Raw genomic sequence first — 222874 nt, forward strand, 5'->3', positions numbered from 1 at the left:
TTCGAACCGAAGGTGGCGATGCAGGTCAACGACATCTTCACCCTGCTGAGCATGGTCAGTTCCGGGGTGGGCTATGCGTTGCTGCCGGGACGAATTGCGGCGGTGTATGAAAACCGGGTGAAATTGATCCCGTTGCAGGAAAGGTATCGGCTACAACAGCGCATTGGCGTGGTGTTCCTGAAAGCCAAGGAGCGTGATCCGAATCTGCTGGCGCTGCTGGCTGAGTGCCGGATGTATGCCAATCGCCAGGCATAGGACGTTGTGGCGAGGGAGCTTGCTCCCGCTGGGTGGCGCAGCCGCCCCAGAATTTTGTGAGCGCTGCGCACTCAAGCGGGAGCAAGCTCCCTCGCCACAAAAGCAGTTGCCGCTTAGCCGACAATCCCACGCACAATGAAGTACAGCAACGAAGGCCCCAGCAAGCACCCAAGCCCGGTGTGGAACGTCGCCGTCAACGCGCCATACGGCACCAGCCGCCGGTCCGTCGCGGCCAGGCCGGCCGTCACGCCACTCACGGTTCCGGCCAGGCCGCCGAATACCATGGCCGAGCGCGGGTTATCCAGGCCCATCCAGCGCGCTGCCATGGGGGTACCGACCATCACGATGATCGCCTTGATCAAGCCGGTGGCAATCGACAACGCCATCACATCGGACGTGGCGCCAATCGCGGCCCCGGTCACAGGCCCGACGATATAAGTCACTGCACCCGCGCCGATGGTGGTCATGCTCACCGCGTCGCGATAGCCGAACAGCCAGGCGATGCTCGCTCCGACAATGAATGGCAACACCGTGCCCAGCAGCAGCGCGATGACGCCAATCAGCCCAGCCTTTCTCGCTTCGGTGGCCTGCACTTCGAAGGCCGTGGCGACGATGGCGAAATCCCGCAACATCGCCCCGCCCATCAAGCCGATGCCGGAGAACAGGGACAGGTCCGCCAGGCCTTTTTGCCCGCCGGTCATGGTGCCGCCCACCCAGGCCAATACCAGGCCGATGACAATGGCAATCGCCGAACCGTGGATCCGTCCATAGGTCAGGCGCTTGGACAGTATCACCGACACCCACATGATCACGCCCACGAACGCAAACGCCGTGATCAACCCGTTATTTCCCAGGCCTTTCTCGATGAGATCCCACATATCAGCGGCCTCCTGCTGGCGTGCCCAGCGGGGTCAGTTCCGCCGGCTCATCAGGCAAGGGTTCGCCTTTGTGGGTCCGGCTGATCAGCGCGATGGTGCAACCGCACAGCACCACCGAACCGATGGCCGCCAACACCGCCACCGGGCCGCCGTGCAGGGCCGTAACCACATTCTGTTGCGCCGCCATCGCCACCACCACCGGAATGTACATGGCGCCCCAGAAGGCCACGCCCATCTCGCAATCCTTGGTCATGCCGCCGCGTTTCTGCGTCCACAACCGCGCGCAGATCAGCAGGATCATCGCAATGCCGACCCCGCCCACATTGGATTTGACGCCCAGCAACACGCCGAGCATGTCGCCCAGGATCACCCCTGTCAGCGTACAGATCGCCAACAGCGCCACACCATAAATAATCATTGTTGTAGTCCTCAAAGTGCATCGTCGAAGTTGTTGTTTTTGTGCTTCGCCAGCTTGAGTCGGTGGTTTAGGGTTGGCGGTTTCCCTCCTCACGCAACAGCGCCTGCAAGGTGTCGAGCCGGGCGCCGTCGAAAGCCATGACAGTGCCCTGCTCGAATACCCGACGCGCCAGGGCGGTCAGCACCGCGCCGGGCGGCAGTTCGATCTGTAGTCGCACGCCGCGCTCGTAGGCGCTTTGTACGGTGCCGCGCCAATCCACCACGCGGCACATGTTGAGCGCCAGGTCGTCGCGCAAGGCCTCGGTGTTGATCAGCGGTCGCGCGCGGCTACCGCTGAGATAACCCAAGGCCGGTGCTTTCAACGACACGTCGGCAAATGCCTGGGCCAATGCCCGGGCCGGTGCTTCCAGCAACGGGCAATGGGACGGCACGCTCACCGCCAGCCGACAGGCCTTTGCGGCGCCCAGGCTTCGCGCATGCCTGGCAACGTTGCTCATGGCCTCGTCACTGCCGGCGATGACCACCTGGTTATCCGCGTTGATGTTGGCCAGGTAGACCGGGGTGCGGTCGCTGTGCACCTGCGCCAGCAATGCCTCCACTGCCGCGAGGTCCAGGCCGATGATCGCGGTCATGCCGTAGCCTTGCGGATACGCCCGCTGCATCAATTCGCCCCGCAGGCTGACCAGCCGCAAAGCATCCTCGAACCCCAGCGCCCCAGCCACCACCGCCGCTGGATAAGCACCGATGGACAGCCCCGCCACGTAGTCCGGGGCAGGTGCCTGCTCCAGCAGTTGACGGGACGCCGCCACGCCGGCGATCAACAAACACAGCTGCACGGCGCGGGTCGATTGCAAGGCCTCGGCGCTGTCCAGTTGCAACACGTCCTCACCGAGCACATCACCCGCCTCGTCGAGTACGTGCGGCGCCAGGCCGTGGAGCATGCCCGCGCGCTGCGCACCCTGGCCGGGAAAGACGAAGAGGCTGCTCACGCGACTTGCTCCAATGAAGGCTGCCAAGGATCGCTCACCAGCCGTGCCTGCACGTCATCCTTGAGCAAGACCCGCCGCGACGAACCCGCCCACTCGCGCAAGGCGACGGCACCGCAGGACGTTTGCAATTGCATATCCACGGCGCAAACCGAGGCATCCAGTTGCGCCAGCAAATCCCTGGCGTGGAGACGATCGAGAAAATGCGGCAGCCGCAGAATCAAATCCAGGTCGCTGCGTTCATGCAACGCCTCGATACCCGTGGCGAGCTCGAAGCCGGCGCTGCCGCTGACGCCCCAGGCCCAGCCACTGGCATCGAGCAGCGGACGCAGGCGGGACAGCGCTCGCAGGGCTGGCAAGTCGCGAGTCGACGCAACGTGACCAAGGTCTTCCGGCCTCACACGACGGGCAATCGCCGCGACCGCCATCGACGTTGCATAACGCTGCTCGCGCAAGCGCCCGCGCACGCCGACCGCGATTTGGCCCGGCACTGTCAGCGAGCGCCGAACCACCACCGGTTGACCGGCGGCAATCGATTCGACCACCCATGCCGGCGCTCCCGCAGGCACCTGCTCCGGGGTCATCCCCCAGAGCAGGTCATGGGCCAGATACGTATTCACCACTGCGCTCTCAGCAGCTGGCGCACGGTGCTGGAAGCCGCGCGATGGGTCGCACCGAGGCGACTGCTCAAGTCGCGAGGCGCAGCGGCTACATCGTTGATCGCCTGCTGCACGCAATCCGTCACCCGGGCAAGATCTGCCGCCGTCGGTTGCTCGATCTGCTCCACCGACAAGGTTTCCCACAGCAGACCCAGGCTGGCAAAGCTGTCGATGTCATAGGCCATCGGCGGCACGCTGGCAGCCAACGCCTCAAGCTCCTCGACGCTGCGCAGGGTGACCCGCGCCGCCGAGGCCTTGCCCATGGCGTGGACCATCACGCCCGGGTCGCGCAGGGCGATCAGGCGGTTGGCCTGATAACCGTGGGCCAGGAACGCCCCGGACATGGCCTTGCCCACCAGCAAGCCGATCACCGGATGCCCGGCCAGTCGCGCACGGGCATAGCTGTCCGCCGCACCGGCCAAGGCCTGATGAATGCCCAGGGCTTCTTCGCGCCGGCCGTAGGCCTGGCTCGGTACATCGACAATGGCGATCAGCGGACGCTTGTTGACTGCATCGCGGTCGGCATCGATGGCGTCATCCACTGCCTTGGCCAAACCCCAGCCCTCCAGCAAACCGACTTCGCCCTGGCGAGCACGGGGAAAGCGACTGTCGGGATCCGCCACCACCGCCAGCAGGCGCACGGTTTGCTCGCCCAGCCGGACGTCAGCGGCTTTCAACGAAGCCGGCAGGCCTTCCAGCGGTCTGGCGTCGCCACCCAAGGCTTCGAACCAGCGCAAACCTCTCAATGAATACGAACTCATGGGCGTTCTCCCTGATACAGCTGACGAACCGTGGCCGGCTCGATTTGCACTTCAGTGTCCAAACGGGCCAGGCGTTGCAGGAACAGCTCGGCCTGGCCGCTGCGGTGTTGCGCGGGAACGCCCAGGTGCAACAACTGGCCAACCTGTTGGCGGATCTGCGCCACATCATCGGCGACGTAACGGTCCACCAGCCCACTGGCGAAACGTTGTTCGCCGCCGGTCAGGCTCCAAATGAACGGCCGGTCGCGGGAGTCGTATTCGTCGATCCCGGCCTCCTGTTCGATCACTTGTGGGCCGTTCAGGCCCAGACGCGCTTCCTGGGTCACCAGCAGATAACTGCACAGCCCGGCGGCGATGGACATGCCACCAAAACAGCCGACGCTGCCGGCCACCACGCCGACCACCGGTTGGTATTGGCGCAGGTCGACAATCGCCGAATGAATCTCGGCGATCGCCGCGAGCCCGAGGTTGGCCTCCTGCAAACGCACGCCGCCGGTTTCCAGCAGCAGCACGGCGCGGGTCGGAATGCCCTTGCGGTTGTCCTCGGCGGCCAGTTCCAGCGCACCGGCAATCTTCGCCCCGCCGACTTCGCCGAGGCTGCCGCCCTGGAACGCGCCTTCGATGGCGGCGATCACCACGGGCAGGCCATCGAGCGTACCCTTGGCGATCACCACGCCGTCATCGCTTTGCGGCACCACGCCCTGGCGCAACAGCCACGGCGACATGATCCGCTGGAACGGGTCGAGCAGTTCGCGGAAAGTGCCGTCATCGAGCAAGGCCCTGGCCCGCTGCCGGGCGCCGAGTTCGACGAAGCTGTGCTTGTTGAGCAACGCTGCACTGTCAGTCATGCCTGATCTCCTCGAAGCCTTGCTCCAGGCGCAAACGCACCACGCCGGGGGTGGCGCCGAAATCGTGGATGTCGATAGACAAGGCCGGCGGTGTCTGGCCGTCGAACATGCGGGCGAACAGGTGCTGCCAGCGTTGTTCACTGCCGTTGACCGAGGTCTGCACCTGAATGGTCAACTTGCCCGCCAGGCCGGGTTCGATCAGCACTTCAAGGTCGCCCGAGCCGACACAGCCCACCAGCGCCCGGCCGCGTGGCGGCTGCCCGGCGGGGAATTCAAAGGATAAGGTTTCCATCAGCACACTCCAGGGAAGAGGCCATCGCCGCGTTCGATACGATCGAGGAACAGGCAGGCGGCGAGCAGGTCGGCAGCGCCGCCGGGCGAGGCGTTCAAGGCAATCAGTTGTTGGTCCAGCGCGTGCAAGTGGCGACGACCACCCAGGCTCGCACTGCCACCGGCATCGAGCACCGCCTTGGCGCCCTGTTGCATGGCCTGCAAACCCGGCTCGCCGGCGCGGTAGAGCACGCAGGTGTCGGCCAGGGTGGTCATGATCGCCAGCAAGGCATCAAGCCGGGCGTTCTGCTCCCCCGCGCCCGCCGCGCGACTGCGCTTGAGCTGCGGCAGACCCAGGCCAGTCACCGCTGGGAACGCCAGTTGCGCTTCTTCCCGGGCGCCGCGCACGCCGTAGCGTTCGGCTACCTGGGCGCCGTGGCTCAAAGGTTGGGGCGCATAGCGGTCGTTGAGCAAGGCCAGGCGGGCAGCACGTAAAGTCACGGCACCAGCGACGCTGGATTCAGGTTCCAGCGCTGCCGCAGCGACCAACAGGCCCAAGGCCCAGATCGCCCCGCGATGGGTATTCACCCCACCAGTGGTGGCGAGCATCGAGGCTTCCCCCTCACGGCCGATGCGCCCGAGGGCTTCGCGTAGCGGCAAGCCGATCTCGCCACAGTCGAGGGCGGCTTCGGCCATTTCCTTGAACGCCGGCCACAGCGACAGTGCCGAAGCATGCATCAGGCCCAGGTGCAGATCGGTGTGGGCGCCATTGCCACGACGGTCCACCAAGGCCGGTTTAGGCGACAGGTCGGCTTCGTCGATCAGCGCGTCCACCGCCATATCCGCCAGGCGCTCGGCCAAGGACAGTTTTTTCGGTTGCAGGTTAAAGGCGTGCATTTACCAGCTCCTGAACTTGGCGGGCGGGTTGTAGAGGCCACCGGACCACTCCACCAGATCGGCCACGCTCTTGGCCGCGAGCAACTCGCGGGTGGCGTCGGTGCGACGGATGCCGAGGTCTTCGGGCAAGGCGATCAGCCCTTCGCGGCGCATGCGCGCGGTGTCTTTCGGGTCATGGCGCAGGCCAATGGCAGTGACGCCGGCCACGGCCGCGATCATCGCCTGACGCTCTTCCAAGGTGCGGGCCTTGTACAGGTAGGCGATGCCCTCTTCGGTCAGCAGGTGGGTGACGTCGTCGCCGTAGATCATGATCGGCGCCAGGGGCATGCCGGCTTTCTTCGCCACGTCCACCGCGTCGAGGGTGTCGACGAAGGTCGGTTTACCGCCCTCCTGAAACGTCTCGACCATCTGCACCACCAGCTTCTTGCCGCGTTCGAGCAACGGCGCCTCGCCATCGCCATGGCGCATGTCGAGCCAGGCTGGCGTGCCGTGACGGCGACCGCGCGGGTCGTGACCCATGTTCGGCGCCCCACCGAAGCCGGCCAAGCGGCCACGGGTCACGGTGGAGGAATGGCCATCGCCGTCCACTTGCAGGGTGGCGCCAATGAACAGGTCCACTGCGTACTGCCCGGCCAGCTGGCAGACCATGCGGTTGGAGCGCAGCGAGCCGTCGTGGCCGGTGAAGAACACGTCCGGCCGGGCGGCGATGTAGTTTTCCATGCCCAGCTCGGTGCCAAAGCAATGCACGCTCTCGACCCAGCCGCTTTCGATGGCCGGGATCAAGGTGGGGTGCGGATTGAGCGTCCAGTTGCGGCAGATCTTGCCCTTCAGGCCGAGGGATTCGCCGTAGGTCGGCAGGATCAATTCAATCGCAGCGGTGTTGAAGCCGATGCCGTGATTGAGGGATTGGACGTTGTGTTTTTCGTAGATCCCGCGGATCGCCATCATCGCCATCAGCACATGCACAGGCTTGATGTGGCGCGGGTCGCGAGTGAACAGCGGCTCGATGTAGAACGGCTTGTCGGCCACCACCACGAAATCGACCCAGGACGCCGGGATGTCGACGCGCGGCAGGTCGCTGACGTCGTCTACCAGCTGATTGACCTGGACGATAACGATGCCATCACTGAAGGCCGCCGGCTCGATCAGCGCCGGTGTATCTTCGGTGCTGGGGCCGGTGTAGATATTGCCGGCGCGGTCGGCCATGAAACCGGCCGAGAGCACCACATTGGGGATCAGGTCCACCACCAGCCGGGCATAGAGTTCGATGTAGGTGTGGATCGCGCCGATTTCCAGCAGGCCGTCTTCGAGCAACTGACTGATGCGCAGGCTCTGGGTACCGGCGAAGGAGAAATCGAGCTTGCGGGCGATGCCGCGTTCAAACAGGTCCAGGTGCTCGGACCGCCCGACGCTGGGCATGATCATGTGCAAATCGTGCAACTTCGAAGGGTCGACTTTCGCCAGGGAGCGGGAAAGGAAGTCCGCCTGCTTCTGGTTATTGCCCTCCAGCACCACACGGTCACCGGGCAGGATCAACGCCTCCAGCGCAGCAACGATCTTGTCGGTGGGCAGCACCACACCGTCGGCAAGCCCCTTCACCAGCCCGAGACGCCGCTGCTTTTCGCTGCGCCGCCGCGTCCAGCGCGAGTCGGGGGATATTGTTGTTGTCATGACCACTCCACGGGTTCGCTGTCGTGGGAGTCACATTAGGAGTGTTATGGCGGGGGCATCAATCAAGCTCGACGGCGGATCGTTACGGTTGGAGTAATGGTTGAACGCCGCAGCGGACAATGCTTTTGTGGCGAGGGAGCTTGCTCCCGCTCGGCTGCGCAGCAGTCGTCGCTTTTGGGGCCGCTTCGCGGCCCAGCGGGAGCAAGCTCCCTCGCCACGGATATCAAGTCTTGGCCATCAATTGCCGGACCCGTTCGAGCAGTTGCGCAGCGCTCTCAATCAGTTGGGTAAGAAGTGCATCATCTTCATCCATGTACCCCTCGTACTCGGCAAGGTTGCGCCGCTCATGACACAACGCGAATAACCGGACCTGCACATTGCTGATTTCCGTCGTGTGAATCAGGCACTGGAAGACCAGATAGCGCTTGTCCGACCGATAACCACTCAAGCGTAGCGCCGTGAGCGCCAAGGCATGGGCAGCGTTGTATGCCAGGTCGAACCGGCTGGCGAAAGAAAGGGAAGTTGTTTGTGCATCCTTCAAGCGATCCGTTGCCGAACGCATCAGGCCCTCGCATTCCTGACGATCCGATGGTTCAGCTTTCAGGCCGCCGCTACGTAACAGATTCTCCAGGTTTTCTTGCTTGCCCATCCTTGGTTTCCAAAGGGTCTGCACCCAGCAAATTGATCTTGTCCTGTTGCGCTACACGCACCACGAAACTGTTGCCAGCGGCAAGTTTCGTGGCCCAGTCCTGGGGGGTGTAGAGCGTTGGGTTTAGCGGGCGGCCCAGTTGCTCTTCCAGAGGTAGAAGCCGCTCCATCACTTCACTGTAGTGCAGGCCTTCGCCGATCAGCATGAGATCTATGTCACTGGATGCGTTTGCCTGGCCCTTGGCGATAGAGCCATAGACGAACGCCCAGCGCAGTTGTTCTGAAAAAGGCTCCAATGCCTGGCGCAACGGTTCGGCGATGCCGATGGTTTTGCGCACGATGCCTAGCAGCTCAGCGTAAATCGGGCAGTGTGGGTTGGCTTGATAATGGGTCTGATTGCCCAGACGAGTCATGGTGAGCACGCCTGAGCGTTGCAGGCGTTCCAACTCTCGCATGAGGCTGCCTTTACCTATTTGGGCCCAGCGGGCAATTTCATTGGCATAGAAGCTTTGGTCCGGCTTACCAAACAACAAGCCCAAGACCCGTTGCTGAGTGGCCGTGAACAGCGCGTCGCTGAGAGAAAGGTGGTTCATATAAGCAACACAAAGTCCCAAAAAGGGAACGATAGGTCCCTTATTGGGACTTAGCAAGTCTTGTCGCTTAATCCGGTCCCATAAAGGGACTTAACAGACCCTTTATGGGACCTATCTATCGAGCGCGACAGAGAAGGTATTACTTGTGATAGCAGCGGCATACTCAATATTGATGTCGCCTGACCAACCGCTATCGCGAACAGGCTCGCTCCCACAGGTCCTGCGCATACAAGTCTGGTTGGGGTACAGCCGCAAGAGCCAGGTCGACTGTCAGGCCGCCTCGCGAGCAAGCTTTGCTCCCACAGGTCCTGCTCAAACAGACCTGATGGATGTACGACCGGGAGAACCAGGTCGGCTACTAGGCCGCCTCGCGGTGGACGTTGATCTCGGCGCCCCGTTAACCACGATGGCCGAACGCAGGCATTGCGCAGTGGGCACCTCGGCATGGATGCCGAGGTAGCCGCGCTGGGCCATGGATGGCCCTTCGCGGCGGGCCCACGGAGCAATGCCGGAGTGAGGGCATGCCGAGCCTAAGCGAGGCACCGAGTGGTGGGGCAAGAGCGTTTTGCTTACTTTTGCGCTCTTCAAAAGTGAGCCGCTGTAAGAGCGGAACCCTAAGCAGCCGTTACCGCAGCAATGGATATGTACCCGATCAACAAAATCCTGGCCAGCTGTCAGGCAGCCATCGCGAGCAAGCTCGCTCCCACAGTTTGATCAAGTACAACCGGGAGAAACAGGTCGGCTCGCTCCCACATCGGAATTTCGTATATCTCAGGTGTTGTAGGGTTGAATCAGGCCCGCAGCCATCACCAACTCCTCCAGCGCCAACAGGTCCGGCACTTTCGCCACGTGGTCCCCGACCTGCACTGCAGCCTGTTCCAACCCGCACAGCGGCACGTCGACGTAGCTCAATTGGCTGTCGAGCTTGTAGGAGCGCGGGATGCCTTGCACCAGCAGGGCAATGAAACGCAGCTCCGACCGTCCGCCCAGGGCGTTGAGCACGACGATGCGCGCTCGCTCGCCAATCACGGTCTTCTGGCCGCAGGCCGACTCGAAGCTCAACAACGGGATTTGCCGTTCGCGCCAGCTCACCCAGCCCAGGAACCACGGCGGGGTGTCCATATCGAATACGCTGCTCTGGTAGTCGATCAGTTCGGCCACGGCCACGTTGGGCAACACCAGGTGCCGGTCAGCCAATGGCAACAACAGGCCGGTGAGCGGGCTGGTGCGCGAGTGAAGATGCAGGTCATGCATGGGTTTTGCTCCAGTACGCGATGCTATCGAGCAGCACCGATTCCTGGTACGGCTTGCCCAGGTAGTCGTTGACGCCGATGGCCATGGCGCGGTCGCGGTGTTTCTGGCCGGTGCGGGAGGTGATCATGATGATTGGCAAGTGCGCCAGGCGCGGGTCGTTGCGCACTTGGCTGGCCACTTCGAAGCCGTCCATGCGCGGCATCTCGATGTCCAGCAGCATCAGGTCCGGGGCGTGCTCGGCCAGCAGCGCCATGGCATCCACGCCATCCTTGGCAGTCAGGACGTGCATGCCGTGGCGCTCCAGCAGGCGACTGGTGACCTTGCGCACGGTCACCGAGTCGTCCACCACCAGCACCAGCAACGGCCGTTGCGGTTCGCCCTCGCCTTCTACCGGCACTTGGCGACGCGGGACCTGGTGGGGCAAGGCGCGGATGGGCGCGAGCAGATCGAGAATCAACACCACCCGGCCGTCCCCCAGGATCGTCGCCCCGGACAGGCCCTGTACCGCCGAGAACTGCGGACCGAGGCTCTTGACCACGATCTCCCGGGTCCCGACGGTAGCGTCCACCTGCACCGCGACATGCCGCTCGTTGCACTGCACCAGCAGCACCGGCAAGGGTTGGCTCTGGCCCAGCAGTTTCGGCCGGGCGCCGGTTTTCAATAGCTCACCGAGGTAGCACAACTCGTAACGCTGCCCGGCGTAGGTATAGGTTGGCGGATCGAGCTGGTAATGGCCGTCCAGTTCGGCGGGCAACACCCGGACAATGCTCTCGATAGTGTTCAGCGGGATCGCATACTGGTCCTCGTGACAGTGCACCATCAACGCCCGGTTCACCGCCACGGTAAACGGCAGGCGAATGCGGAAATGCACGCCCTGCCCCGGCGTGGAATCGATGACCATGCTGCCGCCCAATTGCCGCACCTCTTCGTGGACCACGTCCATGCCGACGCCGCGCCCGGAGATCTGGGTGATTTTCTCGGCCGTGGAAAACCCTGGTTGCAAGATGAACTGCAGCACGTCGTGGTCGCTGATGTCGCTGTCCGGTGCCAGCAAGCCACGCTTGATCGCCTTGTTCCGCACCGCCTCCAGCGGCACGCCGGCGCCGTCGTCGCGGATGTCGAAAATGATGTCGCCGCCTTCCCGGGACAGGTCGAGGCTGATACGTCCTCGTGCCGGCTTGCCGGCGGCAATGCGCACGTCGGCCGGCTCCAGGCCGTGGTCGACGGCGTTGCGAAGCATATGTTCAAGCGGTGCAGCCATGCGCTCCAGCACGTTACGGTCCATCTCGCCGTCGGCATTGCCGACCAGGAATTCCACGTCCTTGCCCAATTCCTGCGCCACTTGCCGGACGATGCGTTTGAGCCGGGGCAGCATGCGCTCGAAGGGCACCATGCGCGTACGCATCAGGCCTTCCTGGAGCTCGGTGTTGATACGCCCCTGCTGCTGCAGCAGGACCTCGGCATCGTGATTGCTGCGATCAAGGGTTTCCTTGAGCTCGAGCAAGTCCGAGGCGGACTCGAACAATGCCCGGGACAGCTGCTGCAACTGGGAATGGCGGTCCATCTCCAGCGGGTCGAACTCTTCATAGCCCAGGCGCTCGGCCTCGACCTGTTGCCGGCTGAGAATCCGCCCCTGGGTTTCGGTATCCAGGCGCCGCAACTGATCGCGCATGCGCTCGATGGTGGTTTCCATTTCGCCCAGGGCCACACGTGCGTCGTTGACCTGCTGTTCGATACGCCCACGGAAGATCGACGTTTCGCCCGCCAGGTTCACCAGGTCGTCGAGCAGTTCGGCGGAGACCTTGACCATGTCCGCACCGTCGCCCGGTGCACTGGGATCGAGTCTTGCGGGCGCCGTTGGCGGTGCCACGACGGGCACCGGTTCCGGCGCCGATTCAGCCTGCGGCGCAGCGTTCTCCTGGGGATGATTCACCGCCTGGATCTGTGCGATCAGTCGGTCGGCCAGCGGGCACGGGTGACCGGCGCGCACGGCGTCGAGCATCTGCGCCAGTCGGTCATGGCTGCTTTGCAACAAGGCGAACAGCGCCGGGGTCGGCTGAAGCAGACCGGCCGACAGGCCTTCATAGAGGTTTTCCAACTCGTGGGCCAGGTCGCCGATGGGCACGATTTCCACCATGCGCGCACCGCCCTTGAGGGTGTGCAAATCCCGTAGCAAGGTTTCCACGGCCTGGCGATTCGACGGTTCTTCCTGCCAGCGCAGCAGCGCCGCGCCCGAGCTGTCGAGGATGTCGAAGCCTTCCTCAAGGAAGATTTCCAGCAACTCGGGATCATGGCCGGCGCCGTCGGCCTGGGCCGCTGCGCTCGTCTCGATGGCGTTCGGCTTGTCCTGGCGGAACCGTCGAATGGCGTCGATCAGCGCAACGGGATCGCCCAACGGCTGGCCCTGCTGCAACTGCCCGAGCAACAGGTCGAGGCGTTCATGGCTGCTGGCGAGCAGTTGCGCCAGTTCCTCGCTGTAGCTGTAGCGCCGGTCCACCAGTCCTTCGTAAAGGTTTTCCAACTCCTGGGCCAGATCGCTCACCGGCCGGATGTCGGCCATTCGCGCACCGCCCTTGAGGGTGTGCAAGTCACGTTGCAGCGAAGACAGCGGTGCGCCGTTATCCGGATCGGCCAACCAGCGTTGCAAGGCCTGGGCGGCGCTTTCGAGGATGTCTTGGGCTTCTTCGAGGAAAATCGCCGCGAGGTCATCATCCATCGAGGTATCGACGGGCGCGTCACGCTCCATTTGCGCCGTCGCGTGGCCCAGTTCGCGGATGCTCAGGGTGCGGCTGCCGTCGCTGCGGATCAGACCGGTGGCCGACGGATCGAGGCTCTCCTGGAGCAGGCGGCGCAAGGCTTGTACCCGCTCGGGCTGCGGATGCACATGCTGCCCGGCCGCCAGCTCATCGAGCATGTCGATCAGCGCTTCATGGGCGCGCTGGGCCTCCTGGAAAAATTCATCGCTGACCGCCAGGCTGCTTTCTTCTACCGCACCGTAGAGGTCGAGCAAGGCTTCGCAGAGTTCATCCACCGGGTGCAAGTCGGCCAGGTGCGCGCCTTCGCCGAGGGTGGTCAGCTCATCGAGCAGCGCACTCAGTTCCTGGCCTTCGCCGGGGTGCTGCTGCCAGCGCTGCAAGAGGCTTTCGGCGTCCAGCAGGATGTCCATGCCCTGGGCGAGGAAGTTATTGATCAGTTGTGGGTCGCGCTTGGTCCGCAGCGCTTTGTCCGGCGCACTGTTGGCGGCATGCAGGCGCTCGGCCAGCAGGGCCTGGGCGCGCAGGATCAGATCCTCGGCCCCGGGGATCGCCGCCAGCGGCTCGCTGTGCAACTGGCGCAAGCCTCGGCGCAGCAGCCCTTCGGCTTCCAGCAGCAATTCGACCTCATCCAGGTCGAGGGCAATCAGGTGTGCCCGGTATTCCCGGGCCAGCTCATCCATCGCCCCGGCCAGCTCGGCGATCGGCAGCACGCCGGCCATCGAAGCGCTGCCCTTGAGCGTATGCAAGGCCCGCTGCAATTCATCACTGGCCTGCAAGGGCAGGTGGTCGGCCGACTGATCGAGAAAGCGATTGAGGCTGGCGAGGTGGCCCTGGGCTTCGTTATCGAAGATCTTCAACAGCAGCGGATCGAGAGCGGCCACGTCCTGCTCGTCTTCATCCTCCTCATCGCCGCCCTTGGCCAGGACATGGGCACGGGCGGCCAAGCGGTCGACGTCGTCGCGCTGGCGCTGGTGATTGGCCGCGAATTCGGCCACCAGGGCCGGCAACAACTGCACCGTGTCTTCGATCAACTGGCGGACCGAGGCCTGCGGCTCGACACTGCGCTCCAGGACCCGGTTGAGCAGGTTTTCCACGGCCCAGGCCAGTTCACCCAGCACCAGCGCCCGGACCATCCGGCCACTGCCCTTGAGGGTGTGGAAGGCCCGGCGCAGTTCGCTCAGGGCGCCGTGGTCGGCGGGATGAGCACTCCAGCGCGGCAGGTATTCACGCAGGACGTCCAGCACCTCGCCGGTTTCCTCGAGGAAGACTTCGCGCAACTCGTCGTCCACCGGACTTTCATCCAACGGTGGCGGCAACAGGCTGCCCGGGGTGCTCCTGGCCGGCGGATTGACCGCCGAGATCGGGCTGGCCAGCACCTCGGCCAAGGATTGCACCGTCTGCGGGTCGTCCAGTTCCTGCAAGTCCTGCATGACCTGGGCTTCGTTGGGGCTCAAGACATCGTCGAGCACCGGCACCCGTGCTTCGTCAGGGAAATAACCGAGCGCAGCCAGGCTCCGCTCGACCCCATCGAGCAACGGCTCGCCAGGGGTTTGCGGGTCCTCGCTCAAGCGCTCCAGGTAGTATTCGAGGCCGGTGATCACGTCGGCCAGGTGGTCGAGTTCTTCCCAACCCGGCTGGGCCTGGTCCAGCAACAGGTGGTCGCGGATGAAACCGTTGCAGGCCTCCACCAGGCTGGCGGCACGGCTCAGGGGAATCATCGCCAGCGCGCCGCGCACCTGGGTCAGCAGCGCCGGCAAGGGCTGCAGTTGCTCGCTGTTCCAGTCCGCGTCGATGTAGTCGACGATCATGTCCTTGGCCTGTTGCAGGCAGGTGTGGGCTTCCTTGATGACGATCTGGTGGATCTGGGTCAGGTCGGTGGTGGGCAGGTGGGTGTCTTCGCGGCTCTCGGGCTCGACGGTGCCGACCATGCCGGCCAGGGTCGCCTCGACGTAGAGCAAGGCCCCGGCGACGTCCATGAGGGTCGCGTCATCCGGCTCGCGCTGGCCCTGGGCGAGGCTCAGGACCACCGCCAGTTGATCGATGATGACCTTGCGCGGCTGGCCGAAACCGAGCACCGCCAGAGTGTCGGCGATCTGCCGCAGCGGCGCCAACAGGCTGTCCAGTTCCGAGGCGTGCTGGCGATCGCTGCGCACGAACAGGTCCAGGCGCTCCTTGACCCGTACCAACTCCTCGCACAGCGCGGCAAGCACCGAGCGCATGGCATCGCGGTCGGGCCCGGCCAGGCGCGCGCGTTCTTCGTCGACCATGGCGCTGTCGGGTAGCGCGTCGTCCAGTGAGTAGCGTTCTTTCATGATCTGCATCTGCCCGCTGGGATGTTCGGCCTTGGCAATATAGAACAACAAACTCTTGAGCAGGTGGGGCGGTGCCGGCTGATTGATGCCTGGCATGCCTTGGTCCAGCAGGCGCTTGAGTTCCTTGTCGGCTTCCTTGAACAGGCTGCGCAGCGCCGGGCTGTTGGTAATGCGCCCGTCACGCATGCCTTCGACCAGCGCCGAGGCCACCTGCCATAACGCATTGAGCGGCGCCCCAGTACACAAGGTTTCCAGGCGATGGAAGACCTTGGCCAGGTAACCGAGGTGGGTCGCGTCATCCTGTTCGCGCAGCAGGCCCACCAGGGCCATTTGCAGGGTCTGGCGCAATTTGCGCAAGGTGTTTGGCAGGTCAGCGGGCTCGAGGCGCTGCAAGGCCTCGTCGCTGAGCGGCGCAATATCGGGCAACTCGGGGCTGAACAGGCTGGTTTCCGACAACAGGCTCTCGCCCCGGGCACTGCGCAGGTCATTGATCAACGGCAGCACCACCAGCGGCAGGTCGCGACGGGCACCTTGTACGCGGTCCAGGTAGATCGGCAACTGCCCCAGGGCCTGGCTCAACAGGCTGACGGCTTCGTCGCGATGAGTGACGCGGTTGTCCTGCAGGGCGGCGCACAGCTGCTCCATCTCCTCGGCCAGCAGCGCCGCACCGTAGAACTCGACCATCTGCAGGCCGCCGTGGACCTGGTGGATGCAGGCCAGGCATTGCCCGAGGGCGTCCGACGCCTGCGGATCGTCCACCAGGCGGTTGAGGGCCAGATGAGCCTGCTTCAGCGTTTCGGCAATCTCGCCCTTGACCCATTCCAGGGCCACATAGTCGTGCCGATCACCCATAACCACTCCAAATCAACAGTCGTATGCCGAGGGCAAAAATAAAACCCTGTGGCGAGGGAGCTTGCTCCCGCTTGAGCGCGCAGCGCTCACAAAGTCTGTGGGGGCCGCTGCGCAGCCCAGCGGGAGCAAGCTCCCTCGCCACAAAAGCTTCCTCGCCACATGACCCTTCTCAATATGCAGATCCGGCCAGTCACGACTTGTCCTCATCCACCACAGGTGCCGCCGGCAACGTGAACCCCGACACCGAACGACGCAGCTGGCTGGCCATTTTCGCCAGGTTGCCGATGCTCTCGGCAGTGGCGGTGGAACCGGACGAGGTCTGCGAAGTGATCTGCTGGATCACGTTCATGGTCAAGGAAATCTGCCCCGCCGAGGTGGTCTGTTGCTGCGCCGCGTTGGAAATGCTCTGGATCAGCGCCGCCAGGGTCTTGGACACGCCTTCGATTTCTTCCAGGGCGACACCGGCGTCCTGGGCCAGTCGCGCACCGCGCACCACTTCGGTAGTGGTCTGTTCCATGGAAATCACCGCCTCGTTGGTGTCGGCCTGGATCGCCCGCACCAAGGTCTCGATTTGCCGGGTCGCCGCCGAAGAGCGCTCGGCCAGGCGCTGCACTTCATCGGCCACCACCGCAAACCCGCGCCCGGCATCACCGGCCATGGACGCCTGGATGGCGGCGTTGAGGGCCAGGATGTTGGTCTGGTCGGCGATATCGTCGATCAGGCTGACAATGTCGCCGATTTCCTGGGATGACTCACCCAGGCGCTTGATGCGCTTGGCGGTGTCCTGGATCTGCTCGCGAATATTGTCCATGCCATGAATGGTGTTGTGCACCACCTCGTTGCCCTTGTTGGCAATCTCCACAGACCGCTCGGCCACCGCCGACGACTCCGCGGCATTGGCCGACACCTGGTCGATGGACTGGGCCATTTCATTAATTGAAGTCGAAGCTTCGGAAATTTGCTGGGCCTGATGTTCGGAGGCCTGGGCCAGGTGCATCGCCGTGGCCTGGGTTTCCTGCACCGCAGCGGCGACCTGGCCGGCGGTGAGGTTGATGGTCGCCACCAGGTCTCGCAGTTGGTCCACCGAGTAGTTGATGGAGTCGGCGATGGTGCCGGTGAAGTCCTCGGTGACCGAGGCCGTGACGGTCAGGTCGCCATCGGCCAGGTCTTCGATCTCATCCAGCAACCGCATGATCGCGTTCTGGTTGCGCTCGTTCTTTTGTGCGGTTTCGTGCAACTGGCGGTTGGTTTCGCGGACCATCACCAGGCCAATCAGGATGATCGACATCAGCGCCAGCAAACCCAGCACATAGCCGCCGATGGTATTGATGGAGCGCCCGCCGGCGAGGTTTTCGAAGGCCGTGGCCAGGTGCGAAGCCTCGTCGAGCAGGGTCTGCGACAGGTTGAAGATGTTGCCGGCCGATTCGCGGACCTTGAACAGCTCCGGGGAGGTCTCGAGGATTTCGTCCACCGAGCCGGAGACGAACTCGAAGAGCTCGCTGATTTCGCTCAGGCGTGCCCGGGCATCGCGGTCCTGGACCTGGGATATCTTCAGGGCCGGGTCACCTTGCAACATGCCATTGAGCACCTGGCCAAAACGCGCGGCGTCGCGACCGAAGGTGTCGGCGGCCTGGCTGGCGTTTTCGTCCCCCGCCAGCACGGTATTCACCGCGCCGAGGATTCGTTCGGCCAGCAGCGACTGACGCTGGGCCATGGCCACCTGGGCGGCCGGCGCACCGCGTTGCAGCAGGATCTCGACGACTTTTTCGTACTCGACCTGCAACTGCGGCACGGTTTCGGCCAGGGTCGCCGCCACCTGGTGCAACGACAGCACGGTCTGTTCGCTGGAGAGGATGGCATCGGTGTTCTTGAGCAGGCGCTCCCAATCCAGCTGCACCGCGCGCATCTGCGGACGCAGGGTGGCCGGCGCAGGGGGCAGGCCGGTCACCGGGTCGCCCTGTTTCAGGGAGCCCCAGCGCTGGGCGAAGTCATTGCGCGCATCGCTCAGCAGCTTGAACGCCGCGGGCTTGCCGGCGGCGGCCTCGGTGGCGTTCTTGGCGATGCGCTGGGACAGCACCCGCAGCTCACCGGCATGGCCGATGTACTGTTTGTCATAGGTGGATTGGGTGTTGAGGTAGGCGAAGTTGGCGAACAGCAGCATGATGAAGACGATCAGCGCGACGAACAGCACGATGATCTGCGAACGACTGCGCGACGCTTCCAGTGGCTTGCCTGTTTTTGCTTTGATCATCGGTTCTCGCCTGTACTGCCCAATCCAACTTACTGCTATTAACTGTAGTGTTGTGCAGTCTGCTCAATCAGTGTGGCTCTGTGGGAGCAAGGCTTGCCCGCGATGAGAACGACACAGTTTTTTCGTCAACCGAGGCGCAGCCATCGCGAGCAAGCTTTGCTCCCACAGGTTTGCTCCCTCAAGGGGGCCTGCGCTGCATCTCGTTAAATCGCCACATCCATGAACCCCGGCGACCGCGCCAGGGCAAACGGGCTGAACACTTGCCACTCGCGCTCGCCGCCAAACCGGCCCCGGACGAAGGCCGCTTCCGGGCCGTCGAGGTCGTCCACCAGCGTCGGTTCCAGGCTGTCCTGGGCAAAATGCTGCAGCCCAAGGACCTCGTCCACCAGCAACCCGGCGAACACCTCGTCGTGATCCACCACCAACACGCGCCGCTGCTTGCGCACGGTCGACAGCTCGTGGCCAAAGAACCCGCACAAGTCCATCAACGGCAACAAGCGCCCGCGCAGGTTAGCCACTCCACGCACCCACGGCTTGACCCCGGGCAAATGCGTGTGACGTGGTTCGTGCAGCACTTCGCTGACTTCGCCCATCGGCGCCACGTACCAGTGCTCGCCCAAGCGAAAGCCGATGCCGCTCCAACCGGCGCGATGGGTCGGCTGGGAGGGCAGGTCCGCCCCCAGCAACCGGCAGCGCCGGTCGATCTGCAGCAGCAGTTCGAATGCGGTCAAGGATTGGCTCATGGCCGTGCCGTCAACCCGCCAGCACTTTGTTCAGGGTCGCGATCAGGGTTTCTTCGTCCACCGGTTTGGTCAGGTAGTCCTTCGCCCCTTGGCGCGTGCCCCAGACCTTGTCGGTGTCCTGGTCCTTGGTGGTGATGATGATCACGGGGATGTGGCCGGTGTCCGGGTCCTTGGTCAGCTGGCGCGTGGCCTGGAAACCGTTGAGGCCGGGCATGACGATGTCCATCAGCACCGCATCGGGTTTTTCCTGGCGGGCCAGGGCCACGCCATCGGCGCCATTCTCGGCCTTAAGGACCTCGTGGCCGTGCTTTTCCAGCATGCCGGTCAGTTTGTACATTTCAGTCGGCGAATCATCGACGATCAGAACTCGTGCCATGGTGTTCCCCATTTTCTTGTTGACCCCAGGCCCGTTGGCCAAGTGTCATTAATGTGCCTGGTGCGGCTGGACAGCGGCAAAGCCCGGAACATGGGCCTGTATCGCGCCCAGCAGTTCTTCCTTGCTGAACGGCTTGGTCAAAAACTGATCGGAACCGACGATGCGTCCCTTGGCCTTGTCGAACAACCCGTCGCGGGACGACAGCATGATCACCGGCGTGGCCTTGAACGCGCTGTTGTTCTTGATCAGGGCACAGGTCTGGTAGCCATCCAGGCGCGGCATCATGATGTCGACAAAAATGATGCCCGGATGATGGTCGGCGATCTTGGCCAGGGCATCGAAGCCATCGACGGCCGTGATCACCTCGCAGCCCACGTTGCGCAGCAAGGTTTCGGCGGTGCGGCGGATGGTCTTCGAGTCGTCGATGACCATGACCTTCAAGGCGCTGGGTTGCTGCTGCGTGAGATGCTCTGCCATTGCCACTGCGAACCGGTTTTTAACGCGTAAGTGTGATCGACAGCGCAAACCCTTGATGTTCAAGGCCCGCACGTCACATGGCAGCCTTTTTAGCACAGTCTCCATCGCCGATCTATCGGCCGCTCGGCGCGGTGGTTTTTCCTTGACCGCCAATCTTCCGGGCGCCACTCTGACGCCACTTTTTCGCACCAATATGTGCCCATCACATTTCGAGGAACCAAGCCATGAGCGTACGCGTCGGCATTGTCATGGACCCTATCGCCAGCATTTCCTATAAAAAGGATAGCTCGCTGGCCATGCTGCTGGCCGCTCAGAAGCGCGGCTGGGAGCTGTTCTACATGGAACAGCGCGACCTCTACCAGGCCGAAGGCCAGGCTCGGGCGCGGATGAAACCGCTGAAAGTCTTCGCCAACCCCGAGAAGTGGTTTGAGCTGGGCACCGAGAGCGACGCGCTGCTGAGCGACCTGGACGTGATCCTGATGCGCAAGGATCCGCCGTTCGACATGGAGTTCGTGTATTCCACCTACCTGTTGGAACAGGCTGAAAACGCCGGTGTGCTGGTGGTCAACAAGCCCCAGAGCCTGCGCGACTGCAACGAAAAGCTGTTCGCCACGCTGTTCCCGCAGTGCACGCCACCGACCATCGTCAGCCGTCGTCCGGACGTGTTGCGCGAATTTGCCGACCATCACGGCGACGTGATCCTCAAGCCCCTGGACGGCATGGGCGGCTCCTCGATCTTCCGGCACACCGCCGGCCACCCGAACCTCTCGGTGATCCTGGAAACCCTGACCTTGCACGGCAAGCAGCAGATCATGATCCAGGGTTACCTGCCGGCCATCGTCGATGGCGACAAACGCATCCTGATGATCGACGGCGAACCGGTGGACTATTGCCTGGCGCGCATCCCGGCAGCCGGCGAAACCCGTGGCAACCTGGCGGCTGGCGGGCGTGGCGAGGCGCGTCCGTTGACTGACAAGGATCGCTGGATCGCCGCCCAGGTCGGCCCGACCCTGCGCGAAAAAGGCCTGTTGTTCGTGGGCCTGGACGTGATCGGCGAGCACCTGACGGAAATCAACGTCACCAGCCCGACCTGCATCCGCGAGATCGACAATGCCTTTGGCACCGACATCGGTGGCATGCTGATGGATGCCATCGATCAGAAGCTCAAGGCTCGTTGATCCAGATCTGCTGAAGGAAACCCACATTGCGTTATCATGCCCGGCCTGAAAAAAACGCGATGTTGGTTTCCTTGTCATGACGCTCCCGTCCGATCTGCCCCAAGAGCTCGCCCATCGTGGCGTGCGCCCGGCTGATCGCCTCGGTTTTACCCTGTTCCTGGCGGCGCTGATCCACCTGGCCCTGCTGCTGGGCGTCGGTTTTGCCACGGTCGAGCCCAAGCAGATCAGCCAGACCCTGGAAATCACCCTGGCCACCTTCAAGAGCGAGACCAAGCCCAAGAAGGCCGACTTCCTCGCCCAGGACAACCAGCAAGGCAGCGGCACCCTGGAAAAAAAGGCGATCCCCAAGACCACCGAGATCGCGCCGTTCCAGGACACCAAGGTACAAAAAGTCACCCCGCCGCCGGCCGCCAAGCCCGAGGTGCAGGAGACGGCGCCCAAGGCCGCCGTGACCACCGTGGCGCCGAAGCCGAAAAAGGCCCCGGCCAAGGAAGAGGTCAAGCCTGATCCCAAGCCCAGGGCCCCCGAGCCCACCTTCGACAGCTCACAGTTGTCCAGCGACATCGCCAGCCTGGAAGCCGAACTGGCCCAGGAGCAACAGCTCTACGCCAAGCGCCCGCGCATCCACCGCCTGAGCGCCGCCTCGACCATGCGCGACAAGGGCGCCTGGTACAAGGACGAATGGCGCAAGAAGGTCGAGCGCATCGGCAACCTCAACTACCCCGACGAAGCGCGGCGCAAACAGATCTACGGCAACCTGCGGCTAATGGTCTCGATCAACCGCGACGGCTCGCTGTATGAAGTGCTGGTGCTCGAATCTTCCGGCCAGCCGCTTTTGGACCAGGCCGCCCAACGGATCGTGCGCCTGGCCGCACCGTTCGCGCCGTTTACCGGGGACCTGTCGGACATCGACCGGCTGGAAATCATCCGCACCTGGAAGTTCGCCCGTGGCGACAAGCTTTCCAGTAACTGATTGACCGCCCAATCCCTTGTGGGAGCGAGCTTGCTCGCGATAGCGGACGGTCAGTCGACCTCTGTGTTGAATGATCAATTGCTATCGCGAGCAAGCTCGCTCCCACAGGGGATTGGTGACAGTCTCAGGTATTTCCTGGCTTGTCAGTTCGCCCCCGCCCCGCCACACTAGCGCCTATGAAAAACGTCAGCCCCACCTACCTCAAGCATCACTTCCTGATTGCCATGCCGCACATGGCCGATCCGAATTTTGCCCACACCTTGACCTACATCGTCGAGCACACGGCCAATGGGGCCATGGGGCTGGTAATCAATCGCCCACAGGAATTGAACCTGGCGGACATCCTGGAGCAGTTGCGCCCCGAAGTGGAACCGCCACTCTTGTGCCAGCACGTGCCGATTTTCATCGGCGGCCCGGTGCAGACCGACCGCGGTTTCGTGCTCCATCCGTCGGGCCCCAAATACCAGGCCACTGTGGATCTGGACGGGGTATCACTGTCCACCTCCCAGGACGTGCTGTTCGCCATCGCCGACGGCGTCGGCCCGGAGAAAAGCCTGATCGCCCTCGGCTATGCCGGTTGGGAACCCGGGCAACTGGAAGCCGAACTGGCCGACAACGCCTGGCTGACCTGCCCGTTCGACGCCGACATCCTGTTCAACACCAGCAGCGAACTGCGCCTGGAAGCGGCAGCCAGCCGGTTGGGGGTCAACCTCAGCCTGCTCACCAGCCAGGCAGGACACGCCTGATGGCCCTGCGCTTGCTGCTGGGCTTCGATTACGGCACCAAACAGATCGGCGTAGCGGTCGGCCAGGTCATTACCGGCCAGGCCCGCGAGTTGTGCACCTTGAAGGCGCAGAATGGCGTTCCGGACTGGAACCAGGTCGAAGCGCTGATCAAGGAGTGGAAACCCGATGCCGTGGTGGTCGGCCTGCCGCTGAACATGGACGGCACGCCCAGCGACATGTGCCTGCGCGCCGAAAAGTTCGCCCGCCGGCTCAACGGCCGCTACAACCTGCCCTTCTATACCCATGACGAGCGCCTGACCACCTTCGAGGCCAAAGGCGAGCGCCTGGTGCGTGGCGGGCAGAAAGGCAGTTACCGCGACAACCCGGTGGACGCCATCGCCGCCGCCCTGCTGCTGCAAGGTTGGCTCGACGCCAACGCCGCCCTGTTCGAAACCTGATTTTTTGAAAGCGCCGCCAAGGCGCTTTCTCTTAGCGATAGACCGCGCCACTCACCACCGGCCCGGGAACCTGAAGGAGCCAGCATGAGCCTGCCCAATCCTGCCGAACTGATCAGCCAGATGGCGATTCGTCTCAAGGCACACCTGGAACACCGCGGCATCAGCGAGCCGCGCTACATCGGTATTCGCACCGGTGGCGTCTGGGTCGCCCAGGCCTTGCTCGAAGCACTGGGCAGCCAATCGCCACTGGGCACCCTGGACGTGTCCTTCTACCGCGACGACTTCAGCCAGAACGGCCTGCACCCGCAAGTGCGCCCCTCGGCCCTGCCGTTCGAGATCGAAGGCCAGCACCTGGTGCTGATCGACGACGTGCTGATGAGTGGCCGGACCATCCGCGCCGCCATGAACGAACTGTTCGACTACGGCCGCCCGGCCAGCGTGACGCTGGTGTGCCTGTTGGACCTGGACGCCGCCGAGCTGCCGATCCGGCCGAACGTGGTCGGCGCGACGCTGACGCTGGCCGCTCATGAGCGAGTCAAGCTCTCCGGCCCGTCGCCGCTGCAACTCGAACTGCAAGACCTTGCCCTTTAACTGCCCTTGTAAGAGTCCATCGCGATGACGCCTCTCGAAACCAAGCGCCCGCTGCAGCTCAACGATCAGGGCCAGCTGCGGCACTTCCTGTCCCTCGACGGCCTGCGCCGCGAGCTGCTGACGGAAATCCTCGACACTGCCGACTCGTTCCTCGAAGTCGGTGCCCGGGCGGTGAAAAAAGTCCCGTTGCTGCGCGGCAAGACCGTGTGCAACGTGTTCTTCGAAAACTCCACCCGCACCCGCACCACCTTCGAACTGGCGGCCCAGCGGCTGTCGGCGGACGTGATCACCCTCAACGTGTCCACATCCTCGGCGAGCAAGGGTGAAACCCTGCTCGACACCCTGCGCAACCTCGAAGCCATGGCCGCCGACATGTTCGTCGTGCGCCACGGCGACTCCGGCGCAGCGCATTTCATTGCCGAACACGTCTGCCCGCAAGTGGCGATCATCAACGGCGGCGACGGCCGTCACGCCCACCCGACCCAGGGCATGCTGGACATGCTGACCATCCGTCGGCACAAGGGCAGCTTCGAAAACCTGTCGGTGGCCATCGTCGGCGACATCCTGCACTCGCGGGTGGCCCGTTCGAACATGCTGGCCCTCAAGACCCTCGGCTGCCCGGACATCCGCGTAATCGCGCCGAAGACCCTGCTGCCCATCGGCGTCGAGCAATACGGCGTGAAGGTCTACACCGACATGACCGAAGGCCTCAAGGATGTGGACGTGGTGATCATGCTGCGCCTGCAACGCGAGCGCATGACCGGCGGCCTGCTGCCCAGCGAAGGCGAGTTCTACCGCCTGTTCGGCCTGACCACCGCACGCCTGGCCGGGGCCAAGCCGGACGCTATCGTCATGCACCCGGGGCCGATCAACCGCGGCGTGGAGATCGAGTCGGCGGTGGCCGACGGGCCGCACTCGGTGATTCTCAACCAGGTGACCTACGGCATCGCCATCCGCATGGCCGTGCTGTCCATGGCCATGAGCGGGCAAACGGCCCAGCGCCAATTCGACCAGGAGAACGCCCAGTGAAGCTCAGCATTCTCGGCGCACGCGTGATCGATCCAGCCAGTGGCCTGGATCAAGTGACTGATATCCATATCGATGCCTGCAAGATCGTCGCCCTTGGCGCGGCGCCGGCCGGTTTCGTCGCGGTCGAGACCCTCGACGCCCAAGGCCTGGTGGCCGCTCCGGGCCTGGTGGACCTGAACGTCGCCCTGCGCGAACCGGGCTACAGTCGCAAAGGCAGTATCGTCAGCGAAACCCGGGCCGCCGCTGCCGGTGGCGTGACCAGCCTGTGCTGCCCGCCGCAGACCAAACCGGTACTGGACACTTCGGCCGTGGCCGAACTGATCCTCGACCGTGCCCGCGAGGCCGGCAACACCAAGGTCTTCCCGATTGGCGCACTGAGCAAGGGCCTGGACGGCGAGCAACTGGCCGAACTCATCGCCCTGCGGGATGCCGGTTGCGTGGCATTCGGCAACGGCCTGAACAGTTTCCGCAACACCCGCACCCTGTGCCGCGCCCTGGAATACGCGGCGACCTTTGGCCTGACGGTGATCTTCAACTCCCAGGACCACGACCTGGCCGAAGGTGGCCTGGCCCACGAAGGCCCGACCGCCAGTTTCCTCGGCCTGCCAGGCATCCCGGAAACCGCCGAGACCGTGGCCCTGGCCCGAGACCTGCTGTTGGTCGAGCAAAGCGGCGTGCGCGCCCACTTCAGCCAGTTGACCAGTGCTCGCGGTGCGGCACTGATCGCCCAGGCCCAGGCCCGCGGCTTGCCAGTAACCGCCGATGTGGCGCTGTACCAGTTGATCCTGACCGACGAAGCGCTGATCGATTTCAACAGCGTCTACCACGTCCAGCCGCCACTGCGCACCCGCGCCGACCGCGATGGCCTGCGTGAGGCGGTGAAGTCCGGGGTGATCTCGGCCATCTCCAGCCATCACCAACCCCATGAGCGCGATGCCAAGCTGGCGCCGTTCGGCGCCACCGAGCCGGGCATCAGCAGCGTCGAACTGCTGCTGCCGCTGGCCCTGACGCTGGTGGAAGATGGTTTGCTGGACCTGCCGACCCTGCTGGCACGCCTGAGCGCCGGCCCGGCCCAGGCGCTGCAGCTGCCGGCGGGGAAACTCGCGGTTGGCGCCGCGGCGGACCTCGTGCTGTTCGACCCTGCCGCCTCCACCGTGGCCGGTGAAGCCTGGCGCTCCAAGGGTGACAACTGCCCGTTCCTCGGCCATAGCCTGCCGGGTGTGGTGCGTTACACCCTGATGGATGGGAGGATTACCCACCAGGCCTGATACCGCGCCGCGCCTATCGCGAGCAAGCTCGCTCCCACAGGTGGATCTTTGGTGAACCTCGATCCAGTGTGGGAGCGAGCTTGCTCGCGATGCAGGCGACCCGGTCTTACTGAAAAGCCCCACGCTTCTGCGCATTACGGATCGACACCTGATCATTCAGCGTCCAGAAGTCATACAGCACCCCCAGGAAAAACACCCCGCCAGTCAGCAGGTAAAGGATCCCGCTGAGCCATTTGCCCTGGTACATGCGGTGTACGCCCAGCACCCCGAGAAACGTCAGCAGAATCCACGCCACGCTGTATTCGATAGGCCCCGGGGTGAAACGCAGGCCCGCTTCGCGATCCATTGCCGGGATCAGGAACAGGTCGATCAACCAGCCAATGCCCAGCAGGCCGAAGGTGAAGAACCAGATCGTGCCCGTGACCGGCTTGCCGTAATAGAAACGATGGGCACCGGTGAACCCGAAAATCCACAGCAGATACCCAATGACCTTGCTGTGAGTATCGCGGATTGCATCCTGCTGATAGCTGTTCATGAATGGCCTCTTTTGCCTCGATAGATAAATTTTTTCGGAGTTTTTGTGACTTTTTCGTGTCTGGCCGACAAGCGGTCCTGGGCGACTCGGACCGGCGAAAGCCCCGTGGCATAGGGGTTCTGTCGGACAATCAGGTCAATTTGTCGCATTTCGCTGGGTTTTGCGCTGCGTTTCGAATCGACAAACGGCCTCGGAAACGCAAAAAAAGCTGTTATAAAGTTGCGCGCTAACCTTTAAGAGCCTTGCCTAATGCGTCCATTTTTCAAGACATGGCTAACCATTTGCCTATTATTGCCACTGGCCGCCCACGCCACCAATCGTGAGCAACGTCTTCCCAACGTCAACGGCTATACCCCGAAATCCCATGTCTCTGCTTCCTTGAGCAAGGACAAGCCCGGCGCCCAGCACTTGAGCACGACCAACAGCAAGCTGGTCCCGCCGATGGCGACCAAAACGAGCAGCAATGTGTTGAGTCGCGCCGTGAATGTACTTGGCACACCTTATCGTTGGGGCGGCAGTAGCCCAAGTAAAGGTTTCGATTGCAGCGGACTGGTGAAATACGCCTTCAACGACGCCACCTTCGACCTGCCGCGCACCTCCAACGCCATGGCCGCCGGTCATGGCGAGAAAGTCGAGCGCAAGGACCTCAAGCCCGGTGACCTGATCTTCTTCAAGCTCAAGAGCCGCCGGGTCAACCACGTGGCCATCTACCTGGGCAACGACCGCTTCATCCACGCCCCACGCCGTGGCAAGTCGGTGAGCATCGACACCCTGAACAAGCCGTACTGGGACACCCACTACGTGGTGGCCAAGCGCGTGCTGCCGAAAGAGCCGGGGGCGATGCGCGTGGTTCAGCGCTGACTCAAGGTGTACATGGCCCCTGTGGCGAGGGAGCTTGCTCCCGCTGGGCTCTGTAGGAGCTGGCGAAGCCTGCGATCTTTTGATCTTGATCTTTCGCTCTCGACTCAATTATCTGGGACAAGATCGCAGCCTCGTTGCACTCGACAGCTCCTACAGGGCCGCTCCGCGCCCCAGCGGGAGCAAGCTCCCTCGCCACAAAAGCGGTGCTGCCTTCCTGCTGCCTCTAGAAGTTATCCGGCGTACGCGCCCGCTCCCGCGCATGTTCGCGGCTGATCAGCCCCTTGTTCACCAAGTCCTTCAGGCACATGTCCAGCGTCTGCATCCCCAGCGAACCGCCGGTCTGGATCGCCGAGTACATCTGCGCCACCTTGTCTTCACGGATCAGGTTCCGAATGGCCGAGGTGCCCAGCATGATTTCATGCGCCGCGATCCGGCCGCCGCCGATTTTCTTGACCAGCGTCTGGGAAATCACCGCCTGCAACGATTCCGACAACATCGAGCGAACCATGGACTTCTCGTCACCGGGGAAGACGTCCACCACCCGATCAATGGTCTTGGCCGCCGACGTGGTGTGCAGGGTGCCGAACACCAGGTGCCCGGTTTCCGCGGCGGTCAGCGCCAGGCGAATGGTTTCCAGGTCGCGCATCTCTCCCACCAGGATCACGTCCGGGTCCTCCCGCAGGGCCGAACGCAGGGCCGTGGAAAAACCCTGGGTGTCGCGGTGCACCTCACGCTGGTTGATCAGGCATTTGCGCGGTTCGTGAACGAATTCGATGGGGTCTTCGATGGTGAGAATGTGATGGTGCTTGTGGCTGTTCAAGTAATCGATCATGGCCGCCAGGGTGGTGGACTTGCCTGAACCGGTCGGCCCGGTCACCAACACCAGCCCGCGCGGCGATTCGGTCACCTTGCGAAACACCTCGCCCATCCCCAGGTCTTCCATGGTCAGGACTTTCGACGGAATGGTGCGAAACACCGCCCCCGCACCGCGATTCTGGTTGAAGGCGTTGACCCGGAACCGTGCGACGCCCGGCACGTCGAAGGAAAAATCGGTCTCCAGAAACTTTTCGTAATCTACTCGTTGCCGGTCGTTCATGATGTCGTAGATCAGTTCATGAACCTGCTTGTGGTCCAATGCCGGCAGGTTGATGCGCCTGACATCGCCATCGACGCGGATCATCGGTGGCAGCCCGGCGGACAGGTGCAGGTCCGACGCGCCCTGCTTGGCGCTGAACGCCAGTAACTCAGTGATATCCATAGCGCTCCTCAATTCCAGTAGAATGCCGCGAACCTCACCGCTGGCGCTTCTTTATGTCCACGATAGCAGACAACATCGCTCAGGTTAGTTCGCGCATCCGCGCTGCGGAGCAGGCCGCCCAGCGCGCCGAACACAGTGTCAAACTGCTGGCCGTGAGCAAGACCAAACCCGTCCAGGCCTTGCGCGAAGCCTATGCCGCCGGCCTGCGGGACTTCGGCGAGAACTACCTGCAAGAAGCCTTGGGCAAACAGCTCGAACTGACCGACCTGCCCTTGATCTGGCACTTCATCGGCCCCATTCAATCGAACAAGACGCGCGCTATCGCCGAACATTTCGACTGGGTGCATTCCGTGGATCGCTTGAAAATTGCACAGCGTCTGTCCGAGCAGCGTCCGGCCGACTTGCCACCGCTGAACATCTGCATCCAGGTCAACGTCAGCGGTGAAGCCAGCAAATCCGGCTGCACCCCAGCGGACCTGCCCGCCCTGACCAGCGCCATCAGCGCCCTGCCCCGCCTGAAACTGCGCGGGTTGATGGCGATTCCCGAACCCACCGAAGACCGCGCCGCCCAGGATGCTGCCTTCGCCGCAGTCCAACGCTTGCAAGCCAGCCTGGCGCTACCGCTGGACACCCTTTCCATGGGCATGAGCCACGACCTTGAGTCGGCCATTGCCCAAGGCGCCACTTGGGTACGCATCGGTACGGCCCTGTTTGGCGCCCGCGACTACGGTCAATCCTGAAACATGGCCGACTCATCTCTTTATAAGGACCTGTCATGAGCAACACGCGTATTGCCTTCATCGGCGCCGGCAACATGGCCGCCAGCCTGATCGGCGGCCTGCGGGCCAAGGGCCTGGACGCTTCTTTGATTCGCGCCAGCGATCCGGGTGAAGAGACCCGCACCCGGGTGAGCAGCGAGCACGGCATCGAAACCTTCGCCGACAACGCCCAGGCCATCGACGGCGCGGACGTCATCGTGCTGGCGGTCAAGCCGCAGGCGATGAAAACCGTCTGCGCGGCCCTGCGCCCAAGCCTCAAGCCTCATCAACTGGTGGTGTCGATTGCCGCCGGTATCACGTGCGCCAGCATGAACAACTGGCTCGGCGAGCAGCCGATCGTACGCTGCATGCCCAACACCCCGGCGCTGCTGCGCCAGGGCGTCAGCGGCCTGTTCGCCACTTCCCAAGTGTCCGCCGCACAACGCCAGCAGGCCGAGGAGCTGCTGTCGGCTGTCGGCCTGGCACTGTGGCTGGACACCGAACAGCAACTGGACGCCGTTACCGCCGTCTCCGGCTCGGGCCCGGCGTACTTCTTCCTGCTGATCGAAGCCATGACTGCCGCCGGCGAGAAACTCGGCCTGCCCCGGGAAACCGCCGCCAGGCTGACCTTGCAGACCGCCCTCGGTGCCGCGCACATGGCGGTGTCCAGCGACGTCGATGCCGCCGAACTGCGCCGCCGCGTTACCTCGCCGGCCGGCACCACTGAAGCGGCCATCAAATCGTTCCAGGCCGGGGGCTTCGAAGCCCTGGTGGAAAAAGCACTCGGCGCCGCCGCGCACCGCTCGGCCGAAATGGCCGAACAACTGGGCCAATAAGGAGTTATTCATGATTGGATTGAACACTGCAGCGGTCTACGTGCTGCAAACCCTCGGCAGCCTGTACCTGCTGATCGTGCTGCTGCGCTTCGTGCTGCAACTGGTGCGCGCCAACTTCTACAACCCGCTGTGCCAGTTCATCGTCAAGGCCACCCAGCCACTGCTCAAGCCCCTGCGCCGGATCATCCCGAGCCTGTTCGGCCTGGACATGTCGTCGCTGGTCCTGGCGATCCTCGTGCAACTGGCGCTGATGGCCCTGACCCTGCTGCTGACCTATGGCACCACCGGCAACCCGCTGCAACTGCTGATCTGGTCGATCATTGGCGTGACCGCGCTGTTCCTGAAGATTTTCTTCTTCGCCCTGATCATCAGCGTGATCCTGTCGTGGGTCGCGCCGGGCAGCCATAACCCGGGCGCCGAGCTGGTGAACCAGATCTGCGAGCCGGCCCTGGCGCCGTTCCGCCGCATCGTGCCGAACCTCGGCGGCCTGGATATCTCGCCGATCCTGGCGTTCATGGTGCTCAAGCTGATCGACATGCTGGTGATCAATAACCTGGCGGCGATGACCATGATGCCGGAAATCCTGCGCCTGCTGATCTGACCCAGGTGAGCTACTTTCGCTGGGACGGTGACGACCTGATCCTGGAGTGTCACCTGCAACCGGCAGCCCGCAGCGATGATTTCGCCGGGCTGCACGGTGACCGCCTGAAGATCCGCCTCACCGCCCCGCCGGTCGAGGGCAAGGCCAACGCTTACCTGATGGCGTTCCTGGCCAAGGCGTTTGGCGTGTCCAAGAGCCAGGTCAGCCTGATCAGCGGCGAATTGAACCGGCAGAAACGGGTGCGCATTCATTCGCCGAAGAAACTGCCGGAGTTGCCGGGCCTCGTCCGGCCAACCTGATCCGGCTTGGATCGGGGGCATGGTTAACCCTGTGGCGAGGAAGCTTGCTCCCGCTGGGCCGCACCTGTAGGAGCTGCCGGAGGCTCGGGCCGCGTTCGGACGATCTTTTGATCTTGATCTGTTGTGCGTTCACTCACGACTCAATTGTCTGGGGAAAGATCGCAGCCTCGTTGCACTCGACAGCTCCTACAGGGCCGCTTCGCGCCCCAGCGGGAGCAAGCTCCCTCGCCACAAAAACAACGGCGGACAATCAGCGGCGCCTTTGCTTGCCGCCTGCCACAGCGGTCTTTAGACTTACGCCTCATTTCAACGCGAGCAGGGTCGATGCCAGCTGCCTTTCCCCCCGATTCCGTTGGTCTGGTGACGCCGCAAATGGCGCATTTCAGCGAGCCCCTGGCCCTGGCCTGCGGCCGTTCGTTGCCAGCCTATGACCTGATCTACGAAACCTACGGCACCCTCAATGCCACGGCGAGCAATGCCGTGCTGATTTGCCACGCCTTGTCGGGGCATCACCACGCCGCCGGCTACCACAGCGTCGACGACCGCAAGCCCGGCTGGTGGGATAGCTGCATCGGCCCGGGCAAGCCCATCGACACCAGCAAGTTCTTCGTGATCAGCCTGAACAACCTGGGCGGCTGCAACGGTTCCACCGGCCCCAGCAGCCTCAACCCGGACACCGGCAAACCTTTCGGCGCCGATTTCCCGGTGCTGACCGTGGAAGACTGGGTTCACAGCCAGGCACGCCTGGCCGATCGCCTCGGGGTCGGCCAGTGGGCCGCCGTGATCGGTGGCAGCCTGGGGGGCATGCAGGCCCTGCAATGGACCATCACCTACCCGGACCGCGTGCGCCACTGCCTGGCAATCGCCTCGGCGCCCAAGCTGTCGGCGCAGAACATCGCCTTCAACGAAGTGGCGCGCCAGGCGATCCTCACCGACCCGGAGTTCCATGGCGGCTCGTTCCAGGAACACGGCGTGATCCCCAAGCGCGGGCTGATGCTGGCGCGGATGGTCGGGCACATCACCTACCTGTCCGACGACTCCATGGGCGAGAAATTCGGCCGTGGCCTCAAGAGCGAAAAGCTCAACTACGACTTCCACAGCGTCGAGTTCCAGGTCGAGAGCTACCTGCGTTATCAGGGTGAAGAGTTCTCCGGGCGTTTCGACGCCAACACGTACCTGTTGATGACCAAGGCACTGGACTACTTCGATCCGGCGGCGAACTTCGACGATAACCTGGCGAAAACCTTCGCCAACGCCACCGCCAAGTTCTGCGTGATGTCGTTCACCACCGACTGGCGCTTCTCCCCGGCGCGCTCGCGGGAGCTGGTGGACGCGCTGATGGCTGCGCGCAAGGACGTCTGCTACCTGGAAATCGACGCGCCCCAGGGTCACGACGCCTTTTTGATCCCGATCCCGCGCTACCTGCAGGCGTTCGGCAACTACATGAACCGTATAACGCTGTGAGGACGCCATGAGAGCCGATCTGGAAATCATCCAGGAATGGATCCCCGCCGGCAGCCGCGTGCTCGACCTGGGCTGCGGCAACGGCGAACTGCTGACCTGGCTGCGGGACAACAAGCAAGTCAGCGGCTACGGCCTGGAAAACGACCCGGACAACATTGCCGAATGCGTCGCCAAGGGCATAAACGTCATCGAGCAGGACCTGGACAAGGGCCTGGGCAACTTTGCCAGCAACAGCTTCGACATCGTGGTCATGACCCAGGCGCTGCAAGCAGTGCACTACCCGGACAAGATCCTCGACGAAATGCTGCGGGTTGGACGCCAGTGCATCATCACCTTCCCCAACTTCGGCCACTGGCGTTGCCGCTGGTACCTGGCGAGCAAGGGCCGCATGCCAGTCTCGGAGTTCCTGCCCTACACCTGGTACAACACGCCAAACATCCACTTCTGCACCTTCGAGGATTTCGAAGCGCTGTGCCGCGAGCGTGAAGCCAAGGTCATCGATCGCCTGGCCGTGGACCAGCAGCACCGCCACGGGTGGGCCAGCAAGCTATGGCCTAATCTGTTAGGTGAGATAGGCATCTATCGGGTCAGCAGCCCAGGCCTTACCGATTACCAGGTCGCGGTGTGAGCCCCGGCCTCACCAGGAGCACGACATGAACCGTCTAGCGTTGTTTCTCATCACCGCTTGCCTGAGCGTTGGCGCCATGGCCGCCGACGCTATCAAGGGCGAGCGCAAGGAAGTGTTCGGTGATATCACCGTGCACTACAACACCTTCAACTCCACCTTCCTGACACCGGACATCGCCAAGGCCGCCGAGCTGATTCGCAGCAAGCAACAAGGCGTGATCAACATCTCGGTGCTCAAGGATGGCAAGCCCTTGATGGCCCAGGTCAGCGGCACGGTGAAAGACCTCACCAGCCAGAGCGTCCCGCTGCAATTCAAGCAGGTGACCGAGCCAGGCGCGATCTACTACATCGCCCAGTACCCGGTGCCCCAGCAGGAAACCCGCACCTTCGAGATCAAGGTGCAAACCGGCGACAAGATCAACACCATCAACTTCAACCAGGAACTGTTCCCGGGCCAATGATCAATTTCACCCAACTCGTACTGGCCAGCCACAACGCCGGCAAACTCAAGGAACTGCAGGCCATGCTCGGCGGCTCGGTGCAGTTGCGCTCGATTGGCGAGTTCAGCCAGGTGGAACCGGAAGAGACCGGCCTGTCGTTTGTCGAGAACGCCATCCTCAAGGCCCGCAATGCCGCACGCATTTCGGGCCTGCCAGCGCTGGCCGACGATTCCGGGCTGGCCGTGGACTTCCTGGGCGGCGCGCCAGGCATTTACTCGGCCCGTTACGCTGACGGCAAAGGTGACGCGGCGAACAACGCCAAGCTGCTCGACGCCCTCAAGGACGTGCCCGAAGCCGAGCGCGGCGCGCAGTTCGTGTGTGTGCTGGCCCTGGTACGCCATGCCGATGATCCATTGCCGATCCTCTGCGAAGGCCTGTGGCACGGGCGCATTCTCACCGAAGCCAGCGGCGAGCACGGTTTTGGCTATGACCCGTTGTTCTGGGTGCCGGAGCGCAATTGCTCCAGCGCCGAGCTGGGGCCGGTGGAAAAGAACCAACTGAGCCACCGCGCCCGCGCCATGGCCCTGCTGCGTCAACGCTTGGGCCTGCAATGATCGATGACGCTCCCACACCGCTGATTCATGGCGGTGTACAAACGCCTCGGGCGCCGCTGCCAGTGCTGCCGCCCCTGGCGTTGTACATCCACATACCGTGGTGCGTGCGCAAATGCCCGTATTGCGACTTCAACTCCCACACCGCCAGCCCGCAGTTGCCGGAAGAGGAATATGTCGACGCCTTGCTGGCCGACCTCGACCAGGACTTGCACGCGGTTTATGGTCGCCCGTTGAGCTCGATCTTTTTTGGTGGCGGCACCCCGAGCCTGTTCAGCGCCCAAGCCCTGGGGCGTTTGCTCAAGGGAGTGGAAGCGCGGATACCGTTCGCCCAGGACATTGAAATCACCCTGGAAGCCAACCCCGGCACCTTCGAGCAAGAAAAATTCGTCGCTTACCGGGCCTTGGGCATCAATCGCCTGTCCATCGGTATCCAGAGTTTCCAGCAAGCCAAGCTCGAGGCCCTGGGGCGGATACACAACGGCGACGAAGCGGTGCGCGCCGCCGGCATGGCTCGCCAGGCCGGCTTCGACAATTTCAACCTGGACCTGATGCATGGGCTGCCCGACCAGTCCCTGGAAGACGCCTTGAGCGACCTGCGCCAGGCCATCGCCTTGAAGCCGACGCATTTGTCCTGGTACCAGCTGACGCTGGAGCCGAACACGGTGTTCTGGAACCAGCCGCCGACATTGCCCGAAGACGACACGCTGTGGGACATCCAGGAAGCCGGGCAAGCCTTGCTGGCCGAACACGGCTACGCCCAATACGAGGTTTCGGCCTACGCCCAACCCGGCCGGGCGGCGCGGCATAACCTCAATTACTGGAGCTTCGGCGACTTCATCGGCATCGGCGCCGGCGCCCACGGCAAGCTCAGCCATCCGGACGGGCGCATCGTGCGCACCTGGAAGACCCGCCTACCCAAGGACTACCTCAACCCGGCCAAGAGCTTCCAGGCCGGCGAGAAAACCCTGGCCAACGAAGAGCTGCCGTTCGAGTTCCTGATGAATGCCCTGCGCCTGACCGAGGGCGTGGAAGCGCGGCTGTACCCGGAGCGCACCGGGTTGCCCCTGCAAAGCCTGGCCGAAGGCCGACGCGAGGCCGAACAAAGCGGGTTGTTGCAGGTCGAACCGACACGTCTGGCGGCCACCGAGCGCGGACAGCTGTTTCTCAACGACTTGCTGCAGACATTTCTGAGCTGATCAACACAAGGAAATCGAATGGATCTGGTACTCGACCTGCTGGCCACCGTGTCCCGCTGGAGCCGCAGCAACTTGTCGGAAATCTCCCTGGCATTGATAGGCTGCCTGCTGGTGCTGTTTGGCGCCGACATCAAGGGCTGGGTCGAACAACGCCTGGGCAGCATCGCCAGCGCCTTGCGCGTCCCGCTGATCGCCCTGCTGTGCATGATCGGCAGCGGCGCAGCACTGATCTACGCCACGCCGTGGGTCGTTCGGGGTTTGAGCCAGTTCAACAACTACAGCCTGGCGCCGGTGTTGTTGGTGGTGCTGGTGTTGATAGGCGTAGTCGCGGATCGGCGCTGACCCGGTCACCTAAAACAACGGTGGGAGCGAGCTTGCTCGCGATGAGGCCATAACATCCAACATCAAGGTTGACTGTTATGCCGCTATCGCGAGCAAGCTCGCTCCCACAGGGGATCCCCTTTCAGCAGGGGTTTCTGGTGTTTAAGCCAGCTTCTCGAACTTCAAATCCCAAACCCCATGCCCAAGGCGTTCGCCACGGCGCTCGAACTTGGTGATCGGCCGTTCAGCCGGGCGCGGTACGCACTTGCCGTCTTCAGCCAGGTTGCGATAGCCCGGGGCGACGTTCATCACTTCCAGCATGTATTCGGCGTAGGGTTCCCAGTCGGTGGCCATGTGCAGCACACCGCCGACCTTCAACTTGCTGCGCACCAGTTCAGCGAACGACGCCTGGACGATACGGCGCTTGTGGTGGCGGCTTTTGTGCCAAGGGTCCGGGAAGAACAGCATCAGGCGGTCGAGGCTGTTGTCGGCCACGCAGCGGTTGAGCACTTCGATGGCGTCGCAATCGTAGACCCGCAGGTTGGTCAGCCCTTGGGTCAGCACGCCGTTGAGCAGCGCACCGACACCGGGACGGTGGACTTCCACACCGATGAAATCCTGCTCCGGCGAAGCGGCGGCCATTTCCAGCAACGAATGGCCCATGCCGAAGCCGATTTCCAGCGAGCGCGGGGCCGAGCGGCCGAAGACCTGGTCAAAATCCACCGGGGCATCGGCAAGTGGCAGGACAAACAGCGGCGCGCCCTGCTCCAGGCCGCGCTGCTGGCCTTCAGTCATGCGCCCGGCGCGCATCACGAAACTCTTGATGCGGCGGTGCTGGCGCTCTTCGCCTTCTTCCGGCAGGACCGGCGTGTCGTTCGATTCAGTCATCAATGGCTCTTACTTGATCAGACCATCCAGCGGCGAGGAGGCGCTGGCGTAAAGTTTTTTCGGCATGCGGCCAGCCAGGTACGCCAGGCGACCGGCGACGATGGCGTGCTTCATGGCTTCGGCCATGAGGATCGGCTGCTGGGCGTGGGCGATGGCCGAGTTCATCAGCACCGCTTCGCAACCCAGTTCCATGGCGATGGTGGCGTCGGAAGCGGTACCGACACCGGCATCCACCAACACCGGGATCTTGGCTTCTTCCAGGATGATCTGCAGATTGTACGGGTTGCAGATCCCCAGGCCTGTGCCGATCAGGCCGGCCAGCGGCATGACCGCGATGCAGCCGATTTCCGCCAATTGACGGGCGATGATCGGATCATCGCTGGTGTAGACCATCACGTCGAAGCCTTCCTTGACCAGGGTTTCAGCGGCCTTGAGGGTTTCGATCACGTTGGGGAACAGGGTTTTCTGGTCCGCCAGCACTTCCAGCTTCACCAGGTTGTGGCCGTCGAGCAGCTCACGGGCCAGGCGGCAGGTGCGCACGGCCTCGATAGCGTCGAAGCAACCGGCGGTGTTCGGCAGGATGGTGTAGCGGTCCGGCGGCAGGATATCCAGCAGGTTCGGTTCGCCCGGATTCTGGCCGATGTTGGTCCGGCGCACGGCGACGGTCACGATTTCGGCGCCCGAGGCCTCGATGGCCAGGCGGGTTTCTTCCATGTCGCGATATTTGCCGGTGCCTACCAGCAAGCGCGACTGGTAGGTACGACCGGCCAGGACGAAGGGCTTGTCGCTACGAACGATGCTCATGGGAAATCCTCTGTTGGGGTGAGGTTCTTGCGAAATGCTGCGAAACCGAGGCGACTAGCCGCCACCGATGGCGTGGACCACTTCAACGCTGTCGCCATCGTTCAACGTGGTTTCAGCGTGCTGGCTGCGCGGGACGATATCCAGATTGAGTTCCACCGCGACGCGGCGTCCGGTGAGTTCCAGACGGGTCAGCAGGGCCGCAACGGTTTCACCGTCGGGCAGATCAAGGGGTTCGCCGTTCAACTGAATGCGCATGCCGGATGCCGCCATCATTTTTAGGGGCTGGCATTCTAGCCCGATCAGTCTGGGTGACCCAAGCCATTCGTCATGAAATGGACCGCCCGGTCAGCCCAGCCGCCAGGCGGCAAGCCCCAGGCATACCCAGCCGATCAGGAACGCCACGCCGCCCAACGGCGTGATGATGCCCAGCTTGCTGATGCCCGTGAGGGTCAGCAGGTACAGGCTGCCGGAGAACAACAGGATGCCGACCACAAATGAAACTCCGGCCCAGGTGACGATGCGGCCGGGAATGTGCGTGGCCAGCAGCGCAACGCCCAGCAACGCCAGGGTGTGCACCAGTTGATAGGTGACGCCGGTGTGGAAAACCGCCAGGTATTCGGCGCTCAGGCGATCTTTCAGGCCATGGGCGGCGAACGCCCCCAGTGCCACGCCCGTGAAGCCGAAAAAAGCAGCCAGCATCAGAAAGCTACGCAGCATGAGAACTCCAGTCAGACTCGGTGGACAGGGTCTGTATAATGGCCCGCTCGACGGGTTCGGCCAAGCCATCTCTATGCTGCGTTTATTATTTCGACGATTCCTTAAAGCCCTGCTCTGGTTCGCCGTTGGCAGCGTTGTGCTCGTGCTGTTGTTTCGGGTGGTGCCGCCGCCGTTCACGGCGCTGATGATCGAGCGCAAGGTTGAATCCTGGTTCGGCGGCGAACCCATCGACCTGCAACGCACCTGGCAGCCTTGGGACCAGATCTCCGATAGCTTGAAAGTGGCGGTGATTGCTGGCGAAGACCAGAAATTCCCCGAGCACTGGGGCTTCGACATCGGCGCCATCCAGGCCGCGTTCGCCCACAATGGGCGTGGCGGTTCGATTCGCGGCGCCAGCACCCTCAGCCAGCAAGTGTCCAAGAACCTGTTCCTGTGGTCGGGCCGCAGCTGGCTGCGCAAGGGACTGGAGGCCTGGTTCACCGCACTGATCGAAGTGCTCTGGCCCAAGCAGCGGATCCTCGAGGTGTACCTCAACAGCGTCGAGTGGGATGACGGTGTATTCGGCGCAGAAGCGGCGGCACGCCATCACTTCCGCATCAGCGCCGATGCCTTGTCCCGGCAACAGGCCAGCCTGTTGGCGGCGGTATTGCCCAACCCGCGGAAATGGAGCGCCAGCCGGCCGAGCCCCTATGTGCTGCGGCGGGCGGGCTGGATTCGCCAGCAGATGAGCCAATTGGGGGGCGACAGTTATTTGCTGGAACTCAATAATTCGCGGCAAGCGCCTTGGGCCCAGTAGCAGCAACACCGAAGCCCCCCCCCCCCTGTGGGAGCGAGCTTGCTCGCGATAGCGGCGGGTCAGCCACATTGAAGTTGACTGATCTACCGCTATCGCGAGCAAGCTCGCTCCCACAGGGGATTGCATCGCACAAACAAAAACGCCCCGATCATCACTGATCGGGGCGTTTTTATGGCCGCTATCGCAGTCAGGCGGCGATCGACACCTTGAGCTTGTTCATCGCGCTCTTCTCAAGCTGACGAATCCGCTCGGCCGACACGTTGTACTTCTGCGCCAGGTCGTGCAGCGTGGCTTTTTCCTCGGCCAGCCAGCGCTGGTAGAGGATGTCGCGGCTGCGCTCGTCCAGCACTTCCAGGGCTTCGTGCAGGTTGGTGTTGGAGTTGTCGCTCCAGTCGGCGTCTTCCAGTTGACGCGCCGGGTCGTACCGGTGGTCTTCCAGGTAGTTGGCCGGCGATTGGAAAGCGCTGTCGTCGTCCGCTTCGGCGGCCGGGTCGAAGGCCATGTCATGGCCGGTCAGGCGGCTTTCCATCTCGCGCACTTCCCGAGGCTCTACGCCCAGGCTCTCGGCGACACGATGGACTTCTTCGTTGTTCAGCCAGGCCAGGCGCTTCTTCTGCCCGCGCAGGTTGAAGAACAGCTTGCGCTGGGCCTTGGTGGTCGCGACTTTCACGATGCGCCAGTTGCGCAGGATGAACTCGTGGATTTCCGCCTTGATCCAGTGCACCGCAAACGACACCAGGCGCACGCCCATTTCCGGATTGAAACGCTTGACCGCCTTCATCAGGCCGACGTTGCCTTCCTGGATCAGGTCGGCCTGGGCCAGCCCGTAGCCGGAATAGCTGCGGGCGATATGTACGACAAAACGCAGGTGGGCGAGCACCATCTGCCGAGCCGCCTCAAGATCCTGCTCATAATAGAGACTCTCGGCCAGTTCACGCTCCTGCTCGGGGGTCAGCAAGGGAATGCTGTTCACCGTGTGCACATAGGCCTCCAGGTTCGCACCCGGGACCAGAGCATAAGCAGGTTGCAAAGAAGTGGTCATACGAAAAAACCTCCGACTCACATAACTCGTGCAGTTCAGCACTGCGAAAATTGACCGGGAACCCTAGGACAAGTTCCCACAAAAATTGAAAGGTCAATACACGCAAAAAAACACTTATTTTGGCGCAAGCTCACGCAAGTGGCGTGCGACCGCAATCCATGCACCGATATAACCCAACAGCACCGCGCCAAGCAAGAGCGACAGACCGTCGGCGACTGGCACGCCGGCCAGCGAGAAATCACTGCCGTACAAACCGGCCAACCCTGTTACCGCATCGTTCAGCCAGTCCAGGCCGAACGCCAATACACCCCAGGACAGAATCCCGGCACCGAAGCCATACAGCGCGCCCATATAAAGGAAGGGCCTGCGTACATAGCTGTCCGTACCGCCGACGAGTTTAATCACTTCTATCTCGGTGCGGCGGTTTTCAATATGAAGACGAATGGTATTGCCTATCACCAAAAGTAATGCAGAAACCAGCAGCACCGTCAGACCGAAGACAAACCGGTCGCCGAGCTTGAGGATCGCCGCAAGACGCTCGACCCAGACTAGATCAAGTTGCGCCTGTTGTACCTTCGGCAACTCGGAAAGTCTTTGTCTTAATGCTTCAAGGGTCTGCTTGTCGACTTCATTTGGCGTCACTAGCACCACGCCCGGCAGCGGGTTCTCCGGCAGTTCCTTGAGGGCTTCGCCCAGGCCGGACTGCTGCTGGAATTCCTCAAGCGCCTGTTCGCGCCCGATGTATTCGGCATCGGCCACGCCCGGCATGGCCTTGATCTGCTCGCGCAACGCCTGGCCTTCGCCGGGGCTCGCGTCCATCTGCAGGTACAGGGAAATCTGCGCCGCGCGCTGCCAGGAACCGCCCAGGCGCTCCACATTATTCAGCAATAATGACAGCCCCATGGGCAGGCTCAAGGCAACCGCCATCACCATGCAGGTAAAGAAGCTGCCGATGGGCTGCTTGCCCAGGCGCCGCAGGCTGTCCAGCAGGCTGGCGCGATGGCTTTCGATCCAGGCGCGCAGCAGCGTGGCGAAGTCCGGGCCGTCATCATCGTCGCGCTTTTTCTTTTTCGGCTGCGGATCGGAGGCCTTCGGGGCCACGCGTTCGGCCACTTTCGGGCTGCGAGTAGCACTCATACACCAGCCTCCCCGTCACCAATCAGGCGTCCGCGCTGTAACGTGAGCATGCGGTGACGCATGCGTGCGATCAACGCCAGGTCGTGACTGGCAATCAGCACACTGGTGCCCAGGCGGTTGATGTCTTCGAATACGCCCATGATCTCCGCCGCCAGGCGCGGGTCGAGGTTACCGGTGGGTTCGTCCGCCAGCAGCAAGGCCGGGCGATGGACGATGGCACGGGCGATGCCGACGCGCTGTTGCTGACCGGTGGACAGGTCGCCCGGGTACAGGTCGGTCTTGTCCGACAGGGCCACACGCTCCAGGGCCGAGTCCACGCGCTTGATGATCTCGGCCTTGGACAACCCGAGGATCTGCAACGGCAACGCCACGTTGTTGAACACCGTGCGATCGAACAGCAACTGGTGATTCTGGAACACCACGCCGATCTGCCGCCGCAGGTAGGGGATCTGGGCATTGCTGATGGTGCTCAGGTCCTGGCCGGCCAGCAGCAGTTTGCCGGTGGAGGGCCGCTCCATCGCCAGCAGCAGGCGCAGCAAGGTACTTTTACCGGCGCCGGAATGGCCGGTGACAAACAGAAACTCGCCCCGACGGACCCGAAAGCTCAGCTCATGCAAGCCGACGTGACCGTTCGGATAGCGTTTACCGACCTGCTCGAAACGAATCATGAATGCTCCCGTTCGGCAAACAGTGCCTGGACAAAGGGCTCGGCTTCAAAGGTGCGCAAGTCGTCGATGCCTTCACCCACACCGATATAGCGGATGGGCAGGCCGAACTGCTTGGCCAGGGCGAAAATCACCCCACCCTTGGCGGTGCCGTCGAGCTTGGTCAGGGCCAGCCCGGTCAGTTCGACGGTCTGGTTGAATTGCCTGGCCTGGTTGATGGCGTTCTGGCCGGTACCGGCGTCCAGCACCAGCAGCACTTCGTGAGGTGCGTCGGCGTCGAGCTTGCCGATCACCCGGCGCACCTTCTTCAATTCTTCCATCAGGTTGTCTTTGGTGTGCAGGCGACCGGCCGTGTCGGCGATCAACACATCGATGCCACGAGCCTTGGCGGCCTGCACGGCGTCGAAGATCACCGAAGCGGAATCGGCGCCGGTGTGCTGGGCAATCACTGGGATCTTGTTGCGCTCGCCCCACACTTGCAGTTGTTCGACCGCGGCGGCGCGGAAGGTGTCGCCGGCGGCCAGCATGACTTTCTTGCCTTCGAGCTGCAGCTTCTTGGCCAGCTTGCCGATGGTGGTGGTCTTGCCTGCACCGTTGACGCCGACGACCAGGATCACGAACGGCTTGTTCTGCGACGCGATCACCAGCGGTTTTTCCACCGGCTTGAGCAGACTGGTCAGCTCGCCTTGCAGGGATTTGTACAGTGCATCGGCGTCGGTCAGCTGCTTGCGCGCGACCTTCTGGGTCAGGCTCTGGATAATCACCGAGGTCGCCTCTACACCGACGTCGGCGGTCAGCAGGCGGGTCTCGATGTCTTCCAGCAATTCATCGTCGATGACTTTCTTGCCCAGGAACAGGCTGGCCATGCCTTCGCCGATGCTGGCGCTGGTCTTGGACAGGCCTTGCTTGAGGCGAGCGAAGAAACCGACCTTGTTTTCCTCGGCGCTACGGACGGGCTCGACGGGGGCAATGGTTTCCAACAGCGCAGGTGCTGGCTCGGGCGCGGCTTGCGCAACCACGGGCGCAACGACGGCGACAGGCGGCTCAATGACAGCGTCGACGACTGGCGCCTCGACAACCTGCGTCGGCGCTGGAATCGGCGGGGTGATATGGGGCACCGTTTCCTCGACCAGCGCAACCGGCTCTTCCGCCACCGGCAAGGTCAACCAGGGGGCTTGCTCGACGGGCGGGGCCAGCGGCTGCTCGGCCACCGGTTCAGCAACGGTCTCAGCCTCGACCGGTTGCAGCACCGGCTCGGCAATCGGCAGGACGATGGGCGCGGTTTCTTCGGCCACGGCCTCGGCGGCGGGTTCAGGTAGCGGTTGTGGCGGTTCGACGACGGTTTCCTGCGGCTTCTTGCGCAGCCATCCGAACAGGCCTTTTTTCTCACCAGCCGCAGCTGGGGTCTTCTTGTCGTCGTTGGAACCAAACATGGAGGACGGCTATCTCACGGTAGCGACGCGCCACAAGGGCGCCTCGGTGATAAATATTCAATGCTGAACAGACTGCGTTTCATCCAGCTTGTTCACGCGCAACATTTTGTCGAGGCGTCCCAAGGACACCCCAAAGTCGATTTTTTCGAAGGACTGGTACGGCATCATCGGCGAAAACGCCGGGATCAACGAGAAAACCCGATGTTTCTCCGGGGAACCCAGACAACCCCGGGCCGATAAAAGGCCCGATAGGCGTGGCCGCCAGTAAAACGGATCAGTATCCTAGCACCTCCTCGCCTGCTGAGGCTAAGGCCAAGCAGGCAACCCAACAGGTTTAAACACGAATGAATGCTCTTGCCCGCCGCGCCGCAGGCCTGCTGCTCAGCACAGTTTGTCTGCCCTTTTCAGCCTTGGCTGCCGACCCACAACCCACCCACGAATTTACCCTCGACAACGGCCTGAAGGTCGTCGTGCGCGAAGACCATCGTGCGCCGGTGGTGGTCTCCCAGGTCTGGTACAAGGTTGGCTCCAGCTACGAAACGCCAGGCCAGACCGGTTTGTCCCACGCCCTTGAGCACATGATGTTCAAGGGCAGTGAAAAAGTCGGTCCCGGCGAAGCGTCGCTGATCCTGCGCGACCTCGGTGCCGAAGAGAACGCCTTCACCAGCGATGACTTCACCGCCTATTACCAGGTTTTGGCCCGAGACCGCCTGGGCGTGGCCTTCGAACTGGAGGCCGACCGCATGGCCAGCCTGCGCCTGCCGCCGGAGGAGTTCAGCCGCGAGATCGAGGTGATCAAGGAAGAGCGCCGCATGCGCACCGACGACAAGCCCATGTCCAAGGCCTACGAGCGCTTCAAGGCCATGGCCTACCCGGCCAGCGGCTACCACACGCCGACCATCGGCTGGATGGCCGACCTGGACCGGATGACCGTCGAGGAACTGCGTCACTGGTACGAATCCTGGTACACCCCGAACAATGCGACCCTGGTGGTGGTCGGCGACGTGACGCCGGACGAGGTCCAGTCCCTGGCCCAGCGTTATTTCGGCCCGATTGCACGGCGCGCGGTGCCGGTCGCGAAAATCCCCCTGGAGCTGGCCGAACCCGGTGAGCGCCAGATCACCCTGCATGTGCAGACCCAACTGCCCAGCGTGATGCTGGCCTTCAATGTGCCGAGCATCGCCACCGCGACGGACAAGGGTGCGGTCAACGCGCTGCGGCTGATATCGGCCCTGTTGGATGGCGGCTACAGCGGGCGGATCCCGACCCAGCTGGAGCGCGGCGAAGAGCTGGTGTCCGGCGGCTCGTCGAGCTACGACGCCTACACCCGTGGCGACAGTTTGTTCACGTTGTCGGCGACGCCCAACACGCAGAAAAACAAAACCATCGCCCAAGCCGAAGCCGGTCTGTGGCGCTTGCTTGAACAGTTGAAAACCACCGCGCCGACGACCGAAGAGCTGGAGCGTGTGCGCGCCCAGGTCATCGCCGGCCTGGTGTATGAGCGCGACTCGATCACCAGCCAGGCCACCGCCATCGGCCAGTTGGAGACCGTCGGTTTGTCCTGGAAGCTGATGGACACCGAACTCGCTGAACTGCAAAGCGTGACCCCGCAAGATATCCAGAAGGCAGCCCAGCTGTATTTCACCCGCTCGCGCCTGAGCGTCGCGCATGTCCTGCCCGAGGAGAAAGCTCATGAGTGAGCGCAAATCACGGCGCCCGGTGCTGATCGGCCTGGCGCTCATCGCCCTGGCCGGCTCCCTGGCGTTCTATCTGTCGCCGACCACCGACGTCACCGCCAGCCAGGCATTGGATAACGCCAAGTCCGGCAAAAAGTTGCAATCGTTGGCGGAACTGGACGGTAAGGCTCCCAGCCACCGCCAGCTCGACGTGCAGACCTGGAAAACCGCCGACGGCGCCAAGGTGCTGTTCGTCGAAGCCCGCGAATTGCCAATGTTCGACCTGCGCCTGACCTTCGCCGCCGGCAGCAGCCAGGACGGCGACGCTCCCGGCCTCGCACTGCTGACCAACGCCATGCTCAACGAGGGCGTGGCCGGCAAGGACGTCAGCGCCATTGCCCAAGGCTTCGAAAGCCTCGGTGCAGACTTCGGCAACGGCGCCTACCGGGACATGGCCGTGGCGTCCCTGCGCAGCCTCAGCGCAACCGACAAGCGTGAGCCGGCATTGAAGCTGTTCGCCGAGGTCGTCGGCAAACCGACCTTCCCTGCCGACTCCTTCGCCCGCATCAAGAACCAGATGCTCGCCGGTTTCGAATACCAGAAACAGAACCCAGGCAAACTGGCCGGCCTGGAACTGATGAAGCGCCTGTACGGCGATCATCCTTATGCCCACTCCAGCGACGGCACCGCCGACAGCATTCCACCGATCACCCTGGCCCAGGCCCGGGCTTTCCACGCCAAGGCCTACGCCGCCGGCAATGCAGTGATCGCGCTGGTGGGGGATTTGTCCCGCGCCGAAGCCGAAGCGGTTGCCAACCAGGTATCCGCCGCGCTGCCCAAAGGCCCGGCCCTGGCGAAAACCCCGCCACCGGTGGAGCCCAAGGCAAGTATCGGCCACATCGAATTCCCGTCCAAACAGACCAACCTGATGCTCGCGCAACTGGGCATCGACCGCGACGATCCGGACTATGCCGCCGTGTCCCTGGGCAACCAGATCCTCGGCGGTGGCGGCTTCGGCACGCGGCTGATGACCGAGGTGCGGGAAAAGCGCGGCCTGACCTACGGCGTGTATTCCGGCTTCACGGCGATGCAAGCCCGCGGCCCGTTCATGATCAACCTGCAGACCCGTGCGGAGATGAGCGAAGGCACCTTGAAACTGGTGCAGGACGTGTTCGCCGACTACCTCATGAACGGTCCCACCCAGAAAGAACTCGACGACGCCAAGCGTGAGTTGGCCGGCAGTTTCCCGCTGTCCGCCGCCAGCAATGCCGACATCGTCGGCCAGCTCGGCGCCATGGGTTTCTATGACTTGCCGCTGAGCTACCTGGAGGACTTCATGCGTCAGTCCCAGGAACTGACGGTCGAGCAGGTCAAGGCCGCGCTGAACAAGCACCTGAGCACCGACAAAATGGTCATCGTCACCGCCGGCCCGAGCGTGCCGCAAAAGCCGCTGCCGCCCCCCACTGACAAACCTGCCGAGCAGCCGCTCGGGGTTCCGGAGCACTAATGGCCCGCCCATCGAATTCCAGCAAGAAACCCGTGCACAACGGTGTGAACCAGTTGCGCATCATCGGCGGCGAATGGCGCAGCCGGCGCCTGAGCTTCCCGGATGCCCCGGGCCTGCGCCCGACCCCGGACCGCGTGCGCGAAACCCTGTTCAACTGGCTCGCCCCCTACGTGGCGGGTGCCCGGGTGCTCGACCCGTTCGCCGGCAGCGGCGCGCTGTTTCTCGAGGCCCTGTCCCGTGGCGCCGCCATGGGCCAGGCGCTGGACGCCAGCAACCTGGCGGTCTCCAGCCTGAAAGAACACTTGGGCACGCTGCGCTGCACCGTCGGCCAGGTGCAGACCGCCGACGCCCTGCGCTACCTGGACAGCCAGCCGGCGACGCCTTTCGACTTGGTATTCCTCGACCCGCCTTTCAACCAGAACCTGTTGCCGACGGTCTGCACCTTGCTCGAGGAACGTCAGTGGTTGGCCGAGGATGCCTGGGTCTACACTGAAAGCGAGACCGCCCCGTCCACCCTGGGCTTGCCGGGCAATTGGCGCTTGCATCGCGAGCAGAAATCCGGACGGGTGTATTACGCGTTGTGGCAGCGTTTGGCAAAGGACATTGACTGAACGGCTGACCAGTGCATCGAGAATAATAATGATGTCCGCCGCATCCGAACGTTTCGTCCCTGCTCCGGGCCTTGGCAACCCGCACTTGCAAACCCTGTGGGGCCCATTGTGGCGCCAGACCACCCACATCGAGCGCCATCGCGAGCGCTTGTGGCTGGAGGACGGTGATTTCCTCGACCTTGACTGGCACGGCCCCCACAGCGCAGAGGCACCACTGGTGCTGGTGCTTCACGGGCTGACCGGCTCTTCCAACTCGCCTTACGTGGCCGGGCTGCAACAGGCTCTCGGTCGCCAGGGCTGGGCCAGTGCGGCCTTGAACTGGCGTGGCTGCTCGGGTGAGCCGAACCTGTTGCCCCGCAGCTACCACTCGGGCGTCAGCGAAGACCTCGCCGCCGCCATCACCCACTTGCGCGCCCGTCGGCCCTTGGCGCCGCTGTTTGCGGTGGGTTATTCACTGGGCGGCAATGTACTGCTCAAGCACCTGGGGGAAACCGGCCGCGACAGCCAGTTGCAAGGGGCGGTGGCGGTCTCGGTGCCGTTTCGCCTCGACCAGTGTGCCGATCGCATCGGCCAGGGATTCTCCAGGTTCTACCAGGCGCATTTCATGCGCCAGCTCGTGGCCTATGTGCGCAACAAGCAACGCCAGTTCCAGCACGACGGACGCCACGAAGGCCTGGCGACCCTGGCGGCGCTTGGCCCGTTGGAAAACATGCGGACCTTCTGGGACTTTGACGGCCGGGTGACGGCGCCGCTGCACGGGTTCTCCGATGCCGCGGATTACTACCGCCGTGCCTCCAGCCGTTATTTCATGGCGGGCATCAGCACGCCGACCCTGGTCATCCAGGCCGCCGACGATCCCTTTGTGTTTCCTCACAGCCTGCCCGAACCGCGCGAATTGTCCGCTTCGACCCGGATTGAACTGCACGCCCGGGGCGGGCATGTGGGCTTTGTCGACGGAACCCTGCGGCGCCCAGGGTATTACCTGGAGCGGCGGATTCCCGATTGGTTGGCCAGCCTGGGCCAGGGCTGAAGATTCGCAGACAACAAAAAATCCCCTGTGGGAGCGAGCTTGCTCGCGATAGCGGCGGGTCAGCAGCATTGATGTTGACTGACACACCGTCATCGCGAGCAAGCTCGCTCCCACATTGTTTCGGGGTGTTTGTTATTCGCCCTTCGCCACGCCCCGCTGCGGATCATTGATCCACTCACTCCACGAGCCGGCGTACAGCCGCCCCAACGGGTAGCCTGCCAGGCACAAGGCAAACAGGTTATGACACGCCGTCACGCCGGAGCCGCAATAGGCCACCAGGTCGGTGGGCGAGCGCTCGCCCAGTTTTTCGGCGAAGCGCTGCTTGAGCTGGTCGGCCGGCAGGAAGCGGCCATCGGCGCCCAGGTTGTCGGTGAACGCCGCGCACTGTGCGCCCGGAATATGCCCGGCTATCGGGTCGATGGGCTCGACTTCCCCTTTGAAGCGCGGCAACGCCCGGGCATCCAGCAGGGTCATGTCCGGTTGACCGAGGCGCTGTTGCAGCGCTTGGGCGCTGAGCACCAAGCTCGCATCCGGCGCCCCGCTGAAGGTCCCGCGACTGCTCTGCGGTGGATCCAGGCTCAAAGGCAAGCCAGCGGCATGCCAGGCCTTGAGCCCGCCGTCGAGGATGTACACGCCATCGCGCTTGCCCAGCCAGGCCAGCAACCACCAGGCCCGCGCGGCATAGGCGCCGGGACCGTCGTCGTACAGCACGACATCGCTGTCGTTATCGATTCCCCAAGCCTTGAGGCGCTCGATCAAGGCCCCCGGCTCCGGCAGCGGATGACGTCCTGTCACACCTTTGGTCACCGACCCGCTCAGGTCGCGCTCAAGGTCTGCGAACGCTGCTCCGGCGATGTGGCCCTCGGCATAACTGCGCTGACCGTAATCGGGGTCTTCCAGGGCAAAACGGCAATCGAGAATGACCAGCCCGGGTTGTGATCGCCGCTGTTCGAGGGCTTGAGGGCTGATGAGTTGCGCAATCGGCATGGTGAGCTCCTGTGGCTAAGTCGCGGATCGGTCCTACTGCCCTTCCTCCAGGGTCTGGGCCAGGGGGACGTAATACTCTTTGAACAGTGCATCCACCTCTTCGCGGGCCTGATCGGTCACGAAACCGGCCTCTAACACCAGGACCTGATAAACGCCACGCTTGATGGCCTGCTCGCTCAGGTGGCTGAAGTTTTCCCGCGTGGTGCACAGGAATCGCACCCAGGACGTGAGGATGATCCAGGCATTGAGGGTCAGGGACTCGATCTGCACCCGGTCCATCTTCAGGATGCCGGCGGCAACGAAACCTTCGTAGATCGCGGTGCCGTGGATCAGGCAGCGCTGGGAAAACCGACGATAGCGCGCCGCAAGCTCCGGATCGCTGTCGAGCAGATGCTCCAAGTCCCGGTGCAGGAAGCGGTAACGCCACATGGCCGCCAACAGCTCCTGCAGGTAGAAGCGCTTGTCATCCACCGTGGCTGCCCGGCCCTGGGGCGGACGCAGGAAGCTGTCCACCAGGTTCTCGTATTCACTGAACAGCACGGCGATGATCGCCTGCTTGTTGGGGAAGTGGTAATAGAGGTTGCCTGGGGACATGTCCATGTGGGCGGCAATGTGGTTGGTGCTGACGCTGCGCTCGCCTTGCTGGTTGAACAGCTCGAGGCTGTTTTGCACGATGCGCTCGCTGGTTTTCATTCGTGGGGCCATGGTTTGGGCTTTAATTCGACGAAGGCATTGATCGGCATCTTACGACCTATCGGTCACAGGAAAAACCCATCGCCGTTACGGATGCCATTGACTTTCTAGAGTATAAGCTCTAGAAAACACCCACTCTAATAATATCCGGTGCCCGACGATGCCTGCCGACGTTGCCTACCTGCACGAGTCTCAACAACTGGACGAGCTGCGGTCGCTCTTCGATGCCCAGCGCCAGGCCTACGCCGCCCATCCGATGCCACCGGCCGAACAGCGCCGACAATGGCTCAAGGCACTGCGCGAGGTATTGAGCAACGAACGACAAGCCTTGATCGACGCCATCAGCCAGGACTTCAGCCACCGCAGCGCCGACGAAACACTGCTGGCCGAGCTGATGCCGAGCCTGCACGGTATCCATTACGCCAGCCGGCATCTCCAGGGTTGGATGAAACCCTCCCGGCGCAAGGTGGGCATGGCCTTCCAGCCGGCATCAGCCAAAGTCGTATACCAGCCGCTGGGCGTGATCGGCGTCATCGTGCCCTGGAACTACCCGCTGTTCCTGGCCATCGGGCCGCTGGTCGGGGCATTGGCGGCGGGCAACCGGGTGATGCTCAAGCTCAGCGAGTCGACACCGGCGACCGGCTTGCTGCTCAAGCAATTGCTGGCCCGGGTCTTCCCCCAGGACCTGGTCTGCGTGGTGCTTGGCGAGGCGGAAATCGGCATGGCGTTTTCCAAGCTGCCCTTCGATCACCTGTTGTTCACCGGCGCCACCAGCATCGGCAAGCATGTCATGCGCGCAGCTGCCGAAAACCTGACCCCGGTCACCTTGGAGCTGGGTGGAAAGTCGCCGGCCATCGTGTCGGTCGATGTCCCCATCAAGGATGCCGCCGAACGCATTGCCTTCGGAAAAACCCTGAATGCCGGGCAAACCTGTGTCGCCCCGGACTACGTGCTGGTACCGCAGAATCGCGTCGGCGAGTTCGTTGAGGCGTATCGCGAGGCGGTACGCGGTTTTTATCCGACCCTGGCGAACAACCCGGACTACACCGCAATCATCAACGAACGACAGCTGGCGCGACTCACCGGCTACATCAGCGACGCCACCAGCAAGGGCGCGCTGCTGATCGAACTGTTCGACCAGGGCCAGGACCGCCGCATGGCCCACAGCCTGCTGCTCAACGTCAGCGACGAGATGACCGTCATGCAGGACGAGATCTTCGGCCCGCTGCTGCCCATCGTGCCCTATGACAATTTGGACCAGGCGTTTGCCTACATCAATCAGCGCCCCCGCCCGCTGGCGCTCTACTACTTTGGCTACAACAAGGCCGAACAGAATCGCGTGCTCCACGAAACCCACTCAGGTGGCGTCTGCTTGAACGACACGCTGCTGCACGTCGCCCAGGACGACTTGCCGTTCGGCGGCATCGGTCCCTCGGGAATGGGGCATTACCACGGGCATGAGGGTTTCCTGACCTTCAGCAAGGCCAAGGGCGTGCTGACCAAACAGCGATTCAACGCCGCGAAGCTGATTTATCCCCCTTACGGCAAGCCTTTGCAGAAACTGATCCAGAAGCTGTTTGTCCGCTGACGCGTCTCTTCCCGGGTAATAACAATAATGAACCCAAGCCTCACCGATACACCCGCGTTGTCACGGCGCGGCCTGCTGAAGTTCAGCCTCGGCGCCAGCGCCTTCCTGGCCACCGTCGGCCTGGGCGCCAGCCTGAGCGGTTGCTCGCCAAGCCAACCGGCCAACGGCCTGGCGGCCCTGCGCGACAGCGATCTGCCATTTTTACGCAGCGTCATCCCCGTGATGCTGGACGGCGCAGTGGCCGTCGGACAAATCCCCGCCGCCACTGACGCGACCCTGCGAAGCCTGGACAGCAGCCTGGCCCACCTGTCCCCCGCCATGCTCAAGCTCACGCGCCAGCTGTTCGACGTGCTCACGCTGGGCATTACCCGCGGGCCGCTGACCGGGGTCTGGGGCCCGTGGGAAAACGCCAGCGCCGATGACATCCGCCTGTTCCTCGGGCGATGGGAAAACAGTTCGTTGGACCTGCTGCGACAAGGCCATTGCTCATTGCTGCAATTGGTGATGATGGCCTGGTACAGCCAATCCGAAGCCTGGGCGCATTGCGGGTATCCAGGGCCGCCAACGGTCTGAAAACCAAGTTAAACCCTGTGGGAGCGAGCTTGCTCGCGATTGCGGTGTGTCAGTCAATTACATTTGCTGCTGATCCGGCGCCATCGCGAGCAAGCTCGCTCCCACAGGGGGCATCGCAAACTCAAAACAATAAGAGACTCTCAACATGCCCGTACCCGATCCCTTCCGCGAAGGCCTGGCCCGTGGCTGGACCACCTACAACGGCGCGCAACTGACCCAGGACCTGACCCTGGAAGCGGACGTGGCCATCGTCGGCAGCGGTGCTGGCGGCGGCACCACGGCGGAAATTCTCAGCGCCGCCGGCTACCGCGTGTTGCTGATCGAGGAAGGTCCGCTCAAGACCAGTCATGACTTCACGCTGCTCGAAGACCAGGCCTACAGCAGCCTGTATCAGGAAGGCCTCGGGCGCATGAGCAAGGACGGCGCCATCACCATTCTCCAGGGCCGGGCCGTCGGTGGCACGACGCTGATCAATTGGACCTCCAGCTTCCGCACGCCCGACCAGACCCTCGACCACTGGGCCGCCGAGCACAACGTAAAAGGCCACGGCTGCGCTGAAATGGCGCCCTGGTTTGCGCAGATGGAACAACGCCTGGGCGTGGCGCCGTGGCTGATTCCGCCCAATGCCAACAACGACGTGATCCGCAAAGGTTGTGAACAATTGGGCTACGCCTGGCACGTCATCCCGCGCAACGTACGCGGCTGCTGGAACCTGGGCTATTGCGGCATGGGCTGCCCGACCAACGCCAAGCAATCGATGCTGGTCACCACCATCCCGGCCACGCTGGACAAGGGCGGCGCGCTGCTTTACCTGGCGCGGGCCGAGCGTCTGACGATCAAAAACGATGCCGTCATCGGCCTCGAGTGCCAAGCCATGGACGAACGTTGCGTGGCGCCGACCGGGCGGCGCATCACCGTCAAGGCGCGGCACTACGTGCTGGCGGGCGGCGGCATCAATAGCCCCGGGTTGCTGCTGCGCTCCGATGCGCCAGACCCGCATGAACGCGTGGGCAAGCGCACCTTCCTGCACTTGGTGAACATGTCCGCCGGGCAATTCGACGAGGTCATCAACCCGTTCTACGGCGCGCCGCAATCGATTTATTCGGATCATTTCCAATGGCAGGACGGCACCACCGGAAAAATGTCCTACAAGCTTGAAGTCCCGCCCTTGCACCCGGCCCTGGCCGCGACGCTATTGGGCGGGTTCGGCCCCGAGAACGCGTTGCACATGTCCCGACTGCCCCATACCCACGCCATGTTGGCGCTGTTGCGCGACGGTTTTCATCCGGACAGCCCCGGCGGCAGCGTCGAGTTGCGCAGCGACGGCACGCCCGTGCTCGATTATCCCGTTACGCCGTATGCCTGGGATGGCTTGCGCCGGGCCTTCCACAGCATGGCCGAGATCCAGTTTGCCGGCGGCGCCAAGGCGGTCATGCCCTTGCACAGCGATGCCCGCTACGTAAAGACCCTGGCCGAAGCCCGCACACTGATCGACGGACTCGACCTGGCGTTGTACCGCACACGCCTGGGCAGCGCCCACGTGATGGGCGGTTGCGCCATGGGGGAGGACCCGAAAACCGCTGTCACCGACAGCCTTGGCCGCCATCACCAACTGGGCAACCTGTCGATCCATGACGGCTCGCTGTTCCCCACCAGCATCGGCGCCAACCCGCAATTATCGGTGTACGGGCTGACCGCGCAATTGGCGACGGCCCTGGCCGAGCGCCTGAAAAATCCATGAACAATTTATTGAGAAAAACAACGAACCCGTGGCGAGGGAGCTTGCTCCCGCTGGGCTGCGCTGTAGGAGCTGCCGAGCGGAGCGAGGCTGCGATCTTTTGATCTTTCGCTTGAGATTCAAGCGTCAGGGGAAAGATCGCAGCCTCGCTCCGCTCGACAGCTCCTACAGGCCCAGCGGGAGCAAACTCCCTCGCCACAGGCTTACCGAACGTCTGAATATCCGGATTACTCGCACCGTCTATAGTGCTTTCTTACGCAACAGCCGACTTGGCCGACCGAGAAGGCTGCGATACCATCCGACTCCCCAACGGACTCCCGCCAGGACGACGCGATGAACCGAGTGTTGTACCCAGGTACCTTCGACCCTATTACCAAGGGCCATGGCGATCTGGTCGAACGCGCCGCGCGCCTGTTCGACCATGTGATCATTGCCGTCGCCGCCAGCCCGAAGAAAAACCCGCTGTTCCCGCTGGAGCAACGTGTGGAACTGGCCCGCGAGGTCACCAAGCACCTGCCCAACGTGGAAGTGGTCGGTTTCTCGACGCTTTTGGCGCACTTTGCCAAGGAAAAGAACGCCAATGTGTTCCTGCGCGGCCTGCGTGCGGTCTCGGACTTCGAGTACGAGTTCCAACTGGCCAACATGAACCGCCAACTGGCACCGGACGTCGAGAGCCTGTTCCTGACGCCATCAGAGCGCTATTCCTTCATTTCCTCGACCCTGGTCCGGGAAATCGCGGCGTTGGGCGGAGATATCACCAAGTTCGTCCACCCGGCCGTGGCCGATGCGCTGACCCTGCGCTTCAAGAAATAACCGGCTGGCGCTGCGAGCCACCTCGCAGCACAGCGCAGTCCATCGCGCCCGCGTGCACTGCGCTCGCCAATGCGGCACAATTGCGCCCATACGTTTTCATATGCCCGGGCCCAACGCCCCGGCAGGAGCCTGCATGTCCCTGATCATCACCGACGACTGCATCAATTGCGACGTCTGCGAACCTGAATGCCCGAACGAGGCCATTTCCCAAGGCGAAGAGATCTACGTCATCGACCCGAACTTGTGCACCCAGTGCGTCGGCCATTACGACGAACCCCAGTGCCAGCAGGTCTGCCCGGTGGATTGCATCCCCCTGGACGAGGCTCATCCGGAAACTGAAGAACAGTTGATGGCGAAGTATCGCAAGATTACTGGCAAGGCTTGAGCCAGGTGGTTTTGTAGCGTCTGTGCCGACCTCTTCGCGAGCAAGCTCGCTCCCACAGGGAATCTACTGAGTTCACATAATCTGTGTCCTGAGCAAATCTCTTGTGGGAGCGAGCCTGCTCGCGATAAGGCCATCAGCCACACCACAAATGTACATGCCTTGACGCCTCACTCCTGCCGCTCAAACCCCTCCCCAATACACCCCAGGCACCGCACAAACGTGGCCTTCGCCGGGTCCACCACCAGCGCCTTCCCCGCATCACCGACCCCGCCGCCCAGCGCGGTAAAGGGCAACGACACCACGAATGCCCCGGCGCCAATCACTGTGGCGGCGAGCAGCAGCGGACGGGCAATCAGCAGGTCGCCGATCATGGCGAAGGCCGGCGGGTTCTGGATGGTGTAGCGCGGGTCGCCGCTGCCGTCGCTTGCCAGGGCAGGCAAACCGACACTCAGCAGCAGCGCTAGAACGACAGGTCGAAGCAGTTTCATGGGCGATCCTTCGGCTAAATCAGTACGAAAGTGGCCTGTGTGGCTAGTTCTGTTAGTCAACTTCGGCGCCAGAAGTCCATATCCTGCGTTGCTGTTCCTCGCCATAGCGGGCTATGACTCGTCACAGCGCCTTGGCTATGGACTTCTGGCATCCGAATTTGAGCTAACGAACTAGCCACACAGGCCACTTGACTATAGACCGTAGGACAAATCAGCTCTGACAGCGTGGACACCAGACGCTGGCGCGCTGGCCGAGGCGGATTTCCCGCAGTCCCGTACCACACACCTTGCACAACTCCCCGCCCCGGCCGTAGACGAACAGCTCCTGCTGGAAATAGCCGGGCTGGCCATCCCCACCGATAAAGTCCCGCAGCGTGGTGCCGCCGCGCTCGATGGCATGGGCGAGGATGCGCTTGATCTCGATCGCCAGCTTCAGGTAACGCGCCCGGGAAATGCCTCCGGCGGCCCGACGTGGGTCGATCCCGGCGGCGAACAGGGCCTCGGTCGCGTAGATATTGCCCACCCCCACCACCACCGCGTTGTCCATGATGAACGGCTTGACCGCCATGGACCGCCCCCGCGAGAGCTGGAACAACCGTTCGCCATCGAACAGGTCGGTCAACGGCTCGGGACCCAGGCGAATCAACAACTCGTGATTGAACGGGTCGAGGCTCCAGAGCATCGCGCCAAAGCGGCGCGGGTCGGTGTAGCGCAAGGCCAGGCCGGATTCCAGCTCGATGTCCACGTGCTCGTGCTTGGCGGCCGGCATGCCGACTTCCACCAAGCGCAGGTTGCCGGACATGCCCAGGTGGCTGATCAACGTGCCGACCTCGGCATTGATCAACAGGTACTTGGCCCGCCGCTCCACCTGCACGATGCGCTGGCCCGAAAGCCGCACGTCGAGATCTTCCGGGATCGGCCAGCGCAGGCGGCGGTCGCGGACCACCACGCGGCTGACCCGCTGGCCTTCAAGATGGGGCGCGATTCCGCGACGGGTGGTTTCGACTTCCGGCAGTTCTGGCATGAGGCTCTCGAGTCAGGCGAAGCCCCGCACTCAACGAGTGGCGAGGTCGCGAATTTCCTGTTTCTGGGTCTGGAAGTCGTATTCCGACAACCCGATGTAATCGAGCACAAGGCTCCCGACGCAATCCCACTCGTGGTCTTCGGCCTGATTGCCGAGCACCCGGTGGGACGCACAGATGTTCTCGGACATCTTCAGGATCGCCAGCAGGTTCTTCAACGGGCTGTTGTTGCGTGAAGACTCGTCGCTGAAGATCGCCAGGGCATTGTGGTGGTTGGCGATGGCCTGGCTGACGTGATCCGGCAGGCGCCAGGATTTGGAAGTGTAGTAACCGACCACCGCATGGTTGGTGTTGAACTCACGGTTCTCGGTGTCCACTACCCGGCACTCGGCGCTGGCATTGGCGTAGGCCTCTTCCAGCACGCCCATGTAGCTGGGGAACTGCTTGAGCATCAACGGCACGCCGCAATCATGGAACAACCCCAGCGCATAGGCTTCGTCACCATTCTCCAGGCCGACACGCTTGGCCAGGGTCAGGCAGGTCATCGCCACGTCCTGGGCGGTATCCCAGAAACGGTTCAAGGTGACGATGGCGTCGTCGTGCAACTCGCCCTTGATCGACAGCGCATTGATCAGGTTGATGATCGAACGGCTGCCCAGCAGGTTCACCGCGCGCTGGATCGAGGTGATCTTGTTGCGCAGGCCGTAGTACGGCGAATTGACGATCTTGAGCAAGGCCCCGGAAAGGCCCGGGTCGTGGGAGATCAGCTTGGCGATGGTCTCCAGGTCCGGGTCGGGCATGTACTGCTCCATCTGCAGATCCACCATGATCTGCGGCTGGGGCGGCACACTGATGCCTTGCAGGGACTGTTGGATCTGTTCGGCGGAAAGTTCTTTGGACATGCGTACACACTCCGGTGTCAGGCGGGGATTCTAACCCTTAAAGATGGATCCGATACACCGCCGGGTAGATCGGCGGAACTTTCCTTCAGGCATCGGCTTCGGACTTTACAGGGCCGACAGCCACGCCTGCATAAGGCTTGAGTCGGCAATCCAGCCACTCAGCTTGAGGAGATTTTTCCATGCCTCTTAACAACAAACGTGTCGCCATCCTCGTGACCGATGGTTTTGAACAGGCCGAACTGACCGGCCCCCAGCAGGCGCTGGAACAGGCCGGCGTCAAGGTAGACATCGTTTCGGCCCGCGAAGGCCAGGTCAAAGGCTGGAACCATGACCAGCCGGCCGACGACTTCCGGATCGACCTGACCTTCAAGGCCGCCAATGTCGAACAGTACGACGCCGTGGTGCTGCCCGGTGGCGTGCAGAACTCCGACACCATCCGCATCGACGCCGATGCCCAGAAACTGGTCAAGGGCTTCGAGGCGGCGGGCAAGCCCATCGCGGTGATTTGCCATGGCGGCTGGCTGCTGGTGTCGAGCGGATTGGTCAAGGGCAAGACCATGACCAGCTACAAGACCCTCAAGGATGACCTAGTCAACGCCGGCGCGAACTGGGTCGATAAGGAAGTGGTCAAGGACGGCACGTTGATCAGCAGCCGTCAGCCCGATGACATTCCGGCGTTCAACCGCGAGTTGATCAGCGCGTTGTCCGCCTGAAACCTGGGGCCCTCTGTAGGAGCTGGCGAAGCCTGCGATCTTTTGATCTTGATCTTTCGCTTACGATTCAAGTGTCTGGGGAAAGATCGCAGCCTCGTTTCACTCGACAGCTCCTACATAGCTTCTACATAGCTTCTATGGTCAAGCGAGAATGTGCTCCCCCACCACATGTCCACCGCAAGCCCCGCCAAGGTTGCAACACGGTATACTCCCGCTCTTTTTTCCGGAGCGACGTCATGTCCCTGCCTAGCCTGCGCCTCAAAGCCAACGCCGACCGTCGCCTGCGCGCCGGCCACCTGTGGGTCTACAGTAACGAAATCGATGTAGCCGCCACCCCGCTGCACGGCTTCAAGGCCGGCGACCAGGCCATCCTCGAAGCCGCCGGCGGCAAGCCACTGGGCATCGTTGCGATGAGCCCCAACAACCTGATCTGCGCCCGGCTGCTGTCCCGCGACGTGAAGCTGCCGCTGGACAAGTCCCTGCTGGTGCATCGCCTCAACGTGGCGTTGTCCCTGCGCGAGCGGCTGTTCGACAAACCGTTCTATCGCCTGGTCTACGGTGATTCCGACCTGTTGCCAGGCCTGGTGGTCGACCGTTTCGGCGACATCCTGGTGGTGCAGATCGCCTCCGCCACCATGGAAGCCCACAAGGACGACGTGATCGCCGCCCTGACCCAGGTGCTCAAGCCCAGCGGCATCCTGTTCAAGAACGACTCCGCGGCCCGTGACGCCGAAGGCCTGAACCGCTACGTCGAGACCGTGTTCGGCCTGGTGCCGGAGTGGGTCGCCCTGGAAGAGAACGGCGTGAAGTTCGAAGCGCCGGTCATGGAAGGCCAGAAAACCGGCTGGTTCTACGACCACCGCATGAACCGCGCACGCCTGGCCCCGTACGCCAAGGGCAAGCGTGTATTGGACCTGTTCAGCTACATCGGCGGCTGGGGCGTGCAAGCCGCAGCGTTCGGCGCCAGTGAAGTGTTCTGCGTCGATGCCTCGGCCTTTGCCCTCGATGGTGTCGAGCGCAATGCGGCGTTGAACGGCTTCGCCGAGAAGCTGACCTGCATCGAAGGCGACGTGTTCGAAGCCCTGAAGGAGCTCAAGGCCAGCGAAGAACGTTTCGACGTGATCGTGGCCGACCCACCCGCTTTCATCAAGCGCAAGAAAGACCTGAAAAACGGTGAAGGCGCCTATCGCCGCCTCAACGAACAAGCCATGCGCCTGCTCAGCAAGGACGGCATCCTGGTCAGCGCGTCGTGCTCGATGCACCTGCCCGAAGACGACCTGCAAAACATCCTGCTGACCAGCGCCCGTCACCTGGACCGCAACATCCAACTGCTCGAACGCGGCGGCCAGGGGCCGGACCATCCGGTACACCCGGCCATTGCCGAAACCCGCTACATCAAGAGCATCACCTGCCGGTTGTTGCCCAACAGCTGAGGCCGGGCGGGGCCAGTGCCGTAGCGCTGTGCCCCGCAGACTCCCATTGCATCCTGTGCATCCTGATCGCAGCCTTGGCTGCGATTTTTTTTGCGCGGTTGATTGATCCTCGCCTGGCAGGTCACCCTCTGCCTGTTACTGCCCAGCCTGCTGGGCTGGCACTCAATGCCCTGGTCCGGCATCGCTACCGAGGGTTGCTGGCCGATTGAATCCTGCCAGTCGTCATCCCGCGCACGACATTGGCATCCGATCAGCGCTTTGCGTCATTTCATCCTGGCGCCAGCGGTGTAGAATCGCGTCATTCATCGCCATTCATCCCCGGCGGGTTTATGAGCTCATGCTGAGGCGCGCAGTGATCCTGCAAAGTCATCAGCCACTTGCGGACACACGGCCAAACCCGGGTGCTCCAGACGTCGACAGAAGCTCACTTCCCCATTGATACCTGATAAGTACCTGATTAGCCGCCCGGAGTGCTCCATGCCTGATTACCGCTCGAAAACATCCACCCATGGCCGCAACATGGCCGGCGCCCGTGCCTTGTGGCGCGCCACGGGGATGAAGGATGACGACTTCAAGAAGCCGATCATCGCCATTGCCAACTCCTTCACCCAGTTCGTACCGGGCCACGTCCACCTCAAGGACCTCGGCCAGCTGGTTGCCCGGGAAATCGAGCGCGCCGGCGGCGTTGCCAAGGAATTCAACACCATCGCCGTGGACGACGGCATCGCCATGGGCCACGACGGCATGCTCTATTCGCTGCCGAGCCGCGAGATCATCGCCGACTCCGTCGAATACATGGTCAACGCCCACTGCGCCGACGCCATCGTGTGCATTTCCAACTGCGACAAGATCACCCCGGGCATGCTCATGGCCGCCCTGCGCCTGAACATCCCGGTGATCTTCGTCTCCGGCGGCCCGATGGAAGCCGGCAAGACCAAGCTCGCCAGCCACGGCCTCGACCTGGTCGACGCCATGGTCATCGCCGCCGACTCCAGCGCCTCTGACGAGAAGGTTGCCGAGTACGAGCGCAGCGCCTGCCCGACCTGCGGTTCGTGCTCCGGCATGTTCACCGCCAACTCGATGAACTGCCTGACCGAAGCCCTGGGCCTGGCCCTGCCGGGCAACGGTTCGACCCTCGCCACCCACAGCGACCGCGAACAGCTGTTCCTGCAGGCCGGCCGGACCATCGTCGAGCTGTGCAAGCGCTACTACGGCGAAAACGACGAGTCGGTGTTGCCACGCAACATCGCCAACTTCAAGGCGTTCGAAAACGCCATGACCCTGGACATCGCCATGGGCGGTTCCACCAACACCATCCTGCACTTGCTGGCCGCTGCCCAGGAAGCCGAGATCGATTTCGACCTGCGCGACATCGACCGCCTGTCCCGTCACGTGCCGCAACTGTGCAAGGTCGCGCCGAACATCCAGAAGTACCACATGGAAGACGTGCACCGTGCCGGCGGGATCTTCAGCATTCTCGGCTCCCTGGCCCGTGGCGGCCTGTTGCACACCGACCTGCCGACCGTGCACAGCAAGACCATGGCCGAAGGCATCGCCAAGTGGGACATCACCCAGACCACCGACGAGGCCGTTCACCACTTCTTCAAGGCTGGCCCGGCGGGCATCCCGACGCAAACCGCGTTCAGCCAGTCGACCCGTTGGGAAACCCTGGACGACGACCGTGAGAACGGCTGCATCCGCAGCGTCGAGCACGCCTACTCCCAAGAAGGCGGCCTGGCCGTGCTGTACGGCAACATCGCCCTGGATGGCTGCGTGGTGAAAACCGCCGGTGTCGACGAGTCGATTCATGTGTTCGAAGGCAACGCGAAGATTTTTGAAAGCCAGGACAGCGCCGTGCGCGGCATCCTCGCTGACGAAGTGAAGGCCGGCGACATCGTGATCATTCGCTACGAAGGTCCGAAAGGCGGCCCGGGCATGCAGGAAATGCTCTACCCAACCTCCTACCTGAAGTCCAAGGGCCTGGGCAAAGCCTGCGCCCTGCTGACCGATGGCCGGTTCTCCGGCGGCACCTCGGGCCTGTCCATCGGCCACGCTTCGCCGGAGGCTGCGGCGGGCGGCGCCATCGGCCTGGTGCGCGATGGCGACAAGGTCCTGATCGACATTCCGAACCGCTCGATCAACCTGTTGGTCAGCGACGAAGAACTGGCCGGGCGCCGCGTCGAACAGGACAACAAGGGCTGGAAACCGGTGGAAGTGCGTCCACGCAAAGTCACCACGGCCCTCAAGGCCTATGCCCTGCTCGCCACCAGCGCCGACAAGGGCGCGGTGCGTAACAAGGCAATGCTCGACGGCTTGTAAGCGCTGCAACCGCCCATAAAAATGCCCCGCCAAGTGCGGGGCTTTTTTTTGGCTCCTGTTCGGTCCCTTGGAGCCAAGTGATCTTTTGTGGCGAGGGAGCTTGCTCCCGCTGGGTCGCGAAGCGGCCCCAAAATTCGCCCTCACCTCAATGTGTGAGCTGACGACCTTGGGGCTGCTGCGCAGCCCAGCGGGAGCAAGCTCCCTCGCCACAGGGTTCCTTGGTATCAATGTGGGACAGGACTTACTGAATGTCTTCAGGTTTGACGATCACCCAGTTCTTGTCCGCTGTCACCGGCAGTCCTTCCTTGGCCTGGGCGGCAGCGTGCTTGGCCATCATGTTGTTAATCTGAGTCATGTATTTGTCCTTGCGGTTGACCCACAGGTGGATGCCGCCCTTGGCTACGTCCACATCGTGGAACAGCATGTAGCCATCGCTGCTGGGTGTGTCGCCGCCCACCAGTACCGGTTTTTTCCATTCGTCGATGTACGTCAGGATCGCCGCGTGCTTGCCGGCCATCCAGGTCGCCGGGGTCCACAGGTAAGGCGTGTACTCCAGGCCGAGGTTGGCCTTCTCGTCATATTTGCCTGCGGTGATCTGCTTGCGCGCGGTGGTCAGCTCGCCGGTCTTGCGGTCCTTGAGCAGCGTGGTCACGCCGATCACGTTCTGCGGCTTGAGGTTGTAGCCGTACTTCGGATCGGAGGCGACCATACGCACCAGTTCTTCGGAAGCGGCGGTCATGACATAGACCTCGATGCCGTTTTCCATCAGCTTGTTGTACAGCTCAGCCTGGCCGGTGAAGACTTTCGGCGGGTTGACGTTGTACTGGACCACCTTGTCGCCCTCGTAATAGGTGGTCGGCACTGGCTTGCCGGACGCCATCAGCTCGTCGACATAGCCCTTGAGCTCCTTGAGGGTAAAGCCGGAGAACACCTGGGCCACCCACGGATAACAGACCATGTCATCCACTTCGCACAGGCGGTAGTAGTAGCTGAACAGGCTTTCCTTGTGGTCGGCGGTGTCCTTGAACGGCATCAGCTTCAAGGATGGGTCCAGGGTTTCCCGGGTGATGAGGCCCTTGTTCTCCATGAACGGCAGCAACGACTCTTCCAGATCGTAGCGGTAACTGGTGTTGTCCATGTCGAACACCGCGTAGTTACCCTTGTTGGCGTTGGCCGCGATCATCGTCTCCAGGGCCTTGGCTTGTTCCGCCGGCCAGTGTTTGAGATCGGTGGCGAGTGCCTGGCCGGCGAGACCAAGGCTCAAGGCGACAGCGAGAAAACGAGGTGCGAGTTTCATCGGCATTTCTCCCGGGTTCAAAAGAACTCGACGCTAACAAATGCTTGTGACAGTCCTCGCCTACCCGCGACCGCTTGCGTCTTGATTGCGCCAGCGACATATCCGTAAACGTCGTTGCCTTATTCCATAAACGACAATCTACATGCGTTTTTAGTATTAATTCATTAGTTATCAGGCTGTTAGGCTTCCCGGCTTACAGTCGCGGCTTCGGGCGACTGGCACGTCTTATCGGAGACTCTTTTGATGAATCTGCCGCTGATCCTCAATCTTCTGGTGTTCCTCGCCTTGCTGTTCGGCCTGGCACAAACCCGTCACCGCACCTGGAGCCTGGCCAAGAAAGTACTGCTGGCACTGCTGCTGGGCGTGGTATTCGGTCTCGCCCTGCACACGATTTACGGCGCCGGCAACCCGGTGCTCAAGGCCTCGATCGGCTGGTTCGACCTGGTGGGCAACGGCTACGTGCAGTTACTGCAAATGATCGTGATCCCGCTGGTCTTCGCCTCGATCCTCAGCGCCGTGGCCCGCCTGCATAACGCCTCGTCCCTGGGCAAGATCAGCTTCCTGACCATCGGCACGCTACTGTTCACCACCGCCATCGCCGCACTGATCGGCATTGGCCTGACCAACCTGTTCGGCCTCACCGCCGAAGGCCTGGTGGCCGGCACCCAGGAACTGGCGCGCCTGCAAGTGATCCAGAGCGACTACGCCGGCAAGGTCGCCGACCTGAACATCCCGCAATTACTGCTTTCGTTCATCCCACAGAACCCCTTTGCCGACCTGGCCCGGGCCAAGCCGACCTCGATCATCAGCGTGGTGATTTTCGCCGCGTTCCTCGGAGTCGCGGCGTTGCAATTGCTCAAGGACGACGTGGAGAAAGGCCAGAAAGTGATCAACGCCATCGACACCCTGCAAAGCTGGGTGACGCGCCTGGTGCGCCTGGTGATGAAGCTGACGCCGTACGGTGTACTGGCGCTGATGACCAAGGTGGTGGCCGGTTCCAACCTGCAGGACATCATCAAGCTCGGCAGTTTTGTCGTGGTGTCGTACCTGGGGCTGGGCCTGATGTTCGTGGTCCATGGCCTGCTGGTGTCCGCTGCCGGGATCAACCCGTTGCGCTTTTTCCGCAAGATCTGGCCGGTGCTGACCTTCGCCTTTACCAGCCGCTCCAGCGCGGCCACCATCCCGTTGAGCATTGAAGCCCAGACCAGCCGCCTCGGCATCCCGCGGGCGATTGCCAGCTTCAGCGCCTCGTTCGGCGCCACCATCGGCCAGAACGGTTGTGCCGGCCTTTATCCGGCCATGCTGGCGGTGATGGTCGCACCGACTGTGGGCATCAACCCGCTGGATCCGGTGTGGATCGCGACGCTGGTGGCGATCGTGACGTTGAGTTCGGCTGGAGTGGCCGGGGTCGGTGGCGGCGCGACGTTCGCCGCGCTGATCGTGCTGCCGGCCATGGGCTTGCCGGTCTCTCTGGTCGCCTTGCTGATTTCCGTCGAACCGCTGATCGACATGGGCCGTACGGCATTGAACGTCAGCGGCTCGATCACCGCCGGGGCGATTACCAGCCAGGTGATGCAGCAGACTGACAAGGCGTTGCTCGATGCGCAGGAGCATGGGGAGCTGGTGCACGCTTGATGGGGAGTGCCTGCTGAATCGCTATCGCGAGCAAGCTCGCTCCCACAGTTAACCGAGTTCTATCAGGAAAAATCGGTCGACTGTGGGAGCGAGCTTGCTCGCGATGCTTTTAGCGCTTCTCCCACACCTCAAAACTGTAGGCCGGCTTGTCCCCTTCAGCCGGGTTCGGCTGGTTCGAAACCAGCGTCCACTGGCTCGCATCAAACGCCGGGAACCACGCATCCCCTTCCGGGCTCAGCGCCACGCGGGTCAGGTACAGCCGATCCGCCTGCCCCAGGGCCTGGGCGTACAGTTGGGCGCCGCCGATCAACATCAACTCGTCGACGCCCTGCTCCAGTGCCCACGCCTCGGCCCGCGCCACCGCAGCCTCCAGGGTGGAGAACACTTGCGCGCCCTCCAGCACCAGGCCCGGCTGGCGGCTGACCACAATGTTCAGGCGTCCCGGCAACGGTCGACCGAGGGAATCCCAGGTCTTGCGCCCCATGATGATCGGCTTGCCCAGGGTGGTGGCCTTGAAGTATTTGAAATCCCCCGGCAGGTGCCAGGGCATGCTGTTGTCGACGCCGATCACACGGTTTTCACCGAGGGCTGCGATCAGGCTTAAAGGGAGAGTTTTGTTCATGGCCGCGAGGATACCAGAGGCTCGGCGTACCCCGACAGGCATCACAGCGGTTATGCTCAACCCTCATTCGAGCAACGGAAGCACCCGTGACAGCACTGCAGAACCTCTGGTTGACCGAGACGATACGCCTGCGTGAAGAACACGCTGGCCCGCTCGAGGACCAGGAAGCCAATCGCCTGGCCCGTGCGGCCGGCGGCGACTTAGCCACGCGCATCCACCACCGTGCCCGCTGGCTGGCTGAGCGCGATGGCCTCACCGAGGCCCTGCGCCATTGGCTGCAAGGGGCGCGCCTGGCGCTGATCGCATTGGCGCTGCTCGCCGTCATCAGCGGCGCCGGCCTGGGCTTTGCCGCACTCGGCGACGGGCAGGCAGCGGTCAATGTGTTCTGGGCCTTGGGCAGTCTGTTGGGACTGAACCTGATCCTGCTCAGCGGCTGGGCCCTGGGCCTGATATTCGCAGGCGAGCAAGGTGCCACGCTGGGACGCCTGTGGCTGTGGCTCAGCGAAAAACTCGCCCGCGACGCCAAGGCCGCCCAACTGGCACCGGCCCTGCTGCTGTTGCTGCAACGGCACAAACTCAATCGCTGGGCCCTCGGCGTGCTGGTCAATGGCCTGTGGCTGCTGGCGATGCTCAGTGCGCTGGTCATCGTCCTGCTGCTGATGGCGACCCGGCGCTATGGCTTCATCTGGGAAACCACCATCCTCGGCGGCGAGACCTTCGTCGCCATGACCCAGGCCCTGGGCGCACTGCCCGCCCTGCTGGGTTTCCGCGTGCCAACGGTGGAAATGATCCGCGCCAGTGGCGATGCCGCCCTGAACATCGAAAGTGCCCGCCAGGCCTGGGCTGCCTGGCTGGTCGGTGTGCTGCTGGTCTATGGCCTGTTGCCGCGCTTGTGCCTGGCACTGTTGTGCCTGTGGCGCTGGCGGCGCGGCCGCACCACGCTGCGCCTGGACTTGAACCTGCCGGGCTACGCCCAATTGCGCGAACGGCTGATGCCCAGCAGCGAGCGACTGGGCGTTAACGACGCCGCCCCCGCGCAACTGCATCCCATCGAAAGTACTGTCAGTGCCATGGACAGCGACGGCGCGTTGCTGGTGGCAATCGAGTTGGACGATCGACCCTGGCCGCCCAAGCTGCCCGAAACCGTGAAAAGCGCCGGCATTCTCGACAGCCGCGAGTCGCGCCACAAACTCCTCGAACAGCTGTCGCGCTTTCCGCCGGCACGCCTGGCCATTGCGTGCGACCCACGCCGTTCACCGGACCGCGGCAGCCTGGCGCTGATCGCCGAGCTGGCCCGCAGCGCCAGCGCCACCCGCGTCTGGCTGTTGCAGGCGCCGCCCGGCGAAGCGCTGGACGCCGAGCGCCTGGGCGACTGGCACACCGCACTGCAACAGTTGCAGTTGCCCTTCGCCGACTGCATGCCCTTGAACTGGCTGGAGACCGGCCATGACTGAACCCATGAAGCCGCTGAAGCTGGCGGTCGTCGGCCACACCAATGTGGGCAAGACCTCGCTGCTGCGTACCTTGACCCGCGATGTCGGCTTCGGCGAAGTGTCCCATCGCCCGAGCACCACCCGGCATGTCGAGGGCGCGCGCCTGTCGGTGGACGGCGAAGCGCTGCTGGAACTGTACGACACGCCGGGCCTGGAAGACGCCATCGCCTTGCTCGATTACCTCGAGCGCCTGGAGCGTCCTGGCGAACGCCTGGACGGCCCGGCGCGCCTGGCCCGTTTCCTTGAGGGCAGCGAGGCGCGGCAACGCTTCGAACAAGAAGCCAAAGTGCTGCGGCAACTACTCGCCAGCGACGCCGGGCTTTATGTGATCGACGCCCGGGAGCCGGTGCTGGCCAAGTACCGCGATGAATTGGAAGTCCTCGCCAGTTGTGGCAAGCCGCTGCTGCCGGTGTTGAATTTCGTCAGCAGCGCCCACCATCGCGAGCCCGACTGGCGCGAAGCCCTGGCACGATTGGGGCTGCACGCCCTGGTACGTTTTGACAGCGTCGCCCCGCCCGAGGACGGCGAGCGACGCCTGTATGAGAGCCTCGCGCTGTTGCTGGAAAGCGCCCGTGGGCAACTGGAACGCCTGGTCGCCGATCAACAGGTCCAACGCCTGGCCCGCCAGCAGAGCGCGGCGCGCTTGATCGCCGAACTGCTGATCGACTGCGCCGCCTGCCGACGCAGCGTCGCCAGCGACGCCGAGCTGGAACGCGAAGCCATCAGCGAACTGCGCAGCGCAGTGCGTCAGCGTGAGCAGCGCTGCGTCGAGGCCCTGCTCAAGCTTTACGCTTTTCGTCCCCAGGACGCCGCCGCCAGCGATCTGCCGCTGCTCGACGGGCGCTGGGGCGATGACCTGTTCAACCCCGAGACCCTCAAGCAACTGGGCGTACGCGTCGGTGGCGGAATCGCGGCGGGCGCAGCGGCCGGGGCCGGCGTCGATTTGCTAGTGGGCGGCCTGACCCTTGGCGCCGCCGCCCTGGCCGGGGCCATTGTCGGCGGCACCCTGCAAACCGCCCGCAGCTATGGCAACCGGCTGATGGGCAAGCTCAAGGGGCAACGGGAATTGACGGTGGACGACAGCGTGCTGCGCCTGTTGGCCCTGCGCCAACGCCAACTGCTGCAAGCCCTCAACCAGCGCGGCCATGCGGCAATGGACAGCATCCGCATCGCCACGCCCCAGGACAAGACCTGGCGCGAGGGCAAGCTGCCCGAAGCCTTGAACAAGGCGCGGGCGCATCCACAATGGTCATCCCTGAATACTCAACCGCGACTGAGCCAGGCAGAACGCCAGGAGCTGATTGAGCAGTTGGCTGAGCAGCTCTGAACGACACAAAACCCTGCGCCCACGTACACAAAACCCCTGTGGCGAGGGAGCTTGCTCCCGCTGGGTTGTAGGAGCTGGCGAAGCCTGCGATCTTTTGATCTTTCGCTTGAGACTCAAGTGGCTGGGGAAAGATCGCAGCCTCGTTGCACTCGACAGCTCCTACGGCCCAGCGGGAGCAAGCTCCCTCGCCACAAAAGCAATCCATCAATCGCTGTTCAAGGCCTTGAGGGCCGTCGCCGCTTCAGCCAACTCCAACTCACTGAACACCTTCACGCCATGCCGCTTGAGCAACGCCGCCGTCACGCCTTCGCCGCTGACCTTCACACCGCTGAACGTTCCGTCATAGGTCAACAGGTTGCCGCACGACGGGCTATTGGCCTTGAGCACGGCGATGCGGATGTCGTGTTCACGTACCCGCTCCAGCGCTTGATACGCGCCTGACAGGAACTGCTCACTCACATTTTCGCCGTCGGTGGTGGTGACCCGTGCCTGGCCGTCGAGCACTTGCCCGCCCTGTCCGCCAGGAATCTCCGCCGCCGCCCGAGGCGTAGGCAAGCCGCCGGCGACTTCCGGGCACAGCGGCACGATCCGGCCTTCGTCGAGCCACTGCTGAAGTTGATCGAACGGCCCGCTGGCACCGCCGTCGTAACGCACGCGATGCCCGAGCAGGCAGCGACTGACCAGGATCTTTTCCATCGTCAGAACAACTCGTTGCCGCGACGGCGGAACCAACCGGTCAAGGACAGGCGATCGCGCGTGGCCGGCAGTACTTCATGGGGAATGTCCCCCGACAGGAACACCACCAGGCAACCGCCGATGGGCACCACGTCCTGCTCCAGGCTTTCGTCCAGGTACATGCGCAACTGGCCGCCGTGTTCCGGCAACCAGTCGTCATTGAGGTAGAGCACCGCCGACACCATGCGGCGGTCGTCATCGCGAAAGCGGTCGACGTGCTTGAGGTAGAACGCGTCGGGTGGATAGAGGGCAAAGTGGCTTTCGAAGTCTTCCAGGCCCAGGAACAACCCGCGATTCATCGCTTCGCGCAGGCTGTCCATCAGCCCCAGGTAATGGTCGCAGGCTTGCGCCTGGCCGGGTTCGATCCACTGGATGTGATCACCCCGGATCCCTTCGCGGATCTCCGAGAACGGCCCGCGCCCGACCGCTGCCGGGGCCAGTTCGCCCTCGGCGGCCCGCTGGCGGCATTCGGCCGCCAGGGCGCGGGTCAGCGCATCTGGCAGGAAGAGGTTCTGCTGCGACCAGCCGCGCTCGGCCAGATCGTCGACGATACGTAACAGCAGCGGGTGATCAGAAGGTATTTGCATGGCGCGCATAGTATGCCTGTGCCTGCAAAACCGACAGCGCCACGCAGCGGGTTCGCAGTGTCAGTTCGCTGCGTCAAATTGCACCGCCGTACGAACTTGATACGAATTCTCGACAAGACCCCACACCCCACGGAGAATAGTCGGCTGCTGACAGGAGTCCCTATGCGCCGTTTGCTTTTCTCACTGTTGATGTTCTGCGTTTTGCCCGCCTGGGCAGACAGCTACGACCAGTTGTACAAGGTCGCCGGCTGGCCGGAACAGCGGGCGCATTTCAATGACGCCTTGAGCGCCGCCCAGCAGCGCTATCAGAGCAGCCTGCCGCCGGCGGTGTTCCAGGCCCTGGTGAACAACAGCAATCAACGTTTCGCCCCCCAGGCCATGGACCAGCGGGCCGAGGCGCAAATGCGCAGGAATTTGCGTGACCCCAGCCCGGCCCTGAGCTTTTTCCAGTCGCCCCTGGGCCGCAAGGTCGTCGCGGCCGAATTACTCGCGACCCGGCGTGATCAATTGGCGAAAAACGCCAAGGGCCTGCCGAAGATGCCTGCCAGCGACAACCGCCTGTTGATCATCGGCCACCTGGCCCAGGCCCTGCCCGCCCGCGAGGCCGGCGCCGAAGTCAGCCTGGCGATCGCCGGCGTGGCGGCCGACAGCCTGAGTTCGATGATCCCGGGGCTGCTGGGCGGCGGCCAGGCCCAGGGCATGCTCAACGGCCAGCGCCAGCGGTTAATGGAGCAGATCGGCACGGACCTGAACAACACGCTGCTGTACGTCTACCGTGACCTGACGGATACCGAGCTGGAAGAGTTCGCCACCTTCGCCGAATCGACCGAGGGCCAGGCTTATTATCAAGCGGCCCTGGCGGCGATTCGGGCGGGGTTGGCGGTGGGGCAGAATCTCGGGCAGTAGTTCAGCGCCGCTATCGCGAGCAAGCTCGCTCCCACATTGGATCTCGCTGCTCAATACCCTGTGGGAGCGAGCTTGCTCGCGATAGCAATAGCCCGGTCACCGCCGGACCCGGCTCATCCGCTTGGTCAAGAACCCAAACATCTCCTGCCGCAACGCCAGCGCCTCATTCGCCAAATGATGGCGTCCCTCGGGCAACATCAACACCTGCGGCCGATCGAACTTGCTGCGCAGCACTTGCAGGTTGTGCGCCCAATCCACCGTCATGTCCGCCTGCCCCTGCACGATCAATGGCTGGCGCGGGCTGCTCGGGGCGGCTTCGATACGCTTGATCCATTGCCCCAATGCGCCCACCCAGGCGGTGGGCAGGCGCAGTGGTTGCAGCGGGTCGGCTTGCAGGAACGGCAGGAAGTCCGGGTCGGTAGAGTTCTCGCTGAAACGCCGGGCAATCCCCCTCACGAAGGGCTTGAGCAGGTAATAGCTCAGGCGCGACCAGCCCCAGGCCCGTGGCCGCACCAAGGGCGACAGCAGGATGACCTGGCCCTGGGCCGGGCTCTGCGCGCCCTGGTTGAGCACGTGATCGACGACGATTGCCCCGCCGGTGCTTTGCCCGCACAGATGCCAGGGTTGCGGCAGGTCCAGCGTCCCGGCCTCGGCCAACAGGCCCTGCAAGGTGGCCTGGTACTCGGCAAAATCCTCGATGCTGGCGCGCTCGCCACTGGACAGGCCGTGGCCCGGCAGGTCACAGGCGATCACCACGAACTTCTGCTCCAGAGCCCACTCGATCAAGTGGCGATACAGCCCCATGTGATCGTAGTAACCGTGGAACACAAACAAGGTCGCCACGGCTTTTTCCGGCCACCAGACCTGGCTGACCAGCTCATACCCACCCACCTCGAAACGCCCCAATCCCTTGCGCACGCTGCGCTGGGGAAAGTCCAGGCCATAGAACCGCTGGTAGGCCTGGGCTTGCTCGGACAGGGCTTGCCACTGGGCCAGCGGTTGCAGGCTGGCACGCAGGAGATCGGGGTCGAAAGTGGCAGGCATCAAGATTTCCAGGCATAGGCGCATCGCGCGAAACAGACTTTATAGGCTGCGATATTCATCTGTCGCGGCAGGCATGGCAAGCTACGCGGCTTCAGAGGATCGACTCCATGCGCCCGTCCCACCGCACGACCCTGCTCGCCAGCCTGCTCGCCCTCGGATGCGCCGTCGTTTTGTGGATGGCCTACGACTGGTTCCAGGGCCGTTTCCTGCGGGCTTTCAGCCAACACACCGCGGTGTTTTCCGGCGACCCGCTGCGCCTGCCTGCCGAGCTGGCCGGCCCCGGCGCCATTCGCCTGGTGCATTTCTGGGATCCGGCGTGCCCGTGCAACGTCGGCAACCAGCAACACCTTGCCGAGCTGGTCGATAAATATGTACCGCAAGGCGTCGAGTTTTATGCGGTACAAAAAGCCGGCAGCCAAGGTCAGCTGCCGGCCACGTTGAGCCACTTGAAAAGCCTCCCGGCGCTCCCCGGTTCAAGCCAAATTCCTGCAAGCCCGGCCGTAGCGATCTGGGATCGCAGCGGCAAACTCGCGTACTTCGGCCCCTACAGCGAAGGCCTGACCTGCAACTCGAGCAACAGCTTCATCGAGCCGATTCTCGAGGCGTTGAGTGTCGGCCGGGAAGTTACTGCGACTCACACGTTGGCTGTCGGCTGTTATTGCCCATGGTCGGTTTCAAACTGACGAATTAACTACAACGCGTATTGCCGACCGCCTCTAGGCTGATGCCACTAAGTTATGCCTGGTGTTTGTTTTTTAGAGCTCTTGCTCAAAGTAAGGGCCTGGGCTGAACCGTTTGTCGGATCCAATTTTTGCAAACGGCGCCATTACCGATCCTTTTCGGCCTGTGCCCCATGCCAGACGGCTTGTGCAGGGCATTTGAGCCCGGCTGACCGTTTAGCTGAATCGATTAACAGCGACCGTGCCAGCATGAACTTTTTTTTAATCTCTTCTCTAAACCTCGTGACCAGCAAAATGTTCATTACCCATGCAGTCGCACGGCGGCGCTAACTCGAGGAAGTTTCACACGCCTTTTCATCGTTCAACTTGTCGACCCTTCTAACCAAACAAGAAATGGAATCGTCAGTGATGCAAAAGCTGCTATGCGCTGCACTTTCCAATCCCTATAAAGAAGATGCCCTCAACCTTGAGGCGTTCGTCCAAAGCGTCGCTCCGCTCATGATCGACGTGTTGCTGCGCGGCGAGACGGGTACCGGTAAAGACACGCTGGCAGAAAAGATCCATCGCATGTCCGGCTGCTCCGGCAAGTTCGTTGCCATCAACTGCGCCGCCATTCCCGAAACCCTCGCCGAGAGCCAGCTTTTCGGGGCCAACACCGGCGCGTTTACCGGGGCCAGCCAAAATCGCGCGGGGTTCGTCGAAGCTGCACATAACGGCACGCTGTACCTGGACGAAATCGACAGCATGCCGTTGGGCCTGCAAGCCAAGCTGCTGCGAGTCCTGGAATCCAGGACGGTCCAGCGTCTGGGCTCGACCCAGAGCATCCCGGTGAACATGCGAGTGATCGCCTCCGCCCAGTGCCCGCTGGGAGAAATGGTCGAACGTGGCGAGTTTCGCAGGGATCTTTATTTTCGCCTGAACATCATCAGCCTCAAGCTGCCTCCACTGCGCAGCCGCAAGGAGCGCATCGTGCCGCTGTTCCAGTCGCTGGTGCGCCGGGAGGCCCAGGCACTCGACCGGCCCTACGTCGCGCCGTCGCCAGCGCTGTTGCGCCAACTGCTCGGCTACGCCTGGCCTGGCAACATCCGCGAGCTGCAGTCCGCCGCCAAGCGATACGTACTCGGCTTGCCGGCACTGCCCCGCGCCGAGCAACTGGAACACAACAGCTCGACGCTCAAGTTGAAAGAGCACCTGCAGCAGTTCGAAAAAATCCTCATCGAGGACTGCATGCGCCGCCACCATCACTGCATCGACAAGGTCATCGCCGAACTGGGTATCGCCCGACGCACGCTGTATTACCGGATGAAGTGCCTGCAAATATCGACGAGTTGAGTGGGATCGGTGGAACCGTTTACACAACGGTCGCCACTTAACCATCGAGACGTTCACGTTCGTCTCGCCATTCCACAACCCGGAGATACGACTATGAGTTTTGGTGGAGCTTCTCTCGCCGCTTCCACGGCTGCCATGCAGCAGATGGACGCGACCTCGGCTGCGATGACAACCATGAAATCCCAATTCGACCAGAAAAAACTGGTCGCCGACACCATGAACGCAATCGCGGCAGGGTCGATGGACACGGCAACCAAAGCCATCACCGCCATGGGGGAGGCCTCGAAAAATATACGATTCTGACCCTCTCGCTTCAGCCCCGCTCCGGCGGGGTAACTTCAAGCGCGATGCGAGGAGGCCCCTATGCACATCGACTTGCCAGACAGCCTTCGTGCCCAGAGAGACCTGCCCCATGACGAGCCAACGCGGCGCCCCGCCCCGACCCCGCCGGGCCTGGCAAACGTGGTCGCCGAGCATCTGGCACTGCACGGGGCCGGCGACCGGTTAAGGGAATCGCTCATCCAGTGGGGCAACGAAAAGGGTTCGGCGGGCGGACAGTCTCGGTCTGGCTGGCCCAGCCCCCAGGACAGATTGGCCGCAGAGACCGAAGACCCTTTGCGCCTGGTACTGGAAGACATCCTGGAGGAGATCAACGGTGGTACCGGCTCCAATCTCGAGGTCGACATCGATGACGCCTATTCCAATGAAGACCTGTTCAGCGATCTGGCACAGATGTTCGCCCATCGCCGGCAGCCCATCGGTGACAACGATGTCGACAGCCAAAGTGATTTCGGCAATGCCAACAACCCCTTCTGTGGCGCGCTGTTCGGCGCCTGGGAGATGGAGGGCGACCACGCCACGCGGCGCAGTCGTCATGACGCGAGCCTGTCGCTGCTGCTCAAGATCATCGCGGTCCTGGGCCGCAGGAAACTGCTGACGCTGCTGGACATCGACGAAGGTGACGGCCAGGCGCGGTATGAACCAGACGACCAGGACCTGTTGTTCGAGATCGCCGCCTTCATGGACCAGCACCCGGCGCGCTATCCCCCACCGGCGACCCCCGACGCAGAACGCTGGACATGGACCGAACGCATTGCCCGCGGCACAGCGCTGGATGCTCGCGAAACCCGATTGTTCCAGCTTGCCCTGGAAGAGCTGGACTTCGCCCTCGCCCGCCTGGCCGGCCAGCAGCCCCCGCTGCGCCAGCGTGCCCGGCGCAACCGGGAGGAAATCGAGTTTCACCTGAGCGTTACCGGTAGCGCTCGCAACGTCTTGAGGCTGATGTACGCCTGAAGGCACCCGACCTTTGAGTTTTCAAACCGACCTTTGAAACAGGAGACATTCCGTGGACATACAAGCCATCGATCCCAGCAACCTCGCCTCCACTTCCGCCAAAACGAGCGCCAAGCCACAAGCGAGCGCCGAGACCAGCGATGTCAGTTGGTTCAACGCACAAATGCGCGAAAAAGCCCCCGCCCCGGACAGTGAAAACAATGTCGCGGCAAGGATCATCGATTCGTTGTCGAGCCGCTCCGGCGAATTGCAGCGGCTGGACGATCGCGCCAACCGGGACATGCTCAAGGCCATCCGCACCGCCGACCCGAAAGACATGCTGCAGTCGAACCGGTCGTTGTCATCCTTCCATCTGGAAAGCCTGATGACCGCGAAAATCGTCAGTAAGGGCTCCCAGGCCATCGAGAAGCTCACCAATCTTCAGTAAAGGGAAGGCCGGTCATGTCTATGCGCGCATTCTCAACACTGTTGCTGTGTCTGCTGCTCTCCGGTTGCGATGAACGGACGGCGTTGCACAGCCATCTTTCCGAGCAGGATGCCAACGAAGTGATCGCCGAGCTGGCGAACAAGAACGTGGAAGCGAGCAAGCAGGTCGATAAAGACGGGCTGACCGTGCTGGTCGAGCCTGCCGACATGAACAGCGCCGTCCAGGTACTCGAAGCCGCCGGCCTGCCGCGTCGCTCACGTTCCAGCCTGGGGGAGATCTTCCGCAAGGAAGGGGTCATTTCCACGCCGATGGAAGAGCGTGCCCGCTACATCTACGCGCTGTCCCAGGAACTCGAATCGACGCTTTCGCAAATAGATGGCGTGGTGCTCGCCCGGGTCCATGTGGTCCTGCCGGAGCGGGTGGCCCCGGGAGAGCCGGTCCAGCCCGCATCGGCCTCGGTGTTTATCAAGCACACCAGTGCCCTGGACCCCGACAGCATTACCCCGCGCGTGCGCAACCTGGTCGCCAGCGGGATCCCCGGCATGGCCGATGCCACCCAGAACCCGACCAAGTTATCGGTGGTCTTCGTTCCCGCCGTGCCGTATCAGGAGCGGCGCAAGATGGCGTACTTCGGACCGTTCCTCATGCAGGCCGACGACATCGGTTATTGGCGGGCGGTGACCGTGACGGCAAGCATCACCTTGCTCGCCATCCTGATGGGCGTCTTGTATGGCCTCTACCGACTATGGCGCCAGGGCGTGTTGGTGCTACCACGATTTCTCGATCGCAAGCTCACCAAACCAGCCGGGACGCCCGCCGCCCCCCAAAGCAGCGCGACACCTGGGCTGTTCGCCGTGAAAAACCCGGGGACCAAACCCGACAGTAACGGGACCGCCGCATGACGACGGAGATTGCATGGGTTCGCTGGTGGAACCTCGCGTGGCGCGAAGCAGACCGGGGCTGGTATTCGTCGGCGCTTTGCCTGCTGACCGCGCCACAGATCGACACCCTAGCCCGGGGGCAGCATGCCGCGCTTGCCCGCAGCTTCGGTATGACGCCGTGCACGCCCCCCCAACCCAGCCCGGCGTTGCAATCGCTGTTCTGCGGCACGCCCCGGACCTTGGCCCTTGCCTGCGAATTGGTGGCGAGCACTTGCGCACCGTTAACGGCAACACAGGCACTTTCGGCGCAGGACCGGGCCTGGTGCGAGCGCACCGCCAAAGCCCTGCGCCCAGGGCACTGGCTCGAACAAGACCAGGATCCGCTCGCCCTGCTGCGCGCCTGGCTGGGCGAACGGGCCTGGGAACGGGCGCGCCTGGCGTTCCCACGCGACAGAATCATCGCCATCGAATCGGCACCCGCCCCTCAACCGCCAGCCGCCAAGCTGAACACGCTTTGGCAGTCCGCCTGCTGGAAGGCTGAGCAAAGCCTGGCACCCTCGGCCCCTATCCAAACGGAGAGACACGATGCTCGCTCGGCGTTCGCTTGAACTGCGCCCCGATGGACAAGGCCTGTCGCAGCCCTACATCGCGCGCGAAACCCTGGTTGATTGTGCCCGCGCACAGGTCATCCTCGAACAGGCCCAGGTGCACGCCGCGCAATTGCTTGAACGCGCCAGCGCAGAGGCGGACGCAACCGTGCTCAAGGCCCAAGCGCAATTCTGGGAAAAGGCCGAAACCTTGCTCGCCGCGTGGGAAACCCAGCGCCAAGCCATGTGGGAGCGGATCGAGACGAGTGCTGCACACGTGGTCAACGAGGCCCTGGGGATGCTCTTGAACGAGGTCCCGGAGCAGGCACGCATCGATGCACTCGTCCGCCAACTGGCGTCGCGCCAGGACGACCCGGTCAGCGCCACCCTTCGCTGTCATCCTGAAGATTTGGCAAACCTGACCCAGAGCCTGGGCACCGACAGCCGACGCCCCTGGACGCCGGTGGCCGATGCCGACATGGCACGACATCAACTGAAGCTGGAAACGCCGGGCGGTACATACCTGCTCGACTGGCCCACCGCCGTCGAGGCGCTTCGCCTACCCGAACCACAACCCATCACCGCAAGCTGACCCACCGCTATCGCGAGCAGGCTCGCTCCCACAAGGGATTTGGGGTGACTGTAATGCCTATGAACACCCCGGTAAAAACTGTGGGAGCGAGCTTGCTCGCGATGACGCCGGTACATCCAACATCACCGCAAACTGACCCACCGCTATCGCGAGCAGGCTCGCTCCCACAAATGGATCGAAGTACGACCGGGAGAGCCAGGTCGGCTGTCAGGCCGCCTCGCGAGCAAGCTTTGCTCCCACAGGTCCTGCTCAAACAGATCTGATGGGTGTACGACCGGGAGAGCCAGGTCGGCTACTAGGCCGCCTCGCGGTGGACGTTGATCTCGGGCGCCCCGTTAACCACGCAGGCCGAACGCAGGCATTGCGTAGTGGGCACCTCGGCATGGATGCCGAGGTAGCCGCGCTGGGCCATGGATGGCCCTTCGCGGCGGGCCCACGGAGCAATGCCTTCGTTCGGGCATGCCGAGCCTAGGCGAGGCACCGAGTGGTGGGGCAAAGCCTTTTTGGTTACTTTTTTGGCGTCTGAAAAAAGTGACCCGCCGTAAGGGCGGAACCCTAAGCAGCCGTTACCGCAGCAACGGATATGTACCCGCTCAAAGAAATCCTGTCCGGCTACTAAGGCCACCATCACCCCACCAGCTTTTTTCCTCATTTACGCGGAACCGCCAACGGCATACCCACCACTCACATCGTGAATATGCCCAGCCCAGAGGAACCGCCCATGTCTTCCGCCGATGCCGTCCAGCGCCGCCTCGACACCTACTTCCAACGCGCAACCGACAACGTCAACAACGCTGCGATGAACGCAGCAGAAAGTCAGTCACTCGACGACATGCACTCATTCGTGACCAGCATGAACGGCATGTCCGTCGCGGTGAACGCAGCCACTCAACAGACCACAGCCCATCACAACCTCGCCAAGGCGATCATCGATGCAATGCCATGAGCTGCGCGCACAGCTCACCCGCTGGAACGCCGACGTCGATGGCCCGGAGCACTTCACCGTTGTCATCGACGATGGCGAAGCAACGTTCAGCAAGCTCGACGAAGGCCTGCTGGCATCGGTCGAGCTGAGCGTCCCGGTGACCCACGAGGTGGCTCTGGAAGACCTGCTTCGGCTGGCGCACCCAAGCCTCTCGCGATTTCCCGGCGCGCTGGCCCGTTCGCCACAAGACGGCCGGTTGTGGCTACTGGCGCAACTGCCGCCGGACAGGCACATCGACGATTTGATCGAGGTGCTCGAAGCACTGCTCAACCAGCGTGACACCTGGCAATCGATTATCAATAAAGACCAACGTGCCGTTGCCGCGCCCGTGGCGCGACGCCTCTCGCACTCTCACTTGCTCGGAACAGGAATCCGCCATGCCTAACAGGTGGCTTGCACCGTACTGCTTGATGACCGCAGGCAAGGTACACCTTCGCCAGTTGATCGCACGCCGCTGGACGAAACCTTCGCTGATCGCACTGGCATTGGCCGGCGCGCTTGGCGCTGGCATGCCGGCAGAGGCGGCCATACCGACCGACTGGAAGAACACGCCTTACGCCTACGACGCCCAGAGCACACCGCTGGCCAAGGTACTCGGCGACTTTGCCAATACCTTCGCAGTGCAACTGGTCATCGACGGCACGGTGAAAGGCACCGTCGAGGGGCGGATGCGCGCCGAAAGTCCCCAGGCGTTCCTCGACAGGCTCGGCCTGGAAAATCGCTTCCAGTGGTTCATGTACGGCAACACCTTGTACGTCAGCCCCTTGCAGAACCAGGACTCCACGCGCCTGGAAGTGTCCGCCGACGCAGTGCCGGACATGAAGCAGGCCTTGACCGACATCGGCTTGCTGGATCCGCGTTTCGGCTGGGGTGAATTGCCCGACGAAGGCGTGGTCCTGGTCTCCGGCCCGGAACGCTATGTGCGCCTGGTGGCGCAGTTTGCCGAAGTGCGCAAGACACCCGAAGAGAAGCAGGAAGTGATCAGCTTCCCGCTGCGCTATGCCACCGCCGCCGACCGCAACGTCAAGTACCGCGGCGAAACGCTGGTCATTCCCGGGGTCGCCAGCATCCTGAAAGGTTTGCTGGAAAGTCGCAGCGCCGTGTCGGGGGGCATGCAGACGGCCTCGCCCCAGGCATCGTTCCAGAACATGCAGAGCCAGCAGTCCATGACCATGGGCAATATCGAACAGTTGGCAATGAACGGCATGGGTCGGCCGAACACCAGCCGGGTGCCGTCCGGCGCGAACAGCAGTGCAGGCGCTCGGGGCAAGATCCGCGTCGAAGCCGACGTGCGCAACAATGCGGTGCTCATCTACGACGCACCCAAGCGACGGGAAATCTACACGCCGCTGATTCGCGATGTGGACGTGCCGCGCAAGCTGGTGGAAATCGATGCGATCATCCTCGACATCGACCGCACACAACTGGCTGAGCTGGCCTCGAACTGGAACGTCGAGAGCGGCGATCTGATCGGCGGCGCCTCGATGATTCGCCCTGGTGCCAGCTCGACGGTGTTCATTCAGGACTACGGCGACTTTTCCGCGCAACTGCGGGCCCTGGAGGGCCGTGGCCTGGCCTCGGTGGTGGCGAACCCGTCGGTACTGACCCTGGAGAACCAGCCGGCGGTCATCGACTTCAGCCGGACCGAGTACATCTCGGCCATCGGCGAGCGGGTAGCCACCATCGAGCCCATCACGGCAGGCACCAGCTTGCAGGTCGTGCCCCATGCCATCGAGACCGGGGGCCGCAACCAGATCCAGATGTCCCTGGACATCGAGGACGGCCGCATCGAACCCTCGGAGGTCGGCCAGCAGACGCCCAGCGTGCGCCGGGGCGTGGTCAGCACCCAGGCTGTCATGGGGGAAAGCCGGTCATTGGTGGTAGGCGGTTTTCATACCGAAGAGACCGGCGACAACCTCGAGCGGGTGCCATGGCTGGGTCGCATCCCGCTGATCGGGCCGCTGCTGTTTTCCTCGACCACGCGCGAAACCAGTCGCCGCGAACGGGTCTTCATCCTGACGCCTCGCCTGATCGGTGACCAGGTCGACCCGGCCCGCTACATCTCCGCCCTTGACCGCGAACAGGTCGACAGCGCCATGGCCCGCCTGGAAGAGCGTCGCAACGGCACCCGCCCCGTCGGTCGTGTCGAGGTCAGCGACGTGCTCGCCCAACTCGCCGACGGCAACATTCCGGCCACGTTCAAGCAAGCGGCGTCGATTCCTTATTCACCCGACACATTGTGCGCGTTGCAACCCGGGTTATCCCTGGACGCTGCCCGGGCCCAATGGTTCGCCGGTCCCGATTACGGCATCGCCGTGGGTGTGGTACGCAACGATGGCCAGCGGAGGTTGCGCTTCGACGAGGCGAGCTGCGGCAGCCGCTGGGCCCTGGCCACCTCCGCCTGGCCGAAGGTTTGGCTTGAGCCCGGCGAGGAAACGGAAGTGTTCGTGGTCATGAAGCAACCCACGCGCACGCCAGGCGGCGAGCGCCCTTCTCTTCTGCAAACCAGCGCGAGGACCCTGCCATGAGTCGCACGCCACTGCTGCTCGTTTTATTGCTGAGCCTGCCGGTGTTCGCCGGCTGCGCGAACCGCTCGGGCTGCCAGGGCGATGCCTGCAGCCGCGCCGAACCGGACAACGGTCGGCTGGTGATCTGGTGGTCACCCGGCATGCGCGGCGGCCTTGGCTCCCCCGAACACCCACTGGACCATACGGTCGTCCCATTGGAGAACTGAACGCTATGTCTTTTTCAGTACACAGCGTAAGCACTCGCCAAGCCTTCCAGAAGAACATCATCGCCGGCATCGCGACGTATTGGGAAATAGCCCCAGGCATTGAGTTCTGTCTGCGACGCGAGCCTCACAGCGTGGGGCTCGCCTTACAAATACAAAGCCAGGCGCTGCGCGCAAACCAGATCCAGCATGCCCTCGAACGGCGTTTCGCCCAGCCGACCGACTACGCACAGCTGTTCGTATTTCTCGATCCGCAGCGAGCGCTCGTGGTCTGGCAGGCGCTGCCCGACGCGCCGCTATCCACTGAACTGCTCGATGAAATCCAGTCCCGTCAGCTGTCGCTGCTGGGCCTGGAAGACCTCGACGATTACTCGGCCACGTATTGAATCTGTGACCGGAGATTGCTCCCGCTCGGCTCTGTAGGAGCTGGCGAAGGCTCGGGCCGCGTTCGGACGATCTTTTGATCTTTCGCTTGGGATTCAAGTGCCTGGGGAAAGATCGCAGCCTCGTTGCACTCGACAGCTCCTACACAGCTCGTACGGCCCAGCGGGAGCAATCTCTGGCCACAGTGATTCATACAGAGACTTTATGAGGGAGGTTTTCCATGACCGTCGCACCGCTTGCCCAGCGCTTGATCTCGGCCCTCGCGGAACATTTGCATGCGCACTTGCAGTTGGAAGGTGGCGTGTGCGCGCTGTATGACGCGAGCAACCGCGAAGCCGTGATCATCGAGTTGCCCGATCACGGCGATGTCGCCATCCTCCATAGCTCGATCGATGTACCTGCCCACGCGCCCGGCTTGCACAAGCGCTTGCTGGAACTCAACTTTCGATTGGACCTGCTCGGCGGCAGCTGGCTGGCCCTGGACGATAAGGGCAGCGTTCGCTTGTGTGCCCATTGTCCGCTGGCGATGCTCGACGAGGCGCGGTTCTGCCATTGGATCGTCGGTTTCATCGCCCAGGTCGGCGACATTCGGGCACGCTTGGCGGTGCCTGCAACGCCGGGCAACCCTCGTCCGGCCTCGCTCAACACAAGCCGCACCCGACTGGGCTAGGCACCCGTGGCCTGGAATTACTACTGCGGGACTCTGTAGGAGCTGGCGAAGCCTGCGATCTTTTGATCTTTCGCTTGAGATCCAGGTGGCTGGGGAAAGATCGCAGCCTCGTTGCACTCGACAGCTCCTACACAGCTCCTACACGACACCTACACAGGTTGATGCAGGCTCATCGCTTTATCGAAGCTTCATCGCCTCGCCACCCTCCTGCATGACTTTCCTCGCGCTGTCCATGAAGCCCTTGGTGACCTCCGTCACCGTATCGCTCATCAACTTGGCCATGTCGGCGGAGCTTTTGATCAGCATCATGGTGCTCTGGCGCTCTTCCATGCCCATTTGTATGTTGAACTGCTTTTCCATCAACTGCTTTTGACGGGTTTCCATCTCACTCATGAAAGAGTCCGGAGTGCGAGACTCCGAAGTGGGGCTGGACGTTTGCGCGTCATCCAGCGGTTGCGTGTCATTCGACGTCGCCGCGTGGTTGGCGTCCCGCGTTCGGGCGCGGCCACGCTGATGCAGCGTCGGTGGTGTCGAGGAGGAACGTCCCCGGCCATGCAGGCTTTGAGTGCCTTCGCGCTGCTGCGCCTCGCGGGGTCGTTGGCTCAGCGAGGGTGAGCGCGAGGGCGATAAGCTGTCGGTGCCGTGCAGGGCACCTGTGCCCCTTAAGGGGCTCGTCAGGGAACTGGGTTCGGGCATGGGATCCTCCACGAGGCGATGTCTGTGTGGTGGGCACTGTCGGCAGGCGGGAATCCTGCGGACGAGCCTGGCTCACTCCCTGAGTGGCAACCGCGTATGCATCGGTTCCATCGACTTCAACGCTGGTTCAATTCCGGAATCTCGATGACCTCGCCCTTGGCCTCGTCATCCAGTTCGCGCAACACCCGATAAATATGGGCAACCGCCTGGAGCGTTTCCCGGGGGATATAAGCGCCGACGTCTTCACGGTAGATCGTGCGCGCCAGCCAGATGCACTGGATGACCGGAACTCGCGCCGCCTTGGCCCGCTCGATCAGCGCCCGGGCCTCGGCATCGACGCCTTTGACGATCAACTGCGGCAGCGGCGTTTCCTCGGGGCGATACGACAGGGCGACGGCAAAGTGGGTAGGGTTGACCACCAGCATGTCGGCGTCTTCCACCGGTTTGGTCTCTTTGCTGACAGGCTGGTCGACCAATTGCCGGGCCAGGCTACGGCGATGCATTTTTACATGGGGGTCGCCTTCCATTTCCTTGAACTCCTTGCGCACCTCCTCCTCGCTCATGCGCAGGCGCTTGGCGAAGAAATATTTCTGCAGGCCGAAGTCGAGAATCGCCAGCACCAGCAGTACACCCAGGCAAATGTGCATGATGTGCCGGAACAGGCTGGCCAGCCCGCGCCAATAGCTGTGCAGGTCGCCGTTGACCAGGCTGATCAACGAGCCGAGTGCCGGCAGGGTCACCAGATAAATCACGGTGCCGATAAACACGGCCTTGACCAGCCCCATGAACAGGCTGATCAGCGCCTGGCCGGAGAACATCTGCTTGGCCTGGTTCATCGGGTTCAAGCGGTTCGGGTCCGGCTGAAGGGCCTCGGGGGCGAACAGGAAACCGAACTGTATCCAACCGGCCACCAGGCGCGTGACGATCGCCAATCCCACGGTCATCAAGGTGAAATTGAGCAGCACGCCACCGGCATGGGCCAAGGTTTCCTCAAAGGCACGCACGAAGTCGACATCCAGCCGATGCAGCGGGAATGCCACCATATCTCCCAAAGCCTGCATGCTGTCGTCGGCCTGGGTCAATGCCACTTCGGTGATCGACGCAAGCACCAGCAGGCTGCTCAAGTCCTGGCTTTGGCCGACCTGGCCTTTGTTGCGCGCGTCGCGAATCTTCTTCGGCGTCGCCCGCTTGGTCTTTTCGCCACTGTCTTCGCTCATGGGCGAAGCCCTCCTTCAGGGCGCCTGCAACAACAGGTGAAGCAGATGCCGGATTTCGCCATAGCGGCCGAGACGGCCAGTCATCGCGTCCCACAGCGTGGGCAGGTAGAACAGCAGGAAGCCCAGGCCGATCAGGCTCTTGGCCGGCATGGCGAGGACGAACACCTGCAATTGCGGGCTATACAGGCTGAGCAACGCCAGGCTGAACTCCACCAGCAACAGCAAGCCGATAAAGGGCGCTGCGTAGAGCATCATGTGCATGAACATTTCGCCGAGCAGCCCGAGAAACACGCCGAAGCCATCCGCGCCAGGCAATGGAAACCAAACGGTGGGCGACCACACCAGGTAGCTGTCCCAGATCACCTGGGTCAACGTGCCAATGCCCAGGGTGGTGACCAGCAGCAAGATCGTCATCTCCTTGAATAGCAGGCCCAGGGGCGTGGTGTCGCTGCCGAGGGCCGGATTCAACTGGCCACCGATGAGCGCACCGCGCTGGTTGTCCAGCAGGGCGCCCACCGATTCGTACAACCAGAACGGCATCGCCAGCAGCACCCCGAGCAAGAAGCCCAGCACCAGTTCCTTGAACATCAACCCGGCCAGCGACAGCCAATTGACCTGGGCGTCGATCAGCGCCTGGCGAATACCGGGCGCCGGCAACATGCCCAGGGCAAACACCACGGCATGGCGCGGCAAGCCTCGCAGGTGCTGGAAGCAAAACACCGGGACGAGGTAGGCGACCGGGTAAATTCGCGCCATGCCCAGCGCGATCGACAGCAGCAAGTCGAAATACGGGACAAAAGCCTGGGCCGTCATCAGGTGTTGGCCATCATTTCGAATGCCCGACGCAGCAGCCCCAGTAATTCCACGCCGATCCAGCGGCCCGTGACCAGCAAGGTCAGCCCGACCGCCACCAGCTTGATGCCGAAGGGCAAGGTCTGGTCCTGGATCTGCATCAAGGCCTGCACCAGGGAGGTCAGCACACCGACGATCACCGCCACGATCAAGGGCGGTGCGGAGAGCAGGACCACCAGCAGCATGCCTTCCTTAAACAACGTCAGCGCGTCCATCGCATGTCCTCAAAGATAGGAATAGAAGAGGCTGTCGAGCAATTGCGTCCAGCCCTGCACGAGGACAAAAATCAGCAGCTTGAGCGGCAACGAAATGGTCATGGGCGCGACCATCTGCATGCCGAGCGCCAGCAGCAGGTTGGACACGATCAGGTCGATGACAATGAACGGGATATAAATCAAAAATCCCATCTGGAAACCGGCCTCGAGCTCCGACAGCATGAAGGCCGGGATGAGCAGCATCAGGTCATCGCGGCTGGCCTGCTCGGCACGCTCCTTGGGCCACATCCGCTGGGTGTTCTCCAGTAGGTGGGCGAGGATGTCCGGGTTGGTATTGCGCGACATGAAGGCCTGCAGCGGCTTTATCGCGTTCAAGGCAGAACCTTGCAGTGCCTCGGTGTTGCTGAAATCCAGCGGCTGTTCTTTCAACTGTTCGGCGATGTTGTGGCCGACCGGCGCCATGATGAACAGCGTCGCGGCCAGGGCAATGGCATACAGGGCCATATTGGGTGGCACCTGCTGCACGCCGATGGCGTTGCGGGTGATGGTCAACACGATGGTTATCTTGAGAAAGGCGCTGCAGATGATCAGCAGCAAGGGGACCAACGAAATCCCACCAATGAACAGCGCCAGCAGAAAGGGGTCGACCCCCTGGAAGCTCATCCAGCCACATCCACGCGGGCGATTTGCAGGCCCAGCCGGCCATCGACCTCGACCAACTCGCCATGGGCCAGGGCACGTTCACCATAGAACAGCGCCGCCGTCCCCGGTGTCGCACCTTGCACTTGCAGCACCGCGCCGGGCGCCAGATTGCGCAGCTCACCCAAGGTCAGGCTCAAGTGACCGCAGCGTATCGTCAGCGCCAGCGGCAGGTCGTCGAAGCGCTCGGGGATTTCGGCCGCGACCGGCTCCGTCACTGGCGTCTCTTCGGTTTCTGCGGCATAGGCCGACAGCGGGTGCTCGGTCGCCTCGCACGTTTGGTCGTCAGGTTCGTAGCCGGTGCTATCGTCCCAGTCCGGCGTCAGGATATCGGTGTCGGTGTCAGCGGTGGTGCTCATAACGGTCTCCTCCAGAGCGAGCAAGGTCAGGCGCAACGGTGCGGCACGACTGTGTACCCGCACCTGCAAACAATGCCGGCCCAGGCGAATCAGCCCGTGGCCGGATGAATCGAACAGAGCGGTTTGCGGCACCAACACATCACCGGGGCGCAACATCGCCAACTGCCCGGCGGCCAGCGCCAGCTGTCCCAGTTCCAACGGAACATGCAGCGCAAAGCCCTCGATCCCGGGCGCGGCTCGCCGTTGCCAGGGCACGGCGCGAAGCAGCCCCAGCAAGGTCGCACCGCTCATTTCCAGATGGCTCGTGACGCGGGCCGCGCCCACCCTCACGTCGAGCCGGCAGGCAATGCCCTGCACCGCGGGCACGGCCGCTGGCTTGATAAAACCGAATGCCTGGCGCAGGGGCTCGCTCAGGGTTTGCTGGAACAGCGACCAGAACCACGTGTCATCCGGTCCGGGCTCGGCAGGCAGGACCACCGGGCATTCACCAAACAGGCTGAGCACCGCGCCGGGCTCGTCCAAGGTAAAGGCACCATGGGCACACGCCAGCACACACGGCGAGTTCCCCGCCGCAGTGCCGCCCGGGGTCAGTTCCAGCAGCCCCGCCTCACCCGCCACCTCGAAGGGCAACCGGACGCCAACTCCCAATAGTCGCCGGGCGGTGGCGTCCTCGCTGCCCACAGTCGGCAGCACCAATGCATGGACGGTCATGTCGCGCTAACCTCTTCTTCCCGCGCTACGCGCACGCTCACCGGCTGGCCCAGGCTTTGGGTCAGCGCCTCCTCGAAACGGCCGGATCGACTCGACAGCCGCGTCTGTACGTCTGCACTTTCGCAGCTCAAGCCGATGTCCCACCCGCACGCCCCGCCCAGCCGCCGGGCGGATACCTTGATGCGGCCCAGGTTGGGAAGATGCAGCAGCAGGTCCAATTGCTGGTCGAGTGTGGCACGCAAGCGTGGCGTGAGCTGGTCGACAAACGCCTCCTCTTCGCCGCTCGAAAGATTCACCAGGCCCGACAGCGAACCGGTGCCGGCGCTGTCATCCTGCGCGCCACCCCGTGGCGCATCGACCCACTGGCGGAACCAGTAACCGTCACTGCTTCCTGCTGTCATGTCGGGGTCGCGCCCGGCAGCAGGGGCGGACTCACGTGCAGCCGGACGACTTGCCCGGCTCACCTGGGCAGGCGGTTGCTCATACGCTCGAGGCGGTTGCCGAACGGGGGCCGCCGAGGGATTGCTGTGCGGTGTCGGCCCACCGCGCACGCTGCGTTCATTCATCGCTGGGGGGCTCCACCAGGTACTCCATCATTGCGCTGAGTTTTTCCAGATCTCGCCGGCGCCCTTGTAGCCGCTGCTGGGCAGCAGCCGTGTGCTGTGCCTGCTGCGCCTGTTCATCGTCCAGTGCCTGCACTGCCCGCGCTTGCTCGGCCAGTTCGCCGATCAAACGACGTTCCTGGGTACTCCAGGCATTCAGTTCGCACACGCTCAAGGCCCGGCCACGGTGCTCGCCGTACAACGCCTCGCGCTGCACCGCCTGTTGCTCACGGGTCGCCTGCATCTGCGTGCGCGCGGCGGCAACCGCGGCTTCGCGCTCGCGCAAAAGCTCGCGCTGCTGGCGCCACGCCCGCTCGGCTTGCGCTTCGCGGTGGCGGCGTATCGGCGCCAGGGCGTCCAGATCAACCCGGGACATAGGCGGTCAACTGCTGCAGGTGGGCGAGCGTGGACGCAAACGGTTCCGGCTCGCGCAGGTCCTGGCGCAGGAAGGCGTCCAGGGCGCCACGCGACTCCACCGCCAGGTCGGTCAAGGGGTCGGCGCCGGTCTGGTATTCGCCCAGGCGCAACATCAGTTCGATTTGCTCATAGGCCGACAACAACCGACGCAGATTGATGCCCGCCCGCAGGTGTTCCGCCTCGGCCACGTTGGCCAAGGTTCGCGACAGGCTGGCCAGCACATCGATTGCCGGGTAGTGGCCGCGCTCCGCGAGCTTGCGTGACAGCACGATGTGACCGTCGAGCAGCGAACGCACTTCATCCGCCACGGGATCGTTCATGGAATCCTGCTCGATGAGCACCGTATAAAACGCGGTGATAGCGCCCTCGTTGGTCAGACCGGCCCGCTCGACCAGACGCGGCAGCAAGCCGTAGACCGACGGCGGCAGGCCACCGCGCCCCAACGGCTCGCCGGCGGCCAGGCCGATCTCACGCTGGGCCCGGGCGAAGCGGGTCAGCGAATCGATGAGCAGCAGCACGCGTTGGCCCCGGGCACGAAACCCCTCGGCCAACGCCGTCGCGGTGAACGCCGCACGGGCGCGTTCCATGCTGGAGCGATCAGAGGTGGCGCACACCAGCACCGCACGGGCACGCAGTTCATCATCCAGCTCATGGTCGAGAAATTCGCGCAGTTCGCGCCCACGCTCGCCAATCAGGCCGAACACGATGACATCGCAGTCAACGTTCCGGGCGATCTCCGCCAGCAACGTGGTCTTGCCGCAACCGGCGCCGGCGAACAGCCCCACACGCTGGCCTTCGCCGAGTGTCAGCGGGCCGTCGATGGCCCGTACGCCAGTCATCAAGGGTCGTTGGATACGCGGTCGTGCGGTGGGTGCAGGCGCCTCGCCAATCACCTCCGAGGCGTGCAGCACATGCGGGCCGGCGAACGCCCCCGTCCCGCCGTCCAACAGGGGCCGGCCGAAGCCATCCAGCACTTGACCCAGCAGCTCCGGTCCCACGCACACCCGATGCGGCATGCCCAGCGGCTCCACCGCCGCACCGACCCGGATCCCCTCCAGGCCGCCCAGGGCGCTGAGCAAGGCATCGTGCTGGTCGAAGCCGACAATTTCGGCCAGCAGCGGCTCGCGGGCGTCGCGCTCGACCCGGCAGAGGTCGCCGATCTGCGCCCCCGGCAGTCGGCACTGCAGCAAGATGCCGCTGACCCGCTGCACCCGTCCGCGCACCATGACCGGCGCGAAGCGACGCAAGTGCGCCAATTGCCCGGCCTCCCAGGCCTCCAGTCGCGCGATGGCCGCCTGCGTCATCACCAGGTGACCTCGTAGCGTTGGTCGCCCTCGAAGGTGACTTTGCCGCTGTCGATGGCAGTCAAGCGCAGGCCGTCGATCTGGTCGCCCAGGAACAACCGACGTCCATCGGCGGTGACTACGTGACCATGCTTGCCGCCCACGATCTGGGCGATCTGAAACGGCAGCTTCGTCAGCCGTTCCTTGACGTTGGCCGTGATCCCGATCGGCGTTTCGTAGCGGTCGTGGAAGCGCTCGATCAACCGTTCGACCATCGCCAGGCGCTGGCGCGGCAGCTCACCCATCAGGACCAGCCGGTCGTCCTGGCTCTCGACCCGCACACCGGCGCCCAGATCACGTTCCTGCAACATGCGATCAAGCTCCAGGCGGACCGCCTCGACATTATCCAAGGCCACCTTGGTCTGCTTGAGCTGCTGGGCCGGGCTGCGCGCCACGGGCTGCGCCGGTTGGCTGGTAAAGGCCCAGGCGCTGGAGGCGACGGTGATCACCGCCGCGGCAATAGCCAGGCGCTTGGACCACGACGGCCGCACGGCGGGCTTCGGGGTTTCCCGGTCCACCGACAGATGCGCAGCGTCATCCAGCGCCGCCTCTTCGGGCCAGGGCTGATCGGCCGGGGCCAGGCACAGCCAGACGCCTGCCACGGCAAACGGAGCATTGCTCTGCAAGGGCTCGGTCGCTGCCCAGGGCTGGCCTTGTCCATCGCAAACCGTGCCCTCCAGCTGTTCCAGCAGCCATTGGCCCTGCACCTGCCGCAGGCCCACGTGACGCCCACAGATGCCCGGATCGTAAAGCGCCAGGTCGGCCTCCTCCGCCGCCCCGACCACCCATTGCTCGCCAACCAGCGGCAACGCCGCACCTCGGTGCAGACCACTCAAGACTCGCAGTTCGAACATGGTCAATTCCTCAAGGGGCGACAGATGCTCGCCCACGATCCGGTTGTACGACGGGGCACCGGCGGCCCCCGTCCTCTGTCACAGCCAGGCCATCGAACACACCTGGATTTGCATCGTTACGTGGAGACACCGCTGCTGGCGTGCCAAGACAAGCCCGTCACGCGGCATCCTCCATCCGTAGTTTTTCCTGCTCGAGATCAAAGCGTCCCAGCACGGTGACCTGGGCGTTGCTGTGCAGCTCGCTGAAGGCGAGTACAGGCACGTGATTGAATTCGTCGCGCAACAGATCGCGCAGCGGCGCCCGCAGGTCTTGCGCCACCAACAGCACGGCCACGCGCTTGGCGCGCAACGGGAAGCCTTCGCGCAACTGCATCACCAAGGCGCGGGTATGCAGGCTTTCCAGGGCAAAAAAGGTTTCCGTCTGGGTCTGGCGCAGCGCATCGCGCAACAGGCCTTCGGTTTCCGGCGTCAACAGCCACACGTGCAGGCCGTCTTCGTCACGGTACTGGTGATAGATCTGCGACTTCAGGGCGATGCGCGCGTAGTCGGTCAGCGCACCGACGTCACGCTCATGCTGCCCATGCTCGATCAAGGACTCGGCGATCAGCCGCACCGCGCGCAGCGGGACACCTTCGCCGGCCAGGCGCTGGAGCACGGCGGCGAAACGGGCCAATGGCATGGTCCGCTGCAGCTCCTGCACCAGCTCTGGCTGGCCCGCTTCGAGCCAACTGAGAATCGACTTGCTCTCCTGAAGCCCCAAGAATTGCGGGCCCGTGGCAAACATCGCGCGGCTCATCCGCTCCACCAGCAACTCGGCGGCCGACACCGCCTCCACGCGTTCGTCCGCCAGCAGCGGATCGTCAGGCGTCAGCCATAGCCACTGCTGCTCGTCACGCACCTCGCTGCCGACCTGCCCGTCGCGCGGTTCCAACGGCAGCGGCCCGCGCGCCACGGCCACACGTTCGCCGAAAGTGGCCCGCAACATCGGCACCTCGTGCACGCAGAAGCGGAACTCGTCGTCTTCCAGCAGTGCGCTGTATTCGATCTCGAAGGGCGGCAGGGTCAGGCCAAAGCCGGCCACCAGGGCATTGCGCTTCTTGCGGATCGCCTGGACGACTTCCTCGGCGGCCGCGTTGCCTTCCATGGCTTTGGAAAACTGCAATAGATAGGCACGGGTCGGGTCGAAGCTGCGCAGGTCCTCAGCGCCGTTCTGTGCCGGGACCACGACCTCCGCTGGCTGGTCGCCCTGGCGTGCCAGCCGGGCGCGCGAGTAGAGCTGAACGATGCCGGCGGTGCCGGTGATCAAGGCGATGACGACGAACACCAGCGTGGGCATGCCGGGCAAGGCCGCGAAGCCGAGCATGCCCACCGAAGCGATCACCCAGGCCTTGGGTTCGGCGGTCAACTGCTGGGTGATTTCCTTGCCGACGCTACTGCCCGCCGGCTGCCCTTCTGGCGACACCCGGGTGATGATCATGCCCGCAGTGAGGGAAATCAGCAGGGCCGGAATCTGCGCGATCAGACCGTCACCGATCGTCAACACGGCATACAAGTGCATCGATTCGGACGCGCCCATGTCGTGTTGCATCATGCCGACCGTAAAGCCGCCGATAAGGTTGATCACCACGATCACCAAGCCCGCGATGGCATCGCCCTTGACGAATTTCATCGCCCCGTCCATCGCACCGAACAGCTGGCTTTCCTTGTTCAGTTCCTCGCGACGCCGCCGGGCTTCGCTGACATCGATCAGGTTGGCGCGCAGGTCGCTGTCGATGGACATCTGCTTGCCCGGCAGCGCATCCAGGGTGAACCGCGCCGCTACTTCGGCGACCCGCTCCGAGCCTTTGGTGATCACCAGGAAGTTGACCACCGTCAGAATGAGGAAGATGACCAACCCGACTGCAAGGTTGCCCCCCACCACGAAATTACCGAACGCCTGGACGATATGACCGGCGTCGCCCTGGAGCAGGATCAATCGGGTGGTCGCCACCGACAATGCCAACCGGAACAGCGTGGTCAGCAGCAACACCGCCGGAAACGAGGAAAACGCCAGCGGTCGTGGCAGGTACAGCGAGAGCACAATCAGCAGGCAGGAGATGCAGATGTTGATCGCGATCAGCGCATCGACCACCGGGGTCGGCAAGGGCAGGATCAGCATGAACACGATGCCGAGCACCACGAACGCCGCAACCACCTCGATGCGCCGCACCGCTTCGTTGGCGACTTTGTTCAACAGGGCGATCATGAGCGCGCTCCAATCACCGGGGCAGCGGTCTGGCTTCGGGGCTCGCCACGGGAACGCTCATCGAGCAGCACCAACAGGTTCTTCAGCGCGGTCTGTCGGCTTTTGCTATCGCGCCAGAGGGGCAGCGGCAAACGCTTGAGCAAGGGGTACAGGCCGTTCAGGGAGACCAGTTGGTCCCGCTCCTCTTCTCCACCCAATTCACGCCCGATGCGCCGTACTTCCGCCGCCGACAGGCCACTGCTGACAAACCCCAGCATGCGTTGGAGCAACAGCACGGCCGTGAGCTGGCTGGCCGGGCAACTGTAGGCCAGTTGCTCGAGCAAACGGCGGCAGCTGTGCAGGACACTGCCCAGTTGAGTCGAGGCGGCCAGGCCGATCAACAACGTGCGCAACAGCGCGGTAGGACGTGACGGTGTGTGCGCAGCGATGTCGTCAGCCAATGCCCGGCGCATCATGTCCAGCCCCGGCACGAATGCCGCCTCGCCGAACAGGCCAAGCAACGCCTGCATCATGGTGGGCAACGATTGCTTGAGCACCACGGTGTCGTAATAGAGCCGTCGTACCGCCTGGCGCAGTTCGGGATCGCCGCCCGCAGCGCGCAAGGCCTCGGCGATGTTCATGCCCGCCTGGATCTGCGCGCCATAACGCTCGCGCAATAGCTGCAGGTAGTCGCGAGCGCGCTGGGCTTCAACGAGACGACCTTGCACTTCGGCCTCGCGCAACGCTTGCTGCAGGATCAGGTCGGTACGGGCCGGGTCACCGCCCGTGGACTGCACCACCTCTTCAAGCACCGGCTCGCCACACAACAACAGACCCGCCTGGGCGGCCATTGCCCCCAGGCTCTGCTTGCCTGGGTGGCCGAGTTGGTCGTACCACTCCTCCAATTGCTCGCGCGTCTCGACGCGCACCTGGCCCACCTCGCTGCGGGCATTGCGTATACGCCGCTGGCTCAGCGCCTTGGTATTGCGCTCCACATGATGGCTGAAGGTCATGCCGACCTCCTCCATCGAATTGGACTGCACGGCCTGGAACGATTCGACAGGCTTACCTATGCCCACGACGGCCGAAACGGCCTGGGCAAGGTTGGCGGCAATATGCGCATTTGTCGGGGCTTCTACTTTCATGATGGCCGTGAACGTGGTTTTGGACGCTCAGTGGGTGGCGGCGATCCAGCATTCAGTTCCATCAGCGGTCGTGGCCTTTCTGACCGGTTCGCAAGGGTTCCTGCCCGAGCGTTTGCTCGGTGCAATTTCATGCAGTGGAACTTGGGACGGCTGTGCATGCTCTTGCACAAATAGAGCAAAAGCACTAGATAAAAACACTTATTTATCAAATAGATAAGACATAAATACGGCTTGGCACAGGTCCTGCTGACAGGGGAACCGTCGACATTTTTTGATCGACGCTATGGAACCTACTCAGAGGGATTTATTGATGAACAGCCTGAATCTCATGGCCCCCCCGCAAACCTCCCCGGCACCCACAGGTGCGCCAGACATCTGCTTCGGCGAGCAACGCAAGCTGCGTCTGTTTGTGCAAAAACGCGTACTCAATCAAGACGACGCCGACGACATCATCCAGCTCACGTACCTGGAAGCCTGGCGCAACCAGCAGAAGTTCAAAGGGCTGGCGAAGCAGGACACTTGGTTGTGTGGCATCGCCCTCAACCTGATCCGCAACCACTTCCGCCGCTTCTATGCGCAGCCGCCGCTGAGCACTTTCGATGAAAGCGAGTTCAGCGAGTCCAGTGACGACATTGACCTGAGTGAACTGTGCGACAACCGTCGGCTGTTGGACCGAACGCTGTTAGCCATGGACGCGCTGCCCAAGGACATGCGCGATACCCTGTGGACCGCCGTGGACACCGAGAGCAGCTACCGCGATGCCGCCGAACGTCTGGGCGTCCCTATCGGCACCGTGCGTTCAAGGTTGTTTCGCGCGCGTGAACAACTCAAACGAAGCGTCTACGGAGAAGCCCGGCCATGACCCACAATCGCTTGAACAGCCGACCCGACCTGCCACGCGGCGTGCGCCGCTACACCCCCGACGACTTGCCGGTGATGACAGATATCTTCAACGAAAGCGCTCTGGGAGGTACCAGCTCCCCCGTGCTCAGAGCGTTTTCCCTGAAGGAAATGACGTTTTTCGTCGACTGTTTCGTCAACGAGGGTGATCCGATCTACGTACTCGAACGCGCAGGTGAAGTCATCGCCTGGTTGATCGTCAACCGCTTCTGTTGGGGCGCCCAGGCCTGCCGATTGACCGGCGAAGTGTCGATCTACGTGCGCGGCGACCACATTGGCAGCGGCGTCGGCATCCGCCTTGGCCAAGCCGCGGTGGTGTTGGCCAGGCAGTATGGTTTCGAGACGCTGGTGGCCTGGATCATCGAGCACAACGAGGCCAGCAAACGCGGCGTACAAGGGCTTGGTGCGACCCAATGGGGACGCTTTCCAGGGATCGCCCGGTTCGCTGATAACCGTGCGGACGTCGTGCTCTATGGACTGCACCTGACGCCAGGCGACACGGCATCCACCAGCCTTTCAGCGCCAGCGCAAAACGAAGAGGCCAGCCTGGTGTAAATCCACGGCTCGTCCGGCTGGACAGTCGGGCGAGCCGCCTCTTTCTCAGGCATGGGCCTGCGCTCATTCGAGCCGATGCCATTTTTTGCACAACCCAGTGACTCCCACTGGAGGAGCTGTGTAGGAGCTGTCGAGTGCAACGAGGCTGCGATCTTTCCCCAGCCACCTGAATCTCAAGCGAAAGATCAAAAGATCGCAGGCTTCGCCAGCTCCTACAGAACCCAGCGCGAGCTTGCTCGTTCTCATCAATCCACCGACCAACGCACCGGCAGCGCCTCCGGCCCCCTGAAGTTGGGCACATAACGCCAGCGTACTGCGCCGGGATCGACCGCCAATTGCAGCCCGGGGCAGCATCGAAGAAGTGTATTCAATGCAATTTCCAGTTCCTGCCGGGCCAACGAGGCGCCCAGGCAATAGTGCGTGCCTTTGCCGAACGACATGTGCGGGCAGGCCGGGCGGGTGATGTCGAGCGTGTCAGGATTTGCACACAGCGCTTCGTCACGATTGGCCGAACCCACCACCGCGATCAGCAGTTGCCCGCGCAGCAAGCGTTGCCCGGCCAGTTCGGTGTCTCGGGTAACGAAGCGGACCATGGCTCGCTCCACCGAGGAGTCATAGCGCAGAAACTCCTCGACCGCGCCAGGCATCAAGGCCGGCTCGTCACGCAATCGCGCCAGCGCCTTCGGGTGCTGCACGAGCATGTGCACCGCATTGCCGATCATCGATGCCGACGTTTCGTGCCCGGCGATGATCAGCAGCGCGATCATGCTGCACAGCTCACTTTGGCTGAGCATGCTGCCCTCTTCCTCGACCTGCGCCAGCGCCGACACCAGGTCATCGCCCGGCTGCGCTCGACGCTGGTCGATCAACGCGAGCATGTAGCTCGCGAATTCGGTGTAGCAATGCCGCAACTCACTCAGGTCATGCCCCACCTGCTGGACGATCATGTGGGACCAACGGCGGAAATCGTCGCGGTCCTGTGCGGGAACGCCAAGCAGCTCGGCGATGACGGTGATCGATAAAGGGAACGCATATTGGCTCACCACGTCCATTTGCCCGCTCGACCGCACGGGCTCCAGCAACGTCTCGGCGATCTGTTCGATACGCGGCCGCAGGGCGTTCACCGCCTTCAACGTGAAGGCCTTGTTGACCAGGCGACGCAAGCGGCGATGACTGTCGCCATCGCGGTTGAGCATGTGGTCGTTAAGAAACGCGATGGATTGCTCACCGCCGAGCATCGCAGCGAACTGCGCATCGATCCGCGACGGGTCACGGGCGAAGCGCTCGTTGTCCAGCAGCACCTCCTCGACTTCCCGCGCACCAGTGACGTACCACATCGGCAACTGCCCTTCGGCCTGGCTGAAGAACACCGGGGACGCCTGGCGCAGCGCCGCATAATGCCGATAAGCCTCGCCGCGAAACGCGTCGCTATTCAAATCAAGGGTACGTTCGTAAGCCATGAACACTCTCCAGGGGCATCAATCATTGCTCCTGAGTGGCAGGGCTCGCCAAAAAAGATCCCTGTGGTCCGGCGTCGGACACAAATGTTATGCACGCCTCAGTGCCAATGTGGGAGCGAGCTTGCTCGCGATAGCGGTGTATCAGTCACTTCAACGTTGGCTGACTCACCGCTATCGCGAGCAAGCTCGCTCCCACATGGGGTCTACCTGTCGGTGAACCGTTTGCACGGCCACGGTCACTCAAAGGGAAACACCAACCCTTGTGTGGAGCTGACATGACGCGTGCACCTGCTATCCATGGCCAATGCGACACTCGTTTCGAACCGGTCAAAGAGGCGTTTATCCGGCTGATGCAAAGCCCCTTCGAACGCGGCGCCGCCCTTTGCATCCAGATTGACGGCGAAACCGTCATCGACCTGTGGGCCGGCACTGCCGGGCCGGAGCCGGACAGCCATTGGCAGCGCGACACGCTGCTCAATCTGTTTTCCTGCACCAAGCCCTTCACGGCGGTGGCGATCATGCAGCTGGTCGGCGAAGGACGCCTGGAGCTGGACAAACCGGTCTGCCACTACTGGCCGGCCTTCGCCAACGCCGGCAAAGCGTCGGTCACCCTGCGCCAGGTGCTTTGCCACCGTGCCGGGCTGCCAGCGCTGCGCACGCCCCTGGCACCGGAAACCCTCTACGACTGGCACACCATGACCGACCTGATTGCCGAGGAAACTCCCTGGGCCGCAGCCGGAGAACAGCAGACCTATTCGCCCTTGCTGTTCGGCTGGATCCTCGGCGAACTGCTACGCCGGGTGGATGGCCTGACGCCGGCGCAAAGCATTCACCAACGCGTGGCGGTGCCGCTCGGGCTGGACTTTCACCTCGGCCTGGACGACGCGACCATCGCCCGCTGCGCCTACATGGCGCGCACCAAAGACGAGATCGACGACGAGGCCTTTGGGCGAGTACTGACGGACGTGCTCAACGAACCGACCGCCATGAGTACACTGGCCTTCGCCAACCCGCCCATGGTGCTGGGACGCAGTAACGAGGCGGGCTGGAAACGCATGACCCAACCGGCGGCCAACGGACATGGCAATGCCCGCAGCCTGGCGGCGTTCTACGCAGGCCTGCTCGACGGGCAACTGCTGGAGTCACCGCTGCTCAACGAAATGTTGCGCGAGCACAGCGCCGAATACGACCCGACCATCCAGACCCCAACGCGTTTCGGCCTGGGCATCATGCTCAACCAGCCGGACGTGGCGAACGGCAGTTATGGCATGGGCAACGAGGCATTCGGCCACATGGGCGCCGGTGGCACCATCGGGTTTGCCGACCCTGAACGCGGTGTGGCGTTCGGATTCGCCTGCAACACCATTGGCTCCTACGTCTTGATGGACCCACGCGCACGCGGCCTGGCCAATGTCGCGATGGGCTGCCTGTAGGCTCTGGAGATCCGAAAGATCAGGTGGTGAGGGGCTGTGGAAGAACGTTCCTCACGCTCCGCGTGGGAATGCCGCCAGGGACGCTCCGCGTTCCGCTTCTGGAAGGTGACGCAGAGCGTCACGGGATGTATTCCCACGCAGAGCGTGGGAACGATCAACATGGCGGATAATCGGCTCACACCCCTGGCGGTACTACCACCTCCGCCACCTGCGGCTCGGCCGCGCCGGTATCGGGTGAGGCAACCACTTGTTCTTCGCTACCGGCCACGCGGGGCAGCGCGGCCTTGGCGATCATGTCCGGTTGGGCCAGCAACCTGCGTGATGCGTCCAGGGGCATCAGCAGGCGCCCCCTGGCCCGGCCGCGCGCGGCAGGGTTGAGCATGCGCAACTCTCGCTCATGCACACCGGACAACTGCGCCAGGTGCGCCAGGTCCACCGGCTGCGCCAAGGCGACCATCTGGAAATACGGCTGGTCGGCGATGGGCGCCAGGCTCACGCCATAGTCGGCGGGCGCATTCACCAGTTGCGACAGCGCCAGCAACCGCGGCACATAGTTCTGGGTCTCGCCGGGCAACGACAGGTTCCAATAGTTGGTCGCCAGGCCGCGGGCGCGATTGCGCGTGATGGCGTCGCGTACGCGTCCTTCCCCGGCGTTGTAGGCGGCCAGCGCCAGCAGCCAGTCGCCGTCGAAGTAATCGTGCAGGTAGGACAAATAATCCAGGGCGGCCCGCGTCGATGACGGAATGTCCCGGCGCTCGTCATAGTCGCCCCGCTGCTGCAATTGGTAACGGCGCCCCGTGGCGGGAATGAATTGCCAGAGGCCCAGGGCCTGGGCCGGCGATTGGGCATTCGGATTGAACCCGCTCTCGATGGCCGGCAACAGCGCCAGTTCCAGCGGCATGTTGCGCTTGTTCAGTTCCCCCACGATGAAGTGCAGGTAACGGCTGCCGGCACGCCCGGTCTGGGTGAGAAAAGCCGGGCGATCCACCAGCCAGCGGCGCTGCTCATCGATGCGCGCCACACCCTGGGTCTTGGCCTGCAAGGAAAACCCCTGGCGCATGCGCGTCCACAGGCTGCCGCCGCTTTGCGGGGATGACTCGCCGATCTGGATGATCGTGTCCGTAGGCGCCGGTTCAAGCCAGCGCAGTTGCGAGCGGTAAGGCTCGTTGGCAAACGGATCGCCGATGGTCAACTGCGGTTCGAGGTGCTGGCAACCATACAGCAAGGTCCCCATGGCCAGCATGGACAACCCTTTGGGGACGAATCGAAGGGCCGACAAAGGTGCAAGTGATCGGGACATGGGCGGTCAACCTTGAGTGAGGTGGCGCCATTGGGTGGCAGATCGCAAGGCAGCGGTTCCACCCGACTCGTCCGGGACGCCGTCATCGGGCGGCAGAGAGCTCGGTTGGAACCGAAATGCCGCAGGTGTCACTCACCATGGGCAGCAGGCGCTCGTCGGCGCCTGGATGACAATGCGAGGTCACTCATGGCGTCACCCATCTATTGCAAGCTGATCGATCAGCTCTGCGAACTCACAATGATTCCTACCCCGGCAGCGTTCTACGAGCAGGCGAACCTGTCGGTCAAGGATGTCGACTTTTCCCTCAAGCACACCCCTGGCGTGGGTGAGGGAGACATCTTTATCTATTGCAGCTTCGGGCCATTGCCGGTGGCGAATCGGGAAGCGGTCCTGCAACGGCTGCTGGAAACCAACCTGTACCTGCTGAGCGGCGCGTTCTGCCCTTCCCTGTCTTACAACCGCGACAGCGAACAGGTAATCCTGATCGGCCACGTCCCCCTGGAAACCCTCACGGCCGAGCGCCTGCTCGGGCTGATGGGCGGTGCCGCCGACATGGCGTTGATTTGGCGCGATGGCTACTTCTTCGACGGCGCCAGCCCAAACGACACCGCCAAGACCACCCAGCACAAACCCACCCCCCGTAGCACCGGGCTCAACAGTGCCCTGTCAATCTAGGAGAGCACGACATGCCAGATTTATCAGTAGGACGAAGCACCAGCTCGGCGGCGTTACACCAGCAGGATGATCGGATCACGCCGGTGGGAACCAGCCTGTCCGGGCAGGTTCGGCCCTCCACCAATCCCCTGGTGCCTTATCACTTCGAAGGACAGGCGTCCGACAAGACCCAGCAAACACTCAGGACCCGGCAGCAGCGCCTGACAGGACTGGTCAACAACCTCGGCAAGAAAAACCCTGAGAGCGACCCCATCGGCTACGCACGTGAGCATATGAGCCTGGAAGGCAAAGTATTGGGCTACGCGCCAGGCACAAGTTATCAAGATGTACAGAAGCATCTCGCCGAACTCGGCGGCACGCCGCACCCGATGCTGTCGGGCCACGAAGAAACCGAGGCATTCGTCAAGGACTTCAACGAATACCTGGGCAAGAACGAGGACGACAGGAAGGAGGACGGCGGTTTCAAAGCGGTCTGGGACAAACACTGCGAGCGCATGGGTAATACCCTTGGCGCCTATCATTCGTTGTGCCAGGAAGTCATCGATAAAACCCCGGAAGGGAACGATCGCCAGCTGCTGCAAAATAGCCATGAAGCCTTCCGCGGTTATGCCAAAGGTGTCATGCAAGCCATGACGCAAGACATGCCCACGCGCTTGAATACCTTCATGGAAAGCCGAATCGAGCACGCGCAACAAGCGGCGAGCAACGAGAGCCTTCCCCCGGCCGCACGCGACCAGGCGAAGGATCAACTGGGCCAGTTACGCGAGGTCCAGGGGGAGCTTGGCGAGTTGCTCAAGACCGATGACGACAAGCCGAACACGCCAAGCGAACTGGCAACGGCGACGAAGAAAAACGAGGTGCTGGACACCGCACTGAAGAACGTCGCACGCCAGGACTATGTCGCCGACCTCAAGACCAAGAGCGGCTTTGTAACCGGCCTGGCGGTGTTCGCCGGGGCGGGGATCCCGCAGGGCGTGGCGTCTGCGGGCCACTTTGGCGCAATCACTGCGTCGATAGATGAAAAAATGGCGGACGCCTCCTACGGCAAGCATGTCGCGGCGACCTCGACGGTCCTTGGCGCCGCTCACAAGGTGATCAGCGACGGCATCCGCCCATTCGTTCAGGTCGTCGTCGACAAGACCATCGGCGCCGGCCTGGAAAAAGTCGATCCGATGTCGGTCTATCCCAAGGCCTTGCAAGTCGTCACGCAGGACGGACGTCGGGTCGAGAACGCTGGACGCGATACCCTCAACCTCACACAGGAACAAAAGCGCAACGACTTCAAGCTCAAACAGAACGCGAACAACTTTGGCACCATGAGTGGTGACTTCACCGGCTACCTCGCCTTCGGTGCCGCCCATGCTGTGCGCGATACCATTGATCAATTCACCTCGGTAAACGCCGGCGGCATCGTCGCCCGTACGACGGCCTCCGCAGTGGGCGGCACCTTCATGGCGGGTGGCCAGGCAGTGGCGAAATATGCGCAAACCCACGGTGACGAGGAGATCCCCACCTACCGGGTGACAAAGGAAAACCGCAACTGGGGCGAGCTGCTACCCAAGGCATTTTCAGAAGCGACAGGAAAGCTCAACCCGATCAGCATGACCAACATCAGCGACTACGCCAACCGGATCGTAGGCGTAGGCGAAGGGGTCGCCATGCGTACAGCCGTGGGTGACGCAGCCGCGGTGGGTGAAAATCCGGAAGTGCGGGAAAAAATGGAGCAGATTGTCACCACCTTTTTCTCCTCCGGCCTGACGCTGCTTCCGTTCTTTGCCAACAGCGTGGCGGCACCACTCGAAAACAAGGCGCTGAGCGGCAAAGACGACCTGACCAAGCGAGCAAACGTACCGCTGCAGAACGTGACAAGTCCAAACCGAGACGGCCTGCCCCACACCCAGCCGGAAGGCTGGCGGCGCGACCTCGAAAATACCTACCACGTGACCCGCGGCCTTACCCAGGTCGTTCCGCAAACCGCTATCGCGGGGCTTAACCTGGGTACCGAATGGGCCCAGAGCCTGGCAACGAGGCCCAAAAAAGCCTCTGGCGATGACATTCAACTGGCAGAGCGAGGCGAAGCGCGGACCCAGGGCGGACCGTCCAACGAACCAGCACCCACTACCCGGCCAAGCTGATGAATTCGCCGGGCCATCGTTCGATGGTCCGGCGATCACCGGTTGCAAAATTCCCTTCACCCCGCTCGCATGGCTGCTGATCTACGACCAAACTCATCTTTCAGCCAAGAGCGAACTGAACGCACGTCCGCTAAGAGATGGGTTTGTCTTCGCTTAGACTGATGCTGTCCGCGTGCTGGAAGTTGAGGAAATTTCGTCAAAATCGAGGTAACGCTTCAGCGCTTCAGGCATTTTCACCTCAGACCACATCAGGAAGAAAAAAATAGCCAGCCACATTGACCACAAAAAAAGAAACCCCCGTGGTAGCCAAAAGTATTAAATTAAACTTCTGCACCGACACACCATAGGCTTGCGCAAAGATAAACGTATTTTTTGGAGAAGGCATTGCCGATATCAGTATCAGTGCAAACAACAGCAAGCCAGACAGTCCAAAAAAATACTGTCCCACCACGAAAGAAATCGCGGGATGCAAAAAATTCTTTATAAACACACCCAGCACTATTTCATTACAGTCGTTTCTCATGGTGGACGCTACACGACCAGCATAGAACGAAGCACCTAATGCTATTAGAGCAATAGGCGCCGCAGTATCAGCAATCATCTCCATACTCTCGATGATAAAAAAATCTGTATCGATCATGTGCGAGAGCTTAATTTGCGAAATGAGAGACCCCATCAGCGCGGAAACTATCAATGGATTTTTGAAAACTACCAACAGGGCTTTCTTTAAGAAAACACCCGCAGATCCAGTTTTCGAAAAGGAAGAAGTTTCCATGACAAATATCGCAACGCTCGTAAGGACAACAGACTGAAAAATAATTATTGGCACAACCAAAGCCGAATCACCCAACAGCAATATGAAGACAGGCACCGCCAAAAAAGCGGTATTTGTTTGCCCTATTGCAATAAAATTTAAACCAACCTCCACCAGACTCTTCTTCAGACAAACCCTGTACATGATAAAAATCAGGACCCACAATATAAAAACCCCCAAAGCATACGCCTGAATATAAGCATTTATATTGACGTCCGGCGTGTAATCGGATTTCAGCGTCGTTAAAAAAATCTCTACCGGGAGCGCAATATAAAAAACATAGTCGCTCAATATTTCATCAGCACCGCGACGCATAAGACCAGCAAACGAAAGCAAACAACCCAACAGTATCAAAACAAATATAGACAACGTGGAATTCAAAGACAATATCAACATAACCAGTCCACCTGCCGATCAGCAGCAACCAAACGAACACATACTTTCAATAAAAAACTCACTCTTCCTGCAAATCACACAGCAACAGAAGCTAGAAGATCATGCTTGTGCGAAACACCTAGAAGTTTTCCCTTGTGGTCAACAACCAAGATTGCAGACACACCAACACCTATACAGTCTGCAATCAGCTCGCTTTCATATACGCATCTTAAATTGACTTCCATAACATCCGAAATCTTAAGACAAGCAATATCGTCATTTCCCCTGAGCACTCGAGCCATATCGCCATCCGTAAACACCCCCAAAGGCCTGGAGAATGTATCTACCACAACGACAAACCCAAGACGCTTATTCGCCATATAACTAACCGCATCCAGGAACAATGTACCAGGCGGTAGTGCAGGGACTTTATCCCCTCTCACCATTACGTCACGAATTTTCACCGTCAACACCTTGCCTAGATTTCCGGCGGGATGATTTTTTGAGAACGCTTCCTTCGTGAAGCGCTTAATTCTCATCAGAGCCATAGCAATCGCATCTCCAACGCCTAATGTGGCACTAGAGCTTACGGTTGGCGCCAGATTATATGGACAGGCTTCCCTATCCACTTTCAACGCCACATGCGCATTTGTTTTACATGCCAATTCCGAGTCTGAAAAATTTGTCAACGCTACGGTGTTTACACCTAGATCATGAAGATAGGGAAGCAGAGATAAAATCTCTTCACTTCTACCGCTATAGGATATTAGTACTGCGAGGTCATGCGCCGTAATCATGCCCAAGTCCCCATGCTTAGCCTCGGACGGGTGTATAAAAAAGCTGGGCGTCCCCGTAGAGGCTAGACTTGCGGCAATTTTCTTACCGACATGGCCACTTTTTCCAACCCCTAGAATCACCACGTGCCCCTTGCAGGCCAATATAAGTCGAACGACATCGACAAACCCATTACCCTCCAACTCATTGGAAAGTTTTATCAATGCCCGCCCCTCACTGATCAACACCTCTCTTCCCAAAGTGAGTAGATGCCTGTCAGACCCCATTTCCGACAATAATTTATCATTCACGAATTCTTATCTCCTTACGGTCGACATTTGGATCATTTACGAACAGAGCTCCATCCCTGTAATGATTTTTTAGATAAAACGTCACAAACAAGCTATTTCTCTCATAGGAAACACTGGGATGATGTTTAGCTCCATGCCAGCTATCGTTCGATCTCAAAAAAGCAAACGCCACATTTGGCTCATAAGGAATCCTCCTAAACTCGTCAAAACCACCGTTACTTCTCACAAACAACCCGAGCCCTGAATTTTTATGTTCTGTACTTTCTGGCAGATACCATCCAAATGTCATTGCTTTTTCAACAATATCCGTGTGCGGAGGCAAATCAAATCCGGCAAAATCTTTATACAAATGCGGATAAGGAGTCACCTCAAAATCAGAACCAAACTTGTCTAGCAAAAGACGCTTGAATTGTTCACCACAAAGAAGCTCAACAATATCAATAGCAACTTTAGACCCCGAAAAAACGTTACCAAGATCAACCGAAACTCCTTCAAGAGACAAAGGCAACTCAAATCGCGTCGAGCTGCCATTTCTCAAGGTGCTTTTATGCATCAAAGGCTTGTATAAATCCAACACTGGCAAGTTGGAAATAAACTCCTTGTAAAATCCTGCCGGAACAAAGTCCTTTACTTCAAAAAACTTGAACGGTTCACTCACCAGCTCAGCGCCTGTTACTTTTTGAAAAACATACTCCATGAGTTCGGACATGCCCACCTCCTTACGGCTTTCTCAAGATCCACCTCACACAAATGAAACACATGTAACCACTCGTATCTTTTATAGGCCTTGCCCACGCCCCCAGCAATGAGATTCTTGTAGTTCAATTCCCAAAAAAACGAAGGAAACCTCTTACACCCAACTTCTTTTAGTAGGAATCAAGCTATTGACCGGGTTATTATTTTTTCAAGATCAATGCCCTACGCTGTTTATCGATAGCCATCGGTATTAGGAAAAGGACTTTTATGAAACGCACCCTCATCGCCTTCCTGTCATTGATCGTCACCGCGATCATCGTCGCGGGCGGCTACCTCTACAGCAAGCAGCCCACCCGCCAGGGCACGGTGCAGTTGCAAGGGCTGCATGGCTCGGTGACGGTGCGCTACGACGAACGCGGTGTGCCGCATATCCGCGCCGAGAACGAAACCGACCTGTACCGCGCCCTCGGTTATGTCCATGCCCAGGATCGGCTGTTCCAGATGGAGATCATGCGCCGCCTCGCCCGTGGTGAGCTGGCCGAGGTGCTGGGGCCGAAGCTGCTCGATACTGACAAGCTGATGCGCAGCCTGCGCATTCGCGAGCGCGCCGCGGCCTACGTGACCGAGCAGGACCCACAATCCCCGGCCTGGCGCGCCATGCAAGCCTACCTGGACGGCATCAACGCCTATCAGGACAGCCACACCCGGCCCGTGGAATTCGATGTGCTGGGCATTCCCAAGCGCCCGTTCACCGCCGAAGACACCGTGAGCGTTACCGGCTACATGGCCTACAGCTTCGCCGCGGCCTTTCGCACCGAACCGCTGCTGACCTATGTGCGCGATGTGCTGGGTGCCAACTACCTGAACATTTTCGACCTGGACTGGCAGCCCCAGGGCGTGCTGGCCGAAGGTCGCAAGGGCGGTTTGCCGCTGGCTGCCGCCGACTGGAAAGACCTCAACGCCCTGGTCCGCCTGAGCGAGCAGGCCCTGGCTGATAACGGCCTGCCGCAGTTCGAGGGCAGCAATGCCTGGGCGGTCTCCGGCAGCCGCACCCACAGCGGCAAACCGTTGCTGGCGGGTGACCCGCACATCCGTTTTTCCACGCCTTCGGTGTGGTACGAGGCGCACTTGTCGGCTCCGGGGTTCGAACTCTACGGGCAATACCAGGCGCTGCTGCCCTTCGCGACGCTGGGCATGAACCGGGATTTTGGCTGGAGCATCACCATGTTCCAGAACGACGACCTGGACCTGATCGCCGAGAAGGTCAACCCGGACAATCCCGAACAGGTCTGGTATCGCGACAAATGGGTGGACATGAGCCGCAGCGAGCAGCAGATCGCGGTCAAGGGCCAGGCGCCGGTGACGCTGGTGCTGCGCCAGTCGCCCCACGGTCCGATCGTCAACGATGCCCTCGGCGCGAACGCCGGCAAGACCCCGGTCGCCATGTGGTGGGGATTCCTGGAAAGCCGCAACCCGATCCTCGAGGCCTTTTACCAGCTCAACCGCGCCGACACCCTCCCCAAGGCTCGCGGCGCTTCGGCCAAGATCCACGCGCCGGGGCTGAACGTGGTGTGGGCCAACGCCAAGGGGGACATCGGCTGGTGGGCGGCCGCGCAACTGCCCAAGCGGCCAGTCGGCGTGAAGCCTGGCTTCATTCTCGACGGCAGCAGCCCGGAGGCGGAAAAGGAAGGCTTCTATCCGTTCAGCAGCAACCCGCAGGAAGAGAACCCGACACGGGGCTACATCGTCTCGGCCAATTTCCAGCCGGTGCCGACCAGCGGCATCGAGATCCCCGGTTACTACAACCTCGCCGACCGCGGCCAGCAACTCAACCGTCAGCTCAGCGACAAGCAGGCGAAGTGGGACATCGAAACCACCCAGAAACTGCAACTGGGTACCACCACCGCCTACGGCCCTCGCCTGCTCGCGCCTTTGCTGCCGGTGCTGCGTGAGGTGATCAGCGACCCACAGGAACGCAAATGGGTGGAACAACTGGAGCAATGGCCGGGCGATTACCCCCTGGACTCCACCAGCGCCACGCTGTTCAACCAGTTCCTGTTCAACCTGGCCGACGCCGCCCTGCACGATGAGCTGGGTGACGGCTTCTTCGAAACCGCGCTGTCGACGCGGGTGATCGACGCCGCCCTTCCACGCCTGGCGGCTTCAAAGGATTCACCGTGGTGGGATGACCGCACGACTCTCGGCACGGAGACCCGTGCCGACACCGTGAAAAAGGCCTGGGACAAGAGCCTGGCGCACCTGAAGGCCGCCCTCGGCGATGACGCCACGCAATGGCAATGGGGCAAGGCCCATACCCTGACCCACGGCCACCCGCTGGGCCAGCAAAAGCCGCTGGACCGGATCTTCAACGTCGGCCCCTTCGCCGCACCGGGCACCCACGAGGTGCCCAACAACCTCTCCGCCAAAATCGGTCCGGCGCCGTGGCCGGTGACCTACGGGCCTTCGACGCGGCGCATCATCGACTTCGCCGACCCGACCCACAGCGTCACCATCAACCCCGTCGGCCAGAGCGGCGTGCCGTTCGACAAGCATTACGAGGACCAGGCCGAGGCGTACATAGAGGGGCTGTATCACCAGGCGCACCTGGCCGAGGAGGAAGTGACGGCCAATACCCGTGGCACCTTGAAACTGTTGCCGGCCCGGGCGCCCTGAAGCGGGCGCAAGTCTTTTTCATCGCCACACGGGCTTGATCGTCATTGATGGTCAAGACTACAAGGGCGCAATCCCGCCTTTCCCACTAGGAGTCAAACGCTATGTTCAATAACTGGTCCGAGCTGCTGCCTACCATCAAGAGCGCCTTTGGCGCCCTGGGCAAAAGCAATCCGAAGATGGTCAAGGCCTACATGGCCCTGGACGAAGCCGCGGCTGAAAACGACGTGCTCGATGCCAAGACCCGTGAGCTGATCTCCATCGCCGTCGCCATCACCACGCGCTGTGACGGTTGCATCGGCGTACACACCGACGCCGCCATCAAGGCCGGCGCCACCCGCGAAGAAATCGCCGCCACCCTCGCCACCGCGGTGTCCCTGAACGCGGGCGCGGCGTACATCTACTCTCTGCGCGCGCTGGAGGCCCATGACGCGTTGAAGAAGTGAGAGGCCAATAACCTGCCGGCCGCTATCGCGAGCAGGCTCGCTCCCACAATGGGATCTGCGGTTGGCCGCAGATTTATAGGCGCCCCAAAAAACTGTGGGAGCCGAGCTTGCTCGCGATGGCGGCCTGGCATTCAACCTCTTCATTGACTGCCACACCGCTATCGCGAGCAAGCTCGCTCCCACAATGGGATCTGCGTTTGGCCGCGGATTTATAGGCGCCCCAAAAAAACCGTGGGAGCCGAGCTTGCTCGCGATGACGGACTGGCATTCAACCTCTTCGTCGACTGTCACACCGCTATCGCGAGCAGGCTCGCTCCCACAATGGGATCTGCGTTTGGCCGCGGATTTATAGGCGCCCCAAAAAACTGTGGGAGCTGAGCTTGCTCGCGATGGCGGACTGGCATTCAACCTCTTCGTCGACTGCCACACCGCTATCGCGAGCAAGCTCGCTCCCACAATGGGATCGGCGTTTGGCCGCGGATTTATAGGCGCCCCAAAAAAACTGTGGGAGCTGAGCCTGCTCGCGATGGCGGCCTGGCATTCAACCTCTTCGTCGATTGCCACACCGCTTTCGCGAGCAAGCTCGCTCCCACAGATTTAGACCGACGCGGTCTCTGCCCGGCGTACTTCCGGTTGTTTCCAGGAGTCGGCGGCGCTTTCTTCGATGGCTTGCTGGATCGCCCGCTTACGGCTTTCTTCGGCGCGGCGGCTGAAGAACCAGACCAGGAAAGTCACCAGCGACACCGCCAGCAGAATCAGGCTCGCCACGGCGTTGATTTCCGGTTTTACCCCCAGGCGCACCGCCGAGAACACTTCCATCGGCAAGGTCGTCGAGCCGGGGCCGGAGACGAAGCTCGCCAGTACCAGGTCATCCAGGGACAGCGCGAACGACATCATGCCACCCGCTGCCAGTGACGGCGCGATCATCGGGATGGTGATCAAAAAGAACACCTTCCACGGCCGCGCACCGAGGTCCATGGCTGCTTCTTCGATGGACAGGTCCAGCTCACGCAAGCGCGCCGAGACCACCACCGCCACATAGGCCGCGCAGAACGTGGTGTGGGCGATCCAGATCGTGACGATGCCACGCTCCTGGGGCCAGCCGATCATCTGGGCCATGGCCACGAACAGCAACAACAGCGACAGACCGGTAATCACTTCCGGCATCACCAACGGCGCGGTGACCAGGCCGCCGAACAGCGTGCGCCCCTTGAAGTGGGTGATGCGGGTCAGCACGAAAGCCGCCAGCGTACCCAGGGCCACCGCGGCAATCGCCGTGTAGCAGGCGATTTCCAGCGAGCGCATCACCGAGCCCATCAACTGGCTGTTGTCCAGCAGGCCGACGTACCACTTGATCGACCAACCGCCCCACACCGTCACCAGTTTCGAGGCGTTGAACGAGTAGATCACCAGGATCAGCATCGGTGCGTAGATGAACAGCAAACCCAGCACCAGCATCAGGCTTGAAAAACTGAAGCGCTTCATTCCTTGCCCTCCATTTCTTTGGCCTGACTGCGGTTGAACAGGATGATGGGCACGATCAGGATCGCCAGCATCACCACCGCCAGGGCGGATGCCACCGGCCAGTCACGGTTGTTGAAGAATTCCTGCCACAGCACTTTGCCGATCATCAGGGTTTCCGGACCACCCAGCAGTTCCGGGATCACGAACTCGCCCACCACGGGGATGAACACCAGCATGCAACCGGCGACGATGCCGTTCTTGGACAGCGGCACGGTGATTTTCCAGAAACTGTTGAAGGTGCTCGAACCCAGGTCCGACGCAGCCTCCAACAGGCTGGCGTCGTGCTTCACCAGGTTGGCGTACAACGGCAGGATCATGAACGGCAGATAGGAGTAGACGACTCCGATATACACCGCCAGGTTGGTGTTGAGGATCTGCAGCGGTTCGCTGATCCAACCCATGCTCAGCAAAAAGCCGTTGAGCAAGCCGTTGTTGCTGAGGATACCCATCCACGCATAGACGCGGATCAGGATCGCGGTCCAGGTCGGCATCATGATCAGCAGCACCAGCACCGTTTGCATCTCTTTGCGGGCATTGGCGATGCCGTAGGCCATCGGATAACCGATCAGCAGGCACAAGACCGTGCTGATCAGGGCCATCTTCAGCGAGCCAAGGTAGGCGGCAATGTACAGCTCGTCCTCGCTCAGCATCGCGTAGTTGGCGAGGTTGAGCAGCACCTGCAGCTTCTGGTCGACGTAGCTGTAGATCTCAGTGTACGGCGGGATGGCGACGTCGGCTTCAGCGAAGCTGATCTTCAGGACAATGAAGAACGGCAGCATGAAGAACAGGAACAGCCAGATGAAGGGCACCCCGATGACCAGTTGGCGGCCACCGGGCGTTATTCGATCGAGTCGGCGTTTGAGTTTGCGCATGTTCATGAGCGAAGTACCACGCCGCTGTCGTCTTCCCACCAGACGAATACCTGGTCGCCCCAGGTCGGACGCTGGCCGCGGCGTTCGGCGTTGGCGACGAAGGACTGCACCAGCTTGCCGCTCGGCAACTCGACGTAGAACACCGAGTGGCCGCCCAGGTAGGCGATGTCATGGACCTTGCCGCTGGACCAGTTGTGCTCACAGGTCGGCTGCTCGGATGTGACCAGCAGTTTTTCCGGGCGGATGGCGTAGGTCACGGACTTGTCCTGCACCGAGGTGCTGATGCCGTGGCCCACGTAGATGTTGCGGTCCAGGTCCTTGCAGGTCAGCACCGCGTGGCCTTCGGCATCGTCCACCACTTCGGTCTCGAAGATGTTGACGTTGCCGATGAACTCGCAGACCAGCCGGCTGGTCGGGGTTTCGTAGATGTCGATCGGGCTGCCGATCTGGGCGATCCAGCCCAGGTGCATGATCGCGATGCGCTCGGCCATGGTCATGGCCTCTTCCTGGTCGTGGGTCACCATGACGCAGGTCACGCCGACCCGCTCGATGATCTCCACCAGCTCAAGCTGCATTTGCGAGCGCAGCTTCTTGTCCAGGGCGCCCATTGGCTCGTCGAGCAGCAACAGCTTCGGGCGCTTGGCCAGCGAACGGGCCAGGGCCACGCGTTGACGCTGGCCGCCGGAGAGCTGGTGCGGCTTGCGCTTGGCGTACTGGCTCATCTGCACCAGCTTGAGCATTTCAGCCACGCGGGCATCGACCTCGGCTTTCGGGATCTTGTCCTGCTGCAGGCCGAAGGCGATGTTCTGCGCCACGGTCATGTGGGGGAACAAGGCGTAGGACTGGAACATCATGTTGATCGGCCGCTCGTAGGGCGGCATGTCGGTGATGTCCACGCCATCGAGGAAAATCCGTCCCTCGGTGGGCCGCTCGAAACCGGCCAGCATGCGCAGCAAGGTGGATTTGCCCGATCCCGAACCGCCGAGCAAGGCGAAGATCTCGCCTTTCTTGATTTCCAGGGACACATCGTCCACGGCAATCGTCTCGTCGAACTTCTTCGTGACCCGGTCGATTTTGACCAACACCTGCTTGGGTGTCTGGTCGCCCTCGAGGGCTTTCTTATAGGCGCCGGAGGCAACTGCCATTTACGAAACTCCCACAGAATTTGCAGTTCGCCCCACGTGGACGAACCTAAGAGTGTTGACGTTATTTACCCGACTTGACCTTGGTCCAGCTGCGGGTCATGAGTCGTTGGATCTTGGGCGGCAACTCGGAGTTGACGTAGAGCTTGTCGACGACCGCTTGCGGTGGGTAAACCGCTTCGTCGGTGCGTACTTTCTGATCCATCAGCTCGCCAGCCTTGGGGTTCGGGTTGGCATAACCGACGGTGTCGCTGACCTGGGCGATGACTTCAGGCTTGAGCACATAGTTGATGAAGGCATGCGCTTGCTTGATGTTGGTGGCGTCGCGCGGAATCGCCAGCATGTCGAACCAGAGGTTGCCGCCTTCCTTGGGGATCACGTAGGCGATGTTGACGCCCTTGCCGGCTTCACTGGCACGGGCGCGGGCCTGGAAGATGTCGCCGGAGAAACCGGCGGCCACGCAGATCTCGCCGTTGGCCAGATCGGAGATGTACTTGGAGGAGTTGAAGTAGGTCACGTAAGGCCGGATCTTGAGGAGCTGGGCCTCGGCCTTCTTGTAGTCTTCAGGGTCTTCGCTGTTGGGGTTCAGGCCCAGGTAATTGAGCATCGCCGGGATCATCTCGTCGCCCGAGTCGAGGAACGAAACACCGCAACTGGACAGCTTCTTGATGTTTTCCGGCTCGAACAGCATGGCCCACGAATCGATCTTCTCGACGCCCAGGACCGCCTTGATCTTCTCGACGTTGTAGCCGATACCGTTGGTGCCCCACAGGTAAGGCACGGCGTACTGGTTGCCCGGGTCGTTCTTTTCCAGGCGCTTGAGCAGCACAGGGTCGAGGTTGGCGTAGTTGGGCAACTGCGCCTTGTCGAGCTTCTGGAACGCCCCGGCCTTGATCTGCTTGCCCAGGAAGTGGTTGGACGGCACCACCACATCATAACCGGTACGCCCGGCCAGCAACTTGCCTTCCAGGGTTTCGTTGGAATCGAACACGTCATACACCGGCTTGATGCCAGTGGTTTTTTCGAAATCCGCCAGGGTGGTCTCGCCGATGTAGTCCGACCAATTATAAATATGCACGGTGGAGGCGGCCTGGACGCTGACGGCGAGCGTCAGTCCGGCGCCGACCAGCAAGGCGTTACGTAACAAAGAAAAGACTGGCACGTGGAGGTCCTCTTAAATAGTTGGGCCCAAGTTGCCCCCGTTACTTGGCCAAGAGAGGCCCTGCAACAAAACCGGCGCGCAACTTACCCTCGATAAACCGATCCAGCAAAACTTTTAGTTATTTAATTGCTCCTGTTGCCGCCGCCGCGATGGCAGCGACAACAGGAAGATGCTTCAGGCCGGCTTATTTACCGGATTTGATCTTGGTCCAGCTGCGGGTCATGATCCGCTGGGTCGCGGCTGGCAGGTCGGCAATCGCGTAAAGCTTGGCTTGCACGTCTGCCGGCGGGTAGATGCCCGGGTCGCTGGTGATTTCCTTGTTGACCAGCGGCGTGGAGGCCGCGTTGCCGTTCGGGAAGCTCACGGTGTCGGTGATTTCAGCCATGATTTCCGGCTTCTGCAGGAAGGTCATGAACTTGTAGGCACCCTCGACGTTCTCGGCATCCTTGGGGATGGCGACCATGTCGAAGAAGCTGCCAGCACCTTCCTTCGGAATGTTGTAGCTGACTTTAACCTTGCCGCCGGCTTCGGCCGCACGGGACTTGGCCTGGTAGATATCGCCCGAGTAGCCGACCGCTACGCAGATGTTGCCGTTGGCCAGGTCGGAGATGTACTTGGAGGAGTGGAAGTAGCCGATCGAAGGACGGATCTTGAGGAACAGCGCTTCGGCTTCAGCCAGCTGTTTCTTGTCCTGGCTGTCGGTCGGATAGCCCAGGTAGTGCAGTGCCACCGGGATCATCTCGGTCGGCGAGTCGAGGAAGCTGATGCCACAGGCTTTCAGCTTGGCCGCGTTTTCCGGCTTGAACAGCAGGTCCCACGAGTTGGTCGGCGCGTCGGCACCCAGCGCGGCCTTGACCTTCTCGGCGTTGAAACCAATGCCGATCGAACCCCACATGTACGGGAAGGCGTGTTCGTTGCCCGGGTCGCTCACGGAAACGGCCTTGAGCAGGTCGGTGTTCAGGTTTTTCCAGTTGGGCAACTTGGACTTGTCGAGTTTCTGGTAGACCCCGGCCTTGATCTGCTTGGCCAGGAAGTTGTTCGACGGCACCACGATGTCATAACCGGACTTGCCGGCCAGCAACTTGGCTTCCAGGGTTTCGTTGCTATCGAACACGTCGTAGACGACTTTGATCCCCGACTCTTTCTCGAACTTGGCGACGGTGTCCGGCGCAATGTAGTCGGACCAGTTATAGACGTGCAGCACTTTGTCGTCCGCCTGAACAGCGCCCGCCATCACGCCCATCAGGGACATGGCGAGGAGGGTCTTGCCAGCTATCTTCATACCTAATGCCTTCATGAAAAAATGCTCCAGTTATTCTTCTTAGCCACAGTTCAGTAGCCGGCTCGCGGGCAACTTGAACAGCCGGTAGTCTGGCAAGTTACAGGCCAGGCTTTCAACACAAGCCCAGCCTTTTATTCTCGCTGGGCGAGGCCCTCGCAGGCACCTCGCTCAGAGCCTAGCACTTAGCCTTGCAACGCACTGAGCGTCAGGTCCAGGCACTGTCGCGCCTTGGTCACCAATTCATCGATCTCGGCCTTGCTGATCACCAGCGGCGGCGCAATGATCATGGTGTCGCCCACCGCGCGCATGATCAGCCCGTTATCGAAGCAGAACTGCCGGCAGATCATGCCCACGCCCTTGCCTTCGTAGCGCTTGCGCGTGGCCTTGTCCTGAACCAGCTCGATCGCCCCCAGCAAACCGACCCCGCGCACTTCACCCACCAGCGGATGATCGTTCAGTTCCCGCAAACGCTTCTGCAAATAGGGTGCCGTTTCAGCATGGACGCGCTCGATGATCTTTTCGTCGCGCAGGATGCGGATGTTTTCCAGGGCCACTGCCGCGGCCACCGGATGACCGGAATAGGTAAACCCGTGGTTGAAGTCGCCGCCTTCGTTGAGCACCGCGACCACGTCGTCACGCACGATCAGCCCACCCATGGGGATGTAGCCGGAGGTCAGGCCCTTGGCGATGGTCATCATGTGCGGTTTCAACCCGTAATGATCGGTACCGAACCACTCACCGGTACGGCCGAAGCCACAGATCACTTCGTCGGCCACGAACAGGATGTCGTACTTGGCGAGGATTTCCTTCATGCGCGGCCAGTAGCTGTCCGGCGGCACGATCACGCCACCGGCGCCCTGGATCGGCTCGGCGATGAAGGCGCCGACGTTGTCCACGCCGAGCTCCAGAATCTTTTCTTCCAACTGGTTGGCCGCCCACACACCGAACTCTTCGGGACTCATGTCGCCGCCTTCGCCGAACCAGTAAGGCTGGGCGATGTGGACAATGCCCGGGATCGGCAGGTCGCCCTGCTCGTGCATATAGGTCATGCCACCCAGGCTCGCGCCGGCCACGGTCGAGCCGTGATAACCGTTCTTGCGGCTGATGATGACTTTCTTGTTCGGCTGGCCCTTGATCGCCCAATAGTGGCGGACCATCCGCAGCATGGTGTCGTTGCCCTCGGAGCCGGAGCCGGTGAAGAACACGTGGTTCATGCCTTCAGGGGCGATGTCGGCGATGGCTTTGGACAATTCCAGCACTGGCGGGTGGGCGGTCTGGAAGAACAGGTTGTAGTACGGCAGCTCGCGCATCTGTTGACTGGCGGCGTCGGCCAGTTCCTCGCGGCCATAACCGACGGCCACACACCAGAGGCCGGCCATGCCGTCGAGGATCTTGTTGCCTTCACTGTCCCAGAGGTAGACACCCTTGGCGTGGGTGATGATGCGCGGGCCTTTCTCTTTGAGCTGCTTGAAGTCGCTGAACGGCGCCAGGTGGTGATCGTTGCTCAGGGCCTGCCATTCACGGGTTTGCGGGTTATTGCGGGTCATGCCAATTCTCCTGTTATCGGTGAGGGCGAAGCTGCCTGAAGCAGCCCCGCCCGGCGCTTCAGACGGCAAAGAGCAGGAATTCCCGCTCCCACGAACTGATCACGCGCTTGAAGTTTTCATGCTCGGCCCGCTTGACCGCGACGTAGCCTGTGATGAATTTCTTGCCCAGGTATTTCTCGATGGTGGTGCTGTTTTCCATGCGTTCCAGGGCGTCTTCGATGGTCAGCGGCAAACGCAGGTTGCGGCGTTCGTAGCCTCGGCCCACCACCGGCGCGCTCGGGTTGATGCCTTCGACCATGCCGATGAAGCCACACAGCAGGCTGGCGGCAATCGCCAGGTACGGGTTGGCATCGGCGCCCGGCAAGCGGTTTTCCACCCGACGGTTCTGCGGCCCGGCATCCGGCACGCGCAGGCCCACGGTGCGGTTCTCTTCGCCCCACTCCACGTTCACTGGCGCCGACGTGTCCGGCAGGAAGCGGCGGAACGAGTTGACGTTGGGGGCGAACAGCGGCAACAGCTCGGGGATGAATTTCTGCAAGCCACCGATGTGGTGCAGGAACAGATCGCTCATGGTCCCGTCTTCATTGGAGAAGACGTTCTTGCCGGTTTCCTTGTCGATGATGCTCTGGTGCAGGTGCATCGCACTGCCCGGCTCGCCGGTCATGGGCTTGGCCATGAAGGTGGCAGCCACGTCGTGCTTGAGTGCCGCTTCGCGCATGGTGCGCTTGAATACCAGGATCTGGTCGGCCAGGGACAGAGCGTCGCCATGACGGAAATTGATTTCCATCTGCGCCGTGCCATCCTCGTGGATCAGGGTATCGAGGTCCAGTTCCTGCAGCTCGCACCAGTCGTAGACGTCTTCGAACAGCGGGTCGAATTCGTTGGCCGCCTCGATCGAAAAAGACTGGCGGCCGGTTTCCGGGCGGCCGGAGCGGCCAATGGGCGGTTGCAGCGGAAAGTCCGGGTCGTCGCTGCGTTTGGTCAGGTAGAACTCCATTTCCGGCGCGACGATCGGCTGCCAACCCTTGTCGGCGTAGAGCTTGAGCACTTTCTTGAGCACGTTGCGCGGCGACAGCTCGATGGGGTTGCCCTGCTTGTCGTAGGCGTCGTGGATGACCTGGGCTGTGGGCTCGATGGCCCAGGGCACAAGGAATACTGCGTTCTCGTCCGGGCGGCAGATCATGTCGATGTCGGCAGGATCGAGCAGTTCGTAATAGATGTCGTCTTCGACATAGTCGCCCGTCACGGTCTGGAGCAGAACGCTCTCGGGCAGGCGCATGCCTTTCTCGGCGATGAACTTGTTGGTCGGCGAGATCTTGCCCCGGGTGATACCGGTGAGGTCGCCAATCATGCATTCGACTTCTGTGATCTTGTGGTCTTTCAACCAATCGGTGAGCTGGTCGAGGTTGTTACTCATAAATGCCTCTAGGCGTGAGTTTCCTGACTGCTATTAATCGTCAGGCGTTGTTTGACGCATCGGCGTCGCGTTGTGCTGCCCTTGCTCGGCAGGCATCGCCAAATGCCTGGAAAATCGCAAGGTAGTGCGGGTTAGAGCTTACCTCCCATTCGGGGTGCCATTGCACACCTAAAGCAAAAGCCTTGCCTTCTGGCACCGAAATAGCCTCGATCAGGCCGTCGGGGGCCACCGCTTCGGCCCGCAACCCAGGCGCCAGGCGCTCGATGCCTTGGCTGTGGATCGAGTTGACCTCTATCAGCTGGGGCAGCCCCAGGCCTGCCAGTACGCCGCCAGGCTGGATATGCACGGCGTGGGCAGGGCCGTATTGGACATCCACCGCTTGAGTATCGTCTTCACGATGATCGATGAAGGTTCCGACTTCGTGAACTTTCTGATGCAGGCTGCCGCCAAAGGCTACGTTCATCTCCTGGAAACCTCGGCAAATGCCCAGCACCGGGATGCCCGCAGCGACAGCGGCGCGGATCAGCGGCAAGGTGGTGGCGTCCCGTGCAGGATCATGAGCAGTGCCTGGCGCACTGGCCGGGCCCTGGTAATGAAAAGGTTCTACATTGGAAGGAGAGCCGGTAAAGAGAATACCGTCCAGGGCGTCCAGAATATCGGACGGCGGGAACAGATCCGCCAGGGACGGAAGCAGCACTGGCAGGCCCTTGGCGGCTGTCGCGACAGCCCGGGAATATTTATCGCCACTGATGTGATAAGCATGCAGACCAATCTGCCTGGAGCAGGTGGTGACGCCGATTAACGGCAGGCCAGACATGAAGCACCCCGGTATTATTGCTGTTATGGGTTTGAATCGAGCTTAGCCTTGTTCATTTTTTTACACAACACCCCCGTAAAAAATACAACACGGCCCGCTCAAGCCCGCGGGCGCCAAGACCCTTAAAGGGAAAAAAACGCCCTAAATTGCCTCAAAAAAGCCTTGAAGGTGCTTTTTTAGGGCAAAAAAGGCCCTGCTTGACTTCGGCATGCCGTTCGGGTTGACTGGCTTTCGAAGAGATCAATGATTGATATTTTTAACAACAAAGGTGTTGCATCATGTCGGTACCCCCGCGTGCCGTTCAGCTTAACGAAGCGAACGCGTTCCTTAAGGAACATCCTGAGGTTCTGTACGTTGACCTTCTGATTGCGGATATGAATGGTGTGGTGCGCGGCAAGCGCATAGAACGCACCAGCCTCCACAAGGTTTACGAGAAAGGCATCAACCTGCCGGCCTCTTTATTTGCCCTGGATATCAATGGCTCTACGGTGGAAAGCACCGGCCTGGGTCTGGACATCGGCGATGCCGACCGGATCTGCTATCCAATCCCTGACACCCTGTGCAACGAGCCTTGGCAGAAGCGCCCTACTGCGCAACTGTTGATGACCATGCACGAACTCGAAGGCGAGCCTTTCTTCGCCGACCCGCGTGAAGTCCTGCGCCAAGTCGTGACCAAGTTCGATGAACTGGGCCTGACCATCTGCGCCGCATTCGAGCTGGAGTTCTACCTGATCGACCAGGAGAACGTGAATGGACGCCCACAACCGCCTCGCTCGCCGATCTCCGGCAAACGCCCGCACTCGACCCAGGTCTACCTGATCGATGACCTCGACGAATACGTCGATTGCCTCCAGGACATTCTGGAAGGGGCCAAGGAGCAAGGCATTCCCGCCGACGCCATCGTCAAGGAAAGTGCCCCGGCGCAGTTCGAAGTGAACCTGCACCACGTGGCCGATCCGATCAAGGCCTGCGACTATGCGGTCCTGCTCAAGCGTCTGATCAAGAACATCGCCTACGACCATGAAATGGACACCACCTTCATGGCCAAGCCGTATCCGGGCCAGGCGGGTAATGGTCTGCACGTCCACATCTCGATTCTTGATAAAGATGGCAAGAATATCTTTGCCAGCGAGGATCCCGAGCAGAACGCCGCACTGCGTCACGCGATCGGCGGTGTGCTCGAGACCCTGCCCGCGCAGATGGCTTTCCTCTGCCCGAACGTCAACTCCTACCGTCGTTTCGGCGCACAGTTCTACGTGCCGAACTCGCCGACCTGGGGCCTGGACAACCGCACCGTGGCCTTGCGCGTTCCTACCGGTTCGGCCGATGCCGTGCGCCTGGAACACCGCGTCGCCGGCGCCGATGCCAACCCCTATCTGCTGATGGCCGCCGTGCTGGCGGGCGTACACCATGGCCTGACCAACAAGATCGAGCCCGGTGCGCCGGTGGAAGGCAACAGCTACGAACAGAACGAGCAAAGCCTGCCGAACAACCTGCGCGATGCCCTGCGCGAGCTGGACGACAGCGAAGTCATGGCCAAGTACATCGACCCGAAATACATCGATATCTTCGTGGCCTGCAAGGAAAGCGAGCTGGAGGAGTTCGAACACTCCATCTCCGACCTCGAGTACAACTGGTACCTGCATACCGTGTAAGCGGCTGCGGTAAACAAGAAACGCCGCAGGCCTTATGGCCTGCGGCGTTTTTTTATGTATTTGGGTGAATGGCCGCCTTCGGCGGATCGCGAGCAAGCTCGCTCCCACAGGGGATTTTCGGTGCACTGATTTGAGGGTCAGCACACACCCAATGTGGGAGCGAGCTTGCTCGCGATGGCGACCGGGAAGACAACACAGGACCCGACTCGTACAATGCCCGGCAGCCCCGCAGGAGACGTCCATGACGCGCATCGCCACCCCCCGCAAACCCCGCGCACGCAGCCAGGCCCGGATCGACACCATTCTTGATGCCGCCCGTACGCTGCTTGCCGCCGAAGGCGTGGCCAGCCTGTCGATCTACAGCGTCGCCGAGCGCGCCGGGATCCCGCCCTCTTCCGTGTACCACTTCTTCGCCAGCGTCCCGGCCCTGCTCGAAGCCCTGACCGCCGACATCCACGCCGCCTTTCGCGCCGGCCTGCAAGCACCGATCGATCATGCGGCGTTGAACCATTGGCACGACCTGTCACGGCTGGTGGAACAGCGCATGCTCACCATCTACAGCCAGGACGCCGCCGCTCGCCAACTGATCCTGGCCCAGCACGGCCTGACCGAAGTCATCCAGGCCGACCGCCAGCACGACCTCGAGCTGGGCGACCTGATGCATAAGGTGTTCAACCACCATTTCGAGCTGCCGAGCTTGCCCAAAGACGTCGACGTATTCGCCCTGGCCATGGAACTGGGCGACCGCGTCTACGCCCGCTCGGTACAACAACACGGCCAGATCACCCCGCGCATGGCCGAAGAAGGCATGCGGGTGTTCGATGCGTACCTGGGGCTGTATCTGCCGCCGTATCTGCCCAAGCGTGAAGCCCTCTGACCCATTGATCGTTCCCACGTCCGCGTGGGAAGGCAGCCAGGGACGCTCCGCGCGCCCAAGAGCCGAACGCGGAGCGTCCGTAGAGGCATTCCCACGCAGAGCGTGGGAACGATAAGCCCCGAAGGGCTCACGCCGTCCGGGGCTGTGGGTCAAGCATCGCTCACAACTTGGCGATAGACACCTCGGTGGATTTGACGAAGGCGATCACTTCGCTGCCGATCGCCAGTTCCAACTCCTTGACCGAGCGGGTAGTGATGACCGACGTGACAATGCCCGAAGCGGTCTGCACGTCGATTTCCGACAGCACGTCGCCTTCGACGATTTCCTTGATGGTGCCTTTGAACTGGTTGCGTACGTTGATGGCTTTGATAGTCATGGTGTCGATTCCTGTCTGGATGAAGTTATTGCGCCCAACGCAATTGCGTGGGCAAGGGTGAAACGGGTTCGGGTTCCGGCGGTTGGCCGGGCAAGGACAGCACACGGTTGAGAACTTCGGTTTCCAGGCTCGCCAGCCGATGAGAGCCGCGAACCCGTGGGCGTGGCAGGTCGATGGGCAGGTCGAGGCCGATCTGGCCGTCCTCGATCAGGATCACCCGATCGGCAATCGCTACCGCCTCGCTGACGTCGTGGGTCACCAGCAACACCGTGAAACCGTGCTGCTGCCAGAGGTTTTCGATCAATTGCTGCATCTCGATGCGGGTCAGTGCGTCCAGCGCCCCCAAGGGTTCGTCGAGCAGCAACAGGCGTGGCTGATGAATCAGCGCGCGGGCCAGGGCCACTCGTTGTTTCTGCCCGCCGGACAACGCCGCCGGCCACTCATGGGCGCGGTCGGCCAAGCCGACGGCTTCCAGTGCTTGCAGCGCCTGCGGGCGCCAGTTGCCTTTTAATCCAAGGCCGACGTTGTCGATGACTTTTTTCCAAGGCAGCAAACGCGCTTCCTGGAACATCAACCGCGTGTCCTGTTGCGCAGCACTCAGCGGCGCCGAGCCCGCCAACAGTTGACCATCGGTAGGCTGATCGAGACCGGCCAGCAACCGCAGCAAGGTACTTTTGCCACAGCCACTGCGACCGACCACGGCCACGAACTGCCCGGCCGGGATATGCAGGTCGATGTCGCGCAACACCTGGCGCGTGCCGAAGGTTTTTTGCAGCTTGCGCACCGCCAGCGGGATGCCACGCAGCAGGCGCGGAGGTTGTTGGGCGGTCATGCGGCACCTCCCTTGTTCACTTGGTAGGCCGGGTGCCAACGCAGCCAGACCCGCTCAAGCCCACGGGCGGCAAGGTCGGCCAATTTGCCCAGCACGGCATACAGAAGAATCGCCAGCACCACCACATCGGTCTGCAGGAACTCCCGGGCATTCATCGCCAGATAACCGATGCCGGAGCTGGCCGAGATGGTTTCCGCCACGATCAGCGTCAGCCACATGAAACCCAGGGCAAAGCGCACACCCACCAGGATCGAAGGCAAGGCGCCCGGCAAAATCACCTGGCGAAACAGGCTGAAGCCGGACAAACCGTAGCTGCGGGACATTTCCACCAGCGCCGGGTCGACGTTGCGAATGCCGTGGTAGGTGTTGAGGTAGATCGGGAACAACGTACCCAGCGCCACCAGGAAAATCTTCGCCGACTCATCGATGCCAAACCACAGGATCACCAGCGGAATCAGCGCCAGGTGCGGCACGTTCCGCACCATCTGCACCGAACTGTCCAGCAGGCGTTCGCCCCATTTCGACAAACCGGTGATGAAGCCCAGGGCCAGGCCGATGCCGCCGCCGATCAGGAATCCGACTGCTGCGCGCCACCCGCTGATCGCCAGGTGCGTCCAGATCTCGCCGCTGCGCACCAGGCTGATCCCGGCCTCGATCACGGCCACAGGTGCCGGCAGGATCCGCGTGGATAACCAACCGGCCGATACCGACAGTTGCCATACCGCCAGCAACAGCAGTGGCACCGCCCAGGGCGCGAGGGTGTGGATGATTTTCTTCATGGCCGCCTCAGCTCTGGGACGCAGCTTTGGGAAGAATATCGTTGGCGACCATTTCACCGAACGGGCTCACATAGCCCTGGCTTTTCGGTAATTCCGGACGCTCGACGTCCAGGTGTGGGAACAACAGTTCCGCCACGCGATAGGACTCTTCCAGGTGTGGATAACCGGAGAAGATAAAGGTGTCGATGCCGAGGTCAGCGTATTCCTTGACCCGCGCCGCCACGGTCGGGCCATCGCCCACCAGCGCCGTACCGGCACCGCCGCGCACCAGGCCGACGCCGGCCCAGAGGTTGGGGCTGACTTCCAGCTTGTCGCGACGGCCACCGTGCAGCGCGGCCATGCGTTGCTGGCCCACTGAGTCGAAGCGCGCCAGGGAAGCCTGGGCACGGGCGATGGTGTCGTCGTCCAGGTGGGAGATCAGCCGGTCGGCTGCTTGCCAGGCTTCGGCGTTGGTTTCACGCACGATCACATGCAGGCGGATGCCGAAGCGTACCGTACGCCCCAATTTCGCAGCCTTGGCCCGTACTTGTTCGATCTTTTGCGCGACGGCTGCTGGCGGCTCGCCCCAGGTCAGCACCATTTCCACCTGCTCGGCGGCCAAATCCTGGGCGGCTTCCGACGAGCCACCGAAATACAGCGGCGGACGCGGTTGCTGGATCGGTGGATAGAGCAGCTTGGCGCCCTTCACACTGATGTGCTCACCGTCGTAATCCACGGTTTCGCCTTCCAGCACCCGGCGCCAGATGCGGGTGAACTCCACCGACGCCTGGTAGCGTTGCTCGTGGTCGAGGAACAGGCCGTCGCCGGCCAGCTCATCCGGGTCGCCGCCGGTCACCAGGTTGAACAACGCACGTCCGCCGGACAGCCGGTCCAGGGTCGCAGCCTGACGCGCGGCCACCGTCGGGGAAATGATCCCGGGGCGCAGGGCAACGAGGAATTTCAGGCGCTGGGTCACCGGAATCAACGAAGCGGCCACCAGCCAGGAGTCCTCGCAGGAACGCCCGGTGGGGATCAGCACACCGCCGAAACCCAGTCGATCCGCCGCCTGGGCGACTTGTTGCAGGTAACCGTGATCGACGGCGCGGGCGCCTTCGGCAGTGCCAAGGTAATGGCCGTCGCCGTGGGTAGGCAGGAACCAGAAAATATTGAGGCTCATGGAGTGGTCTCCTAAGGGATCGAATTACTGCGCTTTCGCAACGGCCGCCGGCGGCGTCCAGATCACGTCCTTGATGCTCAAGGGTTTGGGAATCAATTTGAGCTGATAGAAGCTGTCGGCGATTTTCTGCTGCGCCGCCACCACCTCCGGCGTGAGGAACAACGCCCCATAGCCTTGGCGTTTCACCGACGTCAGGGTGATGTCCGCCGGCAGGCCGAGCAGCGGCGATACCTGCTTGGTCACGTCGTCAGGATTGGCCCTGGACCACTCCCCCACTGCGCGCACCTCTTCCACCAGCGTCGTGATGACCTGGGGATTTTTTTGCGCATAGGGTTTGGTGGCCAGGTAGAACTGGTGGTTGTCGACGATGCCTTTGCCGTCACGCAGGGTGCGTGCCTGCAACTGCTGTTCGGCGGCAGCCTGGTACGGATCCCAGATCACCCAGGCGTCGACGCTGCCACGCTCGAACGCGGCGCGGGCGTCGGCCGGTGGCAGGAAAACGGTCTGGATGTCGGAATACTTCAGGCCGGCATCTTCCAGCGCTCGCACCAGCAGGTAGTGAACGTTGGAGCCTTTGTTCAGCGCGACTTTCTTGCCCTTGAGGTCTTGCACCGATTGGATGGCCGAGCCTTTGGGCACCAGGATCGCCTCGCTGGTGGGCGCCGGTGGCTCGTAAGCGACGTAGAGCAGATCGGCGCCTGCGGCCTGGGCAAACACCGGCGGGGTTTCACCGGTCACGCCAAAGTCGATGGAACCGACGTTCAAGCCCTCAAGCAGCTGCGGGCCACCGGGGAACTCGGTCCATTGCACGTCCACGCCTTGGGCGGCGAGACGTTTTTCCAATGTTCCCTTGGCTTTGAGCAGCACCAGGGTGCCGTATTTCTGGTAACCGATCCGCAAGGTCTCGGCTTGAGCTTGAGTAATGACGCCGAGGGACACAGCCGCAGCAAACAGAGCGACCAGCCCGCGACGCAAAATGACAGTGCGCATGGCGCCTCTCCTTTTTGCTGTGGGGTTTTGGCTGCACCTGCTGGGCCGTTGACGGCTGAGTAAGGTGAGTTGAATCAGGGTGTTCGGGGTTCAAATGCTCCAGCGAGCACTCAACAAACGTTCGTTCAATACATTTGGGTCCAACGGCCTGGGCCGACGGGCCATGGCGCTGAAAAACTGTTCCAGCGCCTCGTCCAGGCGCTGTTGCAGGGCCGGTACCAATTGCGCCTGGGCGCTGCCTTCGCCGTAAGCGATCTGGCTATCTTCAGCAAAGATCCCATGGAGCATTTCCTGGGCCTTGAGCGCAGACAACACCGGCTTGAGGGCGTAGTCCACTGCCAGCATGTGGGCGATGCTGCCGCCGGTTGCCATCGGCAACACCACTTTATGAGCCAGGGCCCGTTCAGGCAGCAGGTCCAGCACGGTCTTCAGCGCACCGGAAAAAGACGCCTTGTACACCGGCGTGGCAATCAACAGGCCGTCGGCATTTTCGATCTGCTGGAGCAGGTCGATCACCTTCGGGCTGTCGAAACGGGCATGGAGCAGATCTTCGGCCGGAAAGTCGCGTACCTGATAGCTCACCACTTCCACACCTTGCTGCTGCAACCAGCGTTGCGACCGCTCCAGCAGCACCCCGGAGCGGGAGCGTTGGCTGGGACTGCCACCGAGTGAGACGACCAACATGCCTGCCATTCCTTAACTGTCACGTGCGATTCGCGGTGGGCGATCTCGCTGTATGGGTCAAACCATAACAGGGGATTAATATATCTTTAAATCATATTTATTCATTTGGTTATGCAATTTGGAGATATGAAACCCACTCTCTTCAAGCAATAAAAAAAGGCCGTCGAAACGGCCAAAACCCTTGGTGCACAGAAATCCCCTGTGGGAGCGAGCTTGCTCGCGATAGCGGTGTATCAGTCGACATCGACGTTGGCAGATCCGACGCCATCGCGAGCAAGCTCGCTCCCACAGCTTCAGAGTCAGGTTCAGGGGTTGCGTCAGCGATTGGGCTGCGGGGTCAGGCGCAGGTAAGGCTTCACGGCGCGGTAACCCTTGGGAAAACGCTGCTTGAGTTCCTCTTCATCCTTGAGCGACGGCACGATCACCACTTCATCGCCGTCCTGCCAGTTGGCCGGGGTGGCGACTTTGTAGTTGTCGGTCAATTGGAGCGAGTCGATCACCCGCAGGATCTCATTGAAATTGCGCCCGGTACTGGCCGGGTAGGTAATGGTCAGGCGGATCTTCTTGTTCGGGTCGATCACGAACAAGGAACGCACAGTCAAAGTGTCGCTGGCGTTGGGATGGATCAGGTCGTACAGGTCCGACACCTTGCGGTCGGCATCGGCCAGGATCGGAAAATTGACCACGGCGTTCTGGGTCTCGTTGATGTCCTCGATCCATTTGTGGTGCGAGTCCACCGGGTCAACCGAGAGGGCAATGGCCTTGACCCCGCGCTGGGCGAATTCGTCCTTGAGCTTGGCGGTCAGGCCCAACTCGGTGGTGCACACCGGGGTGAAATCCGCCGGGTGGGAAAACAGCACGCCCCAGCTGTCGCCGAGCCATTCGTGGAAGCGAATCTTGCCGGCGCTGGAATCCTGTTCGAAGTCGGGGGCGATGTCGCCGAGTCTGAGGCTCATGGTGCGGCTCCTGGATGAGGTTGTTGTGAGCCCAACTTTGCACCGGTTTCGATTGCTTTAAAAAGAATAAATATCCATTTATCTAGATCGATAGGGAATATAAAAAACTGTTCACTGGCGCCACAACACATAGCGGCCCAAGATCATTTCCGAGGTTTCGAGAAGGCCTCGAGTTGCTGAAAAGAGGAGAAGGCTCGGGGAAGGCTATAGGGGTGGGCCAGACCCGAAACGCAAAAACCCCGCCCGGCGTGCTGCCGGGCGGGGCTTTTTTTACTTCGCTACGTCTTACATGAAGTTGTAAGTGTAGTTGAAGATCAGGCGGGTCTGATCCTGGTCGGCAATACCGGTGCTGCTGCCACGGTAGGTACCGTGACGCAGGGTGGTGCCGAAGCCTTTCAGAGGGCCTTGCTGGACGACGTAGTCCAGGCGCATGTCACGTTCCCACTCGGAAGTGTCGCTGCCGCCGGTAGCCGACTTGATGTCATCACCGTGCAGGTAGGCAATCGAAGCCTTCAGGCCTGGAGCACCCAGGGCCGTGAAGTCGTAGGAGTATTGACCGAAGGTGGTGTTTTCACCGGCACGGACAAACGCGTTGATCATGCTGTCGGTGAACAGGTAGAAGCTGGAACCACCCGCGCCTTCGTTACGACCGGCGTCATTGAGCAGGCTGCCCTGGTTCAGGTAGACGAAGCCACCGTCATCACCGACTTGTTGGTGACCCAACAGGAACGCGCTGCCACCCAGGGTGTAAGTGAACATGGCGCTCCAGGTCTTGTTATCGACCTCGCCCGGGTTCTTGGCGTAGCCACCGTTGTTGTTGAAGCGATAGCCCGCATCACCGTTGCGGCCATCCGAGCTGCTGTCGAAGTAACGCAGGTCAGTCTTGAACGACTGGCCTTCGCTGATCGGGAAAACGTGTACTGCGCCCAGGAAGTGCTGCTTGTAGTAATCCTGCAGGTTGGCGTAGTAGTACTGCAGCGTCAGGTCCTTGGTGACCTTCCAGTCGGCACCGCCGTAACGGAACTGGTTGCTGTCTTCAGTACCGCCGTTTACCGACATGCCAGTGCTGTTGGTGCCGGCACGACCCACAACGTGTTCCAGCTGACCGGCATTGAACGTCACATTGTCGATTTCCTTGGAGGTGATGGTGCCACCTTCAAAGGTTTGCGGCAGCAGACGACCGTCGCTGGCGACCAGGATCGGCAGGTTAGGCGCCAGGGCACCACCCAGGTGGGCCTCGGTCTTGGAGAACAGCGCCTTCACGTTGCCGGACAGCCGGCTCCAGTCGTGTACGGCGGAGCCATCGGAATCGCTTGGAACGAAGGAGTTGCTATCCGGGTGATGGCCTCTGCCGCCATCGAGGTGGATACCAACCAGCGCCTGGGCATCGATACCGAAACCAACGACGCCTTGAGTGAAGCCGGACTTGTAGTCGAATTTCAGGCCAGTAGCCGTCTCACGCTGGTCATTGCCGCCTTCGCGGTTATCGTTATCAAAGTACAGGGTACGAGAACTGACAGACGCCTTGCTGTCCTCGATAAAACCGGCGGCGCCTGCCTGCTGCGCCAAAACCCCAACGGCCACAGCCAGGGCCAAGGTGGACTTGTTCATGCTTCGCTCCTCTCGTTTTCTAATTCTTGTGTGTCTTTGGTTCCGGATCGAACGCCCGGATTCCGCGGATGCGCGATTAGCGCCAGACCGTGACTGACAAGTCAATCGTAACCATTTATGACTACGACTATGGTCTAACCCCCACTACACCGGATCGCAGGATAATGGATTGTTTATAATTCCAAAAAGAATTGTTTCAACAGTTTTCAGCTCATTTCGACATATGAGTGCCATCACGGCACCATCAGGCCGTGACATGACTTATCGGCGACGCAGGGAATTACTGAATGCTGATTCGTCGGGGATTTACGAGGCCCGTGAATTCTTGGCGGCGAGATCTGTTTGCGCGCCTCCTGCGCCTTCGATTCCTGTTCAAGACAGCGCGCACATGCCGCGATCTTGACGTGTTCCAGACTAGCTGCTCATTGTCTGAAATCAAGAAGATCGCGACAGCGCAAATTTTCCGACGGCCGCTTACAAGGATTTTTCGAAGATTTTCGAGTTGCGCTGGTAGTTGTAGAGCGAAGCCCGCGCCGCCGGCAGGCGCTCGACACTGCTGGGTTCAAAGCCACGTTCACGGAACCAGTGGGCGGTCCGGGTCGTCAGCACGAACAGCGTCTTGAGCCCCTGGGCGCGGGCCCGGGTTTCGATCCGCTCCAGCAGCTCATCGCCCCGGCCACCATGGCGGTACTCCGGGTTCACGGCCAGGCAGGCCAGTTCCCCGGCGTCCGAATCGGCAATCTGGTACAACGCCGCGCAAGCGATGATCATGCCTTCGCGCTCGACCACGCTGAACTGCTCAATCTCGCGCTCCAGCACTTCGCGGGAGCGACGCACCAGGATCCCCTGCTCTTCCAGCGGGCTGATCAGGTCCAGCAGGCCGCCAACATCCTCAATGGCCGCTTCGCGTACCACCTCGAATTGCTCCTGGGCCACCAGCGTCCCGCTGCCATCGCGGGTGAACAGTTCGGCCAGTAGCGCACCGTTCTCGGCATAGCTGACGATATGGCTGCGCGCGACGCCGCCCCGACAGGCCTGGGCTGCCGCATCCAGCAATTCGGCCTGATAGTCGCTGCCCAGGCGTTGCATATGGCCCGGAACCTGTTGCGGGCGCAATTCGCGAACCAGCCGCCCGTCCTCACCGATAAGCCCCTGTTCGGCACCGAACAGCAGCAGCTTGTCGGCTGCCAGGTCGATGGCTGCCCGGGTGGCAACGTCTTCACAGGCGAGGTTGAAGATCTCTCCGGTGGGCGAATAACCCAACGGCGACAGCAGCACGATGGAGCGCTCGTCCAGCAGGCGATTGATGCCCTTGCGATCGACCCGGCGCACTTCACCGGTGTGGTGATAATCCACGCCTTCGAGCACGCCGATTGGCCGCGCGGTGACCAGGTTGCCGCTGGCGACCCGCAGCCGCGAGCCCTGCATGGGCGAGGACGCCATGTCCATGGACAGGCGGGCCTCGATGGCGATGCGCAACTGGCCGACCGCGTCGATCACGCACTCCAGGGTCGCGGCATCGGTGATGCGCATGCCGTGGTGGTAATGAGGCGTGAGGCCCCGTGCAGCGAGGCGGGTCTCGATCTGCGGGCGCGAACCATGGACCAGCACCAGGCGCACGCCGAGGCTGTGCAGCAGCACCAGGTCATGGACGATGTTGCCGAAATTAGGGTGTTCCACCCCGTCGCCGGGCAGCATGACGATGAAGGTGCAATCGCGGTGGGCGTTGATGTAGGGCGAAGCGTGACGAAGCCAATTGACGTATTCGGGCATGAACCTGGACCTGTAATAAATAACAGCCAAAACAAAGACGAAACAGAACGCACAACGGGGCTGGTGGTTATCGTCGGAACAGGCTTGGCGACACGCGCGCTCTCCTCATGTGATGAATACGGCCCCGCAAGGGGGCAATTTAACCGACCGTGGCCGGCGTCAGGCAGTAATGGCCGATCAACTGCCGCAACAACTGTACGGTAGGTTGCAAACGTGACATTTCAAGGTACTCGCCCGGTTGGTGGGCGCAGGCGATATCGCCAGGGCCGAGCACCAGGGTTTCGCAGCCAAGGCGCTGAAGATAAGGCGCTTCGGTGCCAAACGCCACTGCTTCGGCACGATGGCCGGTAAGTCGCTCGGCCACCCGTACCAGCTCGCAGTCTTCGGCCTGCTCGAAGGGTGGCACTTCGGGGAACAGCGGTGCGTAGTCGATCTTGACTTGATGGCGTTCGGCGATGGGGTTCAGCTTCTGTTGGATCGCCGCCCGCAGCACTTGCGGGTCCATGCCCGGCAACGGGCGCAGGTCGAATTCCATGGAGCATTGGCCGCAGATGCGGTTGGGATTGTCGCCGCCATGGATGCAGCCGAAGTTCAGGGTCGGTTGTGGCACGGTGAACTGCGGGTTACGGAACTCACGTTGCCATTGCAGGCGCAGTCCGCGCAGTTCGCCCATGGCATCGTGCATGGCTTCCAGCGCGCTGTGGCCCAGGCTCGGATCGGAGGAATGGCCGCTGCGCCCGAGAATGTCGATGCGCTCCATCATCACGCCTTTGTGCAGGCGAATCGGCCGCAGGCCGGTCGGCTCACCGATCACCGCCGCGCGCCCCAGTGGTCGCCCGGCATCGGCCAGGGCCCGGGCGCCGGACATGGAGCTTTCTTCGTCGCAGGTCGCGAGGATCAGCAGCGGTTGCTTGAACGGTTGGTCCAGCAGCGGCTTGACCGCTTCGATGGCCAAGGCGAAAAAACCCTTCATGTCACAACTGCCCAGGCCCACCCAGCGGCCATCGACCTCGGTGAGCTTCAGCGGATCGGTCTGCCACAACGCGCCGTCGAACGGCACCGTGTCGCTGTGGCCAGCCAGCACCAGCCCGCCGGGACCGCTGCCAAAACTGGCCAGCAGGTTGAATTTGCCGGGGTTGACCTGCTGGATATCACAGCAGAACCCCAGCTCGGTGAGCCAGCCTGCCAGCAGCTCGATCACGGCACTGTTGGACTGGTCCAGCCCAGGCTGGGTACAACTGACCGAAGGTGCGGCGATCAGGGCAGCGAATTGATCTTTCATGGACGGCAAAGGCATCGCTGACTCCGGGCTTACAGATTGGCGTTCATCATAGAACCATCTGGACCCAGGAATAAACCTAGGGCGAGTGAGTCCTGTACACTGCACGGCCTTGGCAGCCACACCTTCCCCCGGCTGCACACCCGATCCCTGGATTTTCCGGCCATGCAGAAAGAAACCGAAATCAAACTCCGCGTCAGCCGCGAGACCCTGGCAGCCTTGCGCGAGCATCCGCTGCTGAAAAAACGCAACAAGAGTGGCTGGGAACGCCACGAACTGATGAACCAGTATTTCGACACGCCGGAGCGTGACCTGGCCCAGGCCAAGGTCGCCCTGCGCCTGCGTCGTGACGGCGAAGAGGTGATCCAGACCCTCAAGACCCGCGGCCAGAGCGTCGCCGGCTTGTCCGAGCGCAACGAGTACGATTGGCACCTGCCCAAGGCCAAGCTCGACCTGAAGAAGCTCGACGGCGAATGCTGGCCCGAGGCCTTGGCCGAACTGGACAAGAAAACCCTCAAGGCCATCTTCACCACCGATTTCGTTCGCGAACGCGCTGAAATCGCCTGGGGCCGTGGCAAAAGCAAGGTGGTCATCGAAGCCGCCCTGGACCTGGGCCATGTGGTGGTCGGCAAGCAGAAGGAAGAAATCTGCGAACTGGAGCTGGAACTGCGCGAAGGCGAACCCGCCGCCCTGCTGGAACTGGCCGCCGAGCTGGCCGCGACCCTGCCCCTGATGCCCTGCGACATCAGCAAGGCCGAGCGTGGCTATCGCCTGTATGACGCGGGCAGCTACGCCCTGAGCCTGCCAGCGCCACAACTGACCGCCGAAACGCCGCTGGATGACGCCTTCGCCGCGCTGAGCTGGCACCTGCTCGGCAGCAGCCAGCGCCTGGCCGAACAATACCGTTTCAACGGCCATTGGCGCCTGCTGCAGGACTGGGTGGAAAACCTCGCCGAACTGCGTGCCCTGCTCAGCAGCCTCGGCCAGGCCGCACCGCGCCAATCGACCCACGACTTGCGCCTGGCCCTGGACGCGTTGCTGGAAGACTGGCGCCCACTGGTCCAGGCCGGCCTGGATGACGAAGACGTGCGCAAGGCGGCACCGGAACAGTTCCTTGAAGAGCTGCAAGACCCGCGCTGGGGCCTGTTTTCCCTCAACACTTCACGCTGGCTGTTGGCGCGCAGCTGGGCCGCCGAGCGCAACACCCGTGGCAATCGCCAGGGCGCGGCGCAACTGGGCAGCTGGCTGCCGCGCCTGCTCGGCGAAGAATCCTCGTCCCTGCAACTGCAACGCTACCAGCAGCAGCCGGAAGACCTGGCCGAGCAACTGCCGCGTATCGAACGCATCCAGGCCTGGCTGCACCACGCCCGCCATGTGCTGGAGATCCCGGAAATGGATCGCCTCTACGGTGAACTGAACAAACTGGCGCAATTGGCCAACCAACCGATCACCGACGAAACGCTGGATGCGCGCAAGCAACAGGCGATTGCGGTTTACCAGAATCGGGCCTGGAAGACTTTGTTGCGCCTGTAAGATCGCCATCGCGAGCAAGCTCGCTCCCACAGGGGTCTATATCGAGATCCAATGTGGGAGCGAGCTTGCTCGCGATGAGGCCAGCACAAACACCGCAGAAACCAGCTCAGCGCAGCACCGGTAAACTCGTCGTCGACTTGATCTCCGACAGCGCCACGATCGAGTTCACTTCCTGGATCCCCGGCACCATCGACAGCTTTTCGAAAAAGAATCGCTCATACGCCTCGATGTCCGCCGTGACGATGCGCAGCAGAAAATCCACCGACCCCATCAGCACGTAACACTCCAGCACTTCGGGAAAGCCGCGGATCGCCTCGGTGAACTCGGTGAAGTTCGAACGGCCGTGGGCGTTGAGTTTGATTTCGGCGAAGATCTGCGTGTTAAGGCCGATTTTCTTGCGATCCAGCAGGGTCACCTGGCCACGAATGATGCCCTCTTCCTTCATCCGCTGGATCCGCCGCCAGCATGGCGATTGAGACAAGCCGACCTGTTCAGCGATCTGTGCACTGGACAGCGAGGCATCCTCCTGCAGCAGCGCCAGTATCCTGCGGTCATAGCTATCCAATTCGCTGTGCATAATCAAACCCGAAATGATTGATGTAGAGAATCAAGCGATTCGAAATGTCGCCAGAATCACTCATCTTAGATAAGAAATACCCCGCCTGGCATGTAAATATTTCTCCCGCCACCAAGGAGACCGAACATGCCCCCACTCGAAGCCGTTACCGTTGCCCCGACCCGCACCGACGTCTGGCACGCCGCCAATACCCATTGTCGGGTGCAGTACCAGATATTGGCCGAAGCCGAGCCGGATTTACTGTGTCGGGCGTTGAACCTGTTTGCCTTGCAGGGCCTGACGCCGCAGCGGGTTCACGTCGAACGCCCAGGCGATATGCTATCGCTGGACATCGTCATGGACGGGCTGAGCTGGCACCGTGCCCAGGTCATCGCTGAAAAATTACGTAACCTGATCAGCGTCTGCTCGGTGGACCTGCAAGACGCTGATATTGCGCACGTTGGGCCGGCCCAAGCCGTCTGTTGAACACCCACGGGCAAGAATTGGTAACGCATTGGTCGGGTAGTGGCCCAACGGCCTACGAGGTCGGGACTATTCTTTTGCAGACCGAGCGAGGACGCCGAAGCGTCTGTATCGCGGCTTTGCTGCAATTGTCCAATAGGAACCCGCATGTCCACCAAACACGCCACTCAGGACCGCTGGCTGGACCTCAACGATCTGCTGCGCCAACTGGTCACCCAGGGCCTCATCAGCCAGGATTCAGCCGAAACCGCGCTGAACGCCCGCCGACGTCACAGCGCCAATAGCCAGTTGCATCCGCTGGAGTTCATCGCCAACCAGCACCTGGACGACCTCAGCCGACCCGGCAAGCGCCTGGACCTGGAGAACCTGACCCTGTGGTTGTCCCAGCAGGCCGACCAGCCCTACATGCGCATCGACCCGTTGAAAATCAACGTCGCGGCCGTGACACCCTTGATGTCCTATGCCTTTGCCCAGCGCCACAAGATCCTTGCGGTGGCGGTCGATCGTGACGCCGTCACCGTCGCCAGCGCACAGCCCTACGTCAACAGTTGGGAAGCCGACCTGACCCACGTGCTCAAGCTGCCGATCAAGCGGGTGGTCGCCAACCCGGTGGACATCCAGCGCTTGAGCGTGGAGTTCTATCGCCTGGCCAAATCGGTCAGCGGCGCCACCACGGTCGATCAGCAACCGAGCAACCTGAGCAATTTCGAACAGTTGCTCAACCTGGGCGCCAGCGACCAGGAGCCGGACGCCAACGACGCCCACATCGTCAACATTGTCGACTGGCTGTTCCAGTACGCCTTCCAGCAACGCGCCAGTGATATCCACATCGAACCGCGCCGCGAGCAGGGCACCGTGCGGTTTCGCATCGACGGCGTGCTGCACACCGTCTATCAGTTCCCGCCGCAGGTCACGATGGCAATCGTCAGCCGTCTCAAGAGCCTGGGGCGGATGAACGTCGCGGAAAAACGCAAACCCCAGGACGGCCGAGTCAAGACCAAGACCCCGGACGGCGGCGAAGTGGAATTGCGCCTGTCGACCTTGCCCACCGCGTTCGGCGAAAAAATGGTCATGCGGATTTTCGACCCGGAAGTGCTGCTCAAGGACTTCGACCAACTCGGCTTCTCCGCCGACGACCTGCGTCGCTGGCAGGACATGACCCGCCAGCCCAACGGCATCATCCTGGTGACAGGGCCTACCGGCTCCGGCAAGACCACCACCCTCTACACCACCCTCAAGAAGCTGGCGACGCCAGAAGTGAACCTCTGCACCATCGAGGACCCGATTGAAATGGTCGAGGCCTCTTTCAACCAGATGCAGGTCCAGCACAACATCGACCTGACCTTCGCTGCCGGGGTGCGGGCGCTGATGCGGCAAGACCCGGACATCATCATGATCGGTGAGATCCGCGACCTGGAGACTGCCGAGATGGCGATCCAGGCGGCGCTCACCGGGCACCTTGTGCTGTCGACGCTGCACACCAACGACGCGCCGAGCGCCATCAGCCGCCTGCTGGAGCTGGGTGTGCCCCATTACCTGATCAAGGCCACCGTGCTCGGAGTCATGGCCCAGCGACTGGTGCGCACCTTGTGCCCGCAATGCAAGGCCCCCCTGACCCTGGACGAAGATGACTGGCAAACCCTGACGCGGCCCTGGCAGGCGCCGCTGCCGAGCAATGCCCAACAGGCCGTCGGTTGCCTGGAATGCCGTGACACCGGTTACCGCGGTCGCGCCGGCGTCTACGAAATCATGCAACTGACCGACAGCGTCAAGGCCTTGATCCACCCCGACACCGACCTGCTGGCGGTGCGCCGCCAGGCATTCAAGGAAGGCATGCGCAGCCTGCGACTGTCGGGGGCGCAAAAGGTGGCGGCGGGCTTGACCACGGTCGAGGAAGTGTTGCGGGTGACGCCGCAGAGCGAGCAGAAGTAGCTGTGGCAGCACCTGTGGCGAAAGGCTGTGGGAGCAAGGCTTGCCCGCGATGAAAATGACGCGGTCTCCCGGGGAAGCAAGGCGCCCGCATCGCGAGCAAGCTTTGCTCCCACAGAGTGATGATACTGGCCGCGTGCCCTACACTCAGGGCTCGCAGGTCCATCTCAATTCGCACAGGGAACCGTCATGCAGATCGGTAGTGTACTTTTACTTTTCATCGGCCTCGTGGTCGCCATCCTGTTCATGGGTTTCAAGGTCGTGCCCCAGGGCTACCAATGGACCGTCGAGCGGTTCGGGCGCTACACCAACACGCTCAAGCCCGGCCTGAATATCATCATCCCGGTGATGGATCGCATCGGGCGCAAGATCAATGTCATGGAAAGCGTGCTGGACATCCCGCCCCAGGAAGTCATCACTGCCGACAACGCCACGGTACAGATCGACGCCGTGTGTTTCTTCCAGGTGGTCAATACGGCCCAGGCTGCCTACGAGGTGAACAACCTCGAGCACGCCATCCGCAACCTGCTGCAAACCAATATCCGTACCGTGCTGGGGTCCATGGAGCTGGACGCGATGCTGAGCCAGCGCGACGGTATCAACGAAAAACTGCTGCGCACCGTCGATGAAGCCACAGCGCCGTGGGGCATCAAGATCACCCGGATCGAGATCAAGGACATCAGCCCACCGGCCGACCTGATGGCCGCCATGTCGGGGCAGATGAAAGCCGAACGTATCAAGCGTGCCCAGATCCTCGAAGCCGAGGGCCTGCGAGCGTCGGCGATTCTCACCGCCGAAGGCAAGAAGCAGGCGCAAATCCTCGAGGCCGAGGGCAGCCGCCAGGCCGCGTTCCTGGAATCCGAGGCCCGCGAGCGCCAGGCACAAGCCGAAGCGCTGGCCACCCAGGTGGTGTCCCAGGCGATTGCCGACGGCAACGTCCAGGCCGTGAACTACTTCGTCGCGCAGAAGTACATCGATGCGCTGGGCAAACTGGCTTCGGCCAACAACAGCAAGGTGATCCTGATGCCACTGGAAGCCAGCCAGGTCATCGGTGCGGTCGGCGGCATTGGCGAGATCGTCAAGGCCACCTTCGACAGCAAGAAAGCCTGAGGCACGCGTATGTGGATGTTCCTGCAACACATGTCGTACTGGGACTGGCTGGCGCTGGGCGTCATCCTGCTGATCCTCGAAGTGTTCGGCGCCGGCGGCTACTTGCTGTGGATCGGCATGGCCGCCGCGGCGGTCGGCGTGCTCACGTTCATCCTGCCGCAGATGCCGTGGGAGCTGCAGTTCCTGTTGTTCGGCCTGTTCGCCATCGCAACAGCGCTGTACTGGTGGCGGCGCCAGCGCAGCGCGGTGCGCCAAAGCGATCAGCCGCACCTGAACCTGCGCGGGCAAGAGCTGATCGGCAAGGTCTTCCAGGTTCATGAAGCGATTGTCGATGGCCGCGGCAAGATCAAGGTGGCCGACAGTGTCTGGCTGGCCAAGGGGCCCGAGTCGTCCGTGGGAATGCGGGTCAGGGTGGTGGCGCAGGAAGGCGCGGTGCTGCAGGTGGAACGGGCTGACTGACAAGGCATGGAACTGAATAGAGGCGCAGGTAATCCAACATCATAGTTAACCCAGTGGAGTCCCCTATCATGCGTCTCAAACTTGCTGTCGCTACCCTAGCCTTGCTGTCTCTACCTGTTGGCTCGGCAATGGCCGACACGTTTTGGCGTAACGTCATCTCATCCGGTGCGACCACCGGTTCCACCTACCTGACTTTCAAGGATCACAAGCTGATCGTCGCCGCCCAGGATGATGCCGGCAGCTTCGTCGCCAGTGACGGCGGTATTCGTGGCCCTTACCTGGAAGCGGCGATGCAGAAAGTGCGTGCCGACAACCCAGGCCTGCAAGCCACCGACATGGAACTGGCCAACGCGATCCTGGCGAAAAACGCCGTCGCCCAGGACTGATTCCCGGCCAATAAAAAATGCCGCTCGATTGAGCGGCATTTTTTTGCCCGGTGAACACCCCTGGCTATCCCAACCCCTGTGGGAGCGAGCTTGCTCGCGATAGCGGTGTGTCAGCCAACATCAATGCTGCTGGTCCACCGCTATCGCGAGCAAGCTCGCTCCCACAGGTGCAGTCGTCCTTATTCGCCTTCGCCAATAGCGGCCTGGTAACCTGCCGCATCGAGCAGCTTGTCCAGCTCAGCCTTGTCGCTTGGCTTGAGCTTGAAGATCCAGGCGCCATACGGATCGGAATTCAGCAGCTCCGGCGAACCGCCCAACTCTTCGTTGATCGCAATCACTTCACCTGAGATAGGGGAATAGATGTCGGAAGCGGCCTTGACCGACTCAACCACACCGGCCTGGTCGCCTGCGCCAAAGACCTTACCGACTTCAGTCAGCTCGACAAATACCACATCGCCCAAGGCTTCCTGCGCATGATCGCTGATGCCTACGGTGACGGTACCGTCAGCTTCCAGGCGTGCCCACTCATGGCTTTCGGCAAAACGCAGTTCGGCAGGGATATCGCTCATATTCTGTGTCCTCAAGAGAAAGTGTCAGCGGCCAGCGGCCCGCCGCAAAAGGTTAGATCAGGGTTTTGCCATGGCGGACGAAGGTCGGTTTGACCACCCGTACCGGGTACCACTTACCGCGAATTTCTACCTCGGCACGGTCGGCGGTAGCCATCGGAACACGTGCCAGGGCGATCGACTTGCTAAGCGTAGGAGAAAAACTACCACTGGTGATCTCCCCTTCGCCAACATTGGCGATGCGAACCACCTGATGGGCGCGCAAGACACCCCGTTCTTCCAGCACCAGCCCAACCAGTTTGTGCTGCACACCGCTGGCAATCTCGGCTTCCAGCGCACTGCGCCCGATGAACGGACGGCTCGCCGGTTCCCAGGCGATGCTCCAGGCCATGTTCGAAGCCAGCGGCGAAACGTCCTGGTTGATGTCCTGGCCGTAGAGGTTCATGCCGGCCTCCAAGCGCAAGGTATCGCGGGCGCCGAGGCCGATGGGCGAAATGCCGGCCCCTACCAGGTCGTTGAAGAAACTCGGGGCCTCCTGGGCAGGCAAGACGATTTCCAGGCCATCTTCGCCGGTATAGCCGGTCCGGGCGATGAACCATTCGCCGTCGGCGCGACCTTCGAAAGGCTTGAGTTGCTGGATGATTTGCCCGCGCGGTTGCGTCACCAGTTCGGCAATCTTCTGCCGGGCCTGGGGGCCCTGGATCGCCAGCATCGCCAGCTCGGGGCGCTCATGCAGCTGCACGTCGTAGCCACCGAGCTGTGCCTGCATCCAGGCCAGGTCCTGATCGCGAGTCGAGGCGTTGAAGACCAGCCGATAGCCGTCCTCGACCCGGTAGATGATCATGTCGTCGACGATGCCGCCGCGCTCATTGAGCATCGCGCTGTACAAGGCACTGCCTGTGTCCTGCAAACGATTGACGTCGTTGGCCAGCAAACGCTGCAACCAGACCTTGGCCTGGGGGCCGGCGACATCGATCACGGTCATGTGGGATACATCGAACACTCCGCAGTCGCGACGCACCTGATGGTGTTCTTCGACTTGCGAGCCGTAGTGCAAAGGCATATCCCAACCGCCAAAATCGACCATCTTCGCGCCGAGGGCGAGATGAAGGTCATACAGAGGCGTACGCTGTCCCATGGGTTTCTCCTTCCGGGCTTGGCGAAGGTGCGGACGGGCACTGCATAGCGCGAACGTCTGAAAAAAGGAGTTTTCTGACGTTCTCAGTTGCCCGGTCCGACAGACGGACCGCACCGAATGCCGCGCATTGTAGCCGCATGAGGTGGGACTGACACCTAGCTGTTTCGATGGGCCGAACGTCGTATCAATCCGATGACCGGCAATAACCCCACCAGTACCAACGTCAGCGCCGGCAGCGCGGCCCGGGCCCACTCCCCTTCGCTGGTCATCTCGAAGATCCGCACCGCCAGCGTGTCCCAGCCGAACGGGCGCATCAGCAGGGTGGCGGGCATTTCCTTGAGCACGTCAACGAACACCAGCAACGCCGCGCTCAAGGTGCCGGGCAACAGCAAGGGCAGATACACTTTGAAAAACAGTCGTGGCCCACTGACCCCAAGGCTGCGTGCAGCCTCAGGCAAAGACGGACGAATTCGCGCCAGACTGCTTTCCAATGGACCGTAGGCCACGGCCAGGAAGCGCACCAGATACGCCAGCAACAGCGCCGACAGGCTACCCAGCAACAACGGCTTGCCTGCCCCGCCGAGCCAGCTCGACAGCGGGATGACCAGCTCACGGTCCAGGTAGCTGAATGCAAGCATGATCGACACCGCCAGCACCGAACCGGGCAAGGCATAACCCAGGTTCGCCAGGCCGACGCCGGCACGAATCGGACGGGTTGGCGCCAGCCGCCGGGCGAACGCCAGCAGCAAGGCCACGCAAACGGTGATCAGCGCGGCCAGACCGCCCAGGTAGAGGGTGTGGACGATCAGCCCGGCATAACGCTCGTCCAGGTCGAAACGACCGCGCTGCCAGAACCACACCACCAACTGCAGCACCGGAATGACAAACGCGCAGGCAAACACCAGGAAGCACCAACTGCTGGCTGCCACGGCCTTGAGACCGCGCAACGTATACAAAGCCTTGGCTCGGGGACGTTCGTTGCTGGCTCGGTGGGCCCCGCGGGCCCGGCGTTCGCCGTAGAGCACCAGCATCACCGCCAGCAACAGCAGGCTGGCCAGTTGGGCAGCGCTGGAGAGGCTGAAGAAGCCATACCAGGTCTTGTAGATCGCGGTGGTAAAGGTGTCGAAGTTGAACACCGACACCGCGCCGAAATCCGCCAGGGTTTCCATCAGCGCCAACGCCACGCCCGCACCGATGGCCGGCCGGGCCATCGGCAGCGCCACGCGCCAGAACGCCTGCCACGGCGATTGCCCGAGCACCCGCGCGGCTTCCATCAAGCCCTTGCCCTGGGCCAGGAATGCACTGCGCGCCAGCAGATAGACGTAAGGGTAAAAGACCAGCACCAGCACCAGGATCACCCCACCGGTGGAACGGACCCGGGGCAGGCGCAGGCCGCTGCCGAACCATTCCCGCATGAGCGTCTGTACGGGGCCGGCAAAGTCCAGCAGGCCAACGAAGACAAACGCCAACACGTAGGCCGGAATCGCAAACGGCAGCATCAACGCCCAGTCGAGCCAGCGTCGCCCGGGGAACTCACACAGGCTGGTGAGCCAGGCGAGGCTGACACCCAGCAACGTCACCCCGACACCCACACCAAGGATCAACGTGAGGGTGTTGCCCAGCAAGCGCGGCATTTGCGTGTCCCACAGGTGGGACCAGATCTGTTGGTCGATGCTCTGCCAGGACAGCAGCAAGACGCTAAGGGGCAACAGGACCAGCGCGGCGATGGCGAAGACCAGGGGGTACCAGCGGCGTTGGGCGGGGTGGGCCAAGGAATACTCTCGTTAAACAAACGGTCATGTGGCGAGGGAGCTTGCTCCCGCAGGGCTCTGTAGGAGCTGGCGAAGCCTGCGATCTTTTGATCTTTCTGATCTTTCTGATCTTTCGCTTGAGATTCAAGTGGCTGGGGAAAGATCGCAGCCTCGTTGCACTCGACAGCTCCTACACAGCTCCTACAGGCCCAGCGGGAGCAAGCTCCCTCACCACAGGTCTCAGTTCCAGCCAGCGCGATCCATCATGCGAATGGCTTCGGCCTGGCGTTTACCCGCGACTTCCACCGGCAGGGTATCGGCCTTGAACTTGCCCCAGGCCGCTACTTCCTTGGACGGCTCGACTTTCGGGTTGGCCGGGAATTCCTGGTTCACGTCGGCGAAGATGCTTTGCGCCTCCGGCGTGGTCATCCACTCCACCAGCTTCTTCGCGGCGTCCGGATGCGGTGCATGCTGGGTCAAGCCAATCCCCGAGAGGTTGATGTGCACCCCTCGGTCGGCCTGGTTCGGCCAGAACAGTTTCACCTTCAGGTCCGGCTTCTGCTGGTGCAGGCGGCCATAGTAGTAAGTATTGACGATGCCGACGTCGCACTGCCCGGCGTTGATCGCCTCAAGCAGCGCGGTGTCATCGGAGAAGACGTCGGTGGACAGGTTCCGGACCCAGCCCTTGAGGATCTCCTCGGTTTTTTCCGCACCGTGGGTTTCGATCAGGGTGGCGGTCAGCGACTGGTTATAGACCTTCTTCGACGTGCGCAGGCACAGGCGGCCTTCCCATTCGTCACCCGCCAAGGCCTCGTAGGTGCTCAGCTCAGCGGGTTTGACCCGGTCAGTGGAGTAGACAATGGTCCGCGCCCTCAGGCTCAAGCCGGTCCAGGCGTGGGAAGAAGCGCGGTATTGAGACGGGATGTTGGCGTCGATCACCGGCGAGGTGAACGGCTGGAGGATGCCCATCTGCTCGGCCTGCCAGAGGTTGCCGGCGTCGACGGTGAGCAGCAGGTCGGCGGTGGCGTTCTCGCCCTCGGCCTTGATCCGCTGCATCAGTGGCGCTTCCTTGTCGGTGATGAACTTCACCGACACGCCGGTTTTCTTGGTATAGGCATCGAAGACCGGCTTGATCAGTTCATCGATACGCGAGGAGTAGACCACCACCTCATCGGCGGCCTGGGCGGCAGTGGTGCCGATCAGGGTCAAGGCGAGGGCGGACAGCAGGCGCTTGGGTGCCGACATGGGGGCAGTCTCTCGAGTATGAAGTGCGCAAATGATAAGGACTCACATTTGGCTTCTCAATCGAACAGTGGGTGGACACATTTCCAAATGTTGCAACTTTGAGATGCGAGGTGTTTTTGCGTCCGCCATCGCGGGCAAGCCTTGCTCCCACAAAGGTCATCTCAAACTGCACACCTGTGGGAGCAAGGCTTGCCCGCGATGAGGCCATAAGCCCCAACCCACCTCTCAGGCCTTGGCCAGATCCGGCAAATCGCCAATCAACCCCAGCGCCTCGCGCACGAACAACGCCTTGGCCTCGGGCATGCTGTCTACCAGCTTCAGCCCGGTGTTACGCAACCAGCGCACCGGCAGTGGATCGGCCTGGAACAACCGCTCGAAACCTTCCATCGCCGCCATCAACGCCAGGTTATGGGGCATGCGTCGCCGCTCGTAGCGGCTCAGCACCTTCACGTCCGCCAGTCGTTCGCCACGCCCGGCTGCCTGCAACAGCACTTCGGCCAGCACGGCGGCGTCGAGGAAGCCCAGGTTCACGCCCTGCCCGGCCAACGGATGAATGGTATGGGCGGCGTCGCCGATCAACGCCAGCCCTTCGGCTACATAGCGCTTGGCATGTCGTTGGCGCAGCGGCACGCACAGCCGCGGGTCGGCACTCAGTACCGTGCCGAGCTGGCCTTCGAAGGCTCGTTCCAGTTCGCTGCAGAATTGAGTTTCATCGAGCGCCATCAAGCGCTGCGCTTCACCGGGGGTGGTGGACCAGACGATCGAGCACCAATCGTGCTGACCGTCACGCTCAAGTGGCAGGAACGCCAGCGGACCGTTGTCGGTGAAGCGCTGCCAGGCCGTCATTCGATGCGGCCGGGCGCTGCGCACGCTGGTGACGATGGCGTGGTGCAGGTAATCCCATTCGCGCGTGGCAACGCCGGTCAGGCGGCGCACAGCGGAATTCGCGCCGTCAGCCGCGATGACCAGGGGCGCCCGCAACGTGCGGCCATCGGCCAAGGTCAGCAGCCAGTCGTCACCGGAACGACGCATCTGTTCCAGCCGGGCATTGGCCAGCAGGCCCAGGTCGCAGTCATGCAGTCGATCCAGCAAGGCGTCCTGCACAACGCGGTTTTCAACGATGTGCCCAAGCGTCTCGGCGTGCAGGCTGGCCGCCGAGAAATGGATCTGCCCGGTGCCGCTGCCGTCCCAGACGTGCATGTCGGTATAGGGGCTGGCGCGTCGGGCGGTGATGCCGTCCCAGACGCCCAGGCGCTCGAGGATCCGCTGGCTGGCCGTCGACAAGGCACTGACCCGGGGCTCGAACGCGGCCTGGGGATCGAAGGGTTTGACGCTCATCGGGCTGCCGTCGAGCAACAGCACTTGCAGGCCACTGCCCTGCAACGCCAGCGCCAGGGCGCTGCCGACCATACCGGCGCCGACAATCAGCAGATCTGCACGCAATTCCATGCTCTAAGCCTGTTTTGCTGGCGACATCGGTCGCCCATGAAAAGAAATGACAGCCCCGGCCTCAAGCATCGGGACGCGTCCCCAGCCCCATGGCCTGGCGGGCGAACCAGCGCTTGGCCGGCGGCAGCAAGTCGAGGCCCAACAGGCCGAGGTTACGGCCCAGGGACACCAACGGCAGGTTGCTGGCGAACAGCCGCGTGACCTGGTCGGAGAAGCCCACGGTCAAGGCCTGATCCATTCGCTGGCGCTCGCGATAGGCTTGCAACACGGCAAAATCCCCCGGCTCGCTTTCGCTGTCGAGCAGCGCATCGGCAAGAGCCTGGGCATCACGCAGGGACAAGTTGAACCCCTGCCCGGCAATCGGGTGCAGGCTGTGGGCGGCGTTGCCCAGGATCGCCAGGTGCGGACGGACCTGTTCTTCGGCCTCCACCAGCGCCAGCGGGTACAGATGTCGCACGCCCACCTGTTTCAGGGTGCCCAGGCGATAGCCGAACACGCCCTGCAATTCGCTGAGGAAACTGTGCTCGTCGAGGGCCGCCAGCCGTTGTGCGTCCATGCCCTGGCGGGTCCAGACCAGCGCGCAACGATTCTCCGGCAGCGGCAACAAGGCCATCGGGCCGTCATCGGTGAAACGTTCGAAGGCCATGCCGTTGTGGGCTTCGCTGGGGGTGATATTGGCGATCAAGGCACTCTGGTCGTAGGGTCGACTGCGCACGCCGATACCCAACTGCTCACGCAGGCCGGAGCGGCCGCCATCGGCCAGTACGGCAAGGTCGCATTCCAGGGTGGTTTCGTCGTCGAGGGTCAGGCGATAACCGCCGACCAGCGGTTCCATGCGGGTGACCTGCGCCGGGCAGCGCCAACTGACCACCTCCGGGTCCAGGCCTTGCCACAGGCACTGGCCGAGCCAGGCGTTTTCCACCACGTAGCCCAGCGCCGGCACGCCCTCTTCCATGGCCGACAGCCGCGCCGTGGAAAACCGCCCGCGGTCGGACACATGGATCTGTTTGATCGGTTCGGCGCGGCGGGAAATCTCCTGCCAGACACCCAAGCGTTGATAAATCTGCCGGGCACCGTAGGACAATGCCGAGGACCGGGCATCGTAGCTTGGTTGCCAGGCATCGCCGGGGGCGAAGGGCTCGATCAGCATGATCTTCCAGCCCCGGGCCTTGGCACCGGCCTGCAGGGCCAGCGCCAGGCTCGCGCCGACCAGGCCGCCGCCGACGATCGCCAGATTGACCCGGGTCATGCCGCGTGCGTCCGAGCGGCCATCAGGGTCTCGATGTCGGCGACCGTCTTCGGTACGCCGTGGCTCAGGATTTCACAACCGGTTTTGGTCACTACCACGTCATCCTCGATGCGCACGCCAATGCCGCGCCATTTTTTCGCGACGCTGCGGTTGTTCGGGCCGATGTAGATGCCCGGCTCCACCGTCAGCGTCATGCCGACCTCAAGTACCCGCCACTCGCCACCAACGCGGTATTCACCGACGTCATGCACGTCCATGCCCAGCCAGTGGCCAGCGCGGTGCATGTAGAACGCCCGGTAGGCCTCACTGGCGATCAACGCGTCCACCTCACCCTCCAGCAGCCCAAGGTGCACCAGCCCCTCGGTAATCACCCGCACCGTCGCTTCGTGGGCCTGGTTCCAGTGTTTGTCCGGCGCGATCTGGGCAAACGCGGCTTCCTGGGCAGCCAGCACCACTTCGTAGATCGCCTTCTGCTCGGGTGAATACTTGCCACTGACCGGCCAGGTACGGGTGATATCGCTGGCGTAGCAGTCGATTTCACAGCCGGCGTCGATCAGCACCAGGTCGCCGTCCTTGAGCAGCGCGTCGTTCTGCTGGTAGTGCAGGATGCAGCTGTTGCGCCCCGCCGCGACGATCGAACCATAGGCCGGCATCTTCGCCCCGCCCTTGCGGAACTCATAATCGAGCTCGGCTTCCAGGCTGAACTCATGCAGCCCCGGGCGCGCCGCCTGCATCGCCCGGATGTGCGCCTGGGCGGAAATCCGCGCCGCTTCGCGCATCACTTTCACTTCTGCCGCCGATTTATACAGGCGCATGTCATGCAGCAGATGATCCAGGGCAACGAATTCGTTCGGCGGCTGGGCGCCGAGGTGGGCCTTGGAGCGAATCACGTTGATCCACTCCATCAGGTGCCGGTCGAATTCCGGGTTGCTGCCCATGGCCGAATACACCCGGTCGCGGCCTTCGATCAGGCCCGGCAGGATGTCGTCGATGTCGGTGATGGGAAACGCGTCGTCGGCACCGTAGTCACGGATCGCCCCTTCCTGGCCGGCGCGCAGGCCATCCCACAACTCACGTTCGGCGTTGCGCTCGCGGCAAAAGAGGATGTATTCGCCATGGGCGCGGCCGGGCATCAGCACCAGCACCGCTTGCGGCTCGGGAAAGCCGCTGAGGTACTGGAAGTCGCTGTCCTGGCGGTAGACGTGCTCGACGTCGCGGTTGCGGATCGCAACGGCGGCGGCGGGCAGGATTGCGATGCTGTTGGGTTCCATCTGCGCCATCAGTGCCTTGCGGCGACGGCTGTATTCCGATTTCGGGATATGAATCATGGGCAGACGGGGTTCCCTCTAAAAATTAATGCAAGGACGGCTTGGGGGCCGCTGCATCGGTTTTCTTGGTCTCGGTGAACAGCAGCAATGGCGCGACCCGCAGGTACTCCATCACTTCCATGTAGTCGCTTTCGCCGTCATCGGATTCTTCCAGGGCATCCTGGACCTGGGAGATCGCGGCCAGGTCCTGCAACACTTCCTTGGCCTCTTCGCTCAAGGCGTATTCGCGGCGGGTCAGGCCGAAGCCGGCGAGGAAGCCCTGGCACCACTGGCCCAGCGCAGCGGCGCGTTCAGCCAAGGGGGCGTCGTCAGTGGGCAGCAGCAGGACGACGGTCATGTCGTCGCTGGTCAGCTCGCCCTTGACCATTTCCTGCAGGCCGATAAGCGCGTTGCGGACGTTGTCCGCCGGCTCGCCTTCCAGCAGCTCGGCGGCGTCGGCCAACCAGCCGGCGGCATCGAAACCGGCGCCGGCGCAGCTGCGACCGAGCAGCAGGCCATGCAGTTCGGCAGGCGAGACAGGATGACCGCTGGTGCTCAGCAGGGTGGCGAATGCTTGATACGGGGAATTCTGAATGGGCATGGGCAGCTAGGCGCCAGACGGCGCTATGTCTAGAATGGAGGCCTTGTATCCTACATCGACAGACTCGCCAAGACTATCAGAGGCTGTGCGACTCATACCCTCCATCAGACACAATCTTCAGTGGACACAATGGAAGACACCGACCTGCAAGCGCTGATGGCCAGACTCGAACTGCTAATTGACCGGGTCGAGCAACTTAAGAGCCAAAACGGACTCCTATTAGCTCAGGAAAAAACCTGGCGCGAGGAACGCGCGCACCTCATTGAAAAAAACGAAATCGCCCGGCGTAAGGTCGAATCGATGATTTCGCGCCTCAAGGCCCTGGAGCAAGACTCATGAGTTCAAGCAATAGCGTTACCGTGCAGATCCTCGACAAAGAATATTCGATCATCTGCCCCCAGGAAGAGCGTAGCAACCTGGTGAGCGCCGCCCGTTACCTGGATGGCAAGATGCGCGAGATCCGCAGCAGCGGCAAAGTCATCGGTGCCGACCGCATCGCCGTGATGGCTGCCTTGAACATCACCCACGACCTGCTGCATCGCCAGGATACGCCGGACCTGCAGGTCAGCGGCTCGACCCGTGAACAGGTGCGCGACCTGCTCGATCGGGTGGATCTGGTGCTCGCCACCGATCCAGACGTCAGCAAGGGCTGATTCGCGAGGCTGCCTGGGGTATACTCGCATCACTCCCTGGGGTGCTTGCCAGTTGGTGATGTCCCTGAGCCGATACGCACAACCACGGGGGTTGCACGTTGGGGCCGGTGTGCATGTCCGCTTGACGGAAAGCCTTAACGCCCCCTGCAACTTCCACCTTGAACTTTCGGGTTCAAGGGCTAAGCCGACAGCGGTTCATCCGGGGAGCCTGATTCCAGACAATGCCAGTCCATGTGGACTGGCATTGTCGTTTCTGGCGCAGGCATTTCTGAGCAGCCTGTTTTGCGGTTACGCTGTGGCATCGCCACTGCGTGAAGCACTGATATGACCGAACCTGCGCTGCTGCCCCGCCCGCAACTTCGACGCCTGCTGCGCCAGGCCCGGCGCGCCCTGACGCCCGCCCAGCAACGGCAAGCCGCCCACGGGCTGTACAAGCAACTGGCCCAGCACCCGCTGTTTCGCCGCGCGAAGCACATCGCCCTGTACCTGCCCAACGACGGCGAGATCGACCCGCGCCTGCTGCTGCGCGCAGCCCAACGCCGGGGCAAGGCCACTTACCTGCCGGTGCTCAGCCCGTGGCCGCAGACCAAGATGGTGTTCCAGCGAATCCACCCCGGCGAAAAAATGCAGCCCAACCGGTTTCGCATCCCAGAGCCGCGCAAGAACATCGCCCGGCAACGCAAGGTCTGGACGCTGGACCTGGTGTTGTTGCCACTGGTGGGGTTTGATGATGCGGGTGGTCGGCTGGGCATGGGCGGCGGCTTTTATGACCGCAGCCTGGCGTATCTGGCACGGCGCAAGCAGTGGCGCAAGCCGACGCTATTGGGGCTGGCCCATGAATGCCAGAAAGTCGAACGATTGGCGCAGGCAAGCTGGGACGTGCCGCTGCAGGGAACGGTCAGCGACAGGCATTGGTATATCGCGGGGTAGACGCCGCGGTCATCAGCGGCGCCAGGAAAGCGGATTCAGCGTTTGAACGATGACGCGGGTTGGGTGATTTCCACCGGCGCGTCGGTCTTGTTGGCCCACAGGCTTTGGGCGTAACCCGTGGTCACGACACCCAGACCGAACAGAATGACCAAGATCCACAACAAATCCGGTTTGCGTTTCATCGATTGCCCCCCTCAAGGCACATCACACACGATGACAGCAGCGGTTTTCTTATTGGCCGTGCAGCAGCGTCAAGCTTGGAAGGCCGGCATTTTGCGGCAACCGGCCCCGACACGCAAACTCTGGCGTCAACCGACTGTCGGTTTGTCATAAAATCGCTGAACTATTTTTTTCAACACCGCCAAGGAGTAGCAATCATGGCCTATTGGCTGATGAAATCCGAGCCCGACGAATTATCCATCCAAGGTTTGGAAAAGCTCGGCCAGGCACGCTGGGACGGGGTTCGCAACTACCAGGCGCGTAACTTTCTGCGAACCATGGCGGTGGGCGACACGTTCTTTTTCTACCACTCCAGTTGCCCCGAGCCAGGCATTGCCGGGATCGGCCGGATTGTCCGCGCGGCCTACCCCGACCCAACGGCGCTGGAACCCGACAGCCATTACTTCGACCCCAAGGCCGGCCCGGACAAAAACCCCTGGACCGCGATCGACGTGGCCCATGTCGAAACGTTTCCCCGTGTGCTGAAGCTCGACTACCTCAAGCAACAGACCGCCCTGGCTGAAATGCCACTGGTGCAAAAAGGCTCGCGACTGTCGGTGATGCCCGTCACGGCCGAACAATGGGCCGCGGTGATTGCCCTGCGCTGATCGCCAATGAGTTGATGGATATCAAGCTGGCTCGGCTATTGATCGCGCAGACTTCGGTGCTATAGCCGCAGGATGCCGGACATGTCGAAGAACCATCGTACCTCGCGTTTTTTTGCCTTTGCCTTGATGGCCGTGTTGCTGGCCGCCGGCGGTTTCGGATACTGGAAGTCACGCCACGATCGCCTGCCGGAAGGCTTGAGCATGGGCAACGGCCGCCTTGAGGCCACCGAGGTCCAGATCGCCAGCAAGACGCCCGGGCGCCTGGCCGAAGTTCATGTCGACGAAGGCGACAACGTCATCAAGGGCCAGGTGCTGGCGCGCATGGACACCCGCACCTTGGAGGCCCAGCGCAGCCAGGCCGAGGCCGAAGTCGTGCGTGCCCGGCAGAACCTTGCCGCCACCGAAGCCAACGTGCAGTTGCGCCAGAGCGAACAATTGCTCGCTCACCAGGAGCTCAAGCGGACCCAGGAACTGTTCAAGCGCGGTTACGCCAGCGGCCAGGTCATCGACCAGCAACAAGCCCGCGTCGACACCGCCAACGCCGCGGTCAACGCCGCCCGGGCCCAGGTATCGGCGGCGAATGCGGCCATCGGCGCGACCCTGGCCCAAGTGGCGCAGCTCACCAGTGAAATAGATGACAGCACGTTGCGGGCACCGCTCGACGGCGTGATCCAGTTGCGCCTGGCCGAGCCAGGTGAGGTGCTGGGCGCTGGCGGCCGGGTGTTGCTGATGATCGATCCGAACGACCAATACATGAATCTCTACCTGCCGGCCTCGGTGGCCGGGAAACTGGCGGTGGGCGATGAAGCGCGCCTGCTGCTCGACGCCCTGCCCGAGCGACCGCTGCCGGCCAAGGTCAGCTTCGTCGCGGCCAAATCCCAGTTCACCCCGAAAGAAGTCGAGACCCGTGATGAGCGCCAGAAACTGGTGTTCCGCGTCAAGGTACGCCTGACCCAACCCGGCGACGTGCCCCAGGCCAAACCCGGCATGCCCGGCGCCGGCTATGTACGCACTGCCCCCATCGACTGGCCGGCCAACCTGCAATGACCACCGCCCTCAGCGAGGCATTGCACGCCTCGGGCATCGAGCATCGCTACGGCCAGCAGGTGGCGTTGAGCGATATCGCCTTCAGCTTGCCCGTCGGCACTCGCTGCGGCCTGATCGGCCCGGACGGCGCCGGCAAGTCGAGCCTGCTGGGGCTGATTGCCGGGGTGAAGAAACTCCAGCACGGTCAACTGGACGTGCTCGGCGCCTCGATCGACGACCGACGCCATCGCAACACCCTCTACCGACGCATCGCCTTCATGCCCCAGGGGCTGGGAGGCAACCTTTACCCGGACCTGTCGATACGCGAGAACATCCGCTTCTTCGGCACGCTGTTCGGGTTATCGCGGGCAGATTGCGAACAGCGCATGGGCACCTTGCTGCTGGCCACCGATCTGCAGCGCTTTGCCGATCGTCCGGCGGGCAAACTGTCCGGCGGCATGAAACAGAAGCTCGGCCTGTGCTGCGCACTGATCCATGAACCGGACCTGCTGATTCTCGACGAACCCACCACCGGCGTAGACCCGCTGTCCCGGCGACGCTTCTGGGAACTGATAGAAGACGTGCGCCGACAACGCCCGCAACTGACCCTGCTGGTCGCCACCGCGTACATGGAAGAGGCCGAGCAATTCGAGCATTGCCTGATGCTCGACAACGGTCGCTTGATCGCCAAGGGCTTGAGTGCGGAGCTGGCCAAGGTCACACCGGACGGCAAGCTCGACTCGGCCTTCACCCATTTCCAGGGCGACAGCGGCCGCGATGCCGAACCGCTGGTGATTCCCCCCAGGGGCGCCAACACCGCCGACATTGCCATCGAAGCCCACGACCTCACCTTGCGCTTCGGTGATTTCACCGCCGTCGACAACGTCAGTTTCGCGATTGGTCGCGGGGAGATCTTTGGGTTCCTGGGTTCCAACGGTTGCGGCAAGACCACCACCATGAAGGTGCTGACCGGGTTGATCCCCGCCAGCGAAGGCAGCGCCCGGTTGCTGGGCAACCCGGTCAACGCCAAGGACCTCGCCACCCGCAAGCGGGTGGGCTTCATGTCCCAGAGCTTTTCGCTGTACGGCGAACTGAGCGTGCGCCAGAACCTGGAACTGCACGCCAAACTCTTCGACCTGCCCACGACGGACAGTCGCCAGCGCATCGACGAACTGATCCAGCGTTTCAATCTCCAGGCATTGGCGGACCAGCCCTCCGGCGCGCTGCCACTGGGCCTGCGTCAGCGTTTGTCCCTGGCGGTGGCGGTGCTGCATCGCCCGGAAGTGCTGATCCTCGATGAGCCGACCTCGGGTGTCGACCCGGCTGCGCGGGATGATTTCTGGCGGCTGTTGATCGAGCTGTCTCGCGAACAGGGCGTGACGATTTTCCTTTCCACGCATTTCATGAACGAGGCCCAGCGCTGCGATCGCATTTCGCTGATGCACGCCGGCAAGGTCCTGGCTTGTGACACGCCGGCGGCCTTGCAGGCGCAGTTCAACGGCCAGACGCTGGAAGCCGCGTTCGTCACCTGCCTGGAAAAAGCCCAGGGCGAGACGCAGCAAGACGCCGCTCCCGTGACCCTCGACAGTGCCGACGCCCCCCGGGACCGGCGCGGCCTGAGCCTCGGGCGCCTGTGGGCCGTTGCCAGCCGGGAGGGCAAGGAACTGCTGCGCGACAAAGTGCGGATGGCATTCGCCCTGTTGGGCGCCTTGTTCATGATGGTGGTCTTCGGCTTCGGTATTTCCCTTGATGTGGAGAAACTGGCCTTCGCCGTGTATGACCAGGATCAGAGCCCGCAAAGCCGCGCCTACCTGGAAGCGTTCCGCAGTTCGCGCTACTTCGAGGAGCAGCCGATCATCCGCGACGCGAAGGAGCTGCACCGACGCTTGCAGCGCTCGGAGATCAAGCTGGCCCTGGAAATCCCCCCCGGTTTCGGTCGTGACCTTTACGCCGGCCGCCAGCCGACGGTGGGTGCCTGGCTGGACGGCGGCATACCGTTTCGAGCCGAGACCAGTCGCAACTACGTCCAGGCCGTGCACCAGGCCAACCTTGAGCAACTGGCTGAATTCAGCAGCCGCGCGCCAAACCGGCAACCCGGCGCGACACTGGAGACGCGCTTTCGTTATAACCAGGACGTGGTCAGCGTCAACGCCATCGGCCCCGGGGTCATGGCGCTGATCCTGGCGTTCATTCCAGCCATGTTGACGGCGCTGGGCATCGTGCGAGAGAAAGAGCTGGGCTCGATCACCAATTTCTACGCCACGCCGCTGACCCGCCTGGAATTCCTGCTGGGCAAACAAGTGCCCTACCTGGCGGTCAGCCTGATCAACCTCGCCTTGCTGACAGCGATGAACCGCTGGCTGTTCGGTGTGCCGTTCAAAGGCAGCGGCCTGACGCTGGCGGTGGGCGGCCTGCTCTATGTACTGGCGACCACCAGCATGGGGTTGCTGATCTCGGCGTTCACTCGCACTCAGATCGCGGCGATCCTCGGCACCATGATCATCACCAGCCTGCCGACCATCCAGTTCTCGGGGCTGATCGTGCCGCGTTCGTCCCTGGAGGGTGCCGCTGCGGTGATGGGCCAGTTGTTTCCCGCCGGCTACTTCCTGGATATCGCCGTCGGCACCTTCACCAAAGCCCTGGATCTGCGCCAGTTATGGCCGCAATGCCTGGCGCTGGGCGGGTTTTTCCTGGGCTTCACCGGACTCAGCCTGATCATGCTGAAAAAGCAGGAGGCCTGATGCACACGCTTTCACATATCTGGCGTCTGGGGCTCAAGGAACTGACCAGCCTGCGCTACGACTCCGTTCTGCTGCTGTTTTTGGGCTACGCCTTCACGGTGGCGATCTACATGCCGGCCGCCGGCTCGGTAATCGGCGTCCACAACGCCAGTGTCGCAATAGTGGACGAAGACCAGAGCCATCTTTCGCGCCAATTGGCCCAGGTCCTGCAACCGCCGGAGTTCCAGAACCCGATGGCCTTGCCCTATGCCGAACTGGACAAGGTCATGGACAGTGGCCGCTACACCTTTGTCATTAACGTGCCCGCCAACTTCCAGGCCGACCTGCTCGCAGGACGCGAACCGACGCTGCAACTCAACGTCGATGCCACGGCCATGAGCCAGGCGTTCATGGGCGCCGGCTACATCGGACGGATTTTCCAACAGGAACTGACGACCTACGCCGGCCAGGCACAAACGAGCGAAGCAACGCCCGTGAGGCTGACCACGCGTTCGCTGTTCAATACCAACCTGGAAGGTGGCTGGTTCCTGGCGGTGATCCAGATCGTCAACAACATCACGATCCTGGCGATCATCCTGACGGGGACCGCGCTGCTGCGCGAGCGCGAGCACGGCACCCTCGACCACTTGCTGGTGCTGCCGCTGACGGCATTGGAAATCATGCTGGCGAAAATCTGGAGCAACCTGCTGGTAGTGGTGCTGTGCACCTGGGCGTCGCTGGAAATCATCGTCAAGTTCGCCCTGGGGGTTCCACTCGCCGGCTCCATGGTGCTCTTCCTGCTGGTGACCGCACTCTACCTGTTCGCCAGCACCTCACTGGGCATCTTCCTCGCCACCCTGGCCCGTTCGACGCCGCAATTCGGTTTGCTGGCGATCCCGGTCATCATCCCGATGCTGCTGTTGTCGGGCGGCAGTACACCGCTGGACAGCATGCCGCAATGGTTGCAATGGGTGATGCAGGGCTCGCCCTCGACGCATTTCGTCAGCCTCAGCGCAGCGATCCTGTTCCGAGATGCCGGCCCTGGCGTGATCTGGCCGGACCTGCTGGCGCTGGCGGTCATCGGGCTGTTGTTCTTTGCAATCGCCCTGGCCCGGTTTCGGAAAAGCCTGGCGTCTTGACGAAAAAAAGCAGCCTTGGGCAGCGCCAGGAGATCCGGGCACTGCCAAAGGCTGCGATCGAGCCGGTTTACTGAATGATCAGGTTGTTGAACAACAGGTCATCGACCATCGGCTTGCCGGTTTCGTCGTTCATCACCTGCTGGGTCTGCTTCAACGCTTCCTGACGCAGCTTTTCCTTGGCTTCCAGGTTATTCATGGCCTCGGTGGTCTGCTGGGCGAACAACGCCACCAACTGGTTGCGAATCAGCGGCTCGTTGGCCTTGACCGCCGCAGCGGCGGCGTCACCGGTCACGCGCAGGGCCACGTCGGCCTTGTAGACCTTCAGTTTCGCCGTACCGTCGAGCCCATAGTTGCCGACAAAGGGTGGGCTGAGGGTGATGTAGCTGACCTTCGGCGCCTCGCCTTCCTTCGCTTCCTTGCCCTCTTCGGCCATCGCTGCCACAGGCAACGACAGGGCCAGCATCAACATGATCCACGCTTTCACAATTGATTCCTCATCCGGTTTGCGGCCCAGCATACCGCCCCGCCGTTCAAGCACAAGCTTATGGCCGGCTATCAGGGCAGGGCATGCTCGTTGACCCGTTGTCTCTCACACCTACACTTATCGGCCATCACTCCCAAAGGAATAGCCCTGATGAAAGCCGTGCTGTGCAAAGAATTCGGCCCCGCCGAATCGCTGGTGCTGGAAGACGTCGCCAACCCCGTCGCCAAGAAGAACGAAGTGCTGCTGGACGTGCATGCCGCCGGGGTGAACTTCCCTGACACGCTGATCATCGAGGGCAAATACCAATTCAAGCCACCCTTCCCGTTCTCCCCCGGCGGCGAAGCCGCTGGCGTGGTCAGCGCGGTGGGCGAGAAAGTCAGCCACTTGAAGGTCGGCGACCGGGTGATGGCGTTGACCGGCTGGGGTAGCTTTGCCGAGCAGGTGGCGGTACCTGGCTACAACGTGTTGCCGATCCCCGCGTCCATGGACTTCAACACCGCCGCCGCCTTCAGCATGACGTACGGCACCTCGATGCACGCCCTCAAGCAACGGGCCAACCTGCAAGCCGGCGAAACCCTGCTGGTGCTCGGCGCATCCGGTGGTGTCGGCCTGGCGGCGGTGGAGATCGGCAAGGCCATGGGCGCCCGGGTGATCGCCGCTGCCAGCAGCGCGGAGAAACTCGCCGTGGCGAAGGCCGCTGGTGCCGACGAATTGATCAACTACACCGAAACCAGCCTGAAGGATGAAATCAAGCGCCTCACCGACGGCCAGGGTGCCGATGTGATCTACGACCCGGTAGGTGGCGACCTGTTCGATCAGGCCATCCGCGCCATCGCCTGGAACGGCCGGTTGTTGGTGGTGGGCTTTGCCAGCGGACGAATCCCCGAACTGCCGGTGAACCTCGCGCTGCTCAAGGGCGCCGCCGTGGTGGGCGTGTTCTGGGGCTCCTTCGCCCAGCGCCAGCCCCAGGACAACGCCGCCAACTTCCAGCAATTGTTCGGCTGGTTTGCCGAGGGCAAGCTCAAGCCGCTGGTGTCGCAGGTGTACCCGCTGAGCAACGCTGCCCAGGCGATCAATGATCTTGGCCAACGCAAGGCGGTCGGAAAAGTGGTGGTTCAGGTTCGCTGATTGCTTACCTGAATTGTTTATACCGGGCCGCAACCCTACGACCCGGTTTCACCATTCCCACACCGCCCTTCATTTATACCTGAGCGACATGTTCGTAAAAGAACACAACATCTCCAACATTCCCGCTTTTTTGTGGATAAGAACCGATGCTATTTTCGGTAACGAAACTGTAACATTCGTATCCGCAGTCAAAACAAGAAATTTGGAGCTCTTGAATGTTTGCTTTCTTTCGCCCAGCCCCACATCAGGCGCCATTGCCTGAAGAAAAAATAGACAGCACCTATCGACGCCTTCGCTGGCAGATCTTCGCCGGGATTTTCATCGGGTATGCGGGTTACTACCTGCTACGCAAGAACTTCACCCTGGCATTTCCGGATCTGATCGCCCAAGGCTATACAAAAGGCCAGCTGGGGGTGGCGATGTCGGCGATCGCGATCGCCTACGGCCTTTCCAAGTTTTTGATGGGCATCGTGTCCGACCGCTCCAACCCTCGTTACTTCCTGCCCTTCGGCCTGATCGTGTCCGCCGGCGTCATGTTCGTTTTCGGTTTCGCACCGTGGGCAACCTCCAGCGTGACCATGATGTTCATCCTGTTGTTCATCAACGGCTGGGCCCAAGGCATGGGTTGGCCACCTAGCGGGCGCACCATGGTGCACTGGTGGTCGCAGAAAGAACGCGGCGGTGTGGTTTCGGTATGGAACACCGCCCACAACGTCGGCGGCGGCCTGATCGGTCCACTGGCAATACTTGGCATGGGCTGGTTCAACGACTGGCACAGCAAGTTCTACGTACCGGCGGCGGTGGCGCTGCTGGTCGCTGTATTTGCCTTCATTGTGATGCGCGACACGCCGCAATCGACGGGCTTGCCACCCATCGAGAAGTACAAGAACGATTACCCGGAAGGCTACGATGCCAGCCACGAAGAAGAATTCAGCGCCAAGGACATCTTCGTCAAATACGTGCTGCGCAACAAAATGCTCTGGTTCATCGCGCTGGCCAACGTCTTCGTCTACTTGTTGCGTTACGGCATCCTGGATTGGGCGCCGACCTATCTTAAAGAGGTCAAGCACTTCAACTTCGACAAGACGTCCTGGGCCTACTTCCTGTACGAGTGGGCCGGCATTCCCGGCACGCTGTTGTGCGGATGGATGTCGGACAAGATCTTCCGGGGCAACCGTGGCCTGACGGGCATGGTGTTCATGGCATTGGTGACCGTTGCGACGATCGTTTACTGGCTGAATCCGCCGGGCAACCCGATGGTCGACATGATCTCGCTGTTCGCGATCGGCTTTCTGATCTACGGTCCGGTCATGCTGGTGGGTCTGCAGGCGCTGGAACTGGTGCCCAAGAAAGCGGCGGGCACGGCTGCCGGCTTTACCGGTCTGTTTGGTTATCTCGGTGGTTCGGTCGCGGCCAGTGCCATGATGGGCTACACGGTGGACTATTTCGGCTGGGATGGCGGCTTCATCCTACTGGTTGTCGCCTGCCTGCTGGCGATGGCCTTCCTTGCGCCAACCCTGTGGCACAGGCAGATCGCCAGTCAGAGCCGCGAAGCGATCGCCTGATCCAGCGCTGATTTGCAGCGCTTGAGCCGCGCCTCCAGATTCCGGTCTGGCATGGCGTGGCTGCGCAGGGCGTGGATGGTCTGCTCGACGTAATCACGAGTGGTGCCATAACGCCCACAGGCGCTTTCGAACACCTGGCTCAGTACATGGTCCGGCAGGTTGCCGGCATAGCTGGGCAGGTGTCGCTCCAGTACAAACCCCAAGGCTTGCACCCGGCTACCATCCTCGAGACGGCAACTGAGCCAGTGCGGGCGATAGGACGGGACCGGCATCTCGCGCTGCCACAGGGCAAACAGCGAATCCTCGAGATTCTCCTCCGGCAACCGGTAGGCGAAACCGCTGCAGGAGCCGCCGCGATCCAGCCCGAACACCAGCCCCGGCAACTCCGGTGTACCGCGATGCTCGTGGGACCACAGGTACAAACCGCGATGATAACCATGGACCCGGCCGCGCATCCGCTCCACCGCCGTGCATTCGGGCCGCCAGATCAAGGAACCGTATGCGAACAGCCAGACCGGACCGCCCTGGTGGAGACTCATGGTCAATTGCATCGAGGCGAGCAATTGCTCACGGGTCAGTTGCGGACCCAGGTCGAGCCTTGGCGGGTACAAGGCACAGGTAATGGCGGATTCGATAGCGGTCATGGCCGGTAGCGTTTGGCTCCTCGCGGGTCAGAAGGTGAAGGGGACCGTCATGGGGTTGACGTTCATGGGGAGCAAGGCAAGTTAAATGCCATCCCATACCCTATATACGTTATCGGTATCTAGCCTTGAGACTAAATATCGAAACGAAATATATGAGGTTATATCGACGGGCGGACATGCGCGCGGTTGTGGCGAGGGAGCTTGCTCCCGCTCGGTTGCGCAGCGACCGCAAGATGTTGGGGCCGCTGCGCAGCCCAGCGGGAGCAAGCTCCCTCGCCACAAAAGCCCACCCATCCAGATCAGTCGCTATCAAGCCCGTGGCGCATACGCAAACACGTCGGCGCGCATTTGATGGGCGTCCATGCCGGCTTCCACCAGCGCGTCGAGCGTGGCGTAGATCATGGCCGGCGAGCCGCTGGCGTAGACGTGCACACCGGAAAGATCGCTAAGGTCCTCGCACACCGCTTCATGGAGCATCCCGCAGCGCCCTTCCCAGCCGCACAAGTCGCTGACGACTTTGTGCAGGAACAGGTTCGGCAGTTTTTTCCATTCGTCCCAATGCTCGATTTCATAGAAATCTTCCGGCCGCCGCACGCCCCAATACAGGTGCACCGGGTGCTTGAAACCCGCCGCCCGGCAGTGCTCGATCAGGCTGTGCATCTGCGCCATGCCGGTTCCGGCGGCGATCAGTACCAACGGGCCATCGGGCAGTTCGGACAAATGCGTGTCGCCAAAAGGCATTTCGATACGCACGCTGGGGTTGCGCCGCAGTTGCTCCAGCAGGGCTTGTGCACTGCTTTCGCGCACCAACACGTGCAATTGCAGCTCGCGCCCCGAATGCGGCGCCGACGCCAGGGAGAAGGCCGATTTTTCGCCGTTTTCCCGTTCGATCATCAGGTACTGCCCGGCGTGATAGCGCGGCGGCTTACCGGCCGGCGCACGCAGGTGCACTCGCCAGACATCACCCCCCACGTCGGCGCACTCGACCACCTGGCACGCCAGGTTGCGTACCGGCAGCTCACCCGGCGACAGCACGCCATCCCACAACACTACGCAATCCTCCAGCGGCTCGGCGATGCAGGTGAAGATCTCACCGTGATCGCGCACCTCGCCCGCCTGTTCCACACGGCCTTCCACCAACAACGCGCCGCAGACGTGGCAGTTGCCGTTGCGGCAACTTTGCGGGCATTCATAGCCCAGGCGCCGCGCGCCATCGAGAATCCGCTCGGCGGGCCGGATCTCCAGCACCGCCCCGGAAGGCTGCAAGGTTACACGCATCAATCTATTCCTAACTGATTCCAGATGGCATCGATCCGTTGGGTAACGGCCTCATCCTTGACGATAACCCGGCCCCACTCACGAGTGGTTTCACCGGGCCATTTATGCGTGGCATCGAGCCCCATCTTCGACCCCAGGCCGGACACCGGCGAGGCGAAGTCGAGGTAGTCGATCGGCGTATTCTCGATCATCACCGTATCGCGCTTGGGGTCCATGCGCGTGGTGATGGCCCAGATCACGTCGTTCCAGTCCCGTGCGTTGATATCGTCGTCGGTGACGATAACGAACTTGGTGTACATGAACTGTCGCAAAAACGACCAGACTCCGAGCATCACCCGCTTGGCATGCCCCGGATACGACTTCTTCATGGTCACCACGGCCATGCGATACGAACAGCCTTCCGGCGGCAAATAGAAATCGGTGATTTCCGGAAACTGCTTTTGCAGGATAGGCACGAACACTTCGTTCAGGGCCACGCCGAGAATGGCCGGCTCATCGGGCGGACGGCCGGTATAGGTGCTGTGGTAAATCGGCTTGATCCGATGGGTGATGCGCTCGACGGTGAACACCGGGAAGCTATCGACTTCGTTGTAGTAACCGGTGTGGTCGCCGTACGGACCTTCATCGGCCATTTCACCTGGATGGATCACCCCTTCAAGGATGATCTCGGCGGTGGCCGGCACTTGCAGGTCGTTGCCACGGCACTTCACCAGCTCGGTGCGGTTGCCCCGCAACAGGCCGGCGAATGCATATTCGGAAAGGCTGTCGGGCACAGGCGTGACGGCGCCGAGGATGGTCGCCGGGTCCGCGCCCAGGGCCACCGACACCGGGAATGGCTGGCCGGGGTGTTTTTCACACCACTCACGGTAGTCCAGCGCACCGCCGCGATGGCTCAGCCAGCGCATGATGACCTTGTTGCGGCCAATCACTTGCTGACGATAGATGCCCAGGTTCTGGCGATCCTTGTTCGGGCCCTTGGTGACGGTCAGGCCCCAGGTGATCAGTGGCCCTACGTCGCCCGGCCAGCAGGTCTGCACCGGGAGCATGGCCAGGTCGACATCGTCACCCTCGATCACCACTTCCTGACAGATCGCGTCCTTGACGACTTTCGGCGCCATGGAAATGATCTTGCGGAAGATCGGCAGCTTGGACCAAGCGTCCTTCAGGCCTTTCGGCGGCTCGGGCTCCTTGAGGAACGCCAGCAGCTTGCCGATTTCGCGCAGTTCGCTGACCGCTTCGGCGCCCATGCCCAGGGCCACGCGTTCCGGCGTGCCGAACAGGTTGCCCAGGACCGGAATGTCGTAGCCTGTCGGGTTTTCGAACAACAGCGCCGGGCCTTTTGCGCGCAGGGTGCGGTCGCAGACCTCGGTCATTTCCAGGACGGGGGACACCGGCACCTGGATGCGCTTGAGTTCGCCGCGCTGTTCCAGCCCACTGATAAAGTCGCGCAAGTCGCGATACTGCATGCAAAAGCCTCATGGTGGCCGTGGCGTTCGGGGGCCCGAGTTTAACGCCGCCCGTCCAGAATAGTGAATGCACAGATAGCAAAAAGCCGGGTTTCCCCGGCTCTTGCTGGCCTGTCTTGTCGAGTTACTTGCGTTTCATCGACAGGAAGAACTCGTCGTTGGTCTTGGTCGTCTTCAGCTTGTCGACCAGGAACTCGATGGCGGCGACTTCATCCATCGGATGCAGCAGCTTGCGCAGGATCCACATGCGCTGCAACTCGTCGTCGGCGGTCAGCAACTCTTCGCGGCGTGTGCCGGAACGGTTGATGTTGATGGCCGGGAACACACGCTTCTCGGCGATACGGCGATCCAGAGGCAGCTCCATGTTGCCGGTGCCCTTGAATTCCTCGTAGATCACTTCGTCCATCTTCGAGCCGGTTTCAACCAGCGCGGTGGCGATGATGGTCAGCGAACCACCTTCCTCGATGTTCCGCGCGGCGCCGAAGAAACGCTTCGGTTTTTCCAGCGCGTGGGCATCGACACCACCGGTCAGCACCTTGCCGGAGCTCGGGATCACGGTGTTGTAGGCACGGGCCAGACGGGTGATGGAGTCCAGCAGGATCACCACGTCCTTCTTGTGCTCGACCAGGCGCTTGGCCTTCTCGATCACCATTTCGGCAACCTGCACGTGGCGGGTCGGCGGCTCGTCGAACGTCGAGGCGACCACTTCGCCGCGCACGGTGCGTTGCATCTCGGTCACTTCTTCCGGACGCTCGTCGATCAGCAGCACGATCAGGTGAACTTCAGGGTTGTTACGGGCGATGTTGGCCGCGATGTTCTGCAGCATGATCGTCTTGCCCGCTTTCGGCGGTGCCACGATCAGGCCGCGCTGGCCTTTGCCGATGGGTGCGCACAGGTCGATGACACGACCGGTGAGGTCTTCGGTGGAACCGTTGCCGGCTTCCATCTTCATGCGTACGGTCGGGAACAGCGGCGTCAGGTTCTCGAAGAGAATCTTGTTCTTCGCGTTTTCCGGACGATCGAAGTTGATCGTGTCGACCTTCAGCAGTGCGAAGTAACGCTCGCCTTCCTTCGGAGGGCGGATCTTGCCAACGATGGTGTCACCGGTGCGCAAGTTGAAGCGACGGATCTGGCTCGGCGAGACGTAGATATCGTCTGGGCCGGCAAGATAGGAAGCGTCTGCGGAGCGAAGGAAGCCGAAGCCGTCCTGGAGAATCTCCAGCACGCCATCACCGGAGATTTCCTCGCCGCTTTTCGCGTGCTTCTTGAGCAGGGAGAAAATCACGTCCTGCTTGCGCGAACGGGCCATATTTTCTATGCCCATCTGTTCGGCCAATTCGAGCAGTTCGGTAATCGGCTTTTGCTTGAGTTCAGTCAGATTCATATAGGAATGACGTAATCATTTATGGAGGGGGGAAATTAAGCTTTTGGCTTAATGAGGCCGCGCCGCGGAGAAGGCGACAGGATCGCGTACTTATTCGAAAGGAGAGCGTCGGCGACGGCTTGCAGGGGGCACTGGAGAAACCAGTGCGGGGCCGAATGTAACACCTGGGTTTGCGAGCGTCTAGCCCTGAATAACGAAAAAGCCCCGCGATTTGCGGGGCTTTTTCAATGGCATTCGACGCTTAGATGTTGGCGTCGATGAAAGCAGCCAGTTGCGACTTCGACAGCGCGCCAACCTTGGTAGCTTCGACGTTGCCGTTCTTGAACAGCATCAGGGTCGGGATACCACGCACGCCGTGCTTGGCCGGAGTCTCCTGGTTTTCGTCGATGTTCAGCTTGGCGATGGTCAGCTTACCTGCGTAGGTGGTAGCAATATCGTCCAGGACCGGGGCGATCATTTTGCAGGGACCGCACCACTCAGCCCAATAGTCGACCAGTACCGGGCCTTCGGCCTTGAGTACGTCAGCCTCGAAGCTAGCGTCGCTAACGTGTTTGATAAGCTCGTTGCTCATGGAAGTCTCCGGGTAATCAGCAAAAAAACGTGGCCCATCATAGCTGCCCTTCCAAGGTTCAGGAAGCTTGAGTTGATTGAGTCTCGCTATGGCGACAGATGTATTTGGGTATAGCCCAAGTCACGAGGCAACAGGCGCCACGAAGGAAATCCCGGTACGCAGCGCAGCGTTACGTACATGTTCCTGCATGGCTTTTTGCGCAGCCCCCGAAGCGCGGCGAGCCAGGGCGCGAAGGATCTTGCGATGCTCCTGCCAGGTTTCCATCGCCCGCTCCGCCCTGATGAACGGTAGTTTCTGGCTTTCCAGGAAGATATCGGCGCTGGCCGTGAGGATGCTCAACATCGCCTGGTTGCCGCTGGCCAGCAGGATTCGTCGATGAAATTCGAAATCCAGCCGCGCGGCGGCGTCGAAATCGCCGATCTTCAACTCCCGGCGCATGGCTTCGACATTGTCTTGCAGCATGTCCAACTCATCGGCGCTGAGCGTCACCGCCGCCAACCCCGCCGCGAAACCCTCCAGGGCGTAGCGCAATTGGAAGATATCCACCGGCGAGGCCTGGGCCGCGAACGGCCAGCCCGGCGCCGATTCGCTGCGTGGAGCCTCTACCGGCGCCTGCACGAAGACCCCCTTGCCCGGTTGCACGCTGATCATGCCCAGGGCACTGAGGGATGACAGCGCTTCGCGCAGCGACGCCCGACTCACCCCCAATTGCAGCGCCAGGTCCCGTTGCGACGGCAGCGCATCGCCCGGGCCGAAGCCTTCATCGACGATCAGTTTGCGGATGGCTTGCAAGGCCACTTCAGGAACGGCGCGAGCGATGGAATTCATGATTTTCAAGACGAACCGGGCCAGTGAGCGGCTAGTTGTAAAGCTATTCGCCGCGCCCGGCAAGTCGTGCCCCAGCGGGGTTCGGCGACAAATACCGACGCCCGATAACGGTGCGAAAAACGCCACGACTGTTCAGACCAGTAAGACCGCTCCCCACCAGCAAAACCGCGGCTTGAGCCGCTGAAAATCCGCCTTGGCATGGCCTGTGCTCTGTCCGAACGCAGAAATCACATCACCGATTGCGGAGATTCGCCATGATTCAGCGTTGCAGCGCCCTGCTCACAGCCCTGTTTGCCAGCCTGATGCTCTGTCAGCTACCCGCCCACGCCGATGGCCTGGAAGACGTGGTCAAGCGTGGCACCCTCAAGGTCGCCGTGCCCCAGGACTTCCCGCCATTCGGTTCGGTAGGCCCGGACATGAAACCCCGCGGCCTGGACATCGACACCGCAAAACTGCTGGCCGACCAGCTCAAGGTCAAGCTTGAGCTGACGCCGGTCAACAGCACCAACCGCATCCCCTTCCTGACCACTGGCAAGGTCGACCTGGTGATTTCCAGCCTGGGCAAGAACCCGGAGCGGGAAAAGGTCATCGACTTCTCCAGCGCCTACGCGCCGTTCTACCTGGCCGTGTTCGGCCCGCCTGACGCCGCCATCAACACCCTGGACGACCTCAAGGGCAAGACCATCAGCGTCACCCGTGGCGCCATCGAAGACATCGAGCTGACCAAGGTCGCCCCCGAAGGTACCACCATCAAGCGCTTCGAAGACAACAACTCGACCATCGCCGCCTACCTGGCCGGCCAGGTGGATCTGATCGCCAGCGGCAACGTGGTGATGGTCGCCATCAGCGAACGCAACCCCAAGCGTGTTCCCGCGCTGAAGGTAAAACTCAAGGACTCGCCGGTTTACGTGGGCGTGAACAAGAACGAGCCGGCGCTGTTGGACAAGGTCAACCAGATCCTCGCCACCGCCAAGACCGATGGCAGCCTGGAGAAAAATTCCCAGACCTGGCTCAAGCAGCCACTGCCGGCCGATCTCTGACCGTCGCTTGAGAGGCTGAGCATGGCTTATCAGTTCGATTTTCTACCGGTGGTGCAAAACACCGAGCTGCTGTTGCGCGGTGCGCTGTTCACCCTGGAACTGACGGCCATCGGCACGTTGCTCGGGGTCAGCCTGGGCATCGTCGGGGCCGTGGTGCGGGCGTGGAACATTCGCCCGTTCGCGGCGATCTTCGGCGTGTACGTGGAGTTGATCTGCAACACGCCGTTCCTGGTGCAGCTGTTTTTCATCTTCTTCGGCTTGCCGTCCCTGGGCCTGCAGATTTCCGAATGGCAGGCGGCAGTATTGGCGATGGTGATCAACCTTGGCGCCTACTCCACGGAGATCATCCGCGCCGGCATCCAGGCGATCCCGCGGGGGCAACTGGAAGCCGCCGCGGCCCTGGCGATGAGCCGCTTCGAGGCCTTCCGTCATGTGGTGCTGCTGCCGGCGCTGGGCAAGGTCTGGCCGGCGTTGAGCAGCCAGATCATCATCGTGATGCTCGGCTCGGCGGTCTGCTCGCAGATCGCCACCGAAGAGTTGAGCTTTGCCGCCAACTTCATTCAGTCGCGCAACTTCCGCGCGTTCGAAACCTACGCGCTGACCACGCTCATCTACTTGTGCATGGCGCTGTTGATCCGCCAGTTCCTCAACTGGGTGGGCCGCCGCTGCCTGTACAAGAGCGGCAACGGGAGCGGCCGATGAGCGATTTCACTTTCTGGGACGTGGTGCGCAACCTGCTCACCGGCCTGCAATGGACCCTGGCGCTGTCGCTGGTGGCGTTTATCGGTGGCGGCGTGATCGGTTTGCTGATCATGGTGCTGCGCATCTCCAAGAGCGCCCTGCCCCGCAACATCGCCCGTACCTACATTGAACTGTTCCAAGGCACACCGCTGTTGATGCAACTGTTCCTAGTGTTCTTCGGCGTGGCCCTGGCCGGGGTGGAGATTTCCCCGTGGATGGCAGCGGCGATTGCCTTGACGCTGTTTACCAGCGCCTACCTGGCGGAGATCTGGCGCGGTTGTGTCGACTCGATTTCCCACGGCCAGTGGGAAGCCTCGGCGAGCCTGGCCCTCAACCCGTTGGAACAGTTGCGCTACGTGATCCTGCCCCAGGCCCTGCGCATCGCCGTGGCGCCGACCGTGGGCTTTTCGGTGCAAGTGGTCAAGGGCACGGCCGTGACCTCGATCATTGGTTTTACCGAACTGACCAAGACCGGCGGCATGCTCGCCAACGCCACGTTCGAGCCCTTCATGGTCTATGGCCTGGTCGCCCTCGGTTATTTCCTGCTCTGCTACCCCTTGTCCCTCAGTGCGCGCTACCTGGAAAGGAGACTGCATGCCTCTGCTTAGAATTACCGCCCTGCATAAATACTACGGCGATCATCACGTGCTCAAAGGCATCGACCTGAGTGTCGAGGAAGGCCAGGTGGTGGCGATCATCGGCCGCAGCGGCTCGGGCAAATCCACCTTGCTGCGCACCCTCAACGGCCTGGAATCGATCAACGACGGTGTGATCGAAGTCGACGGCGAATACCTCGATGCAGCCCGCGCCGATCTGCGCAGCCTGCGGCAGAAAGTCGGGATGGTGTTCCAGCAGTTCAACCTGTTCCCGCACCTGACGGTCGGCGAAAACGTCATGCTCGCGCCGCAGGTTGTGCAAAAAGTGCCCAAGGCCAAGGCGGCCGTGCTGGCGCGGCAGATGCTGGAACGGGTCGGGCTTGGCGAGAAATTCGATGCGTTCCCGGACCGCTTGTCCGGTGGCCAGCAACAACGGGTGGCGATTGCCCGGGCGCTGGCGATGTCGCCAAAAGTGCTGCTGTGCGACGAAATCACCTCGGCCCTGGACCCGGAACTGGTCAATGAAGTGCTCAGCGTGGTGCGGCAGTTGGCCAAGGAAGGCATGACGCTGATCATGGTCACCCATGAAATGCGTTTTGCCCGGGAAGTCGGCGACAAACTGGTGTTCATGCACCAGGGCAAGGTGCATGAGGTGGGCGATCCCAAGGTGTTGTTCGCCAATCCGCAGACGGCGGAGCTGGCGAATTTTATCGGGACGGTCGAGCCAGCCTGATCTTTGCTGCCAAAGAACAGTCTGTGGCGAGGGAGCTTGCTCCCGCTCGGTTCTGTAGGAGCTGGCGAAGCCTGCGATCTTTTGATCTTTGATCTTTCGCTTATGACTCAATGGGCAGCGGAAAGATCGCAGCCTCGTTGCACTCGACAGCTCCTACAGGCCCAGCGGGAGCAAGCTCCCTCGCCACAAAGGCACCCTGCAGGCTGCTCTGGCTCAAGGGTTTGGTTCAGGCGCGTTGGCGTCAGCGGTTGATCGTGGCAGGATGACGTGGTTATCGACCGAGACTTTTTGACCATGCCGCCATCCCAAGCCAAGAATCTGTCCCTGATCGCTGCCATAGACCTGGGCTCCAACAGCTTCCACATGGTCGTCGCCAAGGCCCAGAACGGGGAAATCCGCATTCTTGAGCGGCTTGGCGAGAAGGTCCAACTGGCCGCCGGTATCGACGAAGAGCGAAAGCTGAGCGAAGAATCCATCCAGCGCGGGCTCGATTGCCTCAAGCGGTTTGCCCAACTGATCAACGGTATGCCCCTGGGCGCGGTGCGGATCGTGGGTACCAACGCGCTGCGCGAGGCGCGCAACCGTGGCGAGTTCATCCGCCGCGCTGAAGAAATCCTCGGGCATCCGGTGGAAGTCATTTCCGGCCGTGAAGAAGCGCGCCTGATCTATCTGGGCGTCTCCCACACCTTGGCCGACACGCCGGGCAAGCGTCTGGTGGCGGACATCGGTGGCGGCAGTACCGAATTCATCATCGGCCAGCGCTTCGAACCGCTGCTGCGCGAAAGCCTGCAGATGGGTTGCGTCAGCTACACCCAGCGCTATTTCCGCGACGGCAAGATCACCCCGGCCCGCTACGCCCAGGCCTACACGGCGGCGCGCCTGGAAATCATGAGCATCGAACACGCCCTGCACCGCCTGACCTGGGACGAAGCCATCGGCTCCTCGGGGACCATTCGGGCCATCGGCCTGGCTCTCAAGGCCGGCGGTCACGGCACTGGCGAGGTCAACGCCGAGGGCCTGGCCTGGCTCAAGCGCAGGGTGTTCAAGCTCGGCGAAGCGGACAAGATCGATTTCGAAGGCATCAAGCCCGACCGCCGGGCGATTTTCCCCGCGGGCCTGGCCATCCTCGAGGCGATTTTCGACGCCCTCGAACTGCAACGCATGGACCACTGTGAAGGCGCCCTGCGCGAAGGCGTGCTGTATGACCTGCTGGGGCGTCATCATCACGAAGACGTGCGCGAACGCACCCTGGGCTCGCTCATGGAGCGTTATCACGTCGACCTGGAACAAGCCGTACGGGTCGAGCGCAAGGCGCTACATGCCTTCGACCAGGTCGCCGATGACTGGGACTTGAACGACGGGGTGTGGCGCGAGTTGCTGGGCTGGGCCGCCAAGGTCCATGAAGTGGGCCTGGACATTGCCCACTATCACTACCACAAGCACGGCGCCTACCTGATCGAGCATTCGGACCTGGCGGGTTTCTCCCGGGAAGACCAGCAAATGCTCGCGCTGTTGGTACGCGGCCATCGACGCAACATTCCCAAGGATAAATTTGCCGAGTTCGGCGATGACGGCATCAAGCTGATTCGCCTGTGCGTGCTGCTGCGCTTTGCGATCCTGTTCCACCACATCCGTGGCACCCAGGAAATGCCCCAGGTGGTCTTGCACGCCAATGGCGATCAGTTGGATGTGCTGTTTCCCGAAAATTGGCTGGAAGAGAATCAACTGACCCAGGCCGACTTCGCCCAGGAAGCCGACTGGCTGACCCGGGTCGGGATTGTGCTGAACATTCACTGATTGCTTGCTGAAGTCCCTTGTGGCCCAGCAGCCCCCCCTGTGGCGAGGGGATTTATCCCCGCTGGCTGTGTAGGAGCTGTCGAGTGCAGCGAGGCTGCGATCTTTCCCCAGACACTTGAGTCCCAAGCGAAAGATCAAAAGATCGCAGCCTTCGGCAGCTCCTACAGCGGAGCCCAGCGGGGATAAATCCCCTCGCCACAAAAGCTGAGCCTGCCGCCGCCCACCGATTTTTTAACGAACCGCCAACACCGGGCTGCTCAAGCGCTCGAGCAACGTCGCCTGGGCGCTGCGCGGGTTCTGGTTGCCGGTCGGCGTGTTGCGGATGTAGCGGCCATCCGACTGCAGGCTCCAGCTGTGGGTGTTGTCGGTGAGGTAGCTTTCCAGCTCCTTCTTGACCCGCAGGATCAGCTTCTTGCCTTCCACCGGGAAGCAGGTCTCGACCCGCTTGTCGAGGTTGCGCTCCATCCAGTCGGCGCTGGACAGGAACATCTGCTCCTCACCGCCGTTGAGGAAGTAGAACACCCGCGTATGTTCCAGGAAGCGCCCGATGATCGAGCGTACGTGGATGTTGTGGGACACCCCCGGGATACCCGGTCGCAGGCAGCACATGCCCCGCACCACCAGGTCGATGCGCACGCCCGACTGGCTGGCCTTGTACAACGCACGAATGATCTTCGGGTCGGTCAGCGAGTTGAACTTGGCAATGATGTGGGCCGGCTTGCCGTCCAGGGCGAATTGCGTCTCCCGGGCGATCATGTCGAGCATGCCCTTTTTCAGGGTGAACGGCGCATGCAGCAGCTTCTTCATGCGCAGGGTCTTGCCCATGCCGATCAACTGGCTGAACAGCTTGCCGACGTCTTCGCACAAGGCATCGTCAGAGGTCAGCAGGCTGTAGTCGGTGTACAGGCGGGCGTTGGCAGCGTGGTAGTTGCCGGTGCCCAAGTGAGCGTAACGCACGATCTCACCGGCCTCACGGCGCAGGATGAGCATCATCTTGGCGTGGGTCTTGAAGCCGACCACGCCGTAGATCACCACCGCGCCGGCCGCTTGCAGGCGGCTGGCCAGTTGCAGGTTGGACTCCTCGTCGAAGCGCGCGCGCAATTCGATCACGGCCGTGACTTCCTTGCCGTTGCGCGCCGCGTCCACCAGGGCATCGACGATTTCCGAGTTGGCGCCACTGCGGTACAGGGTCTGGCGCACTGCCAGGACGTGGGGGTCCTTGGCAGCCTGGCGCAGCAGGTCGACCACCGGCGTGAACGACTCGAACGGGTGCGCAGCAGCAGGATGTCCTGCTTGCTGATCACGCTGAAAATGTTCTCGCTGTTTTGCAGCAGTTTCGGGATCTGCGGTGTGAACGGCAGGTATTGCAGCTCCGGATGGCTGTCCAGGCCGGTGATGCTGAACAGTCGGGTCAGGTTGACCGGGCCGTTGACCTGATACAGCTCGGTCTCATGCAGGTTGAACTGCTTGAGCAGGTAGTCGGACAGGTGTTTGGGGCAGGTATCGGCCACCTCCAGGCGCACCGCATCACCGTAGCGACGGGAGAACAGCTCGCCACGCAGGGCGCGGGCCAGGTCTTCGACGTCCTCGGTGTCCACCGACAGGTCGGCGTTACGCGTCAGGCGGAACTGGTAGCAACCCTTCACCTTCATGCCCTGGAACAGGTCATCGGCGTGGGCGTGGATCATCGACGACAGGAACACATAATTGTCGCCAGGGCCGCCGACGTCTTCCGGCACGCGGATGATGCGCGGCAGCAGGCGTGGCGCCGGAATGATCGCCAGGCCGGAATCGCGACCGAAGGCGTCGATGCCTTCGAGCTCGACGATGAAGTTCAGGCTCTTGTTGACCAGCAACGGGAACGGGTGCGTCGGATCGAGGCCGATCGGGGTGATGATCGGCGCGATCTCGTCGCGGAAATAGCGGCGCACCCAGGTCTTGATCTTGGTGTTCCAGTTGCGGCGACGGATGAAGCGCACCTGGTGCTTTTCCAGCTCCGGCAACAGGATGTCGTTGAGGATTGCGTATTGCCGGTCAACGTGGCCGTGGACCAGCTCGCTGATGCGCGCCAGGGCCTGGTGCGGTTGCAGGCCATCGGCGCCGGCCTGTTCACGGGCGAAGGTGATCTGCTTCTTCAGGCCGGCGACGCGGATCTCGAAAAACTCATCCAGGTTGCTGGAAAAGATCAGCAGGAACTTCAGCCGCTCCAGCAGCGGATAGGACTCGTCCAGCGCCTGCTCCAGCACGCGGATGTTGAACTGCAGTTGCGACAGCTCCCGATGGATGTACAGGCTGCTGTCATCCAGGTTGGGAATCACAATCGCCGGGGCCGGTGCGGGCTCGACGACAGCCGGGGCAGCAGGCTCCAGCGTCGGCGGTGTCTCGGCAATCTGCTCGACCACGGGTTGAGCATCTTTTACGGCAACTTCGGAGAGTCCTTCGGTATTCATCGCAAGTTCCTGGGAGGCTATTTCTGCTCTCGTAACAATTGGGCGGCGCGCACAGCAAAGTAAGTCAGGATGCCATCAGCACCTGCGCGCTTGAAAGCGGTCAAGGACTCCAGGATCACCCCTTCGCCCAACCAGCCGTTCTGGATCGCGGCCATGTGCATCGCGTACTCGCCGCTGACCTGATAAACAAAGGTCGGCACTTTGAATTCGTCTTTGACCCGGCAAAGAATGTCGAGGTAGGGCATGCCAGGCTTGACCATGACCATGTCTGCCCCTTCTGACAAGTCAGCCGCCACTTCGTGCAAGGCTTCCTGACTGTTGGCCGGGTCCATCTGATAAGAGGCCTTGTTGGCCTTGCCCAGGTTCAGGGCCGAGCCGACCGCGTCGCGGAACGGGCCGTAATAGGCGCTGGCGTACTTGGCCGAATAGGCCATGATCCGCACGTTGACGTGACCGGCCACCTCGAGGGCTTCGCGGATCGCCTGGATGCGCCCGTCCATCATGTCCGACGGCGCCACCACCTGGGCTCCGGCCTCGGCATGGGACAGCGCCTGCCTGACCAGTGCATCGACGGTAATGTCGTTCTGCACGTAACCTTCTTCATCGAGGATACCGTCCTGCCCGTGGGTGGTGAACGGGTCCAGCGCCACGTCGGTGATCACCCCCAGCTCCGGGAAGCGCGCACGCAGGGCGCGGGTCGCGCGTTGGGCGATGCCCTCCGGGTTCCAGGCTTCGGCTGCGTCCAGGGACTTGAGTGCCGGCGGTGTGACCGGGAACAGCGCCAGCGCCGGAATGCCCAGCTCGACCCAGTGGGCGGCCTCTTCGAGCAGCAGGTCGATGGTCAGGCGTTCCACCCCGGGCATCGACGCCACCGCTTCGCGACGGTTCTCACCGTCCAGCACGAATACCGGCAGGATCAGATCATTGGTGGTCAGCACGTTTTCACGCACCAGCCGACGCGAGAACTCATCACGGCGGTTGCGACGCAGGCGGGTAGCAGGGAACAGACGATTGGCGGGGGTAAAGCTCACGGCAGACTCCTGAGCCCGTGCTGACGGGCGAGCGTGACAGTTATAAGCGCCCATTATGACGAAGACATTACAGTTATGTGCACCTGCGTCCTGTCGTCGCAGTTATTGTCATTGTAGGAATTGTTCACGTCGAGACACATTTCGATACTTTCCTGAATGTGCCTGAAGGGTTAGGCTGCGCGTTCATTTCGCCAGCACCCAGACAATGCTCCAACAATTTCTGCATGACTTCGGCTACTTGGCCCTGTTTATCGGCACGTTCTTCGAAGGCGAAACCATCCTCGTGCTCGCAGGTTTCCTGGCGTTCCGCGGCTACATGGACATCAACCTGGTCGTCGTCGTGGCGTTCTGCGGCAGCTACGCGGGCGATCAGCTGTGGTATTTCCTGGGGCGCAAGCACGGGCGCAAGCTCCTGGCCCGCAAACCGCGCTGGCAGTTGATGGGGGATCGGGCGCTGGAGCATATTCGCCGGCATCCGGACATCTGGGTCCTGAGCTTCCGTTTCGTCTATGGCCTGCGCACGGTGATGCCAGTGGCGATCGGCCTGTCAGGCTATCCGCCGGGTCGTTACCTGTTGCTCAACGGCATCGGTGCGGCGATCTGGGCCACGGCGTTGGCCGCGGCCGCGTACCACTTCGGCGCAGTGCTCGAAGGTATGCTGGGCAGCATCAAGAAGTATGAATTGTGGGTACTCGGCGCACTGCTGGTGCTGGGCCTGGTCTTGTGGCTGCGCCGACGCCTCAAGACTGCGCGCCTGGCCAGGAAAGTCCTCGAAGCCGAGCGCCTGGAGCAAGCCAGGTCCGGCGAATCTACGACGCCAACCGAGTAAACCGGGTACGGCAGCAATACAACCCGATGCCGCTGAGCAGGCTGTAGCTGAGCAGCCCGGCCCAGGCACCATGGCTCATCACAGCGCTGGCCGGCCACAACCCGGCCAAGGGAGCCAGCCATACCAGCGGCAGGTTCGAGGCTAGCCGCAACAGCTCCAGCCGCAACACCCACGGGCGATTCTCCAGGGCGACGCCCAACACGAACAGACCAAACGCCACCGCGCCCCAACCCAGCACCAGGGCGGCGACCGGCAGGCTGGTTTCAAGGTTCATCAGATAGCTGCCCAAGGCAATGTAGGCGCAGAACTGCAGCCCCACGTACCACTGCTGGCGAGCATCCAACGGCACTTCGAATTTGCGGAACTGGCTCAAGTCCGGCTTGTTCAGCGGGTGCCTGGCCGCGACGTCCGCCGGTCGCCAACCGGTGGGCATGAACCAGATCCGCAGCTTGTCCCACCAATGCCCGGCCCGCCGCGCATCCGCCCATAGCTGTGCATAGAACTGCAGGTTGGCCCACAGCGGATTCCAGCTCGCCAGCGGCGTGGTCACGCCGAAAATCACCGGTTCGTTGGCGTCTTCTTCCTGGAAGGTGCCAAACAGACGGTCCCAAATAATGAACACCCCGCCGTAGTTGCGATCCATGTAGAGAGGGTTCTGTGCATGGTGGGCACGATGATTGGACGGCGTGACGAAGCACCACTCCAGCCAGCCGAGCTTGCGAATGTGCTGGGTGTGGACCCAGAACTGGTACAGCAGATTCAATGCCGCGACGCTGACAAAGACCACCAGCGGCACGCCCAGTACGGCGAGCGGGACGTAGAAGATCCAGCTCAGCAGGAACCCGGTGCTGGTCTGGCGCAACGCCGTGGAAAGGTTGTAGTCCTCGCTCTGGTGGTGCACCGAATGAGCGGCCCAGAGGATGTTGCGTTCATGGCCCATGCGGTGCAGCCAGTAATAGCAGAAGTCATAGAGCACAAAGGCAAACACCCAGGTCCAGGCCCGGTCGGCAGGCAGTTCGATGACAGCCAGGTGCTTCAACGCAAAGGCATAGGTCACCAGCCCCACACCTTTGGTCAAAAGGCCCGTAGTGGTCGACAGTACGCCGGTACTCAAACTGTTGATCGCGTCTGCCACACGGTAGTGGCTCACGCCCCGCCAGCGATCGGCCAGCAACTCGACGGCGATCAACACGAAGAAGAACGGCACGGCATACAGGATGAAGTTCATGACGCAACCCGGACATGCAAGGCAGGGAGATAGTCGGCAGATTAGGTGTAGCTGCCCGATCCCCCTATGGCAACGAGTGACAAATTAGTAGACATTTAACGCCATGAATCTGGAGAAAAGCCCATGAGCAAAAAAATTGCAGTGATCCTTTCCGGCTGTGGCGTGTATGACGGCGCCGAGATCTACGAAAGCGTGATCACCTTGCTGCGTCTCGATCAGCGTGGGGCTCACGTCCAGTGCTTCGCCCCCAACATTGCCCAGTTGCACGTGATCAATCACCTGACCGGCGAGGAAATGCCCGAGAGCCGCAACGTGTTGGTGGAATCGGCGCGGATCGCCCGGGGCAATGTGAAGGACTTGCGTGAAGCCAAGGCCGAGGATTTCGACGCCCTGATCATACCCGGTGGGTTTGGCTCGGCGAAAAACCTCTCCAACTTTGCCGTCGAAGGTGCTGGCTGCACGGTCCAACCAGAGGTCCTCGCGCTGACCGAGGCCTTTGCCGAGGCCGGCAAGCCGGTCGGGTTGATCTGCATCTCCCCGGCCCTGGCGGCGAAAATCTACGGCCCGGGCGTGGTCTGCACCATCGGCAACGACGTCGACACTGCCGCCGCAGTGACCAAAATGGGGGGCACTCACGAAGAGTGCGCCGTCACCGATATCGTTGAAGACCGCGCGCGCAAACTGGTCAGCACCCCGGCCTACATGCTGGCGCAGAACATCAGCGAAGCGGCTTCCGGCATCAACAAGCTGGTGGACCGGGTGTTGGAGCTGACGCACGAGAACGACGCCTGACCCCACCACCCCTTTCCTGTGGGAGCGAGCTTGCTCGCGATAGCGGTGGGTCAGCTACATTTGCATTGGCTGATACACCGTATCGCGAGCAAGCTCGCTCCCACAGGGGTTTGGGCATGACTCAAGGCAATCGGGTCAGGCGCGTCAGGATCCGATCCAGTGCATTGGCAAACCCCTGCTTGTCCCGCTCGCTATAAGCCGCCGGGCCGCCACCCATATGCCCCTGTTCACGCAAATCGGTGAACAGGTTGCGCACCGCCAGTCGGTCGCCCATGTTCTGGGCATCGAACTCCTTGCCTCGTGGATCCAGGGCGGCGACGCCCTTCTTCACCAACCGGTCGGCCAAGGGCACGTCGCTGCAGATCACCAGTTCACCCGGCTCGGCGTGCTCCACCAGGTAATCGTCCGCCGCATCAGGGCCACTGGGCACCACGATCAGCTTCACACAGGCCAGGGCCGGCTTGATCTGCGGCTGACCGGCCACCAGCACCACCTCGAACCTGCGCTTCAAGGCGAACTTGACCACCAGTTCCTTCGCGGCCTTGGGACAGGCATCGGCGTCGATCCATACGCGCATTGGGGTTGCTCCTCTTTAAATGCATCGCGAGCAAGCTCGCTCCCACAAGGACAGCCTACATCCTGTGGGAGCGAGCTTGCTCGCGATAATGAGCGCAGCGAATGTGTTTCAGGAAACCTGGACCCGACGTTTCTCCACCACCCAACTGCGCCCATACAGCACCATGATCGCCAGGATCGCCACCACTTGAGCGGCCAGCGAATAGGCATCGGCATGAATGCCCAGCCAGTCGAAATCGAAGAACGCCACCGGATGGGTGCCGAAGATCCCGGCCTCCTGCAACGCCTTCACGCCATGACCGGCGAATACCACCGACAGCGCGCACAGCAACGCGGCATTGATGCTGAAAAACAATGCCAGGGGCAGTTTCGCCGAGCCGCGCAGGATCACCCAGGCCAGCCCCACCAACAACACCAGCGCCGTCGCGCCGCCGGCCAGCACCGCGTTGTGCCCGGCGGGGCCCGCTTGCAACCACAGGGTTTCGTAGAACAGGATCACTTCGAACAGTTCGCGATAGACCGAGAAGAACGCCAGGATCGCAAAACCAAAACGACCACCGCCACCCACCAGGCTGCTCTTGATGTAGTCCTGCCAGGCCGCTGCGTGGCGACGGTCGTGCATCCACACGCCCAGCCACAGCACCATCACACTGGCGAACAACGCCGTCGCGCCTTCAAGCAGCTCACGCTGGGCACCGCTGACGTCGATCACATACGCCGCCAGCCCCCAGGTCGCCAGGCCGGCCAACAGCGCCAGGCCCCAACCGGCGTTGACGCTGCGCACGGCCGACTGCTGGCCAGTGTTGCGCAAGAACGCCAGGATCGCCGCCAGCACCAGGATCGCTTCCAGCCCTTCGCGCAGCAGAATCAGCAACCCGGAGATGTAGCTCAGCGACCAGCTCAAGCCATCGCCGCCCAGCAGGCCGGCTGACTCCTTCAACTTGGCCTTGGCCGCGTCCAGACGCTGTACCGCCTGCTCGATTGGCAAACCGTCCTGCAAAGACTGACGGTAGGCCATCAGGGACTTTTCGGTGTCCTTGCGCACGTTGGCGTCGACGTTATCCAGCGAGCTTTCCACCAGCTCGAAACCTTCCAGGTAAGCCGCTACCGACAGATCGTAGGCCTGGTCGTGGTCACCAGCACGATACGCCGCGATGCTTTTATCCAGGGTGGCCGCCGTGTAGTCGAGCAACTGCGCCGGGCCACGTTGCACCTGCGGCGGCTGGGCACGCTGGGCACGGAACGTCGCTGCCGCAGCGGGGCCTTGCGCGGCGAGGACTTCGACCGGGGTCTGGCGCGCCAGGTCAGCGAGGTTGAAGACCTGTTCACTTTTGGCGGCGGCCGGGTCGGCGCTGAAGCTGGCGATGTAGGTCGCCAGGTCCCAACGTTGACGGTCGTCGAGCTGATCGGCGAAGGCCGGCATGTCGGTGCCTTCGATGCCCATGCCGACGGTGTTGTAGATCGCATAGAGACTCAGGCGGTCCAGGCGCTGGGCATCCCGCATGTTGGCGGGCGGCGGTTCCATGCCGACACCGGCAGGGCCGTCGCCGGCACCGTTGGCCCCATGGCACACCGAGCAATGCTGGGCATACAGCGGCGCACCGCGGGAGGGATCGGGGGTGATGACCGGCGCCTGGCTGACTTCATATGCCACCGCCAGCTTGGCCCCTAGTTGCCGCGCCAGGCGCGCGACATCGCCGCCGTCCTGGCGCTGGGTGATCGCGCTGCGCAAGGTGTCGATACCCAGGGTCAATTCAGCCTTTTCCGGTTTGGCCGGCAGCCCGGCGATCAACCCTGCCAGCACCTGGGTGAATTCCAGCTGCTCACGGTATTCCCCGTCCTCGATGACCTTGCCTGCCTCGACTGTCGCCGGGTAATCCGCGCCGATGTAATCCAGCAAATGCAGCGCCTGGGGGGCGCCCTCGACGGTGTCGGCCAGCAGCGACGTGCTGCACAGCGCAAGCAATGGCAGAGCAAGCCAGGCCAGGAAACGGAACGGCGCAGTCATGAATGACTCTCGATTGGTAATAAGAAGTAACACATTGTTCACTTCCAATGACTTTGGCTCAAGAGCCGATGTGCTTTGACGGCACATTTTCATCGGATTCCTGCTTTGGAGGTGATGTCACAAAAACAGCATTTCGAGATTGAAAAGCCATTACATAGCCAAGCGCCATGTTTATAATCGCGCCGCCTTCTTATTGTTCGATGGCATAAAAGCTCCTCTTCTTATGAGGAACCGACAACGTCCCGACGTTTGTCCGTGGGATCGCTCCAGCCCGACCCGCAAACCCCGGCTGTTACTCAGGGAAGAAATGTTCATGGCATCCCGTGCCGTTTTTTCGATCGCCCTCGGTGCGATCACCTTGTTGTCCGGCTGTTCGGCCTTTCGCAACTACGACAGCGAATTGGCCCAGACCAACCAGCAACTGGCTTCCGGCAACGTCGACGGCGCATTGACGCTGCTGGAAAAGAACAACACCAGCCAGGACAAGGACCTGCTGTATTACTTCGAGAAAGGTGAGCTGCTGCGCGCCAAGGGCGACCTGTCCGGCAGCCAGACGGCCTGGACCAGTGCCGATCAACAGGTTGGCCAATGGGAAGACGCGGTCAAACTCGACACGGCCAAGTACCTGGCCCAGTTCGGCAGCTTCCTGGTCAACGATAAAGTCCGCCGCTACGAAGGCTACGATTACGAAAAGGTCATGCTGACCACGCAGATGGCGCTGAACCTGCTGGCCGTGAATGACTTCGACGGCGCGCGGACCCAGATCAAGAAGACCCACGAACGCGAAGCGGTGATCGCCGACCTGCGGGACAAGGAATACCTCAAGCGCGAGGAAGACGCCGAGAAGCAAGGGGTCAAGACCGAATACAAGGACCTCAAGGGTTACCCGGTGGCCAGCCTCGACGCCCCGGAAGTGGTCAGCCTGAAAAACAGTTACCAGAGCGCGTTCAGCCATTACCTGGCCGGCTTCGTCTATGAAGCCCTGGGTGAAAAGGACCTGGCCGCACCGGGTTACCGCAAGGCCGCCGAACTGCGCCCCAACACGCCGCTGCTGGAGCAGGCCCTGCTCAATCTCGACAAGCCTGCCGCCAAGAACGATGACAGCGACATCCTGATCGTGGTGCAGAGTGGCCTGGCCCCGTCCCGGGACTCGATCCGCATTCCCCTGCCCTTGCCGATCAGCGGCAACGTGGTCATCACGCCATTGTCGTTCCCGCTGATCAAGCCTGACACCTCCACGGCCACCTTCAGCCAGATCGGTGTCGACGGTCGCCAGTTGGACCTGACCCAGCTCAACAGCACCACCGCCATGTCCCGCCGCGCCCTGCGCGACGACATGCCGGGCATCATCCTGCGCACCACCGTGCGCGCCGTCACCCGTGGCGTGGCGCAAAAGCAGATCAACGACACCAATCCCCTGGCCGGCCTGGCCGTCGGCCTCACCTCGGCCGTACTCGAAGGTGCCGATACCCGAACCTGGCGCACCCTGCCCGACTACACCCAGGTGGTGCGCCTGCGCCTGAAGAAAGGCGAGCACCAGGTCACCTTGCCAAGTTCGGTGGGCGGCTCGGTGGTCAAGGTCACCGTCGACCAGCGCTACCAGGTCATCAGCCTGCGGGCGGTGGGTAACCAGGTGTTCGCCGGTGGCCTGGCTGCCCAGGTGATGCCAAGCGCCAACCCGACCGCCATTGCCCTCAAGCAACCTTAAGAACGGAGTCTTGTTCACATGCGTTTAAAACTGATCGCCGTCGGCGCCCTGGCCTTGCTGGCCGGTTGCGCCACCCCGCCACCACCGGAGCCGGGCAGCGCCGCCAGCAAGGTCGTGGCGATGGGCAAGACCAAGAACATTGTGGTCGGCGCCATGCGCGTGGCCCGGGAAAACGGCTACATGACCGTCAATGTCCAGTTGAGCAACACCAGCTACAACAACAAGACGATGTATTACCGCTTTGCCTGGCTGGGGCCGGAAGGCTTTCCGATCGCCGAGGAAGAAACCTGGAAAAGCCTGACGCTGTACGGCGAACAGACCAGTTTCCTGCCGGCCATCGCACCGACACCCAAGGCGGTGGATTTCCGCTTGGAAATCAATACCCCGTAAGACGCAAAAAACTGTGGGAGCGAGCTTGCTCGCGATAGCGCTGGATCAGCCAGCCATGATGTGACTGACACACAGCTATCGCGAGCAAGCTCGCTCCCACAAAAAACGCCCGAGTGACGCGTTACTCCTTTTTCAGTTTTCGAGAGCACCCACATGTTTGTACGCATTTCCTCCCTCGCCCTCGCCGCCTTGCTGGTCAGCGGTTGCGCCAACAACTCGCCGGTCCTGGGCAACAAGAACATCAGCTACGGCGACACCAAGGCCGTGGAAACCGTGACCAACGAGTTCGGCTCCACCGACCTGCAAATGATCGCCGAGTCCATGACCCGCTCCCTGGCCCAGTCCGGCATCCTGCAGGGTCGCCCGGTGGTCCAGGTCTATGACGTGAAGAACAAGACCAGCGAATACATCGACACCCGTGAAATCACCACCAGCATCAAGACCCAGCTGATGAAGACCGGCGCTGCCCGCTTCGCCAGCGACAACACCGCCATGGACAGCCAGGTCGACCAGCTCAAGCTGCAGAACCAGAGCGGCCTGTACAAGAAAAGCACCGTGGCCAAGACCGGCAACATGATCGCTGCCAAGTACCGCCTCGAAGGCTCCATCAGCTCGATCGTCAAGCGCAGCAGCGACTACAAGGACGTCTTCTACAAATTCAGCCTGCAATTGATCGACGTCGAAAGCGGTCTGGCCGAGTGGATGGACGAAAAAGAAATCCGCAAGACCACGGAGCGTTAAGCCATGCGCACATGGATAGGTATCATGGCCCTGGCCTGCGCATTTGGCGCGCAGGCGGCCCCGAAAGTCGCAGTGACCGACCTTGCGTTCCAGGAGCGGGTGGAGGAGTACATCCACACCGTTTCAGCGCAGAGCAACTTCCAGGCGAACCCTTACAGCGCCAGCGCTTCCTCGAGCTACGACGAGATGGAAGCCACCAGCAGCTACATCGAGCAGGGCGAGCTGCGCAAGTTCACTGGCGACATCAAGGGCGAGATCCTGCGCAGCGGGATGTTCCAGCTGACCCAGGGCACGCCCTACACGGCGGCGTCCAAGGGCGACGTCTATGACGTGATCAAGCGCATCAAGGCCGGGAACTTCAAGGGTGCCGACTACGTGCTGTTCGGCACGGTGTCGGACATCGACTTCACCCGCGACATCAACGAGCTGGCCAATACCGACAGCTACTCGGCGGTGCTGGCACTGACCCTGGTGGCAGACTTCAGCCTGATCAACACCAAGACCTACGAAATCACCTCGGCCTTTACGGCCATGGGCGAAGGCCAGGACACCAAGCTGTTGAACCACCGGGACGTGCACATCAGCCTCAACCGCCCGCGGGTGGTGCGCGATGTGTCCAAGGCCCTGGGGGAAGACGTGGCGCGGCAACTGAGCGAACAGCTCGGCGGCCCGAGCTACCAACAACCCAGCGAGCCGATACAGCGCAACAACCTGCCACGGGATACGGCACCGGTGATTTTGCGTTGAGCCTTACCGTCGGGTAGCTCTTCAGCTGCTTCTGTGGCGAGTTGGATGCTTTTGCTTTTGTGATGAGCTGGATGCTTTTGCTTTTGTGGCGAGGGAGCTTGCTCCCGCTGGGCTGCGAAGCGGCCCCAAGATCTTGCGGTCGCTGCGCAACCGAGCGGGAGCAAGCTCCCTCGCCACAAAAGCCACCTACAAAAGCTACCTCGCCGCAGGCCGTGCTTTATGCAGCGGCCTTTCTGATCGTCGCCAGCAAACCCGCCGCGCCAATGAACATACCCGCAAAGGCACGGTTCATTCGCCGCTGCTGTTTCGGGGTGCGCAACAGCCGCAAGACTTTGGACGCCAGCCCGGTGTACCCGGCCATGACGATGAGGTCGACGACGACCATGGTGACACCCAGGATCAGGTATTGCTGGATCAACGGGGTATGGGGATTGATGAACTGCGGCAACACCGCCAGCATGAACACCAGCGCCTTGGGGTTGCTGATGTTGACCAGGAAGCCGCGAAACACCAGGGCCAAGGGCTTGCCGATAGGCCGCGGGCCCGTATCGTCAGTCATTTCACCGGGAATGGCGCGCCACTGTTTGACACCCAGGTAGAGCAGGTAGGCCACGCCGAACCATTTGATTGCATAGAACGCAGTGGCCGACGCCGTAAGAATCGCGCCAACACCGGCGGCGACGACCACGATTTGCGAGGCCAGCCCCAATTGCAGGCCCAAGGCGTTCCAGTAACCACGCCAGAAGCCATAGCGCAGCCCGCTGGACATCGATGCAATAGCGCCGGCACCCGGCGAAAGACTGATCACCCAGCACGCAGCGAAAAACGCCAGCCATGTTTCCAGCACCATTGCACTCCCCGGCTCGAATTCGTCGAAACGACTAAGCTAATGCGCCACCAGGCCGTTGACCACCGTTTTTTTGCACAAGCAATTAAGCCGGTATGAACCGTGGCGAGGGAGCTTGCTCCCGCTGGGCCGCGAAGCGGCCCTATGCGTTATTCGACGAAACCACCCACCGGAAACGCCTCGCTGCCGCGCCAGCGCCGCACCGAACGCTGGAAGAACAGGCTGTTGGGCACTTGCACCATGGCGCTGCCGGTGCCGAGTTCCTCGGGTTCGATCAGCGTGGTGTACAGCAGATTGATCGCCACCACGCGCCCCTTGATGCCGGGCTTGTCGGTGGTATCCACCAGCTCGACCACATCGCCCAGGCGAAACGGTCCGACGGTGTAGATCAAAACGGCGCAGAACAGGTTCGACAGCACGCTCCAGATGGCAAAGAACGCCACCGCTGCCACCGCGACGAAGCCCGACAGTGCAGTCCATAGCACCGTGGCCGAGACGCCCAAGCGTTCGAGCACCACCAGCACCGCAGTGCCCATGATCAGCCAGCGCAGCACACCCCGCAGGATAATGACCAGTTGGGGTGGGAACGGGTAACGCTCACCCAGGCCTGTAAGGGTCCGCGCCACGACACGCTGCGCGACATAACCGGCCAGCAGGATCAGCAGGATTTGCACGCCCAGCCAGATCGGTTCGATCCACATGACGGGCACAGGCAGCGCCAACGCTTCCATCAGGACAACGCCTCCAGCTCCGCTTGCAGGTTTTCCAGCAGTTCCAGCGCTTGCATCCACGCCTCCTCGAGCTCCGCTTCCCGAACCTTCAGCTTGGCCTGCTCGGCCAGCAGGTCGCGCAACTCATCCTTGCGCGCCGCCTCGTAGAGACCACTGTCGCCAAGGCTGGTTTCGATCTTTTGCAGTTTTTCATGCAGCTTGCCCAACTCGGCTTCGAGTTTGTCGGCCTCACGCTTGTGCGGCGCCAGTTGCTGGCGCAATGCGGCGGCGGCCTGGCGCTGGGCTTTCTTGTCGGTCTTGTCCGGATTGACCGGCGTGCTGCTGACCGGCGCGTTGCGCTGACGGTATTCCACCAGCCAACGGGCGTAGTCTTCCAGGTCGCCGTCGAACTCCTCGACCTTGCCGTCGGCCACCAGGAAGAAATTATCCGTGGTGCTCTTGAGCAAATGCCGATCGTGGGACACCACCAGTACCGCGCCACTGAATTCCTGCAAGGCCATGGTCAGGGCCAGGCGCATCTCCAGGTCCAGGTGGTTGGTCGGTTCGTCGAGCAGCAACAGGTTTGGCCGGCCCCAGGCGATCAACGCCAGTGCCAGGCGCGCCTTTTCGCCACCGGAGAAATTCAGCACCGGTTCGTCGATGCGCGCCCCGCGGAAATCGAAACCGCCGAGAAAATCGCGCAGGACCTGCTCGCGCTCGGTCGGTGCCAGGCGTTGCAGGTGCAACAGCGGGCTGGCCTTGGAATCCAGGGAGTCGAGCTGATGCTGGGCGAAGTAGCCGACCACCGTGTTCTCGCCCCGGGTCAGGCGCCCGGCCAGAGGCTCGAGTTCGCCGGAAAGGTTCTTGATCAGGGTCGATTTACCGGCACCGTTGGGCCCCAGCAGACCGATCCGCGCACCCGGGGTCAGTTGCAGCTTGACCTTCTCCAGCACGGTCTTGTCGCCATAGCCCAGGCGCGCGTCGGACAGGTCGATCAACGGGCTGGAAATCTTGGTCGATTCGCGGAAGACAAAATCGAACGGCGAATCGACGTGGGCCGCCGACAACTCTTCCATCCGCTCCAGCGCCTTGATCCGGCTTTGGGCCTGGCGGGCCTTGGTGGCCTGGGCCTTGAAGCGGGCGATGTAGCTTTCCATGTGCGCACGTTGCGCCTGTTGCTTCTCGTAGGCCTGCTGTTGCTGGGCCAGGCGTTCGGCACGCGCGCGCTCGAAGGCGCTGTAGCCGCCGCGGTACAAGGTGAGCTTGCGCTGATCGACATGGGCCACGTGATCCACCACCGCGTCGAGGAAATCACGGTCGTGGGAAATCAGCAGCAGCGTGCCCGGGTAACTCTTGAGCCAGTCTTCGAGCCAGATGATGGCGTCGAGGTCCAAGTGGTTGGTCGGCTCATCGAGCAACAGCAGATCCGAAGGACACATCAAGGCCTGGGCCAGGTTCAGGCGCATCCGCCAGCCACCGGAGAAGTCTCCGACCTGGCGATCCATCTGCTCATTGGTAAAGCCCAGGCCGGCGAGCAATTTGCGCGCACGGGCATCGGCGGTGTAGCCGTCGGCGCTGTCGAGTTCCGCGTGCAGGCGGGCCTGTGCGGCACCGTCGTGGGTCGCTTCGGCCGCAGCCAGGTCGCGTTGTACCTGGCGCAGGCGCAGGTCGCCATCGAGCACGTAGTCCACCGCCAGGCGCTCGAGGGTGTCGACCTCCTGGCGCATGTGGGCGATGCGCCAATCAGCCGGCAACAGGCAATCACCCGAGTCCGGGTGCAGCTCGCCTCGCAGCAAGGCGAACAGGCTCGATTTGCCGGCGCCGTTGGCACCGATGAGGCCGGCTTTGTGGCCGGCGTGCAGGGTCAGCTCGGCGTCTTCTAGCAGACGTTGCGGGCCACGCTGTAAAGTCAGGTTCTGAAGTCGGATCATAATGGCGGCGGAGTCTACCAGCTTCGCTCGCAACTGGCGCGAGTAGCACGATGTCCCCAGACCTGTGGAGCTTTTCCCTCGACCTCTATGCCAAGCCTGGCGTAGAGCCCGCCTGCCTGGCGTCACAAGACGCCGGCGCCAACGTCTGCCTGCTGCTGTGCGGCCTGTGGCTGGCGCAGCGCGGCGTGGCCTGCAATGAACACAGGCTGCAGCAGCTTCGACGATTGGCCAAGCCTTGGGATGCCGAGGTGGTGCGGCCACTGCGCACGCTTCGTCGCCAATGGAAAACCAGTGCCCTCCAGGACACGGCACTCAATGGCCTGCGCGAGCAAGTCAAACAACTGGAGTTGGCAGCCGAACGGCAATTGCTGGAGCGATTGGAAGCACTGGCCAAGGATTGGCCCGGGACACAACAGAACGATTCAGCGCAATGGCTGCAAGGGCTGGCGGCGAATGCCGGGCCAGCGAGCCGCGACGCGCTGCATCAGCTGCGCGTCGCGGTGTCCGGCACTTAGGAAGCGCTGGTTGGGGTGCTGCTGCTCGGCGCAACGGCGGCGGATGGGCTGGTCGCCGCGGCCGGAGTGCTGGCGGTTGGAGCCGGTGCCGCGGTCGGAGCCGGTGTCGCTGGCTTGGCGGCTGGCGCAGTCGCAGGTTTTGCGGCGGCTGGCTTTTTCACGGCAGGCTTGGCCGCTGGCTTGGCGGCAGGTTTTGCAGCGGCCGGCTTCGCAACAGCTGGCTTGGCAGCCGGTTTTGCCGCAGCGGGTTTAGCCGCTACTTTGGCGGGTGCTTTGGTAGCGACTGGCTTGGCAGCCGTTTTCGCAGCGGGCTTGGCCGCAGCCGTTTTGGTTGCCGCAGGCTTCGCTGCTGGTTTGGCAGCAGGCTTGGCGGTAGCAGGTTTTGCAGTGGCTTTTACCGCCGCTTTGGCAGCAGGTTTAGCGGCAGCGGTTTTCGTCGCGGCAGGTTTGGCGGCGGCGGTTTTAGCGGCAGGTTTGACCGCAGCTTTTGCCGCTGGTTTTGCAGCAGCTTTTGCCGCAGGTTTGGCGGCGGGTTTTGCAGCAGCTTTTACAGCGGGCTTGGCGGCAGCAGGTTTAGCGGCCGCCGTTTTTGCGGCAGGCTTGGCCGCCGCTTTGACAACTGGTTTTTTTGCCGCAGGTTTTGCAGCACTGGCAGCGACCGGTTTGGCAGCAGGCTTGGCAGCGACTTTGGCCGCAGCTTTTGCCGCGACGGGTTTAGCCGCCGGCTTCTTGGCCGATACAGCGGCAGGCTTGGCAGCACGAAGCGTCAGCGCCTTGCCTGCGGCTTCTTGAACACGACCGACACCCTGGGCCAGTTTCAGGCTTTCCTGGGCATCACGCTTGAGTTGCAGAATGTAGGTGCGGGTCTCGGACTGACGATCCTTCAAGGCATCGAGCAGGTCTTCGAGTTCTTTCACGACCTCTTTGGCCTTGGCTTGTGCCTTGGCCTTGCCAGCGGTGGCTGCGTCTTGCAATTTGGTGCGCGACTTATGCAGTTTTTCTTGCGCTTTGCCGCGTTGTTTTTCAAGTTTGGCGAGCAGTTTTTCAGCATCAGCCAGGGCTTGGGAGCAGGCATTTTCCAGATGTTCGAGCAAGCTGCCCGAGAGTTGTTGGAGCAAGTGCAACGGAGTGTTTACAGGCTTCTTGGTGGCCGACATGGTTTACCTCCTGACTGACGTGAGTGCGGCTCATACTAGACCTCTGCTTCAACCGCCGCTAGGGCATGTTGACAGTACACAAGACGTTGCGTTGCAAGGGACGAAAAATCTTCTGCGCCAGTGCCTTGGCAATCCACCTCTATAGATATCGGCACTGGCATAATTCCTCGATTCGAGGCCGGAGAGCACACATGTCGCGTCACCTGTTTTTATTCCTGTGCATGGTTTGCTCGACGGTCCAGGCCGTTGAAAAACCCAGCGCAAACGATGCCCACGATTTGGCTTACAGCCTGGGCGCGAGCCTCGGCGAACGCCTGCGCCAGGACGTGCCGGACCTGCAGATCAAAGCCTTGGTCGAAGGCTTGCAACAGGCCTACCTGGGCAAGCCGCTGGCCCTCAAGGATGAACGCATCGAACAGATCCTGGCCGAGCACCAGGCACAACTGAATTCGCAATCGACAACGCCACAGATCGACGCCGCGTTGAAAACGGAGCAGAAATTTCTCAATGAAGAAAAGAACCGTCCCGGCGTCCAGCAACTCGCAGACGGCATCCTGCTGACCGAGATCAAGCCAGGCCACGGCGCGAAGGCCGGCCCTCACGGCAAGGTCCAGGTGCTGTATACCGGTCGCTTGCCGGACGGCACCGTATTCGATTCCAACCACCAGGCGCAGTGGTTCAACCTCGACAGCGTGATTGACGGCTGGCGCAGTGCATTGCCGCAAATGCCGGTAGGCGCAAAATGGCGGCTGGTGATTCCGTCGACCCTGGCCTATGGCGCCGAAGGGGCGGGAGATGTGATCCCGCCGTTCACGCCACTGGTGTTTGAAATCGAATTGTTGGGCGCGACGACCTGACGCCGACCCAATAAAAAACGGTGCGCAATGCGCACCGTTTTTTCATGACCGCGAAACCGTCAGGCCTGGACCGCGGCTTCTTCCTTGTGAGCGTTGTGCAGCACTTCGATCAGGCAGTCTTCCAGTTCGAAACGCTCGTGCAGCAAGCCGCCCAGCTCCTTGAATTTTTCCGCTACGCACTTGCCTTCATCGCACAGGTCGTTGAACGCCAGCAACTTTTCGGTGATGACGTCGATGCGCGGGTAGATCTGCTCGGCGAGTTCCAAGCCGCGCTTGTCGTTGAAGGCCTTGGCCTCGCCCGTCAGTTGTTCGTAGATCTCGAAATGACCGGCAGACACATAGTCGACCAGCACACCGCAGAACTCCTGCAAGGGTTTGCGGCTTTCGCTCAGCGCTTCAGGCTTATCGCCGAGGGCATCGTAGGCCCGAACCAGTTCGTGACGCTCCTGCAGCCAGCGATCGATCAGCAGATGCACCCCACCCCAGCGTTCCTGAGCATTCTGACAACTTTCGAGCATGGTGATTTCTTCCCTTGTGAGTCATGCCACTCGCAGCCTGTGCACGCCTGATGATCAGGGACAAGCCAGACACAACATGATCGAGCGACACAATTCCAATAACACGTGCGGGCCAGATTATGCCCGCACGACAATGGCTTCAAGGTACGCAGGAGATAATGTTCATACAAGTGTTTAATCCACGGCCCGGAGCATCTGCGACGTATCGCCGCTGAGCGGTCGTACCAGAGCACTCCAGGCAAGGCGCAGCAGTAGATAGGCCATCGCGCTGGACACCGCGAGAAAAAACAACAGGCTCCATTCGGGGATACTCAGGTCAAGCAGCGTCCAGGTGATATTCGCGCAATCGACCGCGCCGTCGAGGACGCGATGCAACGCGCACCACCACGAATCCATCAGCTTGGGCTGGGCAACACAATCAGGAAACGGCTCGAACGAATGGCTTTGCATCAAGACCTGGCGCCCTGCCAGGGTCATTCCCCCCGTCGCAAAAACCAACCCTGCCGCACCATAGAAGAGACTGCCTCTTTGGCCTGGACCGTGTACGCATGCCACAAGGCTGTTCGCCAGGAACAGCATCAGGCACAACCGCTGCAAGACACACAGGCTGCAAGGCGTCAGGCCGACCGAATACTCCAGATAAGTGGCGATGCCCAAAGCCAGGGCTGCGGCGATGGAAGCCATGAAAAACAAGAAGCGTGAGCTGGCCAAAGACATGGCGGTTCCGTAACAGAAGAGACAAGCAGTTACGGTAGAGGAAAGCCCTCGGGCCTTTCAAGGCAGGCCCGCGCAGACACTTCACCAGGGATGTAGGGAATTCCCGACAGGCCAAAGAGGATTCAGCGCGATGGGCTGTAGGACTTTACTGATGGCATGACCAAAGCCCCAAAACCAGGGCGGTATTCGCACCCGGTTCTGGGTTGCCTGGGGGGATGTCATCGCGAGCAAGCTCGCTCCCACAGGGGGTTGGCGGTGGCCAGGGATCAAATGTGGGAGCGAGCTTGCTCGCGATGGCGATCTTCAATTCACCACAGGCCTCTCAGCCGAGCGGGAGCAAGCTCCCTCGCCACAATGGTTCATACCATTTTCAAGAATGAATCATGCCCCTCTCAAGTGGACAACACCTGAGCCGGAACCGGCAACGGCGCGGCCAGCAGGCGCTCGTCCAGCAGCCCCAACCCCTCCTGGAACAACTGGTTGCTACGCTCGGCATCGCCCAGTTGCGCCAGCAATCGCGCCAGTTCAGCACAGGCTTCGGGGTTGCGTTGGACGCGCAAGCTGCTTTCCAGATAGTCCCGCGCCTTGCCCCACAAACTGTTCTGCAGGCATAGGCGCCCCAGGGTCAGCAGCAGGCTTGGATCAGCCGGATGATCCTTGAGCCAGCCTTCGGCCGTTTGCAACTGACGGACAGGATCATTGCCCCGAACCAACCCATACAAGCGCGCCAGATGGCTGTCGTAGTGACGCTTGAGCGCACTTCGCAGCACCTCTTCGGCCTCGACCTGGGCCCCCAACTGGCGCAACTGCTCGGCATAGGCCAGCACCAGCGCCGACTCCTGGCGCTGCGCGGAGGTCAGTTGTTGCCAGGCGCGATTGAGCGACTGCAAACCGACGCTGCCGTCCTCCTCACGGTGGGCTGCCAGGGTGAGGTTTTCACCCCAGGCACGACGTTCCAGTTCCGCCAGTTCAGCTGGCGGCAGGACCTTGTCCTTGCGCAGCTCCGGCAACAGCCGGATCAATGCCGACCAGTCGCCGCGCTGCTGATGCAGTCGTTGCAATTGGCGCAGGACCTGGACGTTATGGGGATGACGCTCATGCATGGCCTGCAGCGTGGTCAACGCGCCGTCGGTGTCGCCTCGGTCCGTCTGCAGTTGCGCGTGCGTCAGGGCAATGGCCAGTTCCGCCTGGGGCTGACGCTCCAGGGCGCGCTCGAGCAAACTGTCGCTCTGTTCGTAGAGACCTTGTTCGTTGGCCGCACGGGCAGCACCGAGGTAATACAGCAGCGGCTGGCGCTCGGCTTCGGCCGCACGATGCAGGTGTCGTTGGGCACTGGCCCAGCGACCTTCGGCCAGGTCCAACTGGCCGTGCTCGATCGCCACTTGCACCCGCCGGCTGCGGTTGCGCCGCGACCACGGGTTGACCACGCCGCTGGACGTAGTCACCAGCCCGATCAGCGCCCTCAGGCCTCGCCACACCAGCCAGAGCACCGCCACCAGCGCCAGGGTGACCCACAGGCCGGCTTCATAACGGAAGTTCTTGTACGCCACCAGCACGTAACCCGAATGCTCGGCAATCGCCACGCCCAGCAAGGCAGCGGCAGCGATGACCACGAACAGAATCACGTAGAGACGCTTCATGGCGTGGCCTCCTGCGCGCCAGGCGCGGGCAGCGGCTTGACCGATTCCTGGGCATTGAGGTCGCGGCGCTCAAGGTAAGCCTGGACGCTGCTCAGCGTGCCCGTCAGGTCCGGGGTGACCACCGTCACCGGCTGCTTGGACAGCTCACCCACGCGTTCGAGCATGATCTTGCTTTGCGGGTTGTCCTGGTTGAAGTTGTTCTTCAACACGTCCCGAGCCTCGGTCAGCGCCTGGGTGTAGACCGGCGCCTGACCATTGAGGGCGGCCCATTGCGCCTGCTCCAGCGCCAGGCTCAAGGCCAGGCGCACTTGCACGAGGCTTTGCCCGGCCAGCAGCGGACGAACATTCTCATCGGCGTTGAAGTCGATACGGATATAGCGCGAGATCTGGTCCCACCACTGCGCCCAACGACTGGCGCCATCGCCGTCGGCGGTCAGGCCCAGCAGGGATTCACCGCGGTCCTTGTACTCGGGCGCCAGCTCGGTCAGCTCCAGGACCTGGTCACGCAAGGCGCCCAGTTGCAGGAACAGCCCGGTGCGATCCGGTTGCTCGGTGCTGCGCAACGCGGCGAGGGTCTTGGCCAGTTGCTCGCGGGCGGCGAACGAACCGGGGTCGTTCTGCTCGCGCAGGATTTCGTCCGCCCCCTGGACCAGCGCCTGGGCACTGTTGATGTCCTGCAGGGCAGAAAGACGCAGGCTGGCCAGGCGCAACAAGTGCTCGGCCTCCGCCAGGCGCCAATCCTTGCGGCTGGCACCGAGCACGGTTTCCAGGCGCTGGTTCAGGTGCTGCTGGTCACTTTGCAACTGGGCCACCAGGCGCCGCCGCTCCTCCAGCTCTTCGGCCGGGGGCAATTGCGCCAGGCGCTCGCTCAGGCGTTGCTCGTTGAGCTTGAGGCTCTGGGCCTGGTCATTCAGTGCCTGGACCTGGGCGGACTGCTGCTGGTTATTGGTTTGCAGATGACGCACCTGCCACACGCCCCAACCGCCCACGGCCACGCCAGCAGCCCCGAGCAGCAATGCAACAATGGCCAACCCGTTACCGCGACGCGGCGCCACTGGAGGCGGAGTTTCAACCGGCGCATCGATCGCTGGCTGGTCTAGATCTTCTTTTGGCAAGGCTGTTTCGCTCACGTATCCATCCTTTGCATTAGAAAACGGCACGGAGTGTTCCCGTAACGCCGCCAGCAAAGCCGCGGCATTGGCGCCACGACAATCCACAACTGTTCGGGCCCCGGCGGCACGCGCCATCTCGGCAACCCTTGGGCTTGGAACAAACAACGGTAACCGCGCCAGGGCCGGCCACGCATCGCCGGCCAGCCGCTGCAGATGCTCGAAGCCCTGCCCACTGCTGACCACCAGTGCGTTCAAGCGTTCCGCTTCGACTTTCGCCGGCAACGCCCCTTCGCCGTAATCGGGCAAGTGGCGGCGGTACAATTCCAGATAATCGACACTAGCACCTTGCTCGCGCAAACGCTCTGCCAGCAAGCCACGCCCGCCCTCGCCCCGCACGATCAACACCTTGGGGTCGGGCCGCGCAACAGCCTGGCGCAAGACCAAGTGTTCCAGCAAGGCTTCGCTGTCATCGCCGTTATCGGGATAAAACACCATGAGGCCGGCATCGACGAGAATCTGTCCGGTGGCCGCGCCCACGCTGAACCATGGTTGGTCTGGAGGCTGGGGCCAGTACTGGCGCAGCAACTCGACGCACAGGCGTGCGGCCGGTTTGCTGACGACGATCACGGCAGAGTATTGGTCCAGCGCCTGGAATATCGCCCGTCCGGCATCGGATAGCGGGACCGGCTCGATATCCAGCAAGGGCAGGCTGCTGCTGTAGACCCCCGCTTCGGCCAGGACAGCCGCCAGCGCCGACGACTCGTCCGCCGGCCGGGTGAGCAGCAGCCGCCAACCCGTCACGTGTGGCCGGCCTCGCCGTAGACCGCCTTGAGAATGTCGGCGGCGCCCTGGCTCAACAGGTCTTCGGCCACCCGCACGCCCAACGCCTCGGCATCGTGGCGCGGCGCCCGGGCTTCGGCGCTGAGCAGCCGGCCACCGTTGGGATCCCCCACCAGGCCGCGCAACCAGACCTGTTCGCCTTCCAGCACGGCGTAACAGGCGATCGGCACTTGGCAACCGCCATTGAGGTGTTTGTTGAGGGCACGTTCGGCGAAGACCCGCGTAGCGGTGTCTTCATGGTGCAGCGGCGCCAGCAAGGCGTGGATGTCGCGGTCGGCGCTGCGGCACTCGATGCCCACCGCCCCTTGTCCACCGGCCGGAAGGCTGTCGTCGACGCTGATGGCCGAGGTGATGCGATCTTCAAAGCCCAGGCGGATCAGGCCGGCGGCGGCGAGAATGATCGCGTCGTACTCACCGGCATCGAGCTTGGCCAGGCGCGTATTGACGTTACCGCGCAGGAAACGGATTTGCAGGTCCGGACGGCGAGTCAGCAACTGTGCCTGGCGACGCAGGCTGGAAGTGCCGACCACGCTCCCGGCAGGCAGTGCTTCAAGACTGGAGAACGTGTTGGAGACGAACGCATCGCGTGGGTCTTCCCGCTCGCAGATGCAGAACAGGCCCAGGCCTTCGGGGAAGTCCATGGGCACGTCTTTCATCGAATGCACGGCGATGTCGGCTTCGTTGTCCAGCAACGCGGTTTCCAGTTCCTTGACGAACAGGCCCTTGCCGCCGATCTTCGACAGCGGCGAATCCAGCAGCTTGTCACCGCGACTGACCATGGGCACCAGGGTCACGATCAGGCCGGGATGGGCCGCTTCCAGGCGGGCTTTGACGTATTCGGCCTGCCAGAGGGCCAAGGCACTTTTACGGGTGGCGATGCGGATCTCGCGAGGGGACATGGATCAATCCGTACTTAAAAGATACGGCAGATAATAACAGCTCAGCCAAAACCGCTTTGATTTGAATCACGACCCCAAGGCCTCCCTGGCCGCCAAATCCTCGAAATGAAACGCATCGAACGCCTTGGACCGCTGCATTAAAGCTGCTGCATCATCTTGCGCACGCCGGCCACGTGCCGTCGGCTGACAATCAGCGCATCGCCATTGAGGCCCTTGAGGAACAGTTGGAAATGCCCAAGGGGGGTGCGCTGCAAACGCTCGATCCGCTCGCGGGCCACAAGGGCGTTGCGATGGATGCGTACGAAACGTTCGCCGAACTCGTCTTCGAGGGCCTTGAGTGGCTCATCCAACAACACCTCGCCACTCTCATGGCGCAAGGTCACGTATTTGTGGTCGGCAATGAAATAGACCACCTGGTTCAACGGGATCAGCTCGATGCCTTTGCGGGTGCGCGCACTGATATGGCTGCGCGGGCCGCTGCCGCTTTCGGCGGCCGGACGGGTCAGCGCTGCCAACTGCACGCGGTTGGGCCGCTCGGCCTTGCGCAAGGCTTCGAGCAACGCCTCGGCCGCCACGGGCTTGACCAGGTAGCCCACGGCGCCGGCCTGCAACACCTCGGGAGGGAAATCGTCCCGGGTGGTACAGAACACCACCGCAGGCGGCGACTCTCGTTCGCACAACTTCGCCGCAACCTGCAGACCGTCCAGGCCAGGCATGCGAATGTCGAGCAGCACGATATCCGGCTTGTGGCTGTCAATAAGGGCCAATGCCTCGTCGCCATTGGTGGCGCTCGGCTCCAGGACACTGTAACCCTCGAGCTCGCCAACCATTCGGCTCAGGCGCTCGCGGGCCAGTGGTTCGTCATCAACGATCAGGACATTCATATTGCGCTGGATTCCTGCGTGAGTCTCGCACAAGGATAGCGTAGACAGGGGAAGTGACATCCGTCACGGCGATCCACGCTAAGACTCGTTCGAGGGCCAAAAAGTGCCGCGAGGCGGTTGCCTATCTTTACCAGCGCTTGCCGACCGATGCCCGAGGCCCGTTGTCGCACGGCGTCGCCGTAGGGATTGTTAACTGTCGATCTGACCAATATGAGCACCCCCTTCTTATCTATATCCGCTGCGCCATGGGTGGAAAAAGCAAAAGTCCTACAGTCCACTGTAGACGGTTGCCACGACGATATTGCTCAATATTGCTCAATCGAAAAATATCGTTGCGGGAAAACCCGGTTGGATCCCAGGCTTGCGTCGAAAAAACCTGCCGACCAGTGCCAGCGCCAGTCCCGGCAACCCTGCTATCATCCGCCGCAGCCTTTAACCGCTACTTTTTCCACAGCCGATCACGAGCGAATTCATGAGCACTGACAAGACCAATCAGTCCTGGGGCGGCCGCTTCAGTGAACCCGTCGACGCCTTCGTCGCCCGCTTCACCGCCTCCGTCAACTTTGACCAGCGCCTGTATCGCCACGACATCATGGGCTCGATCGCCCACGCCACCATGCTGGCCAAGGTCGGCGTGCTGACCGATGCCGAGCGCGACAGCATCATCGACGGCCTGAAGACCATCGAGACTGAAATCGAGGCCGGCCAGTTCGACTGGCGCGTCGACCTTGAAGACGTGCACATGAACATCGAAGCGCGCCTGACCGACCGCATCGGCGTGACGGGCAAGAAACTGCACACCGGCCGCAGCCGCAACGACCAGGTCGCCACCGACATCCGCCTGTGGCTGCGCGATGAAATCGACCTGATCCTGGCCGAAATCACTCGTCTGCAAAAAGGCCTGCTGGAGCAAGCCGAGCGCGAAGCCGAGAGCATCATGCCGGGCTTCACGCACCTGCAAACCGCCCAACCTGTAACGTTTGGGCATCACATGCTGGCCTGGTTCGAAATGCTCAGCCGCGACTACGAGCGCCTGGTGGACTGCCGCAAGCGCACCAACCGCATGCCCCTGGGCAGCGCCGCGCTGGCCGGCACCACGTACCCGATCGACCGTGAATACACCGCGCAGTTGCTGGGCTTCGACGCCGTGGGCGGCAACTCGCTGGATAACGTCTCGGACCGCGATTTCGCCATCGAATTCTGCGCCGCCGCGAGCATCGCGATGATGCACCTGTCGCGTTTCTCCGAAGAGCTGGTGCTGTGGACCAGTGCGCAATTCCAGTTCATTGACCTGCCGGACCGCTTCTGCACCGGCAGTTCGATCATGCCGCAAAAGAAAAACCCCGACGTGCCGGAACTGGTGCGGGGCAAGAGCGGCCGGGTGTTCGGCGCATTGATGGGCCTGCTGACCCTGATGAAAGGCCAGCCGCTGGCCTACAACAAGGACAACCAGGAAGACAAGGAACCGCTGTTCGACGCCGCCGACACCTTGCGCGACTCGCTGCGGGCCTTCGCCGACATGATCCCCGCCATCAAGCCCAAGCACGCGGTGATGCGCGAAGCGGCCCTGCGCGGCTTCTCCACCGCCACGGACCTGGCCGATTACCTGGTGCGCCGTGGCCTGCCGTTCCGCGACTGCCATGAGATCGTCGGCCATGCCGTGAAGTACGGCGTGGACAGCGGCAAGGACCTGGCGGAAATGAGCCTGGACGAACTGCGCCGGTTCAGCGACCAGATCGAACAGGATGTGTTTGCCGTGCTGACCCTCGAAGGCTCGGTCAATGCCCGCGACCACATCGGCGGCACCGCGCCGGCGCAGGTCAAGGCAGCCGTAGTGCGCGGCCAGGCGCTGATCGCCAGCCGCTAAAAGCATCGCGAGCAAGCTCGCTCCCACACCGGATCTCCATGTTCACAGAATATGTGCTCACTGAAGATCCAATGTGGGAGCGAGCTTGCTCGCGATAACTCACTTCAAAACACCAAGAAACTCACTTCTTGGCAGCGATCATCGCCAAAAACGCCGGCATCGCTGCTTCTCTATCCGCCGCAATCCGCTGCACATGCGGATTCTGCTCCAAGCGCTCCATCAGCGCCTTGGCCGCCGGCATGTCTGCCAGCAGGTCGATATCGAACAACTTCCTGCCCACCTGGCAGGCCGGCGAGACGCTGTAGAAGAAATACAGATCGGCAATGGTCAGACTATCGCCCGCCACGTAGGGCGCGAATTTGCCGTGCCGACCGAGCGAGGCGAACCCCTGCCGCAATTCGTCTTTGCTCTTTTCCTTGATGGCATCGGGCACCGTCATGCCGAAAAATGCCTCGGCAAAGCAAGCCCGCGCCGGCAACTCGATGTACAACTCGATCTCCCTGCACAAGGCCAATACCTGGGCCCGCTCGAACGGGTCACTGGGCAGCAGGGCCTTGCCTGGCTGGGTTTGCTCGATGTACTCGAGGATCACGCTGGTTTCGTTGATAAACCCCTGCTCGGTTTTCAACACCGGCACCTTCCCGCGCGGGCTGATGGCCCACGCTTCGGCGGTCTGGTTGGGGTAGAACGGCACTTCTTCGAAGGGCAGGCCCTTCTCCAACAGCGCCAGCTTGACCATGTTGTAATAGTTACTGACAGAGAAACCATAAAGCTCGAGCATTACAAAGCCTCCAGGCCGTGCGGGGTTGGCAGCATTGCGTTATAGACCGTCGGGGTATTTCTTGCCAGGCGCATCACGCCGCTGAATGCAGGTAAACTGGCGACCTTTCTCCCAGGAGCCTGCCATGAGCGAGCCAACCGACATCGACAATGACGAAGAAGAATTCGTCGAGAACACGCTGATCCAGGCCATCGAAAACCAGATCGAAAGTGACAATCCGCCTGCGGCCAAGGCCACTTTCAACAAGTTGACCCTGGTCGGTTACGAGCGCGAAGAAATCCTCAACCTGATGGCCCATGTGCTGGCGGTGGAGATCGATGCGATCCTGGAAGAAGATCGCCCGTTCGATACCCAGTGGTACGAAGCCGCCTTGCGCGCGTTGCCTGAGTTGCCGCCGGAAAAGAACTGAACGGTGCTTGCTCCCGCTCGGCTGCGCCCTGTAGGAGCTGCCGAAGGCTGCGATCTTTTGATCTTGATCTTGATCTTTCACTTGAGACTCAAGCGTCAGGGGAAAGATCGCAGCCTCGTTACACTCGACAGCTCCTACGCAGCTCCTACGGGCCACAAAAAATGCTTTTAGGCAAAAAAGCATGACACTGAGACTGGACAGGCCGGCCGAGTGCGCTCACCTTAGTGTCGCTGTCGACCAATTCCTAGAAAGTCTGGAGTCCTTATGTCGCTTACCCCTGAGCTGGTTGCCGAACTGGAAATCCTCGCACTCTTCAACCTGGACAGTTCCCAGGAAGGCCTGAAAATTCATCAGACCGCTGCCCCTAAAGCGATTGCCGCTGCCCAACGCCTGTTCGAAAAAGAACTGATCACCCAGCCCGACGGTGGTTACCTGACCAGCCTGGGACGGGATGCCGCCCAGAACGTACAAACCGTCCTGACGATACTCAGCGTGCAAGAAGCCGCCTGATCCCCCCTGTCGCCCACGGAAATCTCCTTTACGGGATTTCCGCAGGCGCACGGGTGCCCTGCGTAAAAAACCGGCTTCCGAATTCCGTTTTCAGCTTAAGAATTCCCAAGATCGGGCGCTAAACTGCCATTACCCCCCACGTTCGACGCCGCGAGCCGGTTTGAGCTGACATGACCCGCAATCACGAAATACGCCCCGATCTGGACGAGGGAATCGACCGCAAGGTCTTGAGCCAGTTGCGCGCACGTTTTCTCAAGCTCAACACCGTACGGATGGAGCGCGCCCTCGAAGGCCTGTCGCCGCGCCAGCAAGGCGTGCTGACGTTGTTGCCGCTGTTCTTTCACGTCAACCATCCTCTGCTGCCCGGCTACGTTTCCGGCAGCACGCCTGCCGGGCTGTCGAACTACGAGCCTGACGCCAATATCCTTGCCGAAGCCCAGCGGCTGACCCGTTCGTTTTCCTATAAGCCCCGACACGGCAGCAACCCGCCACGGCCGATCCTTGGCCTGTTCCTGATGGGCAGCCTCGGCACCCTGGCCCAGGCCGACCAGAGCGACATGGACGTTTGGGTGTGCCACGGGCCGGACCTGAGCGACGATGAACTGGCCGAGCTGCGCAAGAAATGCCAGTTGCTGGAGATCTGGGCCGCGACCCAGGGCGCCGAAGCCCACTTTTTCCTGATCGACCCGGCGCGCTTCGTAAGGGGTGACCGGGACAACCAGCTCAGTTCCGACGATTGCGGCACGACCCAGCATTACCTGCTGCTGGACGAGTTCTACCGCACCGCGATCTGGCTGGCCGGGCGCACGCCGATCTGGTGGCTCGTGCCGGTCTATGAAGAAGAGAACTATGAGCAGTACACCCATACGCTGATGTCCAAGCGTTTCATCCGCGCCGATGAAACCCTGGACCTGGGGCACCTGGCCTACATTCCGCCGGGCGAATTCGTCGGTGCCGGGCTCTGGCAGCTGTTCAAAGGTATCGAGTCGCCCTACAAGTCCGTGCTCAAGCTGCTGCTGACCGAGGTCTATGCCAGTGAACACCCGAATGTCCGCTGCCTGAGCCTGCGCTTCAAACAGGCCGTGTTTGCCAATCGCCTGGACCTCGAAGAGCTGGACCCGTACATGCTGGTCTACCGCCGCATCGAGGAATACCTCAATGCCCGCGGCGAATCCGAACGCCTGGAGTTGATCCGCCGCGCGCTGTACCTGAAGGTCAATCGCAAGCTCACCGGCCAGACGCGTAACAGTGGCTGGCAACGGGTACTGCTCGAACGACTGGCCCGGGAATGGGGCTGGGACCAGCGTCAACTGGCGCTGCTGGACAGCCGCAGCCAATGGAAAGTCCGCCAGGTCAGCCACGAGCGACGGGCCCTGGTCAACGAACTCACCCACAGCTACCGCTTCCTGACCCAGTTCGCCCGCACCGAGAAAACCGTCAGCCTGATCAACAAGCGCGATCTCAACGTGCTTGGCCGGCGGTTGTATGCAGCCTTCGAGCGCAAGGCCGACAAGGTCGAGTTCATCAACCCTGGCATCGCGCCGGACCTGGCCGAAGACACCCTGACGCTGGTCCAGTCACCCAACAAGAAAGAACCGGGGCAGAACCAGTGGGCGCTGTACAACGGCAGCCTCAACGCCCTGGAGTGGGAGAACTTCGCGCCGATCAAGCGCTGCCGCGAGCTGCTGGAACTGCTGACCTGGTGCCATCGCAACGGCGTAATCGACAGCAGCACGCGCCTGGCGCTGCACCCAGGCGACAGCGACCTGAGCGAGTTCGAACTGTTCAATCTGCTGGGCAGCCTGCAACAGTCCATTGCCCTGCCCTTGACTACCGTGGATGAAGCACAGTTGCTGCGCGCCAGCGTGCCCAGCGAAGTGTTGATCCTGGTGAACGTCGGCGTCGACCCGCTCAAGCACCACCGTGACCTGAATATCCTGATGACCACCGAACGCACCGACTCCCTGAGCTATGCCGGGGTCCGGGAGAACCTGGTGCTGACCCTCGACCAGGTCACGCTCAACAGTTGGAACGAGGTGCTGGTCAACCGTTTTGACGGCGAACACGCCCTGCTCGACTGCCTGCGCGATTACCTCAACGACCTGCCCGTCACCCAGCACCAGCCACGCTTGCAGGTGCGCTGTTTCTGCCACAACCGCGCCCAATTCATTGCGCGGCGCGTGGAAGAAGTCATCGACACGGCGCAGACCCTGCTGCTGACCAGGCTCAATCACCGCTATCTGCTTCAGGTCCAGCAGCACTATCACGTGCTGGAGCTGGTGCCCGGCCAGGTCAATCACGTGGCGCTGGGCAGCCTGTCGGCGCTGATGGATTACCTGGGCGAGGAACTGACGGCCTACAGCCCCTTGCACCTGGACCCGATGGCCCTGGAGGACCATGACCTGGCGCTGATCCTGCCCATGGGCCAGCCCGAGTGCATCCAGGTGTTCTACCGCGTCGACGAAGACGAGGCCAATCTGTACGTGCTCGACGAGTTCAACGCACTGTGGCAACAACACGTGCCTTATCACGACGAACCAAGCCTGCTGGTGCCGCTGCAACGCTTTTTGCAGTCGGTGCTTTACCGTCGCGATGCCCTGCTGCCGCTGGATGCCGCCCAGCCGCAGACCCTGGAAACCCTGTACTACCAGTTATTGCCCTCAGGCAGCGGCCGGGCGCGACGGATCGAAGCGCGGCAAGCCCCGCAGATGCTGCTCAACAAGCCGTTCTATGACGTGCAGGCGATCATCGGCAAAGCGGCGCACGGGCAGGTGCACGTCACCCTGTACTGCGATCAGCAGGAGTTTTCCGAACTGGAGCATGGCGACCAACTGTTCCGCGTGGTCGCCAGGGAGATCGTCGAACAGCGCCGCGAGGCCCAGCGCTATCGCTGCTACATCACCGACCTGGACCTCTCGGGCCTGGTGGGCGACGGCGCCTGTTCAAGCAATTTATACCTGCGCTACAAGGCCGACCTGGAACGCGCCCTGAACGAGGCACTGAACCAGGTCTGAGACGGGTTCAGAACGCGCAGTCGCCGCCATTGACCGGCTGCGACTCGACCTCCAGCAACGTCAGCTTCAGCGTCTTGCCACCCGGGGCCGGCCAGTCGATGTGCTGGCCGACCTTCAGGCCCAGCAACGCACTGCCCACTGGCGCCAGGATCGAGATCCGGCCTTCGTCGGCGTTCGCGTCCTGTGGATAAACCAGCGTCAGGTGATAGTCCTTGCCGCTGCTTTCTTCGCGACAGTGCACGCGCGAGTTCATGGTCACGACATCGGCAGGCACTTCTTCGTGGCCCACCACGTTCTCGGCGCGATCCAGTTCGGTTTGCAGCGCAATCACGCCCGGCAGCGTTTCATCAAGGCTGTCGATCAGGCGTTCCAGACGCTGTACGTCCAGACGGGTAAGGGTGATGGAAGGTGCGGTCATGATCCTGGCAGACTCCTTTCTTCTGCACAAAAAAAGCAAAACCCCGCCACAAAAAGGCGGGGTTTTCACGGACCTCGATGGATTGAGGCGTAACCGGACACTATCAGTAGGAGCTGACGAGTGCAACGAGGCTGCGATCTTGACCCGGGCAATTGAGCTTCAAGCGAAAACCGCAAAGATCAAGATCAAAAGATCGCAGCCTTCGGCAGCTCCTACAGGAGCCTGCGCTTTAGCGCCTCGGCGCAGATGACCCGCCGACGCTCGTCGTCGGCCGAGCGCCATTCGCGGATATCTTCCACGTGACGCAGACAACCGAGGCAGACCTTCTGTTCATCCAGCTTGCACACGCCGGTACACGGCGACGGTACGGCCGGGCTGACGTTGCTGTAGAGCGGCTTGGGTGGCCGTAGCGGGGCGGTCTGGCTCACGCCGTCACAGGCCTTCGAAATCGAGTTCCACGCCAGCCTGCTGCTTGACGATGCGCTCGAGCATTTCGCCCAACTGCTCTTCGCTCTTGTCGCACATCCAGCGCTCGCTTTCTTCGTCGTAGTCGAAGTGAAAGCCACCGGAGACGGCCGCCAGCCACAATTGCCGCAACGGCTCCTGGCGACTGAAAATCAACTGGCTGCCGTTTTCGAACTTGACGGTGAGTACACCGGCGGAGATTTCCAGGTCAATGTCCAGGCCACTGTCATCGAACACATCCTCCAGCGTTTGCTGGGTCGCATCGACCAGATCGTGGAAACGGGCTTCAGTCAAACTCATTGCGGCAACCTCGAAAATGTCTGCTCATGCTCAAGCGCCGCAAGATACGGACGCTTCCCGGTGATTGCAAAGGATATACCCACTGGCGACCACCAGCGCCGCCGGACGGGCGCCCCGTTGCATAGGCAAGCTGACGGGTGGCCGGTATACTCCGGCGCAATTAAAGCATTTTCAAGGATTTCGCCATGAAGCGCCTGATCTCTTCCCTTGCTGCGCTCGTCGCGGTTGCCTGCCTCGTGACAGCCTGTGGTCAAAAAGGTCCGCTGTACCTGCCTGATGACAGCAAGTCTCCTGAAGAACAGGCCAAGTCGTCGCAGGCCAAATCCCACTCGCACGACACCCACACCACCACTTACTAAGGGAACGCCATGGACGCTTTTAACTACCGTGGCGGGGAGCTGTTCGCGGAAGGGGTTGCCCTGTCCGCGATCGCCAAACGTTTCGGCACGCCGACCTATGTCTATTCCCGCGCCCACATCGAAGCCCAGTACCGGACGTTCGCCGATGCCCTCGAGGGCATGCCGCACCTGGTGTGTTTCGCGGTAAAAGCCAACTCCAACCTGGGCGTGCTCAATGTCCTGGCGCGCCTGGGCGCCGGTTTCGACATCGTCTCCGGTGGCGAGCTCGAACGTGTGCTGGCCGCTGGCGGCAGCGCCGACAAAATCGTGTTCTCCGGCGTCGGCAAGACCCGTGAAGACATGCGCCGCGCCCTGGAAGTTGGCGTGCACTGCTTCAACATCGAGTCCACCGACGAGCTGGAGCGCCTGCAAATCGTCGCCGCCGAGCTGGGCGTCCGCGCGCCGGTCTCCCTGCGCGTGAACCCAGACGTCGACGCTGGCACCCACCCGTACATTTCCACCGGTCTCAAGGAAAACAAGTTCGGCATCGCCATTGCCGACGCCGAAGACGTGTACGTGCGCGCCGCCCAACTGCCGAACCTGGAAGTGCTGGGCGTCGATTGCCACATCGGCTCGCAACTGACCACCCTGGAGCCTTTCATCGATGCCCTCGACCGCCTGCTGGCGCTGGTCGACCGCCTCGGCGACTGCGGCATCTACCTGCGCCATATCGATTTGGGCGGCGGTGTCGGCGTGCGCTATCGCGATGAAGAGCCGCCACTGGTGGCCGACTACATCAAGGCCGTGCGTGAGCGCCTCGACGGGCGTGACCTGGCGCTGATGTTCGAGCCGGGCCGCTACATCGTCGCCAACGCCGGCGTGCTGCTGACCCAGGTCGAGTACCTCAAGCACACCGAGCACAAGGATTTCGCCATCGTCGATGCGGCGATGAACGACCTGATCCGCCCGGCGCTGTACCAGGCGTGGATGGACGTCACCGCCGTGCGTCCTCGCGACACCGCTGCGCGCAGCTACGACATCGTCGGGCCGATCTGCGAAACCGGTGACTTCCTGGCCAAGGGTCGGGAGCTGGCGCTGGAAGAAGGCGACTTGCTGGCCGTGCATTCGGCCGGTGCCTACGGGTTTGTCATGAGTTCCAACTACAACACCCGCGGCCGTTGCGCCGAGGTGCTGGTGGACGGTGATCAGGCATTCGAAGTGCGTCGCCGCGAGACGGTAGCCGAGTTGTTTGCCGGCGAAAGCCTGCTGCCGGAGTAAAACCATGCTGCTGCGTTTTACCAAGATGCACGGCCTGGGCAATGACTTCATGGTCCTCGACCTGGTCAGCCAGCACGCGCACATCCTGCCCAAGCACGCCAAGCAATGGGGGGACCGGCACACCGGTATCGGTTTCGACCAGTTGTTGATCGTCGAGGCACCCAATAACCCGGACGTGGATTTCCGTTATCGGATCTTCAACGCCGACGGTTCGGAAGTGGAGCAATGCGGCAATGGCGCGCGCTGCTTCGCCCGTTTCGTGCTGGACAAGCGCCTGACCGCCAAACGGCAGATCCGCGTCGAGACCAAAAGCGGCATCATCGAACTGGATGTGCGCAGCGACGGCCAGATCGGCGTCAACATGGGCGCTCCGCGCCTGGTACCGGCGGACATCCCCTTCCAGGCACCGGCCCAGGCCTTGAGCTATCAGGTGGACGTCGACGGCAACACGGTGGAACTGGCAGCGGTTTCCATGGGCAACCCCCATGCCGTGCTGCGAGTGGCCGATATCAACAGTGCTCCGGTGCATGAGCTGGGGCCGAAAATCGAGCATCATCCGCGCTTCCCCGCGCGAGTGAACGTCGGTTTCCTGCAAGTCATCGACCGCCACCGCGCACAATTGCGCGTCTGGGAACGCGGTGCCGGGGAAACCCAGGCCTGCGGTACCGGCGCCTGCGCGGCCGCAGTCGCTGCGATCAGCCAGGGGTGGATGGATTCGCCGTTGTTGATCGACCTGCCTGGCGGGCGCCTGTCCATCGAATGGGCAGGCCCTGGCCAACCGGTGATGATGACCGGCCCGGCAGTGCGCGTATACGAAGGACAAGTTCGTCTTTGAGTGAGCCAAACCCATGACCGACCAGCCACAGGTTCCAGCCCCACAGCCCGACGAATCCCCCAGCCTGCCAGAAACCGCAGCAGTGGCGGCTTACCTGGAGGCTCATCCGGACTTCTTCGTCGAGCATGAAGAACTGCTCGCGACGATGCGCATCCCCCACCGGCGCGGCGACACCGTGTCGCTGGTGGAGCATCAGATGAAAATCCTGCGCGAGCGCAACATCGAAATGCGCCATCGTCTTTCGCACCTGATGGACGTGGCCCGGGACAACGACCGACTCTTCGACAAGACCCGTCGGCTGATCCTCGCCCTGATGGACGCCAGCACCCTCGAAGACCTGGTCATGAGCGTCGAAGACAGCCTGCGCCAGGATTTCCAGGTGCCCTTTGTCAGCCTGATCCTGTTCGGCGACAACGCCATGCCGGTGGGCCGCTGGGTGACCCACGCCGAAGCGCAGACGGCCATCGGCGGCCTGCTCACGGAAGACAAAAGCGTCAGCGGCAGCCTGCGCGAGCATGAGCTGGACTTTCTGTTTGGCGAAGAACAACGCAAGCAGATCGGCTCCACCGCCGTCGTCGCCATCGCCCACCAGGGCGTGCACGGTGTGCTGGCCATCGCCAGTCGCGATCCCCAGCACTACAAGAGCTCGGTGGGCACGCTGTTTTTGAGCTACATCGCCGAAGTCACCGGCCGGGTGCTGCCACGGGTCGCTGGTTCGCTGCGCTCGGTACGCTGAGGATGGAACGGCAACTGGACGCCTACTGCGAACACCTGCGCAGTGAGCGCCAGGTGTCACCCCACACGTTGTCGGCCTATCGCCGCGACCTGGAAAAAGTGCTGGGCTGGTGCCAGAAGCAGAACATCGGCAGCTGGGCGGCCCTGGACATCCAGCGCCTGCGCAGCCTCATCGCCCGCCTGCATCAACAGGGGCAATCCTCTCGCAGCCTGGCACGCCTGTTGTCAGCGGTACGCGGCCTGTATCACTACCTCAATCGCGAAGGCCTGTGCGATCACGACCCGGCCACCGGCCTGGCACCGCCCAAAGGCGAGCGCCGGCTGCCAAAGACCCTCGACACCGACCGCGCCCTGCAACTGCTCGAAGGCGCCGTCGAGGATGACTTCCTGGCACGGCGCGACCAGGCGATTCTCGAGCTGTTCTATTCTTCCGGCCTGCGGCTTTCAGAGCTGACGGGGCTTAACCTGGATCAACTGGACCTGGCCGATGGCATGGTCCAGGTGCTCGGCAAGGGCAGCAAGACCCGCCTGCTGCCCGTCGGCCGCAAGGCGCGTGAAGCCCTGGAGCAGTGGCTGGCGCTGCGGGCGCTGACCAACCCCGCCGACGACGCGGTTTTCGTCAGCCAACAGGGGCGGCGCCTCGGCCCGCGGGCGATTCAGTTGCGGGTCAAGGCTGCCGGCGAACGGGAGCTGGGACAGAACCTGCACCCGCACATGCTCCGGCACTCCTTCGCCAGCCATTTGCTGGAGTCGTCCCAGGACCTGCGCGCCGTTCAAGAGCTGCTGGGGCATTCGGACATCAAGACCACCCAGATCTACACCCACCTGGATTTCCAGCACCTGGCGACGGTCTATGACAGTGCCCATCCCAGGGCCAAACGCATCAAGGGCGACGAATCATGACCATCGAGCTGATCACTTTCGACCTGGACGACACCCTGTGGGACACCGCCCCGGTGATCGCCAGCGCCGAAGCCATACTCCGCCAATGGCTGACCGACAACGCGCCGAACCTGGGCGGCGTGCCGGTGGAGCATCTTTTTTCGATTCGCGAGCAAGTGCTGCGCGAGGAGCCTGGGCTGAAGCACCGCATCAGTGCCCTGCGCCGACGGGTGCTGTTTCGCGCCCTGCAGGAAGCCGGCTACGACCAGTGGCAAGCCTCTGAACTGGCGGACCAGGCCTTCGAGACGTTCTTGCACGCCCGTCATCAGCTGGAGATTTTCCCCGAGGTGCAGCCCACCCTGGAGATCCTGGCCAATCATTTCGCCCTCGGTGTGGTCACCAATGGCAACGCCGATGTACGGCGCCTGGGGCTGGCGGACTATTTCAAATTCGCCCTGTGCGCTGAAGACATCGGCATCGCCAAGCCTGACGCCCGACTGTTCCACGAAGCCCTGCAACGCGGCGGCGCCACGGCGCAAACCGCCGTGCACATTGGTGATCACCCCGGCGACGACATCGCTGGCGCCCAACAGGCCGGCCTGCGCGCCGTATGGTTCAACCCGGCAGGCAAACCCTGGAATGCCGACCACGCGCCGGATGCAGAAATCCGCAGCCTGACCGAACTGCCAGGGTTATTGGCAGGGTGGCATCGCCAGCGCTGAACCCTGCTTCGCAGCCGCCGAAGCCCTTGGTGGGAGCGAGCCTGCTCGCGAAGGCGATCACCACACGCCCGCTACCTGAGCCTCAACCCGATCCGTGGCGAGGGAGCTTGCTCCCGCTCGGCTGCGCAGCAGTCGCTAAACCGGTCAACGCGGTCCGCCTGGAGAGATGCCAGGGGCCCGCTTCGCAGGCCAGCGGGAGCAAGCTCCCTCGCCACGGATTCCTGAGTTGCCTGGGCGAAAGTCATCGCGAGCAAGCTCGCTCCCACCCCGGCTCTGCCGCGCACCGAAGCTCTGCGCCCAACACAAAACCCTGTGGGAGCGAGCTTGCTCGCGAAGGGGCGGCACATCCAACATTGATGTGACAGATAAACCGCTATCGCGAGCAAGCTCGCTCCCACAGGGGCTGCGCCTGGCCTGGGGACGGAATCGCACCCATGAAAAAGCCCGCAGCGACGGCGGGCTTTTTCAGCAAGCAATGAAGCCGGAACTCAGATAGGACGGCTGCCGTACTTGTTGTCAGGCTTCTTGGGCGGATCAGCGACCACGTTGGCCTCCACTTCCTGCACCTTGCCGCCCCTGGCCAGGAATTCCTCCATGGCCTTGGCGAGCGCATCACGCTCCTTGTTCTTGGCCTCTACGCTTGGCAACTCGTCGACCGAAACGGCCGCCTTGGCCTTGCCTTTGGCGGTAGGAACCGGAACATCGGCCCCATCGTCGTCGGCAACGTCTTCCGCCGCCGCTTCAAGGCCCTCTTCGGCCTCGTCTTCGTCGCCTACTTCGAGGTCGTCGTTTTCCAGATCATCGTCGCTCATGTTCTACCTCATGACTTGCGAAAAGCAGATTAGTTATAGCCCAGCTTCGCCATCTGTTCGAAGGCTGCCAGAAAAAATTCAACATCCGCCGGCAATCAGCGGTTATGCCCCTTCACCGTACAAGGTGGCGAGGACTTTACGAGCACCGCCGTGATCACGGTGCTCGCCCAGATAAACACCTTGCCAGGTACCCAATGCCAGCCGTCCTGCCGTGACCGGCAGGCTGATCTGACAACCGAGCACACTGGCCTTGAAGTGTGCCGGCAGGTCGTCCAGGCCTTCGTCGTTGTGCTCATAGTCGGCGGTTCCTTGTGGGATCAGCCGATTGAAAAATCGTTCGAAGTCTCGACGTACCGCCGGATCGGCGTTCTCGTTGATGGTCAACGAAGCCGAGGTATGCTGCAGCCACAGATGCAACAGACCGACACGACACGCCTGGAGTTCAGGCAGGCCGGCAAGCAACTCGTCCGTCACCAGATGAAAGCCCCGAGGCCTGGCCCGCAGGGTTATCAGCGTCTGTTGCCACATACAGATCTCCGCACGTTCGGCGCGCATTCTAGCGCGCTCAGGGAAAAAACAAAGGGCCTAATATTCTTGCTTCGGTGTAAGCCTTTGGCGGTATAAAAACCCATGTCGCATCCACAACAAAAGGCGTCGGAAAAACCGCTGCACCTTGTGAGCAATGACAAATTCCAGACAAAAAAATGCCCGGCGAACCGGGCATTTTTTATTGCGTGTACTTACAGGTTGTAGCCACGCTCGTTGTGCTGGGCCAGGTCCAGGCCCACCGCTTCTTCTTCCTCGGTGACACGCAGACCCATGACGGCGTCCAGGACCTTGAGGATGATGAAGGTGACGATCGCGGTGTAGACCACCGTGAAACCCACTCCCTTGAATTGAATCCACACTTGCGCGCCGATATCGGTCACGGTGCCGAAGCCACCCAGGGCCGGTGCTGCGAACACACCGGTCAGGATCGCGCCGAGGATACCGCCGATGCCATGCACGCCGAAGGCGTCCAGGGAGTCGTCATAGCCGAGTTTGCGCTTGAGGGTAGTGGCGCAGAAGAAGCACACCACGCCCGCTGCCAGGCCGATGACCAGGGCGCCCATCGGGCCCACGGTGCCGGCAGCCGGGGTGATGGCAACCAGGCCCGCCACGACGCCCGAGGCGATGCCCAGTGCGCTTGGCTTGCCGTGGGTGATCCACTCGGCAAACATCCAGCCTAGCGCCGCCGCAGCGGTCGCGATCTGGGTCACCAGCATCGCCATGCCGGCAGTGCCGTTGGCGGCGACAGCGGAACCGGCGTTGAAGCCGAACCAGCCGACCCACAGCATGGCCGCGCCCATCAGGGTGTAACCCAGGTTGTGCGGCGCCATTGGCGTGGTCGGGAAGCCTTTGCGCTTGCCCAATACCAGGCACGCCACCAAGCCTGCGATACCGGCGTTGATATGCACCACGGTGCCGCCAGCGAAGTCCAGCACGCCCCAGTCCCACAGCAGGCCGCCGTTACCGGACCAGACCATGTGGGCAATCGGTGCATACACCAGGGTGAACCACACGCCCATGAAGATCAGCATGGCGGAGAACTTCATCCGCTCGGCAAATGCGCCGACGATCAGGGCCGGGGTGATGATGGCGAAAGTCATCTGGAAGGTGATGAACACCGCTTCGGGGAACAGCGCCGCCGGGCCGGTCAGGCTGGCTGGCGTGACGCCCGCCAAGAAGGCTTTGCCGAAACCGCCGATGAAGGAATTGAAATTGACGACGCCCTGCTCCATGCCGGTGGTGTCGAACGCAATGCTGTAGCCATAGATGACCCACAGGATGCTGATCAGACCGGTAATGGCAAAGCACTGCATCATCACGGAAAGAAGGTTTTTCGACCGAACCATGCCGCCGTAGAACAGCGCCAGGCCAGGAATGGTCATGAACAGTACAAGAATCGTGGCCGTGAGCATCCAGGCGGTGTCGCCGGAGTTCAGGACTGGGGCTGCCGCTTCTTCTGCCATGGCCAAGCCAGGCATTGCGAAGGACAACAGGGCTCCTAGCCCTGCGAATTTACGCAGAGTCATATTGTTTTCTCCTGGGGCGTTGGGTTTGGCGGCTTAGATGGCGTCGGTATCGGTTTCGCCGGTACGGATGCGGATAGCCTGTTCCAGATTGACCACAAAGATCTTCCCGTCACCGATCTTGCCGGTGTTGGCGGCCTTGGTGATTGCCTCGATCACCCGATCAAGATCCTTGTCGTCAATGGCGACATCGATCTTCACCTTGGGCAGGAAATCGACCACGTACTCCGCGCCGCGATACAGCTCGGTGTGACCTTTCTGCCGACCGAAGCCTTTGACCTCAGTAACGGTAATGCCCTGCACGCCGATCTCGGACAACGACTCGCGCACGTCGTCCAACTTGAACGGCTTGATGATGGCAGTGACTAGCTTCATGAAACTTTCTCCCGAATTGGTGGACTTGCCCCAGGAAAACAAACCCGACTCAAGTCTAAGCGCAGTGCCTGGCTTTGTAACGCGTCGTCGGCCCAAGTTGCCCGACAGGTGCCAGTTAACTGATCCTGACGAAACTCCCCGTTCCGCCTGCTGCACTGCATTCGTCACAGCGACTGCATCAGTGCATGGGTCATCAGCCTCTAAGCAGAAACCTTGCCATCTGCACCAAACCCTCTGATTTCAGTCTCTTGGCCACCTGCTCGACGTGCGTTGCGCCATGAACCGCAGCGATACGCACAAAAACAGTGCAGCGATGTCCGGACCCATGCGCGAAAAGCGTGCATCCCTGGCTTGCGAATTGACTATAGACACTGCGTGATACACTGCCCGCCATTGTTTTCAGGACACCTGCCATGCTTGCGCCCAAAGACCTCCTCGACGCCCTGAGCGGCCACGCTTCCCGCATCTTGAGTGGCGACACGCCGCTGCCCAAAAGCGAAATCGAAAGCCAGTTCAAGGCCCTGCTGCAAAGCGGCTTCAGCAAACTGGACCTGGTGAGCCGGGAAGAATTCGACAGTCAGATGGTCGTGCTGGCCCGGACCCGGGCGCGGCTCGAAAGCCTGGAGGCCAAGGTCGCGGAGCTGGAAGCGCGACTGGCTCCGGCACAGGAATAAGCAGGCCCTGCGGGCCACTCAACCACTCGCAGCGTGTTGAGATAGGACCGGGGCCTGTGCCAGCGGCAACTCCAGGATAAACACCGCGCCCCTGCCCGGCCCGGCGCTCTGCACGGTCAGATCGCCGCCCATCTCGTGCGCAGCCAGAATGCAGCTGTGCAGGCCAAAGCCGTGACCGTCGACACGCGTGGTGAAGCCGTGCTCGAACACCCGCGCAAGATTGTCCTGCGAAATCCCCTCGCCATTGTCCTCGATCTCGACCCGCACGCGCTCATCGTCAATGGTCTTCAGGCGCAGGATGATCTGCGGCGGCCGGTTCGTACCCGCGTCCAGCGCCTGCTTGGCGTTGTTGATCAGATTGACCAGGATCTGCAGCACTCGGTGCTTGTCCAGCGGCATTTGCGGGATATCGCTGAATTCCTTGATCAGCGTGATGTGGTGGCGGGCCAGGGACACATCACAAATGCGCACGACATCCTCGACCAGCTCTCGCAACGAGCCCGGCTCCAGAACGCTGGCGTTGCCGGCATAGGATTGCTGGGTGGCGACGATTTCCTTGATGTGGTCGATTCGGCGAGTCAATTGCGCCAACTCGGCGATCATGCCCTGCTGCTCGACGGCCAGCGCATCGGCCAGCTTGTCGAGATAGTCCGGTAGCGCGCGCCCTTTCGGATCGCTGTTGATGAAGTCACCAAGGTCATCGGGATGCTCCTTCATCAACTGGGCGACCTTGGCCACCCCTGGCCCCTTGGAGGTGTGCACCTTCTCGTAGAGGACCTGGGCTGACACATTGACGCTATTGAGCACATTGCCCACGTTGTGCAGCACATTGGTGGCGATCTCCGCCATGCCGGCCCGGCGCGCGGTGGTGACCAGTTCGGCCTGGGCCTCGCGCAACTCGTCGTTGACCTTGGCCAATTGCTTCGGACTGGGGATCTTCAGGGCCGCCGGCACCAGCCGGACCAGCAGGATGGCGGTAATCACCGAGGCAATCGCGGTGATCACCTTGACCAGCGCCGTCAGCCAGTAATAAGGCTGCCAGATGGTCAGGATCTCCATCACATGGCTGGTCCCGCAGGCCAGGATAAACACGCCAAATGCCGCGAGCATCCAGTCAAACGGCACGTCCTTGCGCTTGTGGATAAAGTACAGGAGCGTGAAGGGGATGGTGACGTAGGACAGGGCGATCAAGCCATCGGCGATCACATTGGTCCACAGCAGGTCCGGACGCCACATGTAGCAATGCCCGTGGGGCATGAAGCGCTTGTCGGTTAACAGCGCCAGCAGATCGTTCATGGCCACTTCCTCGTTGTGCCGTTGATACCGCCAAGTGCCGACTGGGCAAATCGGAGTCTAGCAGAGGGACCTTCCCGGGCATTTTGCGTGGCCAGGCGAGGCGGTGATATCCGCTACCGCATCACGCTTGCCGCCCCTCGGCTGTCACTTGCCCTCGAAACATCCTGCCAAATTTTCTCCCTTCAATTGCCGCGCCCAAGTTCATCCCCACGACTAACCTTGCAGAGCCGCAGGACGCGGCGCCCTATTCACTCAAGGAATGATTCATGTCGCTTGCCATCGTCCACAGCCGCGCCCAAGTAGGGGTCGAGGCTCCTGCCGTTACCGTTGAAGTCCACCTGGCCAATGGCTTGCCGTCACTGACGATGGTTGGTCTGCCGGAGGCGGCGGTGAAGGAAAGCAAGGATCGGGTGCGCAGCGCGATCATCAATTCGGGGCTGAACTTCCCGGCACGACGCATCACCTTGAACCTGGCGCCGGCAGACCTGCCAAAGGACGGCGGACGCTTCGACCTGGCCATTGCCTTGGGGATCCTGTCGGCCAGCGTGCAGGTGCCAACCCTGACGCTGGACGACGTGGAATGCCTCGGTGAACTGGCCTTGTCCGGCGCGGTACGACCGGTGCGCGGGGTATTGCCCGCGGCGCTGGCGGCGCGCAAGGCCGGGCGCATGCTGGTGGTGCCGCGGGCCAATGCCGAGGAGGCCTGCCTGGCCTCGGGGCTGAAGGTGATCGCCGTGGACCATCTGCTCGAAGCGGTGGCCCACTTCAATGGGCACACACCGGTCGAGCCTTTCGTTTCCAATGGGCTGCTCTCGGCCAGCAAGCCCTACCCCGACCTGAACGAAGTTCAAGGCCAGGCCGGGGCCAAGCGGGCCTTGCTGATTGCTGCAGCGGGGGCTCATAACCTGTTGTTCAGCGGGCCACCGGGCACCGGCAAGACATTGCTCGCGAGCCGTCTGCCGGGGTTGTTGCCCCCCTTGGCCGAGAGTGAGGCGCTGGAAGTCGCGGCCATCCAGTCGGTGGCCAGTTGCATACCGTTGAGCCACTGGCCGCAGCGCCCGTTTCGCCAGCCACACCACTCGGCTTCCGGCCCGGCGCTGGTGGGTGGCGGGTCAAAACCGCAGCCAGGGGAAATCACCCTCGCCCATCATGGCGTGCTGTTTCTGGATGAATTGCCGGAGTTCGACCGCCGGGTGCTGGAGGTCCTGAGAGAGCCGCTGGAATCTGGGCACATCGTGGTTTCTCGCGCCCGCGACCGAGTACGCTTCCCGGCGCGTTTCCAGTTGGTAGCGGCGATGAACCCCTGCCCCTGTGGATATCTTGGCGAACCCAGCGGCCGTTGCTGCTGTACACCGGACATGGTGCAGCGCTACCGCAACAAACTCTCCGGCCCGCTGCTGGACCGCATCGACCTGCACCTGACCGTCGCCCGGGAAGCCACGGCGTTGAACCCCAAGCGCGAATCCGGAGACGATACCGCCACGGTCGCCGAGCAGGTGGCCGAAGCCCGGGAACGTCAGCACAAACGCCAAGGCTGCGCCAACGCCTTCCTCGATTTGCCGGGGTTGCGTCAGCATTGCAAGTTATCCACAACCGATGAAGCCTGGCTGGAAACCGCCTGCGAACGGCTGACCCTGTCGTTGCGCGCCGCCCACCGCTTGCTCAAGGTCGCCCGGACGCTGGCGGACCTGGAGCAAACGGGGTGTATCCGCCGCGAGCATCTGGCCGAAGCATTGCAGTATCGGCCAACTACCCCCTGAACCGCCTTATGGTTTGCTCAGGTCCACCAACGGTGTTTCCCGAACCTCGGTTTTTTGACCGTTCTGGATGGTATCGATGCGCTTGAGGGCCTTATCCACAGCGCCCTTGTCCGCCAACAGGCTGTAGTGGATCTGGAACTGCTTGTGCTCTTTCGGCGCGATGGTAGGAACCAGACCCAGGGGGCGCTGATAGCGGCGGTTATAGGAAAAACTGGTGCCTGGCTCCAGCCCGGTCACGTAGCCCTGGCCCTGGGTGTCGGTGTTTTTCCACAGGGAGAACACCGGAAGCGTGCCGGTGTTGAAGCCCACAGACACACCGAGGCTACCGGCCTTGTTGTGCAGCACGGTGAGGGTGTCGCCCTTGGCGTCAGCGTATGGCACGACGTTGTAGACGGTTTCGTCGTAATCCTTGGTGGGGGCCCGGTAGGTTTGCCAATCGGACAAATCGCCCTTGGCCTTGTCGTTGAACGGCGAGACCTGCTTGACCGGTGCCACGAAACGGGCGCCCTGCTCCAGGAACGGCGTACTGAAGTTGCTGTGGTAGAGCGCTTGGTATTCCTTCGGATAATCGCCGTTGTTGGTCAGCGTGTCGCTGAGCGCGAACGTCACGCTGCCGGGTTCGGTGACCAGTTCGGTCTGCACCGAGAAGTCGACCTTCTTGAACGCCTGCTCCTTCAACTCGCCCCGCAGGGTGATGGCGTAGGGCGGCTTTTCATCGATGTGCAAGGTGACTTTGTTGGCTGGAATGTTGGCAGCGCGACCATGCAGGGTCAGCAGCTCACCGTTGTCCATGCCGGGATGGCCGACCCACTCGTAGCCGCAACGGGTGACCAGCTCGTTGAACCCTTCGAGCCAGCCCAGGCCGCCTCGGCCATTGAGTTCGATGAACGCCGGATTGACCACTTCCTTGACGGGCGAATCCCAACCCATGCGCACATTCCCGACCGAAGCCTGCAGCACGTTCATGCCACGGGTCGGGACGACTGAAAGCTTCAGGGTGCCATTGTCGATGTCGACGATGCTGACGCCTTCCTGGCGGCCGCCGTGCAGGGTGCGCATCGTCACGGAAAAGGGTTTGCCGGTCTTCACGCCGAGTTGCTGGCTGGTGATTTGCCAGGGTTGAGCGGCTTTATCCGTATCCAGCAGGACGTAGTCCCAAGCCATTGCATGGGAGGCAGCGCCCAAGGCGCCAAGGGTGATGAGAAGTTTGAGCGGAGTCATGGTCACGACCTTTTATTGGAGTTGTGCGGTTTTTATAGACTTGAAGAAACGTTTCAGCAAGCTTAAAAACAGCAATATTCTTAAAAAAGAAACGACACTAGGGTGGCAGCTTTTGTGGGAGCGAGCTTGCTCGCGATAGCGGTGGGTCAGATTGAGATGACGTTGGCCGGGCAGCCGTCATCGCGAGCAAGCTCGCTCCCACCCTGATTCCCGGCGGACACCTGAAGTGGAATCACAGCAATTCCCTTGTGGGAGCGAGCTTGCTCGCGATAGCGGTGGGTCAGATTGAGATGATGTTGGCTGGGCGGCCGTCATCGCGAGCAAGCTCGCTCCCACCCTGATTCACGGCGGACACCTGAAGTGGAATCACAGCAATTCCCTTGTGGGAGCGAGCCTGCTCGCGATAGCGGTGGGTCAGATTGAGATGATGTTGGCTGGGCGGCCGTCATCGCGAGCAAGCTCGCTCCCACCCTGATTCCCGGTGGACATCTGAAGTGAAATCACAGCAATTCCCTTGTGGGAGCGACCTTGCTCGCGATAGCGGTGGGTCAGATTGAGATGATGTTGGCTGGGCGGCCGTCATCGCGAGCAAGCTCGCTCCCACCCTGATTCCCGGCGGACGCCTGAAGTGGAATCACAGCAATTCCCTTGTGGGAGCGAGCTTGCTCGCGATAGCGGTGGGTCAGATTGAGATGATGTTGGCTGGGCGGCCGTCATCGCGAGCAAGCTCGCTCCCACCCTGATTCCCGGCGGACGCCAGGAGTGGGATCACCGCAAATTCCCTTGTGGGAGCGAGCTTGCTCGCGATAGCGGTGGGTCAGATTGAGATGACGTTGGCCGGGCAGCCGTCATCGCGAGCAAGCTCGCTCCCACAGGAGTATGGGTGAACTTGCTCGTGACGGGATGCCTCAGCGGAACCGATCAACCTCTTGGCGCAGGTCCTGGGCCAGTTTTTCCAGTTCCTTGGCGGTGAGCGCCAGGTTCGAGACCACCTGGCGCTGTTCGCTGTTGGCCATGGCAATGCTTTGCAGGTTGCTGCTGAGCAGGGTCGCGGTGCTGCTTTGTTCCTGGGTGGCGGTGGTGATCGCCGCAAATTGCTGGCCGGCCGAGCGGCTTTGCTCGTCGATGCGCGCCAGGGCCGTGGCCACGTTGGCGTTGCGCGACAGGCCTTCCTGCATCAACAGGTTGCCCTGCTCCATCGTGCTGATGGCGTTGCCGGTTTCCTGCTGGATGCTGTTGATCATGCTGGAAATTTCGTCAGTGGCCTGGCGAGTGCGGGAAGCCAGGCTGCGGACCTCATCGGCCACCACGGCGAAACCACGGCCCTGCTCGCCTGCACGGGCGGCTTCGATGGCGGCGTTCAAGGCGAGCAGGTTGGTCTGCTCGGCGATCGAGGTGATCACACCCACGATGCCACCGATTTCCTGGGAACGCTGACCCAAGGTATTGATAACCGTGGCGGTGCTGTTCAGCGCACCGGCAATTTGCTCCAGGGACGACGACGCTTCGTCCATCGAGGTCCGGCCAATGCGGGTCTGCTGGGCGTTTTCCTGGGCCAGGCGCTCGGTGTTACCCATGTTGTCGGCAATGTCCAACGACGTTGCGCTGAACTCTTCCACTGCGCCGGCCATGCTGGTGATTTCGCCGGATTGCTGTTCCATGCCTTCATACGCCCCACTGGACAACCCCGACAGGGCCTGGGCACGGCTGTTGACCTCCTGGGAGGCCTTGCGGATGTGCTCGACCATGGTCGACAAGGCCTGGCTCATCTGGTTGAAGGCACGGGCCAATTGACCGATCTCATCATGGCTCGACACGTTCAGGCGCACGCTCAGGTCACCGGCGCCCAAGGCTTCGGCCTGGCGCACCAGGTCCCCCAGCGGTGCCAGTTTGCTGCGCAGCAACCACATCGCCGAGCCGACCGCCAACAACATCGCCAGCAGGCTACCAATGGCCAGTTGCGTACCGACGCTCCAGGTCACGGCGCGAATCTCGGTTTTGGGCATGCTCGCCACCACCGCCCACGGCCCACCTTCGAACGGTACGGCAACGCTGTAGAAATCTTCGGCGGTATCGGTCCAGAACGCGCCCTTGCCCGGCTTCTTGACCAGGCCAACGATGGTCGCGCTCGCCTGGTCCAGCGCCTGCACGCCGGCCGGCGGCACCAGCCACTTGTTTTGTTCGTCCAGCAGGGCCAACGAACCGGTCTGGCCAATGCGGAAGCGCTTGAGGTTTTCGAACTGCGCGTTCTGCGCATCGGTGTAGTCAAAGCCTACGTACAGCACGGCAATGATCTTGCCGCTGCTGTCACGTACAGGCGTGTACTGCGACATGTAGTAACGTCCGAACAGCAAGGCTCGACCAATGTAGCTCTGCCCGCTGATCACCGGACCGTAGGCAGGGCCGGCGCGGTCGAGCACGGTACCAATGGCCCGCGTACCGTCCTGCTTGGTCAATGACGTGCTGACGCGGATGAAGTCATCGCCGTTGCGCACGAAGACCGTCGCCACCCCGGCGGTCATTTGCTTGAACTCATCCACTTCCTTGAAGTTGTTGTTCAACACTTCGCTGCCCAGGCTCAAGCCTGGGGTTTGTACGCCCGCCACCGTCACCGGCTGGTCCGGATGCACGCTCAGGCCCGCGCCGAAGCGCTTCTCGAACAGACCGGCCAACCGCTGAGTGCTCTCGCGCAAGGTGCTGTGGAACGTATTGAGCTGATCGGCCATCAGGCGCGCTTCGCTGGCCAAATGTTCTTCACGGGTGGCGAGGTTGGCAGCGTCCAGCGAACGCAGGGCGAAGACGGTACTGCCGGAGATCACGACCGCCAATATCACAGCGAGGGCAAGGCCTAGCTGTGAGGCGATCCGGGCACGGGGTTGAGACATGACGGCTCCTGGCCGAGAGACCGGATCATCCTGATCACGCTCGCACGCTCGGCATTTTATTCGGGGTGAGGTGTAAGTTGGCCTTTCTGAACGAAGGTTCCATCTTCACGGATTCGGCGGCAAAGCCAAATACTTGAGCGGCTTGGACGGATTAATGTCAAGTGGCTAGCACGCCAATTGCAACGTTTCAGCCCAGACGCTGCACGTCGGGCAGTTGCATGGCCTTCACCTCACCTTGGAGGAAGTCGCTGAGCCGGCGCAAACGTTCACCTCCCGGCCGGGTTTTCGGCCAGACCAGGTAATAGTGTTCACCGCTGGCGACAGCCGTCGGCCATGGCAGGCTCAGGCGTCCCTGGGCGACATCCTCGGCCACCATCAGCAGATCGCCCATGGAGACTCCATAGCCACGTGCCGCCGCGATCATGCCCAGCTCCAGGGTATCGAATACCTGCCCCCCCTTGAGCGAGACCTTGTCGGACAGGCCCATGCGTTGTAGCCAATTGCGCCAGTCCCGGCGATCCGGCGTGGGGTGCAGCAGTTCAGCGCTGGCCAACCGCGCCACATCCCAGGGCTGGTCGTTCAGCAGGTTCGGCGCGCCCACCGGGATCAATTCTTCGGAAAACAGCAAACTGGCCTCCCAGTCCGCCGGAAAGTGCCCGTTGCCCAGCAATACGGCGCAATCGAAGGGCTCGACGTTGAAGTCCACCGCGTCGATGTCCATCCAGGCACTGGTCAGTTGTACCTCGTTGCCAGGCTGCAAATGCCGGAAGCGACTCAAGCGCGCCAACAACCAGCGCATGGTCAGCGTGGAAGGCGCCTTCATGCGCAGGATGCCATCCTCGCCATGCAAGGTGTGGCAGGCCCGCTCCAGCGCCATGAAGCCCTCACGTACGCCCGGCAACAGCAACCGCGCCGCCTCGGTCAATTGCAGGTTGCGGCCGCTGCGCAGGAACAGCCGACAGGCAAAGTGATCTTCCAGCGTGCGAATGTGCCGGCTGACGGCGCTCTGCGTGATCGACAGCTCTTCAGCGGCGCGGGTGAACGAGCTGTAGCGCGCCGCGGCTTCGAATGCCCGCAGCGCATAAAGAGGAGGAAGACGACGAGACATCGCAAAAGCTCCATGGCGTTGTTTGCAAACCCTACCAGAAACGTATTCAGCATGAGTTTTAATCATGCCAGCGATCTTTTTTATCCCTTTGTGCAATCCGCCGAGAGCGCCGAGAATCGTTGCTTTACTGCCTTGTTTGAACATGGAGCGTGATGATCATGCGGCATCCTGTGCGTACCGAACTCTGGGCCATCCTGCGGCTGGCGGGGCCGTTGATTGCCTCGCAGTTGGCGCACATGCTGATGGTGCTCACCGACACCGTGATGATGGCGCGCCTGAGTCCTGAAGCCTTGGCCGGCGGCGGGCTTGGGGCGGCCACCTATTCGTTCGTATCGATCTTCTGCATCGGCGTGATCGCCGCGGTGGGTACCCTGGTCGCGATCCGCCAGGGCGCAGGCGATGTCGAAGGCGCCACCCGGTTGACCCAGGCCGGACTGTGGCTGGCCTGGCTGATGGCGCTGATGGCCGGGTTGCTGTTGTGGAACCTCAAGCCGGTGCTGCTGATGTTCGGCCAGACCGAAACCAACGTGCTGTCCGCCGGACAGTTCCTGCTGGCGCTGCCGTTCGCCCTGCCCGGCTACTTGAGCTTCATGGCCCTGCGCGGCTTCACCAGCGCCATCGGCCGGGCCACACCGGTCATGGTGATCAGCCTCGGCGGGACGGTGGCCAACTTCCTGCTCAACTACGCGCTCATCACCGGTATGTTCGGCCTGCCGAAACTCGGCTTGATGGGGATCGGCCTGGTCACGGCCATCGTTGCCAACTGCATGGCCCTGGCGCTGGCCTGGCATATCCATCGGCATCCGGCCTACCGCGCCTATCCACTGCTCGACGGCCTGTCGCGGCCCAATCGCCAGTACCTCAAGGAACTGTGGCGCCTGGGCCTGCCAATTGGCGGCACCTACGCGGTGGAGGTCGGGCTGTTTGCGTTCGCCGCGCTGTGCATGGGCACCATGGGCAGCACGCCGTTGGCAGCCCACCAGATCGCACTGCAAATCGTCTCGGTGGCGTTCATGGTGCCGGCCGGAATGTCCTACGCCATCACCATGCGCATCGGCCAACACTACGGTGCCGGGCAACTGCTGATGGCACGCCTGGCCGGTCGGGTCGGGATCGGCTTTGGCGCGGCCGCCATGCTGGCGTTCGCCATGGTGTTCTGGCTGCTGCCCCATCAATTGATCGGCTTGTTCCTGGACCACGACGACCCGGCGTTTCGCGAGGTGATCAACCTGGCCGTGAGCCTGCTGGCGGTGGCGGCGTGGTTCGAGCTGTTCGATGGCACGCAAACCATCGCCATGGGCTGCATTCGGGGGCTCAAGGACGCCAAGACCACCTTCCTGGTGGGACTGGGTTGCTATTGGCTGATCGGCGCGCCGGCGGCGTGGTGGATGGCGTTCCACCTGGACTGGGGCCCGACCGGCGTCTGGTGGGGCCTGGCCCTGGGGCTGGCCTGCGCGGCCGTGAGCCTGACAGCGGCGTTTGAATGGAAGATGAAGCGGATGATTCGCAGTGAACCCGGACGGCAGCGTTTCGAGGCCATCCAGGCCGATTGAGACGTATCCCCTGTGGGAGCGAGCTTACTCGCGATAGCGGTGTGTCAGTCAAACTAAATGGGACAGACCTATCGCCATCGCGAGCAAGCTCGCTCCCACAGGGGTTTGTGTCAGCTGATTTCCAGCATCGATTGCTGATCACCCTCGAACGTCAAGTACTCAACCAACTCCGGCAACGGCAACGGTTTGCTGATCAGGAAACCCTGCACCTGGTCGCAACCGAAGCCGCGTAGCAGGTCCAGTTGTTCCTGGGTTTCCACACCTTCGGCCACCACCTCCAGGTTGAGGTTGTGCGCCAGGTTGATCATCGCGTGCACCAGTTTGCGGTTCTCTTCGCGCTGCTCCATGCCACCGACGAAGCTCTTGTCGATCTTGAGCAAGGCGATCGGCAGGCTGTTGAGGTGCACGAACGAGGAGAAGCCGGTGCCGAAGTCGTCCAGGGAGAAGCGTACCCCCAGGCGGCCCAGGGCATCCATGGTCTGCTTGACCAGCTCGCTGCGGCGCATGACGGCGGTTTCGGTGAGCTCGAACTCCAGCCATTGCGCCTCGACACCCCGCTCGGCAATCAGCCGGCTCAAGGTCGGCAGCAATTGGCTGTCCTGGAACTGTCGGAACGACAGGTTGACCGCCATGTGCAACGGCGCCAGCCCCCGCTCGCGCAGGGCCTGCATGTCCCGCAGCGCCCGGGAAATCACCCAGTAGCCCAGCGGCACGATCAGGCCGCTCTGTTCGGCCAGCGGCACGAACTCACTCGGTGGCAGCAAGCCACGTTCGCCGTGACGCCAGCGTACCAACGCTTCGAGGCCGACAATGTGCCCGCCATCGAGGTTCAGCCGTGGCTGGTAATGCAGTTCCAGCTCGTCACGGCGCAGTGCCCGGCGCAGTTCGCTTTCCAGGTCGGCGAGGCTGCGGGCGTTGCGATTGATGCGCTCGTTGAAAATATGAAAGGTGCAGCCCTGGGTGCTCTTGGCCTGCTGCATGGCGATGTGGGCGTGCCACATCAGCGGATCGGCGCCAGCCTGGGCGCGAGCGTGGGCAACACCCAGGCTGCAGCCGATCAGCAGGCTTTCACCGTCCACCCAATAGGGTTCGGCCAAGGCTTCGGTAATACGCTCGGCCATCCACTCGGCCCGCTGTGGTGCGCGGCGAGTGTCGATCAGCAGGGCGAATTCATCACTGCCCAACCGTGCCAATTGATCGCCGGCCTCGAGCGAGCTCTTGAGCCGCGACACCACTTGCAGGATCAAGCGGTCACCGGCCTGGTGGCCAAGGGCGTCGTTGGCGTGACGAAAGTTGTCCAGGTCCAGGTGACCGAGCGCCAGGCCACGGCCGTCGTTTTCCGCCAGGCGCGCCGCCAGCAGCGTCTGGAAACCCTGGCGATTGGCGATGCCCGTCAATGGGTCCTGTTCGGCGAGGCGCTGCAAGGTGTTTTCCAGCACGCCGCGTTCGCGCACATGGCGCAGGCAACGACGCAGGGTCGCGCTGTCGAGGACATCACGCACCAACCAGTCGCTGACACCGTCGGGGGCAACCGCCGGCTCGTGCTCAAGCAACAGGATCGTCGGCAGGCTGCAACGGCCCGGCGCCGGCTGCAACGCCGCAACGGTCAGCAACACCGCGTTGCGATTATCTTCGAACAGGCTGCTGACTGACTCCCAGCTCGGGGCACTGATCAACACGACCGAGGGCCCCAAGGGCGCCAGGCACTCGCGCAATATTGCTGACCACGCAGGCTCTTGGGCCAATAACAGCAAACGCAAGGGTTCGACAGGCGTTGACAAGCTGACTCCCTAGACTCTGCAAGGTGGTAGGCGCCGGGCATTATGACGCGCCGATGGGCAATGACCAATGCCAATGGTTCTCAAACACGCGGTTTTGGTGGTTTTTTTCCACTCCCAAATCCTGCGCTGAACGCAATTGGCCCCACATCCTGCGTGAAAGTAGCGGAAGCGGCAAATGACAATGCGCTGTGCGTCACAAGTCGGACAGAGCAGCACAATTCTCTGAGCCTGTTAAAATGCCGGCCCATTTCGCAAACGACTCCCTGACTCTGTCATGTCCCGACTCAATCCCCGGCAGCAAGAAGCCGTGAACTATGTCGGCGGCCCTCTTTTGGTGCTCGCCGGTGCAGGCTCCGGCAAGACCAGCGTAATCACCCGCAAGATCGCGCACCTGGTCCAGAATTGTGGCATCCGCGCCCAGTACATCGTCGCCATGACCTTCACCAACAAGGCCGCCCGGGAAATGAAGGAACGGGTCGGCGGCCTGCTGCGCGCCGGCGAAGGCCGCGGCCTGACGGTCTGCACCTTCCACAACCTGGGCCTGAACATCATCCGCAAGGAACACGCGCGGCTGGGCTACAAACCGGGCTTCTCGATTTTCGACGAGACCGACGTCAAGGCCCTGATGACCGACATCATGCAAAAGGAATACTCGGGCGACGACGGCGTGGATGAGATCAAGAACATGATCGGCGCCTGGAAAAACGACCTGATCCTGCCGCCCGAGGCCCTGGAAAACGCCCGCAACCCCAAGGAGCAGACCGCCGCCATCGTCTACACCCACTACCAGCGCACGCTCAAGGCGTTCAACGCGGTGGACTTCGACGACCTGATCCTCTTGCCGGTCAAGCTGTTCCAGGACCACGCCGACATTCTCGAAAAATGGCAGAACAAGGTCCGCTACCTGCTCGTGGACGAATACCAGGACACCAACGCCAGCCAGTACTTGCTGGTGAAGCTGCTGATCGGTACGCGCAACCAGTTCACCGTGGTAGGCGACGACGACCAGTCGATCTATGCCTGGCGCGGCGCGCGGCCGGAAAACCTGATGTTGCTCAAGGAAGACTACCCGTCGCTCAAAGTGGTGATGCTGGAGCAGAACTACCGCTCCACCAGCCGCATCCTGCGCTGTGCCAACGTGCTGATTTCCAACAACCCCCACGAGTTCGAAAAACAACTGTGGAGCGAGATGGGCCACGGCGACGAGATCCGCGTGATCCGTTGCCGCAACGAAGACGCCGAAGCCGAGCGCGTGGCCATGGAAATCCTCAGCCTGCACCTGCGCACCGACCGACCGTACAGCGATTTTGCGATCCTGTACCGCGGCAACTACCAGGCCAAGCTGATCGAGCTGAAACTGCAGCATCACCAGATCCCTTATCGCCTGTCGGGGGGCAACAGCTTTTTCGGACGCCAGGAAGTGAAGGACCTGATGGCCTACTTCCGCCTGATCGTGAACCCGGACGACGACAACGCCTTCCTGCGGGTGATCAACGTGCCGCGCCGGGAAATCGGTTCGACCACCCTGGAAAAACTCGGCAACTACGCCACCGAGCGCAAGATCTCGATGTACGCCGCCACCGATGAAATCGGTCTGGGCGAACATCTGGACAGCCGCTTCACCGACCGCC

At 62.1% G+C, this 222874-nt stretch carries 219 protein-coding genes, 1 other RNA gene and 3 pseudogenes (2 of these 223 cut by a window edge); 102 read left to right on the forward strand and 121 right to left on the reverse strand.

Translation table 11 applies throughout. From position 1 onward, the window contains the following. Nucleotides 1-255, forward strand: the 3' end of a protein-coding gene (locus tag LOY50_RS26930; protein ID WP_014340651.1) for a LysR substrate-binding domain-containing protein. The gene continues 660 nt to the left of window position 1, outside the view; the window shows 255 of its 915 coding nt (coding positions 661-915); its start codon lies beyond the left edge, outside the window; its stop codon occupies nt 253-255. Nucleotides 256-368: 113 nt separating this feature from the next. Here LOY50_RS26930 and madM read toward each other — a convergent pair whose 3' ends face one another. The 17 genes from madM to LOY50_RS27015 form a co-directional block, all read right to left on the reverse strand. Next, a complete protein-coding gene (madM, locus tag LOY50_RS26935) occupies nt 369-1133 on the reverse strand; it encodes a malonate transporter subunit MadM (protein WP_253470149.1) in 765 nt (254 codons plus the stop codon). Nucleotide 1134: 1 nt separating this feature from the next. Next, entirely contained in the window at nt 1135-1551 is a 417-nt protein-coding gene (gene madL / locus LOY50_RS26940; RefSeq protein ID WP_072405887.1) for a malonate transporter subunit MadL, read from the reverse strand. Nucleotides 1552-1618: 67 nt separating this feature from the next. Beyond that, nucleotides 1619-2539, reverse strand: a complete 921-nt coding sequence (gene mdcH, locus LOY50_RS26945; protein WP_258689605.1) for a malonate decarboxylase subunit epsilon — start codon at nt 2537-2539, stop codon at nt 1619-1621. Next, nucleotides 2536-3156: a malonate decarboxylase holo-ACP synthase gene (locus LOY50_RS26950; protein WP_258689606.1), complete on the reverse strand. Its 621-nt coding sequence runs from the start codon at nt 3154-3156 to the stop codon at nt 2536-2538. Before LOY50_RS26950 ends, mdcH begins: the two co-directional genes overlap by 4 nt. Continuing rightward, the gene (gene mdcE, locus LOY50_RS26955) at nt 3153-3956 is read right to left on the reverse strand and encodes a biotin-independent malonate decarboxylase subunit gamma (protein WP_253470152.1); all 804 of its coding nucleotides are present in this window, start codon (nt 3954-3956) and stop codon (nt 3153-3155) included. Before mdcE ends, LOY50_RS26950 begins: the two co-directional genes overlap by 4 nt. After that, a complete protein-coding gene (locus LOY50_RS26960; RefSeq protein ID WP_253470153.1) occupies nt 3953-4804 on the reverse strand; it encodes a biotin-independent malonate decarboxylase subunit beta in 852 nt (283 codons plus the stop codon). Before LOY50_RS26960 ends, mdcE begins: the two co-directional genes overlap by 4 nt. Further along, entirely contained in the window at nt 4797-5096 is a 300-nt protein-coding gene (locus LOY50_RS26965; RefSeq protein WP_253470154.1) for a malonate decarboxylase subunit delta, read from the reverse strand. The genes LOY50_RS26960 and LOY50_RS26965 overlap by 8 nt, the downstream gene beginning before the upstream one ends. Next, a complete protein-coding gene (locus LOY50_RS26970) occupies nt 5096-5971 on the reverse strand; it encodes a triphosphoribosyl-dephospho-CoA synthase (RefSeq protein WP_258689607.1) in 876 nt (291 codons plus the stop codon). The genes LOY50_RS26965 and LOY50_RS26970 overlap by 1 nt, the downstream gene beginning before the upstream one ends. Further along, a complete protein-coding gene (mdcA, locus tag LOY50_RS26975; protein WP_258689609.1) occupies nt 5972-7642 on the reverse strand; it encodes a malonate decarboxylase subunit alpha in 1671 nt (556 codons plus the stop codon). A gap of 223 nt (nt 7643-7865) precedes the next feature. After that, on the reverse strand, nt 7866-8291 hold the full coding sequence (locus LOY50_RS26980) for a hypothetical protein (RefSeq protein ID WP_253470157.1): 426 nt from the start codon (nt 8289-8291) through the stop codon (nt 7866-7868). Then, on the reverse strand, nt 8254-8883 hold the full coding sequence (locus LOY50_RS26985) for a nucleotidyltransferase domain-containing protein (RefSeq protein WP_258689610.1): 630 nt from the start codon (nt 8881-8883) through the stop codon (nt 8254-8256). The genes LOY50_RS26980 and LOY50_RS26985 overlap by 38 nt, the downstream gene beginning before the upstream one ends. A 771-nt stretch (nt 8884-9654) precedes the next feature. Then, nucleotides 9655-10137, reverse strand: a complete 483-nt coding sequence (locus tag LOY50_RS26990; RefSeq protein WP_253470161.1) for a chemotaxis protein CheW — start codon at nt 10135-10137, stop codon at nt 9655-9657. After that, nucleotides 10130-16057, reverse strand: a complete 5928-nt coding sequence (locus LOY50_RS26995; RefSeq protein ID WP_258689612.1) for an Hpt domain-containing protein — start codon at nt 16055-16057, stop codon at nt 10130-10132. The genes LOY50_RS26990 and LOY50_RS26995 overlap by 8 nt, the downstream gene beginning before the upstream one ends. Before the next feature lie 190 nt (nt 16058-16247). Continuing rightward, nucleotides 16248-18308 (reverse strand): methyl-accepting chemotaxis protein, encoded by a 2061-nt coding sequence (locus LOY50_RS27000; protein WP_258689614.1) that lies wholly within the window; start codon nt 18306-18308, stop codon nt 16248-16250. A gap of 203 nt (nt 18309-18511) precedes the next feature. After that, complete coding sequence (locus tag LOY50_RS27005) at nt 18512-19051, reverse strand: chemotaxis protein CheW (RefSeq protein ID WP_253470165.1); 540 nt, start codon at nt 19049-19051, stop codon at nt 18512-18514. Nucleotides 19052-19061: 10 nt separating this feature from the next. Next, nucleotides 19062-19427: a twitching motility response regulator PilH gene (pilH, locus tag LOY50_RS27010; protein WP_018609535.1), complete on the reverse strand. Its 366-nt coding sequence runs from the start codon at nt 19425-19427 to the stop codon at nt 19062-19064. A 48-nt stretch (nt 19428-19475) separates the two neighbouring features. Continuing rightward, nucleotides 19476-19904: a PleD family two-component system response regulator gene (locus tag LOY50_RS27015; RefSeq protein ID WP_003206467.1), complete on the reverse strand. Its 429-nt coding sequence runs from the start codon at nt 19902-19904 to the stop codon at nt 19476-19478. Nucleotides 19905-20128: 224 nt separating this feature from the next. Here LOY50_RS27015 and gshB point away from each other — a divergent pair, with 224 nt between their 5' ends. The 7 genes from gshB to LOY50_RS27050 all read left to right on the forward strand — a co-directional run bounded on the left by gshB (nt 20129) and on the right by LOY50_RS27050 (nt 26126). Then, a complete protein-coding gene (gene gshB, locus LOY50_RS27020; RefSeq protein ID WP_003206468.1) occupies nt 20129-21082 on the forward strand; it encodes a glutathione synthase in 954 nt (317 codons plus the stop codon). A gap of 76 nt (nt 21083-21158) precedes the next feature. Beyond that, nucleotides 21159-22055: an energy transducer TonB gene (locus LOY50_RS27025; RefSeq protein ID WP_253470167.1), complete on the forward strand. Its 897-nt coding sequence runs from the start codon at nt 21159-21161 to the stop codon at nt 22053-22055. Between the two features lie 176 nt (nt 22056-22231). Beyond that, entirely contained in the window at nt 22232-22801 is a 570-nt protein-coding gene (locus tag LOY50_RS27030; RefSeq protein WP_003206472.1) for a YqgE/AlgH family protein, read from the forward strand. After that, on the forward strand, nt 22801-23238 hold the full coding sequence (gene ruvX / locus LOY50_RS27035) for a Holliday junction resolvase RuvX (protein WP_003177497.1): 438 nt from the start codon (nt 22801-22803) through the stop codon (nt 23236-23238). Before LOY50_RS27030 ends, ruvX begins: the two co-directional genes overlap by 1 nt. An 84-nt stretch (nt 23239-23322) precedes the next feature. Next, nucleotides 23323-23829 carry a bifunctional pyr operon transcriptional regulator/uracil phosphoribosyltransferase PyrR gene (gene pyrR, locus LOY50_RS27040; protein WP_014340669.1) on the forward strand — a complete coding sequence of 169 codons (507 nt, stop codon included), beginning with the start codon at nt 23323-23325 and terminating at the stop codon, nt 23827-23829. Nucleotides 23830-23853: 24 nt separating this feature from the next. Continuing rightward, nucleotides 23854-24858 carry an aspartate carbamoyltransferase catalytic subunit gene (locus LOY50_RS27045; RefSeq protein ID WP_003177495.1) on the forward strand — a complete coding sequence of 335 codons (1005 nt, stop codon included), beginning with the start codon at nt 23854-23856 and terminating at the stop codon, nt 24856-24858. Next, the gene (locus LOY50_RS27050) at nt 24855-26126 is read left to right on the forward strand and encodes a dihydroorotase (RefSeq protein WP_013694464.1); all 1272 of its coding nucleotides are present in this window, start codon (nt 24855-24857) and stop codon (nt 26124-26126) included. Before LOY50_RS27045 ends, LOY50_RS27050 begins: the two co-directional genes overlap by 4 nt. A gap of 106 nt (nt 26127-26232) precedes the next feature. Here the strand turns inward: LOY50_RS27050 and LOY50_RS27055 are convergent, their stop codons facing one another. After that, on the reverse strand, nt 26233-26661 hold the full coding sequence (locus tag LOY50_RS27055) for a TM2 domain-containing protein (RefSeq protein ID WP_214509980.1): 429 nt from the start codon (nt 26659-26661) through the stop codon (nt 26233-26235). 249 nt (nt 26662-26910) lie between these two features. Between LOY50_RS27055 and LOY50_RS27060 the strand changes: the two genes are divergently transcribed. Further along, nucleotides 26911-27522, forward strand: a complete 612-nt coding sequence (locus tag LOY50_RS27060) for a C40 family peptidase (protein WP_258689616.1) — start codon at nt 26911-26913, stop codon at nt 27520-27522. Between the two features lie 223 nt (nt 27523-27745). Here LOY50_RS27060 and LOY50_RS27065 read toward each other — a convergent pair whose 3' ends face one another. Next, nucleotides 27746-28780, reverse strand: a complete 1035-nt coding sequence (locus tag LOY50_RS27065; protein ID WP_253470176.1) for a type IV pilus twitching motility protein PilT — start codon at nt 28778-28780, stop codon at nt 27746-27748. Nucleotides 28781-28833: 53 nt separating this feature from the next. Between LOY50_RS27065 and LOY50_RS27070 the strand changes: the two genes are divergently transcribed. The 10 genes from LOY50_RS27070 to LOY50_RS27115 all read left to right on the forward strand — a co-directional run bounded on the left by LOY50_RS27070 (nt 28834) and on the right by LOY50_RS27115 (nt 35957). Continuing rightward, a complete protein-coding gene (locus tag LOY50_RS27070; RefSeq protein WP_258689617.1) occupies nt 28834-29520 on the forward strand; it encodes a YggS family pyridoxal phosphate-dependent enzyme in 687 nt (228 codons plus the stop codon). A 35-nt stretch (nt 29521-29555) separates the two neighbouring features. Further along, nucleotides 29556-30374, forward strand: coding sequence for a pyrroline-5-carboxylate reductase (gene proC / locus LOY50_RS27075; RefSeq protein WP_258689619.1), 819 nt, complete (start codon nt 29556-29558; stop codon nt 30372-30374). 10 nt (nt 30375-30384) lie between these two features. Continuing rightward, on the forward strand, nt 30385-30975 hold the full coding sequence (locus tag LOY50_RS27080) for a YggT family protein (RefSeq protein ID WP_210641784.1): 591 nt from the start codon (nt 30385-30387) through the stop codon (nt 30973-30975). 5 nt (nt 30976-30980) lie between these two features. Next, nucleotides 30981-31274, forward strand: coding sequence for a DUF167 domain-containing protein (locus tag LOY50_RS27085; RefSeq protein WP_092150072.1), 294 nt, complete (start codon nt 30981-30983; stop codon nt 31272-31274). Nucleotides 31275-31598: 324 nt separating this feature from the next. Then, nucleotides 31599-32738 (forward strand): homoserine O-acetyltransferase, encoded by a 1140-nt coding sequence (locus tag LOY50_RS27090; RefSeq protein WP_258689620.1) that lies wholly within the window; start codon nt 31599-31601, stop codon nt 32736-32738. A 7-nt stretch (nt 32739-32745) separates the two neighbouring features. After that, entirely contained in the window at nt 32746-33366 is a 621-nt protein-coding gene (metW, locus tag LOY50_RS27095) for a methionine biosynthesis protein MetW (protein WP_003206492.1), read from the forward strand. 25 nt (nt 33367-33391) lie between these two features. Next, a complete protein-coding gene (locus tag LOY50_RS27100) occupies nt 33392-33826 on the forward strand; it encodes a DUF4426 domain-containing protein (RefSeq protein ID WP_214509986.1) in 435 nt (144 codons plus the stop codon). Beyond that, nucleotides 33823-34419 carry an RdgB/HAM1 family non-canonical purine NTP pyrophosphatase gene (rdgB, locus tag LOY50_RS27105; protein WP_013694468.1) on the forward strand — a complete coding sequence of 199 codons (597 nt, stop codon included), beginning with the start codon at nt 33823-33825 and terminating at the stop codon, nt 34417-34419. Before LOY50_RS27100 ends, rdgB begins: the two co-directional genes overlap by 4 nt. Next, the gene (gene hemW / locus LOY50_RS27110; protein WP_258689621.1) at nt 34416-35615 is read left to right on the forward strand and encodes a radical SAM family heme chaperone HemW; all 1200 of its coding nucleotides are present in this window, start codon (nt 34416-34418) and stop codon (nt 35613-35615) included. Before rdgB ends, hemW begins: the two co-directional genes overlap by 4 nt. An 18-nt stretch (nt 35616-35633) precedes the next feature. Further along, nucleotides 35634-35957 carry a DUF3392 domain-containing protein gene (locus LOY50_RS27115; protein WP_214509987.1) on the forward strand — a complete coding sequence of 108 codons (324 nt, stop codon included), beginning with the start codon at nt 35634-35636 and terminating at the stop codon, nt 35955-35957. A gap of 141 nt (nt 35958-36098) precedes the next feature. Here the strand turns inward: LOY50_RS27115 and trmB are convergent, their stop codons facing one another. From trmB to LOY50_RS27135, 4 genes are all read right to left on the reverse strand, one after another. Next, nucleotides 36099-36824 carry a tRNA (guanosine(46)-N7)-methyltransferase TrmB gene (gene trmB, locus LOY50_RS27120; protein WP_018609495.1) on the reverse strand — a complete coding sequence of 242 codons (726 nt, stop codon included), beginning with the start codon at nt 36822-36824 and terminating at the stop codon, nt 36099-36101. A 9-nt stretch (nt 36825-36833) separates the two neighbouring features. Then, nucleotides 36834-37628 (reverse strand): thiazole synthase, encoded by a 795-nt coding sequence (locus LOY50_RS27125; protein ID WP_003177480.1) that lies wholly within the window; start codon nt 37626-37628, stop codon nt 36834-36836. Nucleotides 37629-37682: 54 nt separating this feature from the next. Next, complete coding sequence (gene thiS / locus LOY50_RS27130) at nt 37683-37883, reverse strand: sulfur carrier protein ThiS (RefSeq protein ID WP_018609493.1); 201 nt, start codon at nt 37881-37883, stop codon at nt 37683-37685. Nucleotides 37884-37973: 90 nt separating this feature from the next. Then, nucleotides 37974-38345, reverse strand: a complete 372-nt coding sequence (locus tag LOY50_RS27135) for a DUF423 domain-containing protein (RefSeq protein WP_253470184.1) — start codon at nt 38343-38345, stop codon at nt 37974-37976. Between the two features lie 73 nt (nt 38346-38418). On the opposite strand from LOY50_RS27135, the gene mtgA reads away from it, so the two are divergent. Beyond that, entirely contained in the window at nt 38419-39141 is a 723-nt protein-coding gene (gene mtgA / locus LOY50_RS27140) for a monofunctional biosynthetic peptidoglycan transglycosylase (RefSeq protein WP_258689623.1), read from the forward strand. A 187-nt stretch (nt 39142-39328) separates the two neighbouring features. Here mtgA and rpoH read toward each other — a convergent pair whose 3' ends face one another. The 4 genes from rpoH to ftsY form a co-directional block, all read right to left on the reverse strand. Continuing rightward, nucleotides 39329-40183 carry an RNA polymerase sigma factor RpoH gene (rpoH, locus tag LOY50_RS27145; RefSeq protein ID WP_253470185.1) on the reverse strand — a complete coding sequence of 285 codons (855 nt, stop codon included), beginning with the start codon at nt 40181-40183 and terminating at the stop codon, nt 39329-39331. A 114-nt stretch (nt 40184-40297) separates the two neighbouring features. Beyond that, nucleotides 40298-41320: a permease-like cell division protein FtsX gene (ftsX, locus tag LOY50_RS27150; RefSeq protein ID WP_258689624.1), complete on the reverse strand. Its 1023-nt coding sequence runs from the start codon at nt 41318-41320 to the stop codon at nt 40298-40300. Then, nucleotides 41317-41988 (reverse strand): cell division ATP-binding protein FtsE, encoded by a 672-nt coding sequence (ftsE, locus tag LOY50_RS27155; RefSeq protein WP_003177474.1) that lies wholly within the window; start codon nt 41986-41988, stop codon nt 41317-41319. The genes ftsX and ftsE overlap by 4 nt, the downstream gene beginning before the upstream one ends. Then, nucleotides 41985-43418, reverse strand: a complete 1434-nt coding sequence (ftsY, locus tag LOY50_RS27160) for a signal recognition particle-docking protein FtsY (RefSeq protein WP_258689625.1) — start codon at nt 43416-43418, stop codon at nt 41985-41987. Before ftsY ends, ftsE begins: the two co-directional genes overlap by 4 nt. 344 nt (nt 43419-43762) lie before the next feature. On the opposite strand from ftsY, the gene LOY50_RS27165 reads away from it, so the two are divergent. The 4 genes from LOY50_RS27165 to LOY50_RS27180 are packed head-to-tail and all read left to right on the forward strand — an operon-like array spanning nt 43763 to nt 48242. Beyond that, a complete protein-coding gene (locus LOY50_RS27165) occupies nt 43763-45118 on the forward strand; it encodes a pitrilysin family protein (protein WP_258689626.1) in 1356 nt (451 codons plus the stop codon). Next, nucleotides 45111-46601, forward strand: a complete 1491-nt coding sequence (locus LOY50_RS27170) for a pitrilysin family protein (RefSeq protein WP_253470190.1) — start codon at nt 45111-45113, stop codon at nt 46599-46601. Before LOY50_RS27165 ends, LOY50_RS27170 begins: the two co-directional genes overlap by 8 nt. Continuing rightward, nucleotides 46601-47212, forward strand: coding sequence for a 16S rRNA (guanine(966)-N(2))-methyltransferase RsmD (gene rsmD / locus LOY50_RS27175; RefSeq protein ID WP_092150048.1), 612 nt, complete (start codon nt 46601-46603; stop codon nt 47210-47212). Before LOY50_RS27170 ends, rsmD begins: the two co-directional genes overlap by 1 nt. 31 nt (nt 47213-47243) lie before the next feature. After that, the gene (locus tag LOY50_RS27180; protein ID WP_253470192.1) at nt 47244-48242 is read left to right on the forward strand and encodes a hydrolase; all 999 of its coding nucleotides are present in this window, start codon (nt 47244-47246) and stop codon (nt 48240-48242) included. Nucleotides 48243-48374: 132 nt separating this feature from the next. Here LOY50_RS27180 and LOY50_RS27185 read toward each other — a convergent pair whose 3' ends face one another. After that, nucleotides 48375-49229 (reverse strand): sulfurtransferase, encoded by an 855-nt coding sequence (locus LOY50_RS27185; protein ID WP_258689628.1) that lies wholly within the window; start codon nt 49227-49229, stop codon nt 48375-48377. A 33-nt stretch (nt 49230-49262) separates the two neighbouring features. Beyond that, nucleotides 49263-49934, reverse strand: coding sequence for a TetR/AcrR family transcriptional regulator (locus LOY50_RS27190; protein ID WP_214509994.1), 672 nt, complete (start codon nt 49932-49934; stop codon nt 49263-49265). A gap of 148 nt (nt 49935-50082) precedes the next feature. Between LOY50_RS27190 and LOY50_RS27195 the strand changes: the two genes are divergently transcribed. The 5 genes from LOY50_RS27195 to LOY50_RS27215 all read left to right on the forward strand — a co-directional run bounded on the left by LOY50_RS27195 (nt 50083) and on the right by LOY50_RS27215 (nt 55019). Beyond that, entirely contained in the window at nt 50083-51510 is a 1428-nt protein-coding gene (locus LOY50_RS27195) for a coniferyl aldehyde dehydrogenase (RefSeq protein ID WP_258689629.1), read from the forward strand. 27 nt (nt 51511-51537) lie between these two features. Next, the gene (locus LOY50_RS27200; RefSeq protein ID WP_258689631.1) at nt 51538-52083 is read left to right on the forward strand and encodes a twin-arginine translocation pathway signal protein; all 546 of its coding nucleotides are present in this window, start codon (nt 51538-51540) and stop codon (nt 52081-52083) included. Between the two features lie 145 nt (nt 52084-52228). After that, a complete protein-coding gene (locus LOY50_RS27205; RefSeq protein WP_258689633.1) occupies nt 52229-53824 on the forward strand; it encodes a GMC family oxidoreductase in 1596 nt (531 codons plus the stop codon). A gap of 330 nt (nt 53825-54154) precedes the next feature. Next, the gene (coaD, locus tag LOY50_RS27210) at nt 54155-54634 is read left to right on the forward strand and encodes a pantetheine-phosphate adenylyltransferase (RefSeq protein WP_003177462.1); all 480 of its coding nucleotides are present in this window, start codon (nt 54155-54157) and stop codon (nt 54632-54634) included. A 133-nt stretch (nt 54635-54767) separates the two neighbouring features. After that, nucleotides 54768-55019: a YfhL family 4Fe-4S dicluster ferredoxin gene (locus LOY50_RS27215; protein ID WP_003206534.1), complete on the forward strand. Its 252-nt coding sequence runs from the start codon at nt 54768-54770 to the stop codon at nt 55017-55019. A 167-nt stretch (nt 55020-55186) separates the two neighbouring features. Here LOY50_RS27215 and LOY50_RS27220 read toward each other — a convergent pair whose 3' ends face one another. The 3 genes from LOY50_RS27220 to LOY50_RS27230 form a co-directional block, all read right to left on the reverse strand. Then, a complete protein-coding gene (locus LOY50_RS27220; protein WP_018609455.1) occupies nt 55187-55507 on the reverse strand; it encodes a hypothetical protein in 321 nt (106 codons plus the stop codon). Between the two features lie 211 nt (nt 55508-55718). Next, nucleotides 55719-56531 (reverse strand): bifunctional DNA-formamidopyrimidine glycosylase/DNA-(apurinic or apyrimidinic site) lyase, encoded by an 813-nt coding sequence (gene mutM, locus LOY50_RS27225; RefSeq protein WP_003206537.1) that lies wholly within the window; start codon nt 56529-56531, stop codon nt 55719-55721. Nucleotides 56532-56561: 30 nt separating this feature from the next. After that, nucleotides 56562-57377, reverse strand: coding sequence for an HDOD domain-containing protein (locus tag LOY50_RS27230; RefSeq protein ID WP_253478330.1), 816 nt, complete (start codon nt 57375-57377; stop codon nt 56562-56564). 233 nt (nt 57378-57610) lie between these two features. On the opposite strand from LOY50_RS27230, the gene LOY50_RS27235 reads away from it, so the two are divergent. The 3 genes from LOY50_RS27235 (at nt 57611) to ilvD (ending at nt 61896) form a co-directional block, all read left to right on the forward strand. Next, complete coding sequence (locus tag LOY50_RS27235; protein WP_024619619.1) at nt 57611-58144, forward strand: type 1 glutamine amidotransferase domain-containing protein; 534 nt, start codon at nt 57611-57613, stop codon at nt 58142-58144. Nucleotides 58145-58380: 236 nt separating this feature from the next. Beyond that, on the forward strand, nt 58381-59577 hold the full coding sequence (locus LOY50_RS27240; RefSeq protein ID WP_003206543.1) for a class I SAM-dependent rRNA methyltransferase: 1197 nt from the start codon (nt 58381-58383) through the stop codon (nt 59575-59577). A 477-nt stretch (nt 59578-60054) separates the two neighbouring features. Beyond that, complete coding sequence (gene ilvD, locus LOY50_RS27245) at nt 60055-61896, forward strand: dihydroxy-acid dehydratase (protein WP_018609449.1); 1842 nt, start codon at nt 60055-60057, stop codon at nt 61894-61896. A 241-nt stretch (nt 61897-62137) separates the two neighbouring features. On the opposite strand, the gene LOY50_RS27250 is transcribed toward ilvD, so the two are convergent. Further along, complete coding sequence (locus LOY50_RS27250) at nt 62138-63193, reverse strand: haloacid dehalogenase-like hydrolase (RefSeq protein ID WP_258689637.1); 1056 nt, start codon at nt 63191-63193, stop codon at nt 62138-62140. 243 nt (nt 63194-63436) lie between these two features. Between LOY50_RS27250 and LOY50_RS27255 the strand changes: the two genes are divergently transcribed. Then, on the forward strand, nt 63437-64828 hold the full coding sequence (locus LOY50_RS27255) for an L-cystine transporter (RefSeq protein ID WP_258689639.1): 1392 nt from the start codon (nt 63437-63439) through the stop codon (nt 64826-64828). A 109-nt stretch (nt 64829-64937) separates the two neighbouring features. Here the strand turns inward: LOY50_RS27255 and LOY50_RS27260 are convergent, their stop codons facing one another. Further along, the gene (locus LOY50_RS27260; protein WP_253470199.1) at nt 64938-65450 is read right to left on the reverse strand and encodes a dihydrofolate reductase; all 513 of its coding nucleotides are present in this window, start codon (nt 65448-65450) and stop codon (nt 64938-64940) included. A gap of 86 nt (nt 65451-65536) precedes the next feature. Here LOY50_RS27260 and LOY50_RS27265 point away from each other — a divergent pair, with 86 nt between their 5' ends. Both LOY50_RS27265 and LOY50_RS27270 read left to right on the forward strand, forming a co-directional pair. Continuing rightward, nucleotides 65537-66904, forward strand: coding sequence for a DUF2868 domain-containing protein (locus LOY50_RS27265; RefSeq protein ID WP_253470201.1), 1368 nt, complete (start codon nt 65537-65539; stop codon nt 66902-66904). Then, nucleotides 66897-68270 (forward strand): GTPase/DUF3482 domain-containing protein, encoded by a 1374-nt coding sequence (locus LOY50_RS27270; RefSeq protein ID WP_258689641.1) that lies wholly within the window; start codon nt 66897-66899, stop codon nt 68268-68270. Before LOY50_RS27265 ends, LOY50_RS27270 begins: the two co-directional genes overlap by 8 nt. 204 nt (nt 68271-68474) lie before the next feature. On the opposite strand, the gene LOY50_RS27275 is transcribed toward LOY50_RS27270, so the two are convergent. Both LOY50_RS27275 and LOY50_RS27280 read right to left on the reverse strand, forming a co-directional pair. After that, on the reverse strand, nt 68475-68966 hold the full coding sequence (locus tag LOY50_RS27275) for a DUF523 domain-containing protein (protein WP_258689642.1): 492 nt from the start codon (nt 68964-68966) through the stop codon (nt 68475-68477). 2 nt (nt 68967-68968) lie between these two features. After that, nucleotides 68969-69601, reverse strand: coding sequence for a 2OG-Fe(II) oxygenase (locus tag LOY50_RS27280; protein ID WP_258689643.1), 633 nt, complete (start codon nt 69599-69601; stop codon nt 68969-68971). Between the two features lie 153 nt (nt 69602-69754). On the opposite strand from LOY50_RS27280, the gene LOY50_RS27285 reads away from it, so the two are divergent. Next, nucleotides 69755-70498: a hypothetical protein gene (locus LOY50_RS27285; RefSeq protein WP_253470209.1), complete on the forward strand. Its 744-nt coding sequence runs from the start codon at nt 69755-69757 to the stop codon at nt 70496-70498. A 96-nt stretch (nt 70499-70594) separates the two neighbouring features. Here LOY50_RS27285 and LOY50_RS27290 read toward each other — a convergent pair whose 3' ends face one another. Then, nucleotides 70595-71542 (reverse strand): alpha/beta hydrolase, encoded by a 948-nt coding sequence (locus LOY50_RS27290; protein ID WP_253470211.1) that lies wholly within the window; start codon nt 71540-71542, stop codon nt 70595-70597. 107 nt (nt 71543-71649) lie between these two features. Here LOY50_RS27290 and LOY50_RS27295 point away from each other — a divergent pair, with 107 nt between their 5' ends. The 8 genes from LOY50_RS27295 to sctL all read left to right on the forward strand — a co-directional run bounded on the left by LOY50_RS27295 (nt 71650) and on the right by sctL (nt 77334). Further along, on the forward strand, nt 71650-72225 hold the full coding sequence (locus tag LOY50_RS27295; protein ID WP_214510007.1) for a DUF6436 domain-containing protein: 576 nt from the start codon (nt 71650-71652) through the stop codon (nt 72223-72225). A 405-nt stretch (nt 72226-72630) separates the two neighbouring features. Beyond that, nucleotides 72631-73554: a sigma 54-interacting transcriptional regulator gene (locus LOY50_RS27300; protein WP_214510008.1), complete on the forward strand. Its 924-nt coding sequence runs from the start codon at nt 72631-72633 to the stop codon at nt 73552-73554. A gap of 93 nt (nt 73555-73647) precedes the next feature. Continuing rightward, a complete protein-coding gene (locus LOY50_RS27305) occupies nt 73648-73857 on the forward strand; it encodes a hypothetical protein (RefSeq protein ID WP_003206573.1) in 210 nt (69 codons plus the stop codon). A gap of 60 nt (nt 73858-73917) precedes the next feature. Beyond that, nucleotides 73918-74847, forward strand: a complete 930-nt coding sequence (locus tag LOY50_RS27310) for a harpin HrpZ family protein (protein WP_258689644.1) — start codon at nt 73918-73920, stop codon at nt 74845-74847. A 52-nt stretch (nt 74848-74899) separates the two neighbouring features. Further along, nucleotides 74900-75274 carry a type III secretion system inner rod subunit SctI gene (gene sctI / locus LOY50_RS27315; protein ID WP_258689645.1) on the forward strand — a complete coding sequence of 125 codons (375 nt, stop codon included), beginning with the start codon at nt 74900-74902 and terminating at the stop codon, nt 75272-75274. A gap of 14 nt (nt 75275-75288) precedes the next feature. Next, nucleotides 75289-76176, forward strand: a complete 888-nt coding sequence (gene sctJ / locus LOY50_RS27320; protein ID WP_253470220.1) for a type III secretion system inner membrane ring lipoprotein SctJ — start codon at nt 75289-75291, stop codon at nt 76174-76176. Then, nucleotides 76173-76763 carry a hypothetical protein gene (locus LOY50_RS27325; protein WP_253470222.1) on the forward strand — a complete coding sequence of 197 codons (591 nt, stop codon included), beginning with the start codon at nt 76173-76175 and terminating at the stop codon, nt 76761-76763. The genes sctJ and LOY50_RS27325 overlap by 4 nt, the downstream gene beginning before the upstream one ends. Continuing rightward, nucleotides 76741-77334, forward strand: coding sequence for a type III secretion system stator protein SctL (gene sctL, locus LOY50_RS27330; protein ID WP_258689647.1), 594 nt, complete (start codon nt 76741-76743; stop codon nt 77332-77334). Before LOY50_RS27325 ends, sctL begins: the two co-directional genes overlap by 23 nt. A gap of 295 nt (nt 77335-77629) precedes the next feature. Here the strand turns inward: sctL and LOY50_RS27335 are convergent, their stop codons facing one another. Continuing rightward, nucleotides 77630-77815, reverse strand: a complete 186-nt coding sequence (locus LOY50_RS27335; RefSeq protein ID WP_258691291.1) for a nucleoid-structuring protein H-NS — start codon at nt 77813-77815, stop codon at nt 77630-77632. A 240-nt stretch (nt 77816-78055) separates the two neighbouring features. Here LOY50_RS27335 and LOY50_RS27340 point away from each other — a divergent pair, with 240 nt between their 5' ends. The 6 genes from LOY50_RS27340 to LOY50_RS27365 all read left to right on the forward strand — a co-directional run bounded on the left by LOY50_RS27340 (nt 78056) and on the right by LOY50_RS27365 (nt 82104). Then, a complete protein-coding gene (locus LOY50_RS27340) occupies nt 78056-78280 on the forward strand; it encodes a type III secretion protein (protein ID WP_003206585.1) in 225 nt (74 codons plus the stop codon). Continuing rightward, on the forward strand, nt 78267-78704 hold the full coding sequence (locus tag LOY50_RS27345; RefSeq protein WP_258689648.1) for a type III secretion system chaperone: 438 nt from the start codon (nt 78267-78269) through the stop codon (nt 78702-78704). Before LOY50_RS27340 ends, LOY50_RS27345 begins: the two co-directional genes overlap by 14 nt. Beyond that, entirely contained in the window at nt 78697-80847 is a 2151-nt protein-coding gene (gene sctC, locus LOY50_RS27350) for a type III secretion system outer membrane ring subunit SctC (protein ID WP_258689649.1), read from the forward strand. The genes LOY50_RS27345 and sctC overlap by 8 nt, the downstream gene beginning before the upstream one ends. Further along, nucleotides 80844-81053, forward strand: coding sequence for an HrpT family type III secretion system protein (gene hrpT, locus LOY50_RS27355; protein ID WP_024619913.1), 210 nt, complete (start codon nt 80844-80846; stop codon nt 81051-81053). The genes sctC and hrpT overlap by 4 nt, the downstream gene beginning before the upstream one ends. Before the next feature lie 5 nt (nt 81054-81058). Next, complete coding sequence (locus LOY50_RS27360; protein ID WP_014340718.1) at nt 81059-81436, forward strand: hypothetical protein; 378 nt, start codon at nt 81059-81061, stop codon at nt 81434-81436. 218 nt (nt 81437-81654) lie between these two features. Beyond that, the gene (locus tag LOY50_RS27365) at nt 81655-82104 is read left to right on the forward strand and encodes a type III secretion system chaperone (RefSeq protein ID WP_258689651.1); all 450 of its coding nucleotides are present in this window, start codon (nt 81655-81657) and stop codon (nt 82102-82104) included. A 177-nt stretch (nt 82105-82281) separates the two neighbouring features. Here LOY50_RS27365 and LOY50_RS27370 read toward each other — a convergent pair whose 3' ends face one another. From LOY50_RS27370 to LOY50_RS27425, 12 genes are all read right to left on the reverse strand, one after another. Beyond that, nucleotides 82282-82800, reverse strand: a complete 519-nt coding sequence (locus LOY50_RS27370; RefSeq protein ID WP_214510016.1) for a type III effector — start codon at nt 82798-82800, stop codon at nt 82282-82284. Nucleotides 82801-82916: 116 nt separating this feature from the next. Further along, nucleotides 82917-84017 (reverse strand): type III secretion system export apparatus subunit SctU, encoded by a 1101-nt coding sequence (gene sctU / locus LOY50_RS27375; protein ID WP_253470232.1) that lies wholly within the window; start codon nt 84015-84017, stop codon nt 82917-82919. Between the two features lie 15 nt (nt 84018-84032). Further along, nucleotides 84033-84830 (reverse strand): type III secretion system export apparatus subunit SctT, encoded by a 798-nt coding sequence (gene sctT, locus LOY50_RS27380; RefSeq protein WP_253470234.1) that lies wholly within the window; start codon nt 84828-84830, stop codon nt 84033-84035. Next, the gene (gene sctS / locus LOY50_RS27385) at nt 84830-85084 is read right to left on the reverse strand and encodes a type III secretion system export apparatus subunit SctS (RefSeq protein ID WP_003206603.1); all 255 of its coding nucleotides are present in this window, start codon (nt 85082-85084) and stop codon (nt 84830-84832) included. The genes sctT and sctS overlap by 1 nt, the downstream gene beginning before the upstream one ends. Nucleotides 85085-85093: 9 nt before the next feature. Beyond that, nucleotides 85094-85747, reverse strand: coding sequence for a type III secretion system export apparatus subunit SctR (gene sctR, locus LOY50_RS27390; protein WP_214510019.1), 654 nt, complete (start codon nt 85745-85747; stop codon nt 85094-85096). Further along, on the reverse strand, nt 85744-86853 hold the full coding sequence (gene sctQ / locus LOY50_RS27395) for a type III secretion system cytoplasmic ring protein SctQ (RefSeq protein ID WP_258689654.1): 1110 nt from the start codon (nt 86851-86853) through the stop codon (nt 85744-85746). The genes sctR and sctQ overlap by 4 nt, the downstream gene beginning before the upstream one ends. Next, the gene (locus LOY50_RS27400; protein WP_258689656.1) at nt 86850-87254 is read right to left on the reverse strand and encodes a type III secretion system HrpP C-terminal domain-containing protein; all 405 of its coding nucleotides are present in this window, start codon (nt 87252-87254) and stop codon (nt 86850-86852) included. The genes sctQ and LOY50_RS27400 overlap by 4 nt, the downstream gene beginning before the upstream one ends. 157 nt (nt 87255-87411) lie before the next feature. After that, nucleotides 87412-87831 (reverse strand): hypothetical protein, encoded by a 420-nt coding sequence (locus LOY50_RS27405; RefSeq protein WP_258689658.1) that lies wholly within the window; start codon nt 87829-87831, stop codon nt 87412-87414. Next, nucleotides 87818-89176: a FliI/YscN family ATPase gene (locus tag LOY50_RS27410; RefSeq protein ID WP_258691278.1), complete on the reverse strand. Its 1359-nt coding sequence runs from the start codon at nt 89174-89176 to the stop codon at nt 87818-87820. Before LOY50_RS27410 ends, LOY50_RS27405 begins: the two co-directional genes overlap by 14 nt. Further along, complete coding sequence (locus LOY50_RS27415) at nt 89176-90069, reverse strand: FHA domain-containing protein (RefSeq protein WP_258689660.1); 894 nt, start codon at nt 90067-90069, stop codon at nt 89176-89178. The genes LOY50_RS27410 and LOY50_RS27415 overlap by 1 nt, the downstream gene beginning before the upstream one ends. Before the next feature lie 157 nt (nt 90070-90226). Then, complete coding sequence (sctV, locus tag LOY50_RS27420) at nt 90227-92314, reverse strand: type III secretion system export apparatus subunit SctV (RefSeq protein ID WP_258689663.1); 2088 nt, start codon at nt 92312-92314, stop codon at nt 90227-90229. Continuing rightward, nucleotides 92311-93438 (reverse strand): TyeA family type III secretion system gatekeeper subunit, encoded by a 1128-nt coding sequence (locus tag LOY50_RS27425; protein ID WP_024618609.1) that lies wholly within the window; start codon nt 93436-93438, stop codon nt 92311-92313. The genes sctV and LOY50_RS27425 overlap by 4 nt, the downstream gene beginning before the upstream one ends. 310 nt (nt 93439-93748) lie before the next feature. On the opposite strand from LOY50_RS27425, the gene LOY50_RS27430 reads away from it, so the two are divergent. Then, complete coding sequence (locus tag LOY50_RS27430) at nt 93749-94300, forward strand: RNA polymerase sigma factor (RefSeq protein WP_214510024.1); 552 nt, start codon at nt 93749-93751, stop codon at nt 94298-94300. Beyond that, nucleotides 94297-94893 (forward strand): GNAT family N-acetyltransferase, encoded by a 597-nt coding sequence (locus tag LOY50_RS27435; protein ID WP_253470246.1) that lies wholly within the window; start codon nt 94297-94299, stop codon nt 94891-94893. The genes LOY50_RS27430 and LOY50_RS27435 overlap by 4 nt, the downstream gene beginning before the upstream one ends. Nucleotides 94894-95138: 245 nt before the next feature. Here the strand turns inward: LOY50_RS27435 and LOY50_RS27440 are convergent, their stop codons facing one another. Further along, nucleotides 95139-96353, reverse strand: a complete 1215-nt coding sequence (locus tag LOY50_RS27440; protein WP_258689666.1) for a cytochrome P450 — start codon at nt 96351-96353, stop codon at nt 95139-95141. Between the two features lie 275 nt (nt 96354-96628). Between LOY50_RS27440 and LOY50_RS27445 the strand changes: the two genes are divergently transcribed. Then, on the forward strand, nt 96629-97786 hold the full coding sequence (locus LOY50_RS27445) for a serine hydrolase domain-containing protein (RefSeq protein ID WP_258689668.1): 1158 nt from the start codon (nt 96629-96631) through the stop codon (nt 97784-97786). A 175-nt stretch (nt 97787-97961) separates the two neighbouring features. Here the strand turns inward: LOY50_RS27445 and LOY50_RS27450 are convergent, their stop codons facing one another. Beyond that, a complete protein-coding gene (locus LOY50_RS27450) occupies nt 97962-99086 on the reverse strand; it encodes a transglycosylase SLT domain-containing protein (protein ID WP_258689672.1) in 1125 nt (374 codons plus the stop codon). A 186-nt stretch (nt 99087-99272) separates the two neighbouring features. On the opposite strand from LOY50_RS27450, the gene LOY50_RS27455 reads away from it, so the two are divergent. Then, nucleotides 99273-99761, forward strand: coding sequence for a CesT family type III secretion system chaperone (locus LOY50_RS27455; protein ID WP_253470254.1), 489 nt, complete (start codon nt 99273-99275; stop codon nt 99759-99761). A gap of 11 nt (nt 99762-99772) precedes the next feature. Then, entirely contained in the window at nt 99773-101896 is a 2124-nt protein-coding gene (locus LOY50_RS27460) for a type III effector (protein WP_253470256.1), read from the forward strand. Nucleotides 101897-102134: 238 nt separating this feature from the next. On the opposite strand, the gene LOY50_RS27465 is transcribed toward LOY50_RS27460, so the two are convergent. From LOY50_RS27465 to LOY50_RS27475, 3 genes are all read right to left on the reverse strand, one after another. Continuing rightward, a complete protein-coding gene (locus LOY50_RS27465) occupies nt 102135-103106 on the reverse strand; it encodes an AEC family transporter (protein WP_258689675.1) in 972 nt (323 codons plus the stop codon). Between the two features lie 74 nt (nt 103107-103180). Next, nucleotides 103181-104170, reverse strand: a complete 990-nt coding sequence (locus LOY50_RS27470) for an SIS domain-containing protein (protein ID WP_253470260.1) — start codon at nt 104168-104170, stop codon at nt 103181-103183. Then, a complete protein-coding gene (locus LOY50_RS27475; protein WP_258689678.1) occupies nt 104163-104879 on the reverse strand; it encodes a hypothetical protein in 717 nt (238 codons plus the stop codon). Before LOY50_RS27475 ends, LOY50_RS27470 begins: the two co-directional genes overlap by 8 nt. A gap of 254 nt (nt 104880-105133) precedes the next feature. On the opposite strand from LOY50_RS27475, the gene LOY50_RS27480 reads away from it, so the two are divergent. Together LOY50_RS27480 and LOY50_RS27485 are read left to right on the forward strand one after the other, a co-directional pair. Continuing rightward, entirely contained in the window at nt 105134-107539 is a 2406-nt protein-coding gene (locus LOY50_RS27480; protein ID WP_258689679.1) for a penicillin acylase family protein, read from the forward strand. Nucleotides 107540-107640: 101 nt separating this feature from the next. Beyond that, nucleotides 107641-107982 (forward strand): carboxymuconolactone decarboxylase family protein, encoded by a 342-nt coding sequence (locus LOY50_RS27485; protein WP_003206631.1) that lies wholly within the window; start codon nt 107641-107643, stop codon nt 107980-107982. Nucleotides 107983-108579: 597 nt separating this feature from the next. Here the strand turns inward: LOY50_RS27485 and LOY50_RS27490 are convergent. The 8 genes from LOY50_RS27490 to LOY50_RS27525 all read right to left on the reverse strand — a co-directional run bounded on the left by LOY50_RS27490 (nt 108580) and on the right by LOY50_RS27525 (nt 117745). Continuing rightward, nucleotides 108580-109467, reverse strand: coding sequence for an ABC transporter permease subunit (locus tag LOY50_RS27490; protein WP_258689681.1), 888 nt, complete (start codon nt 109465-109467; stop codon nt 108580-108582). Continuing rightward, nucleotides 109464-110384, reverse strand: coding sequence for an ABC transporter permease subunit (locus LOY50_RS27495; RefSeq protein ID WP_057449505.1), 921 nt, complete (start codon nt 110382-110384; stop codon nt 109464-109466). Before LOY50_RS27495 ends, LOY50_RS27490 begins: the two co-directional genes overlap by 4 nt. Continuing rightward, on the reverse strand, nt 110381-111523 hold the full coding sequence (locus LOY50_RS27500) for an ABC transporter ATP-binding protein (RefSeq protein WP_014340741.1): 1143 nt from the start codon (nt 111521-111523) through the stop codon (nt 110381-110383). The genes LOY50_RS27495 and LOY50_RS27500 overlap by 4 nt, the downstream gene beginning before the upstream one ends. A gap of 61 nt (nt 111524-111584) precedes the next feature. Beyond that, the gene (locus LOY50_RS27505) at nt 111585-112682 is read right to left on the reverse strand and encodes a polyamine ABC transporter substrate-binding protein (protein WP_258689684.1); all 1098 of its coding nucleotides are present in this window, start codon (nt 112680-112682) and stop codon (nt 111585-111587) included. Between the two features lie 184 nt (nt 112683-112866). Beyond that, complete coding sequence (locus LOY50_RS27510; RefSeq protein WP_214510141.1) at nt 112867-113964, reverse strand: polyamine ABC transporter substrate-binding protein; 1098 nt, start codon at nt 113962-113964, stop codon at nt 112867-112869. Nucleotides 113965-114146: 182 nt separating this feature from the next. Continuing rightward, on the reverse strand, nt 114147-115511 hold the full coding sequence (locus tag LOY50_RS27515) for an aspartate aminotransferase family protein (protein ID WP_024617270.1): 1365 nt from the start codon (nt 115509-115511) through the stop codon (nt 114147-114149). 58 nt (nt 115512-115569) lie between these two features. Then, nucleotides 115570-116928 (reverse strand): glutamine synthetase family protein, encoded by a 1359-nt coding sequence (locus LOY50_RS27520; RefSeq protein ID WP_003206640.1) that lies wholly within the window; start codon nt 116926-116928, stop codon nt 115570-115572. A 40-nt stretch (nt 116929-116968) separates the two neighbouring features. Beyond that, nucleotides 116969-117745: a gamma-glutamyl-gamma-aminobutyrate hydrolase family protein gene (locus LOY50_RS27525; RefSeq protein ID WP_258689685.1), complete on the reverse strand. Its 777-nt coding sequence runs from the start codon at nt 117743-117745 to the stop codon at nt 116969-116971. 278 nt (nt 117746-118023) lie between these two features. Here LOY50_RS27525 and LOY50_RS27530 point away from each other — a divergent pair, with 278 nt between their 5' ends. Continuing rightward, on the forward strand, nt 118024-119400 hold the full coding sequence (locus tag LOY50_RS27530) for a glutamine synthetase family protein (RefSeq protein ID WP_003177396.1): 1377 nt from the start codon (nt 118024-118026) through the stop codon (nt 119398-119400). A gap of 241 nt (nt 119401-119641) precedes the next feature. Beyond that, on the forward strand, nt 119642-120277 hold the full coding sequence (locus tag LOY50_RS27535; protein ID WP_024617268.1) for a TetR/AcrR family transcriptional regulator: 636 nt from the start codon (nt 119642-119644) through the stop codon (nt 120275-120277). Nucleotides 120278-120437: 160 nt separating this feature from the next. Here the strand turns inward: LOY50_RS27535 and LOY50_RS27540 are convergent, their stop codons facing one another. The 10 genes from LOY50_RS27540 to argE all read right to left on the reverse strand — a co-directional run bounded on the left by LOY50_RS27540 (nt 120438) and on the right by argE (nt 130731). Next, nucleotides 120438-120653: a molybdopterin-binding protein gene (locus LOY50_RS27540; protein WP_003177394.1), complete on the reverse strand. Its 216-nt coding sequence runs from the start codon at nt 120651-120653 to the stop codon at nt 120438-120440. Between the two features lie 25 nt (nt 120654-120678). Further along, nucleotides 120679-121485, reverse strand: a complete 807-nt coding sequence (gene ssuB, locus LOY50_RS27545) for an aliphatic sulfonates ABC transporter ATP-binding protein (RefSeq protein ID WP_003206644.1) — start codon at nt 121483-121485, stop codon at nt 120679-120681. Then, nucleotides 121482-122264, reverse strand: coding sequence for an aliphatic sulfonate ABC transporter permease SsuC (gene ssuC, locus LOY50_RS27550; protein WP_253470291.1), 783 nt, complete (start codon nt 122262-122264; stop codon nt 121482-121484). The genes ssuB and ssuC overlap by 4 nt, the downstream gene beginning before the upstream one ends. A 7-nt stretch (nt 122265-122271) precedes the next feature. Next, entirely contained in the window at nt 122272-123420 is a 1149-nt protein-coding gene (gene ssuD / locus LOY50_RS27555) for an FMNH2-dependent alkanesulfonate monooxygenase (protein WP_018610594.1), read from the reverse strand. Between the two features lie 24 nt (nt 123421-123444). Continuing rightward, nucleotides 123445-124410 (reverse strand): sulfonate ABC transporter substrate-binding protein, encoded by a 966-nt coding sequence (locus LOY50_RS27560; RefSeq protein ID WP_223472092.1) that lies wholly within the window; start codon nt 124408-124410, stop codon nt 123445-123447. Nucleotides 124411-124500: 90 nt separating this feature from the next. Then, on the reverse strand, nt 124501-125094 hold the full coding sequence (ssuE, locus tag LOY50_RS27565) for an NADPH-dependent FMN reductase (RefSeq protein WP_223472091.1): 594 nt from the start codon (nt 125092-125094) through the stop codon (nt 124501-124503). A gap of 317 nt (nt 125095-125411) precedes the next feature. Then, nucleotides 125412-126050: a peroxiredoxin gene (locus LOY50_RS27570; RefSeq protein ID WP_024617266.1), complete on the reverse strand. Its 639-nt coding sequence runs from the start codon at nt 126048-126050 to the stop codon at nt 125412-125414. Nucleotides 126051-126335: 285 nt separating this feature from the next. Next, complete coding sequence (locus LOY50_RS27575) at nt 126336-127661, reverse strand: OprD family porin (protein ID WP_214510043.1); 1326 nt, start codon at nt 127659-127661, stop codon at nt 126336-126338. A 474-nt stretch (nt 127662-128135) separates the two neighbouring features. Continuing rightward, complete coding sequence (gene argA, locus LOY50_RS27580) at nt 128136-129434, reverse strand: amino-acid N-acetyltransferase (protein WP_214510044.1); 1299 nt, start codon at nt 129432-129434, stop codon at nt 128136-128138. A 139-nt stretch (nt 129435-129573) separates the two neighbouring features. Next, nucleotides 129574-130731, reverse strand: a complete 1158-nt coding sequence (gene argE, locus LOY50_RS27585; protein ID WP_253470296.1) for an acetylornithine deacetylase — start codon at nt 130729-130731, stop codon at nt 129574-129576. 147 nt (nt 130732-130878) lie between these two features. Here argE and LOY50_RS27590 point away from each other — a divergent pair, with 147 nt between their 5' ends. Beyond that, a complete protein-coding gene (locus LOY50_RS27590; protein WP_013694509.1) occupies nt 130879-132246 on the forward strand; it encodes an inorganic triphosphatase in 1368 nt (455 codons plus the stop codon). 106 nt (nt 132247-132352) lie between these two features. Here the strand turns inward: LOY50_RS27590 and LOY50_RS27595 are convergent, their stop codons facing one another. Continuing rightward, nucleotides 132353-132823, reverse strand: a complete 471-nt coding sequence (locus LOY50_RS27595; protein ID WP_057449489.1) for an Lrp/AsnC family transcriptional regulator — start codon at nt 132821-132823, stop codon at nt 132353-132355. A gap of 126 nt (nt 132824-132949) precedes the next feature. Between LOY50_RS27595 and LOY50_RS27600 the strand changes: the two genes are divergently transcribed. The 5 genes from LOY50_RS27600 (at nt 132950) to LOY50_RS27620 (ending at nt 137169) form a co-directional block, all read left to right on the forward strand. Then, on the forward strand, nt 132950-133288 hold the full coding sequence (locus tag LOY50_RS27600; protein WP_258689694.1) for a hypothetical protein: 339 nt from the start codon (nt 132950-132952) through the stop codon (nt 133286-133288). A 144-nt stretch (nt 133289-133432) separates the two neighbouring features. Beyond that, a complete protein-coding gene (locus tag LOY50_RS27605) occupies nt 133433-135217 on the forward strand; it encodes a GspE/PulE family protein (protein WP_253470300.1) in 1785 nt (594 codons plus the stop codon). A gap of 186 nt (nt 135218-135403) precedes the next feature. Continuing rightward, nucleotides 135404-136324, forward strand: a complete 921-nt coding sequence (locus tag LOY50_RS27610; RefSeq protein ID WP_003206668.1) for an SPFH domain-containing protein — start codon at nt 135404-135406, stop codon at nt 136322-136324. A gap of 9 nt (nt 136325-136333) precedes the next feature. Further along, on the forward strand, nt 136334-136783 hold the full coding sequence (locus LOY50_RS27615; RefSeq protein WP_253470301.1) for an NfeD family protein: 450 nt from the start codon (nt 136334-136336) through the stop codon (nt 136781-136783). A 65-nt stretch (nt 136784-136848) separates the two neighbouring features. Next, complete coding sequence (locus tag LOY50_RS27620) at nt 136849-137169, forward strand: DUF2388 domain-containing protein (RefSeq protein ID WP_170846005.1); 321 nt, start codon at nt 136849-136851, stop codon at nt 137167-137169. Between the two features lie 179 nt (nt 137170-137348). On the opposite strand, the gene gcvH is transcribed toward LOY50_RS27620, so the two are convergent. From gcvH to LOY50_RS27660, 8 genes are all read right to left on the reverse strand, one after another. Next, on the reverse strand, nt 137349-137738 hold the full coding sequence (gcvH, locus tag LOY50_RS27625; RefSeq protein WP_258689700.1) for a glycine cleavage system protein GcvH: 390 nt from the start codon (nt 137736-137738) through the stop codon (nt 137349-137351). 52 nt (nt 137739-137790) lie between these two features. Beyond that, nucleotides 137791-138873: a glycine cleavage system aminomethyltransferase GcvT gene (gene gcvT, locus LOY50_RS27630; protein ID WP_253470302.1), complete on the reverse strand. Its 1083-nt coding sequence runs from the start codon at nt 138871-138873 to the stop codon at nt 137791-137793. A 155-nt stretch (nt 138874-139028) separates the two neighbouring features. Then, nucleotides 139029-140645, reverse strand: coding sequence for an iron ABC transporter permease (locus LOY50_RS27635; protein WP_214510051.1), 1617 nt, complete (start codon nt 140643-140645; stop codon nt 139029-139031). A gap of 219 nt (nt 140646-140864) precedes the next feature. Beyond that, the gene (locus tag LOY50_RS27640) at nt 140865-141869 is read right to left on the reverse strand and encodes an extracellular solute-binding protein (protein ID WP_214510052.1); all 1005 of its coding nucleotides are present in this window, start codon (nt 141867-141869) and stop codon (nt 140865-140867) included. A gap of 225 nt (nt 141870-142094) precedes the next feature. Beyond that, nucleotides 142095-143312, reverse strand: coding sequence for a 2-octaprenyl-3-methyl-6-methoxy-1,4-benzoquinol hydroxylase (locus LOY50_RS27645; protein WP_253478336.1), 1218 nt, complete (start codon nt 143310-143312; stop codon nt 142095-142097). 67 nt (nt 143313-143379) lie between these two features. After that, nucleotides 143380-144567, reverse strand: coding sequence for a 2-octaprenyl-6-methoxyphenyl hydroxylase (gene ubiH / locus LOY50_RS27650; protein WP_258689705.1), 1188 nt, complete (start codon nt 144565-144567; stop codon nt 143380-143382). Beyond that, the gene (pepP, locus tag LOY50_RS27655) at nt 144564-145895 is read right to left on the reverse strand and encodes a Xaa-Pro aminopeptidase (protein ID WP_258689706.1); all 1332 of its coding nucleotides are present in this window, start codon (nt 145893-145895) and stop codon (nt 144564-144566) included. Before pepP ends, ubiH begins: the two co-directional genes overlap by 4 nt. Before the next feature lie 25 nt (nt 145896-145920). Beyond that, entirely contained in the window at nt 145921-146475 is a 555-nt protein-coding gene (locus tag LOY50_RS27660) for a YecA family protein (RefSeq protein ID WP_186649326.1), read from the reverse strand. Between the two features lie 129 nt (nt 146476-146604). Here LOY50_RS27660 and LOY50_RS27665 point away from each other — a divergent pair, with 129 nt between their 5' ends. The 4 genes from LOY50_RS27665 to LOY50_RS27680 all read left to right on the forward strand — a co-directional run bounded on the left by LOY50_RS27665 (nt 146605) and on the right by LOY50_RS27680 (nt 148058). Continuing rightward, nucleotides 146605-146814, forward strand: a complete 210-nt coding sequence (locus tag LOY50_RS27665; RefSeq protein WP_003177365.1) for a TIGR02449 family protein — start codon at nt 146605-146607, stop codon at nt 146812-146814. Continuing rightward, nucleotides 146811-147128, forward strand: coding sequence for a cell division protein ZapA (locus tag LOY50_RS27670; protein WP_003177364.1), 318 nt, complete (start codon nt 146811-146813; stop codon nt 147126-147128). Before LOY50_RS27665 ends, LOY50_RS27670 begins: the two co-directional genes overlap by 4 nt. A gap of 30 nt (nt 147129-147158) precedes the next feature. Beyond that, a non-coding RNA gene (gene ssrS / locus LOY50_RS27675) (6S RNA) lies at nt 147159-147338 on the forward strand. Nucleotides 147339-147452: 114 nt separating this feature from the next. Further along, nucleotides 147453-148058: a 5-formyltetrahydrofolate cyclo-ligase gene (locus LOY50_RS27680; RefSeq protein WP_024617172.1), complete on the forward strand. Its 606-nt coding sequence runs from the start codon at nt 147453-147455 to the stop codon at nt 148056-148058. A 35-nt stretch (nt 148059-148093) separates the two neighbouring features. Here the strand turns inward: LOY50_RS27680 and LOY50_RS27685 are convergent, their stop codons facing one another. Continuing rightward, nucleotides 148094-148240: a hypothetical protein gene (locus LOY50_RS27685; RefSeq protein WP_003206689.1), complete on the reverse strand. Its 147-nt coding sequence runs from the start codon at nt 148238-148240 to the stop codon at nt 148094-148096. A 195-nt stretch (nt 148241-148435) separates the two neighbouring features. Between LOY50_RS27685 and LOY50_RS27690 the strand changes: the two genes are divergently transcribed. The 4 genes from LOY50_RS27690 to LOY50_RS27705 all read left to right on the forward strand — a co-directional run bounded on the left by LOY50_RS27690 (nt 148436) and on the right by LOY50_RS27705 (nt 153770). Next, complete coding sequence (locus LOY50_RS27690; RefSeq protein ID WP_253470307.1) at nt 148436-148885, forward strand: EVE domain-containing protein; 450 nt, start codon at nt 148436-148438, stop codon at nt 148883-148885. Between the two features lie 81 nt (nt 148886-148966). Then, complete coding sequence (locus LOY50_RS27695) at nt 148967-149932, forward strand: HlyD family secretion protein (protein WP_258689710.1); 966 nt, start codon at nt 148967-148969, stop codon at nt 149930-149932. Beyond that, nucleotides 149929-152652, forward strand: coding sequence for a ribosome-associated ATPase/putative transporter RbbA (gene rbbA, locus LOY50_RS27700; RefSeq protein ID WP_258689714.1), 2724 nt, complete (start codon nt 149929-149931; stop codon nt 152650-152652). Before LOY50_RS27695 ends, rbbA begins: the two co-directional genes overlap by 4 nt. Beyond that, nucleotides 152652-153770, forward strand: a complete 1119-nt coding sequence (locus LOY50_RS27705) for an ABC transporter permease (protein WP_214510058.1) — start codon at nt 152652-152654, stop codon at nt 153768-153770. The genes rbbA and LOY50_RS27705 overlap by 1 nt, the downstream gene beginning before the upstream one ends. A gap of 67 nt (nt 153771-153837) precedes the next feature. On the opposite strand, the gene LOY50_RS27710 is transcribed toward LOY50_RS27705, so the two are convergent. Further along, nucleotides 153838-154254, reverse strand: coding sequence for a flagellar basal body-associated protein FliL (locus LOY50_RS27710; protein WP_018610646.1), 417 nt, complete (start codon nt 154252-154254; stop codon nt 153838-153840). A gap of 150 nt (nt 154255-154404) precedes the next feature. Between LOY50_RS27710 and LOY50_RS27715 the strand changes: the two genes are divergently transcribed. Together LOY50_RS27715 and glpT are read left to right on the forward strand one after the other, a co-directional pair. Further along, entirely contained in the window at nt 154405-155382 is a 978-nt protein-coding gene (locus tag LOY50_RS27715) for an NADPH:quinone oxidoreductase family protein (RefSeq protein ID WP_258689717.1), read from the forward strand. 215 nt (nt 155383-155597) lie between these two features. Further along, nucleotides 155598-156947 (forward strand): glycerol-3-phosphate transporter, encoded by a 1350-nt coding sequence (gene glpT, locus LOY50_RS27720; RefSeq protein ID WP_253470312.1) that lies wholly within the window; start codon nt 155598-155600, stop codon nt 156945-156947. Here glpT and LOY50_RS27725 read toward each other — a convergent pair. The 6 genes from LOY50_RS27725 to LOY50_RS27750 form a co-directional block, all read right to left on the reverse strand. Then, nucleotides 156923-157591, reverse strand: coding sequence for a gamma-glutamylcyclotransferase (locus tag LOY50_RS27725; RefSeq protein ID WP_024617166.1), 669 nt, complete (start codon nt 157589-157591; stop codon nt 156923-156925). The genes glpT and LOY50_RS27725 overlap by 25 nt on opposite strands. 309 nt (nt 157592-157900) lie before the next feature. Next, nucleotides 157901-158869, reverse strand: a complete 969-nt coding sequence (locus LOY50_RS27730) for a CDP-6-deoxy-delta-3,4-glucoseen reductase (RefSeq protein ID WP_253470313.1) — start codon at nt 158867-158869, stop codon at nt 157901-157903. Beyond that, on the reverse strand, nt 158869-160335 hold the full coding sequence (ubiD, locus tag LOY50_RS27735; RefSeq protein WP_039590257.1) for a 4-hydroxy-3-polyprenylbenzoate decarboxylase: 1467 nt from the start codon (nt 160333-160335) through the stop codon (nt 158869-158871). Before ubiD ends, LOY50_RS27730 begins: the two co-directional genes overlap by 1 nt. A gap of 124 nt (nt 160336-160459) precedes the next feature. Beyond that, entirely contained in the window at nt 160460-161719 is a 1260-nt protein-coding gene (gene rho, locus LOY50_RS27740; protein ID WP_003206716.1) for a transcription termination factor Rho, read from the reverse strand. Between the two features lie 241 nt (nt 161720-161960). Beyond that, nucleotides 161961-162290, reverse strand: coding sequence for a thioredoxin TrxA (gene trxA, locus LOY50_RS27745; RefSeq protein ID WP_214510063.1), 330 nt, complete (start codon nt 162288-162290; stop codon nt 161961-161963). A gap of 120 nt (nt 162291-162410) precedes the next feature. Beyond that, on the reverse strand, nt 162411-163118 hold the full coding sequence (locus tag LOY50_RS27750; RefSeq protein WP_214510064.1) for a FadR/GntR family transcriptional regulator: 708 nt from the start codon (nt 163116-163118) through the stop codon (nt 162411-162413). A gap of 254 nt (nt 163119-163372) precedes the next feature. Here LOY50_RS27750 and LOY50_RS27755 point away from each other — a divergent pair, with 254 nt between their 5' ends. The 5 genes from LOY50_RS27755 to ppx all read left to right on the forward strand — a co-directional run bounded on the left by LOY50_RS27755 (nt 163373) and on the right by ppx (nt 168025). Further along, complete coding sequence (locus tag LOY50_RS27755) at nt 163373-164158, forward strand: transporter substrate-binding domain-containing protein (protein WP_018610665.1); 786 nt, start codon at nt 163373-163375, stop codon at nt 164156-164158. Nucleotides 164159-164179: 21 nt separating this feature from the next. Further along, nucleotides 164180-164860 carry an amino acid ABC transporter permease gene (locus tag LOY50_RS27760; RefSeq protein ID WP_258689721.1) on the forward strand — a complete coding sequence of 227 codons (681 nt, stop codon included), beginning with the start codon at nt 164180-164182 and terminating at the stop codon, nt 164858-164860. Then, complete coding sequence (locus LOY50_RS27765) at nt 164857-165507, forward strand: amino acid ABC transporter permease (RefSeq protein WP_003206735.1); 651 nt, start codon at nt 164857-164859, stop codon at nt 165505-165507. Before LOY50_RS27760 ends, LOY50_RS27765 begins: the two co-directional genes overlap by 4 nt. After that, the gene (locus tag LOY50_RS27770; RefSeq protein ID WP_253470315.1) at nt 165494-166228 is read left to right on the forward strand and encodes an amino acid ABC transporter ATP-binding protein; all 735 of its coding nucleotides are present in this window, start codon (nt 165494-165496) and stop codon (nt 166226-166228) included. Before LOY50_RS27765 ends, LOY50_RS27770 begins: the two co-directional genes overlap by 14 nt. Nucleotides 166229-166522: 294 nt before the next feature. Next, nucleotides 166523-168025 (forward strand): exopolyphosphatase, encoded by a 1503-nt coding sequence (gene ppx / locus LOY50_RS27775; RefSeq protein WP_258689723.1) that lies wholly within the window; start codon nt 166523-166525, stop codon nt 168023-168025. A 231-nt stretch (nt 168026-168256) separates the two neighbouring features. On the opposite strand, the gene ppk1 is transcribed toward ppx, so the two are convergent. From ppk1 to hemB, 3 genes and pseudogenes are all read right to left on the reverse strand, one after another. Continuing rightward, a complete protein-coding gene (gene ppk1, locus LOY50_RS27780) occupies nt 168257-169390 on the reverse strand; it encodes a polyphosphate kinase 1 (protein ID WP_258691279.1) in 1134 nt (377 codons plus the stop codon). An 89-nt stretch (nt 169391-169479) separates the two neighbouring features. Next, nucleotides 169480-170475 (reverse strand): annotated as a pseudogene (locus tag LOY50_RS27785) (RNA degradosome polyphosphate kinase); the annotation flags it as partial. Between the two features lie 17 nt (nt 170476-170492). Beyond that, entirely contained in the window at nt 170493-171506 is a 1014-nt protein-coding gene (gene hemB / locus LOY50_RS27790) for a porphobilinogen synthase (protein ID WP_253470317.1), read from the reverse strand. Nucleotides 171507-171711: 205 nt separating this feature from the next. Between hemB and LOY50_RS27795 the strand changes: the two genes are divergently transcribed. After that, nucleotides 171712-172335: a DedA family protein gene (locus LOY50_RS27795; protein ID WP_258689726.1), complete on the forward strand. Its 624-nt coding sequence runs from the start codon at nt 171712-171714 to the stop codon at nt 172333-172335. Here the strand turns inward: LOY50_RS27795 and LOY50_RS27800 are convergent. Continuing rightward, a complete protein-coding gene (locus LOY50_RS27800; protein ID WP_258689727.1) occupies nt 172316-173563 on the reverse strand; it encodes a sterol desaturase family protein in 1248 nt (415 codons plus the stop codon). The two genes, LOY50_RS27795 and LOY50_RS27800, sit on opposite strands and share 20 nt — an antisense overlap. 123 nt (nt 173564-173686) lie before the next feature. Here LOY50_RS27800 and elbB point away from each other — a divergent pair, with 123 nt between their 5' ends. Further along, nucleotides 173687-174355, forward strand: a complete 669-nt coding sequence (elbB, locus tag LOY50_RS27805; protein WP_214510071.1) for an isoprenoid biosynthesis glyoxalase ElbB — start codon at nt 173687-173689, stop codon at nt 174353-174355. Between the two features lie 121 nt (nt 174356-174476). Here elbB and LOY50_RS27810 read toward each other — a convergent pair whose 3' ends face one another. After that, nucleotides 174477-174932, reverse strand: a complete 456-nt coding sequence (locus LOY50_RS27810) for a YaiI/YqxD family protein (protein WP_253470322.1) — start codon at nt 174930-174932, stop codon at nt 174477-174479. A gap of 108 nt (nt 174933-175040) precedes the next feature. Beyond that, a complete protein-coding gene (locus tag LOY50_RS27815) occupies nt 175041-176939 on the reverse strand; it encodes an FTR1 family protein (protein ID WP_258689739.1) in 1899 nt (632 codons plus the stop codon). 313 nt (nt 176940-177252) lie between these two features. Between LOY50_RS27815 and LOY50_RS27820 the strand changes: the two genes are divergently transcribed. From LOY50_RS27820 to LOY50_RS27835, 4 genes are all read left to right on the forward strand, one after another. Further along, nucleotides 177253-178647, forward strand: a complete 1395-nt coding sequence (locus LOY50_RS27820; RefSeq protein WP_214510074.1) for a COG3014 family protein — start codon at nt 177253-177255, stop codon at nt 178645-178647. Between the two features lie 18 nt (nt 178648-178665). Continuing rightward, nucleotides 178666-179037, forward strand: a complete 372-nt coding sequence (locus LOY50_RS27825; RefSeq protein WP_003206754.1) for a YcfL family protein — start codon at nt 178666-178668, stop codon at nt 179035-179037. A gap of 153 nt (nt 179038-179190) precedes the next feature. Further along, nucleotides 179191-179778 (forward strand): penicillin-binding protein activator LpoB, encoded by a 588-nt coding sequence (gene lpoB, locus LOY50_RS27830; protein WP_003177333.1) that lies wholly within the window; start codon nt 179191-179193, stop codon nt 179776-179778. 3 nt (nt 179779-179781) lie between these two features. Further along, nucleotides 179782-180525 (forward strand): penicillin-binding protein activator LpoB, encoded by a 744-nt coding sequence (locus LOY50_RS27835; protein WP_253470325.1) that lies wholly within the window; start codon nt 179782-179784, stop codon nt 180523-180525. A gap of 217 nt (nt 180526-180742) precedes the next feature. Here LOY50_RS27835 and rhtB read toward each other — a convergent pair whose 3' ends face one another. From rhtB to LOY50_RS27850, 3 genes are all read right to left on the reverse strand, one after another. Continuing rightward, nucleotides 180743-181375 (reverse strand): homoserine/homoserine lactone efflux protein, encoded by a 633-nt coding sequence (rhtB, locus tag LOY50_RS27840; protein WP_258689741.1) that lies wholly within the window; start codon nt 181373-181375, stop codon nt 180743-180745. A gap of 146 nt (nt 181376-181521) precedes the next feature. Then, complete coding sequence (locus LOY50_RS27845) at nt 181522-182103, reverse strand: mechanosensitive ion channel family protein (protein ID WP_212798107.1); 582 nt, start codon at nt 182101-182103, stop codon at nt 181522-181524. After that, nucleotides 182103-184013: an ATP-binding cassette domain-containing protein gene (locus LOY50_RS27850; RefSeq protein ID WP_258689751.1), complete on the reverse strand. Its 1911-nt coding sequence runs from the start codon at nt 184011-184013 to the stop codon at nt 182103-182105. Before LOY50_RS27850 ends, LOY50_RS27845 begins: the two co-directional genes overlap by 1 nt. Nucleotides 184014-184063: 50 nt before the next feature. Between LOY50_RS27850 and LOY50_RS27855 the strand changes: the two genes are divergently transcribed. Further along, on the forward strand, nt 184064-184528 hold the full coding sequence (locus LOY50_RS27855) for a TIGR02444 family protein (RefSeq protein ID WP_258689753.1): 465 nt from the start codon (nt 184064-184066) through the stop codon (nt 184526-184528). Here LOY50_RS27855 and LOY50_RS27860 read toward each other — a convergent pair. After that, nucleotides 184525-185685, reverse strand: a complete 1161-nt coding sequence (locus tag LOY50_RS27860; RefSeq protein ID WP_258689763.1) for an AlgP family protein — start codon at nt 185683-185685, stop codon at nt 184525-184527. The genes LOY50_RS27855 and LOY50_RS27860 overlap by 4 nt on opposite strands. Nucleotides 185686-185876: 191 nt before the next feature. Between LOY50_RS27860 and LOY50_RS27865 the strand changes: the two genes are divergently transcribed. Then, nucleotides 185877-186542, forward strand: a complete 666-nt coding sequence (locus tag LOY50_RS27865; protein ID WP_253470329.1) for an FKBP-type peptidyl-prolyl cis-trans isomerase — start codon at nt 185877-185879, stop codon at nt 186540-186542. 59 nt (nt 186543-186601) lie between these two features. On the opposite strand, the gene LOY50_RS27870 is transcribed toward LOY50_RS27865, so the two are convergent. The 8 genes and pseudogenes from LOY50_RS27870 to LOY50_RS27905 all read right to left on the reverse strand — a co-directional run. Then, the gene (locus LOY50_RS27870; protein WP_003206770.1) at nt 186602-187060 is read right to left on the reverse strand and encodes an Rsd/AlgQ family anti-sigma factor; all 459 of its coding nucleotides are present in this window, start codon (nt 187058-187060) and stop codon (nt 186602-186604) included. A gap of 174 nt (nt 187061-187234) precedes the next feature. After that, nucleotides 187235-187777, reverse strand: a complete 543-nt coding sequence (locus LOY50_RS27875) for a disulfide bond formation protein B (protein WP_258689765.1) — start codon at nt 187775-187777, stop codon at nt 187235-187237. Between the two features lie 392 nt (nt 187778-188169). After that, nucleotides 188170-189417, reverse strand: a complete 1248-nt coding sequence (locus LOY50_RS27880) for a heme biosynthesis protein HemY (protein WP_214510082.1) — start codon at nt 189415-189417, stop codon at nt 188170-188172. Then, the gene (locus tag LOY50_RS27885) at nt 189414-190547 is read right to left on the reverse strand and encodes a uroporphyrinogen-III C-methyltransferase (RefSeq protein WP_253478339.1); all 1134 of its coding nucleotides are present in this window, start codon (nt 190545-190547) and stop codon (nt 189414-189416) included. The genes LOY50_RS27880 and LOY50_RS27885 overlap by 4 nt, the downstream gene beginning before the upstream one ends. Before the next feature lie 36 nt (nt 190548-190583). Beyond that, a pseudogene (locus LOY50_RS27890) lies at nt 190584-191330 on the reverse strand (uroporphyrinogen-III synthase); the annotation flags it as partial. Further along, nucleotides 191327-192268 (reverse strand): hydroxymethylbilane synthase, encoded by a 942-nt coding sequence (gene hemC, locus LOY50_RS27895; protein ID WP_253470334.1) that lies wholly within the window; start codon nt 192266-192268, stop codon nt 191327-191329. The gene hemC and the pseudogene LOY50_RS27890, both read right to left, overlap by 4 nt. Nucleotides 192269-192405: 137 nt before the next feature. Continuing rightward, nucleotides 192406-193152: a LytTR family DNA-binding domain-containing protein gene (locus LOY50_RS27900; RefSeq protein ID WP_214510084.1), complete on the reverse strand. Its 747-nt coding sequence runs from the start codon at nt 193150-193152 to the stop codon at nt 192406-192408. After that, a pseudogene (locus LOY50_RS27905) lies at nt 193149-193349 on the reverse strand (sensor histidine kinase); the annotation flags it as partial. The pseudogene LOY50_RS27905 and the gene LOY50_RS27900, both read right to left, overlap by 4 nt. Nucleotides 193350-193624: 275 nt before the next feature. Between LOY50_RS27905 and argH the strand changes: the two are divergent. After that, a complete protein-coding gene (gene argH, locus LOY50_RS27910; protein WP_253470336.1) occupies nt 193625-195019 on the forward strand; it encodes an argininosuccinate lyase in 1395 nt (464 codons plus the stop codon). A 121-nt stretch (nt 195020-195140) separates the two neighbouring features. Here the strand turns inward: argH and LOY50_RS27915 are convergent, their stop codons facing one another. Further along, nucleotides 195141-195800 (reverse strand): glutathione S-transferase family protein, encoded by a 660-nt coding sequence (locus tag LOY50_RS27915; RefSeq protein WP_214510086.1) that lies wholly within the window; start codon nt 195798-195800, stop codon nt 195141-195143. A gap of 124 nt (nt 195801-195924) precedes the next feature. On the opposite strand from LOY50_RS27915, the gene LOY50_RS27920 reads away from it, so the two are divergent. The 3 genes from LOY50_RS27920 to LOY50_RS27930 all read left to right on the forward strand — a co-directional run bounded on the left by LOY50_RS27920 (nt 195925) and on the right by LOY50_RS27930 (nt 199733). Next, nucleotides 195925-196209, forward strand: a complete 285-nt coding sequence (locus tag LOY50_RS27920; protein WP_060740097.1) for a hypothetical protein — start codon at nt 195925-195927, stop codon at nt 196207-196209. 264 nt (nt 196210-196473) lie between these two features. Next, complete coding sequence (locus LOY50_RS27925) at nt 196474-196719, forward strand: TIGR02647 family protein (protein ID WP_003206789.1); 246 nt, start codon at nt 196474-196476, stop codon at nt 196717-196719. 170 nt (nt 196720-196889) lie between these two features. Further along, nucleotides 196890-199733, forward strand: coding sequence for a class I adenylate cyclase (locus tag LOY50_RS27930; RefSeq protein ID WP_258689781.1), 2844 nt, complete (start codon nt 196890-196892; stop codon nt 199731-199733). Nucleotides 199734-199740: 7 nt separating this feature from the next. Here the strand turns inward: LOY50_RS27930 and rnk are convergent, their stop codons facing one another. The 3 genes from rnk to cyaY all read right to left on the reverse strand — a co-directional run bounded on the left by rnk (nt 199741) and on the right by cyaY (nt 200916). Next, nucleotides 199741-200151 (reverse strand): nucleoside diphosphate kinase regulator, encoded by a 411-nt coding sequence (gene rnk / locus LOY50_RS27935; RefSeq protein ID WP_014340819.1) that lies wholly within the window; start codon nt 200149-200151, stop codon nt 199741-199743. A gap of 212 nt (nt 200152-200363) precedes the next feature. Further along, nucleotides 200364-200579 carry a DUF1289 domain-containing protein gene (locus LOY50_RS27940; protein ID WP_253470343.1) on the reverse strand — a complete coding sequence of 72 codons (216 nt, stop codon included), beginning with the start codon at nt 200577-200579 and terminating at the stop codon, nt 200364-200366. A 4-nt stretch (nt 200580-200583) separates the two neighbouring features. Further along, the gene (gene cyaY / locus LOY50_RS27945) at nt 200584-200916 is read right to left on the reverse strand and encodes an iron donor protein CyaY (RefSeq protein ID WP_072343055.1); all 333 of its coding nucleotides are present in this window, start codon (nt 200914-200916) and stop codon (nt 200584-200586) included. 185 nt (nt 200917-201101) lie between these two features. Here cyaY and lptM point away from each other — a divergent pair, with 185 nt between their 5' ends. The 6 genes from lptM to LOY50_RS27975 are packed head-to-tail and all read left to right on the forward strand — an operon-like array spanning nt 201102 to nt 205706. Beyond that, nucleotides 201102-201275: an LPS translocon maturation chaperone LptM gene (lptM, locus tag LOY50_RS27950; RefSeq protein ID WP_013694543.1), complete on the forward strand. Its 174-nt coding sequence runs from the start codon at nt 201102-201104 to the stop codon at nt 201273-201275. Between the two features lie 9 nt (nt 201276-201284). Next, complete coding sequence (lysA, locus tag LOY50_RS27955; RefSeq protein ID WP_258689812.1) at nt 201285-202532, forward strand: diaminopimelate decarboxylase; 1248 nt, start codon at nt 201285-201287, stop codon at nt 202530-202532. A 4-nt stretch (nt 202533-202536) separates the two neighbouring features. Further along, a complete protein-coding gene (dapF, locus tag LOY50_RS27960) occupies nt 202537-203367 on the forward strand; it encodes a diaminopimelate epimerase (protein WP_258689820.1) in 831 nt (276 codons plus the stop codon). Nucleotides 203368-203380: 13 nt separating this feature from the next. Next, on the forward strand, nt 203381-204103 hold the full coding sequence (locus LOY50_RS27965) for a DUF484 family protein (RefSeq protein WP_003206807.1): 723 nt from the start codon (nt 203381-203383) through the stop codon (nt 204101-204103). Nucleotides 204104-204105: 2 nt separating this feature from the next. Next, complete coding sequence (gene xerC / locus LOY50_RS27970) at nt 204106-205005, forward strand: tyrosine recombinase XerC (RefSeq protein WP_046064431.1); 900 nt, start codon at nt 204106-204108, stop codon at nt 205003-205005. Then, complete coding sequence (locus LOY50_RS27975; protein WP_214510092.1) at nt 205002-205706, forward strand: HAD family hydrolase; 705 nt, start codon at nt 205002-205004, stop codon at nt 205704-205706. The genes xerC and LOY50_RS27975 overlap by 4 nt, the downstream gene beginning before the upstream one ends. Nucleotides 205707-206194: 488 nt before the next feature. Here the strand turns inward: LOY50_RS27975 and sutA are convergent, their stop codons facing one another. The 4 genes from sutA to glnK form a co-directional block, all read right to left on the reverse strand. Then, the gene (sutA, locus tag LOY50_RS27980) at nt 206195-206518 is read right to left on the reverse strand and encodes a transcriptional regulator SutA (protein ID WP_007941277.1); all 324 of its coding nucleotides are present in this window, start codon (nt 206516-206518) and stop codon (nt 206195-206197) included. A gap of 102 nt (nt 206519-206620) precedes the next feature. After that, nucleotides 206621-207046 (reverse strand): secondary thiamine-phosphate synthase enzyme YjbQ, encoded by a 426-nt coding sequence (locus tag LOY50_RS27985; RefSeq protein ID WP_214510093.1) that lies wholly within the window; start codon nt 207044-207046, stop codon nt 206621-206623. A gap of 212 nt (nt 207047-207258) precedes the next feature. Then, entirely contained in the window at nt 207259-208593 is a 1335-nt protein-coding gene (locus tag LOY50_RS27990; RefSeq protein WP_063323830.1) for an ammonium transporter, read from the reverse strand. 33 nt (nt 208594-208626) lie between these two features. Further along, entirely contained in the window at nt 208627-208965 is a 339-nt protein-coding gene (gene glnK / locus LOY50_RS27995; protein ID WP_002555808.1) for a P-II family nitrogen regulator, read from the reverse strand. A gap of 413 nt (nt 208966-209378) precedes the next feature. Here glnK and LOY50_RS28000 point away from each other — a divergent pair, with 413 nt between their 5' ends. Further along, nucleotides 209379-209639 (forward strand): accessory factor UbiK family protein, encoded by a 261-nt coding sequence (locus LOY50_RS28000; protein WP_060740084.1) that lies wholly within the window; start codon nt 209379-209381, stop codon nt 209637-209639. 18 nt (nt 209640-209657) lie between these two features. Here the strand turns inward: LOY50_RS28000 and LOY50_RS28005 are convergent, their stop codons facing one another. Further along, the gene (locus LOY50_RS28005) at nt 209658-210935 is read right to left on the reverse strand and encodes a sensor histidine kinase (protein WP_258689839.1); all 1278 of its coding nucleotides are present in this window, start codon (nt 210933-210935) and stop codon (nt 209658-209660) included. A 266-nt stretch (nt 210936-211201) separates the two neighbouring features. Here LOY50_RS28005 and LOY50_RS28010 point away from each other — a divergent pair, with 266 nt between their 5' ends. Beyond that, on the forward strand, nt 211202-212695 hold the full coding sequence (locus LOY50_RS28010) for a YifB family Mg chelatase-like AAA ATPase (RefSeq protein WP_258689850.1): 1494 nt from the start codon (nt 211202-211204) through the stop codon (nt 212693-212695). 6 nt (nt 212696-212701) lie between these two features. On the opposite strand, the gene LOY50_RS28015 is transcribed toward LOY50_RS28010, so the two are convergent. The 3 genes from LOY50_RS28015 to LOY50_RS28025 all read right to left on the reverse strand — a co-directional run bounded on the left by LOY50_RS28015 (nt 212702) and on the right by LOY50_RS28025 (nt 217909). Continuing rightward, a complete protein-coding gene (locus LOY50_RS28015) occupies nt 212702-213916 on the reverse strand; it encodes an aldose 1-epimerase family protein (RefSeq protein ID WP_253470366.1) in 1215 nt (404 codons plus the stop codon). 908 nt (nt 213917-214824) lie between these two features. Continuing rightward, nucleotides 214825-216801 carry a methyl-accepting chemotaxis protein gene (locus LOY50_RS28020; protein WP_253470368.1) on the reverse strand — a complete coding sequence of 659 codons (1977 nt, stop codon included), beginning with the start codon at nt 216799-216801 and terminating at the stop codon, nt 214825-214827. A 187-nt stretch (nt 216802-216988) separates the two neighbouring features. Beyond that, complete coding sequence (locus LOY50_RS28025; RefSeq protein WP_214510101.1) at nt 216989-217909, reverse strand: LysR substrate-binding domain-containing protein; 921 nt, start codon at nt 217907-217909, stop codon at nt 216989-216991. A gap of 158 nt (nt 217910-218067) precedes the next feature. On the opposite strand from LOY50_RS28025, the gene LOY50_RS28030 reads away from it, so the two are divergent. After that, a complete protein-coding gene (locus LOY50_RS28030; RefSeq protein ID WP_258689854.1) occupies nt 218068-219462 on the forward strand; it encodes a NorM family multidrug efflux MATE transporter in 1395 nt (464 codons plus the stop codon). Between the two features lie 110 nt (nt 219463-219572). On the opposite strand, the gene LOY50_RS28035 is transcribed toward LOY50_RS28030, so the two are convergent. Beyond that, on the reverse strand, nt 219573-221243 hold the full coding sequence (locus tag LOY50_RS28035; RefSeq protein WP_253470370.1) for a bifunctional diguanylate cyclase/phosphodiesterase: 1671 nt from the start codon (nt 221241-221243) through the stop codon (nt 219573-219575). 274 nt (nt 221244-221517) lie between these two features. On the opposite strand from LOY50_RS28035, the gene rep reads away from it, so the two are divergent. Beyond that, nucleotides 221518-222874 carry the 5' portion of a DNA helicase Rep gene (gene rep / locus LOY50_RS28040; RefSeq protein WP_014340843.1) on the forward strand. 653 nt of this gene lie beyond the right edge of the window, so 1357 of the gene's 2010 nt are visible here — the first part of the coding sequence; the start codon lies at nt 221518-221520; its stop codon lies beyond the right edge, outside the window.

The sequence above is a fragment of the Pseudomonas sp. B21-010 genome (assembly GCF_024749325.1).
Lineage (GTDB): Bacteria > Pseudomonadota > Gammaproteobacteria > Pseudomonadales > Pseudomonadaceae > Aquipseudomonas > Aquipseudomonas kilonensis.

What these genes read in the sequence shown, in the direction of transcription:
- madM (WP_253470149.1), bottom strand. Translation starts at nt 1,133, where the DNA reads ATGTGGGATCTCATCGAGAAAGGCCTGGGAAATAACGGGTTGATCACG.
- madL (WP_072405887.1), bottom strand. Translation starts at nt 1,551, where the DNA reads ATGATTATTTATGGTGTGGCGCTGTTGGCGATCTGTACGCTGACAGGG.
- mdcE (WP_253470152.1), bottom strand. Translation starts at nt 3,956, where the DNA reads ATGAGTTCGTATTCATTGAGAGGTTTGCGCTGGTTCGAAGCCTTGGGT.
- LOY50_RS26960 (WP_253470153.1), bottom strand. Translation starts at nt 4,804, where the DNA reads ATGACTGACAGTGCAGCGTTGCTCAACAAGCACAGCTTCGTCGAACTC.
- LOY50_RS26965 (WP_253470154.1), bottom strand. Translation starts at nt 5,096, where the DNA reads ATGGAAACCTTATCCTTTGAATTCCCCGCCGGGCAGCCGCCACGCGGC.
- LOY50_RS26970 (WP_258689607.1), bottom strand. Translation starts at nt 5,971, where the DNA reads ATGCACGCCTTTAACCTGCAACCGAAAAAACTGTCCTTGGCCGAGCGC.
- mdcA (WP_258689609.1), bottom strand. Translation starts at nt 7,642, where the DNA reads ATGACAACAACAATATCCCCCGACTCGCGCTGGACGCGGCGGCGCAGC.
- LOY50_RS26980 (WP_253470157.1), bottom strand. Translation starts at nt 8,291, where the DNA reads ATGGGCAAGCAAGAAAACCTGGAGAATCTGTTACGTAGCGGCGGCCTG.
- LOY50_RS26985 (WP_258689610.1), bottom strand. Translation starts at nt 8,883, where the DNA reads ATGAACCACCTTTCTCTCAGCGACGCGCTGTTCACGGCCACTCAGCAA.
- LOY50_RS26990 (WP_253470161.1), bottom strand. Translation starts at nt 10,137, where the DNA reads ATGCATGACCTGCATCTTCACTCGCGCACCAGCCCGCTCACCGGCCTG.
- LOY50_RS26995 (WP_258689612.1), bottom strand. Translation starts at nt 16,057, where the DNA reads ATGGGTGATCGGCACGACTATGTGGCCCTGGAATGGGTCAAGGGCGAG.
- LOY50_RS27000 (WP_258689614.1), bottom strand. Translation starts at nt 18,308, where the DNA reads ATGATCAAAGCAAAAACAGGCAAGCCACTGGAAGCGTCGCGCAGTCGT.
- LOY50_RS27005 (WP_253470165.1), bottom strand. Translation starts at nt 19,051, where the DNA reads ATGAGCCAATCCTTGACCGCATTCGAACTGCTGCTGCAGATCGACCGG.
- pilH (WP_018609535.1), bottom strand. Translation starts at nt 19,427, where the DNA reads ATGGCACGAGTTCTGATCGTCGATGATTCGCCGACTGAAATGTACAAA.
- LOY50_RS27015 (WP_003206467.1), bottom strand. Translation starts at nt 19,904, where the DNA reads ATGGCAGAGCATCTCACGCAGCAGCAACCCAGCGCCTTGAAGGTCATG.
- gshB (WP_003206468.1), top strand. Translation starts at nt 20,129, where the DNA reads ATGAGCGTACGCGTCGGCATTGTCATGGACCCTATCGCCAGCATTTCC.
- LOY50_RS27025 (WP_253470167.1), top strand. Translation starts at nt 21,159, where the DNA reads ATGACGCTCCCGTCCGATCTGCCCCAAGAGCTCGCCCATCGTGGCGTG.
- LOY50_RS27030 (WP_003206472.1), top strand. Translation starts at nt 22,232, where the DNA reads ATGAAAAACGTCAGCCCCACCTACCTCAAGCATCACTTCCTGATTGCC.
- ruvX (WP_003177497.1), top strand. Translation starts at nt 22,801, where the DNA reads ATGGCCCTGCGCTTGCTGCTGGGCTTCGATTACGGCACCAAACAGATC.
- pyrR (WP_014340669.1), top strand. Translation starts at nt 23,323, where the DNA reads ATGAGCCTGCCCAATCCTGCCGAACTGATCAGCCAGATGGCGATTCGT.
- LOY50_RS27045 (WP_003177495.1), top strand. Translation starts at nt 23,854, where the DNA reads ATGACGCCTCTCGAAACCAAGCGCCCGCTGCAGCTCAACGATCAGGGC.
- LOY50_RS27055 (WP_214509980.1), bottom strand. Translation starts at nt 26,661, where the DNA reads ATGAACAGCTATCAGCAGGATGCAATCCGCGATACTCACAGCAAGGTC.
- LOY50_RS27060 (WP_258689616.1), top strand. Translation starts at nt 26,911, where the DNA reads ATGCGTCCATTTTTCAAGACATGGCTAACCATTTGCCTATTATTGCCA.
- LOY50_RS27065 (WP_253470176.1), bottom strand. Translation starts at nt 28,780, where the DNA reads ATGGATATCACTGAGTTACTGGCGTTCAGCGCCAAGCAGGGCGCGTCG.
- LOY50_RS27070 (WP_258689617.1), top strand. Translation starts at nt 28,834, where the DNA reads ATGTCCACGATAGCAGACAACATCGCTCAGGTTAGTTCGCGCATCCGC.
- proC (WP_258689619.1), top strand. Translation starts at nt 29,556, where the DNA reads ATGAGCAACACGCGTATTGCCTTCATCGGCGCCGGCAACATGGCCGCC.
- LOY50_RS27080 (WP_210641784.1), top strand. Translation starts at nt 30,385, where the DNA reads ATGATTGGATTGAACACTGCAGCGGTCTACGTGCTGCAAACCCTCGGC.
- LOY50_RS27090 (WP_258689620.1), top strand. Translation starts at nt 31,599, where the DNA reads ATGCCAGCTGCCTTTCCCCCCGATTCCGTTGGTCTGGTGACGCCGCAA.
- metW (WP_003206492.1), top strand. Translation starts at nt 32,746, where the DNA reads ATGAGAGCCGATCTGGAAATCATCCAGGAATGGATCCCCGCCGGCAGC.
- LOY50_RS27100 (WP_214509986.1), top strand. Translation starts at nt 33,392, where the DNA reads ATGAACCGTCTAGCGTTGTTTCTCATCACCGCTTGCCTGAGCGTTGGC.
- rdgB (WP_013694468.1), top strand. Translation starts at nt 33,823, where the DNA reads ATGATCAATTTCACCCAACTCGTACTGGCCAGCCACAACGCCGGCAAA.
- hemW (WP_258689621.1), top strand. Translation starts at nt 34,416, where the DNA reads ATGATCGATGACGCTCCCACACCGCTGATTCATGGCGGTGTACAAACG.
- LOY50_RS27115 (WP_214509987.1), top strand. Translation starts at nt 35,634, where the DNA reads ATGGATCTGGTACTCGACCTGCTGGCCACCGTGTCCCGCTGGAGCCGC.
- trmB (WP_018609495.1), bottom strand. Translation starts at nt 36,824, where the DNA reads ATGACTGAATCGAACGACACGCCGGTCCTGCCGGAAGAAGGCGAAGAG.
- LOY50_RS27125 (WP_003177480.1), bottom strand. Translation starts at nt 37,628, where the DNA reads ATGAGCATCGTTCGTAGCGACAAGCCCTTCGTCCTGGCCGGTCGTACC.
- thiS (WP_018609493.1), bottom strand. Translation starts at nt 37,883, where the DNA reads ATGCGCATTCAGTTGAACGGCGAACCCCTTGATCTGCCCGACGGTGAA.
- LOY50_RS27135 (WP_253470184.1), bottom strand. Translation starts at nt 38,345, where the DNA reads ATGCTGCGTAGCTTTCTGATGCTGGCTGCTTTTTTCGGCTTCACGGGC.
- mtgA (WP_258689623.1), top strand. Translation starts at nt 38,419, where the DNA reads ATGCTGCGTTTATTATTTCGACGATTCCTTAAAGCCCTGCTCTGGTTC.
- rpoH (WP_253470185.1), bottom strand. Translation starts at nt 40,183, where the DNA reads ATGACCACTTCTTTGCAACCTGCTTATGCTCTGGTCCCGGGTGCGAAC.
- ftsX (WP_258689624.1), bottom strand. Translation starts at nt 41,320, where the DNA reads ATGAGTGCTACTCGCAGCCCGAAAGTGGCCGAACGCGTGGCCCCGAAG.
- ftsE (WP_003177474.1), bottom strand. Translation starts at nt 41,988, where the DNA reads ATGATTCGTTTCGAGCAGGTCGGTAAACGCTATCCGAACGGTCACGTC.
- ftsY (WP_258689625.1), bottom strand. Translation starts at nt 43,418, where the DNA reads ATGTTTGGTTCCAACGACGACAAGAAGACCCCAGCTGCGGCTGGTGAG.
- LOY50_RS27165 (WP_258689626.1), top strand. Translation starts at nt 43,763, where the DNA reads ATGAATGCTCTTGCCCGCCGCGCCGCAGGCCTGCTGCTCAGCACAGTT.
- LOY50_RS27170 (WP_253470190.1), top strand. Translation starts at nt 45,111, where the DNA reads ATGAGTGAGCGCAAATCACGGCGCCCGGTGCTGATCGGCCTGGCGCTC.
- rsmD (WP_092150048.1), top strand. Translation starts at nt 46,601, where the DNA reads ATGGCCCGCCCATCGAATTCCAGCAAGAAACCCGTGCACAACGGTGTG.
- LOY50_RS27180 (WP_253470192.1), top strand. Translation starts at nt 47,244, where the DNA reads ATGTCCGCCGCATCCGAACGTTTCGTCCCTGCTCCGGGCCTTGGCAAC.
- LOY50_RS27185 (WP_258689628.1), bottom strand. Translation starts at nt 49,229, where the DNA reads ATGCCGATTGCGCAACTCATCAGCCCTCAAGCCCTCGAACAGCGGCGA.
- LOY50_RS27190 (WP_214509994.1), bottom strand. Translation starts at nt 49,934, where the DNA reads ATGGCCCCACGAATGAAAACCAGCGAGCGCATCGTGCAAAACAGCCTC.
- LOY50_RS27195 (WP_258689629.1), top strand. Translation starts at nt 50,083, where the DNA reads ATGCCTGCCGACGTTGCCTACCTGCACGAGTCTCAACAACTGGACGAG.
- LOY50_RS27200 (WP_258689631.1), top strand. Translation starts at nt 51,538, where the DNA reads ATGAACCCAAGCCTCACCGATACACCCGCGTTGTCACGGCGCGGCCTG.
- LOY50_RS27205 (WP_258689633.1), top strand. Translation starts at nt 52,229, where the DNA reads ATGCCCGTACCCGATCCCTTCCGCGAAGGCCTGGCCCGTGGCTGGACC.
- coaD (WP_003177462.1), top strand. Translation starts at nt 54,155, where the DNA reads ATGAACCGAGTGTTGTACCCAGGTACCTTCGACCCTATTACCAAGGGC.
- LOY50_RS27215 (WP_003206534.1), top strand. Translation starts at nt 54,768, where the DNA reads ATGTCCCTGATCATCACCGACGACTGCATCAATTGCGACGTCTGCGAA.
- LOY50_RS27220 (WP_018609455.1), bottom strand. Translation starts at nt 55,507, where the DNA reads ATGAAACTGCTTCGACCTGTCGTTCTAGCGCTGCTGCTGAGTGTCGGT.
- mutM (WP_003206537.1), bottom strand. Translation starts at nt 56,531, where the DNA reads ATGCCAGAACTGCCGGAAGTCGAAACCACCCGTCGCGGAATCGCGCCC.
- LOY50_RS27235 (WP_024619619.1), top strand. Translation starts at nt 57,611, where the DNA reads ATGCCTCTTAACAACAAACGTGTCGCCATCCTCGTGACCGATGGTTTT.
- LOY50_RS27240 (WP_003206543.1), top strand. Translation starts at nt 58,381, where the DNA reads ATGTCCCTGCCTAGCCTGCGCCTCAAAGCCAACGCCGACCGTCGCCTG.
- ilvD (WP_018609449.1), top strand. Translation starts at nt 60,055, where the DNA reads ATGCCTGATTACCGCTCGAAAACATCCACCCATGGCCGCAACATGGCC.
- LOY50_RS27250 (WP_258689637.1), bottom strand. Translation starts at nt 63,193, where the DNA reads ATGAAACTCGCACCTCGTTTTCTCGCTGTCGCCTTGAGCCTTGGTCTC.
- LOY50_RS27255 (WP_258689639.1), top strand. Translation starts at nt 63,437, where the DNA reads ATGAATCTGCCGCTGATCCTCAATCTTCTGGTGTTCCTCGCCTTGCTG.
- LOY50_RS27260 (WP_253470199.1), bottom strand. Translation starts at nt 65,450, where the DNA reads ATGAACAAAACTCTCCCTTTAAGCCTGATCGCAGCCCTCGGTGAAAAC.
- LOY50_RS27270 (WP_258689641.1), top strand. Translation starts at nt 66,897, where the DNA reads ATGACTGAACCCATGAAGCCGCTGAAGCTGGCGGTCGTCGGCCACACC.
- LOY50_RS27275 (WP_258689642.1), bottom strand. Translation starts at nt 68,966, where the DNA reads ATGGAAAAGATCCTGGTCAGTCGCTGCCTGCTCGGGCATCGCGTGCGT.
- LOY50_RS27280 (WP_258689643.1), bottom strand. Translation starts at nt 69,601, where the DNA reads ATGCGCGCCATGCAAATACCTTCTGATCACCCGCTGCTGTTACGTATC.
- LOY50_RS27285 (WP_253470209.1), top strand. Translation starts at nt 69,755, where the DNA reads ATGCGCCGTTTGCTTTTCTCACTGTTGATGTTCTGCGTTTTGCCCGCC.
- LOY50_RS27290 (WP_253470211.1), bottom strand. Translation starts at nt 71,542, where the DNA reads ATGCCTGCCACTTTCGACCCCGATCTCCTGCGTGCCAGCCTGCAACCG.
- LOY50_RS27295 (WP_214510007.1), top strand. Translation starts at nt 71,650, where the DNA reads ATGCGCCCGTCCCACCGCACGACCCTGCTCGCCAGCCTGCTCGCCCTC.
- LOY50_RS27300 (WP_214510008.1), top strand. Translation starts at nt 72,631, where the DNA reads ATGCAAAAGCTGCTATGCGCTGCACTTTCCAATCCCTATAAAGAAGAT.
- LOY50_RS27305 (WP_003206573.1), top strand. Translation starts at nt 73,648, where the DNA reads ATGAGTTTTGGTGGAGCTTCTCTCGCCGCTTCCACGGCTGCCATGCAG.
- LOY50_RS27310 (WP_258689644.1), top strand. Translation starts at nt 73,918, where the DNA reads ATGCACATCGACTTGCCAGACAGCCTTCGTGCCCAGAGAGACCTGCCC.
- sctJ (WP_253470220.1), top strand. Translation starts at nt 75,289, where the DNA reads ATGTCTATGCGCGCATTCTCAACACTGTTGCTGTGTCTGCTGCTCTCC.
- LOY50_RS27325 (WP_253470222.1), top strand. Translation starts at nt 76,173, where the DNA reads ATGACGACGGAGATTGCATGGGTTCGCTGGTGGAACCTCGCGTGGCGC.
- sctL (WP_258689647.1), top strand. Translation starts at nt 76,741, where the DNA reads ATGCTCGCTCGGCGTTCGCTTGAACTGCGCCCCGATGGACAAGGCCTG.
- LOY50_RS27340 (WP_003206585.1), top strand. Translation starts at nt 78,056, where the DNA reads ATGTCTTCCGCCGATGCCGTCCAGCGCCGCCTCGACACCTACTTCCAA.
- LOY50_RS27345 (WP_258689648.1), top strand. Translation starts at nt 78,267, where the DNA reads ATGCAATGCCATGAGCTGCGCGCACAGCTCACCCGCTGGAACGCCGAC.
- sctC (WP_258689649.1), top strand. Translation starts at nt 78,697, where the DNA reads ATGCCTAACAGGTGGCTTGCACCGTACTGCTTGATGACCGCAGGCAAG.
- hrpT (WP_024619913.1), top strand. Translation starts at nt 80,844, where the DNA reads ATGAGTCGCACGCCACTGCTGCTCGTTTTATTGCTGAGCCTGCCGGTG.
- LOY50_RS27360 (WP_014340718.1), top strand. Translation starts at nt 81,059, where the DNA reads ATGTCTTTTTCAGTACACAGCGTAAGCACTCGCCAAGCCTTCCAGAAG.
- LOY50_RS27365 (WP_258689651.1), top strand. Translation starts at nt 81,655, where the DNA reads ATGACCGTCGCACCGCTTGCCCAGCGCTTGATCTCGGCCCTCGCGGAA.
- LOY50_RS27370 (WP_214510016.1), bottom strand. Translation starts at nt 82,800, where the DNA reads ATGCCCGAACCCAGTTCCCTGACGAGCCCCTTAAGGGGCACAGGTGCC.
- sctU (WP_253470232.1), bottom strand. Translation starts at nt 84,017, where the DNA reads ATGAGCGAAGACAGTGGCGAAAAGACCAAGCGGGCGACGCCGAAGAAG.
- sctT (WP_253470234.1), bottom strand. Translation starts at nt 84,830, where the DNA reads ATGACGGCCCAGGCTTTTGTCCCGTATTTCGACTTGCTGCTGTCGATC.
- sctS (WP_003206603.1), bottom strand. Translation starts at nt 85,084, where the DNA reads ATGGACGCGCTGACGTTGTTTAAGGAAGGCATGCTGCTGGTGGTCCTG.
- sctR (WP_214510019.1), bottom strand. Translation starts at nt 85,747, where the DNA reads ATGAGCTTCCAGGGGGTCGACCCCTTTCTGCTGGCGCTGTTCATTGGT.
- sctQ (WP_258689654.1), bottom strand. Translation starts at nt 86,853, where the DNA reads ATGACCGTCCATGCATTGGTGCTGCCGACTGTGGGCAGCGAGGACGCC.
- LOY50_RS27400 (WP_258689656.1), bottom strand. Translation starts at nt 87,254, where the DNA reads ATGACAGCAGGAAGCAGTGACGGTTACTGGTTCCGCCAGTGGGTCGAT.
- LOY50_RS27405 (WP_258689658.1), bottom strand. Translation starts at nt 87,831, where the DNA reads ATGTCCCGGGTTGATCTGGACGCCCTGGCGCCGATACGCCGCCACCGC.
- LOY50_RS27410 (WP_258691278.1), bottom strand. Translation starts at nt 89,176, where the DNA reads ATGACGCAGGCGGCCATCGCGCGACTGGAGGCCTGGGAGGCCGGGCAA.
- LOY50_RS27415 (WP_258689660.1), bottom strand. Translation starts at nt 90,069, where the DNA reads ATGTTCGAACTGCGAGTCTTGAGTGGTCTGCACCGAGGTGCGGCGTTG.
- sctV (WP_258689663.1), bottom strand. Translation starts at nt 92,314, where the DNA reads ATGATCGCCCTGTTGAACAAAGTCGCCAACGAAGCGGTGCGGCGCATC.
- LOY50_RS27425 (WP_024618609.1), bottom strand. Translation starts at nt 93,438, where the DNA reads ATGAAAGTAGAAGCCCCGACAAATGCGCATATTGCCGCCAACCTTGCC.
- LOY50_RS27430 (WP_214510024.1), top strand. Translation starts at nt 93,749, where the DNA reads ATGAACAGCCTGAATCTCATGGCCCCCCCGCAAACCTCCCCGGCACCC.
- LOY50_RS27435 (WP_253470246.1), top strand. Translation starts at nt 94,297, where the DNA reads ATGACCCACAATCGCTTGAACAGCCGACCCGACCTGCCACGCGGCGTG.
- LOY50_RS27440 (WP_258689666.1), bottom strand. Translation starts at nt 96,353, where the DNA reads ATGGCTTACGAACGTACCCTTGATTTGAATAGCGACGCGTTTCGCGGC.
- LOY50_RS27445 (WP_258689668.1), top strand. Translation starts at nt 96,629, where the DNA reads ATGACGCGTGCACCTGCTATCCATGGCCAATGCGACACTCGTTTCGAA.
- LOY50_RS27450 (WP_258689672.1), bottom strand. Translation starts at nt 99,086, where the DNA reads ATGTCCCGATCACTTGCACCTTTGTCGGCCCTTCGATTCGTCCCCAAA.
- LOY50_RS27455 (WP_253470254.1), top strand. Translation starts at nt 99,273, where the DNA reads ATGGCGTCACCCATCTATTGCAAGCTGATCGATCAGCTCTGCGAACTC.
- LOY50_RS27460 (WP_253470256.1), top strand. Translation starts at nt 99,773, where the DNA reads ATGCCAGATTTATCAGTAGGACGAAGCACCAGCTCGGCGGCGTTACAC.
- LOY50_RS27465 (WP_258689675.1), bottom strand. Translation starts at nt 103,106, where the DNA reads ATGTTGATATTGTCTTTGAATTCCACGTTGTCTATATTTGTTTTGATA.
- LOY50_RS27475 (WP_258689678.1), bottom strand. Translation starts at nt 104,879, where the DNA reads ATGTCCGAACTCATGGAGTATGTTTTTCAAAAAGTAACAGGCGCTGAG.
- LOY50_RS27480 (WP_258689679.1), top strand. Translation starts at nt 105,134, where the DNA reads ATGAAACGCACCCTCATCGCCTTCCTGTCATTGATCGTCACCGCGATC.
- LOY50_RS27485 (WP_003206631.1), top strand. Translation starts at nt 107,641, where the DNA reads ATGTTCAATAACTGGTCCGAGCTGCTGCCTACCATCAAGAGCGCCTTT.
- LOY50_RS27490 (WP_258689681.1), bottom strand. Translation starts at nt 109,467, where the DNA reads ATGAAGCGCTTCAGTTTTTCAAGCCTGATGCTGGTGCTGGGTTTGCTG.
- LOY50_RS27495 (WP_057449505.1), bottom strand. Translation starts at nt 110,384, where the DNA reads ATGAACATGCGCAAACTCAAACGCCGACTCGATCGAATAACGCCCGGT.
- LOY50_RS27500 (WP_014340741.1), bottom strand. Translation starts at nt 111,523, where the DNA reads ATGGCAGTTGCCTCCGGCGCCTATAAGAAAGCCCTCGAGGGCGACCAG.
- LOY50_RS27510 (WP_214510141.1), bottom strand. Translation starts at nt 113,964, where the DNA reads ATGAAGATAGCTGGCAAGACCCTCCTCGCCATGTCCCTGATGGGCGTG.
- LOY50_RS27515 (WP_024617270.1), bottom strand. Translation starts at nt 115,511, where the DNA reads ATGACCCGCAATAACCCGCAAACCCGTGAATGGCAGGCCCTGAGCAAC.
- LOY50_RS27520 (WP_003206640.1), bottom strand. Translation starts at nt 116,928, where the DNA reads ATGAGTAACAACCTCGACCAGCTCACCGATTGGTTGAAAGACCACAAG.
- LOY50_RS27525 (WP_258689685.1), bottom strand. Translation starts at nt 117,745, where the DNA reads ATGTCTGGCCTGCCGTTAATCGGCGTCACCACCTGCTCCAGGCAGATT.
- LOY50_RS27530 (WP_003177396.1), top strand. Translation starts at nt 118,024, where the DNA reads ATGTCGGTACCCCCGCGTGCCGTTCAGCTTAACGAAGCGAACGCGTTC.
- LOY50_RS27535 (WP_024617268.1), top strand. Translation starts at nt 119,642, where the DNA reads ATGACGCGCATCGCCACCCCCCGCAAACCCCGCGCACGCAGCCAGGCC.
- LOY50_RS27540 (WP_003177394.1), bottom strand. Translation starts at nt 120,653, where the DNA reads ATGACTATCAAAGCCATCAACGTACGCAACCAGTTCAAAGGCACCATC.
- ssuB (WP_003206644.1), bottom strand. Translation starts at nt 121,485, where the DNA reads ATGACCGCCCAACAACCTCCGCGCCTGCTGCGTGGCATCCCGCTGGCG.
- ssuC (WP_253470291.1), bottom strand. Translation starts at nt 122,264, where the DNA reads ATGAAGAAAATCATCCACACCCTCGCGCCCTGGGCGGTGCCACTGCTG.
- ssuD (WP_018610594.1), bottom strand. Translation starts at nt 123,420, where the DNA reads ATGAGCCTCAATATTTTCTGGTTCCTGCCTACCCACGGCGACGGCCAT.
- LOY50_RS27560 (WP_223472092.1), bottom strand. Translation starts at nt 124,410, where the DNA reads ATGCGCACTGTCATTTTGCGTCGCGGGCTGGTCGCTCTGTTTGCTGCG.
- ssuE (WP_223472091.1), bottom strand. Translation starts at nt 125,094, where the DNA reads ATGTTGGTCGTCTCACTCGGTGGCAGTCCCAGCCAACGCTCCCGCTCC.
- LOY50_RS27570 (WP_024617266.1), bottom strand. Translation starts at nt 126,050, where the DNA reads ATGAGCCTCAGACTCGGCGACATCGCCCCCGACTTCGAACAGGATTCC.
- LOY50_RS27575 (WP_214510043.1), bottom strand. Translation starts at nt 127,661, where the DNA reads ATGAACAAGTCCACCTTGGCCCTGGCTGTGGCCGTTGGGGTTTTGGCG.
- argA (WP_214510044.1), bottom strand. Translation starts at nt 129,434, where the DNA reads ATGCCCGAATACGTCAATTGGCTTCGTCACGCTTCGCCCTACATCAAC.
- argE (WP_253470296.1), bottom strand. Translation starts at nt 130,731, where the DNA reads ATGCCTTTGCCGTCCATGAAAGATCAATTCGCTGCCCTGATCGCCGCA.
- LOY50_RS27590 (WP_013694509.1), top strand. Translation starts at nt 130,879, where the DNA reads ATGCAGAAAGAAACCGAAATCAAACTCCGCGTCAGCCGCGAGACCCTG.
- LOY50_RS27595 (WP_057449489.1), bottom strand. Translation starts at nt 132,823, where the DNA reads ATGCACAGCGAATTGGATAGCTATGACCGCAGGATACTGGCGCTGCTG.
- LOY50_RS27600 (WP_258689694.1), top strand. Translation starts at nt 132,950, where the DNA reads ATGCCCCCACTCGAAGCCGTTACCGTTGCCCCGACCCGCACCGACGTC.
- LOY50_RS27605 (WP_253470300.1), top strand. Translation starts at nt 133,433, where the DNA reads ATGTCCACCAAACACGCCACTCAGGACCGCTGGCTGGACCTCAACGAT.
- LOY50_RS27610 (WP_003206668.1), top strand. Translation starts at nt 135,404, where the DNA reads ATGCAGATCGGTAGTGTACTTTTACTTTTCATCGGCCTCGTGGTCGCC.
- LOY50_RS27615 (WP_253470301.1), top strand. Translation starts at nt 136,334, where the DNA reads ATGTGGATGTTCCTGCAACACATGTCGTACTGGGACTGGCTGGCGCTG.
- gcvH (WP_258689700.1), bottom strand. Translation starts at nt 137,738, where the DNA reads ATGAGCGATATCCCTGCCGAACTGCGTTTTGCCGAAAGCCATGAGTGG.
- gcvT (WP_253470302.1), bottom strand. Translation starts at nt 138,873, where the DNA reads ATGGGACAGCGTACGCCTCTGTATGACCTTCATCTCGCCCTCGGCGCG.
- LOY50_RS27640 (WP_214510052.1), bottom strand. Translation starts at nt 141,869, where the DNA reads ATGTCGGCACCCAAGCGCCTGCTGTCCGCCCTCGCCTTGACCCTGATC.
- ubiH (WP_258689705.1), bottom strand. Translation starts at nt 144,567, where the DNA reads ATGACCCGGGTCAATCTGGCGATCGTCGGCGGCGGCCTGGTCGGCGCG.
- pepP (WP_258689706.1), bottom strand. Translation starts at nt 145,895, where the DNA reads ATGATTCATATCCCGAAATCGGAATACAGCCGTCGCCGCAAGGCACTG.
- LOY50_RS27660 (WP_186649326.1), bottom strand. Translation starts at nt 146,475, where the DNA reads ATGCCCATTCAGAATTCCCCGTATCAAGCATTCGCCACCCTGCTGAGC.
- LOY50_RS27665 (WP_003177365.1), top strand. Translation starts at nt 146,605, where the DNA reads ATGGAAGACACCGACCTGCAAGCGCTGATGGCCAGACTCGAACTGCTA.
- LOY50_RS27670 (WP_003177364.1), top strand. Translation starts at nt 146,811, where the DNA reads ATGAGTTCAAGCAATAGCGTTACCGTGCAGATCCTCGACAAAGAATAT.
- LOY50_RS27680 (WP_024617172.1), top strand. Translation starts at nt 147,453, where the DNA reads ATGACCGAACCTGCGCTGCTGCCCCGCCCGCAACTTCGACGCCTGCTG.
- LOY50_RS27685 (WP_003206689.1), bottom strand. Translation starts at nt 148,240, where the DNA reads ATGAAACGCAAACCGGATTTGTTGTGGATCTTGGTCATTCTGTTCGGT.
- LOY50_RS27690 (WP_253470307.1), top strand. Translation starts at nt 148,436, where the DNA reads ATGGCCTATTGGCTGATGAAATCCGAGCCCGACGAATTATCCATCCAA.
- LOY50_RS27695 (WP_258689710.1), top strand. Translation starts at nt 148,967, where the DNA reads ATGTCGAAGAACCATCGTACCTCGCGTTTTTTTGCCTTTGCCTTGATG.
- rbbA (WP_258689714.1), top strand. Translation starts at nt 149,929, where the DNA reads ATGACCACCGCCCTCAGCGAGGCATTGCACGCCTCGGGCATCGAGCAT.
- LOY50_RS27705 (WP_214510058.1), top strand. Translation starts at nt 152,652, where the DNA reads ATGCACACGCTTTCACATATCTGGCGTCTGGGGCTCAAGGAACTGACC.
- LOY50_RS27715 (WP_258689717.1), top strand. Translation starts at nt 154,405, where the DNA reads ATGAAAGCCGTGCTGTGCAAAGAATTCGGCCCCGCCGAATCGCTGGTG.
- glpT (WP_253470312.1), top strand. Translation starts at nt 155,598, where the DNA reads ATGTTTGCTTTCTTTCGCCCAGCCCCACATCAGGCGCCATTGCCTGAA.
- LOY50_RS27725 (WP_024617166.1), bottom strand. Translation starts at nt 157,591, where the DNA reads ATGACCGCTATCGAATCCGCCATTACCTGTGCCTTGTACCCGCCAAGG.
- LOY50_RS27730 (WP_253470313.1), bottom strand. Translation starts at nt 158,869, where the DNA reads ATGCGTGTAACCTTGCAGCCTTCCGGGGCGGTGCTGGAGATCCGGCCC.
- ubiD (WP_039590257.1), bottom strand. Translation starts at nt 160,335, where the DNA reads ATGCAGTATCGCGACTTGCGCGACTTTATCAGTGGGCTGGAACAGCGC.
- rho (WP_003206716.1), bottom strand. Translation starts at nt 161,719, where the DNA reads ATGAATCTGACTGAACTCAAGCAAAAGCCGATTACCGAACTGCTCGAA.
- trxA (WP_214510063.1), bottom strand. Translation starts at nt 162,290, where the DNA reads ATGAGCAACGAGCTTATCAAACACGTTAGCGACGCTAGCTTCGAGGCT.
- LOY50_RS27750 (WP_214510064.1), bottom strand. Translation starts at nt 163,118, where the DNA reads ATGAATTCCATCGCTCGCGCCGTTCCTGAAGTGGCCTTGCAAGCCATC.
- LOY50_RS27755 (WP_018610665.1), top strand. Translation starts at nt 163,373, where the DNA reads ATGATTCAGCGTTGCAGCGCCCTGCTCACAGCCCTGTTTGCCAGCCTG.
- LOY50_RS27760 (WP_258689721.1), top strand. Translation starts at nt 164,180, where the DNA reads ATGGCTTATCAGTTCGATTTTCTACCGGTGGTGCAAAACACCGAGCTG.
- LOY50_RS27765 (WP_003206735.1), top strand. Translation starts at nt 164,857, where the DNA reads ATGAGCGATTTCACTTTCTGGGACGTGGTGCGCAACCTGCTCACCGGC.
- LOY50_RS27770 (WP_253470315.1), top strand. Translation starts at nt 165,494, where the DNA reads ATGCCTCTGCTTAGAATTACCGCCCTGCATAAATACTACGGCGATCAT.
- ppx (WP_258689723.1), top strand. Translation starts at nt 166,523, where the DNA reads ATGCCGCCATCCCAAGCCAAGAATCTGTCCCTGATCGCTGCCATAGAC.
- LOY50_RS27795 (WP_258689726.1), top strand. Translation starts at nt 171,712, where the DNA reads ATGCTCCAACAATTTCTGCATGACTTCGGCTACTTGGCCCTGTTTATC.
- LOY50_RS27800 (WP_258689727.1), bottom strand. Translation starts at nt 173,563, where the DNA reads ATGAACTTCATCCTGTATGCCGTGCCGTTCTTCTTCGTGTTGATCGCC.
- elbB (WP_214510071.1), top strand. Translation starts at nt 173,687, where the DNA reads ATGAGCAAAAAAATTGCAGTGATCCTTTCCGGCTGTGGCGTGTATGAC.
- LOY50_RS27810 (WP_253470322.1), bottom strand. Translation starts at nt 174,932, where the DNA reads ATGCGCGTATGGATCGACGCCGATGCCTGTCCCAAGGCCGCGAAGGAA.
- LOY50_RS27815 (WP_258689739.1), bottom strand. Translation starts at nt 176,939, where the DNA reads ATGACTGCGCCGTTCCGTTTCCTGGCCTGGCTTGCTCTGCCATTGCTT.
- LOY50_RS27820 (WP_214510074.1), top strand. Translation starts at nt 177,253, where the DNA reads ATGGCATCCCGTGCCGTTTTTTCGATCGCCCTCGGTGCGATCACCTTG.
- LOY50_RS27825 (WP_003206754.1), top strand. Translation starts at nt 178,666, where the DNA reads ATGCGTTTAAAACTGATCGCCGTCGGCGCCCTGGCCTTGCTGGCCGGT.
- lpoB (WP_003177333.1), top strand. Translation starts at nt 179,191, where the DNA reads ATGTTTGTACGCATTTCCTCCCTCGCCCTCGCCGCCTTGCTGGTCAGC.
- LOY50_RS27835 (WP_253470325.1), top strand. Translation starts at nt 179,782, where the DNA reads ATGCGCACATGGATAGGTATCATGGCCCTGGCCTGCGCATTTGGCGCG.
- rhtB (WP_258689741.1), bottom strand. Translation starts at nt 181,375, where the DNA reads ATGGTGCTGGAAACATGGCTGGCGTTTTTCGCTGCGTGCTGGGTGATC.
- LOY50_RS27845 (WP_212798107.1), bottom strand. Translation starts at nt 182,103, where the DNA reads ATGGAAGCGTTGGCGCTGCCTGTGCCCGTCATGTGGATCGAACCGATC.
- LOY50_RS27850 (WP_258689751.1), bottom strand. Translation starts at nt 184,013, where the DNA reads ATGATCCGACTTCAGAACCTGACTTTACAGCGTGGCCCGCAACGTCTG.
- LOY50_RS27855 (WP_258689753.1), top strand. Translation starts at nt 184,064, where the DNA reads ATGTCCCCAGACCTGTGGAGCTTTTCCCTCGACCTCTATGCCAAGCCT.
- LOY50_RS27860 (WP_258689763.1), bottom strand. Translation starts at nt 185,685, where the DNA reads ATGTCGGCCACCAAGAAGCCTGTAAACACTCCGTTGCACTTGCTCCAA.
- LOY50_RS27865 (WP_253470329.1), top strand. Translation starts at nt 185,877, where the DNA reads ATGTCGCGTCACCTGTTTTTATTCCTGTGCATGGTTTGCTCGACGGTC.
- LOY50_RS27870 (WP_003206770.1), bottom strand. Translation starts at nt 187,060, where the DNA reads ATGCTCGAAAGTTGTCAGAATGCTCAGGAACGCTGGGGTGGGGTGCAT.
- LOY50_RS27875 (WP_258689765.1), bottom strand. Translation starts at nt 187,777, where the DNA reads ATGTCTTTGGCCAGCTCACGCTTCTTGTTTTTCATGGCTTCCATCGCC.
- LOY50_RS27880 (WP_214510082.1), bottom strand. Translation starts at nt 189,417, where the DNA reads ATGAAGCGTCTCTACGTGATTCTGTTCGTGGTCATCGCTGCCGCTGCC.
- hemC (WP_253470334.1), bottom strand. Translation starts at nt 192,268, where the DNA reads ATGTCCCCTCGCGAGATCCGCATCGCCACCCGTAAAAGTGCCTTGGCC.
- LOY50_RS27900 (WP_214510084.1), bottom strand. Translation starts at nt 193,152, where the DNA reads ATGAATGTCCTGATCGTTGATGACGAACCACTGGCCCGCGAGCGCCTG.
- argH (WP_253470336.1), top strand. Translation starts at nt 193,625, where the DNA reads ATGAGCACTGACAAGACCAATCAGTCCTGGGGCGGCCGCTTCAGTGAA.
- LOY50_RS27915 (WP_214510086.1), bottom strand. Translation starts at nt 195,800, where the DNA reads ATGCTCGAGCTTTATGGTTTCTCTGTCAGTAACTATTACAACATGGTC.
- LOY50_RS27920 (WP_060740097.1), top strand. Translation starts at nt 195,925, where the DNA reads ATGAGCGAGCCAACCGACATCGACAATGACGAAGAAGAATTCGTCGAG.
- LOY50_RS27925 (WP_003206789.1), top strand. Translation starts at nt 196,474, where the DNA reads ATGTCGCTTACCCCTGAGCTGGTTGCCGAACTGGAAATCCTCGCACTC.
- LOY50_RS27930 (WP_258689781.1), top strand. Translation starts at nt 196,890, where the DNA reads ATGACCCGCAATCACGAAATACGCCCCGATCTGGACGAGGGAATCGAC.
- rnk (WP_014340819.1), bottom strand. Translation starts at nt 200,151, where the DNA reads ATGACCGCACCTTCCATCACCCTTACCCGTCTGGACGTACAGCGTCTG.
- cyaY (WP_072343055.1), bottom strand. Translation starts at nt 200,916, where the DNA reads ATGAGTTTGACTGAAGCCCGTTTCCACGATCTGGTCGATGCGACCCAG.
- lptM (WP_013694543.1), top strand. Translation starts at nt 201,102, where the DNA reads ATGAAGCGCCTGATCTCTTCCCTTGCTGCGCTCGTCGCGGTTGCCTGC.
- lysA (WP_258689812.1), top strand. Translation starts at nt 201,285, where the DNA reads ATGGACGCTTTTAACTACCGTGGCGGGGAGCTGTTCGCGGAAGGGGTT.
- dapF (WP_258689820.1), top strand. Translation starts at nt 202,537, where the DNA reads ATGCTGCTGCGTTTTACCAAGATGCACGGCCTGGGCAATGACTTCATG.
- LOY50_RS27965 (WP_003206807.1), top strand. Translation starts at nt 203,381, where the DNA reads ATGACCGACCAGCCACAGGTTCCAGCCCCACAGCCCGACGAATCCCCC.
- xerC (WP_046064431.1), top strand. Translation starts at nt 204,106, where the DNA reads ATGGAACGGCAACTGGACGCCTACTGCGAACACCTGCGCAGTGAGCGC.
- LOY50_RS27975 (WP_214510092.1), top strand. Translation starts at nt 205,002, where the DNA reads ATGACCATCGAGCTGATCACTTTCGACCTGGACGACACCCTGTGGGAC.
- sutA (WP_007941277.1), bottom strand. Translation starts at nt 206,518, where the DNA reads ATGAGCGACGATGATCTGGAAAACGACGACCTCGAAGTAGGCGACGAA.
- LOY50_RS27985 (WP_214510093.1), bottom strand. Translation starts at nt 207,046, where the DNA reads ATGTGGCAACAGACGCTGATAACCCTGCGGGCCAGGCCTCGGGGCTTT.
- LOY50_RS27990 (WP_063323830.1), bottom strand. Translation starts at nt 208,593, where the DNA reads ATGACTCTGCGTAAATTCGCAGGGCTAGGAGCCCTGTTGTCCTTCGCA.
- glnK (WP_002555808.1), bottom strand. Translation starts at nt 208,965, where the DNA reads ATGAAGCTAGTCACTGCCATCATCAAGCCGTTCAAGTTGGACGACGTG.
- LOY50_RS28000 (WP_060740084.1), top strand. Translation starts at nt 209,379, where the DNA reads ATGCTTGCGCCCAAAGACCTCCTCGACGCCCTGAGCGGCCACGCTTCC.
- LOY50_RS28005 (WP_258689839.1), bottom strand. Translation starts at nt 210,935, where the DNA reads ATGAACGATCTGCTGGCGCTGTTAACCGACAAGCGCTTCATGCCCCAC.
- LOY50_RS28010 (WP_258689850.1), top strand. Translation starts at nt 211,202, where the DNA reads ATGTCGCTTGCCATCGTCCACAGCCGCGCCCAAGTAGGGGTCGAGGCT.
- LOY50_RS28015 (WP_253470366.1), bottom strand. Translation starts at nt 213,916, where the DNA reads ATGACTCCGCTCAAACTTCTCATCACCCTTGGCGCCTTGGGCGCTGCC.
- LOY50_RS28020 (WP_253470368.1), bottom strand. Translation starts at nt 216,801, where the DNA reads ATGTCTCAACCCCGTGCCCGGATCGCCTCACAGCTAGGCCTTGCCCTC.
- LOY50_RS28025 (WP_214510101.1), bottom strand. Translation starts at nt 217,909, where the DNA reads ATGTCTCGTCGTCTTCCTCCTCTTTATGCGCTGCGGGCATTCGAAGCC.
- LOY50_RS28030 (WP_258689854.1), top strand. Translation starts at nt 218,068, where the DNA reads ATGCGGCATCCTGTGCGTACCGAACTCTGGGCCATCCTGCGGCTGGCG.